The 164432-nt window shown below is 55.6% G+C and carries 148 protein-coding genes and 1 tRNA gene (1 of these 149 running past the window's edge); 83 read left to right on the top strand and 66 right to left on the bottom strand.

Translation table 11 applies throughout. The annotated features are described in order from the left end of the window. The 9 genes from dcm to B2T33_RS16040 form a co-directional block, all read left to right on the top strand. Positions 1 to 261: the final stretch of a DNA (cytosine-5-)-methyltransferase gene (dcm, locus tag B2T33_RS16000; protein WP_286792574.1), read on the top strand. It extends 1005 nt beyond the left edge of the window; only the last 261 of its 1266 coding nucleotides appear in the window; the start codon falls outside the window, past its left edge; it ends in the stop codon at positions 259 to 261. Continuing rightward, positions 261 to 734 carry a very short patch repair endonuclease gene (locus tag B2T33_RS16005; RefSeq protein ID WP_286792575.1) on the top strand — a complete coding sequence of 158 codons (474 nt, stop codon included), beginning with the start codon at positions 261 to 263 and terminating at the stop codon, positions 732 to 734. The genes dcm and B2T33_RS16005 overlap by 1 nt, the downstream gene beginning before the upstream one ends. Further along, positions 712 to 1944 (top strand): type II restriction endonuclease, encoded by a 1233-nt coding sequence (locus tag B2T33_RS16010; protein ID WP_286792576.1) that lies wholly within the window; start codon positions 712 to 714, stop codon positions 1942 to 1944. Before B2T33_RS16005 ends, B2T33_RS16010 begins: the two co-directional genes overlap by 23 nt. Before the next feature lie 416 nt (positions 1945 to 2360). Then, the gene (locus tag B2T33_RS16015) at positions 2361 to 3446 is read left to right on the top strand and encodes a substrate-binding domain-containing protein (RefSeq protein WP_286792577.1); all 1086 of its coding nucleotides are present in this window, start codon (positions 2361 to 2363) and stop codon (positions 3444 to 3446) included. Next, positions 3443 to 4789, top strand: coding sequence for an ABC transporter substrate-binding protein (locus B2T33_RS16020; RefSeq protein ID WP_286792578.1), 1347 nt, complete (start codon positions 3443 to 3445; stop codon positions 4787 to 4789). Before B2T33_RS16015 ends, B2T33_RS16020 begins: the two co-directional genes overlap by 4 nt. Positions 4790 to 4856: 67 nt before the next feature. Beyond that, the gene (locus B2T33_RS16025) at positions 4857 to 6176 is read left to right on the top strand and encodes a sugar ABC transporter permease (protein ID WP_286792579.1); all 1320 of its coding nucleotides are present in this window, start codon (positions 4857 to 4859) and stop codon (positions 6174 to 6176) included. Then, positions 6176 to 7405: a carbohydrate ABC transporter permease gene (locus tag B2T33_RS16030; RefSeq protein WP_286792580.1), complete on the top strand. Its 1230-nt coding sequence runs from the start codon at positions 6176 to 6178 to the stop codon at positions 7403 to 7405. The genes B2T33_RS16025 and B2T33_RS16030 overlap by 1 nt, the downstream gene beginning before the upstream one ends. A gap of 5 nt (positions 7406 to 7410) precedes the next feature. Then, the gene (locus tag B2T33_RS16035; RefSeq protein ID WP_286792581.1) at positions 7411 to 8787 is read left to right on the top strand and encodes an MGH1-like glycoside hydrolase domain-containing protein; all 1377 of its coding nucleotides are present in this window, start codon (positions 7411 to 7413) and stop codon (positions 8785 to 8787) included. A 1-nt stretch (position 8788) separates the two neighbouring features. Beyond that, on the top strand, positions 8789 to 9844 hold the full coding sequence (locus B2T33_RS16040) for an ABC transporter ATP-binding protein (RefSeq protein ID WP_286792583.1): 1056 nt from the start codon (positions 8789 to 8791) through the stop codon (positions 9842 to 9844). 166 nt (positions 9845 to 10010) lie between these two features. Here B2T33_RS16040 and B2T33_RS16045 read toward each other — a convergent pair whose 3' ends face one another. Next, positions 10011 to 10448, bottom strand: coding sequence for an Lrp/AsnC family transcriptional regulator (locus tag B2T33_RS16045; RefSeq protein WP_062955801.1), 438 nt, complete (start codon positions 10446 to 10448; stop codon positions 10011 to 10013). A gap of 212 nt (positions 10449 to 10660) precedes the next feature. On the opposite strand from B2T33_RS16045, the gene B2T33_RS16050 reads away from it, so the two are divergent. From B2T33_RS16050 to B2T33_RS16110, 13 genes are all read left to right on the top strand, one after another. Beyond that, positions 10661 to 10894 (top strand): hypothetical protein, encoded by a 234-nt coding sequence (locus tag B2T33_RS16050; RefSeq protein WP_008890004.1) that lies wholly within the window; start codon positions 10661 to 10663, stop codon positions 10892 to 10894. A gap of 301 nt (positions 10895 to 11195) precedes the next feature. Continuing rightward, the gene (locus tag B2T33_RS16055; protein WP_197146721.1) at positions 11196 to 11657 is read left to right on the top strand and encodes a (2Fe-2S)-binding protein; all 462 of its coding nucleotides are present in this window, start codon (positions 11196 to 11198) and stop codon (positions 11655 to 11657) included. Positions 11658 to 11660: 3 nt separating this feature from the next. Beyond that, positions 11661 to 13835: a xanthine dehydrogenase family protein molybdopterin-binding subunit gene (locus tag B2T33_RS16060; RefSeq protein WP_197146720.1), complete on the top strand. Its 2175-nt coding sequence runs from the start codon at positions 11661 to 11663 to the stop codon at positions 13833 to 13835. Between the two features lie 88 nt (positions 13836 to 13923). Further along, positions 13924 to 14919: an XdhC family protein gene (locus B2T33_RS16065; RefSeq protein ID WP_197146719.1), complete on the top strand. Its 996-nt coding sequence runs from the start codon at positions 13924 to 13926 to the stop codon at positions 14917 to 14919. A 7-nt stretch (positions 14920 to 14926) separates the two neighbouring features. Continuing rightward, complete coding sequence (locus tag B2T33_RS16070) at positions 14927 to 15532, top strand: nucleotidyltransferase family protein (protein WP_252724056.1); 606 nt, start codon at positions 14927 to 14929, stop codon at positions 15530 to 15532. Between the two features lie 98 nt (positions 15533 to 15630). Beyond that, positions 15631 to 16311, top strand: a complete 681-nt coding sequence (locus B2T33_RS16075) for a response regulator transcription factor (RefSeq protein ID WP_008889999.1) — start codon at positions 15631 to 15633, stop codon at positions 16309 to 16311. A 5-nt stretch (positions 16312 to 16316) separates the two neighbouring features. Further along, entirely contained in the window at positions 16317 to 17648 is a 1332-nt protein-coding gene (locus B2T33_RS16080) for a sensor histidine kinase (RefSeq protein WP_197146718.1), read from the top strand. 76 nt (positions 17649 to 17724) lie between these two features. After that, a complete protein-coding gene (locus B2T33_RS16085) occupies positions 17725 to 18633 on the top strand; it encodes a LysR substrate-binding domain-containing protein (RefSeq protein ID WP_197146717.1) in 909 nt (302 codons plus the stop codon). A gap of 195 nt (positions 18634 to 18828) precedes the next feature. Next, positions 18829 to 19989, top strand: a complete 1161-nt coding sequence (locus tag B2T33_RS16090; protein WP_197146716.1) for an ABC transporter substrate-binding protein — start codon at positions 18829 to 18831, stop codon at positions 19987 to 19989. A gap of 256 nt (positions 19990 to 20245) precedes the next feature. After that, the gene (locus tag B2T33_RS16095; RefSeq protein WP_197146715.1) at positions 20246 to 21235 is read left to right on the top strand and encodes an ABC transporter ATP-binding protein; all 990 of its coding nucleotides are present in this window, start codon (positions 20246 to 20248) and stop codon (positions 21233 to 21235) included. Then, positions 21232 to 22236, top strand: coding sequence for an ABC transporter permease (locus tag B2T33_RS16100; RefSeq protein ID WP_197146714.1), 1005 nt, complete (start codon positions 21232 to 21234; stop codon positions 22234 to 22236). Before B2T33_RS16095 ends, B2T33_RS16100 begins: the two co-directional genes overlap by 4 nt. Next, positions 22226 to 23041: an ABC transporter permease gene (locus tag B2T33_RS16105; RefSeq protein WP_286792591.1), complete on the top strand. Its 816-nt coding sequence runs from the start codon at positions 22226 to 22228 to the stop codon at positions 23039 to 23041. The genes B2T33_RS16100 and B2T33_RS16105 overlap by 11 nt, the downstream gene beginning before the upstream one ends. 36 nt (positions 23042 to 23077) lie before the next feature. After that, on the top strand, positions 23078 to 24505 hold the full coding sequence (locus B2T33_RS16110; RefSeq protein ID WP_197146712.1) for a gamma-aminobutyraldehyde dehydrogenase: 1428 nt from the start codon (positions 23078 to 23080) through the stop codon (positions 24503 to 24505). 65 nt (positions 24506 to 24570) lie between these two features. Here B2T33_RS16110 and B2T33_RS16115 read toward each other — a convergent pair whose 3' ends face one another. From B2T33_RS16115 to B2T33_RS16130, 4 genes are all read right to left on the bottom strand, one after another. Further along, positions 24571 to 25791: an amidohydrolase family protein gene (locus tag B2T33_RS16115; RefSeq protein ID WP_197146711.1), complete on the bottom strand. Its 1221-nt coding sequence runs from the start codon at positions 25789 to 25791 to the stop codon at positions 24571 to 24573. After that, positions 25784 to 28345 carry a branched-chain amino acid ABC transporter ATP-binding protein/permease gene (locus tag B2T33_RS16120; protein WP_286792594.1) on the bottom strand — a complete coding sequence of 854 codons (2562 nt, stop codon included), beginning with the start codon at positions 28343 to 28345 and terminating at the stop codon, positions 25784 to 25786. Before B2T33_RS16120 ends, B2T33_RS16115 begins: the two co-directional genes overlap by 8 nt. Positions 28346 to 28347: 2 nt before the next feature. Continuing rightward, positions 28348 to 29223, bottom strand: coding sequence for a branched-chain amino acid ABC transporter permease (locus B2T33_RS16125; RefSeq protein WP_286792596.1), 876 nt, complete (start codon positions 29221 to 29223; stop codon positions 28348 to 28350). 105 nt (positions 29224 to 29328) lie between these two features. Beyond that, the gene (locus B2T33_RS16130) at positions 29329 to 30516 is read right to left on the bottom strand and encodes an ABC transporter substrate-binding protein (RefSeq protein ID WP_286792599.1); all 1188 of its coding nucleotides are present in this window, start codon (positions 30514 to 30516) and stop codon (positions 29329 to 29331) included. Between the two features lie 270 nt (positions 30517 to 30786). Here B2T33_RS16130 and B2T33_RS16135 point away from each other — a divergent pair, with 270 nt between their 5' ends. After that, on the top strand, positions 30787 to 31212 hold the full coding sequence (locus tag B2T33_RS16135) for a nuclear transport factor 2 family protein (RefSeq protein ID WP_120225843.1): 426 nt from the start codon (positions 30787 to 30789) through the stop codon (positions 31210 to 31212). Positions 31213 to 31319: 107 nt separating this feature from the next. Here B2T33_RS16135 and B2T33_RS16140 read toward each other — a convergent pair whose 3' ends face one another. Continuing rightward, a complete protein-coding gene (locus tag B2T33_RS16140) occupies positions 31320 to 32033 on the bottom strand; it encodes a GntR family transcriptional regulator (RefSeq protein ID WP_008889992.1) in 714 nt (237 codons plus the stop codon). Between the two features lie 140 nt (positions 32034 to 32173). Here B2T33_RS16140 and B2T33_RS16145 point away from each other — a divergent pair, with 140 nt between their 5' ends. Further along, the gene (locus B2T33_RS16145) at positions 32174 to 33766 is read left to right on the top strand and encodes a gamma-glutamyltransferase family protein (protein ID WP_286792601.1); all 1593 of its coding nucleotides are present in this window, start codon (positions 32174 to 32176) and stop codon (positions 33764 to 33766) included. An 18-nt stretch (positions 33767 to 33784) separates the two neighbouring features. On the opposite strand, the gene maiA is transcribed toward B2T33_RS16145, so the two are convergent. From maiA to hmgA, 3 genes are all read right to left on the bottom strand, one after another. Continuing rightward, the gene (maiA, locus tag B2T33_RS16150) at positions 33785 to 34444 is read right to left on the bottom strand and encodes a maleylacetoacetate isomerase (RefSeq protein ID WP_286792602.1); all 660 of its coding nucleotides are present in this window, start codon (positions 34442 to 34444) and stop codon (positions 33785 to 33787) included. A gap of 24 nt (positions 34445 to 34468) precedes the next feature. Continuing rightward, a complete protein-coding gene (locus tag B2T33_RS16155) occupies positions 34469 to 35488 on the bottom strand; it encodes a fumarylacetoacetate hydrolase family protein (protein WP_286792603.1) in 1020 nt (339 codons plus the stop codon). A gap of 62 nt (positions 35489 to 35550) precedes the next feature. Beyond that, positions 35551 to 36921, bottom strand: a complete 1371-nt coding sequence (gene hmgA / locus B2T33_RS16160; protein ID WP_286792604.1) for a homogentisate 1,2-dioxygenase — start codon at positions 36919 to 36921, stop codon at positions 35551 to 35553. Between the two features lie 80 nt (positions 36922 to 37001). On the opposite strand from hmgA, the gene B2T33_RS16165 reads away from it, so the two are divergent. Next, entirely contained in the window at positions 37002 to 37430 is a 429-nt protein-coding gene (locus B2T33_RS16165) for a MarR family winged helix-turn-helix transcriptional regulator (RefSeq protein WP_286792605.1), read from the top strand. Between the two features lie 2 nt (positions 37431 to 37432). Here the strand turns inward: B2T33_RS16165 and B2T33_RS16170 are convergent, their stop codons facing one another. Beyond that, complete coding sequence (locus B2T33_RS16170; protein ID WP_286792606.1) at positions 37433 to 38284, bottom strand: IclR family transcriptional regulator; 852 nt, start codon at positions 38282 to 38284, stop codon at positions 37433 to 37435. Between the two features lie 203 nt (positions 38285 to 38487). Here B2T33_RS16170 and B2T33_RS16175 point away from each other — a divergent pair, with 203 nt between their 5' ends. Genes B2T33_RS16175 through B2T33_RS16185 form a run of 3 tightly spaced genes read left to right on the top strand, consistent with a single transcriptional unit; the run spans position 38488 to position 41392 of the window. After that, positions 38488 to 39546 (top strand): TRAP transporter substrate-binding protein, encoded by a 1059-nt coding sequence (locus B2T33_RS16175; protein ID WP_286792607.1) that lies wholly within the window; start codon positions 38488 to 38490, stop codon positions 39544 to 39546. After that, a complete protein-coding gene (locus tag B2T33_RS16180; protein WP_286792608.1) occupies positions 39543 to 40079 on the top strand; it encodes a TRAP transporter small permease in 537 nt (178 codons plus the stop codon). The genes B2T33_RS16175 and B2T33_RS16180 overlap by 4 nt, the downstream gene beginning before the upstream one ends. After that, positions 40079 to 41392 (top strand): TRAP transporter large permease, encoded by a 1314-nt coding sequence (locus B2T33_RS16185; protein WP_286792609.1) that lies wholly within the window; start codon positions 40079 to 40081, stop codon positions 41390 to 41392. The genes B2T33_RS16180 and B2T33_RS16185 overlap by 1 nt, the downstream gene beginning before the upstream one ends. An 80-nt stretch (positions 41393 to 41472) precedes the next feature. Here B2T33_RS16185 and hppD read toward each other — a convergent pair whose 3' ends face one another. After that, positions 41473 to 42585: a 4-hydroxyphenylpyruvate dioxygenase gene (gene hppD / locus B2T33_RS16190; RefSeq protein WP_286792610.1), complete on the bottom strand. Its 1113-nt coding sequence runs from the start codon at positions 42583 to 42585 to the stop codon at positions 41473 to 41475. A gap of 163 nt (positions 42586 to 42748) precedes the next feature. Between hppD and B2T33_RS16195 the strand changes: the two genes are divergently transcribed. Beyond that, positions 42749 to 43219, top strand: a complete 471-nt coding sequence (locus tag B2T33_RS16195) for an Lrp/AsnC family transcriptional regulator (protein ID WP_286792611.1) — start codon at positions 42749 to 42751, stop codon at positions 43217 to 43219. A 110-nt stretch (positions 43220 to 43329) separates the two neighbouring features. On the opposite strand, the gene B2T33_RS16200 is transcribed toward B2T33_RS16195, so the two are convergent. The 5 genes from B2T33_RS16200 to B2T33_RS16220 all read right to left on the bottom strand — a co-directional run bounded on the left by B2T33_RS16200 (position 43330) and on the right by B2T33_RS16220 (position 48521). Next, positions 43330 to 44082, bottom strand: coding sequence for an ABC transporter ATP-binding protein (locus B2T33_RS16200; RefSeq protein WP_008889979.1), 753 nt, complete (start codon positions 44080 to 44082; stop codon positions 43330 to 43332). Continuing rightward, entirely contained in the window at positions 44079 to 44840 is a 762-nt protein-coding gene (locus tag B2T33_RS16205; RefSeq protein WP_063089072.1) for an ABC transporter ATP-binding protein, read from the bottom strand. The genes B2T33_RS16200 and B2T33_RS16205 overlap by 4 nt, the downstream gene beginning before the upstream one ends. A 3-nt stretch (positions 44841 to 44843) precedes the next feature. Next, entirely contained in the window at positions 44844 to 46022 is a 1179-nt protein-coding gene (locus tag B2T33_RS16210; RefSeq protein ID WP_063089073.1) for a branched-chain amino acid ABC transporter permease, read from the bottom strand. Between the two features lie 2 nt (positions 46023 to 46024). After that, the gene (locus B2T33_RS16215; RefSeq protein WP_008889976.1) at positions 46025 to 47041 is read right to left on the bottom strand and encodes a branched-chain amino acid ABC transporter permease; all 1017 of its coding nucleotides are present in this window, start codon (positions 47039 to 47041) and stop codon (positions 46025 to 46027) included. 118 nt (positions 47042 to 47159) lie between these two features. Beyond that, on the bottom strand, positions 47160 to 48521 hold the full coding sequence (locus tag B2T33_RS16220; RefSeq protein ID WP_082923636.1) for an ABC transporter substrate-binding protein: 1362 nt from the start codon (positions 48519 to 48521) through the stop codon (positions 47160 to 47162). 202 nt (positions 48522 to 48723) lie between these two features. Between B2T33_RS16220 and B2T33_RS16225 the strand changes: the two genes are divergently transcribed. The 4 genes from B2T33_RS16225 (at position 48724) to B2T33_RS16240 (ending at position 53835) form a co-directional block, all read left to right on the top strand. Then, entirely contained in the window at positions 48724 to 50301 is a 1578-nt protein-coding gene (locus B2T33_RS16225) for a helix-turn-helix domain-containing protein (RefSeq protein ID WP_286792612.1), read from the top strand. A gap of 118 nt (positions 50302 to 50419) precedes the next feature. After that, the gene (locus tag B2T33_RS16230) at positions 50420 to 50803 is read left to right on the top strand and encodes a response regulator transcription factor (RefSeq protein ID WP_286792613.1); all 384 of its coding nucleotides are present in this window, start codon (positions 50420 to 50422) and stop codon (positions 50801 to 50803) included. A 125-nt stretch (positions 50804 to 50928) separates the two neighbouring features. After that, positions 50929 to 51066, top strand: a complete 138-nt coding sequence (locus B2T33_RS16235) for a hypothetical protein (protein ID WP_286792614.1) — start codon at positions 50929 to 50931, stop codon at positions 51064 to 51066. Between the two features lie 3 nt (positions 51067 to 51069). Beyond that, complete coding sequence (locus B2T33_RS16240; protein WP_286792616.1) at positions 51070 to 53835, top strand: sensor histidine kinase; 2766 nt, start codon at positions 51070 to 51072, stop codon at positions 53833 to 53835. Between the two features lie 94 nt (positions 53836 to 53929). Here B2T33_RS16240 and B2T33_RS16245 read toward each other — a convergent pair whose 3' ends face one another. After that, complete coding sequence (locus B2T33_RS16245; protein ID WP_008889970.1) at positions 53930 to 55429, bottom strand: CoA-acylating methylmalonate-semialdehyde dehydrogenase; 1500 nt, start codon at positions 55427 to 55429, stop codon at positions 53930 to 53932. Between the two features lie 170 nt (positions 55430 to 55599). On the opposite strand from B2T33_RS16245, the gene B2T33_RS16250 reads away from it, so the two are divergent. Further along, complete coding sequence (locus tag B2T33_RS16250; RefSeq protein ID WP_286792618.1) at positions 55600 to 56487, top strand: LysR family transcriptional regulator; 888 nt, start codon at positions 55600 to 55602, stop codon at positions 56485 to 56487. A gap of 140 nt (positions 56488 to 56627) precedes the next feature. On the opposite strand, the gene B2T33_RS16255 is transcribed toward B2T33_RS16250, so the two are convergent. Then, positions 56628 to 57014 (bottom strand): DUF2218 domain-containing protein, encoded by a 387-nt coding sequence (locus B2T33_RS16255; protein WP_167351212.1) that lies wholly within the window; start codon positions 57012 to 57014, stop codon positions 56628 to 56630. A 358-nt stretch (positions 57015 to 57372) separates the two neighbouring features. After that, entirely contained in the window at positions 57373 to 58215 is an 843-nt protein-coding gene (locus B2T33_RS16260) for a fumarylacetoacetate hydrolase family protein (protein ID WP_286792620.1), read from the bottom strand. A gap of 230 nt (positions 58216 to 58445) precedes the next feature. Between B2T33_RS16260 and B2T33_RS16265 the strand changes: the two genes are divergently transcribed. The 3 genes from B2T33_RS16265 to yghX all read left to right on the top strand — a co-directional run bounded on the left by B2T33_RS16265 (position 58446) and on the right by yghX (position 61301). After that, positions 58446 to 59108, top strand: a complete 663-nt coding sequence (locus B2T33_RS16265; RefSeq protein WP_286792621.1) for a dienelactone hydrolase family protein — start codon at positions 58446 to 58448, stop codon at positions 59106 to 59108. 43 nt (positions 59109 to 59151) lie between these two features. After that, positions 59152 to 60105 carry a D-2-hydroxyacid dehydrogenase family protein gene (locus tag B2T33_RS16270; RefSeq protein ID WP_286792622.1) on the top strand — a complete coding sequence of 318 codons (954 nt, stop codon included), beginning with the start codon at positions 59152 to 59154 and terminating at the stop codon, positions 60103 to 60105. A gap of 308 nt (positions 60106 to 60413) precedes the next feature. After that, positions 60414 to 61301: a YghX family hydrolase gene (yghX, locus tag B2T33_RS16275; protein WP_286792623.1), complete on the top strand. Its 888-nt coding sequence runs from the start codon at positions 60414 to 60416 to the stop codon at positions 61299 to 61301. 81 nt (positions 61302 to 61382) lie between these two features. Here yghX and B2T33_RS16280 read toward each other — a convergent pair whose 3' ends face one another. Both B2T33_RS16280 and B2T33_RS16285 read right to left on the bottom strand, forming a co-directional pair. Continuing rightward, positions 61383 to 62084 (bottom strand): GntR family transcriptional regulator, encoded by a 702-nt coding sequence (locus tag B2T33_RS16280; RefSeq protein WP_286792624.1) that lies wholly within the window; start codon positions 62082 to 62084, stop codon positions 61383 to 61385. Next, complete coding sequence (locus B2T33_RS16285) at positions 62081 to 63454, bottom strand: formimidoylglutamate deiminase (RefSeq protein WP_197146686.1); 1374 nt, start codon at positions 63452 to 63454, stop codon at positions 62081 to 62083. The genes B2T33_RS16280 and B2T33_RS16285 overlap by 4 nt, the downstream gene beginning before the upstream one ends. Positions 63455 to 63536: 82 nt before the next feature. Here B2T33_RS16285 and hutI point away from each other — a divergent pair, with 82 nt between their 5' ends. The 7 genes from hutI to B2T33_RS16320 all read left to right on the top strand — a co-directional run bounded on the left by hutI (position 63537) and on the right by B2T33_RS16320 (position 72127). Beyond that, entirely contained in the window at positions 63537 to 64739 is a 1203-nt protein-coding gene (gene hutI, locus B2T33_RS16290; protein ID WP_197146685.1) for an imidazolonepropionase, read from the top strand. Positions 64740 to 64790: 51 nt separating this feature from the next. Further along, positions 64791 to 66332 carry a histidine ammonia-lyase gene (gene hutH / locus B2T33_RS16295; protein WP_197146684.1) on the top strand — a complete coding sequence of 514 codons (1542 nt, stop codon included), beginning with the start codon at positions 64791 to 64793 and terminating at the stop codon, positions 66330 to 66332. Between the two features lie 2 nt (positions 66333 to 66334). Continuing rightward, positions 66335 to 67138, top strand: coding sequence for an N-formylglutamate deformylase (hutG, locus tag B2T33_RS16300; protein ID WP_197146683.1), 804 nt, complete (start codon positions 66335 to 66337; stop codon positions 67136 to 67138). After that, positions 67135 to 68811, top strand: coding sequence for a urocanate hydratase (gene hutU / locus B2T33_RS16305; protein WP_197146682.1), 1677 nt, complete (start codon positions 67135 to 67137; stop codon positions 68809 to 68811). The genes hutG and hutU overlap by 4 nt, the downstream gene beginning before the upstream one ends. A 77-nt stretch (positions 68812 to 68888) precedes the next feature. Further along, a complete protein-coding gene (locus B2T33_RS16310; RefSeq protein ID WP_008889951.1) occupies positions 68889 to 69983 on the top strand; it encodes a TRAP transporter substrate-binding protein in 1095 nt (364 codons plus the stop codon). Positions 69984 to 70058: 75 nt separating this feature from the next. Then, the gene (locus B2T33_RS16315; protein ID WP_008889950.1) at positions 70059 to 70580 is read left to right on the top strand and encodes a TRAP transporter small permease subunit; all 522 of its coding nucleotides are present in this window, start codon (positions 70059 to 70061) and stop codon (positions 70578 to 70580) included. Beyond that, positions 70580 to 72127 (top strand): TRAP transporter large permease, encoded by a 1548-nt coding sequence (locus B2T33_RS16320; protein WP_008889949.1) that lies wholly within the window; start codon positions 70580 to 70582, stop codon positions 72125 to 72127. Before B2T33_RS16315 ends, B2T33_RS16320 begins: the two co-directional genes overlap by 1 nt. Positions 72128 to 72212: 85 nt before the next feature. Here the strand turns inward: B2T33_RS16320 and B2T33_RS16325 are convergent, their stop codons facing one another. From B2T33_RS16325 to B2T33_RS16350, 6 genes are all read right to left on the bottom strand, one after another. Beyond that, positions 72213 to 72668, bottom strand: a complete 456-nt coding sequence (locus B2T33_RS16325) for a DUF3237 domain-containing protein (protein ID WP_197146681.1) — start codon at positions 72666 to 72668, stop codon at positions 72213 to 72215. Between the two features lie 10 nt (positions 72669 to 72678). Next, a complete protein-coding gene (locus tag B2T33_RS16330; RefSeq protein WP_063089092.1) occupies positions 72679 to 73974 on the bottom strand; it encodes a TRAP transporter large permease in 1296 nt (431 codons plus the stop codon). Then, positions 73967 to 74554: a TRAP transporter small permease gene (locus B2T33_RS16335; RefSeq protein WP_197146680.1), complete on the bottom strand. Its 588-nt coding sequence runs from the start codon at positions 74552 to 74554 to the stop codon at positions 73967 to 73969. The genes B2T33_RS16330 and B2T33_RS16335 overlap by 8 nt, the downstream gene beginning before the upstream one ends. Before the next feature lie 65 nt (positions 74555 to 74619). Beyond that, positions 74620 to 75648: a TRAP transporter substrate-binding protein gene (locus B2T33_RS16340; protein WP_197146679.1), complete on the bottom strand. Its 1029-nt coding sequence runs from the start codon at positions 75646 to 75648 to the stop codon at positions 74620 to 74622. 206 nt (positions 75649 to 75854) lie between these two features. Next, positions 75855 to 77105 carry a thiolase family protein gene (locus B2T33_RS16345; protein ID WP_197146678.1) on the bottom strand — a complete coding sequence of 417 codons (1251 nt, stop codon included), beginning with the start codon at positions 77103 to 77105 and terminating at the stop codon, positions 75855 to 75857. A gap of 5 nt (positions 77106 to 77110) precedes the next feature. Further along, a complete protein-coding gene (locus B2T33_RS16350; protein WP_286792634.1) occupies positions 77111 to 78973 on the bottom strand; it encodes a feruloyl-CoA synthase in 1863 nt (620 codons plus the stop codon). A gap of 244 nt (positions 78974 to 79217) precedes the next feature. Here B2T33_RS16350 and B2T33_RS16355 point away from each other — a divergent pair, with 244 nt between their 5' ends. The 19 genes from B2T33_RS16355 (at position 79218) to B2T33_RS16445 (ending at position 99879) form a co-directional block, all read left to right on the top strand. Then, complete coding sequence (locus tag B2T33_RS16355) at positions 79218 to 79982, top strand: SDR family NAD(P)-dependent oxidoreductase (RefSeq protein ID WP_286792636.1); 765 nt, start codon at positions 79218 to 79220, stop codon at positions 79980 to 79982. A 32-nt stretch (positions 79983 to 80014) separates the two neighbouring features. Then, entirely contained in the window at positions 80015 to 80794 is a 780-nt protein-coding gene (locus tag B2T33_RS16360) for a crotonase/enoyl-CoA hydratase family protein (RefSeq protein WP_286792638.1), read from the top strand. A gap of 157 nt (positions 80795 to 80951) precedes the next feature. Next, positions 80952 to 82004 carry a TRAP transporter substrate-binding protein gene (locus tag B2T33_RS16365; protein ID WP_063089098.1) on the top strand — a complete coding sequence of 351 codons (1053 nt, stop codon included), beginning with the start codon at positions 80952 to 80954 and terminating at the stop codon, positions 82002 to 82004. A 1-nt stretch (position 82005) separates the two neighbouring features. Then, positions 82006 to 82566, top strand: coding sequence for a TRAP transporter small permease (locus tag B2T33_RS16370; protein WP_286792640.1), 561 nt, complete (start codon positions 82006 to 82008; stop codon positions 82564 to 82566). Next, positions 82563 to 83885, top strand: a complete 1323-nt coding sequence (locus B2T33_RS16375) for a TRAP transporter large permease (protein ID WP_286792642.1) — start codon at positions 82563 to 82565, stop codon at positions 83883 to 83885. Before B2T33_RS16370 ends, B2T33_RS16375 begins: the two co-directional genes overlap by 4 nt. Positions 83886 to 83911: 26 nt before the next feature. Beyond that, the gene (locus tag B2T33_RS16380) at positions 83912 to 84391 is read left to right on the top strand and encodes a MarR family winged helix-turn-helix transcriptional regulator (protein WP_286792643.1); all 480 of its coding nucleotides are present in this window, start codon (positions 83912 to 83914) and stop codon (positions 84389 to 84391) included. A 22-nt stretch (positions 84392 to 84413) separates the two neighbouring features. Beyond that, the gene (locus B2T33_RS16385; RefSeq protein WP_286792644.1) at positions 84414 to 84875 is read left to right on the top strand and encodes an acyl-CoA thioesterase; all 462 of its coding nucleotides are present in this window, start codon (positions 84414 to 84416) and stop codon (positions 84873 to 84875) included. 11 nt (positions 84876 to 84886) lie between these two features. After that, positions 84887 to 86509, top strand: a complete 1623-nt coding sequence (locus B2T33_RS16390; protein WP_286792645.1) for an acyl-CoA dehydrogenase family protein — start codon at positions 84887 to 84889, stop codon at positions 86507 to 86509. A 112-nt stretch (positions 86510 to 86621) separates the two neighbouring features. Further along, positions 86622 to 88376, top strand: coding sequence for a sensor histidine kinase (locus B2T33_RS16395; protein WP_197146670.1), 1755 nt, complete (start codon positions 86622 to 86624; stop codon positions 88374 to 88376). Further along, the gene (locus B2T33_RS16400) at positions 88345 to 89715 is read left to right on the top strand and encodes a sigma-54-dependent transcriptional regulator (protein WP_197146669.1); all 1371 of its coding nucleotides are present in this window, start codon (positions 88345 to 88347) and stop codon (positions 89713 to 89715) included. Before B2T33_RS16395 ends, B2T33_RS16400 begins: the two co-directional genes overlap by 32 nt. Before the next feature lie 244 nt (positions 89716 to 89959). After that, positions 89960 to 91297: an ABC transporter substrate-binding protein gene (locus B2T33_RS16405; RefSeq protein WP_286792648.1), complete on the top strand. Its 1338-nt coding sequence runs from the start codon at positions 89960 to 89962 to the stop codon at positions 91295 to 91297. Positions 91298 to 91318: 21 nt separating this feature from the next. Next, positions 91319 to 92632, top strand: a complete 1314-nt coding sequence (locus B2T33_RS16410; RefSeq protein ID WP_064781110.1) for an ABC transporter substrate-binding protein — start codon at positions 91319 to 91321, stop codon at positions 92630 to 92632. A gap of 94 nt (positions 92633 to 92726) precedes the next feature. Next, positions 92727 to 93626: a branched-chain amino acid ABC transporter permease gene (locus tag B2T33_RS16415; RefSeq protein WP_008889930.1), complete on the top strand. Its 900-nt coding sequence runs from the start codon at positions 92727 to 92729 to the stop codon at positions 93624 to 93626. Position 93627: 1 nt separating this feature from the next. Next, entirely contained in the window at positions 93628 to 94575 is a 948-nt protein-coding gene (locus B2T33_RS16420) for a branched-chain amino acid ABC transporter permease (protein WP_008889929.1), read from the top strand. Beyond that, on the top strand, positions 94572 to 95348 hold the full coding sequence (locus B2T33_RS16425; RefSeq protein WP_286792649.1) for an ABC transporter ATP-binding protein: 777 nt from the start codon (positions 94572 to 94574) through the stop codon (positions 95346 to 95348). The genes B2T33_RS16420 and B2T33_RS16425 overlap by 4 nt, the downstream gene beginning before the upstream one ends. Next, positions 95345 to 96007, top strand: a complete 663-nt coding sequence (locus tag B2T33_RS16430; RefSeq protein ID WP_063089116.1) for an ABC transporter ATP-binding protein — start codon at positions 95345 to 95347, stop codon at positions 96005 to 96007. The genes B2T33_RS16425 and B2T33_RS16430 overlap by 4 nt, the downstream gene beginning before the upstream one ends. Before the next feature lie 47 nt (positions 96008 to 96054). Then, entirely contained in the window at positions 96055 to 97209 is a 1155-nt protein-coding gene (locus tag B2T33_RS16435; protein WP_286792650.1) for an iron-containing alcohol dehydrogenase, read from the top strand. A gap of 18 nt (positions 97210 to 97227) precedes the next feature. Next, positions 97228 to 98703, top strand: a complete 1476-nt coding sequence (locus B2T33_RS16440) for an NAD-dependent succinate-semialdehyde dehydrogenase (RefSeq protein ID WP_286792651.1) — start codon at positions 97228 to 97230, stop codon at positions 98701 to 98703. A 21-nt stretch (positions 98704 to 98724) separates the two neighbouring features. Continuing rightward, entirely contained in the window at positions 98725 to 99879 is a 1155-nt protein-coding gene (locus B2T33_RS16445; protein ID WP_286792652.1) for an iron-containing alcohol dehydrogenase, read from the top strand. Between the two features lie 103 nt (positions 99880 to 99982). Here the strand turns inward: B2T33_RS16445 and B2T33_RS16450 are convergent, their stop codons facing one another. The 8 genes from B2T33_RS16450 to B2T33_RS16485 form a co-directional block, all read right to left on the bottom strand. After that, a complete protein-coding gene (locus B2T33_RS16450; protein ID WP_286792653.1) occupies positions 99983 to 100930 on the bottom strand; it encodes a cyclase family protein in 948 nt (315 codons plus the stop codon). A 685-nt stretch (positions 100931 to 101615) separates the two neighbouring features. After that, on the bottom strand, positions 101616 to 102617 hold the full coding sequence (locus B2T33_RS16455; protein ID WP_286792654.1) for an aldo/keto reductase: 1002 nt from the start codon (positions 102615 to 102617) through the stop codon (positions 101616 to 101618). Positions 102618 to 102769: 152 nt separating this feature from the next. Beyond that, on the bottom strand, positions 102770 to 103405 hold the full coding sequence (locus B2T33_RS16460) for a dihydroxyacetone kinase subunit L (RefSeq protein ID WP_286792655.1): 636 nt from the start codon (positions 103403 to 103405) through the stop codon (positions 102770 to 102772). A 12-nt stretch (positions 103406 to 103417) separates the two neighbouring features. Then, positions 103418 to 104419, bottom strand: coding sequence for a dihydroxyacetone kinase subunit DhaK (locus B2T33_RS16465; RefSeq protein ID WP_286792656.1), 1002 nt, complete (start codon positions 104417 to 104419; stop codon positions 103418 to 103420). A gap of 10 nt (positions 104420 to 104429) precedes the next feature. Continuing rightward, positions 104430 to 105494 carry an ABC transporter permease gene (locus tag B2T33_RS16470; RefSeq protein WP_008889919.1) on the bottom strand — a complete coding sequence of 355 codons (1065 nt, stop codon included), beginning with the start codon at positions 105492 to 105494 and terminating at the stop codon, positions 104430 to 104432. After that, the gene (locus B2T33_RS16475) at positions 105491 to 107038 is read right to left on the bottom strand and encodes a sugar ABC transporter ATP-binding protein (RefSeq protein WP_197146663.1); all 1548 of its coding nucleotides are present in this window, start codon (positions 107036 to 107038) and stop codon (positions 105491 to 105493) included. Before B2T33_RS16475 ends, B2T33_RS16470 begins: the two co-directional genes overlap by 4 nt. Positions 107039 to 107137: 99 nt before the next feature. Beyond that, the gene (locus B2T33_RS16480) at positions 107138 to 108148 is read right to left on the bottom strand and encodes a substrate-binding domain-containing protein (protein WP_008889917.1); all 1011 of its coding nucleotides are present in this window, start codon (positions 108146 to 108148) and stop codon (positions 107138 to 107140) included. Between the two features lie 59 nt (positions 108149 to 108207). Continuing rightward, positions 108208 to 109230: an ABC transporter permease gene (locus tag B2T33_RS16485; RefSeq protein WP_197146662.1), complete on the bottom strand. Its 1023-nt coding sequence runs from the start codon at positions 109228 to 109230 to the stop codon at positions 108208 to 108210. Positions 109231 to 109414: 184 nt separating this feature from the next. On the opposite strand from B2T33_RS16485, the gene B2T33_RS16490 reads away from it, so the two are divergent. Beyond that, complete coding sequence (locus tag B2T33_RS16490; RefSeq protein WP_197146661.1) at positions 109415 to 110455, top strand: LacI family DNA-binding transcriptional regulator; 1041 nt, start codon at positions 109415 to 109417, stop codon at positions 110453 to 110455. Positions 110456 to 110606: 151 nt separating this feature from the next. On the opposite strand, the gene B2T33_RS16495 is transcribed toward B2T33_RS16490, so the two are convergent. Then, positions 110607 to 110692 (bottom strand) — tRNA-Leu (locus tag B2T33_RS16495). A gap of 215 nt (positions 110693 to 110907) precedes the next feature. Between B2T33_RS16495 and B2T33_RS16500 the strand changes: the two genes are divergently transcribed. The 4 genes from B2T33_RS16500 (at position 110908) to B2T33_RS16515 (ending at position 115498) form a co-directional block, all read left to right on the top strand. Further along, positions 110908 to 111495, top strand: a complete 588-nt coding sequence (locus tag B2T33_RS16500) for a YqaA family protein (RefSeq protein WP_008889914.1) — start codon at positions 110908 to 110910, stop codon at positions 111493 to 111495. Positions 111496 to 111538: 43 nt separating this feature from the next. Next, positions 111539 to 112045: a disulfide bond formation protein B gene (locus B2T33_RS16505; protein WP_197146660.1), complete on the top strand. Its 507-nt coding sequence runs from the start codon at positions 111539 to 111541 to the stop codon at positions 112043 to 112045. A 233-nt stretch (positions 112046 to 112278) separates the two neighbouring features. Further along, the gene (locus B2T33_RS16510) at positions 112279 to 113166 is read left to right on the top strand and encodes a helix-turn-helix transcriptional regulator (protein WP_197147638.1); all 888 of its coding nucleotides are present in this window, start codon (positions 112279 to 112281) and stop codon (positions 113164 to 113166) included. A gap of 148 nt (positions 113167 to 113314) precedes the next feature. After that, entirely contained in the window at positions 113315 to 115498 is a 2184-nt protein-coding gene (locus B2T33_RS16515) for a TonB-dependent siderophore receptor (protein WP_286792657.1), read from the top strand. 92 nt (positions 115499 to 115590) lie between these two features. Here B2T33_RS16515 and B2T33_RS16520 read toward each other — a convergent pair whose 3' ends face one another. Both B2T33_RS16520 and rpmB read right to left on the bottom strand, forming a co-directional pair. After that, on the bottom strand, positions 115591 to 116157 hold the full coding sequence (locus tag B2T33_RS16520) for an HNH endonuclease (RefSeq protein ID WP_008889910.1): 567 nt from the start codon (positions 116155 to 116157) through the stop codon (positions 115591 to 115593). A gap of 391 nt (positions 116158 to 116548) precedes the next feature. Next, positions 116549 to 116842: a 50S ribosomal protein L28 gene (rpmB, locus tag B2T33_RS16525; protein ID WP_008889909.1), complete on the bottom strand. Its 294-nt coding sequence runs from the start codon at positions 116840 to 116842 to the stop codon at positions 116549 to 116551. Positions 116843 to 117290: 448 nt separating this feature from the next. On the opposite strand from rpmB, the gene B2T33_RS16530 reads away from it, so the two are divergent. Further along, positions 117291 to 117479: a hypothetical protein gene (locus B2T33_RS16530; protein WP_008889908.1), complete on the top strand. Its 189-nt coding sequence runs from the start codon at positions 117291 to 117293 to the stop codon at positions 117477 to 117479. A gap of 89 nt (positions 117480 to 117568) precedes the next feature. Here the strand turns inward: B2T33_RS16530 and B2T33_RS16535 are convergent, their stop codons facing one another. The 5 genes from B2T33_RS16535 to B2T33_RS16555 all read right to left on the bottom strand — a co-directional run bounded on the left by B2T33_RS16535 (position 117569) and on the right by B2T33_RS16555 (position 124473). Next, positions 117569 to 119554 (bottom strand): putative bifunctional diguanylate cyclase/phosphodiesterase, encoded by a 1986-nt coding sequence (locus tag B2T33_RS16535; protein WP_252724051.1) that lies wholly within the window; start codon positions 119552 to 119554, stop codon positions 117569 to 117571. A gap of 212 nt (positions 119555 to 119766) precedes the next feature. Further along, complete coding sequence (gene gluQRS, locus B2T33_RS16540) at positions 119767 to 120606, bottom strand: tRNA glutamyl-Q(34) synthetase GluQRS (RefSeq protein WP_197146657.1); 840 nt, start codon at positions 120604 to 120606, stop codon at positions 119767 to 119769. Between the two features lie 19 nt (positions 120607 to 120625). Beyond that, complete coding sequence (gene cobT / locus B2T33_RS16545; RefSeq protein ID WP_064781123.1) at positions 120626 to 122551, bottom strand: cobaltochelatase subunit CobT; 1926 nt, start codon at positions 122549 to 122551, stop codon at positions 120626 to 120628. 51 nt (positions 122552 to 122602) lie between these two features. After that, positions 122603 to 123610: a cobaltochelatase subunit CobS gene (gene cobS / locus B2T33_RS16550; RefSeq protein WP_008889904.1), complete on the bottom strand. Its 1008-nt coding sequence runs from the start codon at positions 123608 to 123610 to the stop codon at positions 122603 to 122605. 212 nt (positions 123611 to 123822) lie between these two features. Beyond that, on the bottom strand, positions 123823 to 124473 hold the full coding sequence (locus B2T33_RS16555) for a DnaJ domain-containing protein (protein WP_008889903.1): 651 nt from the start codon (positions 124471 to 124473) through the stop codon (positions 123823 to 123825). A 160-nt stretch (positions 124474 to 124633) separates the two neighbouring features. On the opposite strand from B2T33_RS16555, the gene B2T33_RS16560 reads away from it, so the two are divergent. The 3 genes from B2T33_RS16560 (at position 124634) to B2T33_RS16570 (ending at position 126935) form a co-directional block, all read left to right on the top strand. Further along, positions 124634 to 124930 (top strand): BolA family protein, encoded by a 297-nt coding sequence (locus B2T33_RS16560; RefSeq protein WP_197146656.1) that lies wholly within the window; start codon positions 124634 to 124636, stop codon positions 124928 to 124930. Between the two features lie 140 nt (positions 124931 to 125070). Continuing rightward, on the top strand, positions 125071 to 126324 hold the full coding sequence (locus tag B2T33_RS16565; protein WP_063089129.1) for a PQQ-dependent sugar dehydrogenase: 1254 nt from the start codon (positions 125071 to 125073) through the stop codon (positions 126322 to 126324). Continuing rightward, positions 126324 to 126935, top strand: a complete 612-nt coding sequence (locus tag B2T33_RS16570; RefSeq protein WP_197146655.1) for a c-type cytochrome — start codon at positions 126324 to 126326, stop codon at positions 126933 to 126935. Before B2T33_RS16565 ends, B2T33_RS16570 begins: the two co-directional genes overlap by 1 nt. 26 nt (positions 126936 to 126961) lie before the next feature. On the opposite strand, the gene B2T33_RS16575 is transcribed toward B2T33_RS16570, so the two are convergent. The 6 genes from B2T33_RS16575 to B2T33_RS16600 form a co-directional block, all read right to left on the bottom strand. Then, positions 126962 to 128242: a transporter substrate-binding domain-containing protein gene (locus B2T33_RS16575; RefSeq protein WP_252724050.1), complete on the bottom strand. Its 1281-nt coding sequence runs from the start codon at positions 128240 to 128242 to the stop codon at positions 126962 to 126964. Between the two features lie 167 nt (positions 128243 to 128409). Then, positions 128410 to 128979, bottom strand: a complete 570-nt coding sequence (locus B2T33_RS16580; RefSeq protein ID WP_286792663.1) for a DUF2889 domain-containing protein — start codon at positions 128977 to 128979, stop codon at positions 128410 to 128412. 213 nt (positions 128980 to 129192) lie between these two features. Further along, on the bottom strand, positions 129193 to 129642 hold the full coding sequence (locus tag B2T33_RS16585) for a CBS domain-containing protein (RefSeq protein WP_197146652.1): 450 nt from the start codon (positions 129640 to 129642) through the stop codon (positions 129193 to 129195). A gap of 252 nt (positions 129643 to 129894) precedes the next feature. Beyond that, on the bottom strand, positions 129895 to 131169 hold the full coding sequence (locus tag B2T33_RS16590) for an HlyC/CorC family transporter (RefSeq protein WP_008889896.1): 1275 nt from the start codon (positions 131167 to 131169) through the stop codon (positions 129895 to 129897). 179 nt (positions 131170 to 131348) lie between these two features. Beyond that, positions 131349 to 132464, bottom strand: coding sequence for a 3-dehydroquinate synthase (gene aroB, locus B2T33_RS16595; protein WP_197146651.1), 1116 nt, complete (start codon positions 132462 to 132464; stop codon positions 131349 to 131351). Positions 132465 to 132468: 4 nt separating this feature from the next. Beyond that, on the bottom strand, positions 132469 to 133080 hold the full coding sequence (locus B2T33_RS16600) for a shikimate kinase (protein WP_252724049.1): 612 nt from the start codon (positions 133078 to 133080) through the stop codon (positions 132469 to 132471). Positions 133081 to 133467: 387 nt separating this feature from the next. Here B2T33_RS16600 and B2T33_RS16605 point away from each other — a divergent pair, with 387 nt between their 5' ends. From B2T33_RS16605 to B2T33_RS16625, 5 genes are all read left to right on the top strand, one after another. Further along, on the top strand, positions 133468 to 133605 hold the full coding sequence (locus tag B2T33_RS16605; protein ID WP_165374927.1) for a hypothetical protein: 138 nt from the start codon (positions 133468 to 133470) through the stop codon (positions 133603 to 133605). A 1-nt stretch (position 133606) separates the two neighbouring features. Continuing rightward, positions 133607 to 135673, top strand: a complete 2067-nt coding sequence (locus B2T33_RS16610; RefSeq protein WP_197146649.1) for an antifreeze glycopeptide — start codon at positions 133607 to 133609, stop codon at positions 135671 to 135673. 27 nt (positions 135674 to 135700) lie between these two features. After that, the gene (xerD, locus tag B2T33_RS16615) at positions 135701 to 136651 is read left to right on the top strand and encodes a site-specific tyrosine recombinase XerD (RefSeq protein WP_120225682.1); all 951 of its coding nucleotides are present in this window, start codon (positions 135701 to 135703) and stop codon (positions 136649 to 136651) included. 258 nt (positions 136652 to 136909) lie between these two features. Then, the gene (locus B2T33_RS16620; RefSeq protein ID WP_238538672.1) at positions 136910 to 138709 is read left to right on the top strand and encodes an EAL domain-containing protein; all 1800 of its coding nucleotides are present in this window, start codon (positions 136910 to 136912) and stop codon (positions 138707 to 138709) included. Positions 138710 to 138837: 128 nt separating this feature from the next. Further along, on the top strand, positions 138838 to 139191 hold the full coding sequence (locus B2T33_RS16625; RefSeq protein ID WP_064788805.1) for a hypothetical protein: 354 nt from the start codon (positions 138838 to 138840) through the stop codon (positions 139189 to 139191). Positions 139192 to 139206: 15 nt separating this feature from the next. Here the strand turns inward: B2T33_RS16625 and B2T33_RS16630 are convergent, their stop codons facing one another. The 5 genes from B2T33_RS16630 to B2T33_RS16650 are packed head-to-tail and all read right to left on the bottom strand — an operon-like array spanning position 139207 to position 142785. Further along, positions 139207 to 139866: a GDSL-type esterase/lipase family protein gene (locus B2T33_RS16630; protein ID WP_286792665.1), complete on the bottom strand. Its 660-nt coding sequence runs from the start codon at positions 139864 to 139866 to the stop codon at positions 139207 to 139209. Beyond that, complete coding sequence (locus tag B2T33_RS16635) at positions 139863 to 141221, bottom strand: CCA tRNA nucleotidyltransferase (RefSeq protein ID WP_286792666.1); 1359 nt, start codon at positions 141219 to 141221, stop codon at positions 139863 to 139865. Before B2T33_RS16635 ends, B2T33_RS16630 begins: the two co-directional genes overlap by 4 nt. A 30-nt stretch (positions 141222 to 141251) precedes the next feature. Then, complete coding sequence (locus B2T33_RS16640) at positions 141252 to 141539, bottom strand: hypothetical protein (protein ID WP_008889887.1); 288 nt, start codon at positions 141537 to 141539, stop codon at positions 141252 to 141254. 23 nt (positions 141540 to 141562) lie between these two features. After that, positions 141563 to 142207, bottom strand: a complete 645-nt coding sequence (locus B2T33_RS16645) for a CoA pyrophosphatase (protein ID WP_063089139.1) — start codon at positions 142205 to 142207, stop codon at positions 141563 to 141565. Further along, complete coding sequence (locus B2T33_RS16650) at positions 142204 to 142785, bottom strand: DUF1285 domain-containing protein (protein ID WP_063089140.1); 582 nt, start codon at positions 142783 to 142785, stop codon at positions 142204 to 142206. Before B2T33_RS16650 ends, B2T33_RS16645 begins: the two co-directional genes overlap by 4 nt. Positions 142786 to 142898: 113 nt before the next feature. Here B2T33_RS16650 and B2T33_RS16655 point away from each other — a divergent pair, with 113 nt between their 5' ends. Genes B2T33_RS16655 through B2T33_RS16670 form a run of 4 tightly spaced genes read left to right on the top strand, consistent with a single transcriptional unit; the run spans position 142899 to position 149673 of the window. Further along, complete coding sequence (locus B2T33_RS16655; RefSeq protein ID WP_063089141.1) at positions 142899 to 143939, top strand: AAA family ATPase; 1041 nt, start codon at positions 142899 to 142901, stop codon at positions 143937 to 143939. Beyond that, positions 143940 to 144893, top strand: coding sequence for a DUF58 domain-containing protein (locus B2T33_RS16660; RefSeq protein WP_286792668.1), 954 nt, complete (start codon positions 143940 to 143942; stop codon positions 144891 to 144893). Further along, a complete protein-coding gene (locus tag B2T33_RS16665; RefSeq protein ID WP_286792670.1) occupies positions 144890 to 147601 on the top strand; it encodes a DUF4159 domain-containing protein in 2712 nt (903 codons plus the stop codon). The genes B2T33_RS16660 and B2T33_RS16665 overlap by 4 nt, the downstream gene beginning before the upstream one ends. Next, positions 147598 to 149673 (top strand): hypothetical protein, encoded by a 2076-nt coding sequence (locus B2T33_RS16670; protein ID WP_286792671.1) that lies wholly within the window; start codon positions 147598 to 147600, stop codon positions 149671 to 149673. Before B2T33_RS16665 ends, B2T33_RS16670 begins: the two co-directional genes overlap by 4 nt. Here the strand turns inward: B2T33_RS16670 and B2T33_RS16675 are convergent, their stop codons facing one another. Then, positions 149674 to 150639: a LysR family transcriptional regulator gene (locus B2T33_RS16675; protein ID WP_008889880.1), complete on the bottom strand. Its 966-nt coding sequence runs from the start codon at positions 150637 to 150639 to the stop codon at positions 149674 to 149676. Positions 150640 to 150789: 150 nt separating this feature from the next. Between B2T33_RS16675 and B2T33_RS16680 the strand changes: the two genes are divergently transcribed. Further along, positions 150790 to 151749 (top strand): glutathione S-transferase family protein, encoded by a 960-nt coding sequence (locus B2T33_RS16680; protein ID WP_286792672.1) that lies wholly within the window; start codon positions 150790 to 150792, stop codon positions 151747 to 151749. A gap of 79 nt (positions 151750 to 151828) precedes the next feature. Here B2T33_RS16680 and B2T33_RS16685 read toward each other — a convergent pair whose 3' ends face one another. From B2T33_RS16685 to B2T33_RS16725, 9 genes are all read right to left on the bottom strand, one after another. Next, positions 151829 to 152332: a F0F1 ATP synthase subunit B gene (locus B2T33_RS16685; protein WP_064781144.1), complete on the bottom strand. Its 504-nt coding sequence runs from the start codon at positions 152330 to 152332 to the stop codon at positions 151829 to 151831. Positions 152333 to 152336: 4 nt separating this feature from the next. After that, entirely contained in the window at positions 152337 to 152822 is a 486-nt protein-coding gene (locus B2T33_RS16690) for an ATP synthase subunit B' (RefSeq protein WP_008889877.1), read from the bottom strand. Positions 152823 to 152896: 74 nt separating this feature from the next. Next, positions 152897 to 153121, bottom strand: coding sequence for an ATP synthase subunit C family protein (locus B2T33_RS16695; protein WP_007089066.1), 225 nt, complete (start codon positions 153119 to 153121; stop codon positions 152897 to 152899). 60 nt (positions 153122 to 153181) lie between these two features. Further along, positions 153182 to 153904, bottom strand: a complete 723-nt coding sequence (locus B2T33_RS16700; protein ID WP_008889876.1) for a F0F1 ATP synthase subunit A — start codon at positions 153902 to 153904, stop codon at positions 153182 to 153184. Positions 153905 to 153925: 21 nt separating this feature from the next. Further along, positions 153926 to 154291: an AtpZ/AtpI family protein gene (locus tag B2T33_RS16705; protein WP_040823076.1), complete on the bottom strand. Its 366-nt coding sequence runs from the start codon at positions 154289 to 154291 to the stop codon at positions 153926 to 153928. A gap of 449 nt (positions 154292 to 154740) precedes the next feature. Then, the gene (locus tag B2T33_RS16710) at positions 154741 to 156072 is read right to left on the bottom strand and encodes a class I SAM-dependent methyltransferase (protein WP_286792673.1); all 1332 of its coding nucleotides are present in this window, start codon (positions 156070 to 156072) and stop codon (positions 154741 to 154743) included. Positions 156073 to 156160: 88 nt separating this feature from the next. Then, positions 156161 to 159694, bottom strand: coding sequence for a chromosome segregation protein SMC (smc, locus tag B2T33_RS16715; RefSeq protein WP_286792674.1), 3534 nt, complete (start codon positions 159692 to 159694; stop codon positions 156161 to 156163). Between the two features lie 73 nt (positions 159695 to 159767). Further along, the gene (locus B2T33_RS16720; protein WP_063089149.1) at positions 159768 to 160364 is read right to left on the bottom strand and encodes a DsbA family protein; all 597 of its coding nucleotides are present in this window, start codon (positions 160362 to 160364) and stop codon (positions 159768 to 159770) included. Between the two features lie 232 nt (positions 160365 to 160596). Further along, positions 160597 to 161208, bottom strand: coding sequence for a DUF721 domain-containing protein (locus B2T33_RS16725; protein WP_063089150.1), 612 nt, complete (start codon positions 161206 to 161208; stop codon positions 160597 to 160599). Positions 161209 to 161327: 119 nt separating this feature from the next. Here B2T33_RS16725 and mutY point away from each other — a divergent pair, with 119 nt between their 5' ends. Next, positions 161328 to 162365, top strand: a complete 1038-nt coding sequence (mutY, locus tag B2T33_RS16730; RefSeq protein WP_252724047.1) for an A/G-specific adenine glycosylase — start codon at positions 161328 to 161330, stop codon at positions 162363 to 162365. A gap of 94 nt (positions 162366 to 162459) precedes the next feature. Here mutY and B2T33_RS16735 read toward each other — a convergent pair whose 3' ends face one another. Beyond that, positions 162460 to 162669, bottom strand: a complete 210-nt coding sequence (locus B2T33_RS16735) for a hypothetical protein (protein ID WP_252724046.1) — start codon at positions 162667 to 162669, stop codon at positions 162460 to 162462. 141 nt (positions 162670 to 162810) lie between these two features. Further along, the gene (locus B2T33_RS16740) at positions 162811 to 163911 is read right to left on the bottom strand and encodes a site-specific DNA-methyltransferase (protein ID WP_063089153.1); all 1101 of its coding nucleotides are present in this window, start codon (positions 163909 to 163911) and stop codon (positions 162811 to 162813) included. Between the last annotated feature and the right edge of the window lie 521 nt (positions 163912 to 164432).

Below are 164432 nucleotides of genomic sequence, written 5' to 3' on the forward strand. Positions count from 1 at the left end.
CGTCCCCGCCGCCTGACTCCACGCGAATGCGCACGTTTGATGGGATTTGAGAAACCTGGAAAAACAGACTGGAAAATTCCGGTTTCTGACACGCAGGCCTATCGACAGTTTGGCAATGCCGTTGTGGTTCCGGTTGTGCGTGCGGTCGCCCAACTCATGCACCCCCACATACTGGAAGCCATGAAACGCGACGGACGCGACGTACCGCAATCCATGCAACTACAACTGTCCCTGCCCGACCCTGCCGTTGCGGCACAATAATGCCCGCTGATATCGTCTCGCCCGCTACACGCAGCCGGATGATGTCAGGCATCCGCAGCAAAAACACGAAACCGGAGCAGGTAATTCGCTCGGCCCTCCATCGTGAAGGCTTCCGGTTTCGATTACATCGCAAGGACTTACCCGGCCATCCGGACCTTGTTCTCCCGCGATACAAAGCTATTGTTTTCGTTCACGGATGTTTCTGGCACGGGCATGATTGTCACCTGTTCAGATTACCTTCTTCCCGACAGGAATTCTGGAACGAAAAAATCGGCAAAAACCGGGCAAGGGACCAAGAACAGCACGCGGCATTGCTTGAAGCCGGGTGGCGTATTGCCACCATATGGGAATGCGCACTGAAGGGGCGGACGCGCCTGCCTCTTTCGGAAGTTGTCACAGCATGCAGCTTTTGGCTGAAATCCGACAAACAGATACTGGAGATCAAGGGGAATGAAACGCGGCCAGCTCGTTGATTATTTTGAAGGTATTGGCGTCAAGAGACTTTCCGTTGTGGATGCCGAGCCCAAAAGATCAAACCAGCACGAGATTGGAACCACCCGTAAAATGCGGGACGATTTCCTAGGCGAGGAACATCAGCGCAAGTACAAGGCAATCTATGTCTGGCTGGGCGAAGAACAGGACGGCATAACGGCCGATTCCTGGGCCACCCATTACGATGCCCGGTTGCCCAACCCGGAACGCGCACCTGAATGGCGTCTTTATTACCCTTCAAATCCTGTCACAGAGACAATGAAGCCCGGTGACACCCTGTTTCTTGCCAAGGACAAATCCGGGGTGCTGCTGTTTATTGTCGCACCGCAGGGCTCGACGAGCGAGCAGCAGCTTTTTTATCTCTTCGGGGTTCACCCGGAAGGAAAATCTTTCGTTTCCCGGGAGTTCGGCAAGACTGATCCTGAACTGGACTTCGCAGCGCGCTATATCCTTGATGAGCTGGGCATAGAATTCGAGGATCCGGAAACAGACAAACTCGACAGTATCATCGAGGAATTCGGCACAACTTTCCCGACAACAGCCGAATTTTCCCGAAAGGCACGGCTGACCGTGCCCGAAGTACGGGCCGAGGATGACCCTGACCTAGCCCTTCTTACGTGGCTTGAGCACGAAGAGGCACTATTCCGCAGACTTGAAAGACGCATTGTCGCCAAGCGGCTTGAAGAAGGTTTTGTCACCGAAGATGGCATTGATGTTGACGGGTTTATCAGCTTTTCACTGGGTGTTCAGAACCGCCGAAAATCTCGCATGGGACATTCTCTTGAAAATCACATCTCAGCGGCACTCGACGCTCTGAAGATTGCGTATGTCCGGGGCGCTGTCACGGAAAACAACAATAAACCGGATTTTCTTTTTCCGAGTCTTGCTGCCTACCAGGCAGCCTCGGCGGGTGACACCGGACTGATGATGCTTGGCGCAAAATCAACATGCAAGGACAGATGGCGACAGGTACTGCCCGAAGCAGAGAAGGTTACAATCAAGCATCTTCTGACCCTTGAACCAGGCATTACCGAAAGACAAACACAACAGATGCAGGCCTCAGGTGTGCAGCTTGTCGTACCTGCGGGAATTCACAAAACCTACAATGACATGCAGCAGCAATGGCTTTGGTCCTTTTCTGACTTCATCAAAGAAGCGAGAAACAGAGCTTTCAGCACACTGAGAACATAGAAAAGCCTGACATCGCTACAGCGGATTAAGGAAAACCTCGCCCCCCCTTTCCCTTCAATATGCTAGCCCCAATTCGCAACTGTCATCGAGTCCTGACCTTGTGGTCAGGATTCTGGCTCATTGGCATAATCCCCCAATGATGTGCATCGCAACAAAGCCACATAACAAAATTCTATACCTTTGGTTGATGAATTTGCGCAGAAGGCTTGGCGTGCATGAATTACACGCGATTTCACCCCACCCTTGCGGGTAGCCTGAACCCGCTGCCGCGTTGCAAAATAAATCGTTCAAAATCAACTGTTTGACAACCGAAAGCGGTTTCGGATAGCGTTTTCGTGTTCCGAAAGCGGTTTCGGAACACCAAACACCGTCAAAAAGGCGGTGAAAAGCACAAGAAAAACACTCAGGGAGGTTCCGTGCCGCGCGTTCGGAAGCAAAACGAAACCATGTCGATTGCCCGGCTAGCCAAACATCTTGGCTTGTCCGAGGGAACCGTTTCGCGCGCGCTTAACAATTATCCCGATATCGCCGAAAAAACCGTCGCCCGTGTCCGCAAGGCCGCCGATGAGCTGGGCTATCGCCCGTCAACCACCGCACGGCGTCTTGCCCGTGGCGTGGTGGAAACCATCGGCTTTGTCCTGCCTGCCCGCGACGGTCATCAGATTGATCCGTTTCTGGCCGAAATTCTCGACGGTCTTGCCACCGAACTTGCCCTGTCTGACTGGGACTTGCTGGTTTCCGCCGTCCCTGATGGTCATGACGAGGTCGAAGTCATGGATCGTTTGATCCGCTCAGCCAAGGTTGGCGGCTTTGTTGTTGCCCGCACCAAACGCCATGATCCGCGCATTGATTTCCTGCGCACATCCCACATCCCGTTTGTGGCCCAAGGCCGCACCGAAAACTGCGACGACTATGCATGGCTTGATATCGACAATGAAAAGGCCTTTGTCGATGCGGTGAATTACCTGGTCGGCCTGGGCCATCGCAAGATCGCCTATCTCGGCGGCGATCCCGAACTTAATTACGCATGGCAACGGCGTGCCGGTTATCTTGCCGCGACCAAGGCCAATGGTTGCGACATTCTGCCTGGCTATATGCATGACGGCATCACCAATGAACTGGCCGCGCGCGAAGCCGTTTTGGAAATTCTCAAACTCCCCGATCATCCGACCGCCATTTTGTGTGTGACCGATGCGGTTGCCATCGGCGCCATCCATGCGCTGGCCCATGCCGGTATCGACGTCGGATCGGAAATGTCCGTGATTGGTTTTGATGGCCTACCGATGGGCGAGGCCATCCATCCCGGCCTGACCACCATGAGCCAGGCCAGCTATCAGATCGGCCGTGAAGTCGGGCGGATCGTTGTTGCGCAGGCGAACAAGGCAAATTCGCCTGCATCCGAATTTTCCCAAATCCTGTGGGAAGCATCGCTGACCGTCCGTGGGTCAGCCAACCCGCCAGCATTGAAGCTGGCCGCAAATGCCAAGGGAGGCATCTCATGAAAACAAGGTTTACGCGTGCTTTAACGCTTGCTGCCGCTGGTCTGCTGGTTTCCACCAGCATCGCCAGTGCGCAACTGCGGTTCTGGACCACCGAAGAACAACCCGAACGCCTGGCCAAGCAAGAAGAAATGGCCAAGGAGTTCGAAGCCAAAACCGGCACCTCTGTCGAAGTCATTCCGGTCACTGAAACCGAACTTGGCACGCGTGCCACCGCCGCCTACGCCGCCGGTGACTTGCCAGACGTCATTTACCTGACCCTGCAATATGTCCTGCCCTGGTCCGAGGCCGGCATCCTCGATACCGAGGCAAATAACGAAGTCGTCAACCAGCTGGGCAAGGATACCTTCGCCCCCGCCGCACTCAGCATGGCTGATTTCGACGGCGAAGTTGCCGCGGTCCCCTCTGATGGCTGGACCCAGATGGTGCTTTATCGCAAGGACCTGTTTGACGAAGCCGGTCTTGAGGCCCCCAACACCTATGCCAATATCGTCAAGGCGATCGAGGCCCTGCACAATCCGCCTGAAATGTATGGCTTTGTCGCTGCGACCAAGATCGATGAAAACTTCATGAGCCAGGTGCTTGAGCATGTCTTCCTGGCAAACGGCGCAACCCCGGTGGCCGCCGATGGCTCGGTCGGCTTTGACAAGGCAAAGCTCGTCGAGGCGCTTGAGTTTTATAAAAAACTCGCCGATGCATCGCCCCCCGGTGATCTGTACTGGAAACAGTCGCGCGAAGTCTATTTCGCGGGCAAGGCGGCCATGATCATCTGGTCACCCTTCATCCTTGATGAACTGGCAGGCCTGCGTGACAGCGCCCCGCCCACCATCAATAACGACCCGACCTCGGGCGAACTTGCCTCGAAAACCGGTGTTGTCACCCGCCTGATGGGCCCGTCCAATCCGAATGGGGCGGCCTGGGGTGACATTCGCTATTTCGGTATCACCAATGATGCCGATACCGACCCGGCAGAAGAATTCGTCAAATTCTCGCTCGGTGAAGGTTACACCAGCACCCTTTCCATCGCGCCAGAGGGTAAATTCCCGGTCCGTCATGGCACCGCCGACAATCCCGATGAATTTGTTAAGGCATGGGCTACGCTTCCGGTCGGTGTGGACCGCAAAAAGCCGCTGTCCGAGCTGTATGACCCGGCCGTCATCACCGATATCGTATCCGGTCTTGAAACCGCAAACCGTTGGGGTGTTGCCGAAGGTCAGCTGGCCAAGGCATCGCGCATCATCAACAGTCAGGTCATCAACCGCCGTGTGCGCGAATTCATCGATGGCGAACGTGACGCATCGGAAACGGCGGACCTGATCAACGAGGAAATCGCCGCTATCAACTAAGCGATCCTGATCCGGGGCGCTTGAACCAGCGCCCCGGACGCCGAATTTCACAACGGATAGCAAGACGATGACGATGTCCCGAACAACCAAGACATCCCCGGCAACGGCACCCCCCAACGGCCGAAAAGCCGGGCTCGGCCCGATGGCGCGGCGCGAAGCGCGGCTTGCGCTCTGGATGCTGGCCCCAACATTTCTGATTGTGATGGGCATCGTCCTGTTTCCGTTGCTTGCCAATTTCTGGATTTCGGTCAAGCCGGTCACATTGTCTGACTTGCGCCCGCCAACCCCTGTTGTGTCCGAACGCGTGCGGGGGGATTTCGATGTTGCCGGGCAGGAATTTGAAATCCAGTACCGCATGCGCAATTCATCGCGCAAAGGCGACATTACCGACGTCGTCCTGACCGATACATTGCCCGCGGGCGTTACGGTCATTGATCCGGGGGATGTTTGTACGGTCACGGGGGCCGAGGTCCGCTGCGCCCTTGATGGCCTTCCGGCCGGGGAACGCACCAGACTGAAAATGACCGCTGTGGCTGACGAAACGTTTGCCGCCAACCCCGTCTCGCCGCGTGACAGCGAACCAACCGTCACCGGCACGGCTGAAAACATTCTGACCAATAACGAATTCACCCTGGAAAACTTCGCGCGAATTTTTGATTCCCGCGAATTCTGGTCGGTGCTGTGGGTGACGATTGCCTATACGGTGTTTGGTACACTGGGGGCCCTCGTGCTTGGCCTTTTCGCCGCCCAGATGCTCAACAAACCCTTTGCTGGCCGCTCGATCATCCGGGGGCTTTTCCTGTTTCCCTATGTCGCGCCGGTCATTGCCGTTGCCTTCACATGGGTCATCCTGCTTGACCCGTTCAACGGCACCTTCAATGCCATCTTGCAGCGCATGAACATCACGGATGAAGGCGTAAACTTCTTTGGTCAGCGCGACATTCCCATTGATGTTTTCGGGCTCACCATCGATTTCCCGCTGGCACTGGCAACGGTGATTGCCTTTGAAGCGTGGCGGTATTTCCCGCTGTCATTCCTGTTCATTCTGGCCCGGATGCAGTCGATATCCTCTGACATGTACGAGGCCGCCGAGGTCGATGGCGCCACGCCCTTGCAACAGTTCTGGCACATTTCCCTGCCGCAACTTCTGGGGATCCTGTCGACGCTGTTCCTGCTGCGCTTCATTTGGACGTTCAACAAGTTCGACGACATCTTCCTGCTGACCGGCGGGGCGGCAGGCACGCGCACGCTCACGGTCGATGTCTATGAACAGGGCTTTGCCCTGTCCAATCTTGGGGCCGGGGCGGCGGTGGCGGTGGCCATCTTCATCCTGCTTCTGGTGTTTGCCGTGTTCTATTTCAAATTCGTCCATCGGGAGGATTCGTAATGCGTATCGGTACGGGTCTTCTTCTGGGTCTGCTGACCGGCTTGCTTTGGGGCACGATTGCGGTGGCCCTCACCGGCATTTCATTGACCCTGATCACCGGCCTTCCGGCCACACCGATCATATCAGCCGGTGCGCTTGGCGGGGCAGTCAATGCCGCCATCATCATGCTGCGCGCGCCCGCCGATCGCACACCGGGGCTTTATCTTGTTGCCTTTGCCGGCGTCATCGTCTCGATGATGCTGGTCTCCTTTGGCGCACCGTTCAGCCTGGCCTTCTCTGAAAGTTCGCTTATTCAGGCATTCGGCGTCGGGCTGATCGCGCTTGCCGTGACCTTTGCCAACCGCGCAGTCCTGATCGACATTCAGTCTGGCATGCTCAAACGCTATAAGATTGATCTGGTGATTGTCCGCACACTCAAGGGCTTTGGCTTTGTGTTCTTTAGCGTGATCGTCATCCTGCCCTTCTATGTGATGGTGATGACCAGCCTCAAGAACCAGCAGGATCTGTTCTTAAACCCGCTGGATCTGTCGATTGATCTGACACAGGGTGCGGCCAGCCTGTTTGACAGCTATGTCGAACTGTTTACCAAGTTCAATTTTGGCCGCTTCCTTCTGATTTCGACCATCGTGTCGGTCTGCACCGTTTTGATCACGCTGGCCTTTTCGATCCCCGGCGCCTATGCGGTTGCGCGTTTGAAGTTCCCCGGACAGACGGTACTTTCAAGCTCGATCCTGCTGATCTATCTCGTGCCGATGATCGTTCTGGTCATCCCGCTTTATGCCGTGTTCAGCCAGCTTGGCCTGCGCAATACGGTCGTTGGCCTTCTGATCGTCTATCCGGCAACCACGGTGCCCGTGGCGCTTTATATGCTGCAGGGTTATTTCCGCGGGCTTCCGGCCGAACTGGAAGAAGCCGGTCTGATGGATGGTTTGTCGCGCTTTGGCGTGATCTGGAAAATCACCCTGCCACTCGCCTTGCCGGCCCTGGCATCTGTGTCGCTTTATGTCTTCATGATCGCCTGGAACGAATTCCTGTTTGCCTTCATGTTCCTTGATGATCCCGACATCTTCACCCTGTCGCGCGGGGTGGTATCGCTCAATTCATCCGAAGTCCCGCGCCAACATCTGATGGCCGGTGCGGTGATCGCAACGGTGCCGATCCTGGTCATCTTCCTGTGGTTTGAACGCTTCCTTGTTCAGGGCCTGACCGCCGGGAGTGTCAAAGGATGAGGCAGATGAGGCAGATGAGCCAGATGCGCCAGATGCGCCTATCCCTCGATCAGCTTAAGGGTACCAACAGACGTGCGGCCGACATCCTTATCGGCAATGATCGCGGCGGCTATACGGTGCCAAGTGCCAAGCTCTATCCGTTCCAGTGGAACTGGGACAGTGCGCTGGTTGCCCTTGGCTTTTCGGTGTTTGATTCTGATCGCGCATGGCAGGAAGTCGAAAGCCTGCTTTCCGCGCAATGGGACAACGGCATGGTGCCGCACATCATTTTCTGGAAAGAGGAAAAAAGCTACTTCCCCGGACCGGAACAGTGGGGCACGACCGACATCGCCAAAAGCCCGCCAACATCGGGCATCACCCAGCCACCCGTTGCCGCAACCGTGATCGAACGGCTTCTGGCCGAAGACATTGCTGCCCATCGCGATCGCGCGGCAAAACTTCTGCCCAACCTTGATCGCTGGCATCAATGGTTCCTTGATGCCCGTGACCCGGAAGGCCGGGGTGTGGTTGCGATCATGCATCCGTGGGAAAGTGGCCGCGATAATCTGCCCGACTGGGATCGCCCGCTGTCGTTCATCGATACGGCGGGGGTTGGCACCTATCACCGCCGCGATACCGATATCGTCAACGAAGACGAACGCCCGAAAAACAACGACTACGATCACTATATGGCGCTGGTCCGGTTTGGCCGCGAATGCAACTGGAACACCGATATCATCGCGCGCAACTGCCCGTTCTGGGTCGCTGAACCGGGCATGAATGCCATCCTGCGCCGGGCCGAACGCGACCTGATCACGATGGCAAGGCTTCTGGGCCAGGATGATATCGCCGCCCGCGCCACCGCCCGCCTTGCCCGTCTTGATGCCGGGTTTGAGTTGCTTTGGTCAGAAACCGTCGGCGGCTATGTCACACTTGATTTGCGTCGTGATGAACACGCCACCGGCCTGACATCGGGAAGCTGGCTTGCAATGTTTGCCGGGCCTGTCGAACCGGCCCGTGCGGGCAAGATGGCGGCAACCCTGACCCACTGGCTATCACAGGTCAAACACGGCGTTCCCAGCTTCGATCCCAACCATGAACTGTTTGATTCCATTCGCTATTGGCGCGGTCCGGTCTGGGCCATGATCAACTGGATGATTGCCACCGGATTGTCTGAGCACGGCGAAACCGACCTTGCCGATCGCATCCGGCGCGATACGCAGTCCCTTATCGACCAATCCGATTTTCGTGAATATTTCTGCCCGGTGACCGGCCGTGGTGGCGGGGGCACGGATTTTTCGTGGACGGCATCGATGTCGCTTTACTGGGCGGCCCGTCCCGAAACTTTGCCCATCACCCCACACCTTTCCCAAACCGGCACCGTAGATCAGGAGAACACATAAAATGGGCCAGATCGAACTAAAAGGCATCCGCAAATCATTTGGCGGGATTGATGTCATCAAGGGCATCGACCTTCAAATCAACGAGGGTGAGCTGGTGATTTTTGTCGGCCCGTCCGGCTGTGGCAAATCGACGTTGCTGCGCCTGATTTCCGGCCTTGTCGAGGCATCCGATGGCCAGATCCTGATTGATGGCGATGACGTCACCGGCAAGCCACCGGCGGAGCGCGAACTTTCGATGGTGTTTCAGTCCTATGCGCTCTATCCGCACAAATCGGTTCGGGAAAATATGGGCTTTGCCCTAACCGTTGCCGGCATGCCAAAGGCCGAAATCACCCAAAAGGTCGATGAGGCCGCCGCCACCCTGAAACTTGAAGACTATCTGGATCGCAAACCCAAGGCACTGTCAGGCGGTCAGCGCCAGCGTGTCGCAATCGGTCGCGCGATTGTCCGCGAACCGCGCGCCTTCCTGTTTGACGAGCCGCTCTCGAACCTTGATGCGGCTTTGCGCGTTGAAATGCGTCTTGAAATCGCCCGCCTGCATCAGAAACTCGGTGCCACCATGGTCTATGTCACCCATGACCAGGTCGAGGCCATGACGCTGGCCGACAAGATCGTCGTTTTGCAGGCAGGTCAGATCGAACAGATCGGCACCCCGCTTGATCTCTATCGCCATCCGGGCAACCTGTTTGTCGCCCAGTTCATCGGCTCGCCGAAAATGAATGTGGTCGACTGCACGGGGACGGGCACGTCACTGACCTTTGGCAATGGCAACACATCCGACATCGCGCGCAATGCCGAAGGCGCCACCAAAATGGGCATTCGCCCCGAACATATGGCGCTTTGTGATGCCGCCAAGGCCATCCTGACCGGCCAGATCGATGTCATGGAACATCTCGGCTCTGACAGCTTCGCCTATGTCAATGTGCCCGATGTTGGCCTGTTCACGGTCCGCATCGTTGGTCATTCCGACGCGGGCGTGGGCGATACCGTCGGGCTGCATTTCGCATCCGGCGATGTGCATCTGTTCGACGCATCGGAAAAAACCATCCCGGCATGACGAAACCCGCATGCCGGATTTCCGAATTGGGCGTCATTGTAATTGTATGAGGATTAAAATGACGTCCAATATCGGGCTGTCAGCCTGCTGTCTGATTTTTCACCAATATTGAATAATGGGGCTGGTTATTCATTTTAAGTGAATACCGAAAAAGCCCCTTTTTGCGCTATTTCAGCGACCCCAGAACCGCCAGACTTTCATAGCGTTTGATATAGGGTTCATGAAACACCCGGTCGACAAAGGCGCTGTATTCTTCCATGTCACTGACCTGAATACGCAACACAAAATCATGCGCACCAGTCACATGGTGACACTGCACAACCTCAGGCATTCTGCCGAATTCTTCACGCATCAGCATATATCGATCCGGGCGATCACGTTCCATGGTCAGAAGCACGATCACCATCATCTTCTTGCCAAATACCTTGGGCGATACAATCGCGACATCGCGCTCAATCACCCCGGTTTCGCGCAGGCGCTGCACCCGGCGCAAACAGGCCGCCGATGAAAGACCAACTTTCGCGGACAGTTCATTACCTGTTAAGCGACTGTTTTCCTGCAATAATTCCAGCAGGCGATAGTCAAATTTATCGAGTTCCGCCAAGGTCCAATATCCCAAACGACGCTGTAACATCCTTCGGATCAACATGACCGAAGCAGCCAGCGAAAGAAAATCGTTTTTACAGATTCTTTGCGAAAATCTCGCACGGATTTGCGAACTTTGCGCGCCGTTTCACATAATCCAGACGTAAATTGTTTGTGGGTCCGAAGGAAACTTTGTCCCCTTATTAGCAAACAAACTAGCGAGCCAGCATCATGCCAGCACAGTTTACAAATGGATCCCTCGTCGCCACCACCAATGTCGCGCCGGTATCAGGCGTAACCATCTGGCGCTGGCTCGTCCTTTTCCCCCGCAAATGGGCACAAGCCTACAAGGTCGCCCGTGATGCGGAAATGCTTCGCAATGCCCCGCGCGAAGTGCTTGAAGACATCGGCATTGCCCGCAATGACGTTGCGTTCGTCTGCGAACATGGCCACCTGCCGAGATAACGAACTCCCTCATTAACGGTCATCAGGCGCCCCACCTGACGGACCAGCTTGAAAAGCCTGTCAGTGTCCCATGCACTGGCGGGCTTTTTGTTTTCATCATTTTTTCCTCTCCGACGGCCCGCGCCATCCGCCTTAAATCCCTTGGTAGACTGCCTGTATTGCCCTGCGACCAGCCGATCTGATGGCCGGAGATCGCCATCCCATCGCTACCAGATAACGCATTCCGGGCGTTTACCGCTTGGTTACCTGCCCCCACGCGATGATCAGGCATAACAAGCCAAAAGAGAGAGATGAGGCGGTCATGCAATATCAGCTTAAGATCAATGGAGAATCCCGTACCGTTGATGTCGAACCGGGCACCCCGCTGCTTTGGGTTCTGCGCGACGAACTGGAACTTACCGGCACTAAATTTGGTTGCGGCGTTGCCTATTGTGGTGCCTGCACTGTGCATGTCGACGGTTACCCGACCCGTTCCTGCCAGACCTTTGTCGAGGATGCGGTCGATAGCGAAATCACCACCATTGAAGGGGCAACTGACAAGATCGCCAAGGCGGTTCAGGCCGCCTGGCAGGAAAAAGATGTCGTGCAGTGCGGCTGGTGTCAGTCCGGTCAGATCATGTCGGCTATCGGCCTTCTGACCGAAAACCCCAATCCGACGGATGAGGAAATCAAGGATTACATGTACGGCAATGCCTGCCGCTGTGTGACCTATGTCCGCATCAACGAAGCCATCAAGCTCGCATCTGAAAAGCTGGAGGCCTAAGCCATGAACATCAGTGTATCCCGTCGCGGCTTCCTTAAGGGATCGGCCGCAGGCGCCACAGCCCTTTTCGTCGGTGTGAATGCCAAGGGTGTTCTGGCTGCCGGAAGCTCGGTCACTGCAAATACCGACCTGAACCCGTTTGTCAAAATTGATGCCGACGGTGTTGTCACCGTCATCATCAAACATTTCGAAATGGGTCAGGGTACGACCACCGGCCTGACCACGCTCGTCGCCGAAGAAATCGATGCCAACTGGGACAGTGTCAAAACCGATTTCGCACCGGCCGATGATGTCCGCTACAAGAACCTGTTCTTTGGCGCGCAGGGGACCGGTGGTTCGACCTCGATTGCCAATTCATTCATGCAGTACCGCGAAGCTGGTGCTGCCGCGCGTGACTTGCTTGTCCGTGCCGCGGCCCAAAGCTGGGGTGTAGATGCATCGACCATCTCTGTTGAGAACGGCGTCATTTCATCAGGGGGCAATTCCGGTCACTTTGGCGAATTCGTTGCGATCGCAGCAACCCTTGACGCCGTTGAAAAACCGACAATCAAAACCCCGGATCAGTTCAAGCTGATCGGCAACGAAAAGCTCCACCGCAAGGACAATCACGGCAAGACCACCGGAACCGCGATCTTTGCCATGGATGTCAATCTGCCCGGCATGATCTATGCCGCGATCATGCACAGCCCGAAATTCGGTGGCACCGTTGTATCGTTCGATGACAGTGCGGCAAAGGATGTCGGTGGTTTCATCGCCGCACAGGTCCTGCCAAACAAGGCGGGTGTGGTTGCCTTTGGCAAAAACACCTGGTCGGCATTCCAGGCCCGTGATGCGCTTTCGGTTGAATGGGATTTCAGCGTTGCTGAAACCCGCAGCACCGATGCCCTGATCGCGGCCCATCAAGCCCTGCTTGATGAAAAACCGGAATTCGAAATCGGCCACGAAATCACAACCGAGAATGTTGCACCCTTGATCGAAGGTGCGTCAAAAACCATCGAGGCTGACTTCACCTTCCCGTATCTGGCGCATGCGTCAATGGAATCTCTGAACTGCACGATTGAACCAACCGATTTTGGTGTGCGTGTTCATGACGGGTGTCAGTTCCCGACCATCACGCGGCCGACGGTTGCGGCGATCCTTGGGCTTAAGCCCGAACAGGTCGAAATCAAGACGCTATATGCCGGTGGTTCGTTTGGCCGTCGCGCCAACCCGACCGCCGACTACAATGCCGAGGCTGCCATGGCCTTTGCCGTGTCGGGTAAGAAAGTCCCGGTCAAACTGGTCTGGAGCCGCGAAGACGACATGAAGGGCGGCTATTACCGCGCCATGTCGGCACACCGGGCAAAGATTGGTCTGGATGCGGATGGCAAGATCGTCGGATGGGACCATCGCCTTGCGATCAAGTCGATCATGAAAGGCACAAGCTTTGAAGGCATGATGGTCCGTGACGGGGTTGATGCGACCTCTGTCGAAGGCGTATCCGAAAGCCTTTATGCCATCCCGAACCAGGCAATCGGTCTGACGGATTTCCATAACCCGGTGCCGGTTCTTTGGTGGCGTTCGGTGGGACATACCCACACCGCTTATGCCATGGAAACCCTGATGGATATGGTCGCAACCGAAAACGGTCAGGACCCGATCGCGCTACGTCTGGCCATGCTGGACGCAGCGCAGCCCAACCAGGCCCGCATGATTGAAGCCATCAAGCACGTGCGTGAAATTTCCGGATGGAAAGAAGGCGATAAGCGCGGCTTTGCCTGCCACTTCTCGTTCAATACCTGCGTCGCGGTTGTGGCGGATGTCTCGGTCGATGACACCAGCGTGCATGTCAACAAGCTGTTCATGGCGGTTGAATGCGGTGTGGCTGTAAACCCCGATGTCATTCGCGCGCAGATGGAAGGCGGGGCCGGCTACGGCCTGACAGCGATCTTGCGCAACCAGATCACCCTGACCGACGGTGAAGTCGATCAGTACAACTTCCCGGATTACGAATTGCTTCGTAATCCCGAAATGCCCGAAGTCGAGGTCGCCATCGTTCCATCGAACGGTGCACCGACCGGTGTTGGCGAACCGGGTCTGCCCCCGACCGGGCCGGCCGTTGCCAATGCGATCTTTGCGCAAACTGGCAAGCGGATTCTGGATCTTCCCATGACCAAGGCTGGTTTCGACTTCGTGTAAGAGATAACTGCTCGGGAAATCATTTTTCCCCCATCCCCCACCCCGTGGTTTCCCGGGCAGTTACCCTTTTGCTGAAAGGGCGAGGAATATGACCAATCAACTTTCTGCAATGCTTGGCACCTGGCAGGAAAACCGCGACAGCACTGAATGGGTGCTGGGAACGGTTTATCGCACCGAGGGATCTGCCTATCGCAAGGCCGGTGCCATGATGCTGATCAACGGCCACGGGCAACAGTTGGGACTGCTCAGTGGTGGCTGCCTTGAGGCCGACATTATCCGCAATGCGCGCCGGGCCATGGTGACCGGCAAGCCTGTGATGTTGACCTATGACGGCACTGACGAAGATGATCTGTCATTCAAACTTGGCGTGGGATGTGGCGGCACGGTCTATATCATGCTCCAGCCACTTGGCTCCGCGAATGATCTGGGCCTTGGCGATTTATATGAAGCCCTGCAAAAACGTCAAAGCGGCCTCTATTTCCAGAAAATCGATGCTGTCGAAGGCTATTTCGAGGCTGGTTTGCTTTATGGACAACGCCCGGCCCATATCGAAAACCGTGAAGACGGCAATTGGCTGGTGACACCGATCCAGCCTGAACCCCATGTTCTTGTCGTGGGCGGTGGCCTTGATGCTCGCCCGGTGATTGGCATTGCCCATCAGATGGGCTGGCAAACAACACTGGTCGATCCTCGCCCGGCAAATGCCCGGGCCGAGCATTTCCGGGCGGCAGGCACAATCCTGCGCAAGATTGATCGTGACTTGGCAACCTATGTGACCGATCACAAAGTCGATGCAGTTATTCTGATGGCCCATAGTGTTAGCATCGATGCCGCGGCCCTTGCGGTGCTTTGCGATGCACCGATCAAACATCTGTCCGCCCTTGGTCCACGCCATCGGTTTCGCGATGTTTTGAACGAAGCTGGCATTTCGCGGAATGATCTGGCATTTGATGTTTCAAGTCCGGCGGGTCTCGATATCGGCGGGCAACTTCCTGAAAGCATTGCTCTTTCGATGTTGTCAGGCATTCATGCCGCCCTGTTCAAGCAATCAGCGGCCCCGGCCTTGGCACAAGCCGCCGAATAATGCGACCATGATGATGACGCCACGCCCAGACATCCCGAAACCGAAACTGGCCACGCTTCTTCTGGCGGCCGGGGAAAGTGCGCGCTTTGGCGGGCGTAAGCAGCTTGCCGATATCAATGGCAAACCCATGATCGAACATGCGCTTGATGCCCTGTCGGGGATGCCAACATCTGACACCTTTGTGGTTCTTGGTGCCTATGGCGATGAAATCGCGCCGCGCCTTGATAACGGCGTGATCCTTATCACCAATGACAATTGGGCCACGGGAATGGGAAGCTCCATTGCGTGCGGCATGACGAAAATCGCGACCAACGGCGGGTATGATGGTGTTTTGATTGCCCTGTGTGATCAGGTCAATCTGACCAGCGAGGATTACACCCGATTGATCACGGCCTTTGACGGCAAACAGATTGTCGCAACCCGACATCAAGATGGGCTGGGCGTGCCTGCCATTTTCCCAAAGTCTGTCTTTGATGATTTGCAAAGCCTTGTCGGGCCGATTGGCGCGCGCAAAATCATCGACAGACATGCCGATAAAGTAACAGCCCTATCACTTGCAAATGCCGCACTTGATATCGATACCCAAGATGATCTGAAGCAAGTGAGAGACTAACCGGCCTTATGTGGCAAACAGGGCTGCGGGGTGTTTCCTGCTGACCCGTCGGCTGAATTGCGGCATGCTTGCATGTCTTGAAAAACGAGATGACGTGAATGAAAGCAACCGCCCACATCATGGTCCTTTTGGTCGAGGACAACATGGATATCGCCGCCACCGTCAGTGACTATCTGACGATTGAAGGCGTTGAATGCGACCATGCCTATGATGGTGAAACCGCCTATCAGATGGCGCTGACCGGCGAGTATGACGTCATCCTGCTTGATCTGATGTTGCCATTCCGCGACGGCATCAGCATCTGCAAGGCGCTGCGCGACGAAGGGGTGGACACCCCGGTTCTTATGTTGACCGCGCGCGATACACTTGATGACAAGATCGAAGGTTTCCACGCCGGGGCGGACGATTATCTGGTCAAACCGTTTGAGCTTGAAGAGCTTCTTTTGCGCACACGTGTTCTATCTCGTCGGCGCAGTGGCGAGGTCAGGCGTTTCTCGCTTGGTGACCTGCTTATTGATTTTGAAAACCGTTCCGTGGTGCGAGCTGGCCAGAATATCAGTGTATCGCCAACGGGTTGGACCATTTTGGAGGTTCTCGCGCAAAACAGTCCGCAGGTTGTAACCCGTTCTCGTTTGTCGATGGCGCTCTGGCAAGGTGATCCACCTGATACCAATGCGCTGAAGACACATCTTTACAAACTGCGCCATCGGATCGACAAACCGTTTGAGCAAAATCTGATTCACACCATTCCGGGCCAGGGCGTGGCCCTTCGCGAGTAGCCGCTATGAGCACATGTTGCGCACCCAAGACCCGATCCTTTTCCCGCTTTGTGCGCAATTACGTGCTGCTGGGTCTGGTGATTACGCTCGTGCTTTATACGGTGGTCGTCAATTTTTACATGCTGTATGGCAAGTGGATGGTGGCGTCCTTCCAGCTTCAAGTCATTGCCGAACAATATGACAATGAACTGGCCGAAAATCCCGAAGCCCCCTTGCCCAAGGGTTTCAATATTGAAACCTTCACCGGGTTTGATCAGCTGCCGGCAGAATTGCGCGCGCACGCAACACCGGACGATCTTGAGATTGGCGAGCTTTTCTATATCAACACCGACAAATATGCCGCCGAAGAAAACCCGGAAAATCCGGTTTTTCTGGTCTTCCCCTATCAGCTGCGCAATGGGGATGACATCCTGATCCTGCAGACCTATCACGCCGGGGATGAAGACAGCATCTATTTCGTGCGCCTGCATAAGCTGGCCCTGCTGTCGATCCCGTTTGCCATGGCGGTGGTAGGCATCTTTGCCTGGTTCCTGTGGGTGATTGGCAAACGTCTGACCAAGCCATCCGAGAACCTTCAGAACTGGGCCAACAATCTGACGGCAGATAACCTGCGCGAACCGATCCCGGATTTCGGGTTTGAAGAGCTTAATGACGTTGCCCACGAACTGCATCGATCAGTTGACCAGATCGACAAATTCGTTGCCCGTGAACGTGAATTCCTCCGTCAGGCCAGCCACGAGCTGCGCACGCCCGTTACCATCGTTTCGGGCAATGTCGAACTTCTGGAAAAAAGCCCGCTCAACGCAACGCAGGCACGCGTTATGGCCCGCATCAAACGCGCCAACCGCAATATGCAGCAATTGCTTGAAACGCTGTTGTGGCTGGGCCGTGACAATGCACCGCTTGGTCAAACCGAAACGATTAACATCAACGCGTTCATCGAACAGGAAATCAGTGATCTTTCCTATCTGATGGAGGGCAAACACGTTACCTGCACGTTTGAACCTGACAGCCGCGAAACCGAGATCGCGACCTCGCGCGCGGCACTGATGATTGTGGTGTCCAACCTGATCCGAAATGCGTTCCAGCACACCCCAAAAGGCGAAGTCAAGATCACGCTTTCCGGCACGCAGATCTGCGTCGAAAACGCCATCCTGACCTGCAATGGTCAATGCACGATGCCTCAGGGCGAAGGCATTGGCCTGCAACTCGTCCGGCGTATTTGTGAACGTCTTGACTGGACCTGCACACTTACGCATCTGCCCAATGGCGGCATGTCGGTTTGCCTGGATCCGGGCACAGCAACATTGGTTAAACCTGAACCCGAACTGGTCTAAGCAAACAGGTTATTGCCAAACCTGTTATCGAAAAAACCGCGACAAGCGTTTTGCTATCACCTATCGTGATGGCATCATGGCTTTTACCATTCGACAGCTTCAGTATTTCGTCGCCGTGGCCGAACAGGGAACTGTATCGGGGGCGGCGCATATTCTGTCGATTTCGCAATCGGCCGTGACAGAGGCGATCAAGGAACTTGAAGCCGATCTGGGGGTCGCGCTGTTTGATCGTCATTCGCGCGGGCTTAACATCACCCATAACGGCCATCAGTTCCTGCGCCATGCCACGACCATCCTTGCCAATGTTTCAGACGCCAAACAGGCCTTTGAGGAAACCGCTCAAACCCAAAAGGGCGAATTGCATCTGGGCGTTACATCGCTGGTCGCGGGTTATGTGCTTTCTGACATTCTGGCACGCTATCGCCGTGCCTATCCGCAGATAACGGTAAGTGCGACCGAGGATAATGGCGATTATCTTGAACACCTTCTGATTGGCGGCGAGATCGATGTTGCCGTGATGGTGATTTCCAACCTGCGGGATCGTCTGGCATTGCAATCTGAAATTCTTGAAGTTTCGCCCTATCGGCTTTGGCTGCCGCTGGGTCACAAACTGGCCACCGCACAAAGCATCACGCTTGATGATGTCACATCCGAGCCGCTGATCATGCTGACCATCGACGAGATCGAGGAAGCAACCGGCAAATTGCTGGGTGCGCTTGGCACTCGTCCCCGTGTTGCCTTCCGGACAAGGTCGGTTGAGGCGGTGCGAAGCCTTGTTGCCACCGGGGCCGGATTGTCGCTTTTGCCTGATCTGGTCTATCGCCCCTGGTCGCTTGAGGGCGACCGGATTGAAAGCCGCGATGTATCGGGTACGCTTCCAATGGTTCAGGTCGGCGTTGTCTGGCGAAAAGGCTCCCCGTTGTCCCAGGCGGCACGTGATTTTATCGGTCTGGCACAGGCCCATCGCGCCACCCGCCTGCGTTAAACACGCACATATCATCACCAGTGAAACAAGAAAATCGCCATGTAACAGACCGTTACGCTGCGCCGCAACAGATATCGGAAAATCCGATAACGTATTTCTGTTAAATGAAATTGTGAATGCTCCAGATCAGCGTAGGCTTGCCGTCGGGAAATAAAAGTCACGCGAACTGACGTCCTGCAACTGGGAGACATCACAATGAAATCACTATTGAAATCAGGCACGTCCGTGATGGTCGTGCTTGCCTTTGCCGCCAGTCAGGCGGCTGCCGCTGACATGATGACCGAACTTGGCACACCGGAAGGTTCCGTGAATATCGTTGCCTGGCCGGGCTATATCGAGCGCGGCGAAACGGATGCCAATTTTGACTGGGTAACCGCCTTTGAAAAGGAAACCGGATGCGCGGTGAATGTCAAAACCGCCAACACATCCGATGAAATGGTCGCGCTGATGAACGAAGGCGGCTTTGATCTTGTCACCGCATCGGGCGATGCGTCGCTGCGCATGATTGCCGGCAAACGCGTTCAGCCGATCAATACCGACCTGATCCCAAGCTGGAACACCGTCGATGACCGCCTGAAAAGCGCGCCATGGCACACGGTTGACGGCGTGCATTACGGGACGCCCTATCAGTGGGGTCCGAACGTTCTGATGTACAATACCGACGCCTTCGCCGAAGCACCGAAAAGCTGGAATGTCGTGTTCGAGGAAATGACCCTTGCTGATGGCAAATCGAACAAGGGTCGCGTTCAGGCCTATGACGGACCGATCCACATCGCCGACGCCGCGCAATATCTGATGGCGCACAACCCCGAACTTGGCATCAAAAGCCCCTATGAGCTGAATGCCGATCAATATGCCGCAGCACTTGATCTGCTGCGCGGGCAGCGTGAACTGGTGTCACGGTACTGGCATGATGCCTTCATCCAGATGGATGATTTCAAGAACGAAGGCGTTGTCGCATCCGGTTCCTGGCCGTTCCAGGTCAACCTTCTGAAATCGGAAGGCCTTCCGATTGCATCGACGATCCCCGAAGAAGGGGTTACCGGCTGGGCTGATACCACCATGCTCCATGCCGAAGCTGAAAACCCGACCTGTGCCTATCTCTGGATGGAACATTCCCTGTCTCCGAAAGTTCAGGGCGACCTTGCGGCATGGTTTGGTTCCAACCCGGCTGTTCCGGCAGCCTGCACCGGCAATGCCCTGTTGGGCGATGAAGGTTGCGCCACCAACGGCTTTGATGATTTCGACCGTGTCAGCTTCTGGCAGACCCCGGTTTCGAAATGCGAAAGCCAGGGTGAATGCGTGCCTTATTATCGTTGGGTTTCCGACTATATCGGCGTGATTGGCGGCCGCTAAGCGATCCTGCGATCAGGTTCCCCACCCTTGTGAACCTGATCGGGCAAGGGGATGCGCATGGCGTGTTGTCACACCCGGCACGAAATGCGCACCCCATTCTGATCGGCGGCAATGTCACGGCACTTCCGGGCTCCGGGGGACCCGAAAGGTGTCATTGCCGCTGATCAACCGCCAACGCCAAATACACCACACCCGCCACCATTCCTTACGAAACGAAATCCGACTTATGTGCGGGTTTCAAACAACTGGTTGACCCATGACGACTGCAGTTTCCTTCGCAAAGGTTTCAAGACATTTCGGCGCGGTTCGCGCTGTGGATAATGTCGACCTGTCGATTGCCGAGGGCGAATTTTTCGCCATGCTCGGCCCGTCAGGATCAGGCAAAACCACCTGTCTGCGCCTTATTGCCGGGTTTGAACAACCCACCAGCGGCCATATCGAGATTTTCGGCACCACCGTCGAACATGTGCCGCCCTATCGCCGCAACGTGAACACGGTGTTTCAGGACTATGCCCTGTTCCCGCACATGAACATCATCGACAACGTCGCCTATGGCCTGATGATCCGCGGCATGAACAAAACCGATCGTCATGCGGCTGCCAACGAGGCGCTCGAACTGGTTGCCCTGCCGGGTTACGGCGAACGTCGCCCGGGGCAGCTTTCCGGCGGTCAGCGCCAACGCGTGGCGCTTGCCCGCGCATTGGTCAACAAACCCAAGGTGCTGTTGCTTGACGAGCCGCTTGGCGCGCTGGACCTCAAACTGCGCGAACAGATGCAGGAAGAGCTCAAAATCCTGCAACGCAAACTTGGCATTACCTTTGTTTTCGTCACCCATGATCAGGGTGAAGCCCTTTCGATGGCGGATCGGGTCGCGGTTTTCAACGACGGTAAAATCCAGCAGATCGGAAGCCCGCAAGACATCTATCAACGTCCGGAAAGCCGCTTTGTCGCCGATTTCGTTGGCTCGTCGAATGTGCTTGAACCGGGTTTTGTCAAACAGCTGACCGGCAGGGAAAGCTATGCCAGCCTGCGGCCCGAGGCGATCCGCATCGTTTCCGCCGATGGCCATAGCGCCAAAGTCACCGGCAGCAGTTATCTTGGTGGCACCACGCGCATCAGCCTTGCACTTGGCGATATGCGGATCGGCGCGCTGATCCCGGCCGATCAGGCCGTGCCGGAGAACGGCACCACCGTTCAAATCAGCTGGCAGGAAAATGACCTGCATCTGATGGAGGGGGCGCAATGACCGCCACCAGAGCCACCAGCGCCACCAGCGCCACCAGCGCATCCAATGCCACAACGGTTCAAAGCGAAAGTGCTGTTCTGCCCGGAGAGGGTGGGATCACCGGCGCCTTGTCTGACAAGTTCTGGCGCAATCCGAAGCTTCTTTTGATCCTGATGCTGACCCCGCCGGCCCTTTGGCTTGGCATCATCTATCTTGGTTCGCTTTTTGCGTTGCTCGCGCAAAGCTTTTTCTCGATCGATGAATTTTCCGGCTTGGTTCAATATGAACTGACGCTGAAAACGTATGGCGAACTGTTCCGCCCCGCCAATCTCGACATCATCATCCGCACGGTTTCGATGGCAGCCATCGTGACACTTGCCGCGGCCTGTGTTGCATTTCCGATTGGCTATTTCGCTGCGCGCTATGCACGCGGCAAGTGGAAGGCGTTGTTTTACATCGGCGTGATGTTGCCGCTTTGGTCAAGCTATCTGGTCAAGGTCTATGCCTGGAAACTAATCCTGGCCAAGGAAGGCATCCTGACCTGGATTTTCACCAAGCTGCACCTGACCTGGCTGCTTGAAGCCTGGCTGGCGATCCCGATCATTGGCGGTTATTCGCTGTCGGTCAGCTATACCGGGACTTTCCTTGTTTTCCTCTATGTCTGGTTGCCTTTTATGGTTTTGCCGGTGCAAGCAGCACTTGAACGCGTCCCCGGCAGCTTTATCGAGGCATCGGGCGACCTTGGTGCGACGCCAGGCCAAACATTCCGTCACGTGATTTTCCCGCTGGCCTTGCCGGGCATTGTTGCCGGCTCGATCTTTACCTTCTCACTCACGCTGGGCGATTACATCATTCCGCAGATTGTCGGCTCCTCACGGCTGTTTATCGGTCAGGCGGTCTATGCCCAACAGGGCACGGCGGGCAACATTCCGCTGGCGGCTGCCTTTACGGTCGTGCCGATGGTTATCATGGGCTTCTATCTTTGGGGTGCCAAACGGATGGGGGCTTTCGATGCGCTCTGATGGGAAACAACGCGCTCCTTGGGGCCTGAAACTTGCCGCCGGTCTTGGCCTTGCCTTCATGCATTTGCCGATTGCGCTGATTTTTGTCTATGCCTTCACGACAGAAGATAAATCCTATCAGTGGCCACCGCCCGGCTTTACCCTGAAATGGCTTGAGGTGACGTGGAACCGCCCGGATGTCTGGGAGACGTTGAAACTGTCGCTGCAGACCGCAACCATTTCGACCCTGATCGCGATGGTTCTGGGAACACTTTGTGCGGCGGCGGTATCACGCACCAAATTTTTTGGCCGTGAAACCATCTCGCTTCTGGTGATCCTGCCGATTGCGTTGCCGGGTATCATTACCGGTATTGCGCTTCGTTCGGCATTTAGTATTGCCGACATTCCGTTCTCGATCTGGACGATCATTCTGGGTCACGCGACCTTTTGTGTGGTGGTTGTCTATAACAACGCGGTTGCGCGGTTCAGACGGACCTCGGGGTCGCTGGTCGAAGCCTCGATGGATCTGGGGGCCAACAGTTTCCAGACTTTCCGGCATGTCATTTTACCCAATATTGGCACGGCGCTTCTGGCCGGTGGCATGCTGGCCTTTGCCCTGTCCTTTGACGAAGTGATCGTCACGACCTTTACCGCCGGACAGCAGTCGACCCTGCCGATCTGGATGCTTGAAGAACTTGTCCGACCCCGCCAGCGTCCGGTCACCAATGTGGTGGCGATGGTGGTGGTTCTGGTCACGGTCCTGCCGATCCTGGCTGCCTATTACCTGACACGCGATGGCGATCAGGTGGCCGGATCGGGAAAATAACAGCACGCGATAACGCTACCAACGGGAGAGCTTATTATGGATACCAAGATGCTGATCGGCAGCAGCCTTGAAATGGGCATTGAGGCCGAAGAAAACATCATCAATCCCAAGACCGGCGAAACCATCATGATGCTGCCCGAAGCATCGATGGAACAGATCGACCGTGCGGTCAGCGCGGCCGAGCACGCCTTCCAGTCATGGTCGCGCACAACCCCGGCAGAACGGTCAAACTACCTTCTGAAAATTGCTGATCGGATCGAAGCCGAGGCCGAAGAGTTCGTCAAACTGGAATCGCTTAATTGCGGCAAACCGATCAATGCGGTCCGCGATGATGAAATTCCGGCCATTGTCGATTGCTATCGCTTCTTTGCCGGTGCCGTGCGCTGCATGCAGGGATCGATTGCCGGGGAATATATGGCGGGCCATACCTCGATGATCCGCCGCGATCCGATCGGGGTGGTCGGTTCTATCGCGCCGTGGAACTATCCGATGATGATGATGGCCTGGAAACTGGCCCCGGCGATTGCCGGGGGCAACACGGTCGTTTTCAAGCCATCTGAACAAACGCCACTGACCGCGCTTAAGATGGCGACCATTCTGGCAGATATCCTGCCCGAAGGTGTGGTCAATATTGTTCTTGGTCGTGGCGCCACGGTGGGCAATGCCCTGATCAATCATCCCAAGGTCGATATGGTGTCGATCACGGGTGATGTCGCGACGGGCAAGAAGGTTCTTCAGGCTGCGGCGAAATCAGTCAAACGCACGCACCTCGAACTGGGTGGCAAGGCACCGGTGATTGTCTTTGATGATGCCGATGTCGATGCCGTTGTCGAAGGATTGCGGGCATTCAGCTACTATAACGCCGGTCAGGACTGCACGGCGGCATGCCGGATTTATGCTGGCCCGAAAATCCATGACAAGCTGGTGGCGGACCTGTCATCTGCGGTTTCCAGCATCGCCTATGCCCGTGCGGACGACAGCGAAAACGAAATCGGCCCGCTGATTTCCGAACGCCAGCGTGACCGTGTGGCAAGCTTCGTCGCGCGTGCGTCCGAACAAAAACACATGGAAATTACCACCGGTGGCAAGCTGCATGATGGACCTGGCTTCTTCTATCAGCCGACCGTGATTGCCGGTGCGCTTCAATCTGATGAAATCGTCCGGCGCGAAGTGTTTGGTCCGGTGGCGTCGATCACCCGCTTTACAGATGTGGATGAGGCCGTCGCATGGGCCAATGATTCCGATTACGGTCTGGCATCTTCGATCTGGACCAAGGATATTTCGCGCGCCATGCAAACAAGTGCCCGCCTTCGTTATGGCTGCACCTGGATCAATACCCACTTCATGCTGGTCAATGAAATGCCCCATGGCGGTCTGAAACAGTCCGGCTATGGTAAGGATATGTCGCATTACGCGCTGGAGGATTACACCGCCGCCCGTCACATCATGATCGCGCACGGTTAAGCCAAAAAATCCAATCATCAGACAGAAAGGGCAGCCCATCCGCTGCCCTTCTTTATTGGTCTGACTTATGGCCGAAACAGCCTTGCCGCCGGATGTTCGAACGTTACCCGACCATCCTTCATGCCCCAGATCGGGCGACTGATTTCGGAGACCACTTGTGCGCGGCTTTGGGCGGGCAGGACGATGAAGCTTGCGGCTTTGCCGACCGCGATCTTGCTGGATCGGCCGAGAAGTTTGGCCGGGGCGTCGGACACCATGGCAAAGCAGTTTTCAAGTTCGGCCTCGGTCGCAAGCTGACTGACATTGGCATAAAGATTTGCCATGCGCGACAGCGAACAATCACCATAAGGCGTAAACGGATTCAGCACATTGTTGGTCGCAATCGTGCAACACACACCATGGGCGGCGAGCTTGTGTGCGGGCGCGACACCACAGGGGACTGAATGGTCATGATCGCGCCCGGTCAGGAAAAGGTCGGTTGCGGGCAACACGGTCAGGCCGATCCCGGCATCGCGCATGATGGCAATCGTGTCTTCAAGTTCGGGTTTGGGCAAAACCGACAGTTTGGTCACATGCCCGATCATCACGCGGCCCTGCCAGCCAAAGGCGGTGGATTGTTTGGCAACTTCATCCAGATGGCGCCAGCTGGCATCAAGATCGAAATCAAGATGGAAATCCAGATCAACATCATAGTCGCGCGCCATTTCAAACAGACGCAGGATCTGGCCATGTGGATCGGTATCCATATAGGGACAGCCGCCCAGCAGATCGGCACCGTTATCCAATGCTGCGCGCAACAGCTCCTCGGTGCCGGGATAGTTGAACAGGCCTTCCTGCGGGAAAACGCAAATCTCGATATCCATTGCCCAGGCATAGTCGGCCTTGAGCCGCTTGATGGCATTAAAACCGGCCAAGCCAATGCCCGGATCGATTTCGACATGGGTGCGGACCGCATTGGTGCCCTCGGTAATTGCCTTTTCAATCACGCGGGCACCGCGGGCGTAAATGTCATCCTCGGTAAAGCCGCTTTTGGCGTTGGCGACGGCACTGATCGCGCCCTTTAACGTGCCGGTTTCGTTTTTGGCCCGGTCAAGAATGCAGGCCTTATCAAGGTGAATGTGGCTTTCCACAAAGCCGCAGCTGATCAGCTGGCCCGCTGCATCAAAGCTTGGCGCATCACCCGTAATCGACTGGGCAATTTCAACAATTTTTCCATCCGCCACGGCAAGATCGACAAGCGCATTCTCGCCATTCAGGCAGGCGTTCCTCACCAGATAATCAAGCATTCTCGTGTGTTTCCTGTTTTGGTTTCTTATCGCCTTGTTCAGAGCCACCCAAATAGGCAGCAATCAGGCGTTCATCTTTTCTCAGCTCGGATGCCTTGCCCTTGGCAACCACCTGCCCCTGTTCAAGGACATAAGCATAATCAGCTACCGAAAGCGCCATGGTCGCCATCTGATCGACCAGAAGAATGGTCACCCCTTCGTCACGCAATTCGCCGAGAATGGCATAGAGTTCCTCGACCATGGCCGGGGCCAGACCAAGAGATGGCTCATCAAGCAACAACGCCTTTGGCTTGGCCACCAGTCCACGGGCAATTGCCATCATTTGCTGTTCGCCACCTGACAACAATCCAGCCGGGCTGTTGATACGATCGCGCAGACGCGGGAAGCGATTGAGGATGGCTTCAAGTTCATCCGAACTGACAGGTTTGGGTTGCTTATAGGCCCCCAGTTCGATGTTTTCGCGCACGGTCAGTTCCGGGAAGACCTGACGGCCTTCGGGCACCAGAACCAAGCCCTGTTCGACGATCTGATGCGGGGCAAGATCATGGATATATTCGTTATTGAGAACGATCTTGCCATCCACGGGGCGGAGCAACCCGGCCAGTGCAGTCAGGAAGGTCGACTTGCCCGCACCGTTTGCCCCCAGAAGCGCAACCATTTCGCCCTGCCGGACCTTAAGATCAATGGAATGCAGAACCGGTGCGGCGCCATACCCGGCTGTCAGGCGCAGGGTTTCAATCACCGGAGAGTCCCCGGCCTCAAACGGGATCGGCCGCGGGCGAGCCTTCATTTCGCCGTCACCAAGGTAGGCCGCGATGACCTGCGGGTCGTTTTGCACGGCCTGCGGGGTGTCAAAGATGATCGGGGTTCCGGCATCCACGGCCAAAATCTGATCGGAAATGCCCATGACCATTTCCATGTCATGTTCGACCAGCACCACCGTAATCCCGGCATCGGCCAGTTGGCGCAGCAATTTCGCCAGCGACACCTTATCGGCATGCATCAGGCCAGCAGCCGGTTCATCGAGCAACAACACACCGGGTCTGGTCGCCAGCGACCGGGCAATTTCAACCAGCCTGCGATCAACATGCGGCAGGTCACCGGCACGGGCATCAATATCACCGTGATAGCCGCAAAATGCCAGAAGCCCGGCGGCATGATTGCGGTTGGCATCCGACGCAATCGCGCTGAACGGCTTGCCAAACCGGCCAACCGGAAGACCGGCAATGACGTTGTCGATCACCGACATGTTTTCAAACAAGCGGGTCGCCTGATAGGTGCGCGCAATGCCATTGCGGGCGGCAAAATCGGTGGGCTTGCCTGCGATGTCCTGATACCCGATGCGCACCACACCTTCGGTCGGTTTGTAAAAGCCGCTGATGATGTTCAAAAGCGTCGTTTTACCCGCCCCGTTAGGCCCGATGATCGATGTGACATCGCCCGGCTTGGCGGTGAAGGAAACGGCATTGACCGCCTTCACCCCGCCAAAGGCGATGGACAGGTTTTCCACCATCAGGCCGTCTGATTTGGCGTAATACTTAAGGCCTGCCTCGATCTCGGCCGCCGGGGTGGCGGTGACACCACGCTTGGTCAGCGGAATAAACCGTTCGATCACGCCAACAATGCCGCGCGGTGCAATCAGGAGAACGACAATTAGAAGCCCGCCAAAAATCAGCAGGCGATATTCGGCAAAGTCGGCCAGCAGTTCGGGCAACAAGACCGAAACCGATGCCCCCACCAGTGGCCCCAGCACCGTGCCCGCACCGCCCAGAATGACGGCAAACAGATACAGGATCGACTGGCTAAGCGGGAAGTTTGACGGTGCGATAAACATCATAAGTGGTGCAAACAACGCCCCGGCAAGACCCGCCATGGCAGCCGCAATGGCAAAGCCGGTCGCCTTGACGGCAAAGGCGTTATAGCCAAGCGAACTTGCGGCGATTTCGGCATCGCGCATGCTGGTCATTGCCATGCCCCAGCCACTTGTTGCCAAACGACGGAAGGCAAAAAGCGCGACCCCGGCCAGCACGACACACAGCATCACAAGATCACGTTCGCTAAACATATAGCCAAACAGTTCGGGCATCGGGAAACCCATCAGGCCGTTTTGCCCGCCGGTCAGTGCACGCCATTCAATCGCGCCATGTTCGACGATAAAGGCAAAGGCAATCGTCACCATGGCAAGGAACGGCCCCGCCATCCGAACCGCCGAAAGTGCCAAAACACAGCCCGCCAACCCGGCAATCACGGTCGATGCAATCAGCGCCATCCAGAAGTTAAGCCCGGCCAGGGTGAGGATCGCACTGGCATAGGCCCCGATGGCAAAGAACCCGACCTGCCCCAGCGACACCAGCCCGGTCAGGCCATACAAAACATTCAGCCCCACGCACAAAACGGTGGTGATGGCGACAAGGCCGATGACGAACTGGGTATAGCCGCCCGTGATCGTCACACCGATCAGACCGGCGATGATGGCGGCCAGGATGGTGGCATCAAGGGCGATGGGTTTATTGAGTTTGGGCATCGGATTTTTGAATTTAATTTCGCGTTTCATCATCAGACCTTCTTGATCGCAGCACGGCCAAACAGGCCGCTTGGTTTGACGGTCAGAACCGCGATCACAAGCGCGAAGACGACGATGAAGGTGTAGGACGATCCGAGATAGGTGGTCACACCGGCCTCAACCAGACCATAGATAAAGCCGGCCAACATCACACTATAGGCCGACGTCATGCCGCCCAGAATGGCAACCGCAAAGGCCTTGAGGCCAAAAAGCGTGCCCATATCCGAATGCACCGAAAACAGCGGTGCAATCAGAAGCCCGGCACAGCCGGCCAGCATCGATGAAATGGCGAAGGATCCGGTCACCATCAAGGTGGTGTTGATCCCCATCAGCTTGGCGGCCTGAAGGTTCTGCACCACGGCCAAAAGGGCGCGGCCCTGACGGGTATGACGGAACAGGGCATGGAGTGCGAGCGCCACACCAATGGCCGCCACCGGGATCAGGATTTGTTGCGGGTAAACGCCGGTGCCAAAGACATTCCAGCTTTCACCGACAAGGGCGGATGGCAGGGTGCGGGGTTCGTTGCCAAAGGTAAACAGCACCGCGTTATCAAGCAAAATACCGCCCGCGACAGTGGCCATCAGCCAGGCTTCGGAATTGCGAACGGCAAACGGACGGACAAGGAAAAATTCAACCAGAATACCGGCAAGCCCGCAGCACAGAATGGCCAGCGGATAACCGACAATGACCGGAAAACCGTATCGTTCGCAGAATACAAAGCCCAGAACAGCGCCCAGCATCACCATCGATCCTTGGGCGAAATTGACCTTGGAGGACACCGAATAGGTGATCTGGAAACCAAGCGCGATCAGCCCGTACATACTGCCCAGACCGATCCCGGTTATCAGAGCTGCGATTAAAAGTGTCATTGCCAGCCGCCTGCTTATGCCGTGCACGTAAGTGCATCATTTAAAATGAATAAATCCCCCGTCGGCGTGCATTGGGGAACACGCCGATAGGGTTAGTTAAATCGCTTATTTGATCGGAATGATCTGGCCTTCGACGAAATGCGCGAAGGTGTAGTCTTCCGGACCAAGCGCATCCTGATCGTCCGGGGTGAACGGCTTGTCATAGGTTTTGATCATGCCTTCGACACCGCTGATTTCGTACATGGCTTCACGGATGGCCGGACCTTCGGTCGAACCGGCCTTTTCAATGGCGGCTGCGAGCAGAAGGGTTGCGTCATAGGCGTTGGCAATGCCGGTTGCCGGGGTCACGTCGGCAAGGGTTTCGATCTCCGGGAACTTTTCCTGAAGTTTGACGAACATCGGATTTGCCGGATCGGTAAACAGATAGGTCTGGATGAAGTGGACTTTCTCGCCCGACTTGCCAGCAAGTTCAGTGAAGCGGCCACCAGCCGGACCCCAATGCGATGAAATCGGAACATCCCAGCCCATGCGATCAAGCGACTTGATCACCTGTGCGGTCGGGGCAACGTTGGCAACCACAAACAGGGAATCTGCACCGTTTTCCTTAAGACGGGTCAGCTGCGGGACAACATCGACATCGTTTGATTCAAACTTTTCGATCCCGGCATGTTCCATGCCACGCTTTTCAAGCGCCTTGAGCAAGCCCTTTTCATTGGACTCCCCCCAAGGGTTGTTGATCAGGATCATGCCCGGTTTCTTGGCACCGTAATTGGCGATCAGATATTCCGTGATGGCTTCGTCGACATATTCATCAACCGCCGAAACGCGGAAAACATAGTTTTCCTCTGCACCGTTTTTGGTGATCCCGGTCCCGGCAGCCCACGGGCCGATGAACGGGATTTTCTGCTGATTGACATAGGGCACGATGGCAAAGGATACCGGCGTATCAAGGCCACCAATGATTGCCGCAACGCCTTCGCGCTGGGCCAGTTCCCGGGCCGCGACCAGACCCTTGCCCGGGTTGCTTTCATCATCACGCGATACAAGTTCAAGCTGCTTGCCAAGAACACCACCCTCGGCATTGATCTTGTCAATCGCAAGGGTGATGCCACGCGTAATGGCTTCGCCCGATTTGGCCGACTGACCGCTGAGTGCGGCAACAAGGCCAAGCTTCACAGTGTCTTCTGCATGGGCATCATGGGCCGGCAAGGCGGTGGCGAACATCAGCGCAGCAGCAGCCCCGAGAAGGGCGGCACGCCGCGTTATTTTCCGGAAAGGCGAAGAAATAGGCATGTGAGACTCCCTGATTATGTGTCTGCGTCGTCCGGCGTCGCAAATTCGGCATGCGCACCAAATCGTCACCGCACTGCAGCAAGCGACATGCCAAGAATCACAATCATTCAAAATCAGGAACTTAGCCGGTTTCCCACCGCTTCGGAAAACAGAATTGCCTCATGTATACGCAGATTGCATGCAATTTTTGCATAAAATTAGTGCATGCAAAATTTCTGCACAGCGTTTATGCTGATGCCAGATCAATTCCCGAAAACAGAGGCCTTCCAAATGAGTGACCAAACCGTGGAAAATGTGCTCGATACCCTTCCGCCAGAGGCGCAGACGGTGCGTGATTTTCTTGATGCATCCATGAAGCCCGACCCGGAACTGGCGGCGACATTCATGTCTGATGATGTCGTCATCACCTTTACCGATGGTCAGAAATACGATCATCCGTCGGGCACCACGGCGTTTAACGCTGCGCGTTATAAATGGGTGAAAAAGAAGTTCGGTCAGTTTGATGTCGCCCATACCAACGGCCAGACTGTTGTTTACAGCACCGGCTGGCTTTACGGCGAATGGCCGGACGGCACCCCGTTTGAAGGCAACCGTTATGTCGACCGTTTCGTGATTGAAAACGGCAAGATCATCAAAATGGATGTCTGGAATGAAAGTGCGGAACGCATTCTGATCCGCAAGGGCATCAAGGCCTGAGCCAGACGGAAACCCGAATGATGCAGCCCAAACCAGCCATTTGCCATCCGCACGCCACGCGCGAAGTCCCGCGTGCGGCTGTTGATATGGCGATGGGGCGCCCGGGCTTAGCTGGTGCCGTCACGCACCTTTTTGGCATAGGGTTCCAGCGCATCCAGATACAAAAGCGGCCCGCTTTCCTTGGTCGTGAACAGGGCGCGGTCGGCAACCGCCGTCAGATGATGGCGCATCAGTTTGCGCGCCGCATCTTCATCGCCCTTGGCAAGGGCCTCGATGATCTGGCGGTGTTCCTGAATGCCACAATCGGTCGAATGCGGGCGGGCATAAAGCGACAATGTCAGGCCACAGCGATAACCGATTTCCTCGACATAGCGCAGCAAGACCGGGCTTCCGGCAAGGCGGGCGAGCAGGATGTGGAATTCGGTGGCAAGACGGATCGAAATCGGTTCGGACGCGTTTTCGGCTTCGACTTCCTTGGCAAGATGGGCTTCAAGTTCGCCGAGAATTTCCGGGCTCATATTCTTGATCACCCGACTGATGACAAGGTCTTCGATCTGGGTGCGCAGTTCAAACAGATCACGCGCCTCTTCAAGGCTGGGCTTGGCAACCGCAGCCCCCTTGTTACGGCGAAGCTCGACCAGCCCTTCGGCGGCAAGCCGTTCAAGCGACTGGCGAATAAGGGTGCGGCTGACGCCGAAACGTTCGCCAAGGGAGTCTTCGGGCAGCTTCATGCCAGGCATCAGAACACGTTCGAGGATTGCCGAACGCAGTGCCGAACTGATCATGTCTGTGCGATGCTTTGCCTTGTCCGCTGCTTTCATCCCGGTCCGCCAAGTTTCTTGTTTCGATCACTTTATTGCCTGCGCCTGTATAAAGGATTGCATGCAATTTCGCCACAACTGATGCACGCATAACGCTAACCTATTTGAAATCAATCCTTTTGGCTGAAAGAACCAAGCCCATGACCGACCATCAAACTGCCCCCGAACATCGCGCCATGGTGACAAGCCCGAGCACAGCGGCCAGCGAAGCCGGTGCGCAAGTCTTGCGCGATGGTGGCACCGCGATTGAGGCCGTCGTCGCCACCGCGGCAATGTTGGCAGTAACATACCCGCATTTCTGCGGCATTGGTGGTGATGCGGTCTGGATGGTTTCAGACAACACGGGCAAGGTTCAGTCCTTCCTGGGTATTGGTCAGGCCGCCGAAAAAGGCGGCGACACAATCACGCCCGGCAGTCCCATTCCGCTGCGCGGTCCGGGCTCGACCCTGACCACGGCCTGCACGGTGGATTCATGGCAACATGCGCTTGATCATTCGGCAAGCAACTGGGGCGGGACCAAAAGCCTTTCGGAGCTGATCGCGCCTGCGATTGCGCTTGCGGAAAATGGCTTTGCGATCAGTCCGTCACAGTGTTTCTGGCTTGATTTCCGTAAAGAGGAAATCGCCAATTGGCCGGGCTTTATGGATGTCTTCACCCCGAATGCGCGGATGCCACATGTCGGCGAGACATTTCATCAGCCGCACTTGGCGCAAAGCCTGAAACGCATTGCCGAATATGGCGCACGCGATTTCTATGAAGGCGGCCTTGCTGATCAGATCGTCAAAGGCCTGTCAGCCGTCGGATCGCCGATCACCAAGGCGGATCTGGCAAAAACCCGCACCCGCACGGTCGATGCGGTGTCGCTTGATTATGGTGACGTCACCCTGTTTGCCCCGCCCGCGCCCACGCAAGGATTGGCGACGCTCATGACCATGGGGGTGTTGCGCGAACTGGGTCAAAAGGACTGGGCCGAGGGAACAGCGGATCATTACCATCTGGTGGTCGAGGCCATCAAACGCGCATTCCTGAAGCGCGATCAGATCGCGGATCCCGCTTTCACTGATACCGATTTTGCAGCCCTCCTCGACCAAGCCGAGTTGGCCGCAGATGCCAAGGACATCTCGCCCAGCAAGGCGCTTGATTGGCCCCACCCGTTCCGCCATGGCGATACGGTGTTTCTGGCCGCCAAGGATGCCAATGGCAATTGCGCCAGTGTGCTGCAAAGCACCTATTTCGATTGGGGCAGCGGCGTTGTCGCCGGCGATACCGGCATTGTCTGGCAAAACCGCGGGGCCGCATTCAGCACCGATCCAATCCACCCGAATGCCTTCGCACCGGGCAAGCTTCCGTTCTATACGCTTAATCCCGGCATGGCACTTAAGGGTGGCAAGCCGCATCTGCTTTATGGGACGCAAGGGGCCGATGGGCAGCCGCAAACCCTTGCCATGCTGTTGACCCGCCTGCTTGATTTCGGCCTGTCGCCGACGGACGCACTCGCCAAACCGCGCTTCCTGCTCGGCAAGACGTTTTCGGACACCAATGACAGCCTAAAACTGGAAGTCGATGCCGGGGATGACGTGTTTGACGAACTGGCCGCGCGCGGTCATGTCCTGCGCGCGATTGAACCGCAAAGTGCGCTTGCCGGTCAGGCGGGGATCATTCGCATCGATGACGATGGCTTTGTCGATGGCGCGCATGATCCGCGCAGTGACGGCAAGGCGATTGGGGTTTAAAGTCTTCGTTCGCTTGGCCTAGCGCGGGCACTGGTCCGGGTGGGCGTTGGCGAAGGCTGCAATCGCGTTACAGCGTTGTTCTATCGCGCAAATCCGCGGAAGGTGAGAAAAGCTCACATTCCAGCGGCGCGCATTATAAAGCTGCGGGATCAGGCAGATGTCGGCCATGGACGGGCGGTCACCGTGGCAGAAATCGCCATTGGTGCCGTCCCCGTCACCGGCAAGCATGGCTTCAAACCCGGCCAAGCCCGATCCGATATATTTCGCCATCCATTCCTGTCGTGCGGCATCGGCGTCATCACCATGCGCCTCGGCAATATCCATCACATGGCGCACCACACCCAGATTACAGACCGGATGGGTATCCATGGCAATCGCATGCGACAGCGCCCGCACCCGTTGACGGGCCAGCGTTTCGGTCGGCAAAAGCCCCTGCCCCGGCCGGGTTTCATCAAGATATTCAATGATCGACACCGACTGGGTCATCATGACCCCGTCGATTTCAAGGGCGGGGACAAGACCTTGCGGATTGCGCGCCAGATGCTCGCCGATTTTGTGGCTGCCAGCCAGCAGGTCAACCGGCACCGTCCGGTACGGAAGGTCGAGCAACCCCAGCGCAATCCGCACGCGATAACTCGCCGAGGATCGCCAATAGTCATACAAAACGATCTCGCTCATGATCTCGCTCATAGTTGGGGGGCCTTATGGTTTGTATTGGCGAACAGTTTGTTCAATCGCACCAAAGATCGATTGCCCTTTGGCATCGCGCATTTCGATTTTGACGCTGTCGCCAAATTGCAGGAAGGGCGTTACCGCCGAACCATTTTCGATGGTTTCGATCATGCGGATTTCCGCAATGCAGGAATAGCCCGCACCGCCCGCAGCAACCGGTTTGCCCGGTCCACCATCCAGCTTGTTGGATACCGTGCCCGACCCGATGATCGACCCGGCACAGAGCGGACGGGTGCGTGCCGCATGGGCGACAAGCTGGGCGAAATCAAAGGTCATATCGATCCCGGCATTGGCACGCCCGAACGGCTTGCCATTCAGGTCCACACAAAGCGGCAGGTGAAGCTTGCCACCATCCCACGCATCACCCAGTTCATCGGGGGTCACCGCAACCGGGGAGAAGGCCGAAGACGGTTTGGACTGGAAGAAACCAAATCCCTTGGCCAGTTCACCCGGGATAAGACCACGCAGCGACACGTCATTGACCAGCATGATCAATCGAATGGCATCGCGCGCCTGATCAAGGGTTGCACCCATCGGGACATCATCGGTGATGACGGCAATTTCGCCTTCCATGTCGATGCCCCAGGCGGTATCGGCCATCAGGATATCATCGCGCGGACCAAGGAAGCTGTCCGAGCCGCCCTGATACATCAGCGGATCGGTCCAGAAACTTTGCGGCATTTCGGCACCGCGGGCTTTGCGGACCAGTTCGACGTGATTGACATAGGCCGATCCATCGGCCCACTGGAATGCGCGTGGCAAAGGTGAATGTGCCTTGGTCTGATCAAATGCAACGCGTTTCGCCGGACCTGATCCGGCTTCGACATCGCCTGCCAGATCCTTGAGACGCGGGGCAATATCGGCCCAGTTATCAAGGGCTGCCTGAAGGGTTGGCGCAATCGCGCTGGCATCGACATATTCCGACAGGTCCTTGGAAACCAGCACCAGCTGGCCGTCGCGGGTACCATTTTTAAGGGTGGCGAGTTTCATTGTTTTTGTGCCTCCGGCATTCTTTTCGTTAAGTCCTGAGTGATTGCTTTTTGGGGTCGCGGTTACGGGCGACCTTCGGGGGTGCCATCGAACTTGCGTTCCAGCCCCGACCAGCAATCAAGATAATCGTCCTGAAGCGTTTCCAGTTCGGCGGCGAATTTTGTCAGTTGTTGCGGATAGCGGGTCTCGAACATGAAGGCCATGGTGCCATCGAGTTTTTGCGGCCCAAGTTCGGCGTTCGATGCCTTGTCAAACCCGTAGGCATCCGGCCCATGGGCCAGCATCATGTTATGCAGGCTCATGCCGCCGGGGACAAAGCCCTCTTCCTTGGCGTCATATTGGCCGCAAATCAGGCCCATGAATTCCGACATGATGTTGCGGTGATACCAAGGCGGGCGGAAAGTGTTTTCAGCCACCATCCAGCGCGGCGGGAAGATCACGAAATCAACATTGGCGGTGCCGGCCTCGTCGGTTGGCGCGGTCAGCACGGTAAAGATCGACGGATCGGGATGATCAAACAGGATCGCGCCGACTGGCGAGAAGGTCCGAAGATCATATTTGAACGGTGTGTAGTTGCCATGCCATGCGACGACATCAAGCGGCGAATGGCCGATTTCAGTGACATGGAACTGCCCGCACCATTTGACCAACACCCGACACGGGGTTTCCTTATCCTCATAGGCGGCCACGGGTGTTTTGAAATCACGCGGATTGGCAAGGCAGTTGGCCCCGATCGGCCCGCGTTCGGGCAGGGTGAATTTGGCCCCATAGTTCTCGCAGACATAGCCGCGTGCGCCGCCATCAACCCCGGTCTCAAGGATGCTGACCTTAAACAGCATGCCGCGCGGAATAAGTGCTATTTCAAGCGGGGCGACATCCATCATGCCAAGTTCGGTGAAGATGCGAAGCGTGCCGCTTTCCGGCACGATCAGAAGTTCGCCATCAGCATTGAAGAAATAGTCATCGACCATGTCAGTGTTACAGACATAGACATGGCTTGCCATGCCGGTCTGGGTCATGGCATCGCCCGCAGTCGTGACCGTGCGCATGCCCGATATGAAATCAACTGCGTCCTTGGGCATCGGCACCGGATCCCAGCGCAACTGACCCAGCGCAAGGCTGTGATCATTCTGGCACGGCGCTGTTTTCCAAAACGGTCGATCAAGGGCGGCGAAGCGCCCGTTATGTTTGACACTCGGGCGAATGCGATACAGCCAGGACCGTTCATTGGTGCCGCGCGGGGCGGTGAAAGGCGATCCTGAAAGCTGTTCGGCATAAAGCCCATAGGCGCATTTTTGCGGGCTGTTTTGCCCTTGCGGCAACGCACCCGGAAGACTTTCGGTTTCAAAATCATTGCCGAAACCGGGCATGTAACGCAGATCGTTGGCACCACCTTTTTTGGCATTTTTGGTCGGCTCATTGTGATCCGTCATTGCCTTTTTCCTCCCAATCTTTGATATAGTTACATTCGTAACTGTAATTTTTGTAACTATCAAACAGCCTTTTGAAGCCAATGAAATCCGAATTCGATCTTCACAGTTTCCTGCCGTTCCTGATGCATCACGCCAGCGAAAAGCTCAGCCTTGGCTTTCGCGATATCTATCGCGACCGATACCGGATGACGCGGTCCGAATGGCGGGTTCTGGCAACGCTCGGCCAGTATGGCGCCTTAACTGCGACCGAAATCGTGACACATACCGGACTGCATAAAACCAAGGTTTCGCGGGCTGTATTTTCCATCGAGAAACGGCGTTGGCTGAAACGGTTTCAGGATGAAAATGATCGCCGCGTGCATCGCCTTGACCTGACTGCGCAGGGAAAATCGGCCTTCACGTCACTGTGTGAGACGGGTGTCGCCTATGACCGGAAAGTGCGCGACTTTCTAGGCGAAGATGAATTCAAACGTCTTTCTGACCTCCTGAAACGGTTTAACGACCTGTGATCTCAGCCCCCTTTAGCCTGATCAGATTCCGCACGCGGCGTACCGCCCCAACTTTGCGTGAAATCGGCAATGGCACGGGTAAACACATCGAACGCGGGTTGGCCGGGCTGAAAGTAATTGGCATTGGGGTTCATCAGCGTGACGCAACAGGCCACCGCTCCGTCGAGATTATAAACCGGCGCACTGATTGCCGATAAACCGGGCACGATATCGCCTTCAATCACGGCTGCGCCGCGTTGTTTGGTGTCGGCAATCAGCCGGTCCACCGTGGCATCATCCCAATGCAGGATTTCCTGTTCGGCCGAAATGACATGTTCGATCGCGCTGCGCGGCATGCTGGCCAAAAAGGCCTGCCCGGTTGCAGAGCGCAAAAGCGGCATCACCGTACCAAGCCCCATGGTCGATATGATCGGCGGGCCACCATGTTCGGTGCGTATCAGGACCGGACCACGTTCACCCCAGATCGCCAGATGCCCCGATGATCGCAACTCAATCGCCAGATTGCGCAACAGCCGACCGGCGCGCATCACCACATCATTGCGTTCAATCGCCGAAACACCCATGCGCAACGCCATCGGGCCAAGGCCATACAGCCCCGTCTGGTCATCCTGCCAGGCAAGGCCGATGCGCACCAGACTGGCAAGATAGCGATGGACCTTGGCCGCCGGCATAGAAACCGCGTCTGCAAGGTCCTTTAGCGGAACCGGGAATTTGAAATCGCACAAGGCAGCAATAATGACGCCACTGACCTCCACCGATTGGATGCCTTTGCGCTTGTCAGCGGCATCAACCACGTCGGCGATGTCATGTTCGGTTTCGCGATCCGGGATATTTTTGGGCGAGGCTTTGGTCAAAATTTACCTGCATAAATTTCATATTGCGTAATTGATTATATATATCATAATTCCAATTCAAAGAAAAAACAGCATTCCAGTCGCGATCCCAGACTGCCATCCCGGACACGCACAGGCTGATGGCAACTGCACAGCAATCGCTTGGCCCGAAGCTGGTCAGACGCAAGACCAAATGAACGACTTAAAAAAATAGGGAGACATCCGTGAAACATCCTAATCTTCGTAAAACGCTGCTTGGTCTTATGGCCGGCGCAACCATTCTGGCCGGTGCCGGTATCGCGCATGCGGCCGACATCACCCTTAAAGTCAGTCACTATCTGCCGCCAAGCCACGGCTTCCAGAAAGACTTCCTTGAAAGCTGGGGACAGCAACTGTCGGAAAAAACCGGCGGCAAAGTCGAAGTCGAGATCTATGACGCCACGTCGGCCTTTGGCAAAATCGACCGTCAGGCCGATCAGGTCCGCGCGGGCGTTACGGATATGGCCGTGGGCCTGAATGGCATTCCGCGTGACCGTTATCCGGCTGCCTCGGTGATTGAACTGCCGTTTTTGGTGAAATATGCCGATTCCGGGTCGGAAACCCTGTGGCAGCTTTACAAGGAAGGCCTGCTTGGCAGTGACTATCAGGACTTCAAGGTCCTTGGCCTGTTTACCCATCCGGGTGGCCTGATCCACACCCTTGATACACCGGTCAGATCGCTTGATGACCTCAAGGGCCTGCGTCTTCGCACGCCAAGCCCGGCGATTTCGGCAATGCTGGAATCCTTTGGGGCATCCCCGGTCGGCCTGCCGCCCTCGGCCATCTACGAAAACCTTGAAAAAGGCAATATCGAAGGTCTGGTTGCCACCTGGGACCTGGTCAATGCGGTCAAGGCCAATGAACTTTTGAAACATCACACCGATGCCGCGGCCTATACCGCAGGCTTCTATTTCGTCATGAATCAGAAAAAATATGACAGCCTGCCCGACGACGTGCGGGCCGCAATTGACGAAATTTCCGGCGATGTCCTCGTCGGAAAATTCGGCGACTGGTGGGACAAATGGGAAGCCGTTGGCAAGGCCGATGCGGAAAAACACGGCAATGAAATCATCACGATTGATGACGCCACCCGTGCGGAATGGCAGGAAGCATCCCAGCCGATGATCGAGGAATACCTTGCCAGCCTGAAGGAAAAAGGCGTTTCAGATCCTGAGGCGATCTATGCGCGCGCGCAGGAACTTATCGCGGAATTTGATGCCAAATATCACGCTGGCGACAAATGACCCAGCCGACTGAAAACTTTGGTGGATCGCGGCTTTATGCCGCGGTTCACCGCACTGACCGCTTTATGAACAGACTGACCGACATTCTGGCTTTTGTCGGCATGGCCGCCCTGATCGGTGCGATTGCCATTGTGGTTATCGACATCATCTGGCGCCGCATTGGCGGCCAATCGATGGTGGGCGCGGTTGACCTGACCCAGTTTTGTGTCATGGCGGCGGCATCCTGGGCGATCCCCTATGCGTTTAGCGCCCATGCCCATGTCACGGTCGATCTGGTCGGCAAGAACCATCTTCGCTTCCTGTTTCGCATCATAGACACCCTGATCCCGCTTCTGTGTGCCGGGTTAATGGCGTTCCTGTTTTATCTGTCATGGGGACGCGCGATGGAACAATGGAGCTATGGCGACGTGTCGCAGAACCTTGAGATCCCGATGATCCTGTTCTGGGGCTTCTTGCTGAGCGGCATGGCGATATCGACAGTGGTCTGTCTTGTCCATTTTCTGAAAATGCTTTTAACGAACGAGAATAACTGATGGCGACGGAATGGGCGGGATTGATCGGGTTTGTTGCTGCACTGGCACTGGCCCTGTTGCGCGTACCGGTCGCTGTCGCAATGGCGGTGGTTGGTATTATCGGAACGCTGCTTTTGACCGACTGGATGTCGGCAAGCTATGTCATGGCAAGCCTGCCGTTTGAGGCGATTTTCCCTTATGGCCTTTCGGTGGTGCCGCTGTTCATTTTCATGGGCGTGTTCGCCTCACACTCCGGCCTTTCAAGTAACCTGTTTCGCGGGATCACGGCCTTTTCCGGACATCGTCCGGGTGGACTTGCTGCATCAAGCATCGGGGCCAGTGCGGTGTTTGGCGCGATTTGCGGATCGTCGCTTGCGACCTGTGCGACCATGGGGCGCGTGGCACTTCCTGAAATGCGTCAACGTGGCTATGCCAAAAGTCTTGCCGGGGCATCGATTGCGGCGGGCGGCACGCTTGGCGTTCTCATTCCGCCATCGATCCTGCTGGTGATTTACGCGCTGATGACCGAACAATCGATTGGCGCATTGTTTGCCGGTGCGATGATCCCGGGTCTTTTGGCGACGGTTCTTTACATTGCCTCCATCCGTATTCAGGTGATGCGCGATCCATCGCTTGCGCCGGTCAGCACCTATGTGCCCTGGTCGCAGCGTTGGGGTGCCTTGTTGCAAATGTGGGATGCGGTCCTTTTGATCGCCTTGGTGATTGGCGGGATTTATGCCGGCCTGTTTTCCCCGACCGAGGCCGCGGCCGTTGGCGCGGGGGCAGCGTTGCTGTTTGCCTTTATGCGCAAACGCCTGACCTGGAGCGTTTTGCGCACCGGCATTCGCGAAACGGCCGGCATGACCGGGATGATTTTCCTTATTCTGGTGGGGGCAGCACTTTTCAACTTCTTCATTGAAACCAGCGGACTGACCCAGACCTTGGTCGACTGGATCACCACACAGGGCTATTCGCCGCTTGTCGTTTTGATCGCCCTTCTGGTGTTTTATGTCGTGCTGGGGTGCTTCATGGATAGCCTGTCCATGATCCTTTTGACCGTGGTTCCAGCCTATGGCGTGATTACCGGGGTCGGCTATGACCCGATCTGGTTTGGTGTTGTTCTGGTATCGGTTGTTGAAATCGGCCTGATCACCCCGCCGATCGGCATGAACCTGTTTATCATTCAGGGCGTTTCACCGGACATGAAGATCACGACCCTTGCGCGCGGTATCCTGCCGTTTCTTGCGGCTGACTTTGTGCGGGTGATCCTGATGATTGCAATCCCGGGGCTGGTTTTGTGGTTGCCGCATTTGCTGGGATTTGGTGCCTATTGATTGGTCCCACAGTTAAAAACGAAGCCCCGGAACAGACAGAACCTGTTCCGGGGCTTTTGCGTTTCTGACTTCAATGGCGCTTATTCGGCGGCATCAACCTTCAGCACGCCGCGGCGGATCTGGTCTTCTTCGATACTTTCAAACAGGGCGCGGAAGTTGCCCTCGCCAAAGCCTTCGTCGCCTTTGCGCTGGATGAATTCAAAGAAGATCGGGCCGATCACGGTTTTCGAGAAGATCTGAAGCAAAATCTTGGTCGTGCCGCCGTCAACCACACCTTCGCCATCGATCAGGATGCCGTGGGTTTTCATGCGTTCAATCGGCTCGTCATGGCCGTGCACGCGTTCGTGGGATTTCTCGTAATAGGTTTCGGGCGGTCCTGGCATGAATTTCAGGTCATTGGCGGCAAGCTTGTCGGTGGCGTCATAGATGCCGTCGGTGCCGACCGCGATATGTTGAATGCCTTCGCCCTTGTATTTGCGCAGGTATTCTTCGATCTGGCTTTTGTCATCGGTCGATTCATTAAGCGGAATGCGGATCTTGCCACAGGGGGACGTGATCGCACGGCTGACCAGACCGGTGATTTTACCGGCAATGTCAAAGAAGTGGATTTGCTTGAAACCAAACAGGTCGCGATAGAAGTCCCACCATTTATCCATATTGCCGCGATAAACGTTATGGGTCAGGTGATCGAGGTAATAGAAACCGACCCCTTCGGGTTTCGGATCGCGTTCGCCCAGCCAGTCAAATTCCGCGTCATAGGCCGAACCGGTTTCACCATATTTATCGACGAAATACAGCAACGACCCGCCAATGCCGACGATGGCCGGGACATCAAGCGTCTTGTCATCCCCGGTGTAGGGCTCCGCCCCCTTTGATACTGCATGGTCAAAGGCATGCTTGGCATCCACCACGCGCCATGCCATCGAAGGTGCACAGGGGCCATGTTTCTCAACGAATTTCATGCCATGCGATGATGGCTCGGCATTGAGGATGTAGTTGATATCGCCCTGACGCCAGACGGTGATATTTTTGGTCTTGTGTTTGGCAACCGGGCTGTATCCCATGCGGGCAAACAGGGTTTCCAGTTTGTCGGCGTCTTCATGGGCGAATTCAACGAACTCGAACCCGTCGGTTCCGGCCGGGTTTTCATCGCTAATGGTTGCGCGCGGGGCATCATGCGGGAACGGACCCATCGGAAGTCTCCTTTGATTGGCACATTCGAATGATTGGAATTATTCGAATTCTTGTTATGTCCCAATCGTGCGCCAAACCGCGTGCAACGTGCGTGCATTTACGCTTGCTTTTCGGAATTCTTTGCATACATCATGCATTAAACAATCATTTAGCGCGTGAAACATGCAACTGGACCGACTGGACCTTAAACTGCTGGCGGAACTGCAAAAGGATGGCCGCCTGACAAACAATGATTTGTCAGGGCGCATCGGCCTTTCGGCGTCACAATGTTCACGCCGCCGTGCGCGCCTTGAAGACGACAAGGTCATTCGCGGATACCGTGCTGATATTGACCGGCAAAAGATGGGCATGGGCTTGCTGGTGGTGATTTCGGTGACACTTGCCACCCATAACCGCGACAATGCCAAACGGTTTGCCAGACTGTTGGCGGATTTGCCCGAAGTGTTGGAGGCGTTTTCGCTGACCGGGGAGATGGATTACCATCTTAAGGTCGCGACCAAGGACCTGGCCGCACTTTCGCATTTCGTCAATGAGGTGTTGTTGCCCCATGACTCGGTCCAGCATGTGAAGACATCGATTGTGCTGAATGTGCTGAAGGATTTCGAGGGGCTTGCCGTCGATCCGGATCTTTAGAGTACGTTGCGTTCAAGCCATAAAAAGGGAAAAGGCCGCGCCCCGAAGGCACGGCCTTACCTGTCCCGAAACTCCCCTTACAAAAAAGTTTCGGTGACGCCCCCCTGTCTTTAGATGGCAAGGTACTGATCGCGCAGCTCCTCGTTATCGAGAACAGCCTGCGCGGTGCCGTCAAAGACGATCTCGCCGCTATCCATGATAATCGCGCGGTCGGCCAGTTTCAGGGCTGCAATTGCATTCTGCTCGACAATAATCGTCGTAATGCCAAGCTTCTTGACGTTTTGCAGGGTCTTTTCAATTTCCTGAACAATGACCGGCGCCAGGCCTTCATAGGGTTCATCGAGCAGCAAAAGCTTGATGTCACGGGCAAGTGCACGCCCGATCGCCAGCATCTGTTGTTCGCCACCGGAAAGCGTGATGGCTTCCTGTTCCGCCCTTTCACCAAGACGCGGGAACAGTTCATAGATGCGCTGGATCGACCAGCCATGCGGCTCGGCAATCTGGGCCAGTTCAAGGTTCTGCTGAACCGTCATGCCCGGAATGATGCGCCGATCTTCGGGCACAAGTTGCAGACCCAGACGGGCGGCCTGCCATGCCTTCATTTCGTGCAACGGCTGGTGATCAAGCCAGATTTCACCATGCTTGAGTTCCGGGTCACCCATGCGCGCAAGCGTGCGGAGTGTCGATGTCTTGCCCGCCCCGTTACGCCCCAGAAGGGCCAGAATTTCGCCTTCACGGACATCAAAGGACAGCCCCTGAACGATATAGCTTTCGCCGTAATAGGCATGGATGTCATAGACCGAGAAAAACGCCGGATCTCCACCCTGTTTACGGACGGGTTCCTGTTTTGGCAAAGCGTTCATACCGTTTCCCCTCCGAGATAGGCTTCCTTGACCCGTGGGTCGTTACGTACTTCTTCCGGCGTGCCTTCACAAATGATGGCACCCTGGGCCAAGACGCTGATGCGATCGGCAAGACTGAAGACAACATGCATGTCGTGTTCAATGATCACCTTGGTCATGCCGCGTTCCTTGATCCGTTTGAGCAGATCAATCGTGCGGTTGGTGTCATGGCGCGACATGCCAGCAGTCGGCTCATCCAGCAGGAACAGTTTCGGCTGCTGGCCAAGGCACATTGCAAGTTCAAGACGACGTTTGTCACCACGCGACATCGAACCGGCAAGATGATCCTTATGCTGAAGCAAACCGACATCTTCAAGAAGGTGCTCGGCATGTTCGCGGACTTCTTTTTCCGCAAACAGGCTGCTGAGGAAGTTCATCTTGAAAATGCCTTCGCGCTTGGCAAAGGCCGGAACCATCACGTTTTGCAAAAGCGACAGTTCCGGGAAGATTTCCGGCGTCTGGAAGACACGCGCGACACCAAGCTGGTTGATCTCGTGCGGTTCCTTGCCGGTCAGAACCTGATCGCCAAGCAACACACGACCGCGGCTTGGTGCCAAGCGTCCGACAATCACGTTCAGCAATGTCGATTTGCCCGCACCGTTTGGCCCGATGATCGCGTGCACGGTGCCTTCCTTGACCCGAAGGTTGATATCGGAAAGCGCCTGCAGACCGCCAAAGTTCTTGTCGACGTCGGTGACGTCAAGAATGTATTCGGACATGGATCAGACCTCCCCCGCCGATGTTTGTTCTTTTTCTTTGGTTTCGTGGGCTTCGGACTTCGGCTCGGCCTTATCACGTTTGGTAACCAGGCGCGTCAGGCGCGTGATACCTTCCATGATGCCACCGGGCAGGAAGATCACGATCAGCATGAAGACAAGACCAAGGGTCAGGTGCCAACCTTCGCCGACAAACAGGCCGACCACCGATGCCACCGGATGGGCCAGCCAGTCGGGCAGGAAGGAAAACGCATTGAGCAACACGGTATCGTTAAAGGCCGAGAAGATGTTCTCGAAATACTTGATGATACCAGCGCCCAGAAGCGGACCAATCAACGTACCGACACCGCCAAGGATCGTGATCAGAACGACCTCGCCCGATGCGGTCCATTGCATGCGCTCGGCACCGGCCAGCGGATCGGTTACCGCCAAAAGCGAACCGGCAAGACCGGCATACATGCCCGAAATGACAAAGGCAGTCATCAGGTATGGACGGGTGCTGAACCCGGTATAACCCATGCGGTTCTGGTTCGACTTGATCGCGCGCAGCTTAAGCCCGAACGGTGAGCGGAAGATGCGCAGATATATGAAGAACGAGATCAGCATCAGGGCGGCACAGATATAGAAGCCGGAATAACCGATCCCCTCGATCCCGAACAGGTTCGGGGTCGGAAGCGATCCGTCATCGACGATGCCCGACATCCGATCGAGAACGCGCGGGTCGGCCTGTTCAAGCTGAAGCCCGGTTTCACCATTGGTGATCGGGGTCAGAACCGAATAGGCGAGGTTATAGGACATCTGCGCAAAGGCCAGCGTCAGGATCGAGAAGTAAATCCCCGAACGACGCAAGGACACAAAGCCGATCGCGAGCGCAAACAGCCCTGAGAGCACCGTGCCAAAGATCATGGCCGGAATAACGTTCATCGACAGCAATTTGAACGACCAGACGGCGGTGTAAGACCCCACACCCAGGAAGGCTGCGTGACCAAAGGACAGATAGCCGGTCAGACCAAACAGAATGTTATAGCCGATGGCAAAGATGCCAAAGATCATGAACTTCTGCATCAGGTCAGGATAGGCCGCCCCGAAGGGTTGCAACCAGATCGGCATGGTCAGAACCACGACCGACAGGATGGCCATAAAGATCATATCTTTCTTGGGCGAGACGATTTTTGTATTTGACATTATTAGCTCTCCATCACGCCCCGGCGTCCCAGCAGACCACGCGGACGGGTCAGCAGAATGACGACGGCAACAAGGTAGATGATGATCTGGTCAATGCCCGGGAAGATGTCTTTTACCTCGGTCATGGACGAGAAGGACTGCAGGATCCCCAGCAGGAAGCCAGCGGCCACCGCACCGGGCAAGGAGCCCATGCCACCCACAACAACCACGACAAATGACAGCACCAGGAAGTCCATGCCCAGATGGTAATCCGGGGGCAGAACCGGCGTGTACATCACGCCTGCCAGACCCGCGACCACGGCCGCGATGCCAAACACAATCGTAAAGCGACGTTCAATATTGATGCCCAGAAGTTCGACCGTTTCGCGGTCGGCCATCCCGGCGCGCACCACCATCCCGTAGGTGGTGAAATGCAGGAACGAGAACACAAGGCCAATGGTGATCAGCGAGAACGCCAGATAAATCAGACGCCACCACGGATAAACCACCGCTTCGCCCAGACCAAAGATCGCACCAACGGCAGCAGATCCGGAAACGATATCCGGTGCGCCCTGCGGGATCGGGTTTGCGCCAAAGGCGGCCTTGACCAGTTCCTGAAGCACGATGGCCAGACCAAAGGTCACAAGAATCTGTTCGGCGTGAGGACGCTTGTAGAAATGCCGGATGAGAGAGCGTTCCATGACAATGCCGATGAGCAACATCACCGGTATTGCCAGAATGATCGATAACGGTACCGACCAGTCAATGATCGCCGTGCCGGTATCGCCAAACCACAGTTCGAGGTAGGGCGTTTCCTTGTAGGCGTCGAAGAAGGTAACCGACTCATCCTTGACCTTGACCGAAAGGGTCAAAAGTTTTTCGAGAGTTACCGCGCAAAATGCGCCCATCATAAAGATGGCACCATGCGCGAAGTTCACCACGCCAAGCGTGCCGAACACCAGGGTCAGGCCAAGCGCAATCAGTGCATAGGCACCGCCCTTGTCCAGACCATTCAGGATTTGAAGAAATATAGCGTCCATCAGATATCCGCCGCGTATTCGTAAGGGACTTAGTCAAAAGTCGTACAGGCCGAGGCCAGAGGGCAAACGGGCCGACCATTGGGAGATGGCCGGCCCTGCTTGCATCAATTTGGGTGCATCAGACTTGATACGGACCCAGTTCACCGCCGAACATGTCGGCCGGATACTCGACCTGTGACCGCGGCACTTCCTTGACGACTTCAAGAAGGTCGAAGTTGGACTGCGGGTTTTCTTTACCACGCACGACCAGAACATCCTTGAAGCACTGATGGTCTTCTGCACGGTACAGGGTCGGGCCATTGCCCGCGCCATCGAACTCGAAACCTTCGAGCTGTTTGATAACTTCCCAAGGTGCGAACGTACCGGCCATTTCGCAGGCGTTTGCATAAAGCAGCGTCTGGACGTAGCAGGTATGTGCAGCCTGGGACGGCGGGAAGCCGTATTCCTGACCGAACGATTTCACGAAGGCCTGCGAACCGGCATCCTGAAGCGACCAGTGCCAGTTGGTGGTCCCAAGGATACCTTTTGCAGCTTCGCCAGCACCCTGTGCCATCAGGCGGGAATAAAGCGGAACAACGATTTCGAAGTTCTTGCCATTCACCTGCTTGTCACGCAGACCGAACTGAACGGCCTGGGTCAGGGAGTTGACCATGTCCTTACCATAGTGGTTCAGGATCAGGACATCTGCGCCAGAGTTCAGAACCGGGGTGATGTACTGGGAGAAGTCACCCGCACCCACCGGGGTACGCACCGTGTTGACGGTTTCCCAACCGATATTTTCGGTCGCGGCCTTGATCGATTCTTCCTGGGTCCAGCCCCAGGTGTAATCGGCCGTTAGGTGATAGGCGCGGCGTTCTGCGCCATACTCGTCGAGCAGAACCGGCGCGATCGCCTGACCGGACATGTAAGCGTTGAAGAAGTGGCGGAAGCCATAACGCTTTTTGTCTTTACCGGTGGTGTCGTTCGAGTGGGTCAGACCCGCCATGAAGATGACGCCCATTTCCTGGCAAAGACCCTGCACGGCAATTGCCACACCAGAGGACGAACCACCGGTGACCATCGCCACATTGTCTTTTTCAATCATACGCTTGGCAGAAGCACGCGCAGCATCGGACTTGGTCTGGGTATCACCGGTCACGAACTCGACTTTCTTGCCGAGGATGCCGTTACCCTTGAGCTCAAGCGGCTTGATGGTATTGAGCATACCGCCGTCGCCTTCGCCGTTGATGTGCTTGACCGCAAGCTGATAGGCACGCAATTCGTCAGCACCCTCATCGGCATACGGGCCGGTCTGCGGCACGTTGAAACCGAGTTTGACGCTGGCAGCACTGCCCGGATCACCCCGGAAGGTCTGGGCATGCGCGTTCTTGATGAAATGCATCGGGAAAGTGCCGCCGATGAGGGCTGCACCCGTGGTTGCCGCGGATCCCTTCAGGATCGTACGACGAGATACATTTCCGATAAGCTTAGTCTCCGACATGGTTTTCCTCCCCAATGTCTTGGGATCTGTTTCAGAGAAATCTGAGGCCTGTTTTTTGGTTCGTTTTTTTATCGACCTGACAAAACAATGAGGATCATCTGAAAATGAATCAACACCTAGTTGATATAAAAGAACTTTTTTGTAAATATATAGATGAGCTTTGTGAAAATTAGTAAATTCTGTCAACATGTAAGACTTTAGTATGGCGCGTCAGGCCCCCATCGGACACCGCATTCGCGGACGGAGAAAAGACATCGGAATGACCCAGAATGCGCTGGCGAAGGCGGCGGGTATCTCGGCGTCCTACCTTAATTTGATCGAACATAACCGCCGCTCGATTGGGGGCGGATTGTTGATGCGGATTGCCGAGGCACTGGAAATTCATCCTCACAGCCTGTCAGGGTCCGAGGAAAGCCGGTTGCTTTCGGATCTGGCCGAAGTTGCATCCGACCCGGTCTTTCGCACCACCCCGGTCGAAAGCCGCGAATTCCCCGCAATGATTGCCGCCTCACCGGGCATGATCACAGCGTTCTTGTCGCTGTATCGGGCCTACCGCAGTGGTCTTGATGATATTGACGCGCTGTCCGAACGGCTCAGCCATGACCCGTTCCTGACCGAGGCCAGCCATTCGATCCTGACCCGGATTACCTCGATCCGCACAGTGGCCGAGATTTTCGATGATTATGATGATCTGTCACGCGACCAGCGCGCACGCTTTAACGCGACACTGGTGCGCGAATCCCAGCGCCTTGCCGAATCCGCGACCGAAATTTTCAACTTTCTTGAACGTGGCGAAGCCGGCCGCCCGGCCGCCAGCCCGGCCGAGGAAGTTGATGATCTGCTGTATGACAATGCCAACCACTTCCCTGCCCTTGAAGACCACGCCAACAAGATGCGCCCGGTGATTGATCCTGATGGCGGGCTCTATCTGACCGATCTGATCAATTATCTTGAAGACACTCACAACACCCGGATCGAACGCCGCCCGTCCGAGGACTTCCTGACAAGCGGCTATCAGTGGGATGCCAAGAACAATACCCTGCGCATTTCCCGCGCCCTTCCGATCACCTCGGCGCGTTTTCAGGCGGCACGCACCATTTGCCGGCTTGAAGCCGCCGACCCGATCAATGAGATCCTGGATCGCGCCCAGATTGGCAGCAAAGCCGGACGGGTTCGCGCATCCGAGGCATTGATTTCATACACTGCTGCCGCACTGCTGTTCCCTTATGACCTGTTTTTGGATGATGCACGCAGCATGCGCCATGACATCGAACTTTTGCAGCAACGCTACGCGGCAAGTTGGGAACAGATTTGCCACCGCCTGACGACGCTTCGTCGCCCGGGGGCCGAAGGCATTCCGTTCCACCTGGTGCGCACCGACATCGCCGGAAACATTTCCAAACGGTTCTCGGCATCGGGCCTGCAATTGCCGCGCTATGGCGGGGCGTGCCCGCGTTGGGTGGTGCACGAAGCCTATACCGCGCCCGAACGCGTCATTCCGCAATTTGTTCGCCTGCCCGATGGCAGTGAATTTCTGTTTGTCGCGCGTGCCTTGCGGTCCGGGGCCGGGGGATATGGCGTTCCGCGTTCGGTTCATTCGGTAATGATCGGCTGCGACACGGCCTTTTCAAATGATGTGGTTTATGGCGACCGATTGTCGCTTGATCGTCCTGAGTCGGCGGTGCCGGTCGGAATTTCATGCCGCCAGTGCCCGCGCGATGATTGTGCACAACGGGCCTATGAAATGGCCGATGGCACGCCGAAAACCGCCAAAAAATGACCCAATGAGGGCTTTCAAGCAACGTCTTATGTATACCACCCCAAAGTAGCATTATCATTCAGCCCGTAAGTCGTTAGGATTGGGAATATAAAAATCCAAAAAATCGGGGAGAACGTCCTTGAATGAGAGACCAAAGGTCTTGATTGCCGAAGACGAGGAAACCATTGTCGAATCACTCAGCTTTCTGATGGAAAAGGAAGGCTATGACGTCAGTGTTGCAACGGATGGCCGTACGGCGATTTCGATGATTGCGCGCGATATTCCGGACATGGTTTTACTTGATGTCATGATGCCCGTTTGCGACGGGTTTGAAGTCGTGCGCGCAGCGCGTAACGATCCCAACACCCGACAAATGCCCATCATGATGCTGACTGCCAAAACCCGCGAAGTGGACCGCCGCAAGGGGCTTGAACTTGGAGTGGATGATTTTGTCACCAAGCCGTTTTCCACACGCGATGTTGTGTCCCGGGTCAAAGCCCTGCTGAAACGTGCGGAAAACTGACACGCGCGTTTGCGTTCCCCATCAATGCGCAGGAGGCCCCCATCACACCACCACGCAAACTTACCGAACGCGCCCTTGTTCTGATGCTGGTGGCGCTGTTTATCTGGCTGCCGCCGATTGTGGGGATGTTTTCGCTTGATGGCACAATCCTTGGCCTGCCGATCCTGTTTGTCTATTTCTTTGCCGGGTGGGCCATCCTTATTGCGCTGTGCGCCGTTCTGACACGTGCGCTGCGCAGTGCCGCCCAGATCGAGAGGAAATAGCCCATGCTATCCTCGGAACTGGTCATCCTTGTGTCGCTTATTTATGTCGGCCTGCTTTATGCGATTGCATGGTGGGGCGACAAACGTGCGCGTGATGGCCATTCCTGGGTCCGCAACCCGACGGTTTATACCTTATCCATCGCGGTATATTGCACGTCATGGACGTTTTATGGCGCAGTCGGAACAGCCGCGCGCAACGGGCTTGAGTATCTGACGATTTATCTGGGCCCGACCGTGATCTTTCTCGGCTGGTGGTTTTTGCTGCGCAAGATGCTGCGCATTTCCAAGGCCCATCGCATTACCTCGATTGCCGACTTTATCTCGTCACGCTATGGCAAAAGCACGCAGCTTTCTGTCCTTGTGACCCTGATCGCGGTGATCGGCACCACGCCCTATATCGCGCTTCAGCTCAAGGCGATTGCCACCAGTTACACAGTGCTGACCGGCTGGGAATTCGGCATGGTCGAACCGGTCCGCGAAACGGTCAGCATCTTTTCCGACAGCGGCTTTTGGGCCGCCGTTGGCCTGACGCTGTTTGGCATTCTGTTTGGCACGCGCTTCATTGATGCTGATGAACATCACGAAGGCATGGTTGCCGCCATCGCCTTTGAAAGTCTGGTCAAGCTGTTTGCCCTTTTGGCCGTTGGTTTCTTTGTCTCGTTTGTGATGTATGACGGGCTTGGCGACCTGTTTGCCCAATCAGCTGAAAACGCCGATACGGCAAAGCTTCTGATGCTGCCCGAAGGGGGCAGTTCGCGCTGGCTGACGCTGATGATGCTTTCGATGGCGGCCATCCTGTGCCTGCCGCGCCAGTTTCAGGTGATCATTGTTGAAAATGTCGATGAACGTCACCTTGCCACCGCAAGCTGGGCCTTTCCGCTTTATCTTCTGGCGATGAACCTTTTTGTTCTGCCGATTGCACTGGCCGGGCTGGGTGCCCTTCCGGTGTGGTCGGACCCGGACTTCTTTGTGATTTCCGTGCCGCTGTTCGAAGATCAATCGATGCTGGCGTTACTCGCCTATGTCGGCGGCCTGTCGGCCAGTACCAGCATGGTGATTGTTGCGACCATCGCGCTTTCGACCATGGTTTGTAACGACCTGATTGTGCCGGCGCTGTTGCGTATTCGCCCACTCCGTCTGACCGAACGTGATGATCTGACCGGGCTTCTGATTTTTATCCGGCGTGCGTCCATCGTCGTCGTGGTGTTTATGGGCTTTGCCTATTACCGGTCTGCCGGGGCCAGTGATGCGCTGGCCGAAATCGGGCTGATTTCCTTTGCCGCCATTGCCCAGTTCATCCCGATCATGATTGGCGGACTGTATTGGAAGGGTGGCACGCGCACCGGCGCGCAGGTGGCCCTTACCATCGGCTTTGCGGTTTGGGGCTATACCCTGTTGCTGCCATCGCTTGCCGATAGTGGCTGGATGGATCCGTCACTTATTCTGAACGGTGCGTTTGGTCATCCGTGGTTGCGCCCCGAAAGCCTGTTTGGTCTGACGGATTTTGCACCGCTGACCCATGCGCTGATCTGGTCGATTTCACTCAATACCGCGGCCTATGTTCTGATCAGCTTGTTTACCGAACCAAGTGCGCTTGAACGTATTCAGGCAACCCTGTTTGTCGATGCCTTTTCACGCAAGGGGCAGGACACCGTCATCTGGCGGTCATCGGCCTCGGCCAATGATCTTTATGAACTGGTCGAACGGTTTTTGGGACGGGATCGCGCCTATCAGTCGTTTCGCCAGTTTGATCAAAGCATCGATCCATCCTGGCGCGGCAAGGGCGAAGCCGATGCCGACATGATTGCCTTTACCGAACGGCTTCTGGCGGGCTCCATCGGGGCGGCATCGGCCCGTGTGATGGTGTCTTCTGTTGCCAAGGGCGAGATGGTCAGCCTTGATGAAGTGCTTGAGATTCTCGAAGAAACCTCGCACGTCATCGAATATTCCCAGCGCCTTGAAACCAAGTCACGCGAACTTGAAAAAGCCGCAGCCGAACTGCGTGCGGCCAACGAACGGCTCAAGGAACTGGACCGGCTCAAGGATGAATTCCTGACCATGGTCAGTCATGAATTCAGAACGCCGCTGACCTCGATCCGTTCATTTTCGGAAATTCTGGTCGACTCCCCGAACCTGGACCCGAAACAAGCCGATCACTTCCTTGAAATCATTGTCCGCGAAAGCGAACGACTGACTCGCCTGATTGATGACCATCTTGATCTTGCCCGTCTTGAAGCCGGTCATTCCGATTGGCGCGCGGTCGAAGTCGATCCGCGTACGGTACTTGATGAAAGCATCGATGCGGTCAAAGGCCTGTTTGATGCCAAGGGTGTTGTTCTGACCAAGGAATATTCACGCAATTCAGCCCTTTTGAACGTTGACCGCGATCGCCTGACACAGGTCTTCATCAATCTGCTATCGAACGCTGCCAAATTTTCCGCCCCAGATCATCCTGAGGTATCGGTGCGCGGGGAAGCCATGGATGGCGGCTATCTGGTTTCGATCACTGATAACGGCAAGGGCGTTGCCCCGAACGAGCTTGAAATCATCTTTGACAAGTTTTCGCGCGGCGGCAAATACGCAGATGACAAACCAAAGCCATCCGGTTCGGGTCTTGGCCTTGCGATTGCCAAGCATGTTGTCGAACATTGTCAGGGCAAGATATGGGCCGAAAGCCCTGCGGGACGCGGGGCAACCTTCCGCGTTTTCATCCCCGGCACCATCATGGAGGCCATCAAGCCCGCCAAACCGGCATCCTTTGGCAGCTAACACCCCCGAACAAATAAGGGCGCGCAAATTTGGCTTTGCGCGCCCTTTGATACTGCGATGAGTGCAATACTTATTTCATCGCTTATTTCATCGCTTATTTCATGGTGGGCATGACGAACTCAGCGCCCTTGCGAATGCCGGTCGGCCAGCGGGTAGTGATGGTTTTCAGCTTGGTATAGAACCGTACACCTTCCGGGCCATGCATGTGATGGTCGCCAAACAGCGATGCTTTCCAGCCACCGAACGAATGGAAGGCCATCGGAACCGGAATCGGCACGTTGATGCCAACCATGCCGGTCTGGGTACGTGCGGCAAATTCACGGGCGGTATCACCATCGCGGGTGAAGATCGCGGTACCATTGCCATATTCATGATCATCAACAAGGTTGGCAGCGGTTTCGAAATCATCGGTACGCACAACCGACAGAACCGGGCCAAAGATCTCTTCCTTGTAGATGCTCATATCCGGGGTGACGTCATCAAACAGGGTACCACCGACGAAGTAACCGTCTTCATAGCCCTGAAGCTTGATGTCACGGCCATCGACCACCAGCTTGGCACCTTCTTCGACACCCTTGTTGATATAGCCGACAACCTTGTCACGGTGCGCAGCGGTCACAAGCGGGCCCATTTCGGCCGCCGGATCAATACCCGGTGCCACACGCAGTTCATTGATGCGCGGAACCAGTTTTTCGATCAGGGTATCGGCCGTTTCCTTGCCAACCGGAACAGCAACCGAGATTGCCATGCAACGCTCGCCAGCCGATCCGTAAGCAGCGCCCATCAGGGCATCAACCGCCTGATCCATGTCGGCATCAGGCATAATGATCATGTGGTTCTTAGCACCACCAAGGGCCTGGCAACGTTTGCCCTGCGCGGTTGCGGTTTCATAGATGTATTTTGCAATCGGGGTGGAGCCGACAAAGCTGATAGCCGAAACATCCGGATCAAACAAAAGCGCATCCACTGCTTCCTTGTCGCCCTGAACAACGTTGAACACGCCATCGGGAAGACCGGCTTCGGTCAGCCATTCAGCCAGCAGAAGCGAGGCGGACGGATCACGCTCGGACGGCTTGAGGATAAAGCAGTTACCGCACGCAAGGGCGACCGGGAACATCCACATCGGCACCATGGCCGGGAAGTTGAACGGCGTGATGCCGGCAACGATGCCCAGCGGCTGACGGATGGAATGGCTGTCAACCTTGGTGCCGACATTCTCGGTGAACTCACCTTTCAGCAACTGCGGCGCGCCGGTGGCAAATTCAACAACCTCGATCCCGCGGGTGACTTCACCCAGCGCATCGGACAGAACCTTGCCATGCTCCGCCGTGATGGCTGCAGCCAGTTCTTCGGAGCGATCTTCGAGGATGCCGAGGAACTTGTTCAGAATACGTGCACGGCGCAGTGGCGTGGTTGCAGCCCATTCGGCGGCAACGGCGGACGCGGATTCAACAGCAGCACGGACCTCGGCCTTGGATGCCAGATCAACCGTCGCACTCTGTGCGCCAGTTGCCGGATTGAAAACCGGTGCCGAACGGCCGGAGTTGCCGGCAACGCGTTTGCCGTTGATGTAATGGGTAAGTTGGGTTGCCATTGGGTTTCTCCCGATAAACCTGATGATCAGTGGGACGATCTTAATATAAGTGGGGGTCTTCCCCCTTAATAACCTGCACCCATTATGACTATGCACAGGGATGCACATCAATTATCATTTCCGCAAATTCGATGTGCAAAAATTAAAGTCATGACAGGATCACACCCACCATGGATTGGGATCGCTTCCGCATCTTTCTGGCTGTTGCCCGCCAAGGTCAGATCCTTGCCGCTGCCCGGCAGCTTGGTCTGAACCACGCAACGGTCGGCCGCCAACTGACCGCACTTGAGCAGGAACTTTGCACCAAACTGATCGAACGGCGCACCACCGGATCGGACCTGACCCCGGCGGGACGGGAATTGATGCAGGCAGCAGAGGCCGCAGAGTCGGCTTTTCTGCGGGCCGGCACCGCCGTTTCCAACCAGTCAGAGCTGATCAGCGGCACGGTCCGCGTCGGCGTCCCCGATGGATTGGGCAACTATTTTCTGGCAAGTGAGTTGGCTCACTTTGCGTCCAATTACCCAGATCTCGTGATCCAGCTTGTGCCGCTGCCACGCACATTCTCGCTATCGCAACGCGAAGCCGATATCGCCATCACGCTGGATCGCCCCAAGCAAGGGCGCCTGGTGATAAGCAAACTCACCGACTACACGCTCAGTGTCTATGCCAGCAAATCCTACATCGAACGTTTTGGTGCGGTCAAAACCGAGGCCGATCTGACAGACCGCCTGTTTGTCACCCATATCGAGGATCTGATTTACAGTCGCGCACTGGATTACGCCGCCCGCCTTGGCAAACTGATGAAACGCCGATTTGAATGCGGCAGTGTGGTGGCCCAGATGGAGGCCGTGCGCAACGGATATGGCATCGGTATACTGCACGACTACGCCACCGAGGGCATCCCCGACCTCGTTCGCCTGCTGCCTGAAATCCGCTTCACCCGCAATTACTGGATGCTCCAGCACCCGGACACCAAGGATACGCGAAGTGTCGCGGCCATTGTCGATCATATAACGCGCGTCGTGCGCGGGGCCCGGGACCGCTTTATCATGAGCTGAGAACACACAATTACCGTCAACGGCAATGACCGGATTGCGCAAAGCGGATCGCCATCACATACCCGTTGTGACCAGGCAAACAAAACAAAAGCCCGTTCAATGCTGAACGGGCTTTTTGATCACAAAAAGGTGACAAATGGTCATTTATTTCGCCAGTCAATTTCGATCTTGGTTTGCGGCGACAGGGTCCGCAGCTTGTCTTCGAAATAAGCCTGCATGTCTGCAAGGCTGTGTTCGTCGGCCGCTGACATCGCAACTGTCAGAAACAGCGGCGTCGCCGTCAGCTCGCACGCACCATTTTCAAATGCCAGAACACCAGCATCGGGTTTGCGCAAGGTGCCCTTGACGTCTTCGCCACGGGCTTGCAGCATCATCCCCTTGAGAAAGCAAGGCGCGCCGCGCAAATAGATATCTGCAAACGCAAAGCTACCGACACCATCCTGTGCCTTTGAAGTCCGAGACACAGGGCCAGCCTCATCAACTGAAACATCCATCGGATTGACCGAAACCGGCCAAGACTCGTTCACTTTGATCGCCAGATTAGACATGTGCATCACCAATCCTGTAAGGGCGCTTTATGCGCACGGTATCCCCATACCCCTTGGACACGCATTTCACATTGCTTAAGCACTGAACAATAATGACTACTAGTCATTTATCGCACATCACAGAAGAACGTCAATGCACTTTGTCCTGACAAAAATGTCCTGAATCGGGCAAAGCGCAAGTCTGTCGGCAAAAATTTCTGAAATATTGGCGTGACGATCCGCCAGATCACGCAGATCATCGTAAAAAATCGTTGTTTAACAACGGTATGCAGCAGAGATCACATTGCTGTGACGAGGTCTCGATTGCTGCATCCCGATATTTGCATGGCAGCGTTGCCTAGCCCTGAACGACTTCCTGACGCTGCGCGCCCAAACCATCGATTCCCAGTTCCATCACGTCGCCGGGTTCGAGGTACACCGGCGGGTTTTGCCCCATACCCACACCCGGCGGGGTGCCGGTCGAGATGATGTCACCGGGTTGCAGGCTCATGAAACGCGACAGATAGCTGACCACGAATGCAACACCATAGGCCATGGTTTTCGTACTGCCGTTCTGATAACGCTTGCCATTCACATCGAGCCACATGGAAAGATTCTGTGGATCGGCAATCTGATCGCGAGTGACAAGCCACGGACCAATCGGGCCGAAGGTATCGGCACTTTTGCCCTTCACCCATTGCCCTGAATGTTCAAGCTGAAACGCGCGCTCGGAAACGTCATTGATCAGGCAGTAACCTGCGACATGATCAAGCGCATCGGCCTCGTCGACATATTTGGTGTGCTTGCCGATCACCACGCCCAGTTCGACTTCCCAATCGGTTTTGGTCGAGCCACGCGGAATTTCGATCGTATCATTCGGACCACAAACGGCCGAAGTTGCCTTGAGGAAAATGATCGGTTCAGGCGGTAGTTCCATACCTGCTTCTTGCGCATGGTCAGAATAGTTCAAACCGATGCAGATAAATTTGCCGGGCCGCCCGACACAGGCGCCAATGCGCGGATCACCCGACACGACAGGCAGGCTTTCCGGGTCAAGTGCGGCAATACGTGCAAAAGTTTCATCGGAAATCGTGGTTGGATCAAGATCATCAATCACGCTGGAAAGATCGCGGATTACGCCATCCGCATCACAAAGCCCCGGTTTTTCCGCCCCGACCGGGCCATAGCGCAAAAGCTTCATGAATTCTCTCTCCTGATATCGTCACGCGGGTTCTTTCTGCGTCCTAGACCAAGCCAAGTCTTACAAAAAGAACGATTTATTCCTCATACCTTAGTGATGTCACATCATGATCCCAAAGGGCAAGCCAATTGAGGATACATTATCCGCAGTAACCATGATGATTGTTCTCGCCCCGCAATTCGATATCATCACCGAAAAGACCATTGCGCCGAGAAAGGAAACGACAGGACATGATGGACACCCTTACCGCAGCCGACGGGCATGAGCTTGATTGTTGGTTTGAGCCACCCGTTGGTGCAAGACGCGGCGCGATTGTAATCCTGCAGGAAATCTTTGGCATCACCGAACAGCTCAAGGGGGTTGCGCGCAAATATGCCGCCCTGGGTTACGAGGTTGCCATCCCTGCCCTGTTTGACCGGGTGGAGCGTGGGGCGGTTGTTGACTTCAACGATTTTGATCGGGCGCGTGCGTTGATGATGGCGTCCGAGTTGTCAAACACCCTGAGCGACATCGATGCCGCCGCCCGCGCCCTGTCTGCCAAGGGCGGCAAGGTTGGTGTGATCGGCTTTTGCTGGGGCGGCGGGTTGGCACTGCGCAGCGCCCAATGTCTTGATATCGCGGCAGGTGTTTCATTTTATGGCACACGTATCGACCAATACCTTGATAAGCCGCTGCAAACGCCATTTCTGGCACATTTCGGCCTGTCTGATGGTCACGTCCCGGTGGAGATGATCGAAGACGCCAAGGCAGCCCTGCCCGGCATGGAAGTGCATATGTATGAAGCCGGTCACGCCTTTGCCAACGAAGCACGCCCATCCGCCTATGTCGAAGCGGCCGCCGAAGTTGCACATGCCCGCACAGCCGAATTTCTTGCCCTTCATATCACAGCCTGACACGACAGAACCCCTGCCCTGACCCATTGGAAACACAGCCCAGATGCGTATTGCCATTCTTGATGACTATCAAAACATCGCCCTGCAATCGGCCGACTGGACAGACGTCCAAAATCACGGCGAGATCACCGTATTTAACGATCATGTTTGCAATACGGGCGACCTCATCAGCCGCCTTGAACCATTTGACGTCCTGTGTGTCATGCGTGAACGCACAGCTCTTACGGGCGACATTTTGCGCGCGCTTCCGAACCTGCGGCTGATCGTGACCACCGGCAAACGCAATGACGCCATTGATGTCGCGACTGCAAGTGAGCTGGGCATCACGGTTTGCGGCACAGAATCGCCTTCCACGGCAACGCCGGAACTGACCTTTGCCCTGATGCTGGCATTGGCCCGCAACCTCATGGCGGAAAACGCATCGATGCGCGCCGGCGGCTGGCAAGTCGGGATCGGTCAGGACCTTGCAGGTTCGACCTTGGGAATTATCGGGCTTGGACGGTTGGGCGCAAAGGTCGCGAAAATGGCACAGGCCTTTGACATGCATGTCTGCGCCTGGAGCGCCAACCTGACGCAGGAACGCTGCGACGAACTTGGCGTAACCCATATGGCAACCAAGGAAGACCTGCTGCGCGCGTCGGATTTCGTCACCATCCATCAACGCCTGTCTGATCGCACCCATGGCCTGATTGGCACGAATGAGCTCAAACAGATGAAGCCAACCGCCTATCTGATCAACACATCACGCGGCCCGATCATTGATGATACTGCCCTGATTGATGCGCTCAACAGCGGCGAGATTGCCGGTGCGGCACTCGATGTTTACGACAAGGAACCACTGCCCGTATCGCATCCGCTGCGCCATTGTGATGGCCTGTTGCTAAGCCCGCATCTTGGCTATGTCACCCGCAACACCTGGAACGTGTTTTACGGCCAGACGGTCGAGGCCATTCTGGCTTGGCAAAACGGCAAACCGATCCGGGTCATAGAACCTTAAGAAGCGCATTTAACCATTTTCTGAGCTCTACGAGGCTCGATGCCATGGGAAAACCAGCCACCGCCAGACGCCGAAGAGACGACTTGGAAAGACAGCGAAATATGTGATCTTGGTAACGCCAATCTCGCAGGTAGCACGTTTGTGATTTGCGAATTCTCGAACTTCGTTGAAAATAGAAATCAGATCCAAATCAGGATGCAGCGCGACAAGCTGGTCCCTGATTCAGGCTGACAGTTCAATCCGGATAATCAGATATTCGTCACCAGCAAGCCCCAAAATCTGATGTGTAATTTCACAAGGATCGCATGATGGAACGTTTGACTGCCAAGGATTTTTCTCCGGAGCTTCTCGAACTTTATGATTTCTATGCCCACGGCATGATTGATCGCCGTGAGTTTCTTGATCGTGCGGGCCGATATGCGGTTGGTGGAATGACCGCCCTTGCGATCCTTAATGCCATGAGCCCAAACTATGCCATGGCTCATCAGGTCGACTTTACCGATCCCGATATTGTTGCTGAATACATCATGTACCCGTCGCCCAACGGTCACGGTGAAGTGCGTGGCTATCTGGTCAAACCGGCCAATGTGACCAGCAAGGTACCCGGTGTTGTGGTCGTGCATGAGAACCGGGGTCTGAACCCCTATATCGAAGATGTCGCGCGGCGTGTGGCCAAGGCAGGCTTTGTCGCACTTGCCCCGGATGGATTGACATCGGTTGGAGGCTACCCCGGCAATGACGACAAGGGCCGTGAATTGCAACGCACAGTCGACCCAACCAAGCTGATGAACGACTTTTTTGCCGCCATTGAATTCCTCACCGCCCACGAGGCCACCACGGAAAAAACCGGTATCACTGGCTTCTGCTATGGTGGCGGTGTCGCCAATGCCGCCGCAGTTGCCTATCCGGAATTGGGGGCCGCCGTTCCGTTCTATGGCCGTCAGCCCGCGGTCGAGGATGTCCCCCGTATTCAGGCACCGATCCTGTTGCAATACGGTGAACTTGATGAGCGTATCAATGCCGGGTGGCCTGCCTACGAAAAGGCATTAAAGGCCAATGACAAGGTCTATGAGGCCTATATCTATCCGGGCGCCAATCATGGTTTCCATAACGATTCCACACCACGTTATGACAAGGACGCAGCCGAACTGGCATGGCAACGCACCATTGACTGGTTCAACAAGTACCTGTCCTGAAGCATTTTGCCTTTAATCTACATAAAAGGGCTAGCCGAACGTGTTTTACGACAACCCGGCGCGCCCTTTTTGGATTGAAAATCAGATCGCAGAATGCTTGCGATAGCCCGGCGCAAACAGAAGCCTGGCCGATGTGATGCCAGTGTTATTTTCCCAGGTGGTACGTTCCATCAGGAAAAGCGATATGCCGGGATCGGTGCGCAGCACCTTGGCCTCAGCCTCGCTAGCACTGATGGCGGAAAAATAGATGTCGCCGCGCGTATAGGGCGCATGCAAAACCAGCCATTCATTGGCACTGATTTTCTCAAGATCGGCATCAAGGATCGTCGGCGTTGCGGCAATCGATACCCAGCGATCTTCAAACATGAACGGTTTGCCATCGGCCAGATGAAGCGAGGTGATATGCAGCATATCGCTTTCGGCCGTGACACCAAGATTGGCGCAAATTTCCGGCGGCGGGGTGCGACGTTCGCTAAACAGCAGGCCATAGGCATATTTCTGCCCGCGCCCCTCGATCTCAAGTCGGATGACCGGAATATCAAGTTTGGCGCGCCGCACCGGGTGGGCAGCGACCCGCGTACCCGCCTTGCGCCTGCGATCGAGGAAGCCTTCGGATGCCAGTTCACGCAATGCACGGTTCACGGTGGCCCGCGCACAGCCAAGTTGTTCGGCAAGTTCGACTTCCTTGGGGATCAGGTCACCGGGCTTCCACTCACGGGTATGAATGCGGCGCAAAACCTCGTCATGGACGGATTGCCAGCTTTGCTGTTCCAGGCTGTTCACACTGCTTCCTTGAGTTGTTCCATCACCTTGCGATACCGGTTGGTGATCGCGTCATGGGCGATGTGGCGGCCCTCGGTCACAACATGGCGACCGGCCGACCAGACATCACGCACCATGCGATCATCTCCGGCAAAGATATATGTGTCGAGGATCGTATCGCTTGTCCGACCGATCAGGTCAACCGCCGAACCATCCAGCGCCATCAAATCGGCCAGCGCGCCAACTTCAATCCGGCCCGCATCGCGCCCGGCGGCCTGTGCGCCACCCTTGGCGGCCGCGTCATAGATACGACGTGCGGTCGATTTTTGTTCGGTCGCCAAAGCCGCGCGGGAGTTATCGCGCAGGCGCTGGCTGTATTCCAGAGTTCGCAATTCTTCCGAGAGCGAAATACGAATATTGGAATCCGATCCCACACCAATCACGCCACCGGCATTGAGATAGCGCACGCCATCAAAGATACCATCGCCCAGACTGCTTTCGGTGATCGGGCAAAGGCCTGCCACCGCACCGGTTTTAGCCAACTCAAGCGTTTCATGCTCTTCCATCTGGGTACAGTGGATCAGGCACCAGTTTGCATTCACATCGGCATTTTCAAGCAGCCATTCTGTCGGGCGCTTGCCCCAGCTGTCGCGCACTTCATCCACCTCGGCCAGTTGTTCGGCGAGATGCATGTGGATCGGGCCATCTTTCGACAGCAGGCTTGTAGCAAGCAAATCTTCGCGACCAACGGCACGCAGGGAATGCGGCGCAACCCCCATCACCGTATCGGCGGGAAGGTTTTTGATCGCGCGAACGGATTCCTCATACAACTTGGTGAACTGGTCGGGATCATTGCCAAAACGGATTTGACCGGGACCGAGCGGGCGCTTGTCACAGCCGCCATATTGATAATGCACGGGCAGAAGCGTCAGGCCGATGCCGGTGATTTCGGTGGCCGCCGCAATACGTTCGGCCATCTCGGCGATATTGTCATACAAATGCCCACCGGGGCGGTGATGCAGGTAATGGAACTCTGTATTGTTGGCATAGCCGGCTTCCAGCATTTCCATCTGAACGAAGGCCGCGATCGCTTCGACATGGTCCGGGGTCAGCTGATCGAGGAAGCGGAACATCAATTGCCGCCAGGTCCAGAAGGTATCGCGCGGGTCGGGGCCGCGCCGTTCCGTCAAGCCAGCCATGGAGCGCTGGAACGCATGGCTGTGCAGATTTGAAATCGCCGGAAGAAGAATATCGGTTTTGCTGGTGGCATCGGATGGCGCAGCAGAATCGGCCTGAATCGCAGCAATTCTGCCATTCTCATCGATCTCGATCCGGACATTGCGCTGCCAGCCTGATGTCGTAAGTGCCTGATTTGCCCAAAGAACCTTCATTGCCTCTACCCGTCTTGACAGAAATATTATGTACGTACATATTATCTTTAATAACAAACTTATCAAGGGGTGATGCTTCGCGATGCTGCTTCGAAACGCAAAAATCGTCACGATTGAGGATCAGGACAGTTATGGCCTGATCGAGTGCGGCGCGATTGCCATCAAGGACGGCCTGATCGATTGGGTCGGTGCCGATGACGCCATCCCGGCCGAGTATCTTGACGGTCCAGCGCGGGACCTTGAAGGTCGCCTGATCACCCCGGCCCTGATTGATTGCCACACCCATGTTGTCCATGGTGGAGACCGTGCGGTTGAGTTTGAAATGCGCCTGAAGGGTGCAAGCTATGAAGAAGTTGCGCGTGCGGGCGGCGGAATTGTTTCGACCGTTAAGGCGACCCGCGAAGCATCAATAGAGGATCTTCTGGCATCCGCCCTGCCTCGCGTGGATGCGCTGCTGGCAGAGGGCGTGTCGGTGATCGAGGTCAAGTCGGGTTACGGCCTTGATCGCGAGACCGAGCTTAATATGCTGCGCGCAGCCCGGCAAATTGCCGATCATCGTAATGTACGGATCAAAACCACCTTCCTTGGCGCCCATGCGGTGCCGGTTGAATATAAATATAACCCGGACGGCTATATTGATGATGTCTGCATCCCGGCCCTGAAAGCCGCCCACGCTGAAGGGTTAGTCGATGCGGTTGATGGATTCTGCGAAGGCATTGCCTTTAACACCGACCAGATCAAACGCGTGTTTGACGTTGCCCGCGCGCTTGGCATTCCGGTCAAACTCCATGCCGAACAGCTATCGAATATCGGCGGCACCAAACTGGCCGCCGAATATGGGGCGATGTCGGTCGATCATATTGAATACGCCACCGAAGAAGACGCGATTGCCATGGCCAAGGCAGGTTCGGTCGCGGTACTTCTGCCCGGTGCGTTTTATACCCTGCATGAAACCCAGCTGCCGCCGATTGACGCATTCCGCAAGCACGGCGTGCCGATGGCGATTGCGACCGATTGCAATCCCGGCTCGTCGCCACTGGCATCAATCCTTTTAACCATGAACATGTCCTGCACGCTGTTCCGCCTGACGCCCGAAGAGGCGCTTGTTGGCGCAACCGCCCATGCGGCGCGCGCGCTTGGCCTTTCTGATACCGGTCGGATCAAACCGGGACTGCGGGCTGATCTTGCCATCTGGAATGCCAAACACCCGGCCGAGCTTGCATACCGCATCGGGTTCAACCCGCTGTTCGAACGCATTGTTGGCGGTGAAAGCACCGCCGCCTGAGCCCAAAGATAACCGCGCCACCGCATCAACATATGCCCTTAAGGATAGATTATGACGGTCACCCTTATCCCCGCTTCGGTCAAACTGGCAGAGCTTGAACGCATCTGGCGTGATCAGGTCGCAGTCAAACTCGACCCCGCAGCCCGCGATGGTGTTGAAGCGGCGCACGCAATGGTGCGCAAGGCTGCCGACGGCAGCGATGCGGTATATGGCGTGAATACCGGCTTTGGCAAACTGGCCTCGGTCAAGATTGCCCCGGAAGATACCGAAACCCTGCAACGCAACCTGATCCTGAGCCATTGCTGCGGCGTGGGTGAGCCGCTTGATATCGCGACCACCCGTTTGATGATGGCGTTGAAATTGCTGTCGCTGGGGCGCGGTGCATCTGGTGTGCGCTGGGATCTGATCGAACTGATCGAAGGCATGCTGGCCAAGGGTGTTACCCCCGTCGTTCCATCGCAAGGATCGGTTGGCGCATCGGGCGATCTGGCCCCGCTGGCGCACATGGCAGCCGTCATGATTGGTGCGGGCGATGCCATCTATGAAGGCACGACGCTTCCGGGTGGCGAGGCACTTGCCAAGGCTGGCCTGACGCCGGTGGTGCTGGGTCCGAAAGAAGGCCTGGCGCTGATTAACGGTACGCAGTTTTCCACCGCCTGCGCGCTGGTCGGCCTGTTTTCGGCCTGGCGCAATGCGGCGAGTTCGATTGTGACATCGTCGCTTTCGACCGATGCGATCATGGGATCGACCGCGCCGCTGGTCGATGAAATCCATACGCTTCGCGGTCATCCGGGCCAGATCAATGTCGCGCGTGCGATGCGCGATCTGATGAATGGGTCGGAAATCCGCGAAAGCCACCGCGAAGGCGATACCCGCGTTCAGGACCCCTATTGCATCCGCTGCCAACCGCAAGTCACCGGGGCGGCGATGGATTTGCTGCGCTTTGCCGGTCAGACGCTTGAGATCGAAGCCAATGCCGTGACCGACAACCCGCTGGTTCTCAAAGAAGACGGCCGCATTGTTTCAGGCGGCAACTTCCACGCCGAACCCGTGGCCTTTGCCGCCGATCAGATCGCGCTTGCCGTTGCCGAGATCGGCGCGATTGCCCAGCGCCGTGTCGCGCTGATGGTCGATCCGACCCTGTCGCACGATCTGCCACCATTCCTGACGCCGGAACCGGGCCTGAATTCCGGTCTGATGATTGCCGAGGTGACGACGGCAGCGCTGATGAGTGAAAACAAACATCTGGCCAACCCGTGCTCGACCGATAGCACGCCGACCAGCGCCAATCAGGAAGACCATGTGTCGATGGCCGCGCACGGTGCGCGCCGACTGGCACGGATGAATGCCAACCTTTCCTACATCCTTGGTGTCGAGCTGATCTGTGCCGCACAGGGTGTTGAATTCCGTGCGCCGCTTAAGACCAGCCCGGGTCTGCTCAATGTTCTGAAATCCGTTCGTGCCGACATCCCGACCGTCAAGGAAGACCGTTACATGGCGCCGGATCTGGCGAAGGCCGCCGAACTTGTGACGGGTGGCAGCCTTGTGGCTGCGGCCAAGCTTTCGGGCTTTGTCGTTGGGGAGGCAGCATAACCATGACCGATCCGGTTGAAATCAAACGTGGCGATAGCCCGATTGTTCTGGGCCTGCCCCATACCGGCACTTATGTACCGGACGACATAGCGGCGAAACTGAATGATCGTGGCTGTGAACTGGCTGATACCGACTGGCATATCCATACCCTTTATGACGGGTTGCTCGATGGTGTGACGACGGTGCGTGCGACGTTTCATCGTTATGCGATTGATGCCAACCGCGACCCCGAAGGTGTCAGCCTTTATCCCGGTCAGAACACCACCACCCTTGTGCCGCTGACCGATTTTGACGGCGAGAATATCTGGGACGTTGCCCCGACCGAGGATGACATCGCCTATCGGGCCGCAACCTTCCACGCGCCCTATCATCAGGCACTGGCGGCCGAGCTTGAACGGGTGCGCGCCAAACACGGTGTGGCGATCCTCTATGATTGCCATTCGATCCGCTCAAACATTCCGTTCCTGTTTGACGGGACCCTGCCGGACTTCAATATCGGCACCAATCTGGGCGCGACATGCGATCCGATGATCGAGACGCTGACGTCGGAAATCTGTTCGCAGGCCCAAGGATACAGTGCGGTTCTGAACGGTCGTTTCAAAGGCGGCTGGACCACCCGCCATTATGGCCGCCCGGAGATCAATCAACACGCCATCCAGATGGAACTGGCGCAATCCACCTATCTAACGGCCGAGGAAGCCCCTTGGTCCTATGACGAAAGCCGTGCAGCAAAATTGCGCACGCATCTTACTGAAATCCTGAAGACACTGGCCGATTTGGCCCCAGCACTAAGAGGCAAGTCATGACCAACAATCCGCGTCACAACCAGCGTGATATTTATCCCGACACCGGGAGCAAGATTTCGGCGAAAAGCTGGCTGACCGAAGCACCGATGCGCATGTTGATGAACAACCTGCATCCCGATGTTGCCGAAAACCCGCATGAGCTGGTTGTCTATGGTGGCATTGGCCGGGCTGCGCGCACCTGGAAGGATTTCGATCAGATCGTTGCCAGCCTGAAGGAACTTGAAGATGACCAGACCCTTCTGGTGCAGTCGGGCAAGCCGGTTGGCGTATTCCGCACGCACAAGGATGCGCCGCGTGTTCTGATCGCGAACTCCAACCTTGTGCCGCATTGGGCCAACTGGGACCATTTCAACGAACTCGATAAAAAGGGTCTGGCGATGTATGGCCAGATGACGGCGGGCTCGTGGATCTATATCGGGTCACAGGGCATCGTTCAGGGCACCTATGAAACCTTTGTCGAGGCCGGCCGCCAGCATTATGACGGCGACCTTACGGGCAAGTGGATTCTGACCGGTGGCCTTGGCGGCATGGGTGGCGCACAGCCGTTGGCGGCTGTGATGGCCGGTGCGTGCTGTTTGGCAGTTGAGTGCGATGAAACCCGTGCGGACTTCCGCCTGCGTACGCGTTATGTCGACGAGAAAACCCATTCGCTGGACGAAGCGCTTGAGATGATCGAGCGTTGGACCAAGGCAGGCGAAGCCAAGTCCGTTGCCCTGATCGGCAATGCGGCCGATGTCTTCCCGGAACTGGTCAAGCGCGGCGTTCGCCCGGACATCGTCACCGATCAGACATCCGCGCATGATCCGGTACATGGATACCTGCCGCAGGGTTGGACCGTGGCCGAATGGCGCGAAAAACAGGAATCCGATCCCAAGGCTGTTTCCAAGGCGGCGCGTGCATCGATGCGCGTTCAGGTCGAAGCCATGGTTGCCTTCCACGAGGCGGGTGTCCCGACGGTCGATTACGGCAACAACATCCGTCAGATGGCGCTTGAGGAAGGGTTCGAGAACGCCTTCGCTTTCCCGGGGTTTGTTCCGGCCTATATCCGCCCGCTGTTCTGCAAGGGCATTGGTCCGTTCCGCTGGGCGGCCCTTTCGGGTGATCCCGAGGACATCTACAAGACCGACCAGAAGGTCAAGGAACTGATCCCCGATGACCCGCACCTGCATAACTGGCTGGATATGGCGCGCGAGCGCATTTCCTTCCAGGGCTTGCCGGCGCGTATTTGCTGGGTCGGTCTGGGACAGCGCCACCGTCTGGGTATGGCGTTCAACGAAATGGTCAAGAATGGTGAACTGAAAGCCCCGGTCGTCATCGGGCGTGACCATCTTGACAGCGGTTCGGTTGCAAGCCCGAACCGCGAAACCGAGGCCATGAAAGATGGCTCGGATGCGGTCAGTGACTGGCCGTTGCTTAATGCGCTGCTCAATACGGCGTCCGGGGCAACCTGGGTATCGCTGCATCATGGCGGCGGTGTCGGAATGGGCTTCTCGCAGCATTCCGGCATGGTGATTTGTTGTGACGGCACAGAAGATGCCGCACGCAGGGTCGAACGCGTCCTTTGGAACGATCCGGCAACCGGTGTGATGCGTCATGCGGATGCAGGATATGACATCGCACTGGATTGCGCCCGGGAACACGGGCTGAACCTGCCCGGGATTCTCGGCAAGTAATTAAAACTCACGCGTGGGGGCAGTGACGACTGCCCCTGCATCGCCCTATCAGGGTACAATCAAGGAGGCTTCTTAACATGAAAAGACGTGAATTTCTGACCGCCGGTGTTGCCGGTGCAGGTGCAGCGGCCGCTGCAACATTCGCAACCCCTGCCATCGCACAGGACAAGCGCCAGTGGAACATGGTCACCGCATGGCCGAAAAACCTGCCTGGGCCGGGTGTGGCTGCGCAGAAACTGGCAGACCGTATCACCACACTTTCGGGCGGTCGTCTTGAAGTGAAACTTCATGCCGCGGGCGAACTGGTTCCGGGCAATGGTGTGTTTGACGCCGTTGCCGAAGGAACGGCCGAGATCTATCACGCGGTTCCGGCATACTGGGGTTCGAAATCCAAAGGTATCCTTCTGTTCGGGTCGCAGCCGTTTGGCCTGCGCGCCGATGAACAGGTTGGCTGGCTGAACTATGGTGGCGGTCAGGAACTGTATGACGAAATCTATGGTCAGTTCGGACTGAAGCCGTTCCTGTGCGGTAACTCCGGCCCGCAGTGGGCAGGTTGGTTCCGTAACGAAATCAACTCGGTCGATGACCTTAAGGGGCTGAAGTTCCGCACCACCGGTCTGGCATCGGAGATGTGCTCGAAACTTGGTATGGCGGTTCAGGCCATGGGCGGTCGTGACATGTTCCAGGCACTTCAGTCTGGTGCGCTTGATGCCGGTGAATTCATCGGCCCGTGGAGCGACAGTGCGCTTGGCTTCTATCAGGTTGCCAAAAACTACTACTGGCCGGGTGTTGGCGAGCCGTCCTCGGCCGAGGAATGCGCGGTGAACGCCAAGGCCTATGCCGATCTTCCTGATGATCTGAAAGCCGTCGTCAAGTTCGCGGCAGACAGCCTTTATAACGAAGTCTGGACCGAGTACGAGACCAAGCATGCCATGGCCCTTAAACAGCTTGTTGCAGAACAGGATGTGAAGGTTCGCAAGCTTCCGGACGAGGTTGTTGAAGCCATGGCCAAAGCCGGTGCCGAGGTGATTGCTGAGCTTCGCGAAAGCGACGATGCACTGACCAAAAAAGTCACCGAAAGCTTTGTTGCATATCGTGACCTGATCGGCGGTTACATGACCTATGCCGATAACGGTCAGATGAATGCACGCGCCAAAGCGCTTGGCTTCTGATAGACGTTATGACCGGTGCCGGAAATATTCGGCACCGGTTTCTTTTTTCAGGCGTGCCTTTCACGGGGAGATGTCATGCAACGCCTTGCTGATGCACTTGACCAGATAAATCACTGGACCGGGATGACCGTGCGCTGGTTCGCACTTCTGATGGTTCTGCTGCAGTTTACCGTGGTCTTGCTGCGCTATGTTTTCGGGTTCAGTTCAATTGCGCTGAATGAAAGCGTTCTGTATCTGCATGCCGCTTTGTTCATGTTGGGGGCGGGCTATACGCTGTTGGTTGATGGCCATGTCCGGGTGGACATTTTTTATGCCGCAGCCACCGACAAGACCAAGGCGCGGATCGATGCGTTTGGCTATGTGGTTCTGGCAATCCCGTCGATGGCAGCACTGCTGTATTGGACCTGGCCATCGGTGATCAATTCGATCTCGATGATGGAAGGGGCGATTTCGGTGGGGGGCATTCCGGCCGTCTGGTTTTTGAAATCCCTGATCCCGGCCTTTTGTATTCTGTTGATTATCCAGTCCGTCGCCTGTCTTCTGAGGCAGGTGGTTTTGCTGCGCGGCAATGTTGAAGATCAAGGCGGTGCGAAGTGATGGAATATCTTGATCTTTTGATGTTTGCCGCCCTGATGGGCTGCATCCTTTTGGGTTTTCCGGTGTCGTTTTCGATTGCCGGAACGGCAGTGATTTTCGGCTATCTCGGCTGGGTCACCGACACGATGAATATCGGCCTGATGGGGGCGTTCGGGCAGCGCGTGTTTGGCACGCTGACCAATGATGTCCTGATCGCCATTCCACTGTTTGTCGTCATGGGTGTCGTCCTTGAACGATCCCGCATTGCTGAAGATTTGCTCCATACCATGGGGCGACTGTTCGGGCAGTTGCGCGGCGGTTTGGGGATTTCGGTGGTGCTGGTGGGGGCGTTGCTCGCGGCCTCAACCGGCATCGTTGGCGCCACGGTGATTGCCATGGGCATGATCGCGCTTCCGACCATGTTGCGCACTGGCTATAACCCGAAAATGGCATCGGGCCTTGTTTGCACCGCGGGCACATTGGGCCAGATTATCCCGCCCTCGACGCTTTTGATCATTCTGTCGGATGTGATGTCATCGGCCTATCAGCAGGCGCAATATGAACAGGGCAAGTTCACCATCGAAACCATTTCGGTCGGGCAGATTTTTGCCGGTGCGCTGATCCCGGGTCTGACGCTGGTGGCGATTTATATCATCTATATCCTTCTGCGCGGGCTGATACGCCCGGCCGATATGCCACCGGTTCAAAGCGATGATGGCCGCCCCAGTGCGGGCGAAGTGGTGGGTGCGGTTTTGCCGCCTGTGCTTCTGATCATTGCCGTGCTGGGTGCCATTCTGGGCGGGGTTGCCACCCCGACCGAGGCGGCATCAGTCGGTGCAATCGGTGCGATCCTGATGGCGGGTGTCCGTCAGGGGGCGAACCGCAATCTGGTTCTGACCGGGACCGTCGCACTTTTGATCCTGGCGATCATGGCAGGTGTCGCGCCGGTGCGTTTCCAGCGCAGTGACCTGACCGGTGTTGATTATGCCCTGGGCGCTGGTTATGTGGCGCTGGCTGTTATCGGGATTATCGCGATCCTCGCCTGCCTGCGTCAGGCATGGAAAGCCGACATTCTGAAATCGGCCCTGACATCGACCATGACGGTCAGTTCGATGATCTTTGCTACGATCCTGACAGCCAGCATGTTCTCGCTGGTGTTTATCGGGCTGGGCGGTGAAGACCATGTGGAGGAAATCCTTGAATCGATGCCCGGTGGTCCGACTGGGGCGCTGATCTTCTGCATGGCGTTGATCTTTGTGCTGGGCTTCTTCCTTGATTTCGTGGAAATCACGGTGATCCTGCTGCCGCTGATTGCGCCGGGGCTGATCATGATGGGCCATGATCCGGTGTGGCTTGCGATCCTGATTGCGATCAACCTGCAGACATCGTTCTTAACGCCACCATTCGGCTTCTCGCTGTTTTATCTGCGCAGTGCCGCCCCGCCGGAAATCACCACCGGCCAGATTTATCAGGGTGTGGTGCCGTTTATCGCGCTTCAGCTGTTTGGCATTTTCGTGATCTGGCTTTGGCCGTCACTGGCCAACTGGCTGCCAAGCGTGGTGTTCTAGGCAAAGAACTCAAAATGAAAAAACGCCCCCGATTTATTGGGGGCGTTTTTGTTTGGGGCTGCGCTTTAAGTCCCCAAAGCGGCTATTACAGGACTTCGTAGACCGAGACATAGACCGTGCTTTTTTCACGCTGTCCGGATCCGACAAAGATCCGGTGATTAAGCCAGCTATAGCGTTCATCGCCGGTTTCGAACCGGGGCTGGGTGCGCATGTAATATTTCGACGGATCGACATGTTCACCGCGTGCAAGCGCGTCCAGAACATCCTTGGGCCCATGCCGGAACCCGAAATTGCGGATATCAATCAGCGCCCCGTCATGGGTTTCGATGCAATATCGGGTATCAAGTTCGGCCACTCCGTTGTCAAAAACGGTTTGCCAGTCCGCGCCCAATGCCAGAACGCGGCCGTTCAACGATTTGCCTTCGACATGCCCACCAATGATCGGAATGATCCGGCGTGTGCCGCGCATCGAATTGCCAAGCTCCATCGGGGCTTCCAGCTCGACCGTCAGATCGCAAAAATGTTCAAGTTCAAGCTTCATATCGGCCTCTTTAATTCATGGTCGTCGGCAGGAAAAGAACGATGGAAGGCACCAACACCAACAGGATCAGGCGAATGATGTCGACCGCAACAAACGGGATGACACCCTGAAACACCTTTTGCAGGGGCACTTCGCGGGCAATCGAATTGATGACAAACACGTTCATCCCGACAGGCGGTGTGATCAGGCCAAGTTCGACCGTCATGACAACAATGATGCCAAACCAGATCGGATCAAACCCCAACTGGGTGACCACCGGAAACACGATGGGCACCAGAAGAATGATCATCGCCATGGCATCAAGGATGCAGCCCAGCAACAGGAAAAACACAAGGATCAGGGCAAGTGTCGGATAGGCCCCGATATCGAGCCCGACCAGCCACGCGGTGATCTTTTGCGGGGTCTGGGTGATGGCCAGGAAATAGCCAAACAGGATCGCACCGATCAGAATGGTATAGATCGCAACCGAGGTGCGCAGGGCCTCGACCAGACTATCAAGAATGCTACGCCAGCCAAGCCGCCCCCGGATCACCCCGATCAGGGCGGTCAGGACAGAGCCAACCGCCGCGGCCTCTGTTGCGGTGACAACACCTAAATAGATGCTGCCGATAATGGCGATGAACAGGGCCAGAACCGCCCAGACATCGCGCAAGGACCGAATGGCGTTGCGTAAATCAAACGGTTCGCCCGCCGGCAATCCACGGGCATAGGTCACCCGAAAGGCCAGCATATACATCACAATCGCCAAAAGGCCCGGGATGATCCCGGCAATGAAAAGCTTGCCGACATCCTGTTCGGTGATAAAGCCATACACCGCCAAAACAACCGATGGCGGGATCAGGATGCCGAGCGTTCCGCCCGCGGCAATCACCCCGGTCGCCACATGATCGCGATAGCCACTGCGCTGCATTTCCGGCAATGCGACCTTGGTCATGGTTGCCGCCGTTGCGACCGATGATCCCGATATGGCGGCAAACCCCGCACAGGACGCGATGGTCGAAAGCGCCATGCCGCCCCGAAATGATCCCAGCCACGCCTGCCCTGCGCGAAACAGTTCGCGCGACATGCCGGAATTGGTGGCAAGAACGCCCATCAGAATAAAGAACGGAATGAGGCTAAGGTTAAAGTCGGTGATGGTGCGGATCGGCGATTGCGCCAGAAGGTTGAGTGCAGGCGTCGGGCCAACGATTGCGGCAAAGCCGCCGACACCGACAATCCCCATCGCAATGCCGATTGGAACCCGAAGCAGCATCAGGGCAAACAGCGCAACAAACCCGCCAAGTGCGACAAAATCGGCTTCAGTCATCAGTTCCCCCTGAACCACCAGTTTGCTTTTGTTTTTGCGGGTCGGAGGCAATATGCGGCTCTGACTCGGCGGGTTCAAAATCATCCAGACCCGCATTGGTCAGCGCGATCATCAAGGCGCGCGCCAGAATGGTCAGCATGCTGACCGCAACGCCAAGCCAGATCAGCCCCATGACCGGCCAGACGGGTACTTGCAGATCAAATGTCGTCTCACCACTGTTATAGGCGCTGGTGACACGCGCCAGCATCTTCCAGCACAGCAAGCCGGTGAAACCCAGCAAGACCATCCAGGCAAAGAAATCCGTCCATCGGCGAACACGCGCGGGCAGCATCAGGGCAAACAGATCGACCTTGATGTGCGATCCGCGATAGCCCACGCAGGCAAAGCCCCACATGATGACCACGCCCAGAAACAGGCGCGAAAAATCAAATGCATCGGGGATCGGCCATGCAAACAGGTAGCGACCAATTGCAGAGGCCAGAACCAGCAACGTAATCACCGCAAGCAAAATGGCCGAGACCATTTCGACCTTGCGCGAAAAGGCTTCGAGATATGTCAGGGAGCGATGAAGAACCCGCATGATTTATGCACTTTCAGAGGTATCGGCAGCACCGAGATGCGATGCCGCCGATACAGGGAGTGTCATCAATATTTGGCGTTCTCGGCTTCGAGCGCGTCGATGAAGGCCTTGTAAATGGCATCGGCATCACCGCCCTTGGCCGTAACACTCTCGCGCCATTGAGCAACAAGCGGTTCGGCGGCATCGCGCCATTGTTGCAGTTCATCGGCGGTCGGCTGATACAGTTCGTGATCACCCGATGCCATCATCTTGTCACGGCCCGATGCCTCGTTCTCGGCCCAACCCTTGGAAAAACGACCGGACCATTCCGGCGTGCAGTGATCATCCATGACTTTGCGGTTTTCGGCCGACAACCCGTCATAGACACCACGGTTGATCACAAGGATCTGCGAAGAGACATAGAACGGCATATCAAGGTGATATTTGGTTTCCTGATCAATCCCGAAGATATAGATCGAGTTCCACGGGAAGGTGATCGCATCTGCCGTGCCCTTGGCGATGGCTTCGCGGGCCTCGGGTGCAGGGACCTGAACACTTGCCCCACCCAGCAGGTTTACAAACCGTGCCATGGTCGCGTGCGCCGGACGTACCGCATGGCCGTTGATATCTTCCGGCACGCGGACCGGCATTTTTGAATGGATGGTGCCGGGGTCATGCGGGTTGACCAGACAGAGTTTGACTTCCGGCATTTCCTGTTCGGCGTAGTTCGCATACCACTTGTGAAGGGCGACCGATCCATTGACCGCATCCTTCACATTGAAGGGCACCTCGGTCAGGCCATAGATCGGGAAACGCCCGGCCTGATAACCCGGATTGATATAGCCGATATCGGCAATGCCATCGCGGGTCATGTCATAGTGATCCGGTGCGGAGCCCAGTTGCTGGGCCGGGAAAATCGTGAAGTCGATGTTGCCGCCGGATGCCTCGCGGATGGAGTTTGTCCATTCTTCAAGCCCCATGGTTTGTACCGGATGGGTTGGCGGCAACCAGTGGGCCAGACGGAAATTCACTTCCTGGGCAGACGCACCGGAAATGGCAGACATGGCGGCAACTGACGCCAAGGCAATCACTGAACCAAGTTTAAGTCGTTTCATTGTTTCCTCCCTGAGAAAACCGACACCGGCAATTTTGTTTTTGTTACCTTGTCTGTCGGCTCCTCGATTTGATCAGACCACCCTTGGAAGCCTTTACCCCATGGGTTGGGCTGATCGCCAAACCGGGCCCAAAACCAATGTCCCGGCTAAAAATAACGTCTCCGTTTGTCGCGACCCGGCGCAGTTGATGGCGCCCTGGATCGTGCCTATGCCAATTTCGTGTTTTCGATCAGAACAGCAATGCCCTGCCCGCCACCAATGCACGCCGATGCGATGCCATAGCGACCGCCGGATTTGACCAGTTCGCGCGCCAGCGTATTGGTGATCCGAACTCCGGTCGCACCCAGCGGATGACCAATTGCAATCGCGCCGCCATTGACATTGACCTTGTCTTCATCAAGGCCAAGTTCGCGGATGCAGGCCAGTATCTGCGCGCCGAAGGCTTCGTTGATTTCGATCCGGTCAATCTGATCAAGGGTCATACCGGTTTGATCGAGAACGGCTTCGATGGCCGGGACTGGGCCAATACCCATGATTTCCGGCGGCACACCGACAGCTGCGCCAGCGATGATGCGGGCACGCGGTGTCAGGCCGTGTTTGCGGGCATAATCGGAACTGCCCAGAACAACGCCCGCCGCGCCATCCACCACGGCTGATGAATTGCCGCCCGTCTGGACCCCGCCAAAGGCAGGGCGCAGCTTTGCCAGAATGTCATAGGGCGATGGCCGGATGTGGCTGTCGCGGTCGACCTGATCGATCTTGCGCGGCAGGCGGATGGAGCGCGGATTACCATCGGCAAATTCAAAGGTTTCGTTGGTTACTGTGGCAATTTCACCGGCAAGGAAGCCGTTTTCGTGCGCAGCGACGGCACGGGCAAAACTGCGTTCGGCAAAGCGATCCACTTCTTCGCGGGTGATGTTATATTTCTTGGCAAGATTTTCGGCCGTGTCGCCCATGGTGCAACTCACCGCCGGATCCAGAAGCGCTTCCCACAGGAAGTCCTTGAATTCGACCTGCCCCATGCGAAAACCACTGCGATGGGTGTAGGCGGCAATCGGATTGCGGCTCATGGATTCAGTGCCAACACAAAGTGCCAGATCCCCACGACCAAGTGAAATATGATCAGCGGCCTGCAGGATGACTTCGATCCCGGTACCACAGATCCGCTGCACAAGATGGGCGGGGCGATCCACCGGCACCCCGGCGTAAATCCCGATATGGCGAGGCGTCATATAGGCATCATAGGATGCCTGGGCCATCGATCCGGCGACGGTGAAATCGATATCGTTCGCATTCACCCCGGCGTCCTCGATGGCCGCGCGGGCGGCCTTGATGCCAAGATCAATCGGGGAGACCAGCCCGAACGCCCCGGTATAATCGACAAACGGTGTGCGTTTTCCGCCCAGCAGCCAGACATCTTCAAATTCGGTCCGAAGACCTTTGGCGTTCGCAGTCATTCTGCTTATCCCTTTTTGGCAATCATGACCCCGGCGGGTGACGGGTCGGTATAAAGTTCGGCGACCTTGTCAGCGCGTTTGGTCAGAACCGCGCGCTGATTGATCGAGCCCTTGTCGGTGACTTCGTGCGCATCAAGTTCCGGCGAACTTTCCAGCAGGATCGCGCGCGCGACAAAGTTCGAACTGCCGGTCGATTTGGTCGCCAGCTCATTGAGGCATTTCTGGAAATGCGCCTGCACGGCCGGATGGGTTGCGATATCGCGCTCCGACGCGTTGGCGGGCAGATCCGGGCAAAGCTTTTTGCAGGCGGTGAAATCGGCAAAGATCAGCGCACCGACATAGCCTTCGTTCAAACCGGTCAGCACCGCATCACGCACATAGGGCGCAAAGGTCTGGGCAATGGCCGTCCGGATAGCGGCGACATGCACCCACGTCCCGGTCGAGAGTTTGAAATCTTCGCAAACCCTGCCATCAAACAGGAAGCCGCGTTCGATATTATCCGGATCAACAAATTTCAGGGCATCACCAATCAGGTAATAGCCTTCATCGTCAAAAGACTCGCGGGTTTTATCAGGTTGCTTCCAATATCCCGGTGTAATGCTCGGTCCCTTAAGACGGACTTCGAGCTTTTCGGCATTGGGCACCAGCTTGATATCAAGCCCGACGGCCGGAAGGCCGACACTGCCCGCCTGATCAACCGCCCAAGTGGTGGTAAAGGCAAAGGGGGCCGTTTCGGTGGAGCCATAGCCGGTGACGATGACGATCTTTTCGCCAACCGTGTCCTCGGCGATCTTTTCCAGATTGTCCCAGACATATTGCGACAAACCGGCACCGGCGTATTGCATGAGTTTGAGCTTGGCAAAGAACATCTCGCGCAGTGTTTTGTTTTCGCGCAGATGATGGACAAGTGCCTCGTACCCCTTGGGAACGTTGAAATAGATGTTGGGCGATACTTCGCAAAGATTGCGCACGGTTTCATGAATACCGTCCGGGGTCGGTTTGCCCTGATCGATATAGAAACTGCCGCCGTTATAAAGCGCGATGCCGAAATTATGGTTGCCGCCTGCGGTGTGGTTCCAGGGCAACCAGTCAACCATCACCGGTGGTTCATCCTGCAGGAATGCCAACGCGTGACGCAGCATCATCTGGTTAAAACACAGCATGCGCTGGGTATTGATCACGGCCTTTGGCATCCCGGTGGAGCCGGACGTGAACAGGAATTTGGCAATTGTGTCCTCGGTGATTTTGCCATTGGCAGCATCGACCGCATCGGTCGGCGTGGTCTGACGGACATCTTTGAAAACATCGCAGTCATATTGCGACAGCGGGTTTTCCAGAACCAGCAGACGGGCATCCTTTGGCATGACGGCGGCCAGTGCCTTGGCATATTTGGCACCATCATCGACAAAGATCAGACCGGGCTTCAGCAGATCACAGATATGGCGCAGCTTGGCGAAATCGGACGACACCAGCGAATAGGCCGGTGATACCGGCGCATAGGGAATACCGACATACATCGATGCCAGCGCAAGAAGCCCGTGTTCAAGACTGTTGCCCGACAGGATCAGGACCGGGCGATCTTCGGACAGGTCCTGTTCGATGAGGTACTGCGCAAGACTGCGGACCTCGTTTCGGGTTTCAAGGAAGCTTCGTTTTTGCCAGCCGCCGGTTTTGTCACGGTCGGCCAGAAACAGATGATCGGGTGTTTGTTGCGCCCAATGGTCAAGCTTGTCGGTGATGGCGCGCGGATAGTCATCCGGCGTTTCCGTTGATCGGATATAGATCGTGCCGTTGTCCTTTTTGGACATCGAGACACGCGTATCTCCCATGCGAACCGGACGGAGTCCGGGTTCAGCAATCATAGGCATGAGACGAAACCTCCAGTTTTCATTTTCTTATTTGTTATAATTCATAACAATCATAATTCATCACATCAAGCGCAATATCTTTATGCGTGTACGTGGACCCAACAATTTGACCTTGAGTATATGTATGCTCGCGCGCGAGAGGCGTGAATTTCGATGCGATTTCAGTTGACTAATGACGATTGACGCCGCTCTTTTACTGTGTAAACATAATTGTTATAAAACATAACAAACTTTGGGTAAGGAAATGCAGCTCAATCAGGTTCCCGCCATCATTACCGGCGGCGGCAGCGGCCTTGGTGCCGCCACCGCACGCACATTTGCGGTTGCAGGCGCGAAGGTCGCGGTGTTTGATCGCAACGGCGATGCCGCCAAACGAGTCGCCAGTGAAACCGGCGGAATTGGCCTGGAAGTCGACGTCTCTGACCGAAGCTCGGTCGAAGCTGCATTCAAGACCGTGAAACAAAATCTTGGCCTGCCGCGCATCCTTGTGAATTGCGCTGGCATTGGCACCGCCAACCGCATCTTGCCACGCGATGGCAGCCTTCCGATTGATGATTTTATCAAAACACTGAACGTCAATCTGACCGGCAGCTACATCACCATGAGCTATGCCGCGCAGCTGCTGTCGGAAGCAACCCCGGTAAATGACGATGGCGAACGCGGTGTTATCATCAACACATCATCGGTCGGGTATGAAGACGGGCAGATCGGCCAGTGCGCCTATGCGGCATCAAAGGGCGGGATTGCGTCGATGACGTTGCCAGCCGCGCGCGAGTTGGCGCGGATCGGCGTGCGGGTTATCGCGATTGCGCCTGGACTGTTTTCCACCGCAATGACCGACACCCTGCCTGAAGAAGCCCGTCAGGCGATTGAAGCCAACATTCCGTTTCCCAAGCGGCTGGGCAAGGCACAGGAATATGCCGACCTTGCCCGCCATATCGTCGAAAATACCATGCTGAATGGCACCGTCGTTCGGATCGACGGCGCGGTTCGCCTGCAGGCAAAATAAAGACCAGATTGCTTTACGTAAGGAACAAGAACATGACCAACGGCGCGAATGACGTATTGAACGTCGCAATCAACGGATCGATTGCCCGTTTGACCATCACGCGACCTGAAAAGCGTAACGCGGTCAGCGATACTTTGATGGCAGCACTCGAGGCGTTTTTTGCCAATCCGCCCGAAGGGGTGCGGGTTGTTATCCTGGCCGGTGAAGGCGGGCATTTTTCAGCCGGGCTTGATTTGGCCGAGCATGTTGCACGAAATGCCGCCGATACCATGCGTCATTCACGCAACTGGCACCGCATCATGGATATGATCCAGTATGGTGGATTGCCGGTGATTTCCTTGCTTAAGGGGGCGGTCATCGGTGGCGGCCTTGAACTGGCCAGTGCGACCCATATTCGTATTGCCGATGAGACCGCCTTTTTCCAGCTTCCCGAAGGGCGACGTGGCATTTTCGTTGGCGGCGGTGCATCGGTCCGGGTTGGCCGAATTCTGGGCGCGGATCGCATGATCGAGATGATGCTGACCGGGCGCAAATACAACGCCGAAGACGGCCTTCGCCTTGGCCTGACCCACTATGTCTGTGACAGCGAGAAAGCCGCCGAAGCAAAGGCCATCGAGCTTGCAAATACGGTTGCCGAAAATGCGCAGCTTTCGAACTATGTCATGATCCAGGCCCTGTCACGGATCGAAGACATGGCGAAAACCGATGGCCTGTTTACCGAAAGCCTGTGTGCCGCCCTGACCCAAACCAGCGAAGATGCACAGGAAGGATTGAAGGCGTTTCTTGAAAAACGTGCACCGAATTTCAAGTAACCGCCTATAACAGAGCCGCAGATAATTGCGTCCATCAGATCGCATAACATAAGATCAAGGATCGGCAAGAAACCGCACAAAGCGGACGCCAGAACAATCAGGAAGGAACAGGGCCACCCCACAAAACCGGTGCGCCCATAATGTGAGGAGACGTTCGATGTCAGGATTTTCCGTTAATCGCCGCCAGATGCTCGGCATCATGGGCGGCGCACTTGCAGCGCCTGCAATCATTGGCAAGGCACGCGCAGCCGAAGTCACCCTTCGTCTGCATCATATGTTGCCGCCGGTGGCACCGATGCACAAAGCGTTCTTCGAACCGTGGTCCAAGACCATCCGCGAACAGTCCGATGGCCGTATCGATATTCAGATTTTCCCGGCCATGCAGCTTGGCGGCAAGCCGCCGCAGCTTGCCGAACAGGTGGCAAACAACGTTGTTGATATTGCCTGGACCTTGACCGTGTACACGCCGGGTCGCTATCCGATTTCCGAAACGCTGAGCCTGCCCTTCATGGTGACAACCGCCGAAGCAACATCGGTTGCCATGCACAAGTTCATGGATGAGTTTGGTCAGGACGAATACCGTGGCATGAAGCCATTGGCCTATCATGTTCATGCCGGCGGCAAGTTCCACATGCGCGACAAGGCGATTGAAAATCAGGCTGATCTTGACGGCCTGCAAATCCGCGCCCCGAACCAGAATGTCGGTAAAGCCCTGTCCATTCTGGGCGCCGAGCCGGTCTTCTTCCCGGTCACGGAAATGGCCGTAGGCCTTGCCAATGGCGTGATTGATGGCACCTGTCTGCCCTATGAAGTGGTTCCGGCCTTCAAGCTTCATGAATTGACATCGGTGCATTGCGCCCCGGCAGAAGGCGGACGAGGTCTTTATGCCAATTCGTTTGCGCTTTTGATGGCGGGCAATGCCTATGACAGCATGCCAGATGATCTGAAAGCAGTGATTGATGCCAATTCCGGTATCGATCTGTCACGCCAGATCGGCAAACAGTTCGATAGCTTTGAATCGGTTGGCTACAAAATGTGTGCCGATCGCGGCAACAAGTTCGTCGAGATTCCCAAAGATGAAATTGAACGCTGGCAGTCTGCGACCCAACCGGTCGTCGATGAATGGATCGAGACCCTGAATGATGCCGGACATGATGGCAAGGCGATGATTGATCGCCTTAATCAGCTGATCGACGCCGAGACCGCCTGACATGTCAGGAGCCACCCGTGATCACAATGGGCGCGGCAATCGCGCTGCGCCCATTCATTTTCTTGGTCAGTTTGTTGATCGTGCCTGCATTGTATCCGCTACTGTTGCGGGTGCCGTCATGCTTGCTGTCGCCGTCACGGTAACGCTGTCCGTGACGATGCGATATATCGGCATTGGCGGCATTCGTGGTGACTTTGAAATTGTCGAAATGGGATGCGGGATTGCCGCGTTTCTGTTTTTGCCGTTGTGCCAACGCAAGGGCAACCACGTCATGGTCGACATATTCAGCATGGCCTTCCCCCAACGCACCCGCACCATTCTGGATCAACTCTGGGAGATCCTGTTCTGTTGTGGCTGGGTGATTATTTCCTGGCGGGTCGCTTACGGCCTGATTGATATGTTTGATTACAACGACCGCAGCATGCTTTTGAGAATGCCCACCTGGATTATCTACGGCTTCGCACTGTTCGGACTTGGGCTTTCAGCCCTGACCGCGTTGTCGAACGTCATCGAACAGTTTGTTCGCCCGACCACCCCATCGCAAACGGATGCCCCACAATGAGCCCGGTTGAAATCAGCATCATTATGGTCGTCGTCCTGCTGGCGCTTATTTTCCTGCGCATGCCGATTGCATTGGCAATGGCCGTTGTCGGGGCGGGCGGATATGTCGTCCTGTCGGGATGGATGCCGCTGTCGGCCTATCTCAAGACCGCGATTGTCGATAAATACATTTCCTATGACCTGGCGGTCATTCCGCTGTTTATCCTGATGGGGCAGATTGCCACCAGAACCGGTATCAGCCGCGCAATCTTTACCGCGTCCAATGCCTGGCTTGGTCATTGGCGGGGTGGACTTGCCATGGCATCGGTTGCCGGCTGTGCGGCATTTGGGTCGATTTGCGGATCATCCATTGCGACCGCAACCACCATGGGCCGGGTGGCCCTGCCCGAAATGCGGCGCCACGGATATTCCGGCGCACTGGGGGCCGGAACACTTGCCGCGGGCGGCACGCTTGGCATCCTGATCCCGCCGTCGGTGGTTTTGATCATTTACGCGCTTCTGACCGAACAGAACATTGTCAAACTGTTCCTGGCCGCGACCATTCCGGGACTTCTGGCCGTGCTTGGCTTTATTCTGGCGATTGGCGTTTATGTTCGCCTGTTCCCCGAAGAAGGCCCGGCCCATGCGGGGCTTCCGATGCGCGAACGCATCAGGTCGCTTGGCGGGATCTGGCATGTTGCGCTTGTTTTCATCGCCGTTCTGGGCGGGATTTATGGCGGTGTCTTCACCCCGGCCGAAGGGGCATCTGTTGGTGTGGTCCTGATTGCGCTGACCGGTTTTCTGATGCGCAGCCTGTCGATTAAGGGCCTTTTTGAATGCGTGATTGAGACTGCCGGGACCACGGCGATGATCTTTGCCATCATTTTTGGCGCGGATCTTTTTAATGTCGCGCTTGCCCTGACCCGGGTGCCGACCATGGCCGCCGAATGGGTCGGTACGGCCGGGATCGCACCGATGACGGTTTTGATGGTGGTGATCCTGTTTTACATCGTCATGGGGTGCATCATGGACAGCCTGTCGATGATCCTTTTGACCGTGCCTGTGTTTTTCCCTGCCTTCATGGCGATGGATTTCGGGATGGATCCGACCCATCAGGCGCTGTGGTTTGGTATCATCACCCTGATTGTTGTCGAACTGGGGATGATCACACCCCCGGTCGGGCTTAATCTGTTTATGATATCGGCGATGGCACCCGATATTCCGACGCGCAAGATTTTCCGCGGGGCGGTGCCGTTCCTGCTGGTCGAGTGCCTGCGCATCGCGATCATTGTCGCGTTCCCGGTACTGACATTCTGGCTGGTGGATATCGTCACAGGATAGCCGCGCCCAAAAAGATGGAGACACCGTTGCAAGCAAACAAAAAGAAGAAAAACGATACGGATACCGGTATTGCGGGATTGTCGCCCGACAGTCCGCTGCGCGGCTTTGTCGGCTATAACCTCAAGCGTGCCTATATGTCGATCCATAGCGATTTTGTCGCCAGCCTGACGCATCTTGATCTGAAGCCGACGACCTATAGTGCGCTTGCCATCATCAATGAAAACCCAGACATCAGTCAGACCGATCTGGCGCGGTCACTTGCCATGGAACGGTCGAACATTGTCGTCATGGTCGATGAACTTCAGGCGCGCGGATTAATCGTGCGCAACAAGGTGCCAACCGATCGTCGTGTCTATGCGCTGCGCACCACCGCAAAGGGGATCGAGCTTTTCCTTGAGGCCAGCCGTGCGGTTCAAAAGCACGAAGACAAGCTTCTGGAAGGGTTCGGTCCCGAAGAACGCGCGCACCTTGTAGAGATGCTGATCCGTATTCAGCAGGTCAAATAACGCTTAGATCAGGTAAGGTTCCATGTTGCGACTGTCCCGTGAAATCCGTGTTGAATGGGGTCACTGCGATCCGGCCCGGATTGTTTATAACCCGAACTTTTATGACTGGATGGAAGGCGGACTTCTGGCTTTGTTGTCAGTTGCAGGGTTCGACCTTGCCACCATGATCGCAAAGGATGCCGATTTTCGCGGAACGCCACTTGTGCGTGGTGATGCCAGTTTTATGGCGCCGGCCCGGGTAGGGGATCTGATCGTGCATCACGTCGAAGTATCACGCTGGGGCGGCAAATCGTTCGACCTTTCCCATCGCTTTACGCTGGGTGAAACCACCTTGCTTGAAGGATCGCAAACCCGCGTCTGGGGCCGCGCCAACCCGGACAACCCGGCAAGTCTGGTTGCTGTTCCCGTGCCTGATGCGGTCAAGGCCGCCTTGTCAGAAAACAAGGTTATCCGCCTGACACTCCATCAGGAAACGCAAGCTTAAGAGACGCCCTCGTGATCCCCTTCAAAGCCCCGATTGACGATATTCTGTTTGCCCTGTCAGTGACCGGTGATGAAAACCGCGCTGCAGGACACGGCTTTGATGCGGAAATCACCCGCGAAATTCTGGATCATTTTGCCCGCTTTGCCGAAGACGTCATAGCCCCGATTGACGAACCGGGCGATCAGGAAGGCTGCCGGATCGAAAATGGCCGGGTCCGGATGCCATCGGGTTTCAGCAACGCCTATCAGGCCTATGTCGAACAGGGCTGGCAATCGATTTCACTGGCCGAGGAATTTGGTGGTCAGGGTGCCCCGGCCACCGTCTGTGGCGCGATCAGCGAAATACTGGCCGGGGCCTGTCATTCCTTTCAGATGGTCACCGGACTTGTCCCCGGTGCCGCCAGACTGATTGCGCAATTTGGCACCGATGACCAACGCCAGACCTGGCTTCCCAAACTGGCATCGGGCAGCCATCTTGCCACCATGTGCCTGACCGAACCGCAAGCAGGTTCAGACCTTTCAGATATCCGCACGGTCGCAAACCAACAACAAGACGGCAGTTGGGTTCTGACCGGGGAGAAGATCTTTATCTCTGGCGGGGATCAGGATCTGAGTGATGAAATCCTGCATCTGGTGCTGGCGCGGACCGGTACCCGCGAAGACGGGGTTCGGGGGCTGACGCTGTTTCTGTGCCCGTCCGATATTGGCAACACGGAACGCAACGCCGTCACGGTCACCCGGATCGAAGAAAAGATGGGTTTGCATGCATCACCCACCTGCCAACTGGCGTTTGATGATGCAACCGCCACACCAATTGGCCCGATTGGAAAGGGTTTGATGTGCATGTTCACCATGATGAACCATGCCCGACTTGATGTCGCCTTGCAGGGGGTGGCACATGCCACGCGTGCCCATCACATCGCCCAAAGCTACGCCGCAGAGCGCAAGCAGGGCCGCGACCGAAATACCGGCCAACCGATTTCCATCGATCAGCATCACGACGTTGCGCGCATGCTGGCCCGTCAGGACATGCTGGCGATGACCGGTCGGTTGATGGCCTATAAGACCTTTGCGTTGATGGAGACGGGTACAAATTCCGACCTGATCGAATTCCTGACCCCGATTTGCAAATCGTTCTGCACCGATGCCGGGGTTGAAGCCGCCCAGATCGGCATACAGGTCCTTGGCGGGTATGGCTATTTGCGCGAATACCGGGTGGAACAAACACTTCGCGATGCGCGCATCTGCCAGATTTATGAAGGCACAAACGGCATTCATGCCCTGACCCTTGCCGGTCGATTGACCCGCCACAAGGACGGAGCAAGTGCCAAGGCGTTCGAGGCCCTGATCAGCGACCTGATTGCGGGCACCCGTTGCGATACCGAGCTGGCAAAACAGCTTTTGGCATACTGGCAACAGATGACATCAGAAATCATCGCCAGTGACACGCCAGAGCAGTATGCCCAAGATTATATGCAGATCAGCGCGGCAACCTATGGCGTGGCACTTTGGACGGAACTCGCGGATCGACTTTCAGCCGATCAAACCAGCCGCTATGAGAAATGCCTGGCGCAGGTAACGGAATGGGGTGCTGTGACACTCGCCTGCAGCACCGCAAGCATGGCGCATCGCTAAATCTCTGGATGCCTCCTCGCCGTCAAACTCGAGCATTTAAATTAAAGAGATTTCTTTGGCACGTGGGCCAATTTATAGTTCGAGTACCGAGTCCTAATTCAAGGGAACGCTTTTGGCCGGATTTCATTGGTCCCGAAATCAACGACTAAGCCTTGTTGGCCGATATACCTTGTTATCGGTCGGTGTTGTCGTGTGCGCGCTTCTGGCACTCAGTTTCTTTTATCAGCGCTTTTCCAATGAACTGATTGACCGTCTGACAGGTGAGCGGCTCAGCGCGCAGGTCGCGGCGACGTCAAACAAACTTTCTGCCTTTCTAGATGCGCGCATCTATCAGTTGGTCACCCTGTCAAACCACCCGGCCCTGCCGGCCTTTATTGAAGCGCCGAACTCCCCACAGGCGGAAGAGGCTCTGACGCTGCTTCGGGTGGAGGCAGATTCGCCTGACCTTTATGGTGTACTGTTTTTTGACTGGTACGACAATCTTGATCGGTTGGTTGCAGGCCAAGCCGCATCCGGCCCGCCTTATTGGTCGAAAAACGGCTGGGATATTTCCGGCCTGCCGCGTGTAGAGCATGAAGGTATTGAGTTTATTGGCCCCAAATTGCCTGAAAATGGCAATTCCGGCTGGATTTTAATGCGGGCACACATCCGCGATACCGGCTTGGGGCAGAACACGTCTGTCGCTCTGCATGTGCGTCTGGCATCCCTGACCGAGCTTCTGGCAAGTGCCGGGGTATCGGGTGTGATCGATCCGCTTTTGCGCACGCCGGGCGGTATTGTTCTTGATGCCACCGGGCGCCCGACCGAGGTCACTGGCGAACTGATCGAAGGTCCCAGCATCCTTCCGGGATGGAACCTTGTGATGAGTGTTCGACCGGGCACCATCCTGCAGCCGATTGATGAAACGCGCTTTTGGCTGACGGTGACAGCCGCCGTCATCATTGTGGTTATTCTGGCGATCTTTTTTGCCCTGTCGCGCAGCCTGCGCCGACGGGTCGATACACTTGTTCAGGGGGCACACAGTATTGCATCGGGCGATCTGTATTACCGCCTGCCCGAAGGTCGCCGTCGCGATGAAATCAGCACGGTTGCCAAGGCCTTCAACACCATGGCCTGGCAGCTTAAAGACCTGATTGATCGTACAGTGCGCGCCGAAAAGCTTGCCGTTCTGGGCCAGTTTGCCACCGGTGTCGCGCATGAGGTCCGCAATCCGCTGGCGACGATGAAAACCACCGTTCAGGCCCTTGTGCGCAAGGAACCCGATGGTGAGCGCAAAACACTTTTGGATGATATGGGCCACCAGATTGATCGTCTGTCACGCGTGGTCAATGATCTTCTGGCTTATGGCCGACCCGGTGAAGCCTGCCCGCAGGAAACCGAAATACGGGATCTGTTCCGACAGTCATCGCGCGTCCTGACGCCGGTCGCCGAAGAGGCCCAGGTGCGGTTTTACACCAGCGGCGATTCCCGCCTGACGATCTTTGTCGACCCCGATCAGGTGCTGCAGATCCTGCTGAATATCGGGATCAATGCCATTCAGGCCTGTCAGCCCGGCGGCACAGTGAGCCTGCGCGCAGAGCGCCATCAGGATCAGGTAGAGATCCGCGTCACCGATGATGGTTCGGGCATCCCCAAAGAGCATTTGCTTGACGTCGTGCAGCCATTTTTTACCATGAAAAGCAAAGGAACCGGACTTGGCCTGACAATCAGCCAACAACTGGTCGAGTCAAATAACGGTTCAATCAATATTGAAAGTGCCCCGCAAGAGGGCACGATCATCACATTGAAGTTCCCGGCAACGAAATCGGAAACTTCAAAGGAGGAAACATCGAGAAATGCCCCGCCAGATCAGGATTCTGATCGTTGATGATGAGGAATCATTCGTCCGATCGCTAAGCTTTGCGCTTCGTACCGAAGGCATGGATGTCACCGGCGTCCATTCCGGTGAAGATGCGTTTTTGCAAGTCCGTGAAAACAAGTTCGATATCATCCTGCTTGATCTGCGCCTGCCCGGTGCCGATGGCATGGAGGTCCTTGATAGCATCCGCAAACTTGATATCGACGTGCCCGTCATCATGATTTCGGCCCATGGTGACACGCGTGCAGCGGTGAAGGCCGTCAAACTCGGTGCGGCCGATTACCTTAGCAAGCCGTTCGAACTTGATGAGCTGATCCACACGATCAACACCACCCTTGATCAGAACCGCACCGCACTTGAGCTTGATTACCACCGCAAGCGCAATGTCCCGACCAACGGTCTGATTGGCGAATGCGCGCCGATGCGCGAATTGCGCACAACGATCGACCGTGTCGCACAAAGCAGTGCCAGCCGCATCCTGTTGCAAGGGGAGTCCGGGACCGGCAAGGCGCTGGTTGCGCGTGCCATTCACGGCCAAAGCCCGCGTGCTTCCAACGCCTTTATCGAAGTCAACTGTGCCGCCCTGCCGGAACAGCTGATCGAAAGCGAACTGTTTGGCGCCGAAAAGGGCTCCTACACCGGTGCGCATCAGAAACGCACCGGCCTTGTCCGTCTTGCCGATGGCGGCAGTCTGTTTCTGGATGAAATCGGCGAATTGCCGCTGGCGCTGCAGGCGAAGTTTTTGCACTTCCTTGAAAACGGCGACTATCGCCCGGTCGGGAGCGAACATTCCGCATCGGCCGATGTCCGCGTAATTGCCGCGACCAACCGCGACCTTGCCGAGGAAGTTCGTCTGGGCAATTTCCGTGAAGACCTGTTTTACCGCCTGAACGTCATCACCATTGATATCCCGGCACTGCGCCACCGCGGCGAGGACATTATCAAACTGGTCGACCATTTCGCCGATCATCAGGCAAAGGCCGAAGGATGCCATCCGATCCATTTTGACGATGCAACCCTTGATCTGCTGCGCCATCATCGCTGGCGCGGCAATGTGCGCGAACTTAAAAACCTGATTGAGCGTCTGACCATTCTTTATCCGTCCAAACAGATTTCAACGGATCTGCTGCCGGCTGAATTCCACGTAACGGATGATAACCCGGATGATCGGCATGGCGGAGTTTCGGATGGCAATGCGCAATTGCAGGACCGCATGGACAACACCGAGCGTCATCTGGTGCAAGATGCGCTTGATCAGGCCGACGGTCACAAAGGCCGTGCGGCAGAAATACTTGGTATTTCACGTCATGCCCTGAAACGCCGACTACAAAGGCTGGGGCTGCAATAACTTACCCCCAACCCGAAGCATTTCCGACGCACCCTTGAGCGGTTTCCGCTCAAGGGTGTTTTGCTGTTTGAGCGCCTAACGCTCATATTCGCGCTCAAAACCACTCCATGATTTTGGCCCAAAACGGTCAATCGTGCGGCTTTCCTGACTTTGCACCGAAATTTCGCAACTGGCACAGCCTTTGCGGAATACCGAGACAAAGGTACAAACGCGGATGGAACAACCATTCGCAGGGAGGAAAGTCATGGAGATGCTCAAACACCCGGTTTCCGGGTGCATCACCATTATTGTAGCCACGTTCGCACTGTTTGCGGCCAATACCGCACAGGCAGAACGTTTTGAGCTGGGCGCATCTGCACAGAACGCAGATGCTGTCATCGGCTGTTTGTACCCGATGACCGGACGGTCGGCCACCTATGGCCGCGACAGTATTTCCGGCATCAAAATCGCCCTTCAGGACCTCGAAGCCGAAGCAAAATCCGGCCTGAATGTGCCCAATCTGCGTGTCATCGCCGATGACCCGCGATCAAAGGCATCCTATGCGGTCCGTCTGGCACAGGATTTCATCACCAATGACAATGCCAAGTTCTTCTGCGGCATCGTGTCATCGGGTGTGGCCCACGCCGTGAGCGATCTCGCCAAGAACGAAAAGATCATCATGGTCGGTACCGATCATGCGTCATCGCGGCTCAGCATCGAGGCCGGTCACGATTATTACTTCCGCGTCACCAATGACAGCTGGACGTCGATGGCCGCCGGTGCGCGCTATTTACGCGATCTGCAAAAGGAAACCGGCTGGAAACGCCTTGCCTTTGTCGGACCGGATTATGATTACGGCCATGTTTCCTGGACGGATCTGCAACTCGCCCTTGATGAATTGGGTGTCGAATACGAGACCGTCGGCGATCTGTGGCCGAAGCTTTATGAGCCGGATTATTCGATCTATATCAACGCCCTGCAATCGGCGAAGGCCGACGTGGTCGTAACCGCCCTTTGGGGCGGGGACTTCATCGCCTTTATCAAACAGGCGGCATCAACCCGTTTCTTTGAAACCACCCGTCTGGCCAATTTCGATACCGGTGCGAATTACGATGTGATGATGGCCCTTGGTGATCAGCCCTATCCGGGTTTGATCCTGTCGGCGCGCCATCACAATAACTGGCCCGACACCGGCCGCAACAAGCGGTTCGTCAAACAGTTTCACGACATGACCGGGCGTTATCCGACCTATGCGGCCGAAGGCGCCTATACCGGGATCATCGCCATTGCACGCGCCATTGAAAAGGCTGGCGGCGTTGACGATGACCGCGCGCTCATCACCGCACTTGAAGGGTTGCAACTGGCCCTGCCCGAAGATCCGCCGAGATTTGCATCCTATATCGATCCCGAAACTCACCAGATTGTCCAGGCGCAAGCCGTGGGCACGGTCGTCCACAACGAAGACTTTCCGCCATCGAAACTGATGGTGGGGAACTGGGCGATCTACGATGCCGAAGACCTCAAACCATCAAAAGAGATGGTCAAACGTCGCCGCGATGCCGTGGCCGGCGGGTCGGAGGCAGTTCCACCGCCAACTCCATGACCTTTCCCAAGGGAGGAAATAGTGAAGAACAATAAATCAAAATTCAGCAAATACCTTGTATCGGGCGTCGCAGCGCTTGCCCTTGCAGCTGGCGCAGCCGGTTCTGCATCGGCTGCTGAGAACGGCAAATTCCGCGTCGGAATCGTGACCTTCCTGTCCGGTCCGGCAGCTGGTCCGTTCGGCGTTCCGTCGGCAAATGCCGCCAAGGTTCTTGTTGAAGAACTGAACAAGGGCAACCTGCCCGCACCATACGACAAGATTGGCATCAATGGTGCTGAAATCGAAGCCGTGATCATCGACGAAGCCGGTGGTGCAACCAAGCAGGTTGAAGAATACCGCAACCTTGTTCAGCGTCAGAAAGTTGATGCCGTCATCGGCTATGTTTCTTCGGGTGACTGCCTGGCAATTGCACCAGTTGCCGAAGAACTGAAAACCTTCACCATCGCATATGATTGCGGTACTCCCCGTCTGTTTGCGGATAACCCGGACGCGCAATACATGTTCCGTACCGGTCTTGACGCATCTGTCGATAACATCGGTGCTGTTCGTTACCTTGCGGCGACCCGTCCGGACGTTACACGTCTTGCCGGCATCCAGCAGAACTATTCCTGGGGTCAGGACAGCTGGGCTGACTTCACCGCCGCTGCATCGGCACTCCTCCCTGAAGCAGAAGTTGTCGAAGAGCAGTTCCCGAAAATCTATCAGGGCCAGTACGGTGCAGAAATCTCTGCCCTGTCCGTGAAACGCCCGGAAATCGTTCACAGCTCCTTCTGGGGCGGTGACATGGAAGCCCTGGTTCTGCAGGCAAATGCCCGTGGTCTGCTTGAAGACGCCACCGGCCTTCTGACCTGCGGTGAAGCATCCTTTGCCACTTACAAGGATCAAGCCCCGAACGGCATGATCATCGGTGCACGTGGCCCGTTTGGCCAGTTTGCCCCGGACAACGAACTGAACACCTGGTTTGAGGGTGTCTATCAGAACGCTTATGACCTTGAGCCGGTCTATCCGGCAACCAAGATGGCCCAGGCGATCCTAGGTCTGAAGTATGCCGCCGAGAATGCCGGTGTCGCCGATAAGGAAATCCCGTCGGCAGAGCAACTTGCTGCTGCGATGAAAGGTGCAACCTTTGAGTCGGTTTCGGGCACGGTTGAAATGGCACGCGGCAATGGTCATCAGGCCATGCAGGGTATCACCTATGGTGAATACCACTACGAAGACGGCGTTGCCTCGATCAAGAACGCTGTTTCGTTTGATGGCGAATGCGTAACACCCCCGGAAGGTGTTGCTGCTGCGGACTGGATCGCAGACGGCTTCCCGGGCGCTAAGTGTAACTAAGTTGCCCGCTCTGTTTCACAGAGCTTCCTGATCCTGCGGACATCCCGTCTCCCTTGGGATGTCCGCCCCTTTCCCTGCACACTGGATATTTGTGATGACAAGTCTTCTTGCCGTCCTGATTGATGGCTCGATCTATGCATCGTGGCTGTTTCTTGTGGCTGCCGGCCTGACCGTGATTTACGGGGTGATGCGCATCCTGAACATGGCGCATGGCAGCTTTTATGCTATCGGCGCCTATTCGGCAGCGTCACTGGTTGGCTGGTATTTCAACAACGGCATGGGCCCGGCATGGGTCAGCTATTTGTTGCTGGTTGGTGCCGCGCTGGTTGCCGGTCTGATTGTCGGTGTGATCGTCGAACGCGGATTGCTGCGCCTCATGTATGGCCGCGACGAAATCCTGATGGTGATCATTACCTATGCCCTTCTTCTGATCCTTGAAGACGGTATGAAAATCGTCTGGGGTGTCAGCCCGTATTTCGCCTATCAGCCTTATTCCGAGCTTGGGCGAACATCGCTCGGCTTGCTTAAGGTTTCCAATTACGACGTCGCCCTGGTCGGGGTATCCGCATTGCTTGGGCTTGGCCTGTGGGCGTGGCTTGAACGCACCAATCAGGGCAAGGTCCTGCGTGCAGTGATCCATGACCGCGAAATCGCGGTTGCCATGGGCGTGAACGTGAAACTGATGTTCACCATCACCTTCGTTCTGGGCACCACACTGGGCGCACTTGCCGGTGCGCTGACTGCGCCTGCGATCTCTGTCGTGCCGGGGATCGGCATCGAGGTGATCGTTCTGGCCTTTGCCGTGGTGGTTATTGGTGGCCTTGGCAGCATCGGGGGGGCCGCTGTTGGTGCCCTTTTGGTCGGGCTAAGCCGTGCAGCTGCCGTTCACTATGCCCCTGAATTCGAACTGTTCGTCATTTATGGCGTGATGTCACTGGTTCTGGCGTTCCGTCCCGAAGGCCTGTTTGGCCGTACTTTGGCGAGGAAAATCTGACATGCGTCTTGATAAAACTGAAATCTCGCTCGGACTGATCGCGCTTGCCTGCGTTCTGTTCGGCTTCGTTTCACCGGGTTGGCTGATCTTTCTTTTGACCATCGCACTGGCCAAGGCACTTGTCGTCCAGGGCGTCGTCATGCAGATGCGTTCCGGCCTCGTATCCTTTGGTCAGGGCCTGTTCTATTGCATCGGTGGTTACACCGTTGGCATGGGCGGCCAGTTCTTTGGCATTCATGATGCGATTGCCGCCCTGTCACTTGGCATGTTTGTCGCAATCGTTGTTGCCATGCTGTTGGGTCTGTTGCTGACGCGCTATCGCGAAATCTTCTTTGCCATGCTGTCGCTGGCATTTTCGATGATCCTGTTTGGCATCCTTGTCAAAAGTCAGGAACTGGGCAGCACGGACGGCTTTAACGTTCATGACTGGACCCTGTTTGGCTGGGCCCCCGAAGCGGGCGCTGGCAGCCAGCACACCGTCTTTACCATGACTGTGGTCTCTGGTCTGATCGTTGCTGTTCTGATCCATCGGTACACCAAGGCAGGCATTGGCGTCATTTGCGAGGCTGTTCGCGAAAATGAAGTTCGTGTTGAATATCTTGGTCTGTCACCGCGCTGGTTGCTTTATGGCAACTATGTTGCTGCGGCGGCGGTATCGGCCCTTGGCGGCGGTCTGACGGCCCTTGCCACCGGCCACGTTGATCCGGAGATGGCCTATTGGACCACGTCGGGCGAATTTGTCTTCATCGCGCTTTTGGGTGGTTTGGGCCACGTGGCAGCACCGTTTATTGCGGCCATCGTGTTCTCGTTCGTGCGGACCTACGCCATCGAATTCGTTCCCCATACCTGGCAGATGATCCTCGGTTTCACGCTGCTTGCGGTCATTATCTTCCTGCCCAAAGGGCTGTGGAGCCTGGTCAGCCGTGAAAAAACAGGAGAACGGGCATGACCTGCATTCTTGAAACACGTTCGCTGAACAAGGAATTCGGCGCGGTCATCGCCGCAAAGGATTTGAACGTTCAGATCAAAAAGGGTGAAGTCGTTGGTGTGATCGGCTCCAACGGGGCTGGCAAAACGACCTTCATCAACATGGTGACGGGCTATCTCAAGCCGACCCGCGGCGAGATCCTGTTTAATGGCAAGTCCATCATGGGCCATTCCCCGCGTGCGATCACGCGGGCCGGTATGGCGCGTTCCTTCCAGGTTGCGCAGCTGTTCCCGGAAATGACCGTGCTCGACAACCTGATTGTCGCGCTGGCTGCTGCCGAAAGCGCCCGTCCGAGTTTCCTAAGCCCCCTTCGCAGCGATGCCCGCATCGCCAGGGCTGAGGAAATCCTTAAGGAATTCGGTGTCGAAAACTATCGCGATTCACTGGTAACCGCCGTTCCGCAGGGTGCGCGTAAACTGGTTGATATCGCCATGGCGTTGATCGGCAATCCTCAGATGCTGCTGCTTGATGAACCGACCAGTGGTGTCAGCGTGGATGAAAAAACCGACCTGATGGATACGGTCATGAATGCCGTGCGTCAGCATGGCGTGACCGTGCTGTTTGTCGAACATGACATGGATGTGGTCGAACGCTATGTCTCGCGCGTTCTGGCATTCTATAGCGGCGAAATCATTGCTGATGGCGAACCTGCGGCTGTTCTGGCCGATCAGCAGGTCCGCGATCTTGTGACCGGCCATCGTCCCACAACCAAACAAGGGAATGGCGCATCATGACCCTGGAAATCAGTAATCTCGATGTATCGATCGGTAATATTCCGATCCTGCGCGATGTCTCGCTTTCGGTGCCGTCCGGCAAGATGTTTGGCCTGATCGGCCATAACGGGGCGGGCAAGACCACGCTGATGCGCGCCATCATGGGCCTTCTGGACGCAGATCAGGGCACCATCACCTTTGATGGGCAGGATCTGCGCAAGATGGCTGACTTTGCCCGTGCCAAAGCCGGCATCAGCTATATGCCCGAAGATCGCCGTCTGATCCCGTCCCTGACGGTCGAGGAAAACATACTTCTTCCGGCCTGGACCAACGGTATTGCGGACGCCGCGGAACGGTTGAAATGGGTCTATGACCTGCTGCCGGAAATCGCCCAGTTCCGGGATCGCCGTGCGCTGCAGCTTTCCGGTGGTCAGCAGAAACTGGTCTCGCTCGGGCGTGCATTGATGCCCGGTCGCAATCTTTTGTTGCTTGATGAACCGTTCGAAGGGGTCGCACCGGTCCTGTCACGCCGCCTGTCGGAAGTCATTTCCGATCTTGGCAGCAGCGGGCTGTGCGTTCTGATCTCTGAGTCTGATGACAGCCACTCCGCCGATCTGGTGGCGGGCAGTTATCGCATCGAACGTGGCACCGTTTCCAAGGCTGAACTGGAAACCGCCTGATCCCGACGACAGCCCCGACAACAGACATGTCAAAAGACGAGGTCCCCATGTCAGACTTTGTGTTTGAAACCACCCCTCGCGTCATCTGCGAGTTCGACGGTGCCTTGCAACTCGGCACCCTGTGCAAGGAGTTCGGCGCGAAACGCGCCGTTCTTCTGTCCGATCCGGGCTTGCAGAAGGTTGGCCTGATCGACGCCCCTTATGCAGCCCTTAAAGAAGCCGGGATTGAAACCCTGCTCTGGACCGATGTTCAGGCAGACCCGCCCGAGGAAAGCATTCTTGCCGCGGTCAAGGGTGCCCGTGACTTCAAGGCCGATATCGTCATCGGCCTTGGCGGCGGTTCATCGCTTGATACCGCAAAACTGGTCGCCCTTCTGTGTGGCAAGGATCAGAAACTTGACGAGATCTATGGCATCGGTCTCGCGATGGGCCCGCGCCTGCCGCTTATTCAGGTGCCGACCACGGCGGGTACCGGTTCGGAAGTCACCCCGATTTCGATTGTCACCACACCGACGCACGAGAAAAAGGGCGTGGTGTCCAGCCTGCTTTATCCCGATGTCGCACTGCTTGATGCCAAGCTGACCATGGGCCTTCCAGCCCCGATCACGGGCATGACCGGCATTGATGCCATGGTGCACGCCATTGAGGCCTACACCACCAAGCACAAGAAAAATGCCCTGTCGGACGGACTTGCCATCCGCGCGATGCAGCTGATGACCGCCCATATCGATGATGCAGTTTCTGCCACCCCGTCACGCGAAGCCCGTGAAGCCATGCTTCAGGGGTCCATGCTGGCCGGAATGGCCTTTGCCAATGCCCCGGTCGCAGCGGTTCATGCCCTTGCCTATCCACTGGGCGGGCATTTCCATGTCCCGCATGGACACAGCAATGCGCTGGTCCTGATCGAGGTTTTGAAATTCAACCGGGATGCGGCCGTATCGCAATATGCCGAACTCGCCCGCGCCATTCTGCCGGGTGAAAAGTTCGCAAATGACGATGCTGCCTGTGATCGCTTCATTGCTTTCATGACCGACATGGTCGAACGCATGCCGTTCAGCCGCACCTTACGCGAAGTCGGCGTGGCGGAAAGCGATCTCGACATGCTGGCGACCGATGCGATGAAGGTGGAACGCCTTTTGATCAACAATCCGCGTGAAATGACGTTCGACGCCGCACGCGCGATCTATGCCGCCGTGCTGTAACGAAAAGGAATAGCCACCATGACCATCCAGCTAAATGATACTGGCCTTTGGCAAACCCAAGGACATATCGACGGCAAATGGGTCGCATCCGACAGCGGCAAGACCTTTGCGGTTGTTGATCCGGCCACCGGCGAACATCTTGCCGATGTGCCCGATATGGGCGCGGCCGAAACCAATCGTGCGATTGATGCCGCCAATGCTGCCCTTCCGGCGTGGCGGGCCAAAACCGCCAAGGAACGTGCAAACGTCTTGCGCAAATGGTTTGACCTCTGCATGGCGGCACAGGCCGACCTTGCATTGCTGATGACCCGCGAACAGGGCAAACCCCTGGCCGAGGCATCCGGCGAAGTGGCCTATGGCGCGTCCTTCCTTGAATGGTTTGCCGAAGAAGGCAAACGCATTTATGGCGATGTCATCCCGTCCCATAGCGCGGACAAACGCATCATCACCGTCAAACAGCCGATTGGTGTTGTTGCCGCGATCACGCCGTGGAACTTCCCGATGGCAATGATCACGCGCAAATGTGCCCCGGCCCTTGCCGCGGGTTGCACGGTCGTCATCAAACCCGCGGAAGATACCCCGCTGACCGCGCTTGCACTGGTCGAACTGGCCAAACGCGCCGGGTTCCCCGATGGCGTGATCAATATCGTCACCGCATCACACGGGGCGGAAATCGGTGGTGAACTGACTGCCAACCCGATCGTGCGCAAGCTGTCCTTCACCGGCTCTACCCAGGTCGGCAAACTTTTGATGCGTCAGTGTTCTGATACCGTCAAGAAAGTCAGCCTGGAGCTTGGCGGCAATGCGCCGTTTATTGTCTTTGATGATGCCGATCTGGATGCGGCCGTTGCAGGTGCGATTGCCTCGAAATACCGCAATGCCGGTCAAACCTGTGTCTGTGCCAACCGCATTCTGGTTCAGGAAGGTGTCTATGACCCCTTTGCCGCCAAACTGGCCGAGGCCGTTGGCAAATTGCGTGTCGGTTTGGGCACCGAAGAAGGCATCACACAGGGCCCGCTGATCAATGCCAAGGCAATCGAAAAGGTCGAAGCACTGGTCGAAGACGCGGTTTCACGTGGGGCAAAGGCTGTTCTGGGTGGTGACCGCGCCAAACCGGACAGCAACTTCTTTACCCCGACCATTCTGACCGGGGTTACGTCAGATATGCGGATTTTCTCCGAGGAAATCTTTGGTCCGGTTGCACCGCTGTTCAAGTTCAGCAGTGAAGAAGATGCCATTCGCATGGCCAATGATACGCCGTTTGGTCTGGCGGCCTATTTCTATGCGCGTGATATCGGTCGCATCTGGCGGGTTGGCGAGGCGCTTGAATACGGCATCGTTGGCATCAACGAAGGCATCATTTCGACCGAGGCAGCACCGTTTGGCGGGGTCAAGGAATCCGGCATCGGCCGCGAAGGGTCGAAATACGGCATCGATGATTTCGTCGAGATTAAATATATGTGCCTCGGCGGTCTCGCCGGGAACGCCAACTGATCCCGGATAAGGAGACACATCATGAGTTTCATGTTCCGAAGCGTGCCACGCATCGTCTGCGAAGCCGGTGGCATTGCCAAGACCGGCAGCCTGATGCAGGAACTCGGCGCCAGCCGTGTCATCATCGTTTGCGATCCGGGCATCGTCAAACTGGGTTTTGCGCAAAAGGCGCAAGATGCACTTGAGGCCGCCGGTATCGCGGTTCAGGTATTTTCTGACGTCGAAGCCGACCCGCCCCAGAAAATTGTCGAAGCCGCCATTACCGGGGCACGTGACTGGAAGGCGGATGGCGTAATCGGTCTTGGCGGCGGCAGCTCGCTTGATAGTGCCAAGCTGGTTGCATTGCTTGCCAACAGCGACCAGACCATCGAAGAGATCTATGGGGTGGACAAGGCAACTGGTGACCGCCTACCGTTGATCCAGATCCCGACCACCGCCGGGACCGGATCAGAAGTTACATGGGTGTCGGTAATTACAGATAACGACCACCTCAAACAGGTTGTCTACACCCCGCAACTGATGCCCGATATCGCCCTTCTTGATGCGGAACTGACCTATGGCCTGCCGCAAAAGGTCACAGCGGCCACGGGCCTTGATGCCATGGTCCATGCGATCGAAGGCTATACCAGCCGCACACGCAAAAACCCGATTGCCGATGGCATGGCGGTCACAGCCCTTTCGCTGCTTGGCAAGAACCTGATGAAGGTGATTGAAAATCCGGGTGACAAGGAAGCACGCTCTGCCATGTTGCAGGGATCGCTGATTGCCGGGATGGCGTTCGCCAATGCATCGGTTGCCGCCATTCATGGATTGGCCTATCCGCTGGGCGCACGTTTCCATATCCCGCATGGTCATGCCAATGCGCTGGTCATGGCGCAGGTGATCCGCTTTAACCTGCCAGCCGCGAAAAAGCTGTATGCAGAACTCGCCCCGTGCCTGATCGAAGGGGGCGATTTCGACAGCGAAGACGCCGCCGCCGAGGCGTTCGTCAAAAGGATCGAGGAAATGGTCCCGGCCAGCGGTCTTGAAATCCGCCTGCGCGATCTTGGCGTCACCGAAGAGTCCCTGCCGGAAATGGCCGAGGAAGTCTTTACCAAGATCCATCGCCTGATCGACAGCAATCCGCGCGACATGACCGCCAAGGAGATCGAGGCGATTTATCGCAGCGTTTATTAATTTGCCCGTCTGCAAACTTCGGTTTGTATCGTGGCACAAGAACCGGCGGCCTGTTTGGTCGCTTGGCCGCCGGTTCTAAAGTTATCAAAATGATCAGACCGGCTTAACGAATGGCAACCGGGTTGATGATCATCTGTACAGCGCCCTTAAGCTTGGCCTGCCCGAGAACGAACAGGAACTCGTGCGCCCGGCCTGCGGCCAGGTCCCGGGTGACGATATTTTCAAGAATATAGACACCGCTTTCTGCCAGAAGCTTCACATGGACCGGGAAGAAAGCACTCGGATCTTCATGGGGAACAGCTTCAAGCCCCCATGTATCGGCGCCAACGGCGACAACACCCTGATTTGCCAACCATTCCGCGGCTTCCAGACCAAGGCCCGGTTCGGTCGTTCCGTAAAGCTCATTGTCCTTCCCGACCAAATCAAGCCATCCGGTATGGATCAGAGCCACATCTCCCTTGCGAATTTCGGTACCGGCCGCTTTTTGAGCCGCCATGATGTCGTCAAGGGTGATGACATAGCCGCCTTCAAGACGATCAGTCCCCTTGATCGCAGCAACGTCCAGCAGGACACCACGCGTTGCCATTGGTGGCACGTTTTCAATGCCAAGCTTGGTCAGGCCGGTGGCTGCGACCATATCTTCGGCGTGGTTATTGTTATAATAGGTATGATGATCACCAAGATGGCCCAGACCATCAATCTGTGTCCCGACACCGAGCCAGCCGGTGAACATGTCATCGTTATAGGTTCCTGCATTGCTGCCGATTGTTTTGTTGCCGCTTTGTCCAGGCGAGAAAACCGTCACAGCGACACCACGTGGTGCAAAGGCCGGCGTATCACGTGAAATTTCCATCCCCAGTGAATAGACCTTGCCTTCGGAAATCAGCTTACTGGCTGCAAGTGTTACGTCCGAAGTGAGATAGTTCGCTGCCCCGATTTGATCATCTGGTCCAAACGGTGATGTAAACCGGTCATCGGCCGAAGCGGTACCGATTGCGCCGATAAGACCAAGCATCATGGATGCAGAGACAAGCATTTTTGCTTTTTGCATTTTTTCCTCCCTAAGTTGATAAGGACTCAGGGAGCAGCAATTACAATGCCAACAAAAAAATGGCTCAAAACGGCGATCATTAAAAGAAATTTGAGCGGCAACCGATCAATCGAACACCTGACATGATCGGTTATCGCTCCGGCAAAACATGCAGGCGATCAGCCTGTCTCACCAAGCTCGCAATTTTTGTCATTCTATCTTTTGGGAAAAGTGATGGTGCCCCCGGGGAGAATCGAACTCCCACTCACTAGGTGAAACAGATTTTGAGGGCGGAGAAAACTCAATGAAATCAGTACATTTCCAAAATACAGGCAGCATTTCGGAGCTTGTATCTTGTACTTCGTGAATGAATTTACGGAATGGATTTCATCATATCCGCTGACCACGCAGTACTTAAGATTTCTCGGCTCAGATTGCTGTCAACTCCAAAGCTGAAACAACATGATTATTCAACCTGCCGTTCAGCGAAGCTATGAAAAATCGATATGCGAAGATGACCGCGCGCCGAAGAACTCGGGGCTATCTCAAACGAAAATCCCTTTCATTTGATGGGCACATTCAACTTTTACGCCCCCAAAATTGGAAACGAGGGCCACGCATCACAGCTTGCTCAACAAGACAGGTTCATTCTAATTGAAAAGAAAATCAGGCTTAACTCATGGACGATAGTTTCCGAGAGGGCCAGCTATTTACCCGACCTAGCATGCAAGGCCCAATCACCTTCGGAAAAACGGTCATGTGCAAATTGCCCCTGATGCCAGTAAGGATAAATCAACGGCGGAGCACTGACCTCATCAAGACGTTTAAGATCATCTGGATCAAGCTTGACATCAAACGCACGGAAATTAGCTTTGAACTGATCGATATTGCTGCCCCCAATTACAAGCGATGAAACTGCGGGGCGGGTTAACAACCAAGCCAGTGCAATCTGGGCGGCTTCAACGCCATGTTTTTCACCCACCGAGATCAGGACGTCAACTATGTCCCACAAACGATCCTGATCCCGGATGGGTGGTTCGGTCCAGCCCGCAGCCTGCCGGGACCCTTCCGCAACAGGCTGACTACGGCGATGTTTGCCCGAGAGCAATCCCGCCGCCAATGGGCTCCAGACCAAAACTCCAAGCCCTTGGTCCACCGAAATCGGCAGAAGTTCATATTCTGCTTCGCGGGCCTCAAGGGTGTAATGAATTTGCTGTGTGACGAACCGCACACGGCGATCCCGTTCGGATGCCTGCAATGATTTCATGATGTGCCAGCCCGAATAGTTTGAGCAGCCGACATAGCGCACCTTGCCCTGTGTGACCAAAGCATCAAGAGCGGCCATCTTTTCTTCGACCGGGGTGACGCCATCCCATTCGTGCATGTAATAGATGTCGATGTGGTCGGTGCGCAGATTCTTGAGCGTCTTTTCGCATTCCCGGATCAGGTGATAGCGACTTACCCCCTCATCATTCGGGCCATCGCCAATCCGCATGCGGGCCTTGGATGTAACAAGAACCTGATCACGTCGGCCGTCAAGGACTTCGCCAAGGATTTGCTCGGACAGGCCCGTCGAGTACATATTGGCAGTGTCAAACAGGTTCACACCGTGATCAATGCAGCAATCGACAAGACGGCGTGCTTCGGGCACTTGTTGCGAACCGACCATTGCGAACGGTCCGTCGCCGCCAAAAGTAAATGTTCCCATCGAAAGGGCTGAGACTTTCAACCCTGATCTGCCTAGTGTTCTATACTCCATAACCCGGTCCTTTCGATGCAAGTCATTGCGGTGTGGCGCAAGGAGGAAAAGGTCTCAGCATGCCGCCCAAGCACGGCGCAATCATGCTGAGACTTAGAAAGTCAGCCTTTTACAAAGCGTGCGAGCGTTTCAATCAACAGGAAGGCAACCGTGCCCCCCGCATCCTGAAGACCTTTACTTTTATCGGCAAACGCCGCAGCCTTGCCGTGCTGGGCGACCATATCCTTGGTTGCTTCCAGCGCTGCCTGTCCGGCACGTGCGGCGTCTGCAACCGCATCTACCAACGGGGCGTGTTGGTCGGCAGATTGTTCAAGGCTTTGGGCGATGGGCTCAAGCACATCCAAGACAGTTTTATCGCCAAGTTTGGCTTTGCCGCGTTCGGCAATCCCGTCGGCATACGCCCGCCAGAAGGCCGTCATTTCCTTGGTGCCAATCGCGTCAGTATCATCAACAGCCTTGCCTCCGCGCATAAATCCGGTTGCTGTCAACGTCCCCATTGTCGAGGGCGCTGCCTTTGCCATTGCCGCACCAGCCATTTTGAACTGCTTGCCCAGCGGTTCACCGTCCATGTCAGAGACCGTTTTAGTGGCAGCCTCAAACGCAGAATTCATAGTGATGCCAAGATCACTGTCACCGACCTTGGCATCAAGGGCGATCAGCTCATCACGCTTGTCGCGAAATGTGGCATGAAAGGCCTCGAACAGGGCGGCAATATTGCCGGTATTAATTGTGTTCATCATGGCCTCCGATTACTGCGCGAAATGTTTGAAGAATGGCGTGTCGGCTTTGGCAGCCATCAGGCGATCAAGTTCTTCGTCAAGATGCAGAACCGAAACAGATGCACCGGCCATTTCCATCGAAGTCGCAAATTCACCGACCCAAACATGCTTCACGTTGATCTCGCGCTCGCTCATCAATTGGGAAACACGACGGAACATGATGTAAAGTTCTTCAAGCGGTGTCGCGCCAAGACCGTTAACCAGAATGGCAACATCGTCGCCTTTCTTGTAATCCTGCTCGGCGAAGATTTTCTCCATCATCTCGTCGACGAGCGGATCAGCAGCAGTCAGTTTTTTACGGGTAATACCGTTTTCGCCATGGATCCCCATGCCGATTTCCATCTCGTCATCGCCGATTTCAAAGGATGGTTTGCCAACTTCGGGAATGATGCAGCTGCTCAGCGCGACACCGATGGTGCGTGTGCGATCTTTGGCCTTTTCGGCAACGCGAACGACCTCTTCAAGTGACATGCCTTCCTGTGCGGCCGCACCGGCAGCTTTATAAAGGAAGAATATCCCGGCAACGCCACGGCGCTTGTGTTCTTCACCAACGACAGAGGACGCCACATCATCATTGCCGACAACCGACATCACCTTGATGTCTTCAAGGTCGGCCAGCTCGGTCGCCATATCGAAATTGATGATATCCCCGGTATAATTGCCGTAAATGTAAAGGACACCAGCCCCCTGATCGATATGCTTGGTCACTTCAAGCATCTGTTCGGCACTGGGTGACTGAAACACGCCGCCAACAGCCGCACCATCGAGCATGCCTTTGCCGACATAACCCAGAAACAGCGGCAAATGCCCCGAACCACCACCGGTGGCAATGCCAACCTTGCCTTTGACCGGCTCGGCCTTGACATAGCAGCGCTTGTCATCGGCAACATAGGTGACCTCTTTGTTCGCCAGATAGATGCCTTCAAGCATTTCATCGACGAAATTCTTCGGATCATTCATAAATTTTTTCATGATTTTCTCTTTATTTCGCAGGTTTGAATTTGCGCTGACGGGTTACGAAGAACGCCGCGGCAAGCAGAATGAACGCGCCGACGAACACCCGTTGCCATGTGCTTGGAATTCCAACCATCACAAGAACATTATCGACCACAACGACAAGCAAAACGCCCAGCATGGTGCCAATCACCGACCCGGTTCCGCCGGTGATCCGGGCCCCGCCCAGAACAACCGCTGCAATCACCGCAATTTCGGTTCCGACAAGATCAAACGGGTTCGCCAAACGGTTGGCCGTCACATGAACGATGCCTGCCAGGCCGGCCAAAGCACCAGCATAACCAAACACGAAAAGATGGACGATCTTGACGTTGTACCCCAGACGGGCGGTGACATCCGGACTTCCACCAAGCGAGAAGATGGCGCGTCCCATCAGGGTACGGCGCATGATCCACCAGGTCAGGATCGCTGCTGCTGGCAGGATCAGGAAGTAAACAGGCAAACTGACCGTTGCGCCATTTGCCGTTTCAAATTCTAGCAGGGAAATACGCCCGAACGTGCCCATCTGACCGGGCAACTCCATGATCCAGGTCGTGCCGACAAAAGCCAGCAAGCCGCCCCGAAACAGGTACTGCGTCCCAATCGTGACAATCAGAGACGGCACACGCAGCGTATAAACCAGAAAGCCATTGAGAACGCCCAGTGCAATGCCACCGGCAACCGCGATCAGGAACACGACATAGATCGGCATGTTCGGTGCATGGTTGATTGCCAGAAGTGTGATCGAATACATCGTCAGTGCTGCGATGGCCGTAAATGACACATCAATGCCGCCTGCCGCCAGGATCACAAAAACACCCAATGCAAACAGGCCGGTCACGACACTGGCACGACCAATATCAATCAGGGTGGATGGCTGCAAAAAGGCCGGGTTTGCAATGGCGACAGCGATACAAATGGCAATAAGAAGACCCAAGGTCACCAATTCCGGTTTCTTGGCAATCAGATCACCCAATCCCCGGCGCTGCTGCAATTGCCCGGATGCCGATACATGGCCCGGAGCAGGTTTGTTTGAGGTTCCAGCCGAACTCATGCTGCACCTTCCTGTACTGAACCAAGCATCGCCTGGTAAATATCGTCTTCACTTGCGGATGCCCCATTGAGGTCTGAGACGACCTCGCCGGCATTCATCACAAGTATGCGGTCACAGTTTTGAAGAAGTTCAGGCAAATCGTCGCTGACGATGATCAGCCCCATACCGTCTTCAGCCATTTTCTGAATTGTCTGATAGATCGCGTCCTTTGACCCGACATCGACACCAACAGTTGGACCATGCAGCACGAGAATTTCCGGAGTGATGCTTAACCAGCGACCAATCAGAACGCGTTGCTGGTTCCCACCCGAAAGCGATGAAACCGGCAATTCGATATCTGCGGTGTTCAGACGCATGTCGGCCGAAATTTCGCGGGCAATTTCCTTACCCTTCTTCATGTCGAGAATGCCCATGAACCCCGCAAGTTTACGCAGGATCAGAGCCACTTCGTTCTGATAGATAGATTTGCTTAAAAACAGGCCTTCGGACAGACGATCTTCCGGGACATAGGCAATGCCGGCATCAATTGAATCCGATGCTGTTGCAATGCGGATGTTCTTGTCATTGATAGAGATCGTGCCACTTGCCGCAGGCCGGATACCGGCTATTGCCAAAGCAAGTTCATTTCGCCCAGAATCCGACAGCCCGGTAATGCCAAGTACCTCGCCTTTGCGAAGATCAAATCCGACATCGTTGAAACGGCCCGGCATGCTGAAGTTCGAAAGCGACATCAGCGTATCTTCCAAAGGGCTACCTTCGCGGTATCGCTTTTCGCTGATTTGACGACCTGTCATCAGTTCGGCCAAATCGGCCCTGCTATAACTTTCAATCGGTCCTTGTGCCACGCATTGCCCGTCACGAAATACGATCGCATGCCCGCCAATACGATAGCATTCTTCGAGTTTGTGGGTGACAAACAGCACCGCGACATTTTGCGACCGCAGACGTGAGACCACATCAATAAGGTTTTCCACCTCGCGACGGGTCAGCGACGTCGTCGGTTCATCCATGATGACAAGGCGTGCTTCACAGGCAATCGCACGGGCAATTGCCACAAGCTGACGTGTTGCCAAAGGCAGTTCCGAGACAATCGTCGACATCAGTTCTGGTGTTACGTCCAGGCCCACTTGCGACAGGGCTTTGGTCGCCGTTTGCTGCATCCGCGCCCGGTCAATACGGCGCAGAAGCCTGCCGTGGCCTTCGACCAGTTGCTCCCCAAGGGCAACATTTTCCATTACGCTCAGATTGGGGATCAAAGACAGGTCCTGATAGACGGTCTCAATCCCGAAATCGAGAGATTGAATGGGGGTAAGTTCGTTAAACACCTCGCCATCAAGAACAATCTGGCCTTCGCTGGGCGGATGCGCCCCGGCCATGATCTTGATCACGGTGCTTTTGCCACAACCGTTTTCGCCCAGCAGGTGGTATACCTCCCCGGCTTCAAGTGACAGGTCAACACCGCGCAGGGCATGGACACCGCCAAAACGTTTGTGAATGTTTCTTAGTTCAAGAAAACAGCGATTTTTCTGCGTGTTTTGCGTCACCAGTCAGACCCTTTCCTGCTGACATGTCCCGGCCTTTGACGAGGCCGGGCGGCCCGAAACATGCCAAGACACATTCCGGGCTGCCTCAACCGGGTTCGCTTAGAAAAGGTAATCTTTGTAGGTTTCCTTATCGACAAGGACCATGCCATTGCCAACAATCAGAAGACCTTTGCCTGCGCCTGGTGTGACGGTCACGCTTTCGTAGCCTTCAACACCAAGGTCCATGCCATCGGTAACTTCTTTGCCTTCAAGCATCAGCTTGGCAACGGCATTCATTGCCATGCCAGCTTTCTGCGGATCCCAGAAACCAATTGCGGTGATCGCACCAGATTCCAGATAGGCCGTTGACGGGTTCGGAAGACCGGTACCAACCAGGCAGACCTTGCCGGCAAGACCAGCTTCTTCGATCGCACGTCCGACACCAAGAACATCGTTGCCAGCCGAAGTCTGGAAGCCCTTGATGTCAGGATGTTTGCGGAGGATTTCCTTGGCTTTTTCATAGGTACCATTGGCATCATCGAACGATTCATTGTTCGGGTCGACCAATTCCATACCCGGATATTTTTTGGCATTTTCTTCGCCGGCACCAACCCACTGCATGTGCGTACGGCTTCCCAGCGATCCAACAAACGTTGTCCACTTGCCTTTTTCGCCCATGCACTGCGCCAAACGTTCGTTCAGGGCCGCACCATAATCGCTGTTATCGAATGCTTCGATATCGGCATGGGTGTTGGTCTGGTTATCGGCTTCGTGCGTCACAACGATTGTGCCGCGGTCCATCGCGCGGCCAAGGATACCTTCGAGAATATCTGGATCCATCGGCACAACAGCCAGTGCGTCTACGCCAGTTGCCACAAGATCATTGACGATCTGAAGCTGCTGGGCGGAATCCGCCGTTGCCGGACCGACCTGACGAATATCCATTTCGGGGTTTTGTTCGGCAAACTTGGTAACACCGGTTTCCATACGATCAAACCATGGAATACCGCTAATTTTAACGACAGTCGTAATGGATTTTGTGTCCTGCGCCGAGGACGGAGCAGCAAAACCAAGAACAGACATCGCAGCCAGTGCGAAAGCTGTGGTTTTCATAAGGTTGGCAATTTTCATAATGTTTCCTCCCAATTGGAAATATTCTGTTTGGCCAGATGTTTCCCTCTGATTTTTGATTACTTCTGTGCGTGAGGGCTGCGCACAGAGGCAGAGATCGCATGTTTTTGCAGGTTAATCAGATCAAGCAATCTGAACCGCCCGATCGCGAGGAACCCAAGCAACAGGGCCCCCCAAGCGAAATCACGAATAAAGTTTGAAAGGCCCATGAAGTTGAGCATGCTCGACATCATCTGCAGCGTGATTGCCGACAGAACAACACAGATCACCCGCCCATAACCGCCTTCGGGTTTAACACCGGCCATCACCGCAATCAGGATCGCCACCAGAAGGTAGGATGTGCCGTAATCCCACTTCACGTTGATGGTCCGCGCGGCAATTATGATCCCGGCAAGCGACGACAGGATGCCGCTTACGGTATAGGTCGAAATGATCACTTTGTTTTTTGGAAACCCGGCATACTCAGCGGCCTTGGGGTTTGACCCATTGAGCATCAGCCACATGCCAAACGGCGTATAGCGCAGAACAAAACCGATGATGCAGGCAACCCCGATGAACAAAAGGAAACTGATCGGGATTTCAAACAACAATCCGTTGCCGATTTCATAAAGCGGGCCCGGTGCACCAACCCTTACCGAACGACCATCGGAAATCGCAACGGCAAGCCCGATAAACAGCATTTGCGTGCCCAGCGTGCAAAGGATCGCCGTGATTTTAAGATAGGCAATCAACAGGCCGTTCAGCAAACCGCCAAGAAACCCGGTTGCCAATGCCACCACGATAAAGATGAGCGAGAAAATCTCCGGGTCCTGAGAGGCAGAGAAAAAACTTACAGCAATGGTCGCAGCGACGACGCCCGAAAGATTGGCCAACGCGATCCCCGACAATTCGATGCCGCCATTCCCGACACACATCGCCAGCAAAACACCGATCGCCAACAACCCGATTTCAGGCACTTGGCCCGCCATCGACTGAAGATTAAACAGCGAAAGATAGTTTCCATCAGAAACAATCGCGCCCGCCGTCATCAACGTGACGATCAGCCCGATTAGAACGGTCAGGTGCCCGTCAAAAAAGCGCATGGATCCTCCCCATACTTTTAGTAAATTTTTATGTTTATTGACTAAAAACTATCAATTCATTTTTATGTTGGCAAGCATCTGTTTGACACAAACTGTTACATCACAGTTGCATTGATATCCGGCAGGATGTTTACTAAAAAACATAAACAATGAAGAATCAGGGAAGAGCACCAAGGTTAAGTACATGAAAAAAAATAACAAACCGACGATCAAACAGATTGCCGAACAGGCGGGTGTCTCCCCTTCTACGGTGTCGCTTGTTCTGAATGGCAAGGGTGAAATTTCCGGCGTTACCCGTTCACGGGTCCTTGAAGTTGTTTCTTCGTTGAACTACCTGCCGCGCGCTCCCAAAAATCGCGAAAAAACGGCGAAAACCATCAAGTTTCTCAAGATCGCCAAACACGGTCATACTGTGAACCGTGACCATAGCCATTTCATTTCTGATTACATTGACGGTATGTCATCAGAGGCAACCAGTCGTGGTTATAAGCTGCAGGTTTTAAGCTATGAAAATGTCACAGCAAGTGACATCACAGACATCCTGGCAAATTCGGATGCAACGGCCGCCATCATACTTGGCACCGAGCTAACGCGTGAAGATATTCAGAAAATCCAGGACTTCAGATTACCAACTGTTTTTATTGATTCTTTTTATGATCTCATTGATGCAAATTTCGTCGACATGAACAATGGCGATGCGGTTTACACCGTGCTTTCGCACTTAAAAGATCTTGGTTTTAGTAAAATTGGCTTTGTCGGCAGTGAAACTCAGACCCGAAACTTTGCTCTGCGCAAGAAAGCCTTCCTGAAAAACATGCACCATCTCGGACTGACAGTGAACAGCAGTCACATCCTGTCAATCGGTTCCACCATCGCCTCGGCATATGAAGATAGCTTCAAGGCGCTTTCCAATCACGACAGCCTTGCTGAAGCTTATTTTTGCGCGAACGACATCATGGCATATGGATTTACCAAAGCCCTGAAAGAAAAAGGATATAAGATTCCACAGGACATCTCGATCGTCGGGTTTGATAACCTTCCAATGAGCGCCACTCTTGACCCGTCCTTAACGACGATAGATGTTTCGAAACGCAAAATCGGAAGCATGGCTGTTACGGTACTTGATGAACTCTTAAATGCAGAGGGCTCCCTGCCTGCGGTCAAGGTTCAGGTCGGCGCAGAGCTTGTTGTCCGCGCAAGTACAACCCCGAAGAAAACCGACTGATAACGCAATGTTCCATCACCATTGCCAACACTGCCTTTAAGCACCCCGTATCTCAACGTGGCACATATCGATTAATACGCAGCGTCTGGAAAAGATGTGGGAAGCTAAAAGAGCAAAACCCAACCGATTACGGCTGGGTTTGGAAAAGCGATGGTGCCCCCGGGGAGAATCGAACTCCCACTCACTAAGTGAAACAGATTTTGAGTCTGCCGCGTCTACCAATTCCGCCACAGGGGCAGGCAATTCGGGTGCGTGTGCGCACCCTCCATCAACGGGCGGGATAATAGCCGTAAATTTCGCCGGGTCAATGGGGCTTTGTGCAAAAATACGTCTGCGTAGATACGGATAAACTGCGCCATTGCGATTGCCGGCAAAATGCGGTTTGATCTGGCCTGTTTTCAAGGCCAAGCGCCGCTCCCAAATCGCAGACAACATGACAAGGCGCTATTGCCGTGATCCGCAGCCTCTATGACTGGACCATGAACCTTGCCGGCCACCGCCATGCCGGCTGGGCCCTGTTTTTCATTGCAGCGATTGAAAGCTCTGTCTTTCCGATCCCGCCTGACATTTTGCTGATCCCGATGATCATTGCCGCCCCGACGCGCGCCTGGCGCTATGCGCTGATTTGCCTCGTCGGGTCTGTCCTTGGCGGGCTTGTCGGATACGGTATCGGTTTCTTCCTGTTTGAAACGGTCGGACAGCCCGTGCTTGAGCTTTATGGCTATGCCGACAAGTTTGATCAGTTCCGCGACTATTATAATGAATGGGGTGCCTGGGCGGTGTTCATTGCCGGTGTAACGCCATTCCCCTACAAGGTAATCACCATCCTGTCGGGTGTGACCGCACTTGACCCGGTTGTCTTTACGCTGGCATCGATCCTGGCGCGCGGATTGCGGTTCTTTGTCATTGCTGCCCTGATCTGGAAATTCGGCCCTGTCATCCGCGACTTCATCGAACGTCGACTGGGCCTCGTTTTCACCATATTTATCGTGGTTCTTGTCGGCGGGTTTGCCGCGATAAAGCTGATCCCGCATGGTTGACCCGACGCCAAATTCTGATGCACGCCAATAAACGGACCAACTGATGTTCAATTTGCTGCGCCCACGCTTCATCCCGGCCTTTCCACCCCTTGCCCTGCTGCTGGTTTCAGCGGGCAGCATTGGCTTTGCCTTTTACGCGCAATATGTCCAGAAGCTGCTTCCCTGTGTGCTGTGTCTTTATCAACGTGTGCCATTTTATATGGTTGCCGGTCTTTCGATCGTCGCGCTGTTGCTGATCCGCTTTCCTGCCGCCGCACGAGCGGTGGTTTATCTGTGTGCTGCGACCTTTGCCGTCGGAACGGCGATTGCATTTTACCACGTTGGTGTTCAGGAATTGTGGTGGGAAGGGCCCGCCATGTGTGGGGGCGTGCAAAGCGGCGCCGCATCCGTGGCAGACCTCAAAGCGCAGCTTATGGCACAACCGATCATTCGCTGTGACAAGATCGACTGGACCCTGTTTGGCATCACCATGCCGACGGTCAACGTGTTCTTCTCGTCAGCACTCACTGTTTTCTGCCTGATCGCATCGTCGCGCTGGATGAAGAAATAACCGCGAACACCTTCGACGCTGCTGAAGCCAAGCCTCACAAAACCCGTCTGACACGTCAGGCGGGTTTTTGCATTTCCAAAGGCCGCCTTTTGCGCGAACAATTGCTCAGAAATCTGACAATTCTTCGCCTGATAATGAGAATTGTTATTGTTTGCAGAAAATTCCCGGTTATATTGAGACCCATTCGCACCATAAGTTCCGACTGCACAAAGGACCCCATTGTCGTGAGCGCCATGGCATTCCATCCGCATATGACCAGCCACATCGAAGGTATTTCCCTTCTTGATGACCTGCGGTTCCGTCGCTGGAACACCGCCATTTCCGATTTATGGCATGTGGAATGTGAAGCGGAGGCCGGGGGAACCTATGTTTCGCAAGCCCCGCGTCTGGTAGCGATCATTGATTGCGTGGGCGATGGGCGTATCAACGTCCGTTCCTCAGATGACGCGGCAGATCAGCAACGTCGCGGCAAAGGATGCCTGTCCTATATCCCGGCCGGGATGGAGGTCTCATCCGAGGTCTTCGGCGCGTGTCGTCTGCGCCATCTTGATATCCATCTTGATGTCGACGCGCTTGAAAACAGCATGGGCGCCCCACTTGACCTCGCGACCCTAGAAACACCCCGCATCGGTTTTTGTGATCCGCGCATCAATACGTTGGTTCGGTTGCTGGCCGACGACCTGCAAAGCGAACACCAAAGCCCGCAGATCTATGGCGAAGGTTTGATCAGCGCGTTGACCGCGGCCCTGCTGCAACCGCGCGCGGCAAGTGAACCGCAACGCAAACGCGGCAAACTGGCACCGTACCATTTGCGCAAGTCGGTCGATTATATCGAACAGAATTGCGGACGCACCATCCGCCTTGATGAACTGGCACAGTTGACCGGGCTCTCGCAATCCTATTTCTGCTCGGCCTTCCGCGAAAGTACCGGCATGCCGCCGCAACAGTGGCAGATGAAAGCCCGGGTGGAGCGCGCCAAAACCCTGCTTAAAGATGCCGAGACACCGCTAGCGTCGGTCGCCCTTCGGGTCGGCTTTGCCGATCAGGCGCATTTGACCCGCGTGTTCCGCAAAATCGTTGGCACCACGCCGGGTGCATGGCGCAAGGAACAGATCGCGTAACTTAAGCCAAATTCCGTTCAATACGCCGAAATCCGGTTCAATATCCCATCCCCCAACGCGTGATATCGAAAAGGCCATCATCACAGATGACCCGCCGGTTCCCGCCCGACAGGTCGTCGTCAAAGACAACCGATACAGGGAATCCCAAATGCGTTTTACAGGACAGAAATTGTCTTCAACCCTTTTGCTGGGTACGGCACTTGCATTGGTTTTTGCCGCACCCGATTTTGCGCTTGCGCAGTCTTCAGATGACGCGACAGAACGTGACGGCGAAAGCACTACCCTTAAACCTCTGATCATTGAGTCCGAAGCAGAGCCTGCACATGCTCCTGTAAACGGATATGTTGCTACACACAGTGCAACCGGCTCAAAAACCGGCACCGCCATTGAGGAAATCCCGCAATCCGTATCCGTTATCGGCCGCAAAGAGATGGACAGCCGCGGTGTCGACAAAGTCGATGAAGCATTGCGATATACCGCTGGCGTATTCACCCAGCCTTATGGCTCCGACACGGATACCAACTGGTTCTTCATTCGTGGCTTTGAAGCAACCCAGAGCGGAGCTTATCTTGATGGCTTGCAAAACTACGCCTATGGCTTTGGCGCATTCTTGGTCAATGATTACACTCTTGAAAGGGTAGAGGTCCTTCGCGGTGCCGCCTCTGTCCTGTATGGCAGCACCAATCCCGGCGGCATGGTAAACTATGTCAGCAAACGCCCGACCGATGTGCCACTGCGCCGTCTTGAGTTTTCCGTCACCGAGACGGGGAAATATGGCACAGGCATCGATTTCAGCGACAAGCTTAGTGACGTTGCAGCATACCGCCTGACCGGTAACTTTACCGATGGCGACGAACAGGCCGACGACAATGAAGGATTCCAGGGGACGGTTGCACCAAGCTTAGCCTGGACGCCGAACGAAGACACCAGCCTGACCCTGCTTAGCAGCTTTACCTTCGTGGACGGCAAGCATAATGGTGGCCTTGGTTTCCTGCCCTATTTCGGCACTGCCAAAGATGCGCCTTATGGCAAGATTGATCCGGAAACCAACTTCTCTGAACCCGACCTTGATAAAAACCTGCGCCGTCAGGTTATGGTCGGTTACGAACTTGAACACGATCTCAATGACGACCTAACCTTCCGCCAGAATGCGCGGATCGGACATGCGGACATTCATGAGATTTACTACTACCCAAGTGGCTATGCCACCGGTGGAACATCACCAACAACCACCAATTACGACCTTGATCGCTGGGGGTTCGAACACCGCACCCAGATCACATCCATCGGTCTTGATAACCAGCTCGAACAGCGCTTTGAGACCGGTGCACTTGATCACACATTGCTTGGTGGCATCGACCTAAAGCGGTTTGATATGTCGCGCAAAGAATATTCCGGCGCAGGTACCGATATTGATCCGCTGAATCCCGTACATGGCACCGCACAGGTCGCACGATCTGCCTATCTCGATCAGGACATTGTCATGAACCAGATCGGTGTATATGCTCAGGATCAAATCCGATTTGGTGACGGCTGGATCACGACGCTGAATGGTCGTTATGATTATGTCAAAACCGATGGCGACGATCCGATTTCCCGGTACAACAACTATAGCGAAACCACAGGTGAGTGGAGCGGTCGCGCTGGCTTGGCATATACCTTCGACAATGGTCTGACCCCGTATGTAAGCGCTGCAACGTTCTTTAACCCGGTTCTCGGTTCAAGCTCCCAAGGGGTGTATGAACCGGAAACCGGCAGCCAGTATGAAGCAGGCCTGAAATACGTCCCCAATAGCTTCGATGGCCTTTTCACGGTTGCTGTATTTGACCTGACCCGTCAGAACGTGATTACCGGCACCTTCCAGAACGAGCGTCAGCTTGGTGAAGTTAACTCACAGGGTATCGAGTTTGAGGCCAAGGCGAACATCACTGAGAACCTGCTGCTCAGTGCTAGCGCAACTGCCTACGACCTTGAAGTTACCAAGGACGAAGACGCAAGTGTGATTGGTAAGCAACCGGTCACCGTCCCGACCGAGATGGCGACCCTTGGTCTCGATTACACCATCCGTCAGGGCACGCTCAGCGGCCTTCGCCTAGGTGGTGGTGTACGTTATCAAGGCGCATCCTATGCGGACGAGGCCAACCAGTACGAAGTACCGGCAGCAACATTGTTTGACGCTGGCCTTGGCTACGGCGTTGAGAACCAGTGGAACCTCAGCCTCAATGTCAGCAACCTGTTTGACAAGGAATATGTCGCAGGTTGCAGTTCAGCCACGGCCTGCGGCTATGGCGAAGGACGTACGGCACTTCTAAAGCTTACCCTCGATCTGTAAGTTTTCTTGAACCAGCGAATACAAAAAAACCGACGGTCCTGCCGTCGGCTTTTTCGTTGCCAAGCTGAACTTTGTAAAAGTTTTGGTGTCGACTAGAAGTCGTATTCCAGTTCGGTATCCCAGTATAAAAAATCCCGCCAACTTTCGTGAAGATAGTTTGGCGGGAAACGGCGTCCTGTGGTCTGGAGTTCGTGCATCGAGGGCTGTCCCGGCGTCCTGCGTAGTCGCAGGCCAGCCTCGCGCACCGATCGACTGCCTTTAAACAGGTTGCAGTCAGAACAGGCCGTGACGATGTTTTCCCAATTGGTTCGCCCTCCGCGCGCACGCGGGATGACATGATCAAAGGTCAGTTCATTTGTCGGCAGGCGGTCGCCGCAATACTGACAGGAAAATTCATCGCGCAGGAAGACGTTAAACCGGGTAAAGGCCGGGCTGCTTTTAAGCGGGACATATTCCTTGAGCGAGATGACGCTGGGCAGGCGCATTTTAAAGGAAGGAGAGCGTACTTCGCGATCGTATTCGGAAAGAACATCGACGCGTTCAAGAAAGACTGCCTTGAGCGTATCCTGCCATGACCAAAGAGATAGCGGGAAGTAGCTCAACGGCCGAAAATCGGCGTTAAGAACAAGTGCCGGACACGCATTGGGCGATAAATGCATACCATCCGCTCCACCGTGTTTACCGAGTCGCTTGCCTTATTTAGCAGGTCCGGGAATCGCTGTTGATGAACATATCATGACGTTTCACCAAACCGGGCGACACGGCGACGTAAACCACTGATAGAGCAAAGTATAGAGCAAATTTCCAAAAGCGCAAAGCTCGTGTTCTGCCGAGTCGCGTTTATTGAGACTGCACCCTTGCGTAGCCCAAGAAACCCTTGGATAACTGCCAGTGCGGCACGGCACAAAAAAAGCCGCCCGACGATGTCTGGCAGCCTGTCTGGTGCACCTGAACCGATGCATCGGATGGCCAAGCCCAGAGCCGAAAAAAACGAAAGGCCCGCTAAAAAGCGAGCCTTCGTAAATTCTGTCTGTAAAGCAGAAGCCTTAATTAGGCAGCTTTTGCTTCAACAGCTTTGGCGACCTGGCGTTTGATTTTCACCAAATCTGCCGGCAGCTTTGCATTTGCAGTGCTGAGCAGATACGCATCCAGACCACCACGTTTTTCGATGGTGCGGACAGCATTGGTGGTCAGACGCAGACGCACCGAACGACCGAGCGACTCACTAAGCAGCGAGGTCGGCTGCAGGTTCGGGAGGAAACGACGTTTGGTACGATTGTGGGCGTGGCTCACATTCATGCCGACCAAAACGCCTTTGCCGGATACCGGGCAGCGACGTGCCATGACCTGATCTCCTGGTCTATAAATTCGCAAAAGGACGCTTGGCCTGAACATGCAGGCCCGCGCTTGGAAGCGGGTTATTACCGCCTCTAACCCATGCCGTCAAGCCTTCATCAACCGAAAACCGCGACAAAAACGCTTATCAGAGCTGTTTTGACGATAATCCTTGGTTTGTGCCGGTATTTGCCCAACTCAACCGCACGGAATCTGATATTTTCCAAACCGGGGCGACAATAACAAAGACCCCATTTACAGGCAATTGCGCCATCCTGAGACAGTGCGAACAATCGATTCTCTGTGTTTATATAATAAGAGTACCCTGCTTCATGCCTGCAAAGGCCTTTGGATTCAAACTGTCGCGTTTATTGATACGGATCAAAACGCCTACGCGCACAGCATGGTAGGTTCAACACCATGAGTTAAGAAATCCGTTTCGGGAGCATGACGGGACATGAAATCAGATAGCAAAGTTTCTCTGCCGCTTTTGGGCATTCTGCTGGTCGCTGTAATTGGCTTGGCACTTTACCTTGCCGGTTATGTTCTTGCCGCGTTCGGCGTTCCGATCGCGTCCTTCTGGATTTATGTCGCACTGGCGCTTGTGCCGGTCAGCTTCCTTGTTCTGATTGATTTTAGCCGCTGATTCTGTCCCCCAGCAGAACAGGACTGTGAACGGCTTGCCACACTTGCGGCAGGCCGTTTTTTTTTTGCGCCAGTTCCAAAGAAACAGCCTCAGGTCGGCAAATCCGGATCAGTTTTCCAGTGAATGTCACGACACGGAAGTTGTCCCGGACGGGCAAAGAAGTACCCCTGATAGGCATCTACCCCCATCGCGCGGAGTTCCGCGCGCTGTTGCGGGGTCTCGATCCCCTCGGCAATGACCTTAAGACCAAAGCGATGAGCGATCAGAATTGCCGCCTCGATCACCACGCGGGCATTTTCATCCATCGACAAGACAAAGGATTTGTCGATCTTGACCGCATCGACATGAATTTCATGCAGGCGCGACAAGGATGAATACCCGGTCCCGAAATCATCGATATGAATACCAACTTCCATCGCGTGCAGATGATCAAGCACGGCGGAAATCTGCGACGTCTGGCGTTTTTCAAAGATCGATTCCGTGACTTCCAAAACCAACCGACTGGATGCAAGACCGGTTTCCGTCAGGATGCGCGAAACCATATCGGGAAAATTCGGCATCACGATCTGACGGATCGAAACGTTGATGGCAATTTTCGTGGTGACCGGAATCTCGGTATTGTCATGCAGGGTCTGGCAGGCGCGCCGCATGCACCATTCCCCGATATCAACGATGAGCGCGCTTTCCTCGGCAATTGGAATGAATTCATCGGGTGGCACAGTGCCAAGCACCGCGCTATTCCAGCGCAAAAGCGCCTCGTAGGCGATTATTTCGCAACGGGTTGCATCAATGACCGGCTGGTACTCGATATAAAACTCATCAGCACTCAGTGCCCGGCGCAGCGCCTGTGTCACGCTCAGGCGGCGTTCCTGCTCCGTCAGCAGCATCTTGTCGTAGTTATGCACACTGCCCCGGCCGGATCGCTTGACCTCGGCCGCGGCCAGATCCGCCCAGTGGATCAGTTCGGATATCGACGGATTACGTCCGGACGAAAAGGCAACGCCAGTACTGAACCCGACATGCAATGTATGACCGACAATATTGATCGGCTGATTAACCGCACGCTGCGCCAGTTCAACCGTGGTTTCGACCAGTGGGTGAAGCTCTTCATGCGGGGCGGCCAGAACGATCAGAAACTCATCCCCGCCCCAACGGCCCAACGCATGGCGGTCATCAACACATTCCCGAAGTCGCATACTGACAGCACGCAGAACTTCATCACCAATCGCGTGGCTTAAGCCATCATTGATCTGTTTGAACCGGTCGAGATCGATAAACAGCACAGCGTAATCCAGAAGCGCGTCCGATCTCTTTTTATGTTCGAACCATGCGACAATCCCGTCACGGTTCAGGATACCGGTCAGGGCATCGTGTTCGACCAGATTGCGCAGCTCCTCTGTGCGCTGTTCGACCCGCGCTTCGAGGGTGGCATTCCAGTTTTCGGTAATCCGGTTTTTCTGCCTGAGGTCTTCGACCAGCCCATGGTTCTGATGCTTCAGGACGAAGGATCGGAAAAGGACAGCATGGTTGTTCCGGTGCGTCACCAGCATCACCATAAGGAACACCAGCCCCAATGCCGACAGGATGTAGTTCGATTCTGGCATCAGCGAGAGAATGACCGCCGGCGGAAGCAACAGGGCGCAAAGGTAAATGCGCCCGACCCAAAAGACGGGCGCCAGAATTCCCGTGGCGCCGCCGGCCATACCAGCGATGATAATCATGGTGAGAAACTGGCTTTCACCATGGACCGTCGGAATTTCGATCACTCCGACCATTGACCAAAGAAGCCCGGTTACAACCACACCAGTCTGGTAGCGAAATCGCCACTTGCGCAACAAGGCATCGGACAGGTTACTGACGTTTTCACGCTCCATCCGGTACAGATACCCACCCCAGAAGCGCACAAAACAGACCACCGTCACGACCATCAACCAGACCACAGTGATCGGTGCAAGATCGCCCAGCAGCCAGAGCATCACAACCAAACTGCCGCCCGCAGCAAGGTTGACCAAAATGTTTGCCCAATTGTTGCGATAGGCCAGATCAAGAAGGTCGCGCTGAACCTTTCCGTTCAACTCTTCCCCGGCACTTATTTCTATGCCCGGGTCGAGAATGCGCTTCGCAATTCCCCTAACCAAGCCAGCATCTTTTTTCATCTGGTCTTGTGCCCCCGACATCATCGTTCGATCAAAACATCCTATACGGAGGTAATAATCAACGACAACGGGAATATGAAAAACACAAAATATTACGGCTTACTAAGGGATCACCGACCAGCCCCGGTCAATCAGAAATGATCCGCCAGCTTGATCACGTCGGCGGGCAACATCCCCTCTTCGCGCATGGATCTGAGCGTCTTGGATTTGTCACGCTTGGCAAAGCGTTTGCCATCAGGCCCGGTCAAAAGCCCGTGATGGTGATATTCCGCCACGTCATAGCCCAGCAATTCCTGCAACAAACGATGCAGGTGGCTGGCAAAAAACAAGTCCTCACCACGAGTGACGAGGGTTATGCCCTGCAGATCATCATCATGGGTAACCGAGATATGATAGCTGGTCGGGGTATCCTTGCGTGCCAGAACCACATCGCCAAAGATTTCCGGGGTGGCGATCTGTTTGCCTGCCGAGCGATCAAACCATGTCAGTTCCTTGCCCACCCGTTTGATCGCAGCCCACATATCAAGGCGAAGTGCATAGCTTTCACCGGCTGCAATGCGATTCTTGCGTTCGGTTGGCGAACACTGTCGGCAGGTCCCGGGATAAAGCGCGCCATCCGGGCCGTGTGGTGCGTTGCCGATGCGGGCGATTTCCGCCTGAATGTCCTTGCGGGTGCAAAAGCACGGATAAAGAAGTTCCATGTCGAACAAGCGATCCAGCACCGCCTGATAATCGGCAAAGTGATCGGACTGCACCCGAACCGGTTTTTCCCATTCAAGGCCAAGCCAGGCGAGGTCTTCATAGATCGCATCCAGATATTCCGGACGACACCGGGTCTGGTCGATATCTTCGATCCGCAAAAGAAAACGGCCATCCGGCCCGGCCTGTTTTGCAGAAAACAAGGCTGAGGCCGCATGGCCGAGATGAAGATATCCGGTCGGGCTTGGTGCAAAGCGGGTGATCGTGGTCATCCTTCAAGCACCCCTGCCCTTACCAGCGGTCGCGATCGCCTGTGGCATGATCGCGGGCCTGCGCGTTATCGGCGGGCACATGGCGCATCGGACGTTTGGGCTGGCGCGCGCCCTGCTCGTCAAACAGATCGGACAATTCACGCAGCATGGTGCCACCGAGTTCTTCCGGATCGTTGATCGTGACCGCCCGGCGATAATAACGCGTGACGTCATGACCGATCCCGATCGCCAGAAGTTCGACCGGAGATCTGGTTTCGATCCATTCGATCACTTCGCGCAGATGACGTTCCAGATAATTCCCGGAATTGACCGAAAGGGTCGAGTCATCCACCGGCGCACCATCGGAAATCACCATCATGATCCGGCGTTGTTCGGTGCGACCCAGAAGACGTTCATGCGCCCAAAGCAGTGCTTCGCCGTCGATGTTTTCCTTAAGCAGCCCTTCGCGCAGCATCAGACCAAGGTTCTTGCGTGCCCGACGCCATGGCGTATCGGCAGCCTTGTAGATGATGTGCCGCAGATCGTTCAGACGACCGGGTTTCGGCGGTTTTCCGGCCTCGACCCAGCTTTCGCGCGACTGGCCACCTTTCCACTGACGGGTGGTGAAACCAAGGATTTCGACCTTAACGCCACAACGTTCCAGTGTGCGGGCCAGAATATCAGCCGACAGGGCGGCAATCGTGATCGGACGGCCCCGCATGGAGCCGGAATTATCGATCAGAAGGGTGACAACCGTATCGCGGAAGTCGGTATCCTGTTCCTGCTTGAACGACAGCGACGTCGACGGGGTCGAGACGATGCGGGCCAGCTTGGCGGCATCAAGAATGCCTTCTTCAAGGTCGAAGTCCCAACCACGGTTCTGCTGCGCCATCAGGCGGCGTTGCAGACGGTTGGCAAGCTTGGAAACCACGTTCTGAAGGTTGGCCAGCTGCTTATCAAGCATGGCGCGCAGGCGCGACAGTTCGAGGTTTTCACACAGATCATCTGCGGTGACGACCTCGTCAAATTCGCGGGTAAACGGCTCATAGCCACGTTCAACTGGCTCGTTGCGGCCATCAAATTCCGGCTGCTCGCCCGGTCCGGCAGGCTTTTCTTCCTGCGACATGGCTTCAAGCTGCTGATCATCGATGTCGCCTTCACCGGCTTCGGCTTCTTCGGAACCGGCGTCGGTTTGATCATCGCTGCCATCAGGTTCGGAATCGTCATTCTGGCCCTGCTGGCCGCCCTGACTTTCCATGTCTTCCTGATCGGGATCATTTTCGCCGTCTTTTTGCTCGTCATCCTCGCCTTCCTGTTCGGGCGGGGCATCGTCGAGGTCGTCTTCAAGCGAAAGGTGATCAAGCAATTTGCGCATGCCGCGTGCAAAGGCATCCTGATCGTCCAGCAGATCACGCAGGTTGCTCAGGTCTGAACCGGCATTTTCTTCGATATGTGAACGCCACAGATCAATCAGCGGACCGGCAGATTCAGGGGCCTTTTCACCGGTAAAGACTTCACGCGCCAGCATCCCGATCGCATCGGCAAACGGGGCATCGTCGCGCGATGTCACACGGTGATAGTTCTTGGCATGGCAATCCTGTTCGGCATGTTCGCGAAGGTTTTTGCGCACACCGGGGAAATACCGCGAACCCACTGCTTCGACACGTGCAGTTTCAAGCGCATCGTAAACAGCCTGTGCCTCGGCCGTTTCGGGCATGCGTTTGGCGTGCAGGGTGGCATCATGGTGGCGCATCTTAAGCGCCCAGCCATCGGCAACACCGCGCAGATCGGCGACTTCATCCTTGGGCATAGACTGTTTGGGCATCGGCAAACGCACATGTTCACCATAGCCGCCCGGACGCCCGCCTTTGACAAAGCCGACTTCCAGATCATTGCGCCCGGCAAGCGCACGAAACGTCGCTGCCGTGCCGCGCAAGAAGCCGGAAAGAGCCTCATCATTCTTCATCGCACTACTCGCTTGTGGAACCAGTTCGCCAATCTGCTTAAGAGCCACGCCTTAGCGGACCATTACATTAATGGCTTCCTCAGGCAGTTCTTCACCAAAGCAACGCTGGTAATATTCCGCCAAAATCGGACGTTCGACTTCATCGCAACGGTTAAGGAACGTTACGCGGAAGGCATAGGAAACGTCGCCAAAAATCTTGGCGTTTTCTGCAAGCGTGATCACGGTACGCGGGCTCATGACGGTCGAGATATCACCAGCCACAAAGCCCTGACGCGTCAGATTGGCAAGGGCAACCATTGCCTCGATCTTCTGGCGGCCTTCGGCAGTATCAAATGCCGGAACCTTGGCGGTGACGATGTTGGTTTCGTCTTCGACCGACAGATAATTCAGCGTCGCAATGATCGACCAACGGTCCATCTGTGCCTGGTTGATCTGCTGAGTACCGTGGTAAAGGCCCGTGGTATCGCCAAGACCGACCGTGTTCGAGGTTGCGAACAGGCGGAAATGCGAATGCGGGTGGATGACCTTGTTCTGATCAAGAAGGGTCAGCTTGCCATCGACTTCAAGCACACGCTGGATCACGAACATCACATCGGGGCGACCGGCATCATATTCATCAAACACCATCGCAACAGGGCGTTTGAGCGCCCAAGGCAAAATGCCTTCGCGGAATTCGGTGATCTGTTTGCCATCACGCAGAACAATCGCGTCCTTACCGATCAGGTCGATACGGCTGATATGGCTATCAAGGTTCACGCGCACGCACGGCCAGTTCAGACGCGCTGCCACCTGTTCGATATGGGTCGACTTACCGGTGCCGTGATAACCCTGGATCATCACGCGGCGGTTATGGGCAAAACCCGCCAGGATCGCCATCGTGGTATCGCGATCAAAACGATAGGTCGGATCAATCGCCGGCACATGTTCGCTGCCCTGACTGAATGCCGGGACTTCCATATCGATATCGATCCCGAACGTTTCACGGACGGAAATGGTGATGTCGGGTGTATCAAGCGGATGTTCTGCCGCTGCACCGCTCGCTTCGTAACCTTGGCTCATAAGTACTCGCGCGTTTTTCGGACCGGCGCTGGTGACGCGGTCGTTTCGTTAAACTTGCTCATTAATAGCGGTTATGACGCATCACACAAAGGGAAGATGCGCAAAAAATATCTATTATCGCAAAAGGTTTGGTCGATAAGACCTTCCAGATACGCAAACTGCAACCAGATAGACCGGTTTTGACCAAATTTCGCAGAAAATTAGCCAGAAAGCTAAAGTGTCACACGCGCTTCAAGATCGCGGATATAGCGCGTGAGTGACGTATAGGCCGCGCTGATCCGCTTGAACCGTTCCTCGGCCGCCTTGTCGCCGCCATTGGCATCAGGGTGGTACTTTTTGGAAAGTGCCTTGTATTTCGTCTTGAGTTCATCGCGGGTGAACGGCCATCCAAGATCAAGGGTCGCCATGGCCTCTTGCTGTTCGGCAGGCATGCCCATGGCGCCAGCGCGACGCTGGGCTTCTTCGCTTTTGCGTTTGCGTTCGGCATTGGCCCTGGCTTCGGCGCCGGGGCCATGATGGGTCTGGTCGCCGTCTTCGTTAAAGAAGCCGAACCCGTCCTTGAATTTGAAATTGAACGGTTTTTTTGATCCGCGGATATGACCGAACTGCCATGTCGGGCGTTGCCAGTGGGTATCGCGACGCATGTCGTTTTCGATATCCTCGGCCTTCATGCCGGCATAATAGTTCCAGGATTTGTTGTATTCGCGGACATGTTCCAGGCAGAACTTGTAATAGTCGCGCAACTTGCGATCCTTGGGCGCACGGAATTCCCCATGCCCGTCACATTCCGGCCAGTCACATTCCGGCAGAACGGGTTCTTCATGGTAAAGCGTCTTGCGCTTGTTGCGGTGTCCTCGGTTCATTTGCGTCTATATGTTCTGAAAATTCGATGCGCGCAATATCATACGGGCGCTTTAAATGCGATAAAAGGCTTGAAAAACGGTCACCGCATGACAGAACGTGACGTAAAGAAACGTTTTTGCAGCAATCTGCAAACATCACCAGAAAACAGAGGCCCTTACCATGCAGGTCGCCAACCAGATCCGTGACATCCTGACCGAACAATTCAGCCCGGTCGAACTACAGATCAATGATGATTCGTCCAAACATGCCGGTCACGCCGGTGCAGACCCGCGTGGCGAGTCCCATTTTTCCGTTCTTGTGGTTTCCGAAAAATTCGAAGGCGAAAACCGTGTCAATCGCCAGCGCCTTGTATATGGCGCGCTTGATGCGTTGCTGAAGGATCGCGTGCACGCGCTGGCACTCAAAACCATGACACCAGCAGAATACGAAATCGCCTTGGGCAACAAAAACAATTAAGAATAATTCCACATAGTGAAATCAACCTAGACGTTCATACCGATTAGGCGCAATGCTTATACACAAGCCGTGCGAATGGTGAAATTCGCGCGGCACGGATGCCGGTCAATGGCATCCGCGACAATCGGGAGGACTACGTAATGACGAAACGCCTTCTAATGGCGAGCATTGCGCTTGCCATGTCCGGAACCGCCTACGCGCAAGCACCTGCGCCGGACAATCTTGAAAAACTCTCCAACTTCCAATCAACCGGAACGACAGAATTCACCGTCATCGAACAGGGTGGTGATTACGCCGAAGGGATCAAAAAGACCCTTGAGCGCATCAAGCTTCCTGATGGTTTCAAGATCGGTCTTTATGCCATTGTCCCCGATGCCCGCCATATTGCCGTCGGGCCACAGGGGGTTGTGACCTTTGTTGGCACGCGCAAGGACAAGGTTTGGTCGGTCACCGACCGCAACAAGGACCGTGTCGCCGACGAGGTCAAGGACTTCGCCCCGTCGCTTCGATTTAGCATCCCGAACGGTCCGTGCTTCTCGTCGGACGGGTTCCTTTATATCGCCGAACAGAACCGTGTTCTGGTGTTCCCGGCGGCCGAGTTTTTCTATGAAAGCCCGGACGTTGCCGCGTTCAACGTGGTCAAGCAGGGTGATCTGATCCCACCCGCCGAGGAAAGCTATAACCACACCGCGCGCGTTTGCAAAATCGGCCCGGATGGAAAGCTTTATATCTCGCTTGGTCAGCCGTTTAACGTGGCGCCGGAAGACAAGCTGGATCTTTATCGCGAGTGGGGAATTGGTGGCATCATCCGCATCAATACCGATGGCACCGGCCGCGAAGTCTACACATACGGGGTGCGCAACTCCGTCGGGCATGACTTCCATCCGGTCACCGGTGAACTGTGGTGGACCGATAACCAGGTCGATGGCATGGGCGATGATATCCCGCCCGGCGAGATCAACCATCAAACCGCCGCAGGCCAACATTTTGGCCATCCGTGGTATGGCGGCGGTGATGTCCGCACCAATGAATATGCCGGTCAGGAAGTGCCCTATGATGTGGTCATGCCTGCGGTTGAAACCGTGGCGCATGCCGCCGACCTTGGCATGAGCTTCTATACCGGCAACATGTTCCCGGCCAAATACAAGAACGCGATATTTTCGGCCCAGCATGGGTCGTGGAACCGCACAACCCCGGTGGGCGCGCGGGTGATGGTGACCTTCATTGACGATGAAGGAAACGCCACCATCGAACCGTTTGCCGAAGGCTGGATTGACGAGAACGAGGAATATCTTGGCCGTCCGGTTGATGTTGCCCAATTGCGCGACGGCTCGATCCTTGTTTCCGATGATCTGGCCGGTGCGCTGTATCGCATCTGGTATGAGGGCAATTGATGCGCAGATTTATGATCGCACTCCTCGGCGGGCTTTTGTCCGCCGGGGGCGTGTCCAATGTGGCGGCCCAAGATAAGTCCACGCCTGATGCGGACGCCCTTCAGGATGGCCGCAAGGTTGCCGGAATGTGTCGCACCTGTCATGGGCTTGATGGGCTGGCGCGCATTCCGATTGCCCCGCATATCGGGGGCGAGCCGGTCGATTATCTGATCGCCCAGCTAAACGCCTTCAAGACCGGCACCCGTGAACATGAAATGATGACCGTGGTCGCAAGCGGACTGTCTGATGATCAGATCAGCAAGGTTGCGCTTTGGTTCAGCCATTTCGAGGTATCAGGCACCCTGCCCGCCGACACATCCGAAGATGATGCACCCGAGCTTTGCGTTGGCTGTCATAGCGCGAATGGCATTTCAACACTGGAAGACGCCCCCAATCTGGCAGGCGAAACCAATATATATATCGAAACGCAACTCAAGGCATTTCGCACCGGCAAGCGGGTTCATGACGTCATGACACCGATTGCCAAGGACCTGACGGATGCGGAGATGCAAGCCGCGGCGGACTGGTACAGTAATATCGCGATTGAAATTTCCGAGCCGCCCGGCAAGTAATCCGGACGATTTACCGTTACGTGATCTCAGCTTTCCGGACGCAGTGCTGCGGAAACGTTCAGGCCTACGGTCAGGGCGGCAAGTGTCTGACCACTATCCGGGTCAATGATCGGCACCGTGATTTGCGACAGGAACGCACGGGTCGAGGCGTCATACCAAATATCAGTGATCAGTGCCTTTTCACGATTAAGGCTATCGATCATCTGAAACTGGGCTTCGTCACTCTGATCAAAATCCGATGTCAGGCGGCTCATGCCGATGATCTGACCATGGGTGTCAAAAACGAATGCCTCTGCCACTTGTTCGCCAATACTGGCCTGAAACGTGCGAAGGTATTTTGACAAATCATTGCCAAGGATTTCCGTCGCGATTGCACTGGCGGCACCTTCGCGCGCCAGCGTGATCCATTCTTGATCCGTCAGAAGTTTCTGATCGGCACTCTGTATTTCTGTCTCATCCAACTGGTTAAAAACATAGCCCAAAAGTTCCGGGGAACTTGCAAACTGGCGAATGCCGGGTAGTTGAACATTCTGGATTGCTTCGCGTTCCCAGGCTTCCAAATGCATCGGGCGGGTTTCACAAAATTCCAAAACGGCATTGAGGTCATCAAGCAGCCGCGGGAAAGTCGCAACGTAATGTTTGGAAAAATACACAACCAGTGGCACATAGCGTTCGAACTGCATCCGGAACTTATCGGCTGTCAGTTGCAGTTCCTTACGGGCGAATTCAAAACTGTGCTTATCGACAAGGGCATATTCGACCCGACCTGCTGCGACTTGCGCGACCAGTGACGCAATCGAAGGTACACGCATGACATCGGTGTAGCCCTGTTCAAGCAACCACTCGGCCTCGTTCGATCCCAGTATCGCCCCGACTGTAGAAAAATCACCGGGCTTAGGCCGCCGACTGACACGGGGATCATCCGACTTGATCGCGGGTGATACCCAAACCCATTTTTCAAGCGCCAACGGATTTGACGCCACGGCGTATTCGTCCATCGCGTCGCTGATGCGGGCCAAAAAGAACCCGTCGGCCTTGCCGGTGCGCACCATTTCGCGGTTGCGTTGGCGGGGTGCAATCGCCAGCCCATAGCCAATATCAAGCCGATCAAACACACAGTTCAGGATCGAAACCGAATATCCGCTGAGTATGCCGTTATGAAGTTCCTGATAGGGGGGGTGCAGGTTGGTCTGCAAGATCAGGAAGCCATCCTGTTCATCAAGATTGGCTTGTCCGGCTTCTGCCTGTGGCGATGCAAGATCATGTGCCTTCGCGATGGATGCCGTCAGAAGTAATATGGCAGTCACGCAACAATAGAACACCGCCATTTCAAACGGGTGCAAGAAGCCTTTGCAATCTTTCTTGTTATTGGCGTTTCCACACCTACGCAACATGAACACACGCCACCTGACAATTACACGTTACGGACCATTTGGATATTGGACCGGGCAGATGCACTTGCAAGACGCCCCGGTTAATCTCCACCGGTATAGAGTTCCGGGGATATCCGTTTGACGGCGGGCCCGTCACTGCGCCAGCCATGGCAGGTATTGATCAGCGGATTGCGTCGTGGCGGTTTGTCATCGGTTTCATCGCGTGCCTGCAGGGATTCCTTGGCCAATATCGGGAAGACTGTCTGAAACGCCGTGGTCGCAACCGGGCCCATCAATTCATTCAGATGCGTACAGCCATGAACGCCACCCACCCGGTCGCGGATCTGTTTGCGCAGGCCCGGGCCAAGCTTCAAACCGACCAGCTTTTCGTAATTCGAGGCAATCGCATCGCAGGCCGAAAACGGGGCATAGTCGGTTACGGCCTCGACCTCGCGGATCACAAGATCATCGCCAATGGTAACGCGTATCCACATCCCGTGGACTGGCTCGCCGGCGGGGATTTCACCACGATCATGATTGGAAAAACCATAGGTTTTGACATCCGTGATGTGACCTTCGATATCCCAAAGGCCGTCTTTGCGCCGGAACCCCTGACAGGTCACGGTGCGGGTATGGATGTGTTCGCGTTCTGCGGGGCGGGACAGTGGCATCGGAATTTCTCCTTTACGTAAACGTAAAGACGTTCACCTGCGGGCTGTCAAGTCGCAAACGCATTTTCCGTCATTCCCGCCGCCCAAGCCTCGCGGCAAAAGACGGTCACCGGAATTTCGGGAAACTCATCGGAATTCATCACGTTGCAAAGGCCTGACGGGGAATTCCCCGTCAGACCGACGCCATATGCTGCTTCCAGAAAACCGGTGGCTTCAGGCCACGCCGTAGTCCGATCCGAAGATGAACTTTTCGCGTTCCCGCACATCTTCTTCGAGTTGGCGTTTGACCACATTAAACAGGTCACGGATCGACACCATGCCAACAACCTTGTCGCCATCGACAACCGGCAGGTGGCGGTATCGCCGTGCACTCATCAGATCAAGCGCACTCATGGCGGAATCATTCGGACCAAGCGTATCGGGATCAGCGGTCATGACTTTGGAAAGCGGCACAGATGCCGCATCCAGCCCCTTTGCCACCACACGGTTGACAAGGTCACGCTCGGTAAAAATTCCAGCCAGTCTGGCGTTGTTATCAACGATGATGACAGCGCCAATCTTGCGCTCCGTCATCATGGTGACGGCGTCCATCACGGAATCGGCGGGGTTGAGTGTCGCGATGGATTGTTCCTGGACCACACCCGGTACAATTTTCGTATCCATGCATCTCTCTCTGCAGGTTGCTGTTGCCACATGCCCAAACCCGATCAGATCATCTGGTTTCACACTGACTGACGTCACATAGAAATGACGTCACTGGATGACACAGTGTGACGGGCCCTTATTTGCAAGTGGCCCTGCAATCCTTTGGGTCAAGACCCTGAAACAAGAGTTTAACCCATAAGTAGATAAAGCTGAAATTTTTTACGCTATAGTGGTTTGTCGGCAACACACCGGTAAAGCGGGGAAGAAGGTTTATTCCTGTTCTTCCCCGGCCGGATCCGTCACCGCGCGCAGACGCACACGGGTGATCTGGTTGCGAATACGCCGCAGCACTTCAAACTCAAAACCGTGGAAACGGAACTGTTGCCCGACATCGGGAATACGCCGGGTTTCATACAGCAAAAGACCGGCCACGGTGGCGGCTTCTTCATCTGGCAGACGCCAGCCGAAACGACGGTTCAGGTCGCGAATGGTGACATCGCCGCGCACAATGACCGATCCGTCAGCCTGCGGCTGGACACCAACCACTTCGACGTCGGTTTCATCGGCAATATCGCCAACGATTTCTTCCAGAATGTCTTCAAGCGACACAACGCCTTCGAACGCGCCATATTCGTCAACCACGATGGCAAAATGTTCGTGCCGTTCCTTGAACGCCTTAAGCTGGTCGGCAAGGGTGGTTGAATCCGGGATGAACCAGGGTTCAGAGCTCAGTTCGCGGACATCCTCGGCACTGGCGGGCTTGGCCCCGCGTACAATCGCCTTGAGAACTTCACGCGCATGCAGAACACCGACAATGTTGTCCGGGTCCTTTTCGTAGATCGGAATACGGGTGTGCGGACTTGCCAGAACCGTATCAAGGATTTCTTCCATCGGGCGGGAAATGTCGATCATTTGCACCTTGCGACGGTGCACCATGATTTCCCAAACGCCGACATCTTCAAGATCAAGCACCCCGTGCAACATCGTGCGTTCGGCATGGTGGTTACCGACAACTACGTCATCGGCATGCAGTTCGATGGCACCACGCAATTCGCGTTCGCTATCAAGACCGGGGCCCTCGCCACTGCCAAACAGGCGCAGGGTCGCCTGCACCAGGACCTGAATGGTCTGGGTGATCGGCGCGAACAGAACGACAAGGATGCTCATCGGGCGCGCGACGCGCAGCGCCATGGTATCGGCATGCTGAAGCGCGTAGGTCTTTGGCAGAATTTCCGAGAAAATCAGAACAAGCGCGGTCATCACCGCCGTCGCATACACGACACCGTTTTCACCAAACAGTTCGATCATCACCGATGTTGCAAGGGCAGAGGCCAGAATGTTGACCATGTTGTTGCCAAGCAGGATCGCGCCCAGCAACCGTTCCTGATACCGCCGCAACCTGTTGACGATTGCGGCCCGAATGTCACCATCCTGTTCCTTGTGATGCATGACCGGACGCGACGCCGCCGTCAGCGCGGTTTCCGAGCCAGAAAAGAATGCCGAAAGCATCAGCAGCAAAAAAATCACGACAATCGTGATCGTCATTCAGGGCCGTCTCCAAGCGGTGATTGCAACAGAGCAAGTTTGTTCTGTGTTCATCTATAAGGTCAAATGCCGTTAAACAAGTTAACAACAACACATTGGCGGCAAAGTCACCACCGCGAAGTGACCGCCACCATGCACGTCCGTCGACCCACACGCATTGTGAATCAGTATAATATTGATCAACCCCGACAGGATCGGGTGATCGCGGCACGCATTTTTTCAACATCCATTGCCTTGGATGTAAACGCCTTGCCGATCCCGCGGGTCATGACAAAGGTGATCTCGCCGTCGCGGACTTTTTTGTCGCGTGACATGTGGCTGATCACCTTGTCGATATCCCAATGCATGCCCGTGACCTCGGATGCCGTCACCGGAAGACCCACCGATTTCAGATGGGCAACAATCCGGTCTTTCTCGCCCGCAGGTGCCATACCCATGGCACCGCAAACGTCATGGGCAATGACCATACCCATGGCAACCGCTTCGCCATGCAAAAGCTTTTCGCCATATCCGGTTTCGGCTTCAAGCGCGTGACCAAAGGTATGACCAAGGTTCAAAAGTGCACGCTTGCCGCCTTCGCGTTCATCCTCGGACACGATGCGGGCCTTCGCCGCACAGCTTTTTATCACGGCCTGACGGCGCTCAGATCCATCTTTATCAAGAACCGCCTGCCCGTTTTCTTCAAGCCAGGCAAAGAATTCCGGATCATCGATCAGGCCGTATTTGGCGACCTCGGCATAACCCGACCGCAATTCACGTGCCGGCAAGGTATCAAGAACGGATGTATCGGCCAGAACCAGACGCGGCTGATGAAACGCACCAATCAGATTCTTGCCCGACTTGGAATTGATCCCGGTCTTGCCACCAACGGAACTATCGACTTGCGACAGCAAAGTGGTCGGGATCTGAACGAAATCAAGACCACGCAACAAAGACGCCGCAACAAACCCGGCAAGATCGCCAACGACACCGCCACCGAGGGCAATGATCAGGGTGGACCGTTCGATCCCCATCGCCAAAATCTGTTCGACGACGTTTTCGAACATGGCAAAGCTTTTGGACTTTTCACCAGACGGCACGACGACTTCGCGGTGAGGAATGCCCGCCCCGTCAAGCGATGCCAGCACGGTCGGTAAATGATTGTCCGACAGTGCCGCATCGCTGATCACGACCACACCGGCCTTCTTGACGAACGGGGCAATATATTTGGCGGTATCGGCCAAAAGGTTGCTGCCAACAAGGATGTCATAGCTGCGCGCACCAAGGTCGACGCGAAGGGTGTCGTGATTGCTCACTCTGTCAGGTTCCTGTCTTGATCAATTGACCATCGTCATCAAAGGAATCGGCAAGCAGTTCAAGAACCGCATCGCGGGTGGCTTCCTTTGAGGATTCATCACAGTCGAAAATAATGTCTGCCCCGGCATAGACCGGGTAACGCGTCTCGATCAGATCCGCGAGAATTTGTCTGGGATCACCGTTATTAAGCAACGGACGATGGGTCCGCCCGCTGGTGCGGTGCATCAGCAGATCAAGGTCGGCACGAAGCCAGACCGATACGGATTTTTCGAGGATTAATTGTCGGGTACGTTCGCGAATGAACGCACCACCGCCTGTGGCCAACACGATCTGTTCGCCATCAAGCAAACGGGCAATTACACGTTCCTCGCCGTCGCGAAACGCCTCTTCGCCATACAGCTTGAAGATATCGGCGATCGAGCAGCCAGCGGCTTCTTCAATTTCGCGGTCGGCATCGACAAAATCCAGTTTGAGTTCCTTGGCGACCATACGGCCGATGCAGCTTTTTCCTGCACCCATCAGTCCAATGAACACCAATGTCCGGCCTTTCAGGCCGTCCCGAATTTTGGCGATCACGTCTTCGTGCAAACCCGACTCGGCAATGTTGCTGTCCATGTTCGGTTTGCAGTCCTGTGGTTCAATCATTGAGATACAAATTACCCAAATCTTTAGGCCAGCTTGCCCCCGAACGCAAGCAAACCGGACAGAAAACACGACAAAAATACTGCGCCAAATTGCCCCTTTCAGTCACTTTAGGCATGCCTATGCATCGTTTTGCCCAATGTTGTTCTGCGCGATGGCATTAACTCTCTGTGAGTAACAGGCACTTATACTGCCTTTAAGTTGCCGAATTGGAGTGCGACCACCCCATTGCGATGACAGGTTCAAGATACTTGGACGGATCGCCAGAATGATTGGCGGTTGCGGTTCTTGCATCTTTGATTTTCGTCCGCATACTGGTATTCGCGTCCATCGCTTAAACGCTTCGAAGTCTGGATTAAAATGAGAATTTTATCGCGCATCATCCTGTTGCTGGTTATCGCCGTGATTGCCGGCGGTGCCACTTTCCTGGTGACCTGGGACATTCCTGCCCCGACCGCCCAAATCGAAGAAACCATCCCGAATTCGAGGTTTAACTAAGATGACATTGCGTTCCCGCCTGTTAATGCAGACCTGTGTACTGGCCATGATGACGGGAACGGGACTGGGTTCCGCCCCTGCAAACGCGCAAAACTCGGCCCCCGTGCCGTTGTTTTTAAAACAGGAAGCAGAACAGGACGCGGAACGCCAGGTTGCCCCAAGCCCGACCAATCCGGGGGCCACATCGGCCCCGCGATCAGGCAGCTTTGGCAATACGTCATCTGGCACCAGCGAGACTGATGCATTCCCGTCGGATCCGAACGCGGTGCAATCGCTGTCACTTGGCGCAGTCGACGCCGAGGCCGTCGGGACCATTGATCAATCGCGCGGTGGCCTTGGCGCCGATATGTGGAACGGCACCACCCGCCGGTCTGCGGCACAACTGATTTCAGAATTGCCCGCGACCCCGGCGACCCATGCTGCGCGTGACTTGCAAAAACGCCTGCTTCTGTCCGCAGCCGCCCTGCCTCAGGGCTCGGCTGATATCAGCCTGCTTGAAGCGCGTGTTGCAAAGCTGATCGAAATGGGCGCGCTTGATGACGCCATCGAACTTGTCCGCGCCGCCCCGCAAGGATCGCGCGGCTCCATGCTGGCGCAGGCAGAGGTCAACGCCCTTCTGATTGGCTCCAGAATTGATGCGGCGTGTGACGCGATTGAAGGTTACGGCGCAAGTTACGAGGAGCTTTTCTGGCTTAAGGCGGCGGCGATGTGCGCGTTTTACGCCAATGACCCGACTTCTGCGGCCTTCACCGTCGATCTTGTGCGTGAAATGGGTGGCGAAAGCGATGCCACCTTCTTTGGTCTGGTTTCCGCAATCCGCAGTGGCAGTACTGCCGATGCCGACCTGCTAAATGATTTGCGCCCGATCGATCTGGCACTTCTGGCGGTTGCCAAACAATCGATCCCGACCAGCCAGCTTGAAACCGAAAATCCAGCCGCCATCATCGGCATTACCACTGCCGATGCGACTGCGACCGATGTTCGCCTTGAGGCCGCCCGCAAGGCTGAAAATCTTGGCCTGATCAGCCCGGAAAAGCTGGCTGATGTTTATCAGTCGGTGAATTTCGAACCGGCGGCATTGGAAAGCGTTCTTGATGATGCCAGCGAAGGCATTCAGGCGCGCCAGTATGCCAAGCTTTATCAGGCCGCAGCACAAAGTGATGTTGCCGCCGCACGGGCCGAAATTCTGGCTGCCCTGTTTGACGCCGCGGATTTTGAAGGCGATTTCATGCAGGTCGCAAGGCTGGCAGCGCCGCTGATGACCGACATTCCGGTGAATGGCGACTTTTCGTGGTTTGCTGTTCCTGCCCTTCGGGCATCAATTGCCGCAAACAATTTCGAGCGGGCAGAAAACTGGCTTCAGGTTGCCAAATCATCGGCCAATGCATCGAATGACATTTCATCACGCCTGAGCCTGCTTTATCCGGTTCTGGCGATTTCCGGCCTTGAAGAAACAGGCGCCGTTCGACCGACAGCCATGGCAACGGATGGAAGTTCTTCGCAGAGTTTTGGGGCTGATCCGCAATCCGGTCCGACGCAAACCTTCGGTCTTGGCGGTGCCGTCGTGCCGGGTGCACCGACATCAAGTGGCGGCATGGCGTCGGCAACCGTCATGCCCAACTCGGCCTCGGCAGAGGATGTGCAAAGTGCATCTGATCGCGCAGCCGCCCTTGCCCGCCATCGTGCACGTATGGTCGAATGGCAGGAAATGCAGGCTGCGCGCGGCGATCAGGCCGCGGCAAGACGTTATAGCGAACTGATTTTCAACCTGTTTGAAGGTTTCGGCATCGAAGTCCCCAATACGTTGTGGGACAGCATCCTGACCGCCCCCTATGCCGAACAACGCATGACAACCAGCAGTGCTGTATCGCATCAACTCAACGCAGCTGCGGCTGCGCGGCAAAAGGCGAAAACCGCGGCATTGGCCATTCAGGCCCAACAGGTCGCGGCTGTCGACAATGCCGACCCCAAGGTCCTGAGCGATACTGTGACGTCGCTTCTGGTCATCGGGCAGGAAAATGACGCACGGCGTCTGGCGACAGAACTGCTGATGTCGTTTAATCAGTAGGCTCTTTAATCACTGGCAGGACCGGTCATGGCCAAGGCACTGACAAGCTCGTTGATATCGGCCTTTCTGGAAATGATGGCGGCTGAACGCGGGGCCAGTGTGCATACGCTTGATGCCTATCGGCGTGATCTTGAAGATTATGCGTCATCACTGACTGCGGGCAAGGCTGATCCGGTATCGGCAAGCGATGCGGATGTCAGACGCTATATGGCCGAACTGGGGTCTGCCGGGCTTGCCCCGCGTACGCAGGCGCGGCGCCTGTCGGCCTTGCGGCAGTTTCACAAGTTCCTTTATTCCGACGGGTATCGCAATGATGACCCGTCATCGAATATCGATAGTCCGCAACAGGGCCAGACCCTGCCGAAATTCCTGTCGATTGAGGAAATTGATCGTCTGATCATCGCAGCAACCAATCATCCGGGCATCAAGGGCAAGCGGTTACTTGCGATGGTGGAGCTGATGTATGCCACCGGCATGCGCGTTTCCGAACTGGTGGAGCTCCCCTTTGCTGCAGCAGCGCGTGATCCGCAGATGCTGATTGTGCGTGGCAAGGGCAGCAAGGAACGGCTGGTGCCGTTGTCCGATCCGGCCCGTGATGCGCTGCGTGATTACCTTGAAGTGCGCGATGCCTTTATTCCATCAGACAAATCAAACGGCCATGCCGATCGCCCCGGGCAATCCTCATACCTTTTCCCGTCACGCGGGAAAACCGGGCATTTGACCCGTCAGATGTTTCTGAAGATGATCAAGGATCTGGCGATTGAGGCCGGTGTCCCGCCGTCAAAAGTGTCGCCGCACGTCTTGCGTCATTCCTTTGCCAGTCACCTTCTGGCCAATGGCGCGGATTTGCGCAGCCTGCAAAAGATGCTGGGCCATTCCGATATCTCGACCACGCAGATTTATACCCATGTTCTCGAGTCACGGCTGCGCGGACTGGTTCAAGAACATCATCCGCTGGCCACACGGGCAATTGGTTAGTCGAATCAGTATCGGGTTCTCCGATTTGTCTAACCCCTTTGTATAGAGATCCCGCCGTTTCTTGATAAAAAAGTGGATGTTTTCTGCGGATGTCACATATTCGTAACCCCACTGTCATGAACTTGTTGTCATATCTGGGATAACAGCAAACCTCGGAACTTCTAATTCTCACAACTTCCGGGAAAGCCGACCATTTTGAAGATCGGGGTACTGCATTTGACCTTTGATGCAGATGAACAGTGGATATCCGACCGACCCATGACCCAACCGGTCATGCTCCGTAACTGGCAGCAGGTCGTCGAAAAAGTCGACTTCGCCTTCCAGCCCATTGTCAGTCCGCACACCGGTCATGTTTTCGGCTATGAGGCGCTTTTGCGGCGCTGGGAAGAAGCCGGATTTACATCCATTCAGGCGCTGTTTGATACCGCATGGGATACTGGCAACCTGCACAGTGTCGATATGATGCTGCGCGCCAAGGCGATCGAGAAATTCGCGCGTTTTCCGGGCGCCAAACGGCTCAAGCTTTTTTACAATTTCGACAATCGCGTCGTTAAGACCGAGGATTACCAACCCGGTCAGACTGCCGCATTGCTCAGCGATGCCGGACTTGAACGCGATACCATCTTCCTTGAGATTTCCGAACGCCACGACATCAGCAATGCCGGGTACCTCAAAGACATTCTGGTGCGCTACCGCAGTCAGGGCTTCAAGATTGCCATTGATGATTACGGCAGCGGATTTGCCCAGTTGCGCGCCCTTTATGAATGCGAACCAGACATCATCAAGATCGACCGGTTCTTTATCGATGGCATCGACCGTGACCGTCGCAAGGAACTGTTTGTTACGCAAATTACGGCGTTCGCCCACATGATCGCGGCACAGGTCGTCGCCGAAGGTGTGGAAACCCGTGAGGAGTTCCTGTGCTGTCGGCGTTTGGGCTGTGATCTGGTGCAGGGTTTCTTTATCGCGCGCCCATCACTCGATATTCCCGAACAGACCGATATTGTGTCGTCAGCCGCCGACATTGCGGCAGATTCGCGCCGCCAGTCAGATCGCGATGATGATGTTGTCAGATCCTACCTGCTGGAAACACCGGCCCTGCCGATTGATATCAATCCGGTCGATATCCTGAGTTACTTCCAACAAAATCCGGATATCTCGCTGGTGCCGGTGGTCGACCATGATGGCAAGCCATTGGGCATTGTCCGGGATTCAGAATTCAAGGCGTTTATTTACACGCCGTTTGGCCGTGAATTGCTGCAAAACCCGGCCAACCGGGCCAATATCAAACGTTTTTTGCGCCGTTGTCCGGTTGCCGATATCCGCACCAGCCTGTCGGAGCTTCTGGAAACCTTTGTCGCGACCGAGGCGTTGGACGGGGTGATCCTGACGGAAAATGACCAGTACCTGGGTGTTCTGGATCAAAGTGCGCTTTTGCGGGCGGTAAATGAACGCAATACGCTAAATGCGCGCGATGAAAACCCTCTGACCCGACTGCCCGGCAATAGTGCGATTTACCGCTATGCCGCCCGCGCCCTGGCCGAGCCGCGCCGACGCCGGTTTGCTGTCTATTTTGATTTCGACAATTTCAAACCGTTCAATGACCAATACGGTTTCCGCCAAGGTGACCGCGCGATCCTGCTTTTCAAGGATATCCTGGGCAAGGTCCTTAGTCAGAATGACTGGTTTGTCGGCCATATTGGCGGCGATGATTTCTTTGCCTATGTGCAATCGATTGATTTTGAGGATGCGGTCGCGGCCGTCCAACGCGTTCAGGCCATGTTTGATGCCCAGATCAAAAGTTTCTATGACCCGGAAACACGTGAAAGTGGATACCTGACCGGCAAGGGTCGGGATGGCAAACCCGCGCGGTTTGATCTGATGAGTGTCAGTGCCGCGCTGATCCGGATTCCGGCAGAACGCACCGACATCACCCTTGATCATATTTCAGTCGAAGCGGCAAAACTCAAGGCGCTTGCAAAGACCAGTCCACGGCGATTCGCGGCAGGTATTTATGATCCGGACAGCAACAACGCCAGCGAACCAAAACTTCTTTGATCGCTTTTTCAAAGACTTGTCATTTTTGTCGCTCTGAAGCGCAAATTAGGGCTTCAAATCCGAGTCACTCTGAGTAATATTCCGGCCGAATTAAAAACACCAATCGGTTCAAACGAGCAGTTCCGTCAATGGTAAATATCGCGCCTTTTTCTGATCTTTCGCTGTCCAATCCCGTCCGCCAGACCAGCCCCATCGCCCAGCAACGTGGCGATGAGCAACGGTTTGCCGAACAAAACCGGATTATCGATGGGACACGCGCCTCTGTCCTGACATCGGATCAGGAGATCGAGCGCGCTGTTCAGTCCTATCAACGCGACCGCAATGAACAAAAGCAGTTCCTGAAAGACGGCGAACAGAAAACTATTTCAGACAGCTATGTCGAAAAGATCTCATCACCGACATACAGCGCATCTGGCGATCCACTGAATAATCTGACGGCCGGTGCCGGCGGTCGTGGCCAGTATTTCGATATTCTGACCTGATCGGTTGCCCGACCCTTAGTCGTCTGAGGCTGAAAGACCAATGGTCTTTTGCACAGCACCCCATTCCCAGATCAAATCTGCCAGCCCGTCATAACCGAACTTGTCCGGGTGATAGCCATCGCCGCGCCGCAAAGCGCGTTGCCATGTATCGTCTTCAAGCGTCGTGGCAAGCAGATCGAGATAGGGCACATCAAACCCGCGCGCGGTTTCGAGATAAATCTGGTTCAGCCCTTCGAGGCGCTGGTTGATTTCCTGGCTGGATTTGCTGCCGTTAATCACGGCCTGCGGCCCGACCCAAAGGGTTGGTGCCAGTTTGGAAGCAGCCCCAATGATTTCGGCGGCGTTGGCGGCCGATTTTGCCGGGGAAACCCGCATGGTGGTTTCCTCGCCGCGGTCTTCGGCGTGGTTGGCGTCATTCACCCCAAAACTGAAGATCAGGACCGTCGGGAATTCTTCAACCATGCGAAGGTTGGCTTCACCCTGCCAGCGGGCCTTGAGCCCCTCGGACGTTTCCGCACGAATACCAAGATTATAGATCGTGACGTCACGCCCGGCCTCGTCCAAAAGACGCCGGGCCAAACGCATCGGCCAACCGCCCTTTTCACCGTCGCGAACACCATTGACCAGACTGTCACCAAAACAGCAAATCCGATGTCCAATTACGCCTGTCGTCATTCTTTCTCCTCATCGCCTGCCGTGATTTGGCGGGCAATATAGTCCATCAATTCATCCCGACCGGGCTGGAAATCGCGATCGATCCAGTATTCCTCGGCCTGTCTTAAAAGCGCCCCGACACGTGGCCCCGCAGGTGCAAGGCCAGCTTTTAGAATATCGCGGCCTTGTATCGGCAATTTCACGGGTTGCCAGTTTGCTGCGGCCTCAATCAGGGCTTTCCATTCGTCATTTTCTGCGCGTGTGCAACGTGGTGGCACCGCGGCGCGCGCACTCCACGCCAAGAGCACGGCATCACGAAATGCGGATGCCCCCATCCGATACAGATCGCGGCGCACGATTTCCGGCCGCAGTTTCGGATCAATCAGCGGCGCATGCGCAACCATTTCGGCAAAACGGTCGGTTTCCTCGTTCGATAGTCGCAAATCGCGCGCAAAGCGTTCGGCTGCTGCCAGATTGTCCTCGTCATCGTCGCTGTTGCGTCGATCGCCTCCCGGCGCAAACAGTGCCGCAAGGCGGCGCAGCGGATCGGGCTGTATCGCCGGATCGGCAAGGGCCGTGCTATCAAGCCACTGCATGATGCGCAGGCAATCAGTGTGGATCAGTTTGGGCAGAATGGCGGGTAGAATGCCAAACCCGATCATGTCATTGATCGTACCAGCAGGACTGCGCGAGCGCAGAAGCTTGAACATCTCGTCGCGAATACGTTCGACTGAAATATCATGAAGGCCGTTTACTGCCTTGCGGCAGGCTTCCGCCCCGACGGGATCAATCGGCGGGCGCCCAAACCATGCCTGAAAGCGGAAGAACCGCAAAATACGCAGGAAATCCTCGGCAATGCGGTTTTCGGCCACCCCGATGAACCGCACGCGCCCGTCGCGCAAATCGGTTTCGCCATCAAACGGGTCATAGATCGTGCCATCAAGGTCGCAGTAAATGGCGTTGAAGGTAAAATCACGGCGCTTGGCATCTTCAAGCCAGCTGTCGGTAAAGGCGACTTCGGCATGGCGGCCATCAGTCAGGACATCGACACGCAACGTCGTGATTTCATAGGCGCCGGCATCGGCAATTGCGGTGACAGTACCGTGTTTCAGGCCGGTGGGAATGACACGAATACCCGCCTTTTCCAACGCAGCCTGCGTTTCTTCGGGTGCGAGATCGCAGGCAATATCGACATCGACCAGATCGCGTTTAAGCAAGGCATCGCGCACGACACCGCCAACAAAGCGCGCACAACCGCCTTGCTGCGCAATGGCATCAAACACGCGGGCCGTATCATCGGCGACCATGATCCCGTATGGCCGCAATCTGCCGGTTACTTCGAGTGCTGTCATCGCTGCCTTGTTGCCACCTGTCATATCAAGTGCCACGACGGTGGCTGGGCTGTTCTATTCCTTGGGTTCGAAATAGCCCGGCTCGACCACGCCGTCACGCAATACCGGCGCATGATAAATGGAATCGGGCGGCGCACCAGTCCCAAGTGCAGTGAAAATCAGGATTGCGGCGGTCAGCAACACGCCCAAACCAAACAGCATCAGCCACGGCCCCTTGTTCCATGGCGGGATGATGTCGTGACCTTCACGGATGGCCTTGGCACGGGCCCATTTCAACCACAGCCCGTAAATCACAAAGGGCAGGATCAGAGGAAGACCGATCTGGATGATTTGTCGCAACATAAAGCTCTGTCCTAATATTCGGATTAACGGTTAAGCGATGGCGCATTGGCCCGGATGACTTCAGAGAAGTTGACCAGCATCCCGGCGGTCGCGCCCCAGATGTAATATTCGCGATACGGAATCGCAAAATACCGCCTGCGGGTGCCCTCGAACGTCACGGTTTGCAGTTTCTGATTTCGCGGATCAAGAATGAAACTGAGCGGCACTTCAAACACTTCGGCCACTTCATGGTCATCGGGCTTAAGATCAAATGGCGGTGTAATCAGACCGACAACCGGGGTCACCTGATAGCCGGTCACGGTGTAATAATCATCAATCCGCCCCACCAGATCAATGTGACGGCGGGCAAGACCAATTTCTTCCTCTGTCTCGCGGAGCGCGGTTTCTTCAAGGGTGGCGTCGAATTCTTCCTGCCGCCCACCGGGAAAGCTGATTTGACCTGCATGGTCGCTGAGGTGATCAGTACGCCTTGTCAGGATCACATGCAAACCCGCATCGCGTTTGACCAGCGGCACCAGAACGGCTGCCGGACGCGAAATCAGTTCCCCGTCAGCAAATGCACGTGCGCGCGATTTCGAACCCGGAAAGTCCACCGCATGGTCGCCACGGCGCTGCAACACATCGCCAGTTGGCGCGCGCAAGGCGGCAACGATGTCATCGGGTGTCATTCCGTGGCCTCCATCCGACCGATCTCAAAAAACTTCCCATGACTGTAAACACCGATACGTATCATGTTGTGGTCAGGGTCACTAATTTCTTCGGCCAATTCGACCAATTGATAGAATACCGCCCGGTTCAGGCGCGCTTCAAGGCCGCGCTCCAACCCGACATAAGGCGATGGTTCATCGGTTTCGGGGTCGTGTTCGACGCGCAGGGGATGATCATCATCAAGTTCCACCCACTGGTCGATATTGGTCCGAAAACGGATATTCTGATCTTTGCCTTCGCCTTCGTTTTGCATTTCAACTGCGATGAAGGCGACGTCCTCGACCTCGATCCGGGCCATCTCGGCCGGGGTCACCAACCAGTGCCCGCCTTCCTCATCACGCTGCAACACGGAAGAAAAAAGCTTCACCAGCTCAATTCGGCCAATCGGACCACCTTGATAGAACCAGGTTCCATCCCGACCTATAGACATAGGGATATCGCCACAGATTTGTGGGTGCCGCCCGGTGTCGGGCTTCTGCCCGCGCAAGCGCGTCCACAACTTCTCGGCGAGATCGATGGTTTTTTGGTTTTCATTCATGCTGTAGAGTTGATCCTGAACCAGACGTTTTCCCGTTATACTTCTGCGATTTCATCTGCGTTCTCTGGCCTGCCAACGCCTGCACTGCAACATAGGAAGCACAGTCAACCGCCATGACAAACGCGCCACAATTCCCCGAAGAAATGGGTTTCTCCCAGGAAAGCAGTCTTGAACGCGATGCAGCCCGTCTGGACGAGTGTGTCGCACGGCTGGCCGAAGCCCGCAAAATGATTTCCAGTATTATATTTGGGCAGAATGATGCCGTAGAGCAAACACTTATCGGCATTTTATCCGGTGGACATGTGCTGATGGTCGGTGCGCCGGGCCTTGGCAAGTCGCTTCTGGCGCACACGCTGGGCAAGGTTCTTGGCCTGCTTGACAAGCGTGTTCAGTTCACACCCGATCTGATGCCGGCTGATATTCTGGGTTCCGAAGTTCTTGAAGAAGGAGCGGACGGCAAACGCGCGTTTCGCTTTATCAAGGGACCGGTATTTTGCCAGTTGCTTTTGGCCGACGAAATCAACCGTGCCAGCCCACGTACCCAGTCCGCCCTGTTGCAGGCGATGCAGGAACGCGAAGTATCGGTTGCCGGTTACAGCCACAAACTGCCCGAACCGTTCCATGTTCTGGCCACCCAGAACCCGTTGGAGCAGGAAGGCACCTATCCCCTGCCCGAAGCACAGCTTGACCGTTTTCTGCTTGAAGTCCGGCTTGGCTATCCCGATGCCGATGAAGAACGCAAGATCGTGACCGAAACCACCGGCCGGTATCCGGCCCGCCCGCGACAGGTTCTTCAAACCGATGATCTGGTGGAGGCGCAGGACTTTGTCCGCCGCCTGCCGATGCCGGACCGGGTTCTTGATACCATCATTGCCCTGTGTCGCGAATGCCGCCCGGAAAGCACATCACTTGCCGATATTCGTGAAAATGTCGCCTGGGGTCCGGGCACACGTGCCGCCCAAGCCCTGTCACTGGCGTGTCGGGCACGTGCGATGCTGTTTGGGCGCTTTGCCCCATCGATCGAGGATATCGAAGAACTCGCCGTTCCTGTTTTGCGCCATCGTTTTGGCCTGACCTATGGCGCACGCGCCGAAGGCTTTACCGCCAAGGGGCTGATTACCGATGCGCTTGCCCACCTGCAGGAGAAAAACTAATTGGTCACCGCCCCCGTGCAGGATCATGTTGCCGCCGCCCGCGCCCTTGCGGCAAAACTGCCGCAACTGATTGATGAGTCGCGTCGAACGGCCATCAGTCTGCGCAGTGGCCTGCATGGCAATCGCAAGGTCGGACCGGGCAGCGATTTCTGGCAATTCCGCCCTTATGTTCCCGGCGATCCAACCAACCAGATTGACTGGCGCCGATCTGCGCGCAGCGAACATACCTTCATCCGCCAGACCGAATGGCAGGCCAGTCATAATTACTGGATCTGGCCGGTACTTTCGCCGTCGACCTATTGGGCATCAAGTGACAAGCTGCCGTCAAAGGCTGAACGCACCCTGATCATTTCCATCGCATTGGCCGACCTTCTGATCCGCAACGGCGAAACCGTTGGCACCTTTGATGGCGAACGCACGCGCATCACATCGGCAGAGCATCTTGAAAAACTGGGTCACGCGATGCTGGCAAGTCCGCAAAGTATCGCAGGCCAGGCGACAAACATTCACCCGGGCCGCAAACATTCGGTGCTGATCCTGGGTGACTTCCTTGAATTTGCGGATCAAAGCGAACAGTCGGCACGCACGGTGCGGCGTCTGGGCCAGTATCAAAATGACGGAGCGCTGGTGCAAATTCTTGATCCTGCGGAAATCGCCCCGCCGTTTCAGGGACGGGTTGATCTGTTTGATACCGATGATCAGATGATTTTTCGCAGCGAAAACTTCGAAGACCTCACAGAGGGCTATAAACTTCGCGCCCAGAAATGGCGGGCATTGGTCCGCGATGCCGCGCGCCAGAATGACTGGCTTTATGACCGGCATGTCACATCCGAAAGTGCCAGCCCGACATTGCTGGCCCTTTATCAGCATCTGAGCGAACGGCAAAATCAAAGCGGATCGAACGGGCGCGGCCGTCCTAACCTGCATCGCCATCACACGCAGGAGATGTCATGAGCCTGTCGGCCATCACATTCCTGTATCCTGCGATGCTGGCCGGGCTGCTGGCATTGCCGATTGTCTGGCTTTTGATCAGATCGGCACCACGGTCACCCAAGACCGTTATCTTCCCGGCTGCGCGTATTTTGCGCGGCCTTAAAAGCAAACGCCGCGATATTCAGCGTGCGCCGATCTGGCAAACCATTCTGCGCTGTTTGATCCTGACGCTTCTGATCATTGCCGCTGCCCGCCCGGTGATGAACCGCAATGATTTTGCCGCCAACGATGGTGCGATATTGATCATTGCCGATAATGGCTGGGACAGTGCGGCAAACTGGCGGCAATACCGCACGGCATTGCAACAGATCGCCAATCAGGCCCGGTTCGAGTTGCAAACGGTCTATATTGCCCAAACCGCACCCGAGGCCGCAGGTGCGACCACATGGAAACTGCCAGACATTGTCGGGCCGGTATCGCCCAACGATACCAAAAACCTGTTTGATCGCTTGCAGCCACGTCCTTGGCCCTCGGATTATGCTGCCCTTTCGGATTTGATTTCCGAACGCCCCGAAATGAACAGGGCTGTTGGCAGCATCTTGTGGCTAACCAGCGAGATGGACAGCCCCGGCAAGGCCAAAATCGCATCCGAACTGCTTGATATCGCGCCAATCACAACGATTTCACCAACCATCACCGACCGTATCGCCATCCGGTCGCTGAGCCGGTCAGGTACCGGCATGTTGGCAACATTGGCCCATAATCGCGACGATCAACCGCGCGAGATCAATCTGCTGGCCCGCGGCGAACGCGGCAATGTCATCTTGCGCCATACGGTGGAAATCACACCCGACAGCGATCAAAGCGATGTCGCCATTCTGTTGCCGCGTGATATTTCCAACGCCATTCAATCCGTTGGCATTGAGGGGGTCGAAAGTGCCGCATCGGTGTTTCAGACCGGTGCCCGCTGGCAACAACGCCGGGTTGGCGTCGTGGTCAGTTCCGGCGACGGTCCGGGGGTGTTGTCTGATCAGTATTTCTTCCTTGATCGGGCGCTTTCGCCCTATGCCGATGTGACTTATGCGCCGCTTGGAACGTTGCTTGAAGACAAGGTCGATGTTCTGGTTTCCGCCGGGCCGATTTCAGGGCTGGGCAGCCAGTTTGACGCACTTGAACGCTGGGTCAATGAAGGCGGCATGCTGGTGCGGTTTGCGGGCGACAGTTCGTCGCAGATTGGCAACGATTTCCTGCCCGTCACACTTCGTCTTGGCAACCGCGACTTTGGCGGATCTATGTCGTGGGAAAAGCCCAAAAGGTTGCTCGACTTTCCAGACAACAGCCCGTTCCACGGGGTCGAAGTGCCTGACGACATCACGGTCACCCGCCAATTGCTGGCCGAACCCGACCCAGACATTGTCAGCAAGACGTGGGCACGTCTAACCGATGGGACGCCGCTGATCACCAGCACACCGCGCAATGCCGGGCGGATTGTTCTTTTCCATGTCACACCATGGGCCGATTGGTCGAACCTGCCGATGTCAGGCCTGTTTGTCGAGCTGTGGCAGCGGCTTCTTCCCCTTGCCAGTCCGAGCAATCGCAGCGATGCCGAACTGCAAAGTAGCCTGCCTGCCCAGACCATTCTGGATGGCTTTGGCCGACCGCATCAGCCAGATGCCTTGATCCTGCCGGTTCAAACCCCGCTTCCGACACCCAACCCACGCCATCCGCCGGGCATTTATGGTGAAAATGGTCAGGCGGTTGCGTTGAACCTTGGCCCGTCCCTTACCGATATCGGCCGCGATGTGGTTTGGCCTTCGGGCATCAGCACACGCGAGATCACCGATCAAAGCCAGGTTGATCTTGCCGCCCTTTGCCTGTTGGCGGCCTTTATCCTGATCTTGTTTGATGCCGCGATCTTGCTTGTGCTGAACAATGCCTCACTACGGCGCAGTCGACGCAGCAATGCCCTGACATCGCTTTTGTTGGCCGTCGTCCTGACCGGTGTGGCCGCAGCCAGCGCGATGATGCCCGCAGCATCCATGGCGGCAACACTGCCCGAAGCAGCCCTGCAACCGCGTCTGGCGTATCTTGAAACCGGAAATGCGCCGGTAGATCGCCTCAGCCGTGCCGGGATGACCGGCCTGACCGAAATCCTGCGTAGGCGTAGTGCGGCAGACCTCAACACCGTCGATGGCGTTAATCCGGAAACCGATGAGCTTAGTTTCTATCCGCTGATCTATTGGCCGCTGGTTGACGGGCAGGAGCCGTTTTCCGAACGCGCACAGGAACGACTGAACCGTTATCTGAATAATGGTGGCATGATCCTGATCGACAGCCGGGACCGCGAAGTCCAACCTGCGCGCTTGCGGCGTCTTTTGGCCGGGTTGGAAGTCCCGCTTTTGGATCGTGCGCCAAGTGATCACATCCTGTTTCGCAGTTTCTATCTGCTTGACCATGCCTTTGGCCGGTTTTCTGAACCGCTATGGCTTGATGCCCGCCCCAGTCAACGCCTTGACGGGGTCGCGTCGGTTCTGTTTGGGGGCAATGACTGGGCATCGGCCTGGATCATTCCCGAAGGCCGCGATGAACTGCGCAGCGAAGACATATCCCCCCGGCAACGCGAAATGGCCTATCGGTTTGGTGTTAATCTGGTGATGTATGCCCTGACGGGGAGTTACAAGGGCGATCAGGTCCATATCCCGGCCATTCTGGAAAGGTTGGGCCGATGAACCAGGGATGGCAGAACCTTCAGATTTCCCCGCTTCTCGACATCACCATCCTGCAAGGGTTGGCTGTTCTGTGTTTGGTCGCCGTCATTGTGTTCACCATCTTCCGGCTGCGTGGCACGGTCTGGCGCGGGGTAGTGATGGTGCTGGTTCTTTTGGCCCTTCTGGCACCGCAATTTACCGACCGCGAAAGCGAAAAACTAAGCGATATCATTCTGGTGCTTGTTGACCGGTCGGCAAGCCAAAATATCGCAAACCGCTCAGCACAAACCGATGCTGCGATTGCCGAACTGCAAGATCGCTTTGCCGATGATCCATCGGTGGAGCTTCGCTTTGAAGATGTTCCGGGCGATACCGATACCCGCATGTTTGCCGTCCTTGACCGGTTGCTGGGCGGGCTGCCGCGCGAACGGCTGGGTGGGGTCATGATGATTACCGACGGGCAGGTTCATGACGTGCCAAGCAGCCTTGATCTGAACGCGCCCTTGCATGTTTTGATAAGTGGCGGGCGCGATGAACGTGATCGCCGGTTGGTCATTCGCCAAAGTGCCGATTACGGCATTGTCGGCAAGGATGCCGAATTCATGATCGAGGCGGTTGATCCGCAACTGCCGCCCGGCACAGCGATCCCGGTACGGATGCTGCTTGAAGATGGTACGGAACGCGAAATTGCCCTGCCCGCCAATGAACAACGCCGGGTCAGCATCCCGGTGCCGCATGCCGGATCGGTTCTTGCCGAATTGCGCATGGATACGCTTGAGGAAGAAACCGACAAGTCCAACAACCGGCTGATACTTGAAACCACCGGTGTGCGTGATCGTTTGCGCGTGTTGTTGTTATCTGGTGAACCCCACCCAGGCGAGCGGGCCTGGCGTAACCTTTTGCGGGCTGATCCGGGGGTGGATCTTGTGCATTTCACCATTTTGCGCCCGCCTGAAAAGGGCGATGACACGCCGATCAATGAATTGGCACTGATCCCGTTTCCGATCCGCGATCTGTTTGAAGTGCGCCTGCGTCAATTTGATCTGATCATTTTTGACCGCTATCAGATGCGCGGTGTCTTGCCGCCGCACTATCTTGAAAAGGTGGTTGATTTCGTCAAATGGGGTGGCGCGGCACTGGTCGTCGCCGGGCCGGAATATGTCGGACCGGATGGGCTTGCCAGCACCGCCTTGAATGATCTGATGCCTGCCGCCCCGACCGGCCGGGTTATCGAGCAGGCCTTTGTCCCCCGTGTTAATCAGGCCGGCCGCCTGCACCCGGTTACAACCGCCATTGCCGGATCCCCCAACACGCCCCCGAAATGGGGCCAATGGTATCGTCAGATCGAAACGCGTATTTCTGATCCCGATGCGATGACGCTTCTGACCGGTGTGGATGACCTGCCACTTTTGACCATGCAGCGGGTCGAGGAAGGGCGTGTGGCGATGCTGAGTTCTGATCAGATGTGGCTTTGGCAGCGTGGCCATGATGGCGGCGGCCCTGTAGCAGAATTGCTGCGGCGTCTGTCACACTGGCTGATGAAGGAACCTGCCCTCGATGAGAACACCGTACTGACCGAACGCAGCCCGGATGGCGAAAGCCTGATCCTCAATTGGCGCAAGATTGGCGCAGCCCCCGAAGCAGCCAGCGTGATCAATCCGGAAACCGGCGAACAGATCAATGCCGCCTTCGAACAACTGCCCGATCAATCCTGGCAGGCGACTGTTCCGATTGAAACCCGCGGTCTAATCCGGGTTCGGGTGCGTGATCAGGATGATCGCAGCCAAACCGCGTTGCATGTTGATCGTGATGTCCTGACCGCCGAAACCCGAAACACCAATTCCACTCCGGATCTGTTGGCCGGGCTGGTGGCGGAAAATGATGGATATATCGGCCGGATCGAAGATGGGTTGCCCGATTTCCGCCATGTGCCCGATGACCGTATCTGGCATGGCAGCAACTGGGCCGGGTTCCTTCAGACCAACAGTTTCAAGACCGTGATTGGCGGCATTACAAACTTGCTGCCGATCCCGTTTGTCGCGCTTTTGATCGGGGCAATCTGTTTGTTGGGCTGGCGCGTCGAAAGCAAGTGATTAGGGCCGTGGTCTTTGACGGCCACGCCCTTCGCGATATTCCGCACAGGCTTCCTGATGGAAGTTACACAATCCGCCTTTGAATTTCTCGACCAGAAAATCGATGAAAACACGCACCTTGCTGGGCAGGTGGCGGCGTTCGGGATAGACCGCGTAAATACCACCACTGCTGAGTGGATCGTAATCATGAAGGATGCGGACAAGACGCCCTTCGCTCAGCGCCTCAGCAACGATGAATTCCGGTTCACGCGCAATACCAAGGCCGCGAATGGCCGCGACGGAGGTGAATTCACCATTGTTACATGACATCACCGGATTGACCCGGACTGAGACCTGACCATCAGGTCCATCAAAGTCCCAGATATTGGGACTTGGCACGTTGGTGTAGGAAATCGTTCGGTGCTCGGCCAGTTCCTGTGGCGTTTTGGGTTCACCATACTGTTCCAGATAACCCGGTGAGGCCACGACATGGCCGGTAAAATCCGCCAGTTTGCGGGCAATCAGGCTGGAATCCTTAAGCCGGGTGATGCGGATCGCCATATCAATCCCCTCGGCCACCAGATCAACCATATGATCGGCCAGATGGATATCGACATGCAGCCCCGGATACTTATCCATGAACTCGGTTACCAGCTGCGGCAGATACATCTGCCCAAAGGTCAGGGGGGCTGAAATACGCAAAGTGCCGCGCGGCGTGCCGCGCAAATCGGTCAGGGCATGTTCGGCTGTTTCGATTTCTTCAACCACACGCGCGCAGTGCTGATAGAAGGTCGATCCGGCATCCGTCAGGCTGAGCCGACGGGTGGTGCGGTTCAGAAGCCGGATGCCAAGATTGTCTTCAAGCTTGGTTACATGTTTGCTGACCGCGGATTTGGACATGCCAAGCTTGCGCGCCGCACCGGAAAAACTGCGTTCCTCGACGACACGGGCAAAGACGGTCATGCCGTCAAGATTTCCGATCAGCATTATGCGGCTCCTGAGCGGGGTACTGTTGCGCGATTGGAAACAAATTAATGTCACATCAACGGATTGTCTTCAACGCGCAAATAAGCACAATGAAGCTTAGCCGCGGCAGAATGCCTGCCAGAACCGATTAACAAAATTTGGGAAACGGACATGGGATTACTTGTCGACGGAGTCTGGCACGACAAATGGTATGACACCAAAAGCAACGGCGGAAAATTCAAACGCCAGGATTCAGCTTTTCGCAACTGGGTGTCTGCCGATCAGGATGCCGAGTTTCCGGCCGAAAAGGGCCGCTACCACCTGTATGTATCCTACGCCTGTCCCTGGGCACATCGCACGCTGATCTTCCGTGCCCTGAAGGGACTGGAAGACATGATCAGTGTATCGGTCGTGCATTGGCACATGGGTGAGAACGGCTGGAAGTTTGATCGCGATGCGGGCCTTCCCGACCATCTCGAAGACCGTGACTTCATGCATCAGGTCTATACCGATGCGATGTCTGATTACACCGGTCGCGTCACCGTGCCGGTGCTTTGGGACAAGAAGACCAACAAGCTGGTCAGCAATGAGTCCGCTGAAATCATCCGCATGCTTAACAGCGCGTTTGACGATCTTGGCGCAACAGAGGTTGATTTCTATCCCGAAGATTTGCGCACCGAAATCGATGAAGTGAACGAACGCGTTTATCACGATGTGAATAACGGCGTTTACAAGTCCGGCTTTGCCACCACGCAGTCTGCCTATGAAGAAGCCGTCACCACGCTGTTTGATGCGCTGGACTGGCTTGAAGAACGCCTTGCCAAACAACGCTACCTTGTTGGCAACCGGCTTACCGAGGCCGACTGGCGCCTGTTCACAACCTTGTTGCGTTTTGATCCGGTCTATCATGGCCATTTCAAATGCAACCTGCGCAAGCTGAATGAATATCCCAATCTTTGGGCCTATACCCGCGATCTGTATCAGCACCCGGGGATCAAAGAGACGGTCTTTATGGACCATATCAAGGGCCACTATTACGAAAGCCATCCGACGATCAATCCGTCCGGTGTGGTCCCCTTGGGCCCGGTCCTGGACCTTGATGAACCGCATGGCCGCGAACATTTGTCCTGATCCTCAGCCGGACTGTCGAACAATAAAAAAACCCCGCAGCATCGCTGCGGGGTTTTCAGTTTCCGGAAACCGGAAAAAATCAGTTCAGACGACCTTTGAGTTCCGCGATCGCGCTATCAACCAACTCGTCTGCCTTTGCACCAGAAACCTTGTCACTGACAAGGGCCATGGTGGCCTTGGCTGCGATTTCGGCAACATGTGCACGAACTTCGGCAATAGCCTGGCTTTCGAGGTTGGAGATACGGTCCAGAGCTTGCTGTTCACGACGTTTGAGCGCCGCTTTCAGTTCTGCCTGGGCGTTCTCGAGCATACGGTCGGCTTCCACCTTGGCATGCGCACGGATTTCGTCAGCTTCCTTAAGCGCTTCACGCTGTTTGGCCTGATAATTGGCCAGAAGCTCCTGGGCTTCTTCGCGAAGACGCTGTGCTTCGTCCAGTTCGTCGGAAATCTTCTGTGCACGTTTATCAAGTGCGGCAGAGATCCCTTTGACGGCTTTGAAACCGCCAAAACCGACGACCAGCACGAAAGAAAGCGTGGTCCAGGTGTATGGATCGGTAAGGAAAGTAACCTCTTGGGTTGCCATTGTCTTACTCTCCTACGATTGCCGAAACAGCCTTGTCGGCAGTTTTGGCCTGAACCTTGACACCGATAAGTTTGTCGGTTGCTTCACGGGCAATTTCCGATGCTGCTTCTGCAACACCCGTCATTGCATCCGCTTTGGCGTCCGCAATTGCCTTCTCGGCATCAGATGTCTTTTTAGACAGCTTCTTGACCATAGCTTCGGTTTTCTTGGCTTGCTCTGCAGCAGCCTTTTCCGATGCTTCGCGAATGTCAGCCTGAGCGGCTTCACGAGCTTCTGCCAAAGCAGCCTCGTATTTCGCGATGGCGGCATCGGTTTCGTCTTTCAACGCCCGAGCCTTGCCAAGGTTGTCTTCGATGGTTTTTTGACGGCGTTCAAGAACTTCACCAACCTTCGGCAGCGCAATTCTCGACATCAGGAAATACAAGATGGCGAAAATGACGAACAGCCAGAAGATCTGTTCCGAGAACGTCGCAATATCAAACTGCGGCATAGCCTACTCCCGAATTCAACGACGCCGGCGAGGGAGTGCCTCGCCGGGCCGTGTATTCGCGCAAAAGGCGCCGATTAGCCGAACAGAACGATCAGCGCAACGACGAGTGCGAACAGTGCAATAGCTTCGGTAACAGCAAAGCCGATCCAGCCATACAGTTCAACGTCGCCTTTTGCAGCCGGGTTACGGCCAACAGTCGCAATCAGGCTCGACCAGATGTTACCAACACCGATACCGGCACCAATCATGCCAATAGCAGCCAGGCCAGCACCGATCATCTTAGCAGCATCGAGTTCCATAACTTCACCCTTTCGAATTTCTTAAAGGCAATCAGAAGAGATCACACCAAACCACACACATCAGTGCATGTGGATTGCATCATGGAGATAGATGCAGGTGAGAATTGTGTAGACGTAAGCCTGAAGCGCAGCAATGCCGAACTCCAGAACAGTAATCCCCGTCAGCAAAGCAAAGGGAAGCACGCCGAGAATGCCAATCAGGCCAACGAACCCACCGATAACTTTCAGCATGATGTGGCCGACGGTCATGTTCGCAAACAGTCGGATCGCCAGGCTGAACGGACGAGAGAAATAGGAGATGATTTCGATCGGGATCAGAATGATCGCGGTCGCAATCGGCGCACCTTCAGGGAAGAACATCCGAAGGTAATGCGTACCATGACGCATGAAGCCGATGACCGTCACACCGAGGAAGATCACCAGAGCCATCGCAAAGGTAACAGCGATGTGGCTCGTAAAGGTAAAGCTGTGCGGGATCATGCCAAGCAGGTTCCCGAACAGAACAAACATAAACAGCGTAAAGACGAACGGGAAATATTTGCGACCTGCGCTTCCCACGTTGTCCTTGAGCATATTGGCGACGAATTCGTACATCACCTCGGCAGATCCCTGCCAGCGGCCCGGAACCAGCGCGCCGCGACGCATCGAAAGCGTCATGAAGCCCGTTACGAGAACGGCTGCGATCACCATCCAAAGTGCGGAGTTGGTGAAGGAAATATCAATGCCGGCAACCGAAAGTTCGGCCAAGGGCTTGATTTCAAACTGCTCTAGCGGTCCAGCCACCGTAATCCTCGCTCAATATTATCAGGGTTCGGATTTGTCCCCGTTCCCCTGCTTGCGCTCCCCCATCGCACGACCAAGTCCGACAGCACTGTCAAAACCCTTGGCAACGCGATAAGCGTTCAAACCTCCGGCACCTGCTCCGAGAAAAACAAACAGAACAAGCAGCCAAGGTGTCGTATCAAGCACCCGATCCAGCGCCCAGCCAATCAGCAAGCCGACAAGAACCGCAGCGATCATTTCCGCCGAAATCCTCATGCCAAGCGCCATCCCTTGAGATGGTTTGCCGGTCGCCCGGTTCGGGCTGTGCAGTTCTTCTCGCTTGCCTGCTACGGCTGCCAGTTTGCTCTCAAGCTCTGCTAATGAAGCGCGATCTTTATCATCGCTCATTGTCGTGAACCCCGCTTTGGCAGCCCTGCAAACGTCGCAAGGAAATGCGCGGGCAACATACTTAGCACCCCATGGGCTGTCAAGCTGTAAAACCCCGTCTCCCCGGACCTTTGAAAACCGAAATAATAATAATTATTTCAGTCACTTAACCCCTTAAATGTGAAGGAAAACACTTTTAGAGTTAGGCAATAGTCGCAGTCAAAAGAATTGACAGTGATCTGCGCCACTGGCCTGCAACCGGCGGTTTTCCTTGGTTCCTGCCGGTTTTATCCGCTTTGACACCACATATGACAAATTTGGTGTTTTTCACCGGGCCCCGGCAATTTGCCAAAATCAGGACCGTTTTTACCCAAAACCATGAAATATCGGTGGATTAAAGACAGTGGGCATTCCCGATTCACCCGCGGTCACCGAAAGACGTTTACAGGGGCACTACCCCCGTAAACCAATCAGATCTTGCGCACGCCAAGTGTTCTCTCACCGTCGGTTTTTTGCCAGCCACCCGGCTTCGATGACAACATCCAATCGAACTTGTGAAACAGCGCCCACACAGCCCCCAATGTATTGATCGCAATCGCGTTCATATCAATCGGCTGGGTATCAAGAATTTCATCGCGCAGAATGGCGACAAGTTCTGCGACCGTCTTCTTGCCGTCAAAGACCGTCAGCAAGCGGGCCAGATCCGGTCCACCGGTCAGGTCAACCGCATTGCCACTGCCGTCTTCGATCAGAACAGGTTGGCCGGCGAGTGCCACCAGATCATCAAAGAAGGTCCTGTTGGGCGGGACGAAGAAGTAAGGTGCCAGTTCGGCATCTGGCAGCATTTCGGCAGTTTGGCCCTTGTCTTCACGGGTCAGGTAGAATGCATGCAGTGGCATCGCGCCACTGAACCGTTCGCAAAAGGCCTGTTGTTCGCGGAGCGGCTTGGCCGCCAATTCGCGCAGAATGGCCGGATCACGCACCAGATTGTCGATCTTGTAATGGGCCTTGCCGGTTCCACCAAACCCGAAGAAGCCGGTAAAGGCCGCAACATGAAGGCCCGCGGAAGAGGCGAAATCATACACCCCGTGTACATCATATGCGCATTCAACGGGATGAAGCAGCAAATCAACAATTTCCGGATCGTTTTCAAGCAACCCTTTGATAAAGCCCGGACCACCGCCCATTTTAAGCAGCATGTTGTCTTCGGGCAGTGCGGATAGCAATGCCCGCGTCATCGCCAACTGTTGTTGCAGGTCTTTGCCTTCCAGCAATGGCTCGATCATTTTGCGCCATTCTGTCACGGCAAGACGGCCATGTTCGCCGTAAACCATGATGCCCATCGCCCCATCGGCCTTAAGCACCGATGTCAGATCCCGCAGGCCTTCTTCCGGGTCTTCAAGGTGATGCAAGACACCGGCGCAATTGATGTAATCAAACGGGTCGGGCTTGGATTTGGCAAATTCAGAGATGGTCTGATTGACGTAGGTGACATTTGAAAGACCGCGTGCCTCGGCCCGGGCACGGGCGACCTTGTTACTGGCCGCGGACGGTTCGAGATAGGTCACCGATCCACCGACATCGCGCAACTGTTCCGCCAGCCAGATCATCGAATCCCCGGTGCCACCACCGGCAACCAGTGCGCGGAAGGTGGCATCAAATTCCTTTGTCCCGCCAAAACAGTAATGATTGACCCGTGACAGGGTATCGATCGGCGGCATTAACAGGCGGTCTTTTTCCTGCCCTGGATCGCGCAACGGATAGGGAAACTGTTCGTAAAGCTCGCGCACTTTCTGGGACATTCGGTCTTCACCATCATTGAGTTTCAATGATGTGTAACATCGTGTGCCCTATCAGTTTATTAATGGAATGCTTAATAAGCGGCACGGATTAGCTGGTGAAGTCGAGCTCGGTCTGTTCTTTCTTGGAATAGACTTCCGCCTGATGCAGGTCGACCGAGACCAGGGACGAAACACCGCGTTCGGCCATGGTCACCCCAAACAGACGGTTCATGCGGGCCATGGTCATACGGTGGTGGGTGATGACCAGGAAGCGGGTATTGGCATGGCGGCCAATGGCCTCCAACAGCTTGCAGAACCGGTCAACGTTGGCGTCATCAAGCGGGGCGTCAACCTCGTCAAGGACGCAGATCGGGGCCGGATTGGTCAGGAAGACCGCAAACAATAGCGCCACGGCAGTCAGCGCCTGTTCGCCACCTGACAGAAGCGACAGATGCTGAAGCTTTTTGCCCGGCGGGGATGCCATGATCTCAAGCCCGGCTTCAAGCGGATCATCTGCATCAGTCAGCATCAGGTGCGCACCGCCGCCCCCAAACAGGCGGACAAACAATTGCTGGAAATGCTTGTCCACCTCGTCAAAGGCCGCTTTCAAACGGGCACGGGCTTCGCGGTTGAGCTGATTGATGCCATTGCGCAGTTTTTCAATGGCGGCAATCAAATCATCGCGTTCAGACACCATGGTGTCTTTCTGTTCCTGCATCTCGGCCAGTTCGACCTCGGCACGCAGGTTAACCGCACCAAGATTTTCGCGTTCGCGGGTCTGGCGTTGCAGTCGGGCTTCGATGTCGCCTTCGCTTGGCAGGTCCTTGGTCAGGTCAATCTTGCCAAGCTCGACCAACTGATCGGGCGTCGCATTGACACGTTCGCGGATACGTTCGATTAGATCGCGACGATGTTGTTCGGCTTGCTCAAGCAGCGCTTCACAGCGCACACGACCTTCGCGGGCTTCGGCCAGTTTCTGTTCGGCTTCGCGCAGGTTGATATCGGCTTCGCGCTGGGCATTCTCGGCGCGCTGCAATTCATCAGCCGCATCTTTGCGGGTTTGATCGGAAAGTTCGATCCGGTCAGAGAGGATGGCACGGCGTTCTTCGATCTCTTCGGGCTTGAGTTCAAGCTCCTCGATCTCCATGCGTGCTTCTTCCTGGCGTTCGCGCAGTTCGGCAACCCGTTCACCGGCACCCGATGCACGTTCGTTCCATGTGGCAATTTCGTTTTCAACGAATTCAAGGCGCTTGCGGCGGCCCGACATGGTGCTTTGCATGCGTTCAAGCTGACTGCGGGCTTCCATATGGTCCGCACGCGCATCGGCCAGATTGGCGCGTTTTTCAATCAACTCAGCCTTGATTTCCATCAGGCCCTCGCTGCTTTCCTCTGGCAGGGCGGCGAGTTCTTCCTGTTCGGCAATCAGTTCATCAAGGTCCTGCTTGGCGCGTTTTTCGGCCTCTTCCGCGTTTTGAAGGCGGCTTTCAATCGCGCTGGCATCGCGTTTGATATTTGCGATTTCTTCGCGTGCAGATGACGCCGCGTTTTCGGCATCGCGCACCGCACGGTGTGCTTCCTGTTCGGCCGTTCGAGCCGCCTCGATTTCTTCATCAAGGCGTTCGACATTTTCGCTGGCGATCTCGGCGCGCTCGCTTGCGGCTTCGACCACCGCATCGGCTTCTTCGAGCTCGCCGCGCAATTCATCAAGTCGGTTACGCTGGCGCAGACGGATCGCGGCGGGCAATTCCGCCCCGGCCAGAATGCGATAGCCATCCCAACGCCAAAGGGCCCCTTCGCGTGAGACAAGGCGCTGACCAACCTTGAGGTTTTTGGCAAGGAAGTTACCGGTTGCTTCGTCTTCCACAATGCCGATCTGCCACAGACGCCGGTTCAGAAGTGCGGGTGCCTCGACATATTTGGCAAGGGCCGACACGCCATCCGGCAGGGCCGGATCATCAGTTGCCGGGTCAATGGCGGCCCAATGCATTGCGGCATCGGTTGCATCCGGGGCATCAAGGTCTTCACCAAGGGCGGCTGCCATGGCAAGTTCAAAGCCGCTTTGAACCGTGATGTTTTCGATCACGCCGGGATATTTATCATCGTCACCGCCACGCAGCAGGCTTTCAAGTGCGTCGATCTCGGCGGTCAGGCGCGCCTTGCGGCTTTCGGCATCACGCAGTGCATCGCGCGCATCGCTTTCGGCGGTTTTCAGGCCATCTTCGCGGTCACGCATTTCGGCCAAGCGCATCTCGGCCTCTTCGACGGCCATTCTGCGCTGTTCGACCAGTTCCTCGCACTCTTCAAGATGCATGCTTGCTTCTTCAAGCGCCTCAGAGAAGTCGGCTTCAATCCGGATATCATCAAGCTTGGCGACAGCCTCGTCATGGCGTTCGGTAAGACGCGCACGGCGGGCATTCAGCTCGCTGAGGCGCTGTTGCACCGATTTGAGGCGTGCCTCTTCCTCGGCGACCTTGTTGGTCATTTGATCGACGTCGGCTTCCAGCTCTTCGACACGCAGCGCCTTTTCGGATGCCATTTCGCGGGCTTCATCAAGGGCGTCATCTTCGCCGCCTTGGGCCTCGCGGAGTTCTTCACGCTCGTTCTTGAGCTTTTCAAGCGCGCCTTGCGCATCACTTGCCAATTCGGCCTCACGCGCAAGGTCGGCATCGATTTGCTGAATACGGGCACGCAATTGGCCCATCTGGGTTTCGATCTGCGCCTTGTCCTTATCAAGGCCTTCGCGCTCGATCAAAAGACGCTGGAGGGCGGCGGCGGCCTCGGCCTCTTTTTTGCGAAGATCTGGCAGGCTTGCGGCCACATGGGCCTGGACCGTGGTCGCCTCGGTCACCGATGAGGTCAGATCACGCACAGCGCTTTCGCCCGCGACCAGCAATTCACGCGCATCTTCCTGGCGTTTTTGGGCTTCGGACCAGCGGATGTGGAACAACAACGCCTCGGTCTCGCGGACACTCTCGGAAAGTTTACGATACCGTTCGGCCTGTCTTGCCTGTTTTTGTAGCGATGCTATCTGGCCATCAAGCTGCAACAGAACGTCTTCAAGACGTTCCATATTCTGTTCGGCATTCTTAAGGCGCAATTCTGCCTCGTGGCGGCGTGAATGCAGGCCGGTAATACCGGCGGCCTCTTCAAGGATCAGGCGACGCTGGATCGGTTTGGCCCCGATCAGAGCACCAATTTTACCTTGGGAAACCATGGCATTTGAACGCGCACCGGTCGCGGCATCGGCAAACAGCAATTGCACATCACGTGCACGGACATCCTTGCCATTCACGCGATAGTTCGACCCACCGCCACGTTCAATGCGGCGCGTGACTTCAAGCATATCAAAGTCGTTGAACATCGCGGGCGCCTTGCGCTCGCTGTTATCAAGGGTGACGGATACTTCGGCAACGTTGCGCGCCGGGCGCGACGATGTACCGCCAAAAATCACGTCGGACATGTCCGAGCCACGCATCTGCTTGGCTGATGTTTCCCCCATCACCCAACGCAATGCTTCGACAAGATTGGATTTGCCACAGCCGTTCGGGCCGACAACACCGGTCAGCCCGTCTTCAACCAATAAATCTGTTGAATCGACGAAGGATTTGAACCCCGTCAGCTTTAGCGATTTAAACTGGACCAATCATGTCCCCCGGTCCGACCCTGTCCCTTGTTGCCGGACACCACACATGCGGTGTCCGGCAGAATTGTTTTATTTAGTCGATAAGGTCTTCGACTTTTTCGATAAAGAATTCCGCGTCACGCGAACCGGCAATGGTGTCGCCATCAAGAACGAAGCTTGGCGTGGAATTAACGTTGAATTCCTGTTCGCCGCGCATGCGTGAGCCGACGATACCATCAATCAGTTCCTGATCGGCCATGCAGGCATCAACCGCATCACCAGTCATGCCGGCAAAGCGGACCACTTCCTTGATGCTGGCAATCGGGTCCTGCGAACGTGCCCAGGTCATCTGGGATTTGAACAGCATGCCCAGAACACCGAAATAACGATCTTCGCCAGCGCACTGTGCGATTGCAGCCGCACGCAGCGCAACACCATCCAGCGGATAGTCGCGGAAGATCAGTTTCAGTTTGCCGGTATCAATCAGCTTTTCCTTGATCTCAGGCAGAACCTCGGTGTGGAAGGACGCACAATGCGGGCAGGTCAAAGATGCATATTCAATCATCGTGACCGGCGCATTTTCATCGCCCAGCACATGTTCTTTCCATTCAACTGCCTGTGCCTGTTGGGTGCTTGCGACCCCAACCATCATCAAAAACGCACAAGCAAGAAACTTAACTGCCTTTAGCAAGGAAACCTCCGTTAAAACAAAGTTTTGTGATTACAAGCCTGTTGCAGCGCGCGAGTCAACACACCCCCGAAAACGGCTATGCCACCAACGAGTCGCCAAAGTGGTGCGCAATTGCGGCAACTCCGTGATCGTTCATTTCATGAAACTGATTCGATTATCGACGACGCGCAAGACAACAGATCGTGACCGCTGGGCAAGTTATCAAACGCCCAGGGTTACGGTCGTTCGGGCGTTATTTCTTGCCTGTTTTCGGACGCAAACCGCCGCTTGCACCAGCGATGTGACGACCAAGGCGGGTCAGAACTTCGCGAAGATGCGGATCTTCGATCTTTTCGAGGTCGGCCTGACTGGTTGGGCTGATGTCGGCTTCGGGCACCTCGGTCGGGCGGTGAACGGTACGTTCGGGCCGTGAAATATCACCCTGAAGCATCGTGATCTTGTTGATCGCGCGATAGCCAAAATAACTGTTCACCCGTTCGATGATCTGCGGCATGCGGTGTTGCAGCTCAAGGGCGACCGGCCCGACAACCCGGATCAGCAACGTACCACCGGCCATGCTTTCCTTGGGCGGCGGGCTGTATTTCAGCGGCATGGTATATTGTTCAAGATCACGTCCGACGATCTCGGCCCAATGCAGGATGATTTCCGTTTGGAAAAAGCCGCGCTTGCGCACCAGCGGCCGGGTCAGGTTGCCAACAAGCGGTGCAACATTACGCAGGCCCATCCGACGTTCCGAGCTACCCAGCGGGACAAAGCCCTGCTTCTTTTTGGGCGCAACGGATTTGGATGCCTGATCCATCACCGAGCCACTTTTCGTACCAACACTATCTTTTTTCTTGCTCACGCCCGCTTCTTTCGTAGGGTCTGCATACCTTCGGACCAAAAGTCTGTGTCCGCAAAACAACATAACACGGGATCGACGTGCATTTCACCCATCAGGATACCCAACGCCTAGCAGCAAGCATGCTGGAGTGGTACGACCGCCATCACCGCACCCTGCCCTGGCGATCAGAACCAGGCGATACGCCAGATCCCTATCATGTCTGGCTCAGCGAAATCATGCTGCAACAAACCACTGTGCAAACGGTGGGACCGTATTTTGCTGCGTTCTTGAAACGCTGGCCAACCGTGACCGATCTTGCCAATGCCGAACTTGATGATGTTTTGCATGCCTGGCAGGGACTGGGATATTACGCACGGGCGCGCAACCTGCATAAATGCGCCAAGGTTGTCGCATCGGAATATGACGGCGTTTTTCCCGATACCGAGGAAGGGTTGCTGAAACTGCCCGGTATTGGCCCCTATACCGCCTGCGCGGTTGCCGCCATCGCCTTTAACCGCCATGCAAGCCCGGTGGATGGCAATATCGAACGGGTGATTTCACGCCTGTTTGCGCTGGAAACGCCGTTGCCCGACGTCAAACCGGAAATCAAGGAAAAGTCGGCTGCTCTGACCCCATCCGACCGCCCGGGCGATTATGCACAGGCATTGATGGATCTTGGGGCGACGGTCTGTACACCGCGCAATCCCGCATGCGGCATTTGCCCATGGCAAGCCGATTGTGAAGGTCGCAAATCAGGCATCGCGCCCGACCTTCCCAAGAAACGCAAAAAAGAACCCAAACCAACCCGGGTTGGCTATGCGTTTTGGATCCGGCGCGAAGATGATGGCCGCATCCTGGTGCGCCGCCGCCCGGAAAAGGGATTGCTGGGGGGCCTGTATGAAGTGCCCGGAAGTGACTGGCGCGCGATTGACGCGCCCGATGAAGTCATGCTTTCCGAAGCACCGGTATCCGCCAATTGGTCGGAACTTGACGGTAAGGTTGGTCATACCTTCACGCATTTTCATCTCAATGTCAGCGTGCTGGCCACGACCTTGCCTGGCGATCAGGCCGATAAACTTGACGGTAGTTGGACAACCATTGACGGGCTTTCGGATTTTGCCCTGCCGACCATCATGAAAAAGATCGTCCGTCATGCCCTGAAATACGGGCCCGCCTGAAGTAAATAGCTGTGCCGAATGAAAGCACCGCAATTTAAAAAGGCCCGTGGTCGGAACCACGGGCCTTTTTGTTTTTGAACCTCGCGCGGCGCGATCAGGCGTAAATATCGATCACCTGTCCACGGCCCTCTGCCGGGGTCGGGGCTGCCTGCTGCGACGTTTCGGTTTCTGCTGCTTGCTCGATCCGCTGTGCCGGCGGTGAATTCAGGTCGTTGTTACCCGTTTCAGCAATTGGCGCGGCTGCCTGCTGAATTTGTACCGGGTTGGGTGCGTATGCTGCACCCCCTACTGCACCTGCTTGCATATTCTTCTCCATCTATCCTTGCGGATAAGTTTGATGATCGGAATATAGCAAGATTTTTGCCCAAAAGCAAAACCGGCGGGTTTTGCAACCACGCCGGTTCTTTTAGGCATCAAGGATTTAGCCGAAGTTTTGCGGCTTGGATCAGGCGGGGACCTGACCCATTTCCTTACGCAGCTGACTGCGCAGATTGTCGATCGAAACCAGTCGACCATCGCACTTATAATGCCAATAAGTCCAACCATTACAAGCCTGTGCGCCCTGAACGTGGGCACCGATCTGGTGGATCGAACCGGCATTGTCCTTATGACTGATCGAGCCGTCAGCACGCACCATGGCGGCAACATTGCCCCGGTTGTCATAGATCTTGTCGCCCGGCGAAAGCAGGCCACGTTCGATCACCGCACCAAACGGGATACGCGGCAGGGAACGCTTCGACTCGGTCAGCTCAAGGCTGTCGCCATCCAGCATCTGAACCTTGGAAATGCGTTCGCGCGCGGCCTCGGCATAGCTTTCTTCGCGTTCCAGACCGATGAAGTGACGGCCCAAACGACGTGCGGCTGCACCAGTGGTGCCGGTGCCAAAGAACGGATCAAGCACCACATCACCCTGACGGGTGGTCGCCATCAGAACACGCTGAAGCAATGCTTCGGGCTTCTGGGTCGGATGGACCTTCTTGCCCTTGTCGTCCTTAAGACGTTCCGAGCCAGAGCAAATCGGCATCAACCAGTCAGAGCGCATCTGCAGGCCTTCATTGAGCTGCTTCATCGCTTCGTAGTTAAAGGTGATGGCCTTTTGCTCTTCGCTTTTGGAACACCACAAAAGGGTCTCGTGCGCGTTGCAGAAACGCTTGCCGCGGAAGTTCGGCATCGGGTTGGTTTTGCGCCAGACGATATCATTGAGGATCCAATACCCGATATCCTGGAGCATGTTACCAACACGATAAATGTTGTGATACGAACCGATCACCCAGATCGCACCGGTGTCCTTAAGCACGCGGCGCGCCGCCGTCAGCCAGTCACGGGTGAACTCGTCATAGTGACGGAAGCTGTCGAACTGATCCCAATGATCGTCAACAGCGTCGACCTTGGAATTGTTCGGGCGCAGAAGATCGCCACCAAGCTGAAGGTTATAGGGCGGATCGGCAAAAATCAGATCGACGGATTTTTCCGGCAGGCTGTTCATCAGCTCGATGCAATCGCCAACCATCACCTGATCAAGTGGTAAAGATGTCTTTTTTGTCATGATGCCTTCTAGGTTCCCCCTTGAAATCTTGATGAAAGCATCAACCGAAATAGTTAATGAAAGAGTTAACCGACTCCGAAATTTTTCAAGGATTCGCATTGTGTTAGAAAGTGCGTCACCTGTTTAGACAATCTTAACCGCTATGCCCGAAAAACCGGAAGATTTTGCCCCTGCTACCGCATGGTCACAAATACGGTTGATACAGCCCGGACTCGGGTATCGGGCCTGCGCGAAACAGCACCAATCGGCACCGGAATATCCACCGATCACCTTTTGGCTGCGCAGAAACCTGCCATTTGCACGCGTTAATTCACCCCAAACCCCGTGCATTCCCAAATACTTACACCAAAGAGTGGAAAACTGACCATTTGGACAGAAGGTGCTTTGCCTCTTTTGTGATCGCGTATACAATCTGCCCACAATCTATGCAAAAGGTTGAGTTTCGCATAACGGCAATAAATCCGCAGGGGGACAAAAATGAAGTCTGGTACTTTCCGCCTAACGCGTCGTGCCATGCTGTC

The sequence above is a fragment of the Thalassospira sp. UBA4513 genome (assembly GCF_002388495.1).
Lineage (GTDB): Bacteria > Pseudomonadota > Alphaproteobacteria > Rhodospirillales > Thalassospiraceae > Thalassospira > Thalassospira tepidiphila.

Excerpts from the sequence above, each read along its gene's own strand:
- B2T33_RS16415 (WP_008889930.1), top strand. The coding sequence starts at position 92,727 with ATGACAAGTCTTCTTGCCGTCCTGATTGATGGCTCGATCTATGCATCG.
- yghX (WP_286792623.1), top strand. The coding sequence starts at position 60,414 with ATGGAACGTTTGACTGCCAAGGATTTTTCTCCGGAGCTTCTCGAACTT.
- B2T33_RS16455 (WP_286792654.1), bottom strand. The coding sequence starts at position 102,617 with ATGGGAACATTTACTTTTGGCGGCGACGGACCGTTCGCAATGGTCGGT.
- B2T33_RS16185 (WP_286792609.1), top strand. The coding sequence starts at position 40,079 with ATGGCGACGGAATGGGCGGGATTGATCGGGTTTGTTGCTGCACTGGCA.
- B2T33_RS16650 (WP_063089140.1), bottom strand. The coding sequence starts at position 142,785 with ATGAATGAAAACCAAAAAACCATCGATCTCGCCGAGAAGTTGTGGACG.
- B2T33_RS16210 (WP_063089073.1), bottom strand. The coding sequence starts at position 46,022 with ATGTCAAATACAAAAATCGTCTCGCCCAAGAAAGATATGATCTTTATG.
- B2T33_RS16355 (WP_286792636.1), top strand. The coding sequence starts at position 79,218 with ATGCAGCTCAATCAGGTTCCCGCCATCATTACCGGCGGCGGCAGCGGC.
- B2T33_RS16220 (WP_082923636.1), bottom strand. The coding sequence starts at position 48,521 with ATGTCGGAGACTAAGCTTATCGGAAATGTATCTCGTCGTACGATCCTG.
- mutY (WP_252724047.1), top strand. The coding sequence starts at position 161,328 with ATGCTGGAGTGGTACGACCGCCATCACCGCACCCTGCCCTGGCGATCA.
- B2T33_RS16005 (WP_286792575.1), top strand. The coding sequence starts at position 261 with ATGCCCGCTGATATCGTCTCGCCCGCTACACGCAGCCGGATGATGTCA.
- B2T33_RS16095 (WP_197146715.1), top strand. The coding sequence starts at position 20,246 with ATGACGACTGCAGTTTCCTTCGCAAAGGTTTCAAGACATTTCGGCGCG.
- B2T33_RS16430 (WP_063089116.1), top strand. The coding sequence starts at position 95,345 with ATGACCCTGGAAATCAGTAATCTCGATGTATCGATCGGTAATATTCCG.
- B2T33_RS16695 (WP_007089066.1), bottom strand. The coding sequence starts at position 153,121 with ATGGAACTCGATGCTGCTAAGATGATCGGTGCTGGCCTGGCTGCTATT.
- B2T33_RS16375 (WP_286792642.1), top strand. The coding sequence starts at position 82,563 with ATGAGCCCGGTTGAAATCAGCATCATTATGGTCGTCGTCCTGCTGGCG.
- B2T33_RS16050 (WP_008890004.1), top strand. The coding sequence starts at position 10,661 with ATGCCAGCACAGTTTACAAATGGATCCCTCGTCGCCACCACCAATGTC.
- B2T33_RS16105 (WP_286792591.1), top strand. The coding sequence starts at position 22,226 with ATGCGCTCTGATGGGAAACAACGCGCTCCTTGGGGCCTGAAACTTGCC.
- B2T33_RS16400 (WP_197146669.1), top strand. The coding sequence starts at position 88,345 with ATGCCCCGCCAGATCAGGATTCTGATCGTTGATGATGAGGAATCATTC.
- B2T33_RS16270 (WP_286792622.1), top strand. The coding sequence starts at position 59,152 with ATGCGTATTGCCATTCTTGATGACTATCAAAACATCGCCCTGCAATCG.
- B2T33_RS16140 (WP_008889992.1), bottom strand. The coding sequence starts at position 32,033 with ATGAAAGCAGCGGACAAGGCAAAGCATCGCACAGACATGATCAGTTCG.
- B2T33_RS16070 (WP_252724056.1), top strand. The coding sequence starts at position 14,927 with ATGATGATGACGCCACGCCCAGACATCCCGAAACCGAAACTGGCCACG.
- B2T33_RS16285 (WP_197146686.1), bottom strand. The coding sequence starts at position 63,454 with ATGAAGGTTCTTTGGGCAAATCAGGCACTTACGACATCAGGCTGGCAG.
- B2T33_RS16505 (WP_197146660.1), top strand. The coding sequence starts at position 111,539 with ATGTTCAATTTGCTGCGCCCACGCTTCATCCCGGCCTTTCCACCCCTT.
- hppD (WP_286792610.1), bottom strand. The coding sequence starts at position 42,585 with ATGGGTCCGTTCCCGCATGATGCCCCGCGCGCAACCATTAGCGATGAA.
- B2T33_RS16040 (WP_286792583.1), top strand. The coding sequence starts at position 8,789 with ATGGGCCAGATCGAACTAAAAGGCATCCGCAAATCATTTGGCGGGATT.
- B2T33_RS16580 (WP_286792663.1), bottom strand. The coding sequence starts at position 128,979 with ATGCCACTGTCCCGCCCCGCAGAACGCGAACACATCCATACCCGCACC.
- B2T33_RS16480 (WP_008889917.1), bottom strand. The coding sequence starts at position 108,148 with ATGAAAATTGCCAACCTTATGAAAACCACAGCTTTCGCACTGGCTGCG.
- B2T33_RS16690 (WP_008889877.1), bottom strand. The coding sequence starts at position 152,822 with ATGCCGCAGTTTGATATTGCGACGTTCTCGGAACAGATCTTCTGGCTG.
- B2T33_RS16250 (WP_286792618.1), top strand. The coding sequence starts at position 55,600 with ATGGATTGGGATCGCTTCCGCATCTTTCTGGCTGTTGCCCGCCAAGGT.
- B2T33_RS16100 (WP_197146714.1), top strand. The coding sequence starts at position 21,232 with ATGACCGCCACCAGAGCCACCAGCGCCACCAGCGCCACCAGCGCATCC.
- B2T33_RS16370 (WP_286792640.1), top strand. The coding sequence starts at position 82,006 with ATGTCAGGAGCCACCCGTGATCACAATGGGCGCGGCAATCGCGCTGCG.
- B2T33_RS16705 (WP_040823076.1), bottom strand. The coding sequence starts at position 154,291 with ATGAGCGATGATAAAGATCGCGCTTCATTAGCAGAGCTTGAGAGCAAA.
- B2T33_RS16030 (WP_286792580.1), top strand. The coding sequence starts at position 6,176 with ATGCGTATCGGTACGGGTCTTCTTCTGGGTCTGCTGACCGGCTTGCTT.
- B2T33_RS16680 (WP_286792672.1), top strand. The coding sequence starts at position 150,790 with ATGGGATTACTTGTCGACGGAGTCTGGCACGACAAATGGTATGACACC.
- B2T33_RS16655 (WP_063089141.1), top strand. The coding sequence starts at position 142,899 with ATGACAAACGCGCCACAATTCCCCGAAGAAATGGGTTTCTCCCAGGAA.
- B2T33_RS16435 (WP_286792650.1), top strand. The coding sequence starts at position 96,055 with ATGTCAGACTTTGTGTTTGAAACCACCCCTCGCGTCATCTGCGAGTTC.
- B2T33_RS16225 (WP_286792612.1), top strand. The coding sequence starts at position 48,724 with ATGGCGCGTCAGGCCCCCATCGGACACCGCATTCGCGGACGGAGAAAA.
- B2T33_RS16460 (WP_286792655.1), bottom strand. The coding sequence starts at position 103,405 with ATGAACACAATTAATACCGGCAATATTGCCGCCCTGTTCGAGGCCTTT.
- B2T33_RS16585 (WP_197146652.1), bottom strand. The coding sequence starts at position 129,642 with ATGGATACGAAAATTGTACCGGGTGTGGTCCAGGAACAATCCATCGCG.
- B2T33_RS16080 (WP_197146718.1), top strand. The coding sequence starts at position 16,317 with ATGAGCACATGTTGCGCACCCAAGACCCGATCCTTTTCCCGCTTTGTG.
- B2T33_RS16060 (WP_197146720.1), top strand. The coding sequence starts at position 11,661 with ATGAACATCAGTGTATCCCGTCGCGGCTTCCTTAAGGGATCGGCCGCA.
- B2T33_RS16215 (WP_008889976.1), bottom strand. The coding sequence starts at position 47,041 with ATGGACGCTATATTTCTTCAAATCCTGAATGGTCTGGACAAGGGCGGT.
- B2T33_RS16020 (WP_286792578.1), top strand. The coding sequence starts at position 3,443 with ATGAAAACAAGGTTTACGCGTGCTTTAACGCTTGCTGCCGCTGGTCTG.
- B2T33_RS16440 (WP_286792651.1), top strand. The coding sequence starts at position 97,228 with ATGACCATCCAGCTAAATGATACTGGCCTTTGGCAAACCCAAGGACAT.
- B2T33_RS16055 (WP_197146721.1), top strand. The coding sequence starts at position 11,196 with ATGCAATATCAGCTTAAGATCAATGGAGAATCCCGTACCGTTGATGTC.
- B2T33_RS16555 (WP_008889903.1), bottom strand. The coding sequence starts at position 124,473 with ATGAACCGAGGACACCGCAACAAGCGCAAGACGCTTTACCATGAAGAA.
- B2T33_RS16235 (WP_286792614.1), top strand. The coding sequence starts at position 50,929 with ATGTTTTCGCTTGATGGCACAATCCTTGGCCTGCCGATCCTGTTTGTC.
- B2T33_RS16330 (WP_063089092.1), bottom strand. The coding sequence starts at position 73,974 with ATGACTGAAGCCGATTTTGTCGCACTTGGCGGGTTTGTTGCGCTGTTT.
- B2T33_RS16640 (WP_008889887.1), bottom strand. The coding sequence starts at position 141,539 with ATGTTGCGACAAATCATCCAGATCGGTCTTCCTCTGATCCTGCCCTTT.
- gluQRS (WP_197146657.1), bottom strand. The coding sequence starts at position 120,606 with ATGACCACGATCACCCGCTTTGCACCAAGCCCGACCGGATATCTTCAT.
- B2T33_RS16265 (WP_286792621.1), top strand. The coding sequence starts at position 58,446 with ATGATGGACACCCTTACCGCAGCCGACGGGCATGAGCTTGATTGTTGG.
- B2T33_RS16420 (WP_008889929.1), top strand. The coding sequence starts at position 93,628 with ATGCGTCTTGATAAAACTGAAATCTCGCTCGGACTGATCGCGCTTGCC.
- B2T33_RS16635 (WP_286792666.1), bottom strand. The coding sequence starts at position 141,221 with ATGACAGGTGGCAACAAGGCAGCGATGACAGCACTCGAAGTAACCGGC.
- B2T33_RS16075 (WP_008889999.1), top strand. The coding sequence starts at position 15,631 with ATGAAAGCAACCGCCCACATCATGGTCCTTTTGGTCGAGGACAACATG.
- B2T33_RS16610 (WP_197146649.1), top strand. The coding sequence starts at position 133,607 with ATGACATTGCGTTCCCGCCTGTTAATGCAGACCTGTGTACTGGCCATG.
- B2T33_RS16360 (WP_286792638.1), top strand. The coding sequence starts at position 80,015 with ATGACCAACGGCGCGAATGACGTATTGAACGTCGCAATCAACGGATCG.
- B2T33_RS16665 (WP_286792670.1), top strand. The coding sequence starts at position 144,890 with ATGAGCCTGTCGGCCATCACATTCCTGTATCCTGCGATGCTGGCCGGG.
- B2T33_RS16130 (WP_286792599.1), bottom strand. The coding sequence starts at position 30,516 with ATGCCTATTTCTTCGCCTTTCCGGAAAATAACGCGGCGTGCCGCCCTT.
- B2T33_RS16470 (WP_008889919.1), bottom strand. The coding sequence starts at position 105,494 with ATGAGTTCGGCTGGAACCTCAAACAAACCTGCTCCGGGCCATGTATCG.
- B2T33_RS16165 (WP_286792605.1), top strand. The coding sequence starts at position 37,002 with ATGAAATCCGAATTCGATCTTCACAGTTTCCTGCCGTTCCTGATGCAT.
- xerD (WP_120225682.1), top strand. The coding sequence starts at position 135,701 with ATGGCCAAGGCACTGACAAGCTCGTTGATATCGGCCTTTCTGGAAATG.
- B2T33_RS16145 (WP_286792601.1), top strand. The coding sequence starts at position 32,174 with ATGACCGACCATCAAACTGCCCCCGAACATCGCGCCATGGTGACAAGC.
- B2T33_RS16385 (WP_286792644.1), top strand. The coding sequence starts at position 84,414 with ATGTTGCGACTGTCCCGTGAAATCCGTGTTGAATGGGGTCACTGCGAT.
- B2T33_RS16180 (WP_286792608.1), top strand. The coding sequence starts at position 39,543 with ATGACCCAGCCGACTGAAAACTTTGGTGGATCGCGGCTTTATGCCGCG.
- B2T33_RS16125 (WP_286792596.1), bottom strand. The coding sequence starts at position 29,223 with ATGACACTTTTAATCGCAGCTCTGATAACCGGGATCGGTCTGGGCAGT.
- B2T33_RS16490 (WP_197146661.1), top strand. The coding sequence starts at position 109,415 with ATGAAAAAAAATAACAAACCGACGATCAAACAGATTGCCGAACAGGCG.
- B2T33_RS16135 (WP_120225843.1), top strand. The coding sequence starts at position 30,787 with ATGAGTGACCAAACCGTGGAAAATGTGCTCGATACCCTTCCGCCAGAG.
- maiA (WP_286792602.1), bottom strand. The coding sequence starts at position 34,444 with ATGAGCGAGATCGTTTTGTATGACTATTGGCGATCCTCGGCGAGTTAT.
- B2T33_RS16260 (WP_286792620.1), bottom strand. The coding sequence starts at position 58,215 with ATGAAGCTTTTGCGCTATGGCCCGGTCGGGGCGGAAAAACCGGGGCTT.
- B2T33_RS16035 (WP_286792581.1), top strand. The coding sequence starts at position 7,411 with ATGAGGCAGATGAGCCAGATGCGCCAGATGCGCCTATCCCTCGATCAG.
- B2T33_RS16570 (WP_197146655.1), top strand. The coding sequence starts at position 126,324 with ATGCGCAGATTTATGATCGCACTCCTCGGCGGGCTTTTGTCCGCCGGG.
- hutG (WP_197146683.1), top strand. The coding sequence starts at position 66,335 with ATGACCGATCCGGTTGAAATCAAACGTGGCGATAGCCCGATTGTTCTG.
- B2T33_RS16620 (WP_238538672.1), top strand. The coding sequence starts at position 136,910 with ATGACCCAACCGGTCATGCTCCGTAACTGGCAGCAGGTCGTCGAAAAA.
- B2T33_RS16675 (WP_008889880.1), bottom strand. The coding sequence starts at position 150,639 with ATGCTGATCGGAAATCTTGACGGCATGACCGTCTTTGCCCGTGTCGTC.
- B2T33_RS16115 (WP_197146711.1), bottom strand. The coding sequence starts at position 25,791 with ATGCTTGATTATCTGGTGAGGAACGCCTGCCTGAATGGCGAGAATGCG.
- B2T33_RS16315 (WP_008889950.1), top strand. The coding sequence starts at position 70,059 with ATGCAACGCCTTGCTGATGCACTTGACCAGATAAATCACTGGACCGGG.
- B2T33_RS16340 (WP_197146679.1), bottom strand. The coding sequence starts at position 75,648 with ATGAAACGACTTAAACTTGGTTCAGTGATTGCCTTGGCGTCAGTTGCC.
- B2T33_RS16560 (WP_197146656.1), top strand. The coding sequence starts at position 124,634 with ATGCAGGTCGCCAACCAGATCCGTGACATCCTGACCGAACAATTCAGC.
- B2T33_RS16450 (WP_286792653.1), bottom strand. The coding sequence starts at position 100,930 with ATGCAAAAAGCAAAAATGCTTGTCTCTGCATCCATGATGCTTGGTCTT.
- B2T33_RS16090 (WP_197146716.1), top strand. The coding sequence starts at position 18,829 with ATGAAATCACTATTGAAATCAGGCACGTCCGTGATGGTCGTGCTTGCC.
- B2T33_RS16085 (WP_197146717.1), top strand. The coding sequence starts at position 17,725 with ATGGCTTTTACCATTCGACAGCTTCAGTATTTCGTCGCCGTGGCCGAA.
- B2T33_RS16740 (WP_063089153.1), bottom strand. The coding sequence starts at position 163,911 with ATGACAAAAAAGACATCTTTACCACTTGATCAGGTGATGGTTGGCGAT.
- cobS (WP_008889904.1), bottom strand. The coding sequence starts at position 123,610 with ATGAGCCAAGGTTACGAAGCGAGCGGTGCAGCGGCAGAACATCCGCTT.
- B2T33_RS16520 (WP_008889910.1), bottom strand. The coding sequence starts at position 116,157 with ATGCATTTATCGCCCAATGCGTGTCCGGCACTTGTTCTTAACGCCGAT.
- B2T33_RS16335 (WP_197146680.1), bottom strand. The coding sequence starts at position 74,554 with ATGCGGGTTCTTCATCGCTCCCTGACATATCTCGAAGCCTTTTCGCGC.
- B2T33_RS16010 (WP_286792576.1), top strand. The coding sequence starts at position 712 with ATGAAACGCGGCCAGCTCGTTGATTATTTTGAAGGTATTGGCGTCAAG.
- B2T33_RS16350 (WP_286792634.1), bottom strand. The coding sequence starts at position 78,973 with ATGCCTATGATTGCTGAACCCGGACTCCGTCCGGTTCGCATGGGAGAT.
- B2T33_RS16345 (WP_197146678.1), bottom strand. The coding sequence starts at position 77,105 with ATGACTGCGAACGCCAAAGGTCTTCGGACCGAATTTGAAGATGTCTGG.
- B2T33_RS16025 (WP_286792579.1), top strand. The coding sequence starts at position 4,857 with ATGACGATGTCCCGAACAACCAAGACATCCCCGGCAACGGCACCCCCC.
- B2T33_RS16445 (WP_286792652.1), top strand. The coding sequence starts at position 98,725 with ATGAGTTTCATGTTCCGAAGCGTGCCACGCATCGTCTGCGAAGCCGGT.
- B2T33_RS16530 (WP_008889908.1), top strand. The coding sequence starts at position 117,291 with ATGAAATCAGATAGCAAAGTTTCTCTGCCGCTTTTGGGCATTCTGCTG.
- B2T33_RS16310 (WP_008889951.1), top strand. The coding sequence starts at position 68,889 with ATGAAAAGACGTGAATTTCTGACCGCCGGTGTTGCCGGTGCAGGTGCA.
- B2T33_RS16425 (WP_286792649.1), top strand. The coding sequence starts at position 94,572 with ATGACCTGCATTCTTGAAACACGTTCGCTGAACAAGGAATTCGGCGCG.
- B2T33_RS16365 (WP_063089098.1), top strand. The coding sequence starts at position 80,952 with ATGTCAGGATTTTCCGTTAATCGCCGCCAGATGCTCGGCATCATGGGC.
- B2T33_RS16625 (WP_064788805.1), top strand. The coding sequence starts at position 138,838 with ATGGTAAATATCGCGCCTTTTTCTGATCTTTCGCTGTCCAATCCCGTC.
- B2T33_RS16510 (WP_197147638.1), top strand. The coding sequence starts at position 112,279 with ATGGCATTCCATCCGCATATGACCAGCCACATCGAAGGTATTTCCCTT.
- B2T33_RS16065 (WP_197146719.1), top strand. The coding sequence starts at position 13,924 with ATGACCAATCAACTTTCTGCAATGCTTGGCACCTGGCAGGAAAACCGC.
- B2T33_RS16120 (WP_286792594.1), bottom strand. The coding sequence starts at position 28,345 with ATGAAACGCGAAATTAAATTCAAAAATCCGATGCCCAAACTCAATAAA.
- B2T33_RS16485 (WP_197146662.1), bottom strand. The coding sequence starts at position 109,230 with ATGCGCTTTTTTGACGGGCACCTGACCGTTCTAATCGGGCTGATCGTC.
- B2T33_RS16645 (WP_063089139.1), bottom strand. The coding sequence starts at position 142,207 with ATGACACCCGATGACATCGTTGCCGCCTTGCGCGCGCCAACTGGCGAT.
- rpmB (WP_008889909.1), bottom strand. The coding sequence starts at position 116,842 with ATGGCACGTCGCTGCCCGGTATCCGGCAAAGGCGTTTTGGTCGGCATG.
- B2T33_RS16670 (WP_286792671.1), top strand. The coding sequence starts at position 147,598 with ATGAACCAGGGATGGCAGAACCTTCAGATTTCCCCGCTTCTCGACATC.
- B2T33_RS16630 (WP_286792665.1), bottom strand. The coding sequence starts at position 139,866 with ATGACGACAGGCGTAATTGGACATCGGATTTGCTGTTTTGGTGACAGT.
- B2T33_RS16735 (WP_252724046.1), bottom strand. The coding sequence starts at position 162,669 with ATGCAAGCAGGTGCAGTAGGGGGTGCAGCATACGCACCCAACCCGGTA.
- B2T33_RS16685 (WP_064781144.1), bottom strand. The coding sequence starts at position 152,332 with ATGGCAACCCAAGAGGTTACTTTCCTTACCGATCCATACACCTGGACC.
- hmgA (WP_286792604.1), bottom strand. The coding sequence starts at position 36,921 with ATGACGGATCACAATGAGCCGACCAAAAATGCCAAAAAAGGTGGTGCC.
- B2T33_RS16245 (WP_008889970.1), bottom strand. The coding sequence starts at position 55,429 with ATGGCAACCCAACTTACCCATTACATCAACGGCAAACGCGTTGCCGGC.
- B2T33_RS16320 (WP_008889949.1), top strand. The coding sequence starts at position 70,580 with ATGGAATATCTTGATCTTTTGATGTTTGCCGCCCTGATGGGCTGCATC.
- B2T33_RS16325 (WP_197146681.1), bottom strand. The coding sequence starts at position 72,668 with ATGAAGCTTGAACTTGAACATTTTTGCGATCTGACGGTCGAGCTGGAA.
- hutI (WP_197146685.1), top strand. The coding sequence starts at position 63,537 with ATGCTGCTTCGAAACGCAAAAATCGTCACGATTGAGGATCAGGACAGT.
- B2T33_RS16110 (WP_197146712.1), top strand. The coding sequence starts at position 23,078 with ATGGATACCAAGATGCTGATCGGCAGCAGCCTTGAAATGGGCATTGAG.
- B2T33_RS16565 (WP_063089129.1), top strand. The coding sequence starts at position 125,071 with ATGACGAAACGCCTTCTAATGGCGAGCATTGCGCTTGCCATGTCCGGA.
- hutH (WP_197146684.1), top strand. The coding sequence starts at position 64,791 with ATGACGGTCACCCTTATCCCCGCTTCGGTCAAACTGGCAGAGCTTGAA.
- hutU (WP_197146682.1), top strand. The coding sequence starts at position 67,135 with ATGACCAACAATCCGCGTCACAACCAGCGTGATATTTATCCCGACACC.
- B2T33_RS16465 (WP_286792656.1), bottom strand. The coding sequence starts at position 104,419 with ATGAAAAAATTTATGAATGATCCGAAGAATTTCGTCGATGAAATGCTT.
- B2T33_RS16405 (WP_286792648.1), top strand. The coding sequence starts at position 89,960 with ATGGAGATGCTCAAACACCCGGTTTCCGGGTGCATCACCATTATTGTA.
- cobT (WP_064781123.1), bottom strand. The coding sequence starts at position 122,551 with ATGAAGAATGATGAGGCTCTTTCCGGCTTCTTGCGCGGCACGGCAGCG.
- B2T33_RS16205 (WP_063089072.1), bottom strand. The coding sequence starts at position 44,840 with ATGTCCGAATACATTCTTGACGTCACCGACGTCGACAAGAACTTTGGC.
- B2T33_RS16200 (WP_008889979.1), bottom strand. The coding sequence starts at position 44,082 with ATGAACGCTTTGCCAAAACAGGAACCCGTCCGTAAACAGGGTGGAGAT.
- B2T33_RS16605 (WP_165374927.1), top strand. The coding sequence starts at position 133,468 with ATGAGAATTTTATCGCGCATCATCCTGTTGCTGGTTATCGCCGTGATT.
- B2T33_RS16155 (WP_286792603.1), bottom strand. The coding sequence starts at position 35,488 with ATGAAACTCGCCACCCTTAAAAATGGTACCCGCGACGGCCAGCTGGTG.
- B2T33_RS16195 (WP_286792611.1), top strand. The coding sequence starts at position 42,749 with ATGCAACTGGACCGACTGGACCTTAAACTGCTGGCGGAACTGCAAAAG.
- B2T33_RS16240 (WP_286792616.1), top strand. The coding sequence starts at position 51,070 with ATGCTATCCTCGGAACTGGTCATCCTTGTGTCGCTTATTTATGTCGGC.
- B2T33_RS16710 (WP_286792673.1), bottom strand. The coding sequence starts at position 156,072 with ATGTCCCAGAAAGTGCGCGAGCTTTACGAACAGTTTCCCTATCCGTTG.
- B2T33_RS16515 (WP_286792657.1), top strand. The coding sequence starts at position 113,315 with ATGCGTTTTACAGGACAGAAATTGTCTTCAACCCTTTTGCTGGGTACG.
- B2T33_RS16590 (WP_008889896.1), bottom strand. The coding sequence starts at position 131,169 with ATGACGATCACGATTGTCGTGATTTTTTTGCTGCTGATGCTTTCGGCA.
- B2T33_RS16600 (WP_252724049.1), bottom strand. The coding sequence starts at position 133,080 with ATGGACAGCAACATTGCCGAGTCGGGTTTGCACGAAGACGTGATCGCC.